The organism is Streptomyces sp. NPDC031100, from assembly GCF_055570785.1.
Genome location: NZ_JBVIGN010000010.1, coordinates 223,666 through 396,205 on the forward strand (window position 1 = coordinate 223,666; position 172,540 = coordinate 396,205).

Below are 172,540 nucleotides of genomic sequence, written 5' to 3' on the forward strand. Positions count from 1 at the left end.
GACACCAGCCGCTCGGCGTACCGGAAGACGGCCCGCCCGATCCCGAAGGCCCGCGTGGCCGTCACGGCCACCATCAGATAGAGCACCGGCGGCTGTTGCGAGGCCCGCGAGATGAGCCAGCCTGAGGTGGCCATCAGCCCGACGGCACTGCCGAGTGCGAGGGTCCCGAGCAGCAGCGCGAGCAGGAGCCTGCCGCGCCGGGGGCCGGCGAGTCCCCGGACCCGGGCAAGGGCACTCCCAGGACGTGCCGGGGGCTGTTCTGCCGGGCCACTTTCCAGCTGAGCGAGTGGGGTGGCGGGCGGGGGAAGGCGGAGCCCCCTGGGAGGCCCGGCGTCCGCCCGGTGCGCCATCGATTCCGCGCCCTCCAGCCGTACCACCCGATCGGCAACCTCCAGCAGCGCCGGCCGATGCACAACAAGCAGCACCGTGCGGCCCGCCGCAAGCCTCTGCACCGCAGCCACGACCTCGGCCTCCGTCGCCCCGTCCAGCGCGGCCGTCGGCTCGTCCAGCAGCAGCACGGGCCGGTCGGCGAGGAAGGCCCTGGCCAGCGCGAGCCGCTGCCGCTGGCCGGCGGACAGCCCGGCCCCGTCCTCGCCGAGCACCGCGTCGGCCCCTTCGGGCAGCGCGTCCACGAACTCCAGCGCGCCCGCGTCCCGCAGCGCCCGGCGCACGGCCGCGTCGTCCGCGTCGGGCCGTGCGAGCCGTACGTTCTCCGCGATGGTCCCGGCGTACAGGTGCGGCCGCTGCGGTACCCACGCGATCCGCGACCGCCACTCCTCCACGTCGACGTCCGCGAGATCGGTTCCTCCGACCCGCACCCGGCCCTCGGTGGGCCGTACGAACCCCAGCAGCACGTTCAGCAGCGTCGACTTGCCCGCGCCGCTCGGTCCGACGAGGGCCACGGTCTCGCCGGGCTCAACGGTGAAGGACGCGGCGGCCACGGCATCGGTCGAGCGCCCCGGGTAGCGGACCGTCACGCCCTCGAAGGCCAACGGGCCCTCGGGCACCGCCGCGGTCCCGGACGCCGGTACCGGCGTCTCCAGCACGGCGAAGATCTCCTCCGCCGCGGCGAGGCCCTCCGCCGCCGCGTGGTACTGCGCCCCCACCTGCCGCAGCGGCAGATACGCCTCGGGCGCCAGCACCAGGATCACCAGGCCGATGTACAGGTCCATGTCGCCGTGGACCAGGCGCATGCCGATGGTCACGGCGACCAGTGCGACCGACAGGGTGGCCAGCAATTCCAGGGCGAACGAGGAGAGGAACGCGATCCGCAGAGTCCGCAGGGTGGCCTGGCGGTACTCGCCGGTGATCCGGCGGATGGACTCGGCCTGCGCCTTGGCCCGGCCGAACACCTTCAGGGTGGGCAACCCGGCGACCACGTCCAGGAAGTGCCCGGACAGCCGGGACAGCAGCCGCCACTGACGGTCCATCCGGGACTGGGTGGCCCAGCCGATCAGCATCATGAAGAGAGGGATGAGCGGCAGGGTGCCGACGATGATCGCCGCCGACACCCAGTCCTCGGTGACGATCCGCGCCAGCACGGCCACCGGGACGACCACCGCGAGCCCCAACTGCGGGAGATAGCGCGAGAAGTAGTCGTCCAGGGCATCGACCCCCCGTGTGGCCAGGGTGACCAGCGAGCCGGTCCGCTGCCCGCTCAGCCATCCGGGGCCGAGCCGGGCTGCGCGCTCCAGCAGCCGCCCTCGCAGCTCCGACTTCACAGCCGCGCTCGCGCGGTGTGCCGCGAGTTCTGTGAGCCACGCGACGACCGATCGGCCCACGGCCACCGCGGCCAACAGCAGCAGAGGAGTGGACAGTTCAGCGACGGACCGCCCGTGCTGGAACGCTCCGACCACCACGTCGGCGACGAGCATCGCCTGGGCGATGACCAGCCCGGCGCCGACGGCCCCCAGACCGACAACCGCCACCAGGAAGATGCGGGTGGCGCGGGCATACCGGAGGAGACGCGGATCGATCGGTTTCACGTGAAACATGCCCTTCGGTCCAGAGGGTGTGTTTCACGTGAAACACACCCTCGGCGGACTCAGTGTGCGGCGGCAGCGTCAGGAGCGATGTGCTCCGTACCGATCCGCTTGCGGAACACCCAGTAGGTCCAGCCCTGGTACAGCAGGACGAGCGGCGTGGCGACGGCCGCCAACCACGTCATGATCTTCAGGGTGTAGGGGCTCGACGAGGCATTGGTGACCGTGAGGCTCCAGTCCGCGTTGAGCGTGGACGGCATGACGTTCGGGAAGAGCGACAGGAAGAGCATCGCCACGGACGCCACGATGGTCACGCCGGACAGCGCGAACGCCCATCCCTCGCGCCCCATCTGGTTGGCCACCAGAGCGGCCGCCAGAGCAGCGACCGCCACGATCAGGGCCACCAGGCTCTTGCCGTCCCCGCTGTGGGCCTGCGTCCACAGCAGGAATCCGAGCGCCAGGACGGCCGCGACAAGACCGACCCGCAGCGCCAGCTTCCGTGCCCGCAGTCGGATGTCCCCCACGGTCTTCAGCGCGGTGAACACCGCCCCGTGGAAGGTGAACAGGGTCAGCGTCACCAGGCCGCCGAGCATGGCGTACGGGTTGAGCAGGTCCCCGAGGGTGCCGACGTACTCGAAGTGCTGGTCGATCTTCACACCCCGCACGATGTTCCCGAAGGCCACGCCCCACAGGAACGCCGGGATCAGCGAGGTCCAGAAGATCGCATGCTCCCAGTTGCGCTGCCAGTTCTCCTCGGGCCGCTTCGCCCGGTACTCGAAGGCCACGCCCCGGACGATCAGGCAGACCAGGATGACCAGCAGCGGTAGATAGAATCCGGAGAAGAGGGTGGCGTACCACTCCGGGAAGGCGGCGAAGGTCGCACCGCCCGCGGTGAGCAGCCACACCTCGTTGCCGTCCCAGACGGGCCCGATGGTGTTGATCAGCACCCGGCGCTCGGGCCGGTTCCGGGCGAGCAGCTTGGTGAGGATGCCGACCCCGAAGTCGAAGCCCTCCAGGAAGAAGTAGCCGGTCCACAGGACGGCGATCAGGACGAACCAGACGTCGTGAAGTTCCATGACTGTTCCCTCCGGCCTAGTACGAGAAGGCCATCGGCTTGTCGGCGTCACGGGTGTCGCCGCCGATCTTCGTGGGCGGGTTGAGGTCGGCCTCGGTCAGCTCGGGCGGGCCGGCCTTGACGTACTTCACGAGCAGCTTGACCTCGACGACGGCGAGGATCGCGTACAGCGCGGTGAAGACGATCATCGAGGTGAGAATCTCGCCCTGGGAGACACCGGGGGAGACCGCGTCCCGGGTCTGCAGGACGCCGTAGACGACCCACGGCTGACGGCCCATCTCGGTGAAGATCCAGCCCCAGGAGTTGGCGATCAGCGGGAAGGCCAGGGTCCAGATCGCGATGCGCCAGTACCAGGTGGTCAGCTGCGGGCCGAGCGCCCTGTTCTTGAACAGGACCAGGTGCGGCACCTCGTCGTCGCCGACCCTCAGGTGCTGCGGCAGCATGAACTTCTTCCGGGTCAGCCACAGCCCCGCGAGACCGATGGCGAAGGAGGCCATGCCGAAGCCGATCATCCAGCGGAAGCCCCAGAAGGCGACGGGGATGTTGGGCCGGTAGTCGCCGGGCCCGAACTTCTGCTGCTCGGCCTTGTTCACGTCGTTGATGCCCGGGACGTACGAGGTGAAGTCGTCGTTGGCGAGGAACGACAGCAGGCCCGGGACCTCTATGGCCACGGTGTTGTGGCCCTTCTCCACGTCACCGTAGGCGAAGATCGAGAACGGCGCGGGCTTCTGGCCGTCCCACAGCGCCTCGGCGGCCGCCATCTTCATCGGCTGCTGCTTGAACATGACCTTGCCGAGCACGTCACCGCTGACCGCGGTCAGCAGGCCGGCGATGACCACGGTGATCAGACCGAGCCGCAGCGAGGTCTTCATCTCGCGGATGTGCTTCCTGCGCGACAGATGGAAGGCGGCGATGCCCACCATGAAGGCGCCGCCGGTCAGGAATGCCGCGGACAGGGTGTGGAAGGCCTGGCTGAGCGCGGTGTTCTGGGTCAGCACGGCCCAGAAGTCGGTCAGCTCGGCACGCCCCTTCACCTTGTCGATCTTGTAGCCGACGGGGTGCTGCATCCAGGAGTTGGCCGCCAGGATGAAGTACGCCGACAGGATCGTGCCGATCGAGACCATCCAGATGCAGGCCAGGTGGATCTTCTTGGGCAGCTTGTCCCAGCCGAAGATCCACAGGCCGATGAAGGTGGACTCGAAGAAGAACGCGATCAGGGCCTCGAAGGCGAGCGGGGCGCCGAAGATGTCACCGACGAAGCGCGAGTAGTCCGACCAGTTCATACCGAACTGGAACTCCTGCACGATGCCGGTGACCACGCCCATCGCGATGTTGATCAGGAAGAGCTTGCCCCAGAACTTCGTCGCGCGGAGGTACTTCTCCTTCTCCGTGCGCACCCAGGCCGTCTGGAGCCCTGCGGTGAGCGCGGCCAGGGAGATCGTCAGCGGGACGAACAGGAAGTGGTAGACGGTGGTGATGCCGAACTGCCAGCGCGCCAGTGTCTCCGGCGCCAAAGCCAAATCCACGTCGTCAGCTCCTTACTCCGCTGTGGTAGCGGGCAGCTTGCCCCTTTTGTCACGCACATCACGGGAGCAACCGGGCAAGCTTGTGAACGCGTTCACATTCACAAGCCATTATGACGCACTGATTTTCGGCGACCGAAGGGGGGTCCCCCCTTTGCCGTGACGTCAAGGCCTTGGCAGCGACTTCAACATCTTGTTGAATTGCGCGCCATGCAGATACGGATCTCGTGGCCTGCGGGCCATCTCACCGCGACCCTTGAGAACACACCGACCACACAGGCCCTCGGCAAGGAGCTGCCGCTCGTCTCCACCGCCCACACCTGGGGCGAGGAGGTCTATTTCGACACGGGTGTGTCCGTTTCACGTGAAACGGACGCCCGGCAGGTGGTCGAGCCGGGCACGGTGGCCTTCTGGACGGACGGCGACGCGCTCGCCCTCCCCTACGGCCCCACGCCGATCTCGCGAGGCGACGAGTGCCGCCTCGCGAGCCCGTGCAATGTGCTGGGACACGTGGACGGGGACGCCGCTGTCCTGGCGACCGTGCGAGACGGCGACCCCATACGCGTGGAACTGATCGACGAGTAGAGCTACTGCTCGACCGGAGCTACAGCTCCTTGCGGAACGCTTCCGCCACCTTCAGGAAGATGTCGTTCGCCTCGGTCTCCCCGACCGTCACCCGCACACCCTCGCCCGGGAACGGCCGGACCACCACACCGTGCTCCTCGCACGCCGCCGCGAACGCGACCGTGCGCTCCCCCAGCCGCAGCCACACGAAGTTGGCCTGGGCATCCGGCACCGTCCACCCCTGGGCGCGCAGCGCGTCGACCACGCGCGTGCGCTCGCACACCAGCGAGCCGACCCGGCCCAGCAGTTCGTCCTCGGCGCGCAGCGAGGCGATCGCCGCCTCCTGCGCGAGCTGGCTGACACCGAAGGGCACCGCCGTCTTGCGCAGCGCCGCCGCCACCGGCTCATGGCCGATCGCGAAACCGACACGCAGCCCGGCGAGGCCGTACGCCTTGGAGAACGTGCGCAGGACGCAGACGTTGGGGCGCTTCCGGTACAGCTCGACACCGTCGGGTACCTCGGGGTCGCGGATGAACTCGCGGTAGGCCTCGTCCAGCACCACCAGTACATCGCCGGGCACCCGGTCGAGGAACCGTTCCAGCTCGGCCCGTCGCACCACCGTGCCGGTCGGGTTGTTGGGGTTGCAGACGAAGATCAGACGGGTCCGGTCGGTGATCGCGTCCGCCATCGCGTCCAGGTCGTGCACATCGCCCGGCGTGAGCGGCACCTGCACCGACCGGGCACCGCTGATCTGCGTGATGATCGGGTACGCCTCGAAGGAGCGCCAGGCGTAGATCACCTCGTCGCCGGGGCCGCTGGTGGCCTGGATCAGCTGCTGGGCGACACCCACCGAGCCGGTGCCGGTGGCCAGGTGGGAGAGCGGGACACCGAAGCGATCCGACAGCTCGTTCATCAGCCCCGTACAGGCCATGTCCGGGTAGCGGTTGAAGTTGGAGGCGGCCGCGGTCAGGCTCTCCATCACGCCGGGCAGCGGCGGATACGGGTTCTCGTTGGAGGACAGCTTGTAGGCGACCGGCCCGCCGGCCGCGGCAGGCTTGCCCGGCTTGTAGGTGGGGATACTCTCCAGCTCGGCGCGCAGCTTGGGGCTCGTCTCGCTCACCGCAGTCCTCCTCGCGACCACCGGCGGACCGTCGACGCCGCCGGCTTCCAATACTGCTCACCTTATGAGGATTCGGCGCCCCTGCGAACAGCTTCGGGGCAGCAAGAGGCGGACCTCATTCACCCCACAGGCATCAGGGGCAACATCAGACGAAGGCGTACGTATCGGGGGGCGCGCCGTACATATATCTATGCGCCGGTGGCTCGCGCCGTAGCGCGCATCACCCGTGAAGGTGAGTTGAGACCTCTTCGAAACATCGGGCACTTGGCAGGCCCATGCGCGTCGACAAGACACGTCTTGCCATGGGAGCGCTCAACTGACTTGTTTTCTAAGGTAGTTGACCCGATATGACCATGCAGAAACGTGCCTGTCAACGCGTGCATATGCGTCCGCACTACCCCACCGCATGAGCCCTACTATCGGCTCGCCATGACAGCAGCAGGGAAGCACCAGGTGAGCCGCGCGGAAACCTCACGTCGAGGCAGTCGGCCGGGCCGGGCGGGCATCAGAGACGTGGCCGCCGCCGCCGGAGTCTCCATCACGACCGTGTCCGACGCCCTCAACGGCAAGGGCCGGCTCCCGGACGCCACCCGGCGCCATGTCCGCGAGGTCGCCGACCGGCTGGGGTACCGCCCCTCGGCCGCCGCCCGCACCCTCCGTACCGGCAAGTCGGGGCTGATCGGCCTGACCGTGACGACGTACGGGGATGAACCTTTCACCTTCACCGAGTTCGCGTACTTCGCCGAGATGGCACGGGCCGCCACCTCGGCCGCGCTCGCCCGTGGCTACGCCCTGGTCATCCTGCCCGCGACCTCCCGCCACGACGTGTGGTCCAACGTGGCCCTGGACGGAACCGTCGTCATCGACCCCTCCGACCAGGACCCGGTCGTCAGCGAACTCGTCCGGCAGGGCCTGCCGGTCGTCTCCGACGGCCGCCCCGCGGGCTCGCTCCCGGTCACCGCCTGGGTCGACAACGACCACGAAGCCGCCGTCCTCGGCATCCTCGACCACCTCGCCGACGCGGGCGCCCGCCGGATCGGCCTGCTCACCGGCACGACGACGGACACGTACACCCATCTGTCGACCACGGCCTACCTGCGCTGGTGCGAGCGCGTCGGCCAGGACCCCGTCTACGAGGCCTACCCGGCGCACGACCCCTGCGCGGGCGCCGTCGCCGCCGACCGACTGCTGGCCCGCCCCGACCGGCCCGACGCCGTCTACGGCCTGTTCGACCCCAACGGCACCGATCTGCTCGCCGCCGCCCGCCGCTACGGCCTGCGCGTCCCGGACGACCTGCTGCTGGTGTGCTGCAGCGAGTCCACGGTGTACGCCAACACCGAGCCGCCCATCACCACGCTCTCCCTGAAGCCGCGCCGGATCGGCACCGCGGTGGTCCAGCTCCTCATCGACGCCATCGAGGGCGTCGAGTCGGACCAGCCCGTCGAGCAGGTGATACCGACCGAGCTGATCGTGCGCACCTCGTCCCAGCGGCGTCCCCCGCGCACGACCGTCAGCCCGCCGCGGACCCCGGAAGGGGGATAGCGGAGGCGGAGCGCGGCGGGGCGCTCAGCGGTCGCGCGACGACCGCCCGCCGGGCAACGCCAGATCGCACGCCGCGAGGCGGTCCGACCGGGGCATACGGTTGGCCGCCCCGCCGGCCGCGTCACTGCGCAGAGCCCGGCGCGCCGCCCAAACGGGTCGGCCGACCTGCTGTCGTGGGGCCGACGCAGGAGGGACACCGGCCGAACCCCTGCCCAAACAGGGCGAAAAGCCGCGGTGAACTGGAGTCTTGTTCCGATTCACCACCCCTGGGTCATCACACGGCGCGACGCGCATTCCTATGATGGGCCCACGACACCGCGGGCCGCTGCGACCAGGCAGTCCGAAGCGGTGCAGCTGCGGCGCGATGGTGGAGGGGTCTGATGACTCAGGGGGCCGGTCAGGGACCCGAAGTGGAGCGGACGGCGACGTTGCGCGACTTCCGGGTACCCGCTTACGTCCACGAGACCGGTCCGTACGCCCACGCCCACTCCGGTGACACCCTCGCGCCCATGGACGAGGGCTACACGCCCACCCAGCGCGACCTGCCCGTCATCAACCGCGGCGACACCCTCCAGGTCCCCGTCGAGCCCGCCCCCGCCGCCTCCGCCCCACAGCCCTCGACCGGCCCCGGCCCGCTGTACGTCGTCGGCGACGTCCACGGATATCTGGACGAACTGGTCGCCGCCCTGCAGGAGAAGGGCCTGATCGACGCCTCGGGGCAGTGGTGCGCGGGCACCGCCCGGCTGTGGTTCCTCGGCGACTTCACCGACCGCGGCCCGGACGGCATCGGCGTCATCGACCTGGTGATGCGGCTGTCCGCCGAGGCGGCCGCGGCCGGCGGCTACTGCAAGGCCCTCATGGGCAACCACGAGCTGCTGCTGCTCGGCGCCAAGCGGTTCGCCGACACGCCCGTCAACTCCGGCGCAGGCACCGCCACCTTCCAGGCGGCCTGGCTGCTCAACGGCGGCCAGAAGACCGACATGGACCGCCTCCAGGACCACCACCTGCAGTGGATGGCCCGCCTCGACGCCGTCGAGGAGGTCGACGGGTATCTGCTCGTGCACTCCGACACCACCGCCTATCTCGACTACGGCGACTCGATCGAGGCCGTCAACGACACCGTCCGCGAGACGCTCACCCGCAACGACGCGGACGAGTGCTGGGACCTGTTCCGCAAGTTCACCAAGCGCTTCTCCTTCCGCGACGAGGGCGGCGCCGACGCCGTGCGCTCCCTGCTCGATACGTACGGCGGCACCCGTATCGTTCACGGCCACAGCCCCATTCCCTATCTGCTCGGCGAGGTCGGCTCCGAGGACGGCGAGGAGGGCGGCGGGCCCGTCGTCGAGGGACCGCACGTCTACGCCGAGGGACTCGCCATCGCCATGGACGGCGGCGTGACCATGGCCGGAAAACTGCTGGTCCAGCAACTTCCCCTGGACAACTGAGCGTTCAGGCAGCAGACGGACCCCTACCGTACGGGCGCCGGTCGCGCGCAATTTCCGGCAACCCCCTGTCACCGTGTGCCGTCACGGCTCTACCATCGGCTTATCCGTAGCAGGCTCCCCTCCGTTTCTGCCCGACGGCTCGCCGGCGTGCGAGCCCCAAGCCCTACGGAGCATCGGGGGATGCACATGAACAGCGTTCCGCAGCACCTGCTGAGCGAGGACCGCCAGGAATTCGAGCGGGTCCTCGATGAGGCGCTGCGCTCCGCACCACACCGACCGGAACTGGCCGCTGTCGGACAGCGGCTCAACCCCGAACAACTGCGCACCATGGCGCTCAACGCCTCCGCGCTCATCACAGCGGCCGCGGCGACCGAGTACCAGCACTACGTGAAGGTCCGCGAGGAACTGCGTCACCCGGCGCCGTCCACCCCCGCGTCCGCCGGCGATTCCGGTTCCGCCGAGCCGGGTACGGACGCGATGGGGCTCGCCACCACCCTCGGCGAAGCCGCCGAGACCACCGGAGCGGGCGCCGTCGCCGTGATCGCGGTACTGGCGCCCGTCCTCGCCGGGACCGCTGCGGCGATCTTCCTGCTCGTCGGCTACATCCTGAAGATGCTAGCCCCCGGCCAGGCCTTCGCCCAGACCATGCTCACCGCGGGATGGGTGTTCGGCGCCGTGGCCGCGGCCGCGATCCTCGTCGCCGCCATCGGGCTGCTGCTCACCGCCCTGCGCAACAGCGCCGCGGCGGAAGCCGGAACCCACGACGCGGCGAGGGCAGAGGTCGCCAGGGCCAGAGAGGCCTGGCGGGAGACTCTGTTGGAGCGCGGCATCCTGCCGTTCCTACGGGAAGCGCTCGCCCAGCCCGGCACGGCAGCCCTGCACCGCACGGCCCCGTCGGCCCCGACCGGCCGCATGCCGCGCCTCGGCTACGACCGGCCCGGCTTCAGCAGCCCCGACGACGGCTCCGCCTCCGGGCGTCCGAGCTTCACCAGCCCGGACTACACGAGCCCCGACTTCGGCGGCCCGGAACACCAGCCGGAATAGCCCGGCTTGCGCCCCCCGCCAGGGGCGCGGCCGGACACCCGGCCGCTCGCGCCCGCCCGTGACGCCCCTGACCCGAGCGGTCTTCGTACCGACCGGAACTGCGCCCAAGTCGCCCCGGTCATGGCGTCGGATCCGGCAGCCGGACCACCGCGATGCCTCCGGCCTGAGCGATCGCCAGGCGGGTCCCGTCGGGGTGCAGCGCCGCGACCGAGGTCGGCTCATGGGCGGCTCCCATGGACCCCTCCCGCCGCGACGCAACCACCGTGGGCCATTCCTCCATCACCGCACCGGTGGTTATGTCGATCAGCCGGGGACGCCCCTGCAGGGAGATGACCCGGCCACCTCCTGCGAGCAGCGTGCCGACCTCGAAATCCACGTCGTTCCGGTGCAGCCAGCGGCGCTCGGACAGGGACCAGACGCCGAGTTGCCGAGTGCCCAGGGCAGGCGCCTCCTCTTCGTCATCGAGGGTGTATTCACTGGTCGCGACCACCACGCGGTCGCTGTCGAGCCAGCACGCCGCGGCCACTTCGGCGTCGAGGCCCGGCTGCATCGACAGCACTCCGTCTCTGTCCAGAACGGCCGGGTCCGTCAGCGCCTGGTCCAGGTCGAAGACCTCGGCGATGCCGTACGGCTGCCACACCCAGCCGGCCACGAGCAGATGCCTGCCGTCGGGACTCACCGACAGCCGGGAGTGGAACACGTCCCGCTCTGCCCGTGCGCCCTCGGTGAGCCGCTTGCCCGACTCCACCTCCTCGACCTGGAGGACGTGATACTGATCCGGACAGTGGACCAGGATCTCGCGACCGTCCCGCAGGACGCCCAGTGTCACGGGGTAGTCGAAGGAATCGGCGTGATACGGGCTGCGTGTCAGCTCCCGGAGAGGGCGGGCCCCTTCCAGCAGCAGAGCTCTGGTTCCGCGCTCGGTGTAGACGACGGTGTAGCGGCCGGACGGGGAGACGACGCATCTGTCGAACCCGGGATCGTGGTCGATGGACGCCTCACGCTCCACACCGGCAGGGTCCCAGGCACGGCCGCCCAACGGATCGGCCAGACCGTCACCTTGCCAGACGAGCGACCGGACCGGAGACATCGTCTCCAGCACAACCACGGACTCCATGGCTATCCCCCCGTAACCACCGAACTCTGCCGGGGCTGCTTCCCGGACACTTCCGCCTCAGGAAGCAGCGCCCCTGCTGCGTCCTAGTCCGCCAACGGCAGGTACACCCGGTTACCCGCGGCCGCGAACTCCTTCGACTTCTGGGCCATGCCCTCCTCGATCTCCGTCTTGGTGCCGCCGTGTTCGCGGCGGATGTCCTGCGAGATCTTCATGCTGCAGAACTTCGGCCCGCACATGGAGCAGAAGTGGGCCGTCTTGGCCGGCTCGGCCGGGAGGGTCTCGTCGTGGAACTCCCGTGCCGTGTCCGGGTCCAGGGCGAGGTTGAACTGGTCCTCCCACCGGAACTCGAAGCGGGCGTCGGACAGCGCGTCGTCCCACTCCTGCGCACCGGGGTGCCCCTTGGCGAGGTCGGCTGCGTGGGCGGCGATCTTGTAGGTGATGACGCCGGTCTTGACGTCGTCACGGTTGGGCAGGCCCAAGTGCTCCTTGGGCGTGACGTAGCAGAGCATCGCCGTGCCCCACCAGGCGATCATCGCGGCACCGATGCCGGAGGTGATGTGGTCGTACGCCGGCGCGATGTCCGTCGTCAGCGGGCCGAGCGTATAGAACGGAGCTTCATGGCAGATCTCCTGCTGAAGGTCGATGTTCTCCTTGATCTTGTGCATCGGGACATGGCCCGGGCCCTCGATCATGGTCTGTACGTTGAAACGCTTGGCGATCCGGTTGAGTTCCCCGAGCGTGCGCAACTCCGCGAACTGCGCCTCGTCGTTGGCGTCCGCGATCGAGCCCGGCCGGAGGCCGTCGCCGAGCGAGTACGTGACGTCGTAGGCGGCGAGGATCTCGCAGAGTTCCTCGAAGTTCTCGTACAGGAACGACTCCTTGTGGTGCGCCAGGCACCACGCGGCCATGATCGAGCCGCCGCGCGAGACGATGCCGGTCTTGCGGTTGGCGGTGAGCGGCACGTACGGCAGGCGCACGCCCGCGTGGACGGTCATGTAGTCCACGCCCTGCTCGGCCTGCTCGATGACGGTGTCCTTGTAGATCTCCCAGGTCAGTTCCTCGGCCTTGCCGTCGACCTTCTCCAGCGCCTGGTAGAGCGGCACCGTGCCGATGGGGACGGGGGAGTTGCGCAGCACCCACTCGCGGGTGGTGTGGATGTTGCGGCCGGTGGAGAGATCCATGACCGTGTCCGCGCCCCAGCGGGTCGCCCAGGTCATCTTCTCGACCTCCTCCTCGATGGAGGAGGTGACCGCGGAGTTGCCGATGTTGGCGTTGACCTTCACCAGGAATCGCTTGCCGATGATCATCGGCTCGATCTCCGGGTGGTTGACGTTGGCCGGCAGCACCGCGCGGCCCGCCGCGATCTCCTCGCGGACCACCTCGGGAGAGACGTTCTCGCGGATGGCCACGTACTCCATCTCCGGGGTGATCTCGCCCCGGCGCGCGTAGGCGAGCTGCGTGACCGCCGTGCCGTCACGGCCCCGGCGCGGCTGACGCGGGCGCCCGGGGAAGACCGCGTCCAGGTTGCGCAGCCCGCCGCGCGGCGAGGTGTGCTTGATCCCGTCGTCCTCGGGGCGGACGGGACGGCCCGCGTACTCCTCGGTGTCGCCGCGGGCGATGATCCAGTTCTCCCGCAGCGGCGGCAGGCCCCTGCGGACGTCGGTGTCGACGAGTGGATCGGTGTACGGGCCCGATGTGTCGTACAGCGTGACCGACTGCCCGTTGGTGAGGTGCACCTGGCGGACCGGCACCCGCAGGTCGGGGCGGGTGCCCTCGACGTATGCCTTGTGCCAGCCGATGGACTTCCCGGCCTCCTGGGACTTCTCGTCCTGGACGGAGGCAGGCGTGCGTGCGTCCTTGTTGGTCATGAGACCTACTCCCTACGCCGGCATTACCCGGTAACAGGTTCGGCGGTCGACGCAGCGGTTTCCGTCTGTCGATGTTCCCCGTGAAACCACGTTCCACGTGAAACATCGCGAGTACGGAGGTCAGCGCCCTCTCAGCCCGGTGCTCCGAGCTCCCGCGTGTGCAAAGGTGCCTCCACGCTAGCGTCAATTCGGGCGCGGTGAACAGGGGGCCCCTGTCGTTCTTGCGATGATCGGGCGGTGACCACAATGGAGCAGTACCCGTACCCGCCGCCTGAGCCGCCGCGCGGAGGCGGCTCAGGACAGGGCGGCGGACACGGCGACGACGGCCACGGAACCGGTTACGGACCCGGTCATAACCCCCGCCGCGGCAGCGGTGGCGGCCACGACCACGGGCCGGTGCGCCCCGGTCAGGGAACCGGGCATGCTCAAGGACACGGGCACGCCCACGCCTCGGGCGGCGACGGCGGCAACGGGCACCCGCCCGGACCCGGTCCGGGCGGCGGCCATGGCCACTCGCACGGTCACAGCCACGGACCCGCCGCGCCCGTCTCGAAGCATCTGCGCAAGGTCATCGCGGCGATCCTGATCCCGTTCACGGCCGCGGTGGTGGTCGGTCTGGCGCTGCTCTGGCCCGGGGGAGCCCCGCCGCACGAGCGCACCGGTGTGGGCTTCGACCGCCAGACCCAGCAGGCTACGGTCACCAAGGTCGTCGAGGTCAGCTGCAAGTCGGTGAACGCCTCGGGGGACACCCCGACCGGCGACACCTCCACCGCCGAGGGCAACTCGGCGCAGCAGGAGGCGAAGGGCACCTGCAAGAAGGCGACGGTCCGGGTCGACACCGGCAAGGACCAGGGCCGTACGTTCACCGAAATCGTGCAGCCGGACCAGTCACGACAGTTGCACCAGGGCGAGAAGGTCGTGGTCGCCTACGAGCCCTCGGCGCCGAAGGAACTGCAGTACTCCGTCACCGATGTGAACCGGAAGTTCCCGATGACGCTGCTCGCGGGAATCTTCGCGCTCGCCGTCGTGGTGGTGGGCCGGCTGCGCGGTGTCATGGCGCTGATCGCGCTCGCGGTCAGCTTCCTGGTACTGACGCTGTTCATCCTGCCCGCGATCCTGCAGGGGTCGAATCCGCTGCTGGTCGCCGTCGTCGGGTCGAGCGCGATCATGCTCATCGCGCTCTACATGTGCCATGGGTTGTCGGCCCGTACGTCCGTCGCCGTGCTCGGCACGCTGGTCTCCCTGCTGCTGATCGGTGTCCTCGGCTCGGAGTTCATCGACTGGGCCGCGCTCACCGGCAACACGGACGACAACACCGGTCTCATCCACGGCCTGTATCCGTCGATCGACATGAGCGGTCTGCTGCTGGCCGGCGTCATCATCGGCTCGCTGGGCGTCCTGGACGATGTGACGGTGACACAGACATCGGCGGTCTGGGAGCTGCACGAGGCCAATCCGGCGATGGGCTGGCGCGGGCTGTACCGGGCGGGTATCCGGATCGGCCGCGACCACATCGCCTCCGTGGTCAACACCCTCGTGCTGGCCTACGCCGGTGCCGCGCTGCCGCTGCTGCTGCTGTTCTCGATTGCGCAGAGCAGCGTGGGCACGGTGGCCAACAGCGAGCTGGTGGCCGAGGAGATCGTGCGCACGCTGGTGGGCTCGATCGGCCTGGTCGCCTCGGTCCCGGTGACCACCGCCCTCGCCGCCCTGGTGGTGTCGGCCGACCGGCCGGCTCCGGAAACGGCGGCCCCTGTCGGGGCCCAGCCCGCTCCGGCGCGCGGCGGCAGGGGACGGCGCCGGAAGCGATGAGCGGGCCCGCCGGTCCGGAATCCTGCCGAAGAAGCGTTCCTGCACAGTCTCACGCGGCACGACGGAACGCCCGGCGTCCCTGGTGCCGTATCGCTTCAGCCGGCGCTCTGTTCCTCGGCCAGGATGCGGTCCAGGGCCTCGTCGAGGTGGGCGTCGAAGTCGGCCAGCGCGCTCTCCTGGCCGAGCGGCACGAGCCTGTCCGTGCGGTCGAGGAAGGCCACGAGCGGCGGCACCGAGGAGCGGAACAGGGCCTGGTCGCTGCCGACCTGAAGCCGGATCAGCACCTCGCCCAGCATGTCGGAGTCGGCGGGCGCGATGTGCACGTCCCCCTCCCCGCACGGCCGTCCGACCCCGTCGATGAGCAGCTCGCGGCCGAAGGCCCAGGTCACCGGGGCATCCCCGGGCAGATGGAAGGTCAGCCGCACGGCATAGGGATCGCAGGTCTCGTAGCGCAACTCCACCGGAATGCGGAAGGAGAGCTCCTCCGACACGAGAAAGCTCATCATGACTTCTGCCTCTACCGATTCGCGCATCGCCTACCCCGTCATATATGACATCGACTGGCCGGGATTGATCCCCTCGACCGTGGTCAAATCTTGCTGAACGTACACAGCAGATCACAAGGAGTGAGTTTTCAGATACTGATAGAGAGCGTCAACGAGCCCAGATGGCGCCCGATCTCGGCCTGCAGACGGTGCGCGGCGGGCAGCAGCCGGTCGGCCTGGTGGGCAGGGAGCGAGATGGCCATCGTGGCCGCCGTGGTACCGACCGTGATCGGAATCGCCGCGCAGACCGTGCCGAGCGCGTACTCCTGCCGCTCCACCACCGGCTCCATCCGCGGCATCCGGGCCAGCCGGCGCAGCAGGGCGTGGTTGTCCCGCACGGTGTACGGCGTGATGGGCTGCACCGGATAGCGGGACAGGTGGTCCCGGCGGGCGTCCTCGTCCAGCTGGGAGAGCAGGCACTGTCCGATCGCGTGCGCATGGCCCGTCTCGCGGAAGTCGGCCCACTCCTCGACCGCCGGGGCCTCCGGCGAGTCGGAGACGCACATGACCTCGATCTCGCCGTCCCGGTACATCGCGTAGTACAGCGGCACACCGATGGAATCGCGCCAGTGTGCGAGGGTGTCGGCCACCACGCTGCGACGTTTCTGCTGCGCTCCACTGCTGCTCAGCCGCTCGACCGCGTCGCCGAGGAAGAAGAGCCCTTTTTCGCGGCGCAAATAGCCCTCGTGCACGAGGGTTCGCAACAGGTGATAGGTCGTGGGCAGGGCGAGGCCGGTCTCGCGGGCGAGTTGCTTGGCGGGAGCGCCGTACGCGTGTGCCGCGACGGTTTCCAGCAGGCGCATCGCGCGCTGGACGGATCCGATGAGGGTCGCGGTGGGTGGCTGCCCCGGGGCGTCGTCGCAGTGTGATGGTCCGGAGCACGATGGTCCGGGGACGGGTGCCGTGTGTGGTTGTCCGGGGACGGCCACGGTGGGTGGCGGCTGCGCGGGGGGTGCGCAGGAGTGCGGCGGGGTGGGGGGTGCGTGGGGTTCCGGTGCGGTGTCTACCGTGGCCAAGGGTCACTCCCGAAGCGCGAGGTGGAGGCAACCCGTGCGGAGAGAACACGGGTGGGGGTGTACGCCGCCCGCGGGGCCGGGCCCCGCATGGGGTTCCGGACTCTAACCGCCTGCCACCGCATGCAGACGGTCTGCCGGGGAAACTTCCCTCCCCCGAGGGAACCGGTGCTTTTCGTTACCGCTCACCGGCTCCCCCGTGCGTCACCAGTCGCTGCGCGACGAGGAGTTCGACATGAACTTGCGCACGATGTAGATCAGTCCGCCGACCAGGGCGACGAAGATCAGCGCCTTGAAGAGCAGGCCGATCACGAAGCCGACCACGGTCGCTATCAGGCTGCCGAACACGACCAGGGCGATGACCGGCACCGCGACCCACTTCACCCACCACGGCAGCCCCGCGAAGATCTCTCGCATGCCCTCGTCCTTTGCGTTCCGGTGCGTTCACGGCGCACTGCGCGCTGCCGTGGACGCAGTCCTCGATGTCTGCCTTCGATGCTAGGGCCGCCAGGGGCGCCGCGGGGGCCTCGCATCCCTTGCTGTCCCCTGACCCGCCCCCTAGGGAACCCCGAGACCGGGATCAGGCCTCAGGCGGAGAGAAGACGACCAGAACCCGCAGATCCTCGGTGATGTGGTGGAACTTGTGGGCAACGCCGGCCGGTACGTACACCACGCTGCCCCGCGCCACCTGGGTGGTCTCCAGACCGACCGTGATCGAGGCACGACCGCTGACGACGAAGTACACCTCGTCCTGGTTGTGCGGCTTCTGCGGGTCGTGCTCGCCCGCGTTCAGGGCGTACAGGCCGACCGACATATTCCGCTCCCGCAGGAACTGCAGGTAGGCCCCCTCATTGGCGGCGCGCTCCGCCTCCAGTTCATCCAGCCGGAATGCCTTCATCGCCGTTGTTCGCCCTCGCCCCACTGCTCGCCGTCGATCTGGTCTGCCACGATCAGACACATGAAGAATTTCGTAGTCAAGACGATCGCCAACGCGGGCGCCCTGGCCGTCGCCGTGTGGCTGCTCGACAAGATCACCCTCACGGGTGACAACACGGCCAAGAAGGCCGGCACGCTGATCGTGGTCGCGCTGATCTTCGGCCTGGTGAACTTCCTGGTCAAGCCGGTCGTGAAGGTGCTCACCTTTCCGTTGTTCATTCTGACCCTCGGACTGATCACCCTGGTCGTCAACGCGCTGATGCTGCTGCTGACCTCCTGGGTGTGCGGAAAGCTCGACCTGAGCTTCCACGTGGAGGGATTCTGGACCGCCGTCCTCGGCGGCTTGATCATCTCCATCGTCTCGTGGGCGCTGCACCTCGTGCTGCCCGACGAGGACTGAGCCCCCATGACCTATCGCGTCTGTTTCGTCTGCACCGGCAACATCTGCCGCTCCCCGATGGCCGCATCCGTCTTCCGCGCACGCCTCGAGGAGGCCGGTCTCGAGGGCCTGGTGGAGGTCGACAGCGCCGGCACCGGCGGCTGGCACGAGGGGGATGCCGCCGACCCGCGCGCCGTCTCGGTCCTCGATGAACACGGCTACGGCACCGAGCACATCGCTCGCCAGTTCCAGCCCTCATGGTTCGCCCGCCTCGATCTGGTGATCGCCCTCGACAGCGGCCACCTCAAGGCCCTGCGCCGGCTCGCGCCCACCGAGGAGGACGCCCGGAAGGTGCGCCTGCTGCGTGCGTACGCCCGCCCGTCGCCCGACCACCACCCCTCAACGAATGCTTCGCACGCCCCTTCTGAATGGGCCGACGACGACCTCGACGTACCGGACCCGTACTACGGGGGACGGGACGGCTTCGAGGAGTGCCTTGCGATGGTGGAGGCGGCGAGCACCGGCCTGCTCGCCGCCGTGCGGGAACAACTGGAGGGACGGGCCGCATGAGCGACGCCGGCAAGGACGCGGATCACATCGGTGACGGCACGCGCGCGGTACGGGCCGGACTGCCCGAGCCCGTCAAGAACGAACCGACCCTGCCCGGGCCGGTGTTCGCCGCCCACTACCACCTGCCGGGCGAGGTGTCGGGTCCGTATGCCTACGGCCGTGACGACAACCCGACCTGGACCCTGTTGCAGCGCGCGATCGCCGAGCTGGAGGCGCCCGGGCAGGACGATGTCGAGACGCTGGTGTTCCCCTCCGGGATGGCGGCGATCTCCGCGGTGCTGTTCTCCCAGCTGCGCGCGGGCGACGCGGTCGTCCTGCCCTCCGACGGCTACCAGGTGCTGCCCCTGGTCCGCGCCCAGCTGGAGGCGTACGGCATCGAGGTGCGCACCGCGCCCACCGGCGGCGACGCCCAGCTGGAGGTCCTCGACGGCGCCCGGCTGCTGTGGATCGAGTCGCCGTCGAACCCGGGGCTCGACGTGTGCGACATCCGGCGGCTGGCGGAGGCGGCCCACGCGCGCGGTGCGCTGGTGGCCGTCGACAACACCCTCGCCACCCCGCTCGGGCAGCGCCCGCTGGAGCTGGGCGCCGACTTCTCCGTGGCCAGTGGCACCAAGCAGCTGACCGGGCACGGTGATGTCCTGCTGGGCTATGTCACCGGTCGTGATGCCGAGGCGATGGCCGCCGTGCGTCGCTGGCGCAAGATCGTCGGCGCGATCTCGGGGCCCATGGAGGCCTGGCTCGCGCACCGCTCCCTCGCCACGCTCCAGTTGCGCATCGACCGGCAGAACGCGACGGCCCTGGCGGTCGCCGAAGCCCTGCGGCAGCGGCCCGAGGTCTCGGGGCTGCGCTATCCGGGGCTGCCCGACGACCCGGCGCACAAGATCGCCTCGCAGCAGATGCGCCGCTACGGCTGTGTGGTCTCCTTCACGCTGCCCACGCGCGCGCGTGCCGAGCGATTCCTCCAGGCACTGCACCTGGTCGAGGATGCGACGAGCTTCGGCGGGGTGCGCTCCACGGCCGAACGCCGCGGCCGCTGGGGCGGAGACCCGGTCCCGGAGGGCTTCATCCGCATGTCCGTGGGCGCCGAGGATCCCGCAGACCTGGTGGCGGATGTGGTGCGGGCTCTGGACGAGTCGGCACAGTGACTGGTTCGAACGTTGCCCTCCCGCCCTGCCGGCGGTCCGAGCCTCCCCCCTCGTGGCTCGGACCGCCCCCGGTTCCGCGCGCGAAGAACCGCGCGAACAAGGCTAGTTGACTCTCTGTCAGTGTCCAATCACGGTAGCGACAGAGACCTATCGACTTATTTATAGTTGGTGCCTGCCGGGGGCCGGAGGAGGGCAGGGAAAGGGGAGGGCGTGCCATGGATCTGGCCTTGCTGCGCACCTTCGTCACCGTGCACCGGGCCGGTTCCTTCACCCGCGCCGCCGCCCTGCTGGGCCTCTCCCAGCCGGCCGTCACCTCCCAGATCCGCACTCTGGAGCGCCAGCTGGGCCGCCCCCTCTTCCTACGGCAGGCCCGCGGTGTGACGCCCACGACCATCGGCGACGAACTCGCCCACAAGGCCGCGCCGCATCTCGACGCCTTGGTCGAAATAGCCGAGACCGGCCTGGACGACGAGTCCTCGTTACGGACGCTGCATCTCGCCGGCCCGCCGGAGTTCACCGCCGAACGCGCGCTTCCCGCCCTGACGGAGCTGACCGGCGACGACGGCCAGGGCTTCGCGCTGCGCGCCTCGTTCGGCACCGCGGAGGAGACGCTCGAGGGGCTGGCCGCCGGACACCATGACCTGGCCATCAGCACCGCCAGGCCCCGCGGCGCCCTGCTGACCGCCACCCCGCTGTGCGACGAGGAGCACATGCTGGTCGCCGCCCCGCGCTGGGCCGAGCGGATCGGCCCCGGAGCGCTGCGCCGCAAAGGGGCACCCGCGCTGGAGAACCTGCCGGTCGTCGAGGTCCATGAGTCGCTGCCCTTCGTCTCGCGCTACTGGGCCTCCGTCTTCGACTCGCGCCCGGCGGCCTCGGGCACGGTCATCGTCCCTGATCTGCGCGCGGTGCTCGCCTGTGCGATCGCGGGCGCCGGACTGGCGGTGCTGCCCCGTTATCTGTGCGCCTCAGGTCTCGAGCGCGGCGAGATCGTCACACTGCACGACCCCGCGGTGCCGCCGCTGCGCACGTACTTCCTGGCAGTGCGTACGGGAACGCTCGCCATGCCGCACATCGCGCGGGCGCATGAGTGGCTCCAGCAGTCGGCCGCGAGCTGGTGCTGAGCCGTTCACTCCGGGCTTCACGCGGTGCGTTCGGGTAGTGGCGCTATGCGATGTTTCACGTGGAACCAGCCGGGCCACATTTCTCCCATGACCGTCCGACCCGTGGTCAAGCGCACCGCCCGTGCTGTTCTTCTGGACGGTGACGACCTGATCCTGATCAAGCGCACCAAGCCCGGGGTCGATCCCTACTGGGTCACGCCCGGTGGCGGGGTCGAACCCGCGGACCCGACCGTCGTCGACGCCCTGCACCGCGAGGTGTACGAGGAACTCGGCGCCAAGATCACCGACGTCGTGCCCTGCTTCGTGGACACCGTGGAGCACATCGGCGAGGACGGCGGCGCGACCGGCGTGAAGGTACAGCACTTCTTCGTCTGCCGGCTGGAGTCCATGGACCCCTCGCTGCGCCACGGCCCCGAAGTGGATGAGCCGGCGGGCGAGTACGAGATCGTCCGGGTCCCGTTCACCCGGGTCGGCATCGCCTCCGTCCACCTCGTGCCGCTGTCGCTGCGCCACTACCTGGACGGCAACATCGAGGGCGTCCGCGCCATGCACGCCCCCGACCTCGGATAGCGGAAGAGCCGGCCGCTCAGTTCCCTACGACGATCAGCTCCTCGACCGAGTCGTGCCGTATGCGATCCGAGGGGATGCCGATGTCCCGCAGGGCGTCGACCCCGTTGCGGATCATCCCTGGCGGACCCGAGAGGTAGGCGTCGAACTCGTTCCAGGGCCCGTACTCCCTTATGGCGTCGGGAAGCTGGAGATGGGCCTGCTGGTCGATGACGGCCCGGACGGAGAGCCACGGATGGCTCTGCTGGAGCCTGAGCATGGTGTCGATGTCGTACAGGTCGTGGCCGGTGCGGGCGCCGTAGAAGACCTCGACCGTACGGCGGCGGCCGTGCTCCGCGACATCCTCGACCAGGGCCTTGATGGGCGCTATGCCGGTGCCGCCGCCCAGGCAGAGCAGTCCGCTGTCGGCGGTGTGGTCGACGGTCATCGAGCCGGTCGGCGGACCCAGGCGTATGACGTCTCCGGGCCGGGCGCGGTGCACCAGCGCGTTGGAGACCCAGCCGGCCGGGACGGCCTTCACGTGAAACGTCAGCAGACCGTCCGAACGGGGCGCCGAGGCGAACGAGTAGTGCCGCCAGACCCGGGGCCACCAGGGCGTCTCCATGCTGGCGTACTGCCCAGCGAGGAAGGGATAGGGCTGGTCCGGGCGGACGGTGACGACCGCGACGTCGGAGGTCCTGAGGTCATGCGCGACGACCTCGGCGTGCCACCAGGCCGGGGCGCGTAGCTCGTCCGCCGCCGCGGCGTCGATCATCACCTGGGAGATCGTCGTGTAGGCCCGTACCCAGGCCGCCTCGATCTCCGGATTCCAGAGTGCGGCGGCGTACTTGCTCAACGCACCGATGAGGCATTCGCCCACGGCCGGGTAGTGCTCGGCGCGCGTGCCGTACTTCCGGTGTCCACGGCCCAGGTTCTGCAGATAGTCGACGAGGACGGGCTTGTTGTCGATGTGCTCGGCGGCGGTGAGGAGAGCCTTCAGCAGCCGGTCCCGCTGGGTGTCCATCGCGGGCGGGAACATCGGGCGCAGGTCGGGGTGGCGGACGAAGAGGAGCGCGTAGAAGTAGGAGGTGACCTTGTCGGCGATGGGAGCGATCTCGGCCATGGTGCGGCGGATGACGACCGCGTCCGGTGAGGCCTCCTCGGCGGGCGGGGCGGAGCGTTGAGCGGGTACACGCTCTGATTCGGTGGTCCCGGGGGCCACCGGGCGAGAAGGCTCGGGAGCCTCGGCCGGCCATGGGCGCGGAGCACCGGGCGGGACCGGCGCGGGAGGCCCGGTGGGTTGCGCTGCGGGAGCATCGGGGGCGGGGTGTGCGAGGGGAGTGTTCGACGAAGGAGGGGCGGCGGGAGCGCCCGGAGTGGGCCCCACAGCAGGGGCGTCGGCCACGGGGTGAGCGGCGGGTGCCTCCGGCGCGGGGTCGGCGGTGCCCTCCCAGTTCGGCCGACCCACCGGGCGTATCACCGCGGGCCTGCGCCCCTCAGGCGTCTCCTGATCACCGTCGGGCGGGGTCGAAGGCGTCTTCCGCGGCGTGAACCAGCCGCCGCCGCCCGTTATGCCGTTCTCCCCCGACGTGGTGGTCGGAGCGTCCATGGTGCCCTCGCCTCGAACATCTATCGGTCGGTCTGCACACCTCCTCCCTGGGAGGTGCCTGCTTTCCCCCGGCGGGCGGCCAGCCGTAGCACTATCTCCGCAGCATCCCATCCTGAGCGGATGCCGCGACCGTGTACGCGGAAACGCGGGTCTTCGATCTCTTCGTCCCGTTAGGCTGACTGCCCTGCTCTCGGCCCGCACGGGATGCGTGCACTCCATCCCGGACGTGAACCGGAGTCGACCCTACCGGCCGTCGCCATGGGCACAAGTCCCCCCTTGCATCCCCATGACATGAGCAACGGGCGAACCATGATCTCTTTCAACTACCGGACGCGTGTCACCAATTCATAGGCATCCCACAGATCCCGCCCGGTGTAGGAATAGGTGGCCAGTCCGGACAGGTGGCCGTCCGCATTGACCGCGACGGAAACCGGTACAGCAGCAAACAACTCCTTGTCCGACAGTGAATCGCCGTACGCGACACAGTCCGCCCGACTCACACCGAACTCCTGGCAGAGCCGGTCCGCGATGGTCACCTTCGCCGCGGCGCTGAGCACCCCGGCCGGGTCCACGGGCTCGGTGAACGGCACGGCGGGAAAGCGTGAACCACAGGCCGCGTGTGCACCCCAGCCGAGGAGACGTTCCACGAAGAAGGACGGTGAGAGCGACACCACCGCGCAGTAGTCGCCCACACCTCTGATCTCCGCCCATACCTCACGAATCCGGGCCAGCCAGGGAGCCGCTTCGAAGGCCGCGCTCACCTGCGCCTCAGTCAACTCGACCCAAAGGTCGTACACCCGGGTTGCATACTCCGGCGGGCCTATCCTCCCCTCCGTGAGCGCCCGGTCCAGCGCCACGGTCTCCGTCTCCCTGCCCAACTGGCGGGAGATCTCCAAAGGAGCGGTGGAGCCGTGCAGCAATGTGCCATCGAGGTCGAAGAGATGGAGTCTCGCCATGGCCCGAGGCTAATGACCCTCCCGATGTTTCACGTGAAACACCCCCACCTTTCCGGGACCTGTGCGATTGGCCACGGCATGGCCAAAAGCACCTGCGTCTGCCGCGAAACAGGTGGACGTCAGGGGTGCCGGTCGGACAGCCTGACCTGCGTGCCAACTCCTTCCCTCGCCGCACTGCCCATCCGTCGACTGACGCTCCGCGATCTCACCGCCTGCGCCGACTTGTCCGAGGATCGGGGGTGGCCACGCGAGGAACACAAGTGGGGCTTCCTCCTCACAGCCGGGAAGGGCTATGGCATCGACGACCCCGAGGGCGGGCTCGTCGCCGCGTGCGTCGTGACGGAGTACGGTTCCTGGGAACGGTCCGCCCTCGGCGCCATCGGCATGGTCCTGGTGGCCGAGCGTCACTCCCGCCAGGGTGTCGGACGCCGTCTGATGCAGCATGTCGTAGCCGCCATGGGCACCACACCGCTGACCCTGCACGCCACGCCCAACGGACGTCCCCTCTACGAAGAACTGGGCTTCAAGGTCACGGGCCGGGCGGAGATGCTGACGGGGTACTTCACCCCCGGCGGGCCGGAACTCGCGGTGTCAACGCGTGCTGCCACCGCGGAGGACCTGCCCTCGATCGTCCGTCTCGACGAGGAGGTGTTCGGCGCCGACCGCACTCCCCTCATCACGCGTCTGCCCGCCTTCGCCGACCAGCTGCGTGTGGCCGAGGAGGACGGCCGGATCATCGGCTACACAGCCGCATGGCCCAACATGGACACCCATGTCGTCGGCCCGCTGATCGCCCGGGACACCGAGACGGCCCAGGCCCTCATCACCTCGCTCGCGGCCCACACGGACCGCCCGCTGCGCACCGACATCGACGTGCGCCACGAGGAGCTGCTGGCCTGGGCCAAGGCGCGGGGGCTGGCGTCCGTGGCCTTCAACGCCGTCATGGCCTACGGCATCACGGATCTGCCGGGGGACTGGACGCGCCGTTTCGCGCCGCTGACGGTGGCCGCGGGCTGAGCAGTCGTACGGCACAACGCCGGCCCGCCGCTCAAGGGCGGTAGCCGGCGTTGTCACGTCTCTGGGGAGTGCGGTCAGACAAGCGCCTGAACGGCTGCCGAAGCGAAGCCGTGGTCCTGGTCCGGCGTACCGCCGCCGACGCCGACCGCACCGATCAGACGGCCGTCCCGGTGGACGGGGAGACCGCCCGCGATGAAGAGCAGGGGCCGGTCCAGGGCCGTGGGCAGCGTGTGGAAGAGGCCGCCGGGCTGGACGGTGTCGACGAGGTCGGCTGTGGCTGCGTTCAACTGGAGCGCGGTGTAAGCCTTACGGGTGCTGGTCTCGCCGGAGATCAGTACGGCCCGGTCGTCCCGGCGGAAGGCGAGCAGGTGGCCGCCGGCGTCCAGGACGGTGATGCTGACGGTGGCTCCGGCCTCCTCGGCCGTACGACGGGCCGTGGCGACGAGCAGTTCGGCGTCCTCGGTGGTGAGCGGGGCGACGGTGGTGGTGCTCATGGAGCGGTCTCCTTGGTGCAGTAGTGCGTGAGGTGGTGCCGCACGGGCCGGCGCGGAGTAGGTACCGGCGGCCCGGGCGGCGGTCGGGTAGGGGCGGGCTCAGTGGTGGACGGCGGTGCCCTGCGCGGCGGGCGTCCCGGAGACGATCACGGCGCTCCGTACGCTCTCGCGGCGCTCCAGGGCGCCCGAGAGGACGGCGAGGACCAGGGCGGCTGCGGCGAGGGCGGCGCCGACCCAGTTGGGGGCGGTGTAGCCGAAGCCGGCCGCGATCACCATGCCGCCGAGCCAGGCGGAGAGGGCGTTGCCCAGGTTGAAGGCGCCGATGTTCACGGCCGACGCGAGCGTCGGGGCGCCGTGGGCCTGGTCGAGGACGCGTTTCTGCAGCGGCGGGACGGTCGCGAAGCCGAGGGCGCCGATCAGGGTGATGGTCACGGCGGCCGCGATCTTGTGGTGCGCAGTGATCGTGAACAGTGCGAGGACGACGGCCAGCGCGCCCAGGGAGACGTACAACATCGGCATCAGCGCGCGGTCGGCGAACCTGCCACCGATGAGGTTGCCGCCGACCATACCGAGGCCGAAGAGGACCAGCAGCCAGGTGACCGACCCGTCGGCAAAGCCTGCGATGTGGGTCATCATGGGCGCGATGTAGGTGATGGCCGCGAAGACGCCGCCGAAGCCGAGCACGGTCATCGCCATGGCGAGCAGGACCTGGGCGTTCTTGAAGGCGGCCAGTTCATGGCGCAGGTGCACACCCTCCTGCCTGGGCATCTCGGGCACCAGCTTGGCGACGCCGGCCAGGCCGATGACGCCGAGGGCGGCGACGATGCCGAAGGTGACGCGCCAGCCGACGTGCTGCCCGATGAGCGTGCCAAGCGGGACGCCGACGACATTGGCGACGGTCAGGCCGGTGAACATCATCGCGATCGCGCCGGCCCTCTTGTCGGGAGCCACCAGCTCGGCCGCGACGACCGAGCCGATGCCGAAGAAGGCACCATGGGCGAGGGAGGCGATCACCCGGCCGATCAGCATGACGGCGAAGGCAGGGGCCACTGCGGAGAGCAGGTTTCCGACGATGAACAGGCCCATCAGCAGCATCAGCATCCGCTTGCGGGAGACCTTGGTGCCGAGCACGGTCATCAGCGGGGCGCCGATCACTACACCGAGGGCGTAGCCGCTCACGAGCAGGCCCGCCGTGGGGATGGAGACGCCGAAATCTCCCGCAACCTCGGGCAGCAGACCCATGATCACGAACTCGGTCGTTCCGATTCCGAAGGCCCCGATCGCGAGGGCCAGAAGCGCGAGAGGCATGGGGGGGTACACCTTCCCAGATGATTGCAGGAGCACTTTGCGTGCGTTCACAATAGTTGCATACGCGGGCTATATGCAAGCGCGGACTATTGCGATGGTGCTCTACTCTGGACCCAGCCGCTCCGGGACGGAGGAAAACGCCAATGACAGCGACGGACCCCGCGCTCACCGCCCTCGCCCAGGGCTGGTGCGCCCTCTCTCTGCTGCACGGGAGGATCGAGGCGCACATCGAGCGCGCTCTGCAGGCCCAGCACGACCTGAGCGTGCGCGAGTACTCCCTGCTCGACGTGCTCAGCCGACAGCACGACGGCGAGGGCGGCCATCTGCAGATGAAGCAGGTCGCCGATGCCGTCGTGCTCAGCCAGAGCGCCACCACGCGGCTGGTGACCCGCCTGGAGGACCGTGGCCTGCTGGAGCGCTATCTGTGCCCCACCGACCGTCGCGGCATCTACACCAACGTCACGGAAGCAGGTCTGCGGTTGCTGGAGGAGGCACGGCCCACCAATGACACCGCCCTGCGCGAGGCTCTGGACGAAGCGGCCAGGAACCCCGAGCTGGCACCGCTGGTGCGTGTCGTGGAGTCCCTGAACGTGCCCGCATAGGGTGCGGCCATGGGAGATCTCGACATACGCCGTGCGACCGCGGACGACCTGCCCGCGATCGTCGCCCTGCTCGCCGACGACCCGCTGGGCGCCCAGCGTGAGTCACTCGACGACCTGACGCCTTATCTGGCAGCACTGGAGCGGCTGAACGCGGACCCGAATCAGCACCTCGTCGTGGCCGTCCGCGAAGGCCGTGTCATCGGCACCCTCCAGCTGACCATCATCCCCGGACTCTCCCGCAAGGGGGCGACCCGCTCGATCATCGAGGCCGTCCGCATCCACGCCGACGAGCGCGGCAGCGGCCTGGGCACACAGTTCATCGAGTGGGCTGTCGAGGAATCCCGCCGCCAGGGCTGCCAGTTGGTGCAACTGACCTCCGACACCAGCCGCACCGATGCCCACCGCTTCTACGAGCGGCTCGGCTTCACCGCCTCGCACGTCGGTTTCAAGCTCCAGATCTGAAACGGCGAGGGGCGGGTGTTTCACGTGAAACACCCGCCCCCAGCTCATGAGTCGGCTAGTCCGCGATCCCTCGCCAGCCCTTGGGGTCCACCCCACCGGGAACCTCGGCCCCCTCTTCGTACGGTTGCCGCGTGAACACGAACGACCCGAGGTCCAGATGGTCCACGGACCCGTCCGGGCGGCGTACGGCCCGCAGCGGCTCTCCGGCGTAGTAACCCTCCAGGCCCGTCCATGTTCCGTCTCCGTTCGAACGGAAGCGGGCCCGGCGGCCGCCGCCGGTCAGCGGTCCCAGCGCGAGCAGCCCGTCCGCCGTGACCCGCAGGCCGAAGGCGTGCGTCCCCCAGTACCACTGCCCGGCCAACTCCAGGACCTCCCGGTCCACTTCACGCAGCGGACGCCACGGCTCCGGGATACGTGGTTCCGCCTCGGCGACGATACGGACGAGATCAGCACCCACCGCCCCTAGCAACGGGCCGCTGGTGCAGTTGGCCAGCACCACCGCCGCCACGTCGTCCTCCACACTGACAGTGAGGTTCGCGAGAAAGCCCGGAAGCGAGCCGGAGTGCCCGACGAGGAGCCTGCCGTCGCGCTGCTGGATCTGCAGGCCGAGGCCGTAGGTCGCCCCTTCCACGACGTCGGCGACCTCGGCAGGCGCCGCGGGCGCCCGCATCTCCCGCACCGACTCCGCACTCAGCACCCGGTCGTCTCCCCCGGCCAGGAAGGCTGCGAACCGCGCAAGATCCCCGGTGGTGGACCACAGCTGGCCGGCCGGGGCCATCCGGCCGAGATCCTCCAGCGGTTCGGGCAGCAGTGCATCGGCCCAGGGATGCACCGCCCATCCGCCCGCGTGCGGCGCCTGGGGCTGGGCGCTGGTGCGGTGGAGGCCGAGCGGCTCGAGCACCTCGCTGCGCAGCACCTCCTCCCAGGGGGCGCCCCGGAGTTCCTCCACCAGTGCGCCGAGCAGCGTGTAGCCGGGATTGGAGTAGTGGTGGCGGCGGCCCACGGGGTGCAGAAGGGGCTGCTCGCCGAGGACATCGCTCAGTTCGGGGCGCAGCGAGCCCGGGGTCCGCTCCCACCAGGGGGCGGGCGACTCGGCCGCCAACCCGGCCGTGTGGGCGAGCAGTTCGGCGATCGTCGCCTCGCCCGCGCCGGTGCCCGGCAGATGCTTCTCCAGCGGATCACCGAGATCGAGGAGGCCCTCGTCACGCAGCCGCAGCACCAGGACGGCGGTGAACGTCTTGGTGATCGACCCGATCCGGTACTGCACATTCTCGTCCGGTCCGTGTCCGTCCACGGAGGACCTCGCCCCGTGCCATACGGCCCGCCCGTCCCGCACAACCGCGGCGACCAGTGAGGGCGCCCGGCCTTCGGCCTGAGCGACAGCAATCCGGTGCAGCAACGCCCGCCGGGTTCCCGGGAGCAGTTCTTCCTGAGATGACATGGGCCCAGTCCATCCGCTGGGGCGCGATCCGTCGAGTGCAATTCCCCCGCAGCCGGATGTAGGGTCTCGCCGCGTCCGACATGTCGATCTTTTGCGACCTGGGCTTTCTTGGTTGTCTCACGGCCGTGTCACCATGATCAGTCTCAAGTCCGTGGCATTTCCTCGTCCGACACCGGGCAGGTGAGCGGTCGTCCAGCCCACCACCGCTGTCGGCCCATTCCAGGGCGCTCAGGGGCGCACGCGAATGACGGTCTTGCCCTTGCGCCGCTCGGTCGGGTTGAGCGCGGGGACGGCGTCGTCGAGGGTCGCGACGGTTCCGATGTGCGTGCGAAGGCGCCCGTCCCGCACCCGGTCGACGATCTCCACCAGCTGACTCGGAACGGACTCGACGACGAAGTCGACCGCCAAGCCGTCGACAGGGCGAGCCTCAACAGGCCCGACAACCGTCACCAGCGTCCCGCCAGGCCGGATGATTCTCGCCGAGCGCCTTTGGATGTCAGCGCCGATGACATCGAAGACCACGTCGACCCCGCCGATGTCGTCGAGATCCTCGGTGGCGAGGTCGAGGAACTCGTTCGCGCCGAAGTCGAGCGCCGCCTGGCGGTCCGCCGCCCGCCCGGTACCGATGACGTAGGCGCCGAACTCCCGGGCAAGCTGCGTAACCACAGACCCGACTGCGCCGGCGGCGCCGTGTGCGAGGACGCTCTGCCCCGCCTGAAGACGACCGTGCTGGAACAGACCTTGCCACGCGGTCAGGCCGGAGATCGGCAGGCTCGCACCCACCGTGAAGTCGACGTTCCCCGGCAGCGGCGCCAGGTTGCGTGCCTCCACGGCCGCGTACTCGGCCAGGGTTCCATCGCGGTGCCAGTCCGTGATCCCGAACACCCGCTGTCCCAGCGAGAGCCCCGTCGTGCCGTAGCCGAGGGAGGTGACCACTCCGGCGAACTCGTGGCCGATGATCGCCGGGGCTCGATCGCGACCGGCGCGATCGACCCACGTCGAGGGCCACTCCCACTCCGCGGGGACGAAGCCCGACGCATGGACTTCAACGACGACGTCGTTGATCGCCGGCGTCGGCTCAGGCCGCTCCGCGAGTGTGATCCCGGCTGCTTCCGCGCCCGGATCCGTCGCGACGATTGCCTTCACTGGTACCTCCGTATATCTCGTGCTCGCCGGCTCTGTGCGCCGCCCAAGCCATGGAGTGGTGCTGATTAGCCCACAGAGGAACGGCAACAAGATCCGTCACCACAGACGGATGGACCACTGAAACGCGTCGAGTCCAACCGGAGCTCGACGAGCACCACACACCCAGGGCAGCAACACCCACCCACGCGCTAGTCTCACGGCGATGTCGCATACGACATCGATACGACACGGCTCGTGCGATTACGACATCAGCCGTAAGACCCAACAGCAGGTTGATGTAGGTTCTCACTTTCGGTGTCATGCGCCGACGCTGTGACCTGGATGTTCGTCTCCAGTTTCACGACATGCCGGCCGGCGAGTCTCACAACGACGGCATAGGTGCCATCGATGTGCCATCGGAGATGAGATTGTGCCGCGCGAAATTTGAGACCCCGCAGTCGGACCGGGTCAGATCTGGGCCATGTCCACAAAGCGCGAGTAGTGGCCCTGGAAGGCGACGGTGATCGTCGCTGTCGGGCCGTTACGGTGCTTGCCCACGATGATGTCCGCCTCGCCCGCCCGCGGCGACTCCTTCTCGTAGGCGTCCTCGCGATGCAGCAGGATCACCATGTCGGCGTCCTGCTCGATGGAGCCGGACTCACGCAGGTCGGACACCATGGGTTTCTTGTCCGTGCGCTGCTCGGGACCACGGTTGAGCTGCGAGAGCGCGATCACCGGGACCTCCAGCTCCTTGGCCAGGAGCTTGAGGTTCCGGGACATGTCCGAGACCTCCTGCTGACGGCTCTCGGAGCGCTTGGAACCACCGGACTGCATCAGCTGCAGATAGTCGATGATCACGAGCTTGATGTCGTTGCGCTGCTTCAGCCGCCGGCACTTCGCGCGGATCTCCATCATCGACAGGTTCGGGGAGTCGTCGATGTAGAGCGGCGCGGAGGAGACCTCGGGCATCCGGCGCGCCAGGCGCGTCCAGTCCTCGTCCGTCATCGTGCCCGAGCGCATGTGGTGCAGGGCCACGCGCGCCTCGGCCGACAGCAGACGCATCGCGATTTCGTTGCGCCCCATTTCGAGGGAGAAGATGACGCTGGCCAGGTTGTGCTTGATCGATGCCGCGCGGGCGAAGTCCAGCGCGAGCGTGGACTTACCCATGGCGGGACGGGCCGCGATGACGATCATCTGACCCGGGTGCAGACCGTTGGTCAGCGAGTCGAGGTCGGTGAAGCCGGTGGGCACACCGGTCATCTCGCCGCTGCGCGAGCCGATCGCCTCGATCTCGTCGAGGGCGCCTTCCATGATGTCGCCGAGCGGGAGGTAGTCCTCGCTGGTGCGCTGCTCGGTGACCGCGTAGATCTCGGCCTGGGCGCGGTTGACGATCTCGTCGACGTCGTCCTCGGCCGCGTATCCCATCTGCGTGATACGGGTGCCGGCCTCGACCAGACGGCGCAGGACCGCGCGCTCGTGGACGATTTCCGCGTAGTACTCGGCGTTGGCCGCCGTCGGCACGGTCTGGACGAGGGTGTGCAGATACGACGCCCCGCCGACCTTGTTGATCTCGCCGCGCTTGGTGAGTTCCGCGGCGATGGTGATGGGGTCGGCCGGCTCACCCTTCGCGTAGACGTCGAGGATCGCCTGGTAGATCGTCTCGTGCGCGGGCTTGTAGAAGTCGTGGCCCTTGAGGATCTCGACGACGTCGGCGATGGCGTCCTTGGACAGCAGCATGCCGCCCAGGACGGACTGCTCGGCGTCCAGGTCCTGCGGCGGCACCCGTTCGAAGGAGGAGCCCCCGCCGTCCCAGCCACCGCTGTCTCTGCCCCGGTCGTGCTGTTCGTCACGACCCCGGCCGCCGTCGCTTCGGCGACGGGAGGCGGGCAGACGATCGCTGGGTCCGCTGTCGGCCCACGGATCGTCCAAGGGCTCGGAAATGCTCACCGAGCCACCTCCTCCCGTCCGCACGGCGGACCTCGCCGTGCCCTCTGTTGTACGGCACGACACTGACAAATGAGAGGCCCAACTCCGGTTCTGGCGCGTCGGTTTTGTGACGTTTCCCGGGCCGAGGGAAGGAGCAGGCGCCGGACAACGGTAGGCCTGTCGGCACCGTCAGCCAATCTGGTTATCCACAGGTCATGTGGACGACGGCCCCGATGCTGTGGAGAACCCACCGAAACCTGTGCACGACCCGGTGGACAGCCCTGTGAACAAGCCCTCGATCTCGCCGAGCGCACCGCTTTGACGTGCACCTTTACCGTCCACCGGCTGTGCAGAAGAAAAACTTCCCCAGTCGGGCCAAGATCGCCTCGAACGGTGCGCGCATGTGCACGGGTCGGGACAAGTGGTAAGGGACACAAGTCCTTTGCATCTCTTACCTGTGGACGATTAGATTAGTGCTCATGACACAGGCTCCAGCGCTCCCCCAGGCCACCCGACGCCGGCACGACCGAGAGATCATCGCGCTGGCCGTCCCGGCCTTCGGTGCGCTGGTCGCCGAGCCCCTGTTCGTCATGGTGGACAGCGCGATCGTCGGCCACCTCGGCACCGCCCAACTCGCCGGTCTGGGCGTGGCCTCGGCCCTCCTCATGACCGCCGTGAGCGTCTTCGTCTTCCTGGCCTACGCCACCACGGCCGCCGTGGCTCGCCGCGTCGGTGCCGGTGATCTCCGGGCGGCCATCCGCCAGGGCATGGACGGCATCTGGCTCGCGCTGCTGCTCGGTGTGGCGGTCATCGCCCTTGTCCTTCCTCTGGGTCGGAGCATCGTGGACGTCTTCGGCGCCTCCGCCACCGCGGCCCCCTACGCCACGACGTACCTGCGCATCTCCGCCGTCGGCATCCCTGCCATGCTGATCGTCCTCGCCGCCACCGGTGTGCTGCGTGGCCTCCACGACACCAAGACCCCGTTGTATGTCGCCGTCGGGGGCTTCATCGCCAACGCCGGACTCAACGCGGGACTCGTCTACGGAGCGGGACTCAGCATCGCAGGATCCGCTTGGGGCACCGTCATCGCACAGTGCGGCATGGCAGCGGTCTATCTGACCGTGGTCGTGCGTGGGGCCCGCCGGCACGGAGCCTCCCTGCGCCCGGACGCCGCCGGCATCCGGGCCTCGGCCCAGGCCGGAGTGCCCCTGCTGGTCCGCACGCTGTCCCTGCGGGCGATCCTCATGATCGCCACGGCCGTTGCCGCACGCCTCGGTGACGCCGACATCGCCGCCCACCAGATCATCCTGTCCCTGTGGAGCCTGCTGGCCTTCGCCCTCGACGCGATCGCGATCGCCGGGCAGGCCATCATCGGCCGCTACCTCGGCGCGAACGACGCCCAGGGCGCCCGCGAGGCCTGCCGCCGCATGGTCCGGTGGGGCATCACCACCGGTGTCGTACTCGGCGTACTCGTGGTGGCCGCGCGGCCGCTGTTCCTGCCGCTGTTCACCAGCGACTCCGTGGTCAAGGGAGCGGCATTGCCCGCGCTGCTGCTGGTTGCGCTCTCCCAGCCCGTCTGCGGGATCGTCTTCGTCCTGGACGGTGTCCTGATGGGCGCCGGCGATGGACCGTACCTCGCCTGGGCCATGGTGCTGACCTTGGCAGTGTTCGCCCCGGTGGGCCTACTCGTCCCCACGCTGGGCGGCGGCCTCACCGCACTCTGGGCGGCCATGACGCTCATGATGACGGTCAGGATGCTGACCCTCTGGCTGCGCGCCCGGTCGGGCCGCTGGATCGTGACGGGTGCGACGCGCTGACCGTTTCAGACGCACTGACCGTTTCACGTGAAACATGAGCGCGCTGTAGCCACCCACGGCATGGGAAAGGGGCCGCACCCCGTCAAGGATGCGGCCCCTTTCACCGGCTCAAGCGAGCACAGCGATCACGCGGCGATCAGGCCGCGACGACCTCGATGTTGACCTTGGCGGCAACCTCGGGGTGCAGACGCACGGACGTCTCGTGGGCGCCCAGGGTCTTGATCGGAGCGGACAGCTCGATGCGGCGCTTGTCGACCTCGGGGCCACCGGAAGCCTTGATCGCGGAAGCGATGTCGGCCGGGGTGACGGAACCGAAGAGTCGACCGGCGTCGCCGGAGCGGACGGCCAGGCGGACCTTGACACCTTCGAGCTGGGCCTTCACAGCGTTGGCCTGCTCGATGGTCTGGATCTCGTGGATCTTGCGGGCGCGGCGGATCTGCGCCACGTCCTGCTCGCCACCCTTGGTCCAGCGGATAGCGAACTTCCGCGGGATGAGGTAGTTGCGAGCGTAACCGTCCTTGACGTCGACGACGTCGCCGGCGGCACCGAGGCCGGAGACCTCGTGGGTGAGGATGATCTTCATGTGTCGGTCACCCTTCCCTTATCGCGCGGTGGACGTGTAGGGCAGCAGCGCCATCTCACGGCTGTTCTTGACGGCCGTGGCGACGTCACGCTGGTGCTGCGTGCAGTTGCCGGTCACGCGGCGGGCACGGATCTTGCCGCGGTCGGAAATGAACTTCCGCAGCATGTTCGTGTCCTTGTAGTCCACGTACGTGACCTTGTCCTTGCAGAAAGCGCAGACCTTCTTCTTCGGCTTGCGCACAGGCGGCTTCGCCATGGTGTTTCTCCTGTGTGATCAAGAAGTTTGGGTACGACCCGCCCTCGGTCCGAAGACCTAGAAGGGGGGCTCGTCCGAGTAGCCGCCACCGCCGCCGGAGCCGCCGCCCCAGCCGCCGCCACCCTGGTTGCCACCGGCGGGAGCGCCGGTCGCCCACGGGTCGTCGGCAGGAGCGCCGCCCTGCTGGCCGCCGCCGGAGCCGCCGCCCCAGCCGCCGCCCTGCTGGCCGCCACCGCCGCCATAACCGCCCTGGCCACCGCGAGCGCCACCGGCGGTCTTGGTGACCTTGGCCGTGGCGTTGCGCAGGCTGGCGCCGACTTCCTCGACGTCCAGCTCGTAGACCGTGCGCTTGACGCCCTCACGGTCCTCGTAGGACCGCTGCTTCAGCCGGCCCTGCACGATGACGCGCATGCCTCGCTGGAGCGACTCGGCGACGTTCTCCGCCGCCTGACGCCAGACCGAGCAGGTCAGGAAGAGGCTCTCGCCGTCCTTCCACTCGTTCGTCTGGCGGTCGAAGGTGCGGGGAGTGGACGCGACGCGGAACTTCGCGACCGCCGCACCGGACGGGGTGAAGCGCAGCTCGGGGTCATCGACAAGATTGCCGACGACCGTGATGACGGTCTCGCCTGCCATGGGGGAACCTCTCGGCGGGTTTGCTGCTGGCTGCTTGCTGCTACTCGAATTCCGAGATCAGCTGAGCGGGAGAGCTCAGTGGGTCTCGGGGCGGAGGACCTTGGTCCGGAGGACCGACTCGTTCAGGTTCATCTGGCGGTCGAGCTCCTTCACGACCGCAGGCTCGGCCTGCAGGTCGATGACCGAGTAGATGCCCTCGGGCTTCTTCTTGATCTCGTACGCGAGACGACGACGGCCCCAGGTGTCGACCTTCTCCACCTTGCCGTTGCCCTCACGGACGACGGAGAGGAAGTTCTCGATCAGGGGGGCGACAGCGCGCTCCTCCAGATCGGGGTCGAGGATGACCATCACCTCGTAGTGACGCATGTGGAACCCACCTCCTTTGGACTCAGCGGCCACGGTCGTTCCGTGGCAGGAGGGTTGTGATGCGTACGCAACGGTATCGGCCGCCACTGACAATCGGGGGTTCCCGCGGGATCCCCCGCAGTGGCCTGGGCAGAACCGGTGCAGACGTTACAGGCTACCCGCAACGCGCTTCCGGTTGAAATCCGGCGGCGGGGGCCCTTCAATCTGTACACATCGGGTGTGTATGGCGCTACAGTGCGCCGCGATCCGCAGGAGGTGCCTCATGACTCAGGCATTGCGACCCAACACCGCCGGATCCCTGTTCGCCACCGACGGAAAGATCCGTCCACTCCAGGACACCTTGATGGCGGTGACGCTGGTCCTGGGCCTGGTCTCCTTCATCACGTCCTTCTTCCACGGCCTGCACCTGCTCACGTCCTGGACCGGCCTGCTCGGCATCCTCATCGGCGCGTACGGACAGTGGATCTCGGAGACCACGCGTGAGCGGACCGGTCTGATCCTGGGTCTCGGTGCCTCCGGAGTCGGCTTCCTGATCGGCATGGCACACGGCGGGCTGTTCGGCGGGCTCATCGGCGGCTGATCCTCCCGACCGTCGGTCCGACGCCCTCCCGGACTCCGTAGAGACGCCCCGGTGGCCCCAAGCCGGGGCGAAGGTGTCGTACGCCCCAGTCGGGGCGCTCGCAAGGCGCAGTAGGCTTCGGCGCGAGAGCCGGAGCCCCTGTACCCATGGGGACACACCAGCCCGAGGAGCGCCCCGACATGAGCCTGACCCTGAGGACCATCAGCCGCGAGCAACATCTGGCCTATATCCAGAGCCTGCCGGCGGCTAGCCACATGCAGGTCCCGGCCTGGGCCGATGTGAAGGCAGAGTGGCGCTCGGAGAACCTCGGCTGGTTCGACGAGCGCACCGGCGAGATGGTCGGTGCGGGCCTGGTCCTCTACCGCCAGCTGCCCAAGATCAAGCGCTACCTCGCCTACCTCCCCGAAGGTCCGGTCATCAACTGGTTCGCGCCGAATCTGGACGACTGGATCCAGCCGATGCTGGCGCACCTCAAGCAGCAGGGTGCCTTCTCCGTGAAGATGGGCCCGCCGGTGATCATCCGCCGCTGGAACGCGGAGACCATCAAGAAGGGCATCCAGGACCAGGACGTCAAGCGCCTGCGCGACATGGAGGCCGACTTCATCGAGCCGCGCGCCTTCGAGGTGGCCGACAAGCTGCGCCGCATGGGCTGGCAGCAGGGCGAGGACGGCGGCGCCGGCTTCGGCGACGTACAGCCCCGCTATGTCTTCCAGGTGCCGCTGGCCAACCGCTCCCTGGAAGAGGTCCACAAGAACTTCAACCAGCTGTGGCGCCGCAACATCAAGAAGGCCGAGAAGGCCGGCGTCGAGGTCGTCCAGGGCGGCTACCAGGACCTGGCCGAGTGGCAGCGGCTGTACGAGATCACGGCCGTACGCGACCACTTCCGGCCCCGCCCGCTGTCGTACTTCCAGCGCATGTGGACGGCCCTCAACACCGAGGACCCCAACCGCATGCGGCTGTACTTCGCCCGCCACAACGGCGTGAACCTGTCCGCCGCGACCATGCTGATCGTCGGCGGCCACGTCTGGTACTCCTACGGCGCCTCCGACAACATCGGCCGTGAGGTCCGGCCCTCCAACGCGATGCAGTGGCGGATGCTGCGCGACGCCTACGCGCTCGGCGGCACCGTCTACGACCTGCGCGGGATCTCCGACTCGCTGGACGAAACGGATCACCTCTTCGGCCTGATCCAGTTCAAGGTCGGCACCGGTGGCCAGGCCGCCGAGTACCTGGGCGAGTGGGACTTCCCGCTGAACAAGCTGCTCCACAAGGCGCTCGACATCTACATGTCGCGCCGCTGAGCCCCGGGCATTTGATTCCATAGCCTTCGCAGCTCTCACACCTCTGACACACCGCAGCCCACGAGAAAGGTTCCGGGTCCGGCCATGGCGCTCACGCTCTACGTCGACACCGCGCGCTGGCGGGCGCACCACAAGCACGTGCACGAGCAGTTCCCGGGCCTCGTCCCGGTCTGCAAGGGCAACGGCTACGGCTTCGGGCACGACCGGCTGGCGGAGGAGGCCACGCGCCTGGGCGCGGACGTCCTCGCCGTCGGCACCACGTACGAGGCCGCGCGCATAAAGGACTTCTTCAGCGGTGACCTGCTGGTGCTGACGCCGTACCGGCGCGGTGAGGAACCCGTCCCGCTGCCGGACCGCGTGATCCGCTCGGTGTCGTCCATCGACGGTGTGTACGGCCTCGTGGGCGCCCGTGTCGTCATCGAGGTGATGTCCTCGATGAAGCGGCACGGCATCAGCGAGCAGGACCTGCCGCAGCTGCACGCCGCCATCGAGAACGTCCGGCTGGAGGGCTTCGCCATCCATCTGCCGCTGGACCGCACCGACGGCTCGGACGCCGTCGAGGAGGTCATCGGCTGGATGGACCGGCTGCGCGCGGCCCGGCTGCCGCTGCACACCATGTTCGTCAGCCACCTCAAGGCCGAGGAACTCGTCCGGCTCCAGCAGCAGTTCCCGCAGACCCGGTTCCGCGCCCGCATCGGCACCCGGCTGTGGCTGGGGGACCACGAGGCCACCGAGTACCGCGGCGCCGTCCTGGACGTCACACGTGTGGCGAAGGGCGACCGCTTCGGCTACCGGCAGCAGAAGGCGGCCTCGGACGGCTTCCTGGTGGTCGTGGCGGGCGGTACGTCGCACGGGGTGGGCCTGGAGGCCCCGAAGGCCCTGCACGGCGTCATGCCGCGCGCCAAGGGCGTCGCACGGGCCGGCCTCGCCACGGTCAACCGGAACCTTTCTCCGTTCGTCTGGGGCGGCAAGCAGCGCTGGTTCGCCGAGCCGCCGCACATGCAGGTGTCGATCCTGTTCGTCCCCTCCGACGCTCCCGAGCCGAAGGTCGGTGACGAGCTGGTGGCCCATCTGCGGCACACCACCACGCAGTTCGACCGGATCGTCGACCGCTAGGCCGGACCACCGAAGCGAAAGGGCCGTACACGAGGCGCTCGTGTACGGCCTTCTTCATGCCCGCCTTCATGCCCGCCGAAGGGCCACCGAGGGCCCACCCAGGCGGTGTTCGCTCAGAGCGAACGGTCCTCGCGAGGCGGTGGCATCGGCCTGCCCCAGTCGACCTGAGGCGCATCGAAGTGGGCGGCGTGCCGCGGGGGATGGGCCGCCGCGCCCAGGACGAAGACGTCCTCCGCGCCGTCGAGGACCCCGCCCGAGGGATCGTCGTCGCCGGAGCGGCGCACCACGTCCCGCTCGGGCATGAGGATGTCACGTACGACGACGGCGCACAGGTACAGGGTGCCCAGCAGGTGCACCGCGATCGCCCAGTGGTAGCCCTGCGTCGGCAGACCCTTGTGGGCATCCCCGCTGGTCGTGTAGGCGAGGTACATCCAGATGCCCAGGAAGTACGCCACCTCGCACGCCTGCCAGATCAGGAAGTCCCGCCACTTGGGCCGGGCGAGGACCGCCAGCGGCACCAGCCAGAGGACGTACTGCGGGGAGTAGACCTTGTTGGTGAGGATGAAGGCCGCCACCATCAGGAAGACGAGCTGGGCGAAGCGCGGCCGGCGCGGGGCGGTGAACGTCAGTGCCGCGATACCGAGGAAGCACAGCACCACCAGTCCGGTGGCGGTGGTGTTCACGAAGTCGGTGGTAGGTGGGTGGCTGGTGTTCTGGGCCCAGATCAGCCAGAAGGAGCCGAAGTCGACGCCCCGCTCCTGGCTGAACCTGTAGAACTTCGACCAGCCCTGGAAGGCGAAGATCATCACCGGCAGGTTCACGACGAGCCAGGCGACGACGGCTCCGGCCACAGCCTGGAAGAACTCCCGCCACTTGCCGGCCCGCCAGCACAGGACGAGCAGCGGGCCGAGCAGAAAGACCGGATAGAGCTTGGCGGCCGTGGCAAGCCCCAGGAGGACTCCGAAGGCGACGGCGCGGCCCCGTGACCACATCAGCATCGCGGCGGCCGTCAGGGCCACTGCGAGCAGGTCCCAGTTGATGGTGGCCGTGAGGGCGGCGGCAGGCGCCAGAGCGACCAGCAGGCCGTCCCAAGGGCGACGGTGGTGGGTGCGGGTCACACAGACCGCGATGACGGCCGCACAGACCATCAGCATCCCGGCGTTGGCGAACCAGTACCACTGCTCCTGGTGCTGGATGCTGCCGCTGCCGGGCGTGAGCCAGGCGGCCACCTCCATGAACACGCCGGTCAGCACCGGGTATTCGAGGTAGTCCATGTCACCCGGGAGCTTGTCGAAGTACGGCACCAGCCCGTCGGCGAAACCACGCCCCTGGTAGAGGTGAGGGATGTCCGAGTAGCAGGCGTGCGTGTACTGCGAGCTGGCGCCGAAGAACCAGCCGCTGTGGTAGCAGGGCGCCTTCTGGACGAGGCCGAGCGCGAACATGCCGATCGCGACGATCGTGATGACCCGCAGGGGTGTCCACCAGGACGTCCCGAGCAGGGCACGGCGCCCGATGGGGCCCCCGATCAGCTCACTTCCGGCCGCGGCGACCTCGTCCTCCCTGGTCGGCCGCACCGGTTCCGCACCGGCGGGTCGCACAGGCTCCGGCTCGTGCATGCTCGCGGGCGTCATCTCTGCACTGGGCATGGGCCACATCCTGCCGTACCTGGCTAGGAATACGCCGAGGGCCGCCGCACCTCGTGGGTGCGGCGGCCCTCGTTTCACGTGAAACACCCGTGGCGGACGATGTGGCCGCCAACCGGTCAGACTGCCTGGCTAGCCGTTCTGACCTGCGAAGATGCCTCCGTTTCCGTTACCTCTGCTGTTGCCGGTGCCGGTGGTGTCGGTGACTGTCGGCGTGGGAGTCGTGCCTCCGTCCGTGCCACCGTTCCCGTTCCCGCCGTTGCTGCCGTTGCAGTTGTTGCCCCAGCCGAACTGGCAGGAATCGCTCGGCGACGGAGACGGGGACGTGGCCGTGTCGCTCGGCGTCGGGCTCGGTGAGTCGCTGGGCGTCTCGCTCGGCGTGATGGTGGCCGACGGGGTCGGGGAAGGCGCCCCCGCCTCGTCCTGGATCTCGCCGATCTTCTCGGCCTCCGGGAAGCCGAGGTCGTTCTGGTTCTTCAGCGCGGCCTTCATGTACTCGGTCCACACCAGCGTCGGGATGTCACCACCGTGGATGGAGTCCTTGCCCGCCGTGCCGTTCATGGAGAGCAGCTCGTGGTCCTTGGGGTTCTCCCGGAACATCGCCACGGAGGTCGACAGCTGCTGGGTGTAGCCGACGAACCAGGCCGACTTGTTCTTGTCGGTGGTACCGGTCTTGCCCGCCGCCGTACGACCCAGGGCCTTGGCGTTCGTTCCCGTACCGTTCTGGATGACGTTCTCCAGGACGTCGGTGACGTTGTTGGCGATCTTCGCTTCCATGGCCTGCTTGACCTTGGGCTTGTGGAAGCCCTCCTGGTCCTCGCCGTCCTTCTTCACGGCCGTCACCGAGTACGGATCCACCTGCTTGCCGGACGCCGCGAAGGTCGCGTAGGCATCAGCCATGCGGATCGCGCTCGGAGTGGACGTACCGATGGCGAACGACGGGTTGAGGTCCTGGGACATGCTCTGGTCGAGGATGCCGGCCGATCGGGCCACGTCCCGGACCTTCGACATGCCGACATCGACGCCCAGCTGCACGAAGGGCGTGTTGATGGACTGCTCCATCGCCTTGCGCAGGGTGATGTAGCCCCACTTGTGAGGGCTCTCGTTGTTCTGGAAGAAGGTCGAGTTGTCCTTGTTGAGGTAGTACGACCCGTCCGGCCTCATGACCTTGAGATGGTCGTTGCCGTTGTACTTGCTCAGCGGCGAGACCGGCGTGCCGGGACGTTTGAACGTGCCGTACTCCATGGCCGCGGCCAGCACGAACGGCTTCCAGGTCGAACCGACGGGGACACCCGAGGTGTCGGCGTTGTTGGTGAAGTGGCCGTTCTCGTAGCCGTCACCGCCGTAGAGAGCGACGATCGCTCCGTCGTTCGGCTTCACGGACGCCGCGCCGAACTGGACGTACTTGTCCAGGCTGCGGTGCTTCGGGTCGAGGCGGTCCTTCTGGACCTTCTTCACGGCCGCGCTCAGCGCGTTGACCTTGTCCTTCTTGAAGGTCGTGTAGATCTGGTAGCCGCCCCTGTCGAAGTCCGCCTCCGTGATGTCGGAGTGGGCGAGGACGTACTTCTTGGCCGTGTCGACGAGGTAGCTGATCTGGCCGGTCATGCCCTTGGTCGCCTTGCGGCCCTGGGGCGTGGGGTACTTACTGAGGGCCGTCTTGTATTCGGCGTCGGAGAGGTGCTTGTCCTTGTGCATCTCGCCGAGGATCCAGGCCCAGCGCTCCTGCGAACGCCTGGTGTTGGCTGCCTGCGTCGCCGACTTGTCGAGGTCGGGGTTGCCCGCCGGGTCGTAGTACGTCGCGCCCTTCAACAGAGCCGCGAGGACGGCGCACTCGCTGGGTGTGAGCTTGACCGCGTCCTTGCCGTAGTAGGTCTGGGCGGCGGCCTGGATGCCATAGGCACCGCGGCCGTAGTACGAGGTGTTCAGATAGCCCTGGAGGATCTGCGGCTTCGAGAGCTTGGCACCCACCTTTATGGAGATGAACATCTCGCGGAACTTGCGGGTGACGGTCTGGTCCTGGCTGAGGTACGTGTTCTTGACGAACTGCTGGGTGATGGTCGAACCACCCTGCGTCTGACCGCCTCGCGCCATGTTGGCCAGGGCTCGGGCGATACCCATGGGGTCGACACCCGAGTCCTGGTAGAAGCTCTTGTTCTCCGCCGAGATCACGGCCCACTGCATGGCCTCGGGGATCTTGTCGATGGTGACGTTCTGACGGTTCACGCCGGTGCCCGTTGCCACCATCTGAGTCTTGTCGGCCCAGTAGTAGACGTTGTTCTGCGACTGTGCGGCGATGTTCTCGCTGGGGATCTGCACCATCGCGAACCCGATACCCACGGCGGCGACCAGGCAGCCGACGAAGCCGATGAACAGTCCCGAGACAAGCTTCCAGGACGGCACCCAGCGCTGCCAGCCGTACTTGCCCGCCCGGGGGTAGTCGATGAACCGCTTCTTGCCGGGTGCTGTCGCCGCGCGGCCTCTGCCGCGCCCAGGGCCGGTCCCGCCGGGACCGCCGCGCCGGCCGCCCGGACCTGCGTTGTCGGCGGCGCGGCGTCGGCCGCCGGCTCTCTGCGCCGCCCGGCGGGCCTCGGCACGGCCGCCGTAGGGACGCTCTTCACCTCCCGAGCCGTACGAGTCCGACCCATGGGAACTGGAACCATAGGAGTCGGCAGAAGACCCGGTGGCGCCTCGCGGTGCCGCACGGCGGCCGGAGGACGAGCCGGACTGGCCGCGTCGGGCCGCGGCACGTCCGCCTCCCTGCGGCTGCGGCGGTTTGCGACGGTGCTCGCTCATCGAACGATTACTCCTCGGGCAGGCGCACCCGTGCGCGCCTGGAAACGGCGGCTGGTTTCCGGTCCCCCCGAAGTACGGATGTGGTCGGTTCCGCATTCACCCGTACTGCACCGGGGACGAGGACGCCCCCCGGCGTCACGTGGTTCCCGGTGGTGTGCATGCCGCACAGACTACGCACCGCCAAAACCCTCCGAGGCCCGAAGTTCACCCCAAAACAGGCAACTCGCCTCCTACGAATCGGTGATGTGATCCCGTTCACCGTCTTCCCTCTTGTCGCATACGGAAGGCCGTTCTATCGTCGTGATGTATCGAGTCGATACATCAGCGCGAGATAAGACGTGGCGGACCGAGAGGAGGCGCTCATGAGCCGGCGTTCCGGCATCCTCGAGTTCGCCGTACTCGGGCTGCTGCGCGAGTCCCCGATGCACGGCTATGAGCTGCGCAAACGACTCAACACGTCGCTGGGTGTGTTCCGGGCGTTCAGCTACGGGACCCTGTACCCCTGTCTCAAGACGCTGGTCGCCAACGGCTGGTTGATCGAGGAACCGGGCAGCAGCACCCATGAGGACGCCCTCGCCGCTCCCCTCGCCGGACGCCGCGCGAAGATCGTGTACCGGTTGACGGCAGAAGGTAAGGAGCACTTCGAGGAGCTTCTTTCACAGACCGGTCCCGACGCGTACGAGGACGAGCACTTCGCCGCACGGTTCGCCTTCTTCGGGCAGACCTCGCGCGATGTGCGCATGCGCGTGCTGGAGGGCCGGCGCAGCCGCCTGGAGGAGCGCCTTGAGAAGATGCGCGCTTCTCTGGCGCGCACCCGGGAGCGCCTCGACGACTACACGCTTGAGCTCCAGCGCCACGGGATGGAGTCCGTGGAGCGCGAAGTGCGCTGGCTGAACGAGCTCATCGAGAGCGAGCGGGCCGGGCGGGACCTGAAGGGTTCCGTATCCGGGGGGTCCGCTCAGCAGGACACCACACATGGATCGACGGGCGGCCTGCCCCGGCCCGGGAAGACCTCCCGGCCGGATACGCCCGACGACACCGCCACGTGAGTCCCACTCAGGGCCTCACTCGTACACACAGGGAGCAACCGGAATGGGTTCGGTTCGCGTAGCCATCGTCGGCGTGGGCAACTGCGCCGCGTCGCTGGTGCAGGGAGTCGAGTACTACAAGGACGCCGACCCGGCGTCGAAGGTCCCCGGCCTGATGCACGTGCAGTTCGGCGACTACCACGTCGGTGACGTCGAGTTCGTCGCTGCCTTCGACGTCGACGCCAAGAAGGTCGGCCTCGACCTCGCGGACGCGATCGGCGCCTCCGAGAACAACACCATCAAGATCGCGGACGTTCCGACCACCGGCGTCACGGTCCAGCGCGGCCACACCCTCGACGGCCTCGGCAAGTACTACCGCCTCACCATCGAGGAGTCCGCCGAGGAGCCGGTCGACGTCGTCCAGGTCCTCAAGGACAAGCAGGTCGACGTGCTCGTCTGCTACCTGCCCGTCGGCTCCGAGGACGCGGCGAAGTTCTACGCCCAGTGCGCCATCGACGCCAAGGTCGCCTTCGTCAACGCCCTCCCGGTCTTCATCGCCGGCACCAAGGAGTGGGCGGACAAGTTCACCGAGGCGGGCGTCCCGATCGTCGGTGACGACATCAAGTCCCAGGTCGGCGCCACCATCACGCACCGCGTCATGGCGAAGCTGTTCGAGGACCGTGGCGTGCGCCTGGAGCGCACGATGCAGCTGAACGTCGGCGGCAACATGGACTTCAAGAACATGCTCGAGCGTGACCGCCTCGAGTCCAAGAAGATCTCCAAGACGCAGGCCGTCACCTCCCAGATCCCCGACCGGGACCTCGGTGACAAGAACGTCCACATCGGCCCGTCCGACTACGTCGCCTGGCTGGACGACCGCAAGTGGGCGTACGTCCGCCTCGAGGGCCGCGCCTTCGGCGACGTCCCGCTGAACCTGGAGTACAAGCTCGAGGTCTGGGACTCCCCGAACTCCGCCGGCATCATCATCGACGCCCTGCGCGCCGCGAAGATCGCCAAGGACCGCGGCATCGGCGGCCCGATCCTGTCGGCGTCCTCGTACTTCATGAAGTCCCCGCCGGTCCAGTACTTCGACGACGAGGCCCGCGAGAACGTCGAGAAGTTCATCCGCGGCGAGGTCGAGCGCTGAGTCCGTCGCTCGTCTGAGAACGCTCCTGCCAGGGCTGTGAGGGTCCCCGGGTTTCCACACCCGGGGACCCTCTCGCATGTGTGAGGCTGTGCCCTATGCCCGTCGTTCGCGACCTGCGCGTCCTGCTCCGCTTCCGGAACTTCCGGCGCCTGCTCGCCGTACGCCTGCTCTCCCAGGGCGCCGACGGTGTCTATCAGGTCGCACTTGCCGCGTACGTCGTCTTCTCCCCGGAGAAACAGGCCTCGGCCACGGCCATCGCCTCGGCGATGGCGGTCCTGCTGCTGCCCTACTCACTGGTCGGCCCTTTCGCCGGCGTCCTGCTGGACCGGTGGCGGCGCCGACAGGTTTTCGTCTACGGCAACCTGCTGCGCGCGCTGCTGGCGGCGGCCACCGCCGTGCTGATGGTCAGCCATGTGCCGGACTGGCTGTTCTATGTCTCCGCGCTGTGCGTCACGGCCGTCAACCGCTTCGTCCTCGCCGGCCTGTCCGCCTCTTTGCCGCGCGTGGTCGACGCCGAGCGCCTGGTGATCGCCAACTCGCTGTCCCCGACGGCCGGCACGCTCGCAGCGACTGCCGGCGGCAGCCTCGCCTTCGTCGTACGCCTCGTGGCATCGGGCTCCGATGCCGCAGTGGTCCTGCTCGGCGCCTTCCTCTATCTGTGCGCCGCTCTGACCTCGCTGACCATGCCTCCTGCGCTCCTCGGCCCCGACCGGACGCTTGCCCGCCCCTATCTGGGGACCGCACTCGCCGAGACGGCACGCGATCTCCTTGCCGCCGTCCGGCATCTGGTCGAGCCCCGGCGCCGGGAAGCGGCCTGGGCGCTCGTCGCGATGACGCTGATGCGCTTCTGTTACGGCGCGCTCCTCGTTCTGCTGCTCATGCTGTGCCGGTACGCCCTCTCCTCGACCCCCGACGAAGGGCTCCGCCTGCTCGGGCTCGCGCTGGCGGTGTCCGGCGCGGGCTTCTTCGCGGCCGCCGTGGTGACACCGGGGGCAGCGGGGCGCCTCGGACCCGGTCGCTGGATCGTGGTCTGCTCCGGCGCGGCCGCGGTTCTGGAACCCGCACTCGGCCTGCCGTTCGCCACCGGCCCGCTGCTCGTCGCGACCTTCATCCTGGGTCTGATCACCCAGGGTGCCAAGATCTCCACGGACACGATCGTCCAGTCGTCGGTCGAGGACGGCTTCCGCGGCCGGATCTTCTCCGTGTACGACGTCCTCTTCAACGTCGCTTTCGTGGGTGCTGCCGGAGTGGCCTCCGTGATGCTGCCACCGGACGGCCGGTCAGTGGTCCTGGTCGTGTTCGTTGCCCTGATCTATGCCGGGGTCGCTGCGGCGATGGCTCGGTTCGGACAACACCGGGACAGCAACGGGGGCGATGTTTCACGTGAAACATCGCCCCCTCGATAAGACCCCGGGTCATGTTTCACGTGAAACACAACCTCGCCGACGGCCTCAGCCCTGCTCGGCCCACCACTCCTTGAGAGCCGCCACCGCAGCGTCGTGCTCCATCGGGCCGTTCTCCAGGCGCAGCTCCAGCATGTGCTTGTACGCCTTGCCCACGACGGGGCCGGGACCGACGCCCAGGATCTCCATGATCTGGTTGCCGTCGAGGTCCGGACGGATCGCGTCCAGCTCCTCCTGCTCCTGGAGCTGGGCGATGCGCTCCTCCAGGCCGTCGTAGGCCCGCGACAGCGCGGCCGCCTTCCGCTTGTTCCGCGTGGTGCAGTCGGAGCGGGTCAGCTTGTGCAGGCGGTCCAGGAGCGGACCCCCGTCACGGACGTAGCGGCGTACCGCGGAGTCCGTCCACTCGCCTGTGCCGTAGCCGTGGAAGCGCAGGTGGAGTTCGACCAGACGTGAGACGTCCTTCACCAGATCGTTCGAGTACTTCAGGGCGGTCATGCGCTTCTTGGTCATCTTCGCGCCGACCACCTCGTGGTGATGGAACGAGACCCGGCCGTCCGACTCGAAGCGGCGCGTGCGCGGCTTGCCGATGTCGTGCAGCAGCGCCGCCAGACGCAGCGTGAGGTCGGGACCGTCCTCCTCCAGCGCGATCGCCTGCTCCAGCACGATCAGCGTGTGCTCGTACACGTCCTTGTGCCGATGGTGCTCGTCACTCTCCAGACGCAGGGCCGGCAGCTCGGGCAGGACGTGGTCGGCAAGGCCGGTGTCGACGAGCAGGGCCAGGCCCTTGCGCGGGCAGGCGGAGAGGATCAGCTTGTTCAGCTCGTCCCGGACCCGCTCGGCGGAGACGATCTCGATCCGCCCGGCCATGTCCGTCATCGCGGTGACGACCTCGGGGGCGACCTCGAAGTCCAGCTGGGCGGCGAACCGGGCGGCCCGCATCATCCGCAGCGGATCGTCCGAGAACGACTCCTCAGGCGTGCCGGGGGTGCGCAGCACCTGGGACGCGAGGTCGTCGAGACCCCCGTGCGGGTCGATGAACTCCTTCTCCGGCAGCGCCACGGCCATCGCGTTGACCGTGAAGTCTCGGCGGACCAGGTCCTCCTCGATGGAGTCGCCGTACGACACCTCGGGCTTGCGCGAGGTGCGGTCGTACGCCTCCGACCGGTAGGTGGTGATCTCGATCTGAAAGCGCCAATCCGTGTCTCCGACACGGGCGTCCTTCTGCGCGCCGACGGTGCCGAAGGCGATCCCGACCTCCCAGACGGCGTCCGCCCACGGCCGCACGATCTTCAGTACGTCCTCGGGGCGCGCGTCCGTGGTGAAGTCCAGGTCGTTCCCGAGCCGGCCGAGCAGCGCGTCGCGGACCGAGCCTCCCACGAGGGCGAGCGAGAAGCCGGCCTCCTGGAAACGGCGGGCGAGGTCGTCGGCGACGGGGGCCACCCGTAGCAGCTCGCTCACAGCGCGTTGCTGCGCCTGGCTCAGGGCAGAGGGATTGTCATCGTGGGAGTTCGGCACAACAGAAGAGGGTACGTGGCCCCGGCGCCCCCGGGCGCCCCGATTAGACGGCAGGGACTCCTCCCGGCATACGTGCACAAGGGCTGCGGTTACGGCGTACCTCTGCTCTCCCCTCGATACTGGATATAGGGGACGTGGCGCCGCTCTCCCCCGATCTTGTGGAGCGGACCGCGGCACTTCCCCTCAGCGCGCCTCGTTACCATGCGTGGACGCACATTCCGACGACCACTGACGACGACGAGGGACGGACGAGCGCGTGGCCGAGGCGGCTCACTTCCAGGGGACCAGTGCCTCACCTGCCCGCCGCTGGATGCGGCGCACCGGAGCACTGCTCGCCGGGGCGCCCCTGCTGGCGGGACTCCTCCAGCTGCACGCCGCGGGGCCGGCCCAGGCCGCCTCCTCGGACAGCGTCTCGGTCTCCTTGGACACGCTCAGCCCGAGCGCCCCCACGGACGGGGACACGCTGACCGTGTCGGGCACGGTGACCAACAACGGCAAGCAGGCCGTCACCGGCGCCCACGTGGGCCTGCGGGTGGGTCCCCTGCTGAACACGCGCTCGGCGATCGACGGCATCTCCCGGCACTCCGACGACATCCCGAGCGGCACCGGCAGCGAGGTCGGCGGAAAGTACGAGCAGAAGTTCTCGAAGCTCGCTCCGGGCGTCGCCGAGCACTTCAGCATCTCGGTCCCGGTGGACAAGCTGGACCTCGGCGAGGACGGTGTCTACGAGTTCGGGGTCTCCCTCTCCGGCCAGACCTCCGCACAGCCCTATGAGCAGATGCTCGGCATCCAGCGGACGTTCCTGCCGTGGCAGCCCTCCGAGGCCGACACGAAGACGAAGACGACGTTCCTGTGGCCGCTGATCTCCTCGGTCCACATGACGGCCAGGACGGGCGCAGGCGAGCTGCAGACGCCGGTCTTCCTCAACGACGACCTGGCCAAGGAGATCGCCCCGGGCGGTCGGCTGGACCAGATGCTGGAGCTGGGCAAGGACCTGGACGTCACCTGGGTGATCGACCCGGACCTGCTGGCGTCGGTGGACGCGATGGCAGGCAACTACCGGATCCAGGGCGACGGCGCCACCACCACGGCCGGCACCCACCAGGCGGTCGCCAAGCAGTGGCTGGCCAACCTGCAGAAGGCCGTGGTGGGCAAGGAGGTCGTCGCGCTGCCCTTCGCCGACCCGGACCTCGCCTCCCTCGCGCACAACGGCACCCGCGTCACCGGCTCCCTCAGCCACCTCAAGGACGCCACCGACGTCGCCGGCACCACCGTGAAGACCGTGCTCCACGTCACGCCGACCACCGACTTCGCCTGGCCCGTGGAAGGCGCCGTCGACCCGTCGATCATGAAGGTCGCCACGTCCGCCGGTGCCGACCGCGTGATCGCCCGCAGCGACAGCCTCCAGGAGACCGCCGGGCTGACCTACACCCCCTCGGCCGCCCGCCCGGTCGGCGGAGGTACGACCGCGGTGGTGGCCGACGCACGGCTGTCCACGGCCTTCGAGGGCGATCTGACCAAGGCGGATTCGGCGACGCTCTCGGTGCAGGAGTTCCTGGCCCAGAGCCTGGAAGTGAACGCGCAGACGGACGAGCAGCGCAGCATCGTCGTCGCCCCGCAGCGGATGCCGTCGGCGAGCCAGGCGCAGGCGATGGCGGCGGCGGTGCAGGCGCTCCAGGGCGGGAACTGGTCCCAGTCGCAGAACCTCACCGCGGCGGCCAAGGCCAAGCCCGACGCGAGCGCCACCACGCGCATCCCCTCCACGTCCGTCTACCCCTCCTCGCTGCGCAAGCAGGAACCGCCGAGGACGGCCTTCGAGCAGATCGCGCGCACGCAGGACAAGCTCGACAACTTCAAGGTGATCCTCAGCGACCAGTCCCGCGTGGTCACCCCGTTCGGGCGGGCCATAAACCGTGAGATGTCCACCTCGTGGCGAGGCCGCAGCACGGAGGCGGACAGCTTCCGGGGCGATGTGGAGAACTGGCTCGACGACCTCGCCGAACAGGTCAAGCTGATCGACAAGTCCGAGACCAAGCTCTCCGGACGCAGCGCCACCATCCCGGTGACCGTCCAGAACAACCTCGTCCAGCCCGTGAGCCACCTGGTCCTGCGGCTCACCTCGACGCAGCCGACCCGGCTGAAGATCGGCGGCCAGGCCTACTACGAGCAGCCCGTCGACGTCTCCGGCGGCCACAGCCAGTCCGTGAAGTTCACCACCTCGGCCAACGCCAACGGCCGGGTCACGGTCATCGCCCAGATGTACACCGAGGACGGCCAGGAGTACGGCGACCCGGTCAGCTTCGATGTGAAGGTCACCGAGGTCACGCCCACCGTCATGCTGGTCATCGGCGGCGGTGTGCTCCTCCTGGTCCTCGCCGGCTTCCGGATGTACACCCAGCGCAAGCGCGCGGCCGCCCGTCAGGCCGACGACAACGGCCCCGACGGTGCGGGGGAGGACCCCGACGACGAACCGGGGAACCCCGGCGCCCCCGGCGATCGTCTCCCGGAGGAGTCGGACGCCCGTTCGGGGGCAGACGACCGGGAGCAGCCGAGTGACCCTGCGCCGGACACCGCACCGGAAAGCGCCGACCCGTCCGGGACGGGTGAGAGAGTGGACCGTTGAGCGATGTCGTGGCCGGTGTGGCCCGGGACGATGAGGTGGGGTAACCATGAACGCGCCGTACGACGGTGACCGCGGCCAGGGCGCCGCCGGCTCGGGCTACCCCGAGCCGCCGCCCGAGCCCGGCCAGGTGCCCCCGCAGCCCCCAGCGGACATGTACCTCCAGGACGCCTACGACCAGGACCCCTACCGGGCGCAGGACCTCGCCGCCCAGGACCCGGTCGCCGAGGCGCTCTACGACCGTGCCGCGCACCCGCCGCCGCCCCCGGGCTCGTACGAGCCGCAGCAGCCGCTGTACGCCACGCCGGCCCAGTCGCCCTACGCCCCGGACCCGCGCGTGTGGGCCCAGACCCCGGCGCCGGAGCCGGAGAGCGCGAGCCCCTACCTGCCGTACGGCGACAACCCCCGCACGACCCAGTTCGTGGGCGTCGACGACCTGGTCACGCACTCCGGCGAGGAGTACCACGAGCCGGACGCCTTCGCTCACCTCTTCCGGGACCAGCAGCAGGGCGCCGGCCCCGCGCCGATGGACCCGCCGGTCCCCGGCCCGGCTGCCGCGCAGGGCGCCGGGCAGGGCCCTTCGGCTCCCTACCCGGGGCCGCCGCACGCCCAGAGCCCGCAGTACGCGAACCAGCACGTCGAGCCCCCCTACCAGTCCGGTCCCCCTGCCGCCGGAAACCCGGTCCAGCCGCCCGTGCCGGCACCGGCCGCGGCGCCCGAGCCCGCCGGTCCGGCTCAGGCCTCCGCTCCGGCCGCTCCGGCCGCTCCCGCCGCGAAGAAGGGCGGACGCGCGTCCGGGCTGCTGAAGTCCAGCGCCGTCATGGCGGCGGGCACGATGGTCTCCCGGCTCACCGGATTCATCCGCTCCGCGCTGATCGCCGCCGCGCTGGGTCTCGGCTTCCTCGCCGACTCGTTCCAGGTGGCGTACCAGCTGCCGACGATGATCTACATCCTCACCGTCGGCGGCGGCCTCAACTCCGTCTTCGTGCCCCAGCTGGTGCGCTCCATGAAGGAGGACGAGGACGGCGGCGAGGCCTTCGCCAACCGGCTGCTGACCCTCGTGATGGTGGCCCTGGCCGCACTGACCGGTCTCGCGATGTTCGCGGCGCCACTCCTGGTCCGGATGCTGTCGAACCCGATCGCGACCAACCCGGCGGCCAACGACGTGGCGGTCACCTTCACCCGCTACTTCCTGCCCTCGATCTTCTTCATGGGCATCCACGTGGTGATGGGCCAGATCCTCAACGCGCGCGGCAAGTTCGGCGCGATGATGTGGACCCCGGTCCTGAACAACATCGTCATCATCGTGACGCTCGGCATGTTCATCTGGGTCTACGGCACCGCCGCGAACTCCCACATGACCGTCACCAGCATCCCGCCGGAGGGCCAGCGGCTGCTCGGCGTCGGTGTGCTGCTCGGTCTGGTCGTGCAGGCCCTCGCCATGATCCCGTACCTGCGCGAGACCGGCTTCCGGATCAGACTGCGCTTCGACTGGAAGGGCCACGGCCTGGGCAAGGCCGCGATGCTCGCCAAGTGGACGGTTCTGTTCGTCCTCGCCAACCAGGCCGGCGCGATGATCGTGACCCAGCTGTCCACCGCGGCCGGCAAGGACTCCGGCATCGCGGGCACCGGCTTCGCCGCCTACGCCAATGCGCAGCTGATCTGGGGGCTGCCGCAGGCCATCATCACGGTGTCCCTGATGGCCGCACTGCTGCCGCGCATCTCCCGCTCGGCCGCCGAGGGTGACGGCGGCGCCGTCCGCGACGACATCTCCCAGGGCCTGCGGACGACCGCGGTCGCCATCGTCCCCATCTCCTTCGGCTTCGTCGCCCTCGGCATCCCGATGTGCACGCTGATCTTCGGCTCCGCGTCCACCAACGCGGCCGTCAACACCGGTTACATGCTGATGGCCTTCGGCCTCGGCCTGATCCCGTACTCCGTGCAGTACGTCGTCCTGCGGGCCTTCTACGCCTACGAGGACACCCGCACGCCCTTCTACAACACCGTGATCGTGGCGGCGGTCAACGCGGGCGCCTCCGTGCTCTGCTACTTCGCACTGCCGTCCCGCTGGGCGGTGGCGGGCATGGCGGCCGTGTACGGCCTCGCCTACGCGATCGGTGTGGGCGTCGCCTGGCAGCGGCTGCGCAAGCGGCTCGGCGGCGACCTGGACGGCAGCCGGGTGCTGCGCACCTATGCGCGGCTCGGCATCGCCTCGGTGCCGGCGGCCCTGCTCAGCGGCGCGGCCTGTTACGGCGTCGGGCACACCCTCGGACAGGGCGTCGTCGGCTCCCTCGCCGCGCTGCTCGTCGGCAGCGCCGTGCTGCTCGGTGTCTTCTTCGTGGCGGCTCGCCGGATGCGGATCGAGGAACTGAACTCTCTCGTGGGAATGGTGCGCGGGCGACTGGGTCGCTGAGGCGGGGGTAGGCGCACAACCTTCGTCCGCTGCTGTGTGTCGTGCATAGCGGCAGACTGTGGGCACAATTGGATTCGGCGTCGGACAGCGTGCAACGGATGGGGAGGCAGGGACGACGGTGGCGGAACGGAGCACGGCTGCCGTCGACGTGGCAGACAACAGCGGCGAACAGCCGCTGACCGCCAAGGCGGACCAGTCCACGGCCGACGGGGTGGCCCAGAACCCGGAGCTGGACACGGACAGCGACCAGGCACAGGGGAGCGGTGGAGCGGAGGGTCCCGCGCAGAAGACCTCGCCTCCAGAACTGCACAGCGGTCACAAGCTCGCCAGACGCTACCGTCTCGAGGAGTGCGTCACCCGTCTGGACGGATTCAGCAGTTGGCGTGCGGTCGACGAGAAGCTCCGCCGTGCCGTCGGCGTCCACATCCTCCCCGCGGACCATGCGCGGGCCCGGTCCGTGCTGGCCGCAGCCCGTTCCTCCGCACTGCTCGGCGACCCACGTTTCGTTCAGGTCCTCGACGCCGTCGAGGAGAACGACCTCGTCTATGTCGTGCACGAGTGGCTGCCCGACGCCACCGAGCTGACCACGCTGCTGACGGCCGGCCCGCTGGAGCCGCACGACGCCTACCAGATGGTCAGTCAGATCGCCTCGGCCATGGCCGCAGCCCACCGCGAGGGCCTCGCCCATCTGCGGCTGAACCCGAACGCCGTCCTGCGCACCTCCACCGGTCAGTGGCGCATCCGCGGCCTCGCCGTGAACGCGGCGCTGCGTGGCATCAGCTCCGAAACGCCGCAGCGCACCGACACCGAGTCGATCGGCGCCCTGCTGTACGCCGCGCTGACCCAGCGCTGGCCGTACGAGAACGACGCCTACGGCCTGTCCGGGCTGCCCAAGGCCATCGGCCTCATCGCACCGGACCAGGTGCGTGCCGGTGTCCACCGCGGCCTCTCCGAACTCGCCATGCGGGCCCTCGCCAACGACGGTGCCACCGCCTCGCGTCACGAGGCTCCGTGCACCACGCCGGAGGAACTGGTCAAGGCGATCGGCGAGATGCCCCGCATCCGCCCGCCGGAGCCGGCGTTCACTGCCCCGCCGGAATACCAGCGCACGACGTACCAGCAGGGCACGTACGGCCGCCCCGCACCGCGCCCCGGTGCCACGCAGCCGATCGCGACCCCGCCGCCCCCGCTGCAGAGCCGCACCGGCAAGGCCCTGAAGTGGGCGGTCTCAGCGCTCCTCATCGCCGCGCTGGGCCTGGGCAGCTGGCAGCTGGCGGACGCGCTGATGGACCAGGTCGACAAGTCCAACGACAACAACACGCAGACGCAGGACGGCGGCGACAAGAGCGGCCAGAGGCCGAAGCAGGCGCCGATAGCGATCCAGAACGCTCAGGAGTTCGTCGCCAAGGGAGACGCCCAGCACCCCAACGACGTCGACAAGACCTACGACCACAACACGTCCACGTTCTGGCGGACCAAGTCCTTCAACGAAGGCCCCCCGATCGCACCGCTCAAGCCCGGTGTCGGCATCGTCTACGACCTCGGCTCGGTGAAGAAGCTCGGCGCCGCCACCATCGGGCTTCGCTACGCCGGTGATCACACGACGGTCGAGCTTTACACGGCCGACTCCCTGACGCCTGGGTCGCTGGACTCGATGACGAAGGTCGGCTATGTCACGACCACCGGTACCACCGCTACGGTGAAGCTCACCAAGTCCGTGAAGACGCAGTACGTCCTCGTGTGGCTGACGGCCGTGCCGAAGTCGGGATACGACGCCGAGACGTACTCTGACGCCGGCTACAAGCAGGCCATCAGCGAAGTCCAGTTCACGGGCTGACGTCTCACCCGACCCGGAGGGGGCAGATGGCAGAGGGCAGCGCCGGATACGACGGAGTGAGCGACCAGGATCTGCTCGCCCGCCATGTGGATGGCGACCCCGAGGCCTTCGGTGAGATCGTGCGGCGGCATCGGGATCGGCTCTGGGCGGTGGCGCTGCGGACGCTGGGGGACCGGGAGGAAGCCGCTGACGCCGTCCAGGATGCGCTGGTGTCCGCCTACCGGGCCGCGCACACCTTCCGAGGGCAGTCGGCCGTCACGACCTGGCTGCATCGCATCACCGTGAACGCCTGCCTGGACCGGGCCCGCAAGGCAGCCTCCAGGAAGACCGCTCCGGTTGACGACACCGAGCGGCTGGAGCAGCTGCTGGAGCCACACGAGTCGGCCTCCGCTCCTGCTGAGCGGAACGATGTGCACCGTCAGCTCCTTGAGGCGCTCGGCACGCTTCCGTATGAGCAGCGTGCGGCTCTGGTCCTCGTGGACATGCAGGGTTACCCCGTGGCCGAGGCCGCCCGGATCCTCGATGTGCCCACAGGGACGGTGAAGAGCCGGTGCGCGCGGGGCAGAGCCAGACTTCTGCCCCTGCTGACACATCTGGGGCCCGGAAGCGCGGATGACCACCCTGCGGATGACCAAAAAGAACCCGGGCCGGGACGGAACCGGGTGCACGGGACATCCGTCCCACCTGCGACGGGGCCTCATGACCGAGGTTCCGGAGGTACAGGGCCGAGCGATCCAGCCGTAGCGAAGGGCGGAGGTGGGCGAGCGTGACTTCCTCGACAGACACGACCGGGCACCCGGACGTCGCCGAGATCTCCGACCTCACCGAAGGCCTCCTCCCGCCGGGCCGAAGCACGGACGTACGACGCCATCTGGAGGACTGCGAGCTGTGCGCGGACGTCCATGCCTCGCTGGAGGAGATCCGAGGGCTGCTGGGCGCCGTGCCGGGTCCGCCGCGCATGCCGGCGGACGTTGTGGGCCGGATCGACGCGGCCCTCGCCGCCGAGGCCCTGCTGGCTTCCACCGCACCTGAAGCCCTGGACGCACCCGTCCTGGTGTCCGGGTTCGAGGAGCCGGACACCGTAGAGACCCATGCTCGTGTTTCACGTGAAACATCGATCCCGGCGGACCGCCCCGCCGGGCGCCCGAGCGCGTCGTCGGGACCGGGACGGAAGGGGCGCGAGCGCGGACGGCGCCGCAGGACCGTCGTCCTGGGTGCGGTTCTGACTGCCGCTGTCCTGGGGGCCGGCACTCTCGTTCTGCAGTCGCTCGGCAGTGGTGGCTCCCCGACAGTGACTCACCCCCCGCTGTCGGCGTCCGCCAGCGCGTTCTCCGGCCAGAGTGTGGAGAGCCAGGTGAAGGATCTGCTCGCCACGAAGAAGGGCACTCAGCCGGGCTCCGACAGTCAGCGGCCACGCTCGGGCGTCGGGTCCGAGCCGAACAGCCCCGCGTCGACCCAGAGCGCGAACACCCTCATCCAGAACGAGCCCTCGGTTCCCGACTGTGTCCGGCAGGCGATCAGCCACGGCGACGATGTCCTCGGCGCCAAGGTCGGCACCTACGACGGTAAGAGTGCCTATCTCGTCGTGCTGCCCGACGCCGACGACAGCACTCGGGTCACTGTCTATGTCGTGGACGCGGCCTGCGCCTCTCAGCAGTCCGCCTCTGCCGGCAAGGTTCTCCTCAAGGAATCCCTGGCTCGACCTCGCCCCTGAGTCCCCGGACGAACTCGTCTCCGTCTGTGCGGTCAACGTCTACCGCGTGCGATCCCCGTGTGCCCGGACACACCGGGAATGCGGGCCCCTTAGGATCCGTTGGGTGGGGTGAGAGCTCCGAAAGGGGCTCCACCGGTCGACTGACGCAGACCAGAGACGAGGAATCAAGCCGTGAGCGACGTTCGTAACGTGATCATCATCGGCTCCGGGCCCGCCGGCTACACGGCGGCGCTCTACACCGCGCGCGCGTCGCTGAAGCCCCTGGTGTTCGAGGGTGCCGTCACTGCTGGTGGCGCGCTGATGAACACCACTGACGTGGAGAACTTCCCGGGCTTCCGCGAAGGCATCATGGGCCCCGAGCTCATGGACAACATGCGGGCGCAGGCCGAGCGCTTCGGCGCCGAGCTGATCCCGGACGACATCGTCTCCGTCGATCTGGCCGGTGAGATCAAGACCGTCACCGACACCGCGGGCACGGTCCACCGCGCGAAGGCCGTCATCGTCGCCACCGGCTCCCAGCACCGCAAGCTGGGCCTGCCGAACGAGGACGCCCTGTCCGGTCGCGGTGTCTCGTGGTGCGCCACCTGTGACGGGTTCTTCTTCAAGGACCAGGACATCGCCGTGATCGGCGGTGGTGACACCGCGATGGAGGAGGCTACCTTCCTCTCGCGGTTCGCCAAGTCCGTGACGGTCGTCCACCGCCGTGACACCCTGCGTGCCTCCAAGGCGATGCAGGAGCGCGCCTTCAGCGACCCGAAGATCAAGTTCGTCTGGGACAGCGAGGTCGCCGAGGTCCAGGGTGACCAGAAGCTGTCCGGTCTGAAGCTGCGCAACGTCAAGACCGGCGAGCTGTCGGACCTGCCCGTGACGGGTCTGTTCATCGCGATCGGCCACGACCCGCGGACCGAGCTGTTCAAGGGCCAGCTCGACCTGGACGAGGAGGGCTACCTGAAGGTCGCCGCACCCTCCACCCGCACCAACCTCACCGGTGTCTTCGCCGCCGGTGACGTGGTCGACCACACCTACCGCCAGGCGATCACCGCCGCCGGTACCGGCTGCTCCGCCGCCCTCGACGCCGAGCGCTTCCTCGCCGCCCTCGCGGACGAGGCCAAGGCCGAAGCCACCGCCGTCTGACCTTCCCCTTCCTCCGCCCCGCCGTACGATCAAGTTAAGGAGCCCTCCGTGGCCGGCACCCTGAAGAAAGTGACCGACGACTCCTTCGAGCAGGACGTCCTCAAGAGCGACAAGCCCGTCCTGGTGGACTTCTGGGCCGAGTGGTGCGGTCCCTGCCGCCAGATCGCTCCGTCCCTCGAGGCCATTGCCGCCGAGCACGGCGACAAGATCGAGATCGTCAAGCTCAACATCGACGAGAACCCGGGCACGGCCGCCAAGTACGGCGTCATGTCCATCCCGACCCTCAACGTCTACCAGGGCGGCGAGGTCGTCAAGACGATCGTCGGTGCGAAGCCGAAGGCGGCGCTGGTGCGCGACCTCGACGAGTTCATCGCCGAGTGACGTTTCACGTGAAACACGAATGGGCCAACCCGACCGGGTTGGCCCATTCGCTTTAGAGCGGTCGAAGCGCCGGTTCCTTCTGCACGGCTCCCAGCAGCCGGTCCAGGGCATGCTCCACGTCTTCCTTCCAGGAGAGCGTCGAGCGCAGCTCCAGGCGCAGACGGGGATGCTTGGGATGCTGCCGGACCGTCTTGAAGCCCACGGCCAGGAGATGATCGGCGGGCAGCAGACAGGCGGGTTCCTTCCAGCGGGCGTCACCGAACGCCTCGATCGCTTTGAAGCCACGGCGCAGCAGGTCCTTGGCGACTGTCTGGACCATCACCCGGCCCAGTCCCTGCCCTTGGTAGCCAGGCAGGATGAACGCCGTCATGAGCTGGACGGCATCCGGCGAGAGCGGGCTCGTGGGGAACGCCGAGGAGCGCGGGACGTAGGCCGGCGGCGCGTAGAGGACAAAGCCCACGGGGACGTCGTCGACGTAGACCACGCGGCCGCACGATCCCCAGTCAAGGAGGACGGCGGAGATCCAGGACTCCTTTTCCAGCGCGGAGGTGCCCGCCGTTACCGCGGCTTCCCCGCTGACAGGGTCCAGCTCCCAGAAGACACACGAGCGACAGCGCTGGGGAAGGTCCTGAACGTTGTCCAACGTGAGCGGTACGAGCCGACGCCCCATGAAGGCTGTTCCTCGCTTCCTTCGCCCGCTGCGTCGCGAGCGGCTGTCAGAGCACTCCGTTCCCTGAGCAGGCTGCCGACGAATCCGCCGACGGCCCCCAGCCCCAGGCCCGCGCTCACCAGTCCGGTGCGGCTCATCGATCGCATGGCCCCTGTCTCCCCACTCAGAGATCTGCCAGGTGGATGCGCCATACCCCATTCGCATCGTATCCACGATGGGATCCACTCGATAGCGGCTCAAAGCAAAGAGCGGACAAGCAAAGAGCGGACCGTCTTCCGGTACACACCGGACACGATCCGCTCCCCTCACCATCCAGCGGGGCCGCCGGAGGATCAGTCGTCCTGCTCCTCGGAGTCGCTGTCGTGGAGACCGTTCTGCAGCACCGGTCCCTCGCCCGGGGCGAGGGAGCTGAGGATCCGCTCAAGGTCCTCCATGGAGGCGAACTCGACGGTGATCTTGCCCTTCTTCTGACCGAGGTCGACCTTCACCCGGGTCTCGAAGCGGTCCGACAGCCGGGAGGCCAGCTCGCTCAGCGCCGGGGAGACCCGGGCACCGGCCCGCGGCCCCTTGGCGCGCTGGGGCGCCTGGGGCCGCGATCCCATCAGGGTCACGATCTCCTCGACGGCTCGCACCGAGAGTCCCTCGGCCACGATGCGATGAGCCAGCCGGTCCTGCTCCTCCGAGTCCTCCACGGACAGCAGGGCACGGGCGTGCCCGGCGGAGAGAACCCCGGCGGCAACCCTGCGCTGCACCGCCGGCGACAGCTTCAGCAGCCGCAGGGTGTTGGAGACCTGCGGACGGGAGCGTCCGATGCGGTCCGCCAGCTGGTCGTGCGTGCAGTTGAAGTCCTTCAGCAGCTGGTCGTAGGCAGCTGCCTCTTCCAGCGGGTTCAGCTGAGCCCGGTGGAGGTTCTCCAGCAGGGCGTCGAGGAGGAGCTTCTCGTCGTCGGTGGCCCGGACGATCGCCGGGATGGCCTCGAGACCCGCCTCTCGGCAGGCCCGCCAGCGCCGCTCACCCATGATCAGCTCGTAGCGGGCGGGACCCAGCTGTCGTACGACGACGGGCTGGAGGAGACCGACCTCTTGGATGGAGGTGACCAGTTCCTGGAGCGCGTCCTCGTCGAAGACCTCTCGCGGCTGGCGCGGGTTCGGCGTGATGGCGTCGAGAGGGATCTCCGCGAAGTGGGCGCCCACCGGGGCGGCAGGCACCTCCGCGACAGGGCTCACCGAGAGCTCATCGGTCTCCTGGGAAGCAGGCGGCAGCGTGGCCACCTTGGCCGCGGCCACCCCGCGGTCGGTCGTCAGCACCGGGACCGCTACCGGGGACGTGGACGCTCCGCCCCCCATCGCGGCCGGAGCCGGGCTCTTCTCGGTCGGGGCAGCAGGGATCAGCGCGCCGAGTCCACGGCCCAGCCCCCTCCGTCGCTCGCTCACTGGATCCCCTCCACCATGCTCGGGTCGTTCTGGGCGCCGATGTGGGCCTGGCTGTCGTCGTAGCTGATGCCGATGCCCTTCAGCGCGATTTCTCGGGCCGCCTCAAGATAGGAGAGGGCACCGCTCGATCCTGGATCGTAAGTCAGCACCGTCTGCCCGTAGCTCGGCGCTTCGGAGATACGGACCGAGCGGGGGATGCTCGTCCGCAGCACCTCGTCACCGAAGTGGGTGCGCACCTCTTCCGCGACCTGCGAGGCGAGTCGCGTCCGGCCGTCGTACATGGTGAGCAGGATGGTCGACACATGCAGGTCGGGGTTGAGGTGGCCCCGCACCAGGTCGACATTGCGCAGCAGCTGGCCCAGGCCCTCCAGCGCGTAGTACTCGCACTGGATGGGGATGAGGACTTCCTGGCCCGCGACGAGCGCGTTGACCGTCAGCAGTCCCAGCGACGGCGGGCAGTCGATGAGAATGTAGTCCAACGGCTGCTCGTACGCCTGGATCGCGCGCTGGAGCCGGCTCTCCCGGGCCACCAGAGACACCAACTCGATCTCCGCACCGGCGAGATCGATGGTGGCGGGGGCGCAGAAGAGGCCTTCGACATCCGGGACGGGCTGGACGACCTCGGCGAGCGGTTTGCTCTCCACCAACACGTCATAGATGGAAGGAACTTCGGCGTGATGGTCGATCCCCAGTGCCGTGGAGGCATTGCCCTGCGGGTCGAGGTCAATCACCAGGACACGGCCGCCGTGCAGAGCCAGCGAAGCAGCAAGATTGACGGTCGTCGTCGTCTTGCCCACGCCGCCCTTCTGGTTGGCGACCACGATGACTCGGGTCTGCTCCGGGCGTGGCAGACCTTCGCCGGCGCGGCCCAGAGCCTCCACTGCCAGTTGGGCAGCACGACCGATGGGAGTGTCGTCCATCGGGGACGGTGTTTCACGTGAAACATCCGCCCCCATTGACTCGGTACGGGGACCGGGGACCGGATCGGTCATCGGTCCCGCGATGTTGGCGTCGGACCGCAAGGATTCACTCTCCTCGACTTCAGGCTCGCAATGAACAGAGCCTCCCATGTCTTCGGGGTCGTGAACCAGTGAGGCCTGGTGTTCTGTGGAGAAATCCACCTCTGTGGACAACTCCGGCGCCTCTGCGAGTGAACCGAGAGGCTTTCGGTCGCGCGGTTCGGCCGCAGCGCGGCCGCGACTGATGATGCCGTGCAGCAGTGAGCGACGTTTCACGTGAAACACGATGCACAGCGACGGCGACCGAATCTTCGCGACACTCCGTCTCGCGTAGGTTTGGCAGCTTGTGTGGAGTACGTCTCGTCGTCAGGACGGATCAGAGACGTTCATCACACATCTCAACGACGCCGCCGGGCCCGCCCCGCACGGGCCGCTTTTGCCCGCTTGGCCGCGAAGCGCACACCGCCCGGGCTCTCTCCCACCTCGACGCGCACGACCGTGGAGGGGGGATCCACCACGCCCTCGCCCACATGCAGGATGGACGTCGACACCGCGCCGAGCTTGGCGAGCGCGGTGGCCGCCGCCTTCAGCTCCTCCTCGGCGGTGTCCCCCTTGAGCGCGAGCATCTCGCCGTAGGGGCGCAGCAGCGGAATGCCCCAGGTGGCCAGGCGGTCCAGCGGAGCCACGGCACGCGCGGTCACCACATGGACCGGCGGCAGCTTGCCCATGACCTCCTCGGCCCGGCCGCGCACCACGGTGACGTGGTCCAGGCCCAGCAGCTCGACGACCTCGGTGAGGAAGTTCGTGCGCCGCAGCAAGGGCTCCAGCAGGGTGATGTTCAGGTCCTCCCGGACCAGGGCCAGCGGAATGCCCGGCAGGCCGGCGCCCGAGCCCACGTCGCACACCGTCACCCCCTCCGGGACCGCCTCGGAGAGGACCGCGCAGTTCAGCAGGTGCCGCTCCCATAGACGCGGCACCTCACGCGGGCCGATCAGGCCACGCTGCACGCCCGCCTCGGCGAGCAGCTCCGCATAGCGGACCGCATCGGCGAAGCGATCACCAAACACTTCCCGCGCCTGTTCGGGCGCGGGGGGAAGCTCCGCTGCCTCCGTCACGGGGACCGTCCTTCCGTACAGCGCCGGGGCTTCGCGCACCGGCCACCAGAACTACCAGGCTGACAAAGTTCGGCCCCGTCTGCGGGCAGACGGGGCCGGTGAAACGTGAGGGGTCCGATCAGGCGGGAAGCACGACGACGAACCGCTGCGGCTCCTCGCCCTCGGACTCACTGCGCAGTCCGGCGGCCTTGACCGCGTCGTGCACGACCTTGCGCTCGAAGGGGGTCATGGGCTTGAGCTTCACGGGCTCGCCGGTGTTCTTGACCTCGGCGGCGGCCTTGGCGCCCAGCTCGGACAGCTCGGTGCGCTTCTTGGACCGGTAGCCCGCGATGTCCAGCATCAGCCGACTGCGGTCGCCGGTCTCCCGGTGCACGGCCAGACGTGTCAGCTCCTGAAGTGCCTCCAGCACCTCGCCGTCCCGGCCGACCAGCTTCTGCAGGTCCCGGCTGCCGGTGTCGCTGATGATCGACACGGAGGCCCGGTCGGCCTCGACGTCCATGTCGATGTCGCCGTCGAGGTCGGCGATGTCGAGCAGACCCTCCAGGTAGTCCGCCGCGATCTCACCCTCCTGCTCCAGGCGGGTGAGGGTGTCTGCACCCTCGGCAGCGGCGGAGGTGGTGCCTTCCGTCACGGGATGGGCTCCTTCTTACTTCTTGGACGGGGACTTGGGCCGCTGCGGGCCACCCTTGCGCTGGCCGGACTGGGCCTTGCTGCGGGTGCCGGAGCCGGGCTTCTGGGGCTGCTTGGCGGCGGCAGGCCTGTCGTCCTGCGGCTCGTCCGACTTCTCCAGGGAGGTGGTCGACGTGGCGTCGCCCGCCTGCTTGGGCCCGGACTGGCGCTGGGCCTTGGTCTGACGCTTGGGCTGCTGACGCCGCGCGGCGGTGGCGGTGGCGGTGGTCGTACCGTCCTCGGTCTGCGCCACGGCCTGGGCCTCGCTCTTCACCACGGTGCCGTCGGCCTGGGCCGCGAGGCCCGCCTTGTTCAGTCCGTTGATGAACTTGCGCTCGAACTCGTTGCGGTCACGGCCCTTGGCGACGATCGCCTTGACGATGGTCTTCTCGCTCCGGCGACGGATCTTGCCGTGGTGCGTGACGTGCTTGGTGAGGCGCTCCAGGTAGGCGGCCTGAGCCTTGGAACCCGGGGTCGGGTTGTTGTGGATGACGTACATCTGCTGGCCCATGGTCCACACGTTGGTGGTCAGCCAGTAGACGAGGACACCGACCGGGAAGTTGATACCGAAGACGGCGAACATGACGGGGAAGACGTACATCAGCATCTTCTGCTGCTGCATGAACGGCGTCTTCACCGTGGTGTCGACGTTCTTCGTCATCAGCTGGCGCTGCGTATAGAACTGCGACGCCGACATCAGGACGATCATGACGGCGGTGACGACCCGCACGTCGGTGACCGTGGCACCCAGGGCGTGGACGGTGGCGGAGCCGTCCTTGAACTTCGCCGCGAGCGGCGCCCCGAAGATGTGCGCCTTACGGGCGCTGGCCAGCAGCGAGTCGTTGATGACGCCGATGGTCTTGCCCGACGCGATGCCGTTGAGCACGTGGTACAGGGCGAAGAAGAACGGGGACTGCGCCAAGATGGGAAGGCACGAGGAGAGCGGGTTGGTGCCCGACTCCTTGTACAGCTTCATCATCTCTTCGGACTGACGCTGCTTGTCGTTCTTGTAGCGCTCCTGGATCTTCTTCATCTCGGGCTGGAGCGTCTGCATGGCCCGGGTCGCCTTGATCTGCTTCACGAAGAGCGGGATCAGGCAGATACGGATCAGGATCACGAGGGACACGATCGACAGGCCCCAGGCCCACCCGGTGTCGGGGCCGAAGATGGCGCCGTACACCGTATGGAACTGGACGATGACCCAGGAGACAGGTGTCGTGATGAAGCTGAAGAGGCTGGCAATCGTGTCCACTAATCATGCTCCTTGGGCATGGGACGAGGTCTCTGCGGCCGGGCTCGGGGGAAGCTCGGAACGAGGCTTCTCCCCGGTGGCCGGTTCGGCGGCGTAGGTCCCGCCCTTGCGTGCGCGCCAAGCGTTGCGCAGCATTTCGTGCCACCGCGGGCGCTTGCGCGGCGGAACATGGTCCACACCGCCGAGCGACCACGGATTGCACCGGAGGATGCGCCAGGCGGTCAGAGCCGTTCCCTTGATCGCACCGTGCCGGTCGATGGCCGTGTAGCCGTAGTGGGAGCACGACGGGTAGTACTTGCACACCGGCCCCAGCAATGGACTGATCGTCCACTGGTACAGCTTGATCAGAGCCAGCAGCGGGTACTTCATCGCGCGCCCCCTCCCAGCAGCCGCTCCAGGGCGGCATCCAGGTCTCGGGCCAGCTGTGCGTGGTCTGCGTCGCCCGCTCCGGGCAGCGCTCGTACGACTACCAGGCTACCGGGGGGAAACAGGGCGACTCGCTCACGCATCAGGTGGCGCAGTCTGCGCTTCACTGTGTTGCGCACGACCGCTCCACCCACGGCCTTGCTCACGACGAAACCCGCACGCGTCGGGGGAGCGCTCTCCCCTGGCGCGTGCGGGTCCGTGGCACCGCTACGAAGGTGGACGACGAGAGTCGGGCGGCCTGCCCGACGACCCCGTCGTACCGCGGTCGCGAAGTCCTCGCGCCGCCTCAGCCGATGCTCGGTAGGCAGCACGACGTCATGACCTGATCGGGATCAGGCGGACAGGCTGGCGCGACCCTTGGCACGACGGTTCGCGAGAATCGCGCGGCCGGCACGGGTGCGCATCCGCAGGCGGAAGCCGTGGGTCTTCGCGCGACGACGGTTGTTCGGCTGGAAGGTGCGCTTGCTCACTCGGGGGCTCCAGAAAGAATCGGTAGTTGGCGGGGTGCCGTCCTGGCTGTCACCGTGCGCCCACGAGTAGCTCGCGTCACGCCCGAGTGCACCGCTTCCCGATCACCTGAAGTGACCTGTGCCCATCGGAGGCAGGCGGCAGCAGCCATCGACAACTCGACCTGGTTACGGTACGCGCGGCTACGCCATCCGGTCAAACCAGGGGTCACCGGGAGACACTATCCACAGGCTGGGGACAACAACTTGAACCGTACCCGCCGGGCTGACTACCGTGGCTGGACTCCGATTCGTTCCCTTATCCCCTCCCGAGCGGGATTGCCCCCGCCGACCCATCCCGGATTCCATCCCGACCCGTCCCACAACCACACGTTCGTGGGACCTGTGAGAGAGCGTGCCCTGTGGCTGACGTACCTGCCGATCTTGCCGCAGTGTGGCCACGAGTACTCGAACAGCTCCTGGGCGAGGGCCGCGGACAGGGTGTCGAGGTGAAGGACGAGCACTGGATCCGGCGCTGCCAGCCCCTCGCGCTGGTCGCGGACACCGCTCTGCTCGCCGTACCGAACGAATTCGCGAAAGGCGTACTGGAGGGCCGTCTCGCGCCGATCGTCAGCGAGACCCTGAGCCGCGAGTGCGGCCGCCCCATCCGCATCGCGATCACCGTGGACGACTCCGCGGGCGAGCCGTCGGCCCCGCAGGCCCCCGCCTCCCCGCCGCAGCCTCGCTACGAGGAGCCGGAGCTGCCCTCCGCGCCGTACGAGGGCTACGGCCGGCATCGTGGCGCCGACCAGCTCCCGGGCGGCGAGCCCGCAGCCCGCGGGGACCAGCCGCCGACCTCCCGGGCAGACCAGCTCCCCACCGCCCGCCCCGCGTATCCCTCCGAGTACCAGCGGCCCGAGCCCGGCGCCTGGCCGCGGCCCGGACAGGACGAGTACAGCTGGCAACAGCCGCGCCTCGGCTTCCCCGAGCGCGACCCGTACGCCTCGCCGTCGCAGGACGGCTACGGCTCCTCGGGGCAGGACACCTACCGCCCGCCGTCCCAGGACTACCGCTCGCAGGGCATGGAGCGCCCGTCGTACGACCAGAAGCGCGGCGAGTACGACGCCCCGCGCGCGGACTACGACCGCTCCGACTACGACCGGCCGGAGCGTTCCGACTACGACCGCCCGGATTACGACGCTCCGCGCGCCGAGTACGACCAGCGCGACCCCGTCCGCCGTGAGCTGTCCGAGCAGCCGCCCGGCGCCGGCCCGGTGCACCGCGGCGGCCCCGCCCGCCCGGACCTGCCCTCGCCCGGCGGGAGCGGCGGGCCCGGTCCGATGGGTGCCAAGCCCGCGCCGGCGAGCGGTCACGGTGAGCCGACCGCGCGGCTGAACCCGAAGTACCTCTTCGACACGTTCGTCATCGGCGCCTCCAACCGGTTCGCGCACGCGGCCGCGGTGGCTGTCGCCGAGGCGCCGGCGAAGGCGTACAACCCCCTGTTCATCTACGGGGAGTCGGGGCTCGGCAAGACGCACCTGCTGCACGCGATCGGGCACTACGCGCGAAGCCTCTACCCGGGCACGCGCGTGCGGTACGTCAGCTCGGAGGAGTTCACCAACGAGTTCATCAACTCCATCCGCGACGGCAAGGGCGACAGCTTCCGCAAGCGGTACCGCGAGATGGACATCCTTCTTGTGGACGACATCCAGTTCCTCGCGGACAAGGAGTCGACGCAGGAGGAGTTCTTCCACACCTTCAACACGCTCCACAACGCCAACAAGCAGATCGTGCTCTCCAGCGACCGGCCGCCCAAGCAGCTGGTCACGCTGGAGGACCGGCTGCGGAACCGTTTCGAGTGGGGTCTGATCACCGACGTCCAGCCGCCCGAGCTGGAGACGCGCATCGCGATCCTGCGCAAGAAGGCGGTGCAGGAGCAGCTCAACGCCCCGCCGGAGGTACTGGAGTTCATCGCCTCCCGTATCTCGCGGAACATCCGTGAGCTGGAGGGCGCGCTGATCCGGGTGACGGCGTTCGCCTCGCTCAACCGGCAGCCGGTGGACCTGGGCCTGACCGAGATCGTCCTGAAGGACCTGATCCCCGGCGGCGAGGACGCGGCGCCGGAGATCACGGCGAGCGCGATCATGGCCGAGACCGCCCAGTACTTCGGGCTGACGGTGGAGGACCTGTGCGGCACCTCGCGCGGCCGCGCGCTGGTCACGGCCCGCCAGATCGCCATGTACCTGTGCCGGGAGCTGACCGACCTGTCGCTGCCCAAGATCGGCGCGCAGTTCGGCAACCGCGACCACACCACCGTCATGCACGCCGACCGCAAGATCCGCGCGCTGATGGCCGAGCGGCGCTCGATCTACAACCAGGTGACCGAGCTGACGAACCGCATCAAGAACGGCTGACAGCGGCCGCTGGACGGCACTGAGGGCGCCCCTGGGAGATCCCAGGGGCGCCTTTTTCGCGTCCCTGACGGCCGCCGGCAGCCTTCATCGCGACCTGGAGACGGCCCGTCGCCGCCCCTCCCCGGTCACCCGGTGTTCGATTAAGTGCCTGGTTACGGCCACTCTCCACAGATTCGATGACTTTCTTCCGTCCACATCCTGGGGACTGCGGAGTTGTCCCGAACTGCATCCACAGGGAGCCTGGGGAAGCGGCGTCCGCCCAGCTCAGCTGCCTGTGGAATCGTGGACGAACGATCTCCACAGACTGTGGACAAAGCGGAGATCCACAGGCTGTGCACGAAGTTGTCCACGGGCAGCCCACAGGCTGGGGCCGGTTGTCCCCAGCGATCGGCGGCTTCTCCACATGGCTGTCCACTGTTCGGCAACGCGACGCACCTCCTCACCGTGTCGAGTGAAAGGCGTCACACGAAGCTGCCGGGTTGGGGTGTGGGAAACGTGGGTAAACCTGGGGACGCAGCTGGGGAGAACTGCCCTCGAGCTGTGGGCGGTGTGTGCAGAACTTTCCGTTCTCCACAGAGACCCCTGGTTGTCCACCGCCTCCACCCACAGGGCCAGTGGACAAAATTCCCGCTCTGAGCTGGGCAAACGTGGTTATCCACGGTATCCACAGGCCCTACTACTACTCCCGACTAGAGAGAGCTGGGAATCCGTTTCGAAGCGGGACCTGTGCACAACTCGCTCTCTCGAGCCCGGCCGCCCCTCGGAGCGACTTGACCCCGACAGGCACCTACTGTCAGTGCGGTGCGTCAGACTGGTCCCCGGTGTCCTTCCCTTCGCAGTGGGCGGTGACACCGAGTCGGAGGACTCAGAAGCAACAGCAGGAGGCGGCTTACGGTGAAGATCCGGGTGGAACGCGACGTACTCGCGGAGGCAGTGGCGTGGGCTGCACGCAGCCTCCCGGCCCGTCCGCCGGCGCCTGTCCTCGCCGGCCTCCTGCTGAAGGCCGAGGACGGCCAGCTGAGCCTGTCGAGCTTCGACTACGAGGTCTCCGCGAAGGTGAGCGTCGAGGCCGAGGTCGATGAGGAGGGCACGGTCCTCGTCTCCGGCCGCCTGCTCGCCGACATCTCCCGCGCTCTCCCCAACCGCCCGGTGGAGATTTCCACAGACGGTGTACGGGCGACCGTGGTCTGCGGCTCCTCGCGATTCACCCTCCACACCCTGCCTGTGGAGGAGTACCCGTCGCTGCCGCAGATGCCGAACGCCACGGGCACCGTCCCCGGCGAGGTCTTCGCGGCCGCCGTGTCCCAGGTGGCCATCGCCGCCGGCCGCGACGACACGCTGCCCGTCCTCACCGGTGTGCGCATCGAGATCGAGGGCGACACGGTCACCCTCGCCTCCACCGACCGCTACCGGTTCGCGGTCCGCGAGTTCCTGTGGAAGCCGGAGAACCCGGACGCCTCCGCGGTCGCCCTGGTCCCGGCGAAGACGCTGCTGGACACCGCCAAGTCGCTCGGCGCGGGTGACAGCGTCACGCTGGCGCTGTCCGGTTCGGGCGCGGGCGAGGGCCTGATCGGTTTCGAGGGCGCGGGCCGGCGTACGACCACGCGGCTGCTCGAGGGCGACCTGCCGAAGTACCGCACGCTGTTCCCGACCGAGTTCAACTCCGTGGCCGTGATCGAGACCGCCCCCTTCGTGGAGGCCGTCAAGCGTGTGGCCCTGGTCGCGGAGCGGAACACCCCGGTGCGGCTCAGCTTCGAGCAGGGCGTGCTGATCCTGGAGGCCGGCTCCAGTGACGATGCACAGGCTGTGGAAAGGGTTGACGCCCAGCTGGAGGGCGACGACATCTCGATCGCCTTCAACCCGACGTTCCTGCTGGACGGTCTGAGCGCGATCGACTCTCCGGTGGCTCAGCTGTCGTTCACGACGTCCACGAAGCCGGCGCTGCTCAGCGGGAAGCCGGCGGTGGATGCGGAGGCGGACGAGGCGTACAAGTACCTGATCATGCCGGTGCGGCTGAGCGGCTGAGCGGCCGTCGGTCATCCACAGGGCGGTGGAGAAACGCACCGGCCTGTGGAAGGAACCGCAGGTGAGGGGCTACGCATGAGCGCGTATGCCCACAGCTGTGCATGAGGGGCCGCGGCTAGGCTCGGACCGGGTACGCAGGTGCCCCTCATGCCACACAGCAACCTAAGGAACCAACTGATGGAGCTCGGTCTCGTCGGCCTCGGCAAGATGGGCGGCAACATGCGCGAGCGGATCCGCCGCGCGGGCCACACCGTCATCGGATACGACCGCAACGCGGACCTCGCGGACGTCCACAGCCTGGAAGAGCTTGTGGGCAAGCTCAACGGCCCGCGCGTGGTCTGGGTCATGGTCCCGGCCGGCGAGCCCACCCAGACGACGATCGACCAGCTGGCCGAGCTGCTGGAGCCCGGTGACGTGGTCGTGGACGGCGGCAACTCCCGCTGGACGGACGACGAGAAGCACGCCGAGGAGCTGGCCGCCAAGGGCATAGGCTTCGTCGACTGCGGTGTCTCGGGCGGCGTCTGGGGCCTGGAGAACGGGTACGCGCTGATGTACGGCGGCGACGCCGAGAACGTCGCCAAGGTGCAGCCGATCTTCGACGCGCTGAAGCCGGAGGGCGACTTCGGCTCGGTGCACGCCGGCAGGGTCGGCGCGGGCCACTTCGCGAAGATGGTCCACAACGGCATCGAGTACGCGATGATGCAGGCCTACGCCGAGGGCTGGGAGCTGCTGGAGAAGGTCGACTCCGTGGAGAACGTCCGCGAGGTCTTCCGCTCCTGGCAGGAGGGCACGGTCATCCGTTCCTGGCTGCTCGACCTCGCGGTGAACGCGCTGGACGAGGACGAGCACCTCGACGAGCTGCGCGGTTATGCACAGGACTCCGGTGAGGGACGCTGGACTGTGGAAGCCGCCATCGACAACGCGGTGCCGCTTCCCGCGATCACCGCGTCGCTGTTCGCGCGGTTCGCCTCCCGCCAGGAGGACTCGCCGCAGATGAAGATGATCGCCGCGCTGCGCAACCAGTTCGGCGGCCACGCCGTAGAGAAGAAGTAATCCACGGATCCACGGATCCACCGGGTCGCCTCGCGATCCACAGCCCATCAGCACTCTGGGGAAGGCCGGCGAAACGACCATGCACGTCACGCATCTTTCGCTGGCCGACTTCCGCTCGTACGCCCGGGTCGAGGTCCCGCTCGACCCGGGCGTCACCGCCTTCGTCGGCCCCAACGGGCAGGGCAAGACGAATCTGGTCGAGGCGGTCGGCTATCTGGCCACCCTCGGCAGCCACCGCGTCGCCTCCGACGCCCCCCTGGTCCGCATGGGCGCCGACCGGGCCGTCATCCGGGCGCAGGTCAGGCAGGGCGAACGGCAGCAGCTGGTCGAGCTGGAGCTCAACCCCGGCAAGGCCAACCGCGCCCGCATCAACAGATCCTCGCAGGCCAGGCCGAGGGACATCCTCGGCATCGTACGGACCGTGCTGTTCGCGCCCGAGGATCTTGCGCTGGTCAAGGGCGATCCCGGTGAGCGGCGCCGGTTCCTGGACGAGCTGATCACCGCGCGCTCCCCGCGCATGGCGGGTGTGCGCTCCGACTACGAGCGGGTGCTCAAGCAGCGCAACACGCTCCTCAAGACGGCCGCGCTGGCCCGCAGGCACGGCGGCCGGTCCATGGACCTGTCCACCCTCGACGTGTGGGACCAGCACCTCGCGCGCGCGGGCGCCGAGCTGCTCGCCCAGCGCCTGGACCTGATCGCGGCGCTGCAGCCGCTGGCCGACAAGGCCTACGAGCAGCTGGCCCCGGGCGGCGGTCCGATCACGCTGGAGTACAAGCCGTCCGCGCCGGGTGAGGCGCACACGCGCGAGGATCTCTACGCCCAGCTGATGGCGGCCCTGACGGAGGCGCGCAAGCAGGAGATCGAGCGGGGCGTGACCCTCGTAGGCCCTCATCGGGACGATGTGATTCTCAAACTCGGTCAGCTGCCCGCCAAGGGCTACGCCTCCCACGGCGAGTCCTGGTCCTACGCCCTCGCCCTGCGCCTGGCCTCGTACGACCTGCTGCGCGCGGAGGGCAACGAGCCGGTGCTGGTCCTGGACGACGTGTTCGCCGAGCTGGACGCCCGCCGCCGGGAGCGGCTGGCCGAGCTGGTCGCGCCCGGCGAGCAGGTGCTGGTCACCGCCGCTGTGGACGACGACGTACCGGACGTGCTGACCGGCGCGCGCTATGCGGTGGCCGACGGGACGGTGGAGCGCGTATGAGCACCGACGAACCCACCCCCAGGAAGCCGCAGAACGCACAGAACCCGCAGGGCCCGGAGAAGTCTCCGGAGCCCTCCGGTGTCGACCTCGCGCGCGTGGCGTTGCGCGCCGCGAAGGAGCAGGCACGCGCGCGCGGGGACGCGGCACGGCAGAAGAAGCAGGCCCGGCGGGGCGGCGGCCTGCGCTCCGGCGCGCGTGCCGACGGCCGCGACCCGATGGCGCTCGGTTCCGCGATCAACCGGCTGATCAACGAGCGCGGCTGGGAGACCCCGGCCGCGGTGGGCGGCGTCATGGGCCGCTGGCCGCAGATCGTCGGCGAGGACCTGGCCAAGCACTGCGTGCCGCAGCGCTACGACGAGGACGAGCGGGTGCTGTCCGTGCAGTGCGACTCGACGGCGTGGGCGACCCAGCTGCGGCTGCTGGCCCCGACGCTGGTGGCGCGGCTCAACGAGGACCTCGGTCATGGCACGGTCCGGCTGATCAAGGTCAACGGCCCCGGTGGCCCGGCCCGGCGCTACGGCCCGCTGCGCGCTCCGGGGAGCGCAGGTCCCGGCGACACCTACGGGTGACGTACCTCACGTCCTGGGGGTGATACGGCGTGCCGTCGTACCCCCGTGTCCCGGTGTCGATCACCAGCTGACCCCCCAGTAGCCAAGGGTTGACGGCCCGAAGCGCTGAGTGGCGCTGTGAGCCGCTTGGAGCCCCCTTCCGTATATCGGGACCCGGCCGAGACCGGTTGAGGGCGGCACATGGGGACTCAGGTACCGGCAAACCCCCATGACTGTCGGCGCTACCGGTAGACTGGAGCCCAATCCCGCCCCAATCGTGGGGACCGTCCGGGAAAAGCTGAGCAACGCTGATCAAGGCTTACCAACGCAACATGCCGCAGCCGCTCCGGCAACCCGCCGACGAGCCCGGCTCGTGCTGTGCCAGAAAGGGCGCTTCGTGGCCGATTCCGGCAACCCCAACGAGAACATCCCGTCCACCGACGCCGGCGTGAGCGGCGAGGCCGCGGCCTCCGCTTCCTACGACGCCAGCGCCATCACCGTGCTCGAAGGGCTGGACGCGGTCCGCAAGCGGCCCGGCATGTACATCGGCTCCACCGGTGAGCGCGGTCTGCACCACCTGGTGTACGAGGTCGTCGACAACTCGGTCGACGAGGCGCTGGCCGGCTACGCGGACACCATCGACGTGACGATCCTCGCCGACGGCGGCGTGCGCGTCGTCGACAACGGCCGAGGCATCCCGGTGGGCATCGTGCCCTCCGAGGGCAAGCCGGCCGTCGAGGTCGTGCTGACCGTGCTGCACGCGGGCGGCAAGTTCGGCGGCGGCGGCTACGCCGTCTCCGGCGGTCTGCACGGTGTGGGTGTGTCCGTCGTGAACGCGCTGTCCACGAAGGTCGCCGTCGAGATCAGGACCGACGGCCACCGCTGGACGCAGGACTACAAGCTCGGCGTCCCGACGGCCCCGCTCGACCAGCACGAGGCGACGGACGAGACCGGTACCTCGGTCACCTTCTGGGCCGACCCGGACATCTTCGAGACGACCGAGTACTCCTTCGAGACGCTGTCGCGGCGCTTCCAGGAGATGGCGTTCCTCAACAAGGGTTTGACGATCAAACTCACCGACGAGCGCGAGTCGGCGAAGGCCACCGCCGGGGCGGACGAGGCGGGTGCGGACGAGAAGGACGAGGTCAAGACCGTCACGTACCACTACGAGGGCGGCATCGTCGACTTCGTGAAGTACCTCAACTCCCGCAAGGGAGACGCGGTGCACGCCACCGTCATCGACCTGGAGGCCGAGGACAAGGACAAGAGCCTGTCCCTCGAGGTCGCGATGCAGTGGAACAGCGGCTACAGCGAGGGTGTGTACTCGTTCGCCAACATCATCCACACCCATGAGGGCGGTACGCACGAGGAGGGCTTCCGCGCGGCCCTCACGAGCCTGATCAACAAGTACGCGCGCGACAAGAAGCTGCTGCGCGAGAAGGACGACAACCTCACCGGTGACGACATCCGTGAGGGTCTGACCGCGATCATCTCGGTCAAGCTGAGCGAGCCGCAGTTCGAGGGCCAGACGAAGACCAAGCTGGGCAACACGGAGGCCAAGACCTTCGTGCAGAAGGCGGTCTACGAGCACCTGAACGACTGGCTGGACCGCAACCCGGTCGAGGCCGCGGACATCGTCCGCAAGGGCATCCAGGCGGCCACCGCGCGCGTGGCGGCCCGCAAGGCCCGCGACCTCACCCGCCGCAAGGGCCTGCTGGAGACGGCGTCCCTGCCCGGCAAGCTGTCGGACTGCCAGTCCAACGACCCCATCAAGTGCGAGATCTTCATCGTCGAGGGTGACTCCGCCGGCGGCTCGGCCAAGTCCGGCCGCAACCCGCAGTACCAGGCGATCCTCCCGATCCGCGGCAAGATCCTCAACGTGGAGAAGGCCCGGATCGACAAGATCCTGCAGAACCAGGAGATCCAGGCGCTGATCTCCGCGTTCGGCACGGGTGTGCACGAGGACTTCGACATCGAGAAGCTCCGCTATCACAAGATCATCTTGATGGCGGACGCCGACGTCGACGGCCAGCACATCAACACCCTGCTGCTGACCTTCCTGTTCCGCTTCATGCGGCCGCTGGTCGAGGCCGGGCACGTGTTCCTCTCCCGCCCCCCGCTCTACAAGATCAAGTGGGGCCGGGACGAGGTCGAGTACGCGTACTCCGACCGCGAGCGCGACGCGCTGCTGGAGATGGGCCGTCAGCGCGGCAAGCGCGTCAAGGAGGACTCGATCCAGCGCTTCAAGGGCCTCGGCGAGATGAACGCCGAGGAGCTGCGCGTGACGACCATGGACCAGGAGCACCGTGTCCTCGGCCAGGTCACCCTGGACGACGCCGCCCAGGCCGACGACCTGTTCTCGGTCCTGATGGGCGAGGACGTCGAGGCCCGCCGCCAGTTCATCCAGCGAAACGCCAAGGACGTCCGCTTCCTCGACATCTGAGTCGGTCTCAGCTGACCGCACAGGGAAGGATCTTCACCAGCAATGGCCGACGAGAACACTCCGCAGACTCCTGAGACCGAAGGCGGCGAGACCGTCCTGCGCGTCGAGCCCGTCGGGCTCGAGACGGAGATGCAGCGCTCGTACCTGGACTACGCGATGTCCGTCATCGTGTCCCGTGCGCTGCCCGACGTCCGGGACGGCCTCAAGCCCGTCCACCGCCGCGTGCTGTACGCGATGTACGACGGCGGCTACCGCCCCGAGCGCGGCTTCTACAAGTGCGCCCGTGTCGTCGGCGACGTCATGGGCAACTACCACCCGCACGGCGACTCCTCGATCTACGACGCGCTGGTGCGCCTCGCCCAGCCGTGGTCGATGCGGATGCCGCTGGTGGACTCCAACGGCAACTTCGGCTCTCCGGGCAACGACCCGGCGGCGGCCATGCGCTACACCGAGTGCAAGATGGCGCCGCTGTCGATGGAGATGGTCCGCGACATCGACGAGGAGACCGTCGACTTCACGGACAACTACGACGGCCGCTCCCAGGAGCCGACCGTCCTGCCCTCCCGTTTCCCGAACCTGCTGATCAACGGCTCGGCCGGTATCGCGGTCGGCATGGCGACCAACATCCCGCCGCACAACCTGCGCGAGGTCGCGGCCGGCGCCCAGTGGTACCTGGAGAACCCGGAGGCCTCGCACGAGGAGCTCCTGGACGCCCTGATCGAGCGCATCAAGGGCCCGGACTTCCCGACCGGCGCCCTGGTGGTGGGCCGCAAGGGCATCGAGGAGGCCTACCGCACCGGCCGCGGCTCCATCACGATGCGCGCGGTGGTCGAGGTCGAGGAGATCCAGAACCGCCAGTGCCTGGTGGTCACCGAGCTGCCGTACCAGGTGAACCCGGACAACCTGGCGCAGAAGATCGCCGACCTGGTGAAGGACGGCAAGATCGGCGGCATCGCGGACGTCCGCGACGAGACGTCGTCCCGTACGGGTCAGCGCCTGGTGATCGTCCTCAAGCGGGACGCGGTCGCCAAGGTCGTCCTGAACAACCTGTACAAGCACACCGACCTGCAGACGAACTTCGGCGCCAACATGCTGGCGCTGGTCGACGGCGTGCCGCGCACCCTCTCCCTGGACGCGTTCATCCGCCACTGGGTGACGCACCAGATCGAGGTCATCGTCCGCCGTACGCGCTTCCGCCTGCGCAAGGCGGAGGAGCGCGCGCACATCCTCCGGGGTCTCCTCAAGGCCCTGGACGCGATCGACGAGGTCATCGCACTGATCCGGCGCAGTGACACCGTCGAGATCGCGCGCAGCGGCCTGATGGACCTCCTGGAGATCGACGAGATCCAGGCCAACGCGATCCTCGAGATGCAGCTGCGGCGCCTGGCGGCCCTGGAGCGGCAGAAGATCGTCCAGGAGCACGACGAACTCCAGGCGAAGATCACCGAGTACAACGCGATCCTCGCCTCCCCGGTCCGCCAGCGCGGGATCGTCAGCGAGGAGCTGGCCGCGATCGTCGAGAAGTACGGCGACGACCGCGCGACCAAGCTGATCCCGTACGAGGGCGACATGTCCATCGAGGACCTGATCGCCGAGGAGGACATCGTCGTCACCGTCACGCGCGGCGGCTACGTCAAGCGGACGAAGACGGACGACTACCGGGCGCAGAAGCGCGGCGGCAAGGGCGTGCGTGGTACGAAGCTGAAGGAAGACGACATCGTCGACCACTTCTTCGTCTCCACCACGCACCACTGGCTGCTGTTCTTCACCAACAAGGGCCGGGTGTACCGGGCGAAGGCGTACGAGCTTCCGGACGCCGGCCGGGACGCGCGCGGGCAGCACGTGGCGAACCTGCTCGCCTTCCAGCCGGACGAGGCGATCGCCGAGATCCTCGCGATCCGCGACTACGAGGCGGCGCCGTACCTGGTCCTGGCCACGAAGGCCGGTCTGGTCAAGAAGACGCCTCTGAAGGATTACGATTCGCCCCGTTCCGGCGGTGTGATCGCGATCAACCTGCGCGAGCGCGAGGACGGCTCGGACGACGAGCTGATCGGCGCCGAGCTGGTCTCGGCCGATGACGATCTGCTTCTGATCAGCAAGAAGGCCCAGTCGATCAGGTTCACCGCTTCGGACGACACCCTGCGCCCGATGGGCCGAGCCACCTCCGGCGTCAAGGGGATGAGCTTCCGCGAGAGCGACGAGCTCCTCTCGATGAATGTTGTTCGACCCGGTACGTTCGTGTTCACTGCGACGGACGGCGGGTACGCGAAGCGGACCGCTGTCGACGAGTACCGCGTCCAGGGTCGCGGCGGCCTCGGCATCAAGGCCGCCAAGATCGTGGAGGACCGCGGTTCTCTCGTCGGCGCGCTGATTGTCGAGGAGAACGACGAGATCCTCGCGATCACGCTCGGCGGCGGTGTGATTCGTACGCGAGTCAACGAGGTCAGGGAGACGGGCCGTGACACCATGGGCGTCCAACTGATCAACCTGGGCAAGCGCGATGCCGTGGTCGGTATCGCACGCAACGCCGAGGCGGGACGCGAGGCGGAGGAAGTCGACGGCGACGTGGCCGTGGACGAGACCGCCGAGGGTGCCGCGACCACCGGCACGGACGAGGGTGAGGCGCCCTCGGCCGAGTAGCACGAGGAGTGAGTCATCGTGAGCGGAGCCACGGGCGCCGGATCGGCCGGTACCTCTACGGGTACGGGAGCGGACGGCGGCGGCCGTGGCTCCGCCGCGCATGCGGCGGACCCGCACACGACCCAGCTGCGCAAGATCGAGGCGGGCCCGGCCGCCTCGCCTTCGCCCGACACGCATGGATCCCAGGGGGGAACTGTGACGGACACCCGAGGCCCGCAGACCCAGCAGGGCCCGGCCGAGGGGCAGCCGGCGTCCCCGCTGCCCGGCGAGCGGCGCTCCGAACAGCCCGCCGGGCCCTACCACCCGCCGCAGGCCTATCCGGCGCAGCCCCCGACCGGCGCCGTACGCCGGCCGCGCACGGGCGCGAAGACCGCCCCGCGCACCCGCAAGGCCCGGCTGCGCGTCGCCAAGGCCGATCCGTGGTCGGTCATGAAGGTCAGCTTCCTGCTCTCCATCGCGCTCGGCATCTGCACGATCGTCGCCTCGGCGGTGCTGTGGATGGTCATGGACGCGATGGGCGTGTTCTCGACGGTCGGCGGCACGATCTCGGAGGCGACCGGCTCCAACGAGGCGAACGGCTTCGACCTCCAGGCCTTCCTCTCGCTCCCGCACGTGCTGATGTTCACGACGATCATCGCGGTGATCGACGTCGTCCTCGCGACGGCGCTGGCCACCCTCGGCGCGTTCATCTACAACCTCTCCGCGGGCTTCGTCGGCGGCGTCGAGCTGACGCTGGCGGAGGACGAGTGACCCCACCTGCCGGGCTCTCCTGACAGTCCCCCGACAACCGATTTTGGGACTGCCCCCCTCGTGCGCTAATCTTCAGGAGTCAGCGCGCGGGACACACACCGCAGAGCGCGGCGGGGCTATAGCTCAGTTGGTTAGAGCGCATCCCTGATAAGGATGAGGCCACAGGTTCAAATCCTGTTAGCCCCACAGTATGAAGACCCCCAGTCCGGATGGATCGGGGGTCTTCGGCATGGGGGGACCGTCACCGTCGGCGCGGGCTCGGCCTCGGCGGCGGACGGGGACTACACCTTCAAGTACTTCGACTACGGTGGCGGCTCGTTCGGTGTCGCGGCCTACCACGACGGCAGCTATGCCGGCCTGGCCCAATGGCAGGCCGACCCCTTCGGCGACGACCCGGGTGACGCCGTGCGGGCGATCGACAGCCTCGCGGACGGCTGGGGGGGCGGAGGCCATCATCCAGAACCCCGACCGCGTCGCGACGACGCGAGGGCACGAGGCCCGGTACACCAGCCCCTGGAAGACCGGCGACCTGAAGGAAGGCACGCCGATCAAGATGCGGCTGTGCATGGTCAAGGGGCTCAATGCGACCTGCTCGCCCTACTACTCCGGCCACGCGTAGGCAGGCTGGGCTCCTCCGGCCCCAAGCGGGGCCGGGGGATTCCGCTTCACGGCACGAAAAAAGGCCCGACCGCTGGCGACGGGGGATGCACCAGCGATCGGGCTATGGCCAAGGGTAACAAGGTTGTGGGGTCTAGGGGAGGCAACAGCCCTGTTCGTTTGGGGAGTTGGCTGATCTTGTTCGGTCAGTCGGCGCACGGGGGGTCGTAGGAGAGGCGGGGGAGGTACTCGTGCCACTTCTGCGGGGTCAGGACGCCCGTGGTCACCGCGCAGATGTGCCGGATGGCCTCGTCCGCGTCGAGGCGCCACAGGCGGACCGTGTCGGAGCCGCTGGACACCCCGAGGACGTGGCTGTTGGGGCTGAAGGACAGGAAGTTGCCCGTCTTGGCGTAGGGGCTCATCGACTGGCCGATGGGCGTGGCCGAGGACGGGTCGGTGACGTTCCACAGGCGGACCGTGTTGTCGTTGCCGCCGCTCGCCAGAGTATGGCCGGATTCGGTGAACGTCAGCGACGTGACCGCCTCGGTGTGGCCGGTGAGCGGGGAGCCCAGCGGGTGCGCCGTGCCGGGGTCGGTGACGTCCCAGAGCCGTACGGTGTCGTCGTCGCTGCCGCTGGCCAGGGTGTGGCCGTCGGGGCTGTAGGCGAGGGCGTTGACGGGGCCGGAGTGCTCGGTGAGGGGATGGCCGATCCCGGTGACGTGGCGGGGGTCGGTCACGTTCCACAGCCGGATGGTGAGGTCCGCGCTGCCGCTGGCGAGCGTGTGCCCGTCCCGGCTGAAGGCGAGCGCGTTGACGTAGCCCCGGTGGCCGGTGAGCGGCTTGCCGAGCGGGACGGCACGGGAGGGATCGCTGACGTTCCACAGCTGGATGGTGCGGTCGTCGTAGGCGGTGGCCAGGATGCGGCCGTCGGGGCTGTAGGCCATGGAGCCGGGGCCCGAGAAGCGGGTGTGCAGGGTGAGGTGCGGCCTGGCCAGGACCGGGCGGGCCGGGTCGGTGACGTTCCACAGGTACAGCTCCCGGTACCTGGTCCGTACGGCGAGGGTGCGGCCGTCGGGGGAGAACACCATCGTGCGCTGGTTGCCGTCCGCGGGCATGAAGGGTGCGCTCAGGGACACGGGCCGGCCGGGCGCCGCCACGTTCCACAGCCGGATCCTGCCGTCGCGCGCGGCCGTGGCGAGCACCTTCCCGTCGGGGCGGAAGGCCCCGTTGCGGCCGATCATGTCCTGCGTCGGTACCGACCACAGGCGGACCTTGCTGTCCCCGCTGCCGGTGGCGAGGGTGCGGCCGTCGGGGCTGAACCCCAGGGCGTACATCTCGCCGCTGCCGCCCACGAGCGGCTCGCCGACCTGCGAGGCGGAGGCCGGATCGCCGACGTTCCACAAACTCGCCGTGCTGTCCGCGCTGGCCGCGGCGAGCCGGGCGCCGTCGGGGCTGAAGGCCACGGACCAGATGGGGCCGGTGTGCCCGGTGAGCGGGGAGCCGATCGGGGCCGCGTGCGCGGGGTCGGACACCTTCCACAGCCGGATGGTGTCGTCGGCGCTGCCGCTGGCGAGCGTGCGCCCGTCGGGGCTGAAGGCCACCGAGTGCACGATGTCCGTGTGGCCGGTCAGCACCGTGGGCAGGGGCTTCGGGTGCCGCGGATCGGCCGTGTTCCACAGCCGGACGGTGGCGTCGTCGCCGCCCGCCGCGAGCGTGTGCCCGTCGGGGCTGAACACCACACAGCGCACCGCCGCCGTGTGGCCGGTGAGCGGTGAGCCGAGCGGTGCCGCGTGCGAGGCGTCGGCGACGTTCCACAGGCGCACCGTGCGGTCCTCGCTCGCGGAGGCCAGCGTGCGGCCGTCCGGGCTGAAGGCGACCAGGTAGATCGTGCCCTTGTGGCCGGTCAGCGGCTTGCCGAGCGGGGACGGGTGGGCGGGGTCGGTCACGTCCCACAGCCGGATCGTGCCGTCGTCGCCGGCGCTGGCCAGGGTGTGCCCGTCCGGGCTGAAGACCGCGCTGCTCACCCAGCTCGTGTGGCCGGTCAGGGGCTTGCCGAGCGGCTTGGGGTGGGCCCGGTCGGCCACGTTCCACAGGCGGACGGTCCGGTCGTAGCTGGCCGTGGCCAGGGTCTTGCCGTCGGGGCTGAAGGAGGTGAGGTAGACGGCGCCGGTGTGGCCGAGCAGCGGGGTGGCCAGCGGCGCGTTCACGATCGAGATCAGCCGGCTGTACGTCCCCTCGTCGTCGGGCCGCAGATGGTGGGCCACCAGGTCGAGCTGGGCGGCCAGCGAGGGATCCGTGTGCTGGACGCGGTCGGCCTCGGCGAGCACCTGCTCGAACACGGCGTCGTCCCGCTGCTGCCACGCGACCACCGCCGAACCGGCGGCGAGCACGGCGAGCACGACGAGCGCGGCCACGGCACCGCGGCTGATCAGGACCGTACGCTTGCGCAGCCGCACCGAGGCGGCCAGGAACTGCACCGCGCTGCGGGTCAGATAGGTGTCCCCGGCGGACTTCGCCCAGCTGCGGGCCTGCTCCAGACGGGAGCCGCGGTACAGCAGCGAGCTGTCCCGGTTCGAGGCCTCCCAGGCGTGGCCGTCCTCCTCCAGCCGCTGGCGCAGCAGATGGTCGCCCCGGTCCTCGTCGATCCAGTGGCGCAGCCGCGGCCAGGCGTGGAGCAGCGCCTCATGGGTGATCTCCACGGTCTCCGCGTCCAGCGTCACCAGCCGGGCGCGCACCAGCGCCTCCAGCGACTCCTCCGTCTTGCCGGGGTCCGCCGACTCCTGCGCCAGCTGGCGTCGCGTCCCGCGCCGGCGGGTGGCCTGGGTGTCCTCGCCCAGCCGGACGAGCCGCAGCAGGAGCAGCCGGGCGGCCGACCGGGCGGCTGGGTCGAGGCTGGACCAGGCGCGCTCGGCGGTCGCCGCGACCGCGCCCTGGATGCCGCCGGCCGCGCGGTAGCCGGCCAGGGTCAGCCGCCCCGACTTGCGGCGCTGCCAGGTGGCGAGCAGGGCGTGGGAGAGGAGCGGGAGCACTCCGGAGTCGTGCGCGCCGCGCGGGCCGTCGGCGCTCACCTCCCGCACGATCAGCTCGGCCAGGCCCGGTTCGAGCTCCAGCCCCACGGCCTTGGCGGGGCCGGTCACGGCCTCGCGCAGCTCGGCGGTGGTCAGCGGTCCCAGCACCATGTGCCGGTGCTGGAGCGCGTCGGCCAGCTCCGGGTAGACCAGGCACTGCTCGTAGAAGTCGGCGCGGATGCCGAGGACCACGAGGACGGGGCCGGACGAGGCCGCGGACGAGGTGCAGGCCGCGTGCAGGAACTGGAGGAAGGTACGGCGGTCGGCCTCGTCGGAGCAGAGCGTGAACGTCTCTTCGAACTGGTCGACGATGATGACCGCGCGAGGAGGGGAGTCACGGACCCGCACGCCGGCCGGGGGCGCGTCCGGCGACGGACCCGAGGAGGCGTCGGAGGACCTTTCCCCGTGTGCCCACGCCGTGACCGCCTCCCGTACCGCGTCGGCGAAATGCGGCGCATCGGAGCCGGGCGCGGCCGGGTTCACGGCCGCCTCCTCCTCGGCCGCGCGGGCCCGGGCGGCGAGGGCGGCGAGTTCCGGCATGCGGCGGGTCAGCTCGCCGAGCGGATCGGCCCCCGGCACGAGCTGGAGCACCGTGCTCGGCCCGTCGCCGCCGTCCCCGAGGGCGCCGCCCTGCAGCGCGGGCACCAGACCGGCGTTCAGCAGGGACGACTTTCCGGCGCCCGAGGCGCCGACGAGCATGATCAGCCCGCCCGTCTTCTCGGCCGCGCGCAGCTGGGTCACGAGCGCCTCGGTGCTCCGCTCGCGGCCGAAGAACCACCGGGCGTCCTCCTGGCGGTAGGGGGCCAGGCCCCGGTAGGGGCACACGCCGCCGGCGACGGGCGGGTCCTGGGCGGGCGGCCGCCGGTCCTCCTCGGCCGACGCGGCGGGGCGGTCGCCGGCCGGGTCGGCCAGCGCGTACTCCCACAGCCGCTGCCACTGGGCGAGGTCGTACAGGCCGGCGGAGACCGGAACGGGCCGTGCGCGCCGCGCCTCCGGGATCAGGATCTGCAGGACGGCGGCGAGGGCGGCGAAGTGGGCCGGTACGTTCTTGGCCCGCCGCCAGTCGCTGATGCGCTGGGCGGACACCCGCACGGGCCGCCCGCGCTCGTCCACCCGCTGGAGCCGTACGACCGCTTCGGACACGCTCTTGAGGGGAGGGTTGCCCGCCTCCTTGTACAGCAGAGCGAGCCGTTCGGCGAAGGCTGTGCGTGCCCCTGAGTCGGAACCCAAGGCCCCACCCCTTACTCCCCCCGTATCTGGACGTCCGGACCGGAAAACTCACCCTATACGGCTGACCTGCGAAAAAGCCCTGGACCCGATGCCGGAACCTCCTCGCCGGGCACGCCACATGGCAGGATCGCGACGCGGTAGCCGGCTCATCACACACCGTCCGGACAGGCCAGCGGCTCAGCGCTCCACGACACGGCCCAAGGCGCCGCACGTTCTCGGTCAAACTTTCCGCCACCTCCATACGCGCCCGTACGCCGACACGGCACGGGTCGACGCCACCCGCTCCGTCCGGCACCGGTCCCCACGAGGGGAGGGACCGGTGCCGGACGGGCCGGTGACGATCGGATGCAAGGGCTCTAGGCGATCCACCCCGCCGCGTCGGCGGCGGCGACCGCGCGCCGTTCGGCCTCCTCGGCCGTGGCGTTCAGCGCCGCGTCCCGGCCCGGCTCCCTTCCGCCCGCCGCGGCTGCCGCGGCCTGGGAGGCGGCCAGCGCGGCGCGCAGGGCCGAGGCGGAGACGGCGCCGGTGTCCTGTGCCGCGGCCACCTGGGCCGCAAGCGCGGCCGCCGCTGCCGCGTTCCGGGCGCAGCGGGCGTCCGCCGCGGGATCCGGCGCGCTCGCGGCCAGGGCCTCGAGCGACCCGGCCGACAGCCGCAGTGCGCCCGCGGCCCTGCCTACGGGGCTCGTCGGCACGGGCTGGGCGGCGTCCTCGGTGATGCCGGCGTGCCGGCAGGTGGCGGCGGCGCGGTCGTACGCGCTGCGCGCGCGGTCGGCATGCATCCTTCTGAGAGCCGCCGCCGACACCGTCGTACCTGCCGCTGCCTCTTCGCGTCCGCTCATCTTCGGTCTCCCTCCGCCGGGACGGCACCGCATGCGCTGCCCGCCGCGGGTCCGGTGGTGTCCGCGGCCGGGCGCGGGCAGGGTGCCACGCCGGCCGCGAAGAGACCAGAAGCGCGCGGGAACCCGGTCGTACGGGCTGCAGGACGGGCCCTGGAAACCTGACGGACCGTCAGCTAAGGTCGGCGCGCCGGCTGTTCCCGAAGGGGTGAGTGCCATGGTGAAGCGTCCCGATTGTCCGCAACCTCCCGGTAGCCCGCGCTGGGTGGCGATGTTCTACCAGCCGTCCCGGGCCGCTTGGCGGGTGGGCGCGGAGTCCCCCGACCGAACTCCCGTGCTGTACGCCGTGGGAGACATGGCCCAGACGGTACGCGCGCGCGGGGACGACGTGACGGTCGCGCTGTGGGGCCCGCAGGACGGTGCCTGGCACCGGTTCGACACCCCGGCCGCCGCCACCCCGTCCGCGCCCGCGCCCGAAGCGTCCCCGCAGCGCTCCGGGGAACCGGTCAAGCTCGCCGAGCGCATGGCGGACCGCCGGCACCAGGTGCTCATGGCCGGCCTGAGCAAGGCGGGCCTGTACGACCTCTCCCCCGAGGACGCGGAGGCGGTGCGGGCAATGGTCGACCGGCTCGACGAACCCACGGTCCGCCGCCTCGCCCACTGGCTCTCCGCCGCAGGCCGGCCGTAGCGCGGCTGGTAAGCACCGGTTCGCCGTGCGGTCCACCGGGCAGTGACGTCCTGAGGTCAACCAAGGCTGGAGGGACGTATGAAGGTCTCCGTCGACCGCAGCGTGTGCTACGGCTCCGCCGAGTGCGCGCACCGGGCCCCGTCCGTGTTCGCGTTCGAGGACGGGTACGGCGTGGTCCGGCCCGGCCGGGAAGCGGCCGGGGACGATCCACAGGTGCGGGAAGCGGCCGAGAAGTGCCCCTCGCAGGCCGTCGTGATCAGCGAGTGACGTAAGGGGCGTCCCCGGCGGGGTAGGTCCACCCGAAGTCCGCCAGTGCTCGTGCCCTGGCCTCCACCACGGCCATGCGCGCCGCTCGCTCGGCCGGATCGATGTGCGCGGCCTGTCCGGTCGCCTGCCCCTCCCACTTGCGGTACAGGAGCCCCACCTCCGCGGAGAACCAGCCGCGGCTGACCGCGTTCAGCGCCAGCAGCAGGCCCGTGTCCTCGGAGGCCGGCAGGGCCATCCAGCCGCCCAGGGCCGTGAGCAGGTCCCGGCGGACGCAGAGCGTCGCCGGATGGACCGGGGCCCGGAACCCGTTCGCCGTCCAGAAGCCGAGGACGGCCCCGCGCTCGATCGGGCCGTCGTCCGGGTCGCCGGGGAAGCCGGCCGTGGAGCCGTCGGGCAGCAGATCCAGGACCCGGGAGGTCGTCCAGCCGATCGTGGGGTCCGCCTCCAGCACCGCCAGGTCGCGGGCGAGCGTGCCGGGCGGGAGCTGGTCGTCGGCGTCCAGGACCTTCACGTACGCCCCGTCGGCGTGGGCCAGCGCGATCGTGCGGGCGATGCCGGGCCCGCCGGAGCGGCCCTGACGGAAGCTCACCCGCTCGTCGTCCGGGACGTACGGGCGGACCTCGTCGGTGCTGCCGTCCTCCTGGATCACCCAGTCCCACTCCCAGCCGTCCGGAAGTCCCTGCTCGCGCAGGGACTTGTAGGCCTCGGGCAGGAAGCGGGCGGAGGGGGCGTGGACAGCGGTGACTACGGTGATGCGCCGGGGCACGGCGGCATTCACCACCTTTCCAGGGGAGTGGTGAAGAGCAGTTCCGTACGGTCGCCGGGCAGCACGACGTCGGAGACCTCCACGACCCGGCCGCGGGTGTCGTACGACGTCTTGCGGACCAGGATCACCGCCGTCCCGGCCGGCAGCTGAAGCTCCCGGGTCTCCTGCGGGGTCGGCAGACGCGCGGTGCAGCGTTCCTCGACGCGGTCGATCTCGATGCCCACGGTGGAGAGCTGGTGGTGGGTGCCGCCGGGCCAGGGCTCCCTGGACACGTCCAGGAGGCCGGGGCCGGCCGCCGCGAGGGCGTGCGGGAGGTAGGAGGTGACGAGGCTGAAGGGGGCCGTCTCCGCCGCGTACCGCGTCCGGTAGCTGCGTTCGAGGAGCGCCGTTCCCTCCCGTACGCCGAAGGCCTCGGCCAGCTCACCGGGCGCCTCGATCGTGCGGTAGTGCGCGGAGAAGACGAGCTCGTCCGGCAGCAGGCCGGTGTCGCGTTCCGTCACGCCGGTCGCGGCCCGGACCGCCGAGGGCTGCCGGGCGCGGTCCTTCTCCCACTGGTGCCGGCCGCTGTCGCGCACCACCCGGGCGCGCGGACGCCGTACGCACGTGTCGCGCCCGTGCTGCCTGCCGTCCGCGATCTCCTCGTAGGCCCTGGGCACCCGTCCAGGCTACGACTCCCGAAGGGGACCTGACGACTCGGTGGCCGAGCGCCCGGCCCCTGAACAGCGCAAGACCCCCGGCCGGGCCCGGCCGGGGGTCTGATTCCGTTCGACTGAGGGGTACGCAAGTCGCCGTCTGCCGAAACGTCTGCGTCCTAGGTGCTGACCAGGGTCAGCATTCGAGAGGTGGCGCGAGGTCGTTCGCCGTGTCCGTCCCGGCTTCCGTTCTCTCGGTGACGGAGCTGTGCCGGCAGCTGGGGGACTTTCCGTGGGCCTCGGCCCTGATGCGCTGCTTCATCGTGGGGGGCAGCAATCTGCCATGGGACCAGGCCCAGTGGCTCATCGCCGGGATCGTCGGCACCGTCTGCTCTTCGGTGGTGCCTCGCGGGCTCTCCGCCTGGGGAGCGGCCGTCGCAGTGGTGGCGGTGACGAGTCCGAGCGCCGTGCACAGCGCGAGGAAGACGGTGACGATGGCGGTCCACAGCTTCATGACCTTGTTCTCGGTCATGGCCCCTCACTTTCGGGTCGGGCGATTTGCGTACTTTGTTCATGATGTGTATGGGGGTCGAGAAGTGGTGGACCGACGCCCGCGGCGCGTCGATGTTCCGATGAACACCACCCGGATGGGCGCAAGCGGGTCGGAAAACCCTCAAAACCAGGTGAGGGTGAGCGAAGAGGGAGCAAAGTAACCGTGCGTGGGGGTGTGATCACCCTCCGATCGCAACGGTGCCGACCTGGTCTATTGCGCTCCCGGGGGCGGGAGTTGGGGCTCGACGCAGGTCACCGATCGATATCGGTCGGTGTGTATAGTCGGGCGCCAGAGGTCCCCTACGTCAAGGAAAGACGAGGTCGCGCGGTGAAGAAGCTGCTCCTGGTCGCACTGGCCGCCATCGGCGGTCTCCTCGTGTACCGCCAGATCCAGGCGGATCGCGCCGAGCAGGACCTGTGGACGGAGGCCACTGACTCCGTGCCCACGGGTTCGTGAGTACCGATCCAGAATCTGATCAGACCCCGGCCGCCTGCGCGGTCGGGGTTTTGTGTTGTCCGGGGTCCCGTTCGGGTGTGCGGCGAGGCCTCGTGTTGCCCGTCCCCGACGGGTGGTGTACGCGTCTCCCCTCGGTGCCGGGCGGATGACTCCGGGCGTTTCGGACGGCCGTACGGATTCCCCGGATGGCGCAGGGACCCTCGGGGCAGGATGGGCCACGGCCGGATGCGCGGGTGCGGAGCGACTGGGGGTGGCAGGTGCGCGGGCGAGGGCGTACGACGTGGTGGCGCCGGGGCGGCCGGCCGGCGGGTGCCGGAGTCCGGGCCACGATCGTGACCGCCGTGCTGTGCACCGTGGCCGCCCTGCCGGGCGGGATCGCGGCCGGCGCCGAGCAGGGGACGTACGGATTCGCGCCGGGCGCCCAGGAGGTCACCGGTGCGGCGGGCACCACGGACGCCCCGCGGCTGGAGCCCGGCCGGACCTACCGCAGCTCCCTCCCCGGGAAGGGCAAGCTCTCCTACCGCCTCGACCTCCCCGCGACGACCACGACGTACATCCCCGTCACCGCCGTACCCCCCGCCGACGCCACCGTCTCCTCCACCGACGGCATCAGCGTCTCGGTCCAGGACGCGAGCGGCAGCTCCTGCTCCTACGCCGCCGCACGCATCGGCGCCGCCCTCAGCCCCCGTCCGGTCACGGCCCTGGGACGGCGCGAAACCGGGCGGACCGTGTGCCAGGGGGCGGGGACGTACTACGTCCAGGTGGAACGCCTCGACTCCGGTACGGCGGAGTCGGCACAGCGCTGGGACCTGGAGATCAAGCCCGTCACGGAACCGCGCCTGGCCGAGGCCGGACCCACCACCGCGCCCCAGACCTGGGACTCCGCCTCCCCCGAGCCCCTCGCCGGCGCCCCACGTGACCGGCCCGGCGGCGCCGGCTTCGCCCAGGCCGGTCCGCTGGGCCAAGGGGTCTGGCGCACCGCCGCCGCACCCGGCCAGACCCTCTTCTACAAGGTCCCGCTCGACTGGGGCCGTCGGCTGCACGCCGTCGCCGAACTGGGCAGCTCCCCGAACGGCCACGGCTTTGTCGGGGGCGCCGTGAACCTCTCGCTCTACAACCCGGTCCGCGGATACGTCGACGACGTCTCCCTCGGGTACACCGGCACCCAGAAGTCCGCCGCCCTCGACCCGCTGCCGCCCGTGGAGTACCGCAACCGGTACGCCGTCCCCACCGCGCAGAACGCGATGCGCTTCGCCGGGAACTACTACCTGGTCGTGCACCTCAGCAAGCAGATGGCCGACTCGTTCGGGCAGGGGCCCTTCGGGGTCACGCTGCGGGTACGGGTCGACGGGCAGGCGCACGGCGGGCCCGGGTACGCCGGGCGGCCCGAACCGGACGACGTCTTCACGGTCACCGCGCAGGACCGGGCGGCGGCGATCACCGGGAGCACCGGGGGCGGCGGTGCCGCCGGGATGAAGGTGCTCGCGGTGGGCGGGATCGGTGCGGGGACCGCGCTGCTGGTGGTGCTGGGCGTGTGGACGGTCGCGGCCCGGCGGGCCCGGACGTAGGCGGGCGCGGGTCGGACGCGGCTCATGTGTCGCTCTGCTCCGTGGCTCAGACGCGGGTCATGTGTCGCTCTGCTCCGTGGCTCAGACGCGGGTCAGCGCCCAGAAGCCCACGGCGTAGCAGGCCAGTGCCAGGAGCAGGACCGGGATCGCCACCTTTGCCGGTGGGCCCGGGCGGCGGGGCGCGCGGCGGGCCCGGCGGCCGTGTGCGCGGGCTGGCTCCCTCGGCCGCGGGGGAGCCGGAACCTGCGGGTCCTGGGCGGTGTACGCAGCGGTGGAGGCATCGATGCGCGGCTGCGCTTCCGGTACCGGGGGCGGAGGAGCTGGTGGGACGGGGTACGCGCTGCGCTGTTCCGGTTGCGGCCGCTGAGGGCTCGGGGTCGGCTGCGGGGGCGGGAGGTGGAAGCTTCCGGTGTCCGACATCGAGGGAAGCGCGGAGTGCTGCGGCCCGCTGCCGGTCAAGCGGGGGTCGAGAGCCGGCCTCGCGCCGCTCCCTGTGCTGTCGGGGTCGGTGTCGGTGTCGGTGGCCGACTGTGTTTCCCGTACCCGTATCCCGGAGGCCCGCTGGAGCGGGCCGTCGGGGCCGAACCCGGGTGGCAGCGGCCCGAGTTGGTCGAAGATCTCGATCAGCTCGTCGTCGGGGCCGGGCTCCGGCAGGAGTTCCGCGGCGGAGGCGAGCGCCTTGCGGGCCCCCGTGGCGGTGCGGAACCGGGCCGCCGGGTCGGGCTGGAGCAGGGTGGCGACGACCTGCCAGAGCGGCTCGGGGACGCCCTTGGGCGGTCCGGGCGTCCCGTGCTCCATGAAGTACTGCACGAGCGCCTTGGCGTCGGGCTTGGCACCCTCGAGCAGATACAGGGCGACCAGGCCCACGGCGAACAGGTCGGCGGGGTAGTCCGGTTCGGCGCCCAGCAGCTGTTCGGGCGCCAGATAACCGGGCGTGCCCACCACGAGGTTGGTCTCCGTCAGACGGGGCTCGCCGAACCGCATGGCGATGCCGAAGTCGGACAGCCTGAGGCGCGGCCGGCCGGTGCCGGTGGCCTCGAGCAGCACGTTCGCGGGCTTGATGTCGCGGTGGACGACACCTTCCGCGTGCACCGCGGCGAGACCCGACAGGAGCTGGTCGAGGAGGGTGCACACGAACGCGGGCGGCAGCGGGCCGTAGTCGCCGACGAGGTGGACCAGCGAACCGCCCCCGACCAGGTCCATGGTGAACAGGACCTTGTCGTCGTCGGCGGCCCAGCTGGCCGGGGCGAGGACATGGGGGTGGTCGATGCGCAGGGCCTGTTCCCGTACGAAGCGCAGCAGCGAGTGGGCGTCGCGCTGCTGGAGCACCTTGGCCGCCACATAGCGTCGCCGCCGGTGGTCCCAGGCACGCCAGACGGCACCCACGCCGCCACGTCCGATCGGGTCGGCCAGCTCGTACCGGCCGGCGAAGACCTCACCCATGACAGTCCGCCGCTCCTCCCCCCTAGCCCCTCGTCTCCCCCGCCGGCGGGTCGCCCCCGTGCCCTGCGCACCTTCCCCGGGCCCGGCCCCGGACCCCCTCCGGGAACCGGGCCCCAGGGGTCAGTTCTGGTGCGCCTGGTAGTGCGCGACGGCGTCGGAGGTGCGGCCGGCGCCGTAGACCCGGAGGAACTCTGCCAGTTCGGGGTGGCTCGGGGCGAGGGAGTCGGCGGCATCGATGATGTCGCCGGCGGCCGCCACCGAGCGCAGCAGCGACTGGATCTCGCGCACCACGCGCTTGACCGTCGGCGCTCCCGAACTGTTCGTCGTCTGCGTGGTGTTGCTGAGCACGGATCCCCCCTGGGACTTCTTGATCTCGTCCATGCGGTCGGTCGCCTCGGCCGCGCTGACGCTGCCGTCCGCGACCTGGGCCGCCAGGTCCTGCAGCAGCTGCACACGCTGGACCACGGCGGGATTGCCGATCTTGGCGCGCTGCCCGCTCATCAGCTGCGACAGCATCGGAGCCGACAGGCCCAGCACCGCCGCGAGCCGGGCCTGGTTGAGCCCGAGATCGTCGATGAGCTTACGGAAGAGCGCCCCCAACGGCTCTCCGTACCAGTTCCGCTGAAGCTCCCGCGCTCTCGCGGTGGCTTCCTGCTGTGCGGCGTCCATTGCGTCTCCCCATCGCTTCCCCAAATAACCGCGGTTCGCTGTAGCGAACCACGTCGAGCATCTTACGGAGAGTGGTCATCCGCGGGGACCCCCAATCTTTTTGCGGGATCGGGGGGGTGACCCGGTACTCTGGTCTGCGGCGCCCGCCGGAACGCGAGATCTCCGGCCGACGCTTCCCTTCCCGGGGCCTTAGCTCAGTTGGTAGAGCGCCGTCTTTGCATGGCGGATGTCAGGGGTTCGACTCCCCTAGGCTCCACCCGTGAAATGCCCTCTGACCTGCGGAAACGCAGTTTCGGAGGGCATTTTTTGTGCCCATCGGTAGGCACAACGGTGCCCGCTGGAGGTGGGGGGAGGTCTTGAATCCCAAGGGGAAAGGGGTGTCGGAGGGGACTTCGGCGAACAGCCTGCTTGCGTGTAGACGTGGCCGTATACTTGCTTCATGTCCGATGCCATGATCCGAGTGCCATCCGAGGTGCGAGACCGTCTCGCGGTCATCGCGGAGTCCCGGGGTACATCGATCCGCTCGCTGGTGCAGGAGTTCGCGGAGACGACGCTCACGGATGAGGAACGGCGTGAGCGTGCGGAGCGGACACGCGCCTACCTGGCGGAGCATTTCGGTGTCGAGGTGAGTGACGAGGAGAGCGCGGCGATGGGCCGCAAGCTGCGCGATGCCTTCGGGGGGCAGCAGGGCGCCACCGCGTGATCCAGCACCACCTCGTCCTGGACGCACCCACGCTGCTTGCCTTGCCGGGGAACCGGCAGGTGTCCGCGCTGGTCCACCGGGCCCACTTCGAGCCGGAGACCCGGCTGTGGGCTCCGGTGCTGTCGATTCTCGAAGCGGACGCGGAGCAGCTGGGGATCGCTGAGCACATCGGTCAGCTCGACGTCATCCACACGGTCGACCTCGACTATCCGGCCATGCTCACCGTCGCGCAACTGCGCCGTGACGGTGTCCCGTCCGGGATCGCTGCTGCCGTCCATGCCGTGCGGCATCTTCCCGAGTGGGGTGCAGACGCGCTGGTCGCCACGGTGGCGCCGAAGGCGTACGAGGGGCGGGGTGTGCCCTTCCTCGACCTCAACCGCTGAGTCGGCGGCGGTGCCTTCGAAGCCGTACCTGATGATTCCGACGATGCCCGGTGGCCGGGAACTCCCGTGCCGCCGGGCATCGTCGTGCCGTGTGTGCCGTGCAAGCCGCCGCGCCAGGCAACCGTCCCCTTCGGGGAGTCGCCGCGCGTGGGACCCGTGTGTCAGGGAGACCGCGGGTTGAGGCGGCTCCGTGTGTCAGCAGGCCCGCGCCCAGAGAAGCCGCCGTCTCGGAAGGCCCGTGGGTCAGGAAACTCGTGTCTCCTGGCGCCCCCGTCTCACGAAGCCCGTGCCGAGCGTGCCGCGCGGGTCACCTCCGGTAGCGGGTCCGCGCGGCGGGCCAAGTCCAGCAGAGCGCGTAGGGACTGTTCCGCCGGGCCCAGGCGGGGGCGCCACTGGGCCACGATGCTGACCGGGCGGATCCGCTCGGCCAGCCGCAGCTCGACCAGTTCGCCCTCCTCCAGCTCCCGCGTGACCGCCAGTTCGGGCAGCAGTGAGACCCCGTGCCCGTGTCCCGTCAGCCGCAGCAGCGCGGACAGCGACCCCTGGATCATGGCCAGTTGGGCCCCCTCCAGCAGATCCCGCCCGAAGCGGTCCATCAGCATCTCCGAGGTGCAGCCCGGCTCGGCCACCAGGAAGTCGTACGCCAGCATCTGCTCGGGCGTCACCAGTTCCTGCCGCGCCAGTGGATGGCTCGGCGCGGCCACCAGGACCGTCCGGTCGTGCCCGACGACCGCGTGCGGCCCGAGCGCCCGCACTCCGTTGTCGTACTGGAAGACAAGGTCCAACTCACCTGCCCCGAAGGACCGTTCGAGCGTGCTCCGGTTGGCCACCGTGAGCTCGACGTCCGCTCCAGCGCCCGCTTCGGTGTCCGCCCCGCCCGCGCCGTGCTCCAGCGCCGCCAGCACATCGGGCATCCACACATGCGCCAGCGACTCCTGCGCCCCGATCCTGAGCCGGGGCCGGTCGCCGCGCGCGGCTCGCCGCATCCGCTCCTCCAGCTCCAACGCCTCGCGCGCGTGCGGCAGCAGCCGCTCCCCGGCCTCCGTCAGCACCGCGCCCGCACTGGAGCGCACCAGGACGGCCACGCCGAGATCCGCCTCCAGCCGTTTCAACTGGGCGCTCACACTGGACTGTGCGTATCCCAGCGCCTGCGCGGCGGCGGAGATCCCACCCTGGTCGGCGACGGCGACGAGGGCACGCAGATAGCGAGAATCCACCTGACCAGCATAACCACCCATCGGACTTTCCGATGGCCTCATCGGACTTACGGCGTCGCAGCCCCTCTTGCCGCTGGGCCACGCTGCCCGCATGACCACTGCTGACAGCCTCTCCCCTGCCACCGGCACGGCCGCTCCCCCCACCCCGGCCCGTTCCCGTCTCACCTTCGCGGGCATCGCGGCCGGAAACCTGCTCGTCCTGCTCGACACCTCGATCCTCAACGTCGCGGTCCCCGACGTCCAGAAGTCCCTCCACCCGGCCGCCGCGGCGCTGCCCTGGGCCGTCGACGCGTACACCGTCGTCTTCGCGGGACTGCTGCTCGCCGGCGGTGTGATCGCCGACCGCTGGGGCGCCCGGCGCGTGTACGCCTCCGCGCTCGGCCTGTTCGCCGTGCTCTCCGCGGTCTGCGCCGCCGCCCCCAACGTCGGCGCGCTGATCGGCGGTCGGGTGCTGCTCGGCGCCGCGGGCGCGGGCCTGGTCCCGGCCTCGCTGGCGCTGCTCATCCACCTCAACCCCGATCCCGCCCGCCGCACCCGGGCCATCGGCGCCTGGACGGCGCTCAGCGGCCTCGGCGCCGCGGCCGGGCCCGTGCTCGGCGGTGTCCTGGTCGAACTGGGCGGCTGGCGGCTGGTGTTCCTGGTGAACCCGCCCATCGCGCTCGCCGCTTTGCTGATCGCGCGCCGTCTGCCGGTTCCTCCGGTACGGGCCACCCGGGCCCTGGACCGCCCGGGACTGCTGCTGTCCACGCTGGGCCTCGGCCTGCTCACCTTCGGCCTGGTCGAGTCCGGCATCGAGGGCCGGGGCTCCCTGCGCGCCGTGGTCCCGATCGTGGCCGCGCTGCTGGCCTTCGCCGTCCTGGCGTTCGTGGAGCGGCGCGTGGCCTCCCCGGTCCTGCCGCCCGCGCTGCTTGCCCTGCCGAAGGTCCGGGCAGCCATGGTCGCGGCCGCGGTGTCGTGCTTCGCCTACTTCGGCGGTATGTACATGTTCGCCGTGTGGATGCAGCACACGTACTCGCTGACCCCGTTCAAGGCGGGCCTTGCCTGCTTTCCCATCGCCTTCCCGGTCTGCGTGATGCCCTTCTTCACCGGCCGCCTGGTGGCCGGTTACGGCCCCCGCCCGATCCTGCTGGCAGGCATGTCCGCCTCCGTCGTCTCCGGCATCCTGCTGGCCTTCTGCGCCGGCAGCCACCCGCCGCTCGCGCTGCTCATCGCCGCCGAGCTGACGCTCGCCGCGACCGGCACGCTCTCCATCCCGGGCGCCGCCGCCGCGATGGCCGTCTCGGCACCGCCGGAGTACGCCGCCACCAGCCAGGGCGCCCTCAACGGCATCCGCCAGGCGGGCTCGGCGCTCGGCGTCGCGGTCCTCGGCACGCTGGGCGCGCTGACGACGTCCGGGTACGTCCTCATCGGTATCGGCCTGCTGGCGGTGCTGCTGGTGGCACGGGCGACGCGGGCCGACGGCTGATGGTTGGCCCGGTCGGCGAGCTGATGCCGGCCATGAGCGCGACACGCATCGGGGGATGAGGGCTGAGGGGTGCGTGAGCGGGCCGACCGGACGCTCGCACAGTGGGCGCATCGAGTCGCGGCAGCCGGATCGAGCGGGATCGAGCGGGATCGAGCGGGACCGAGCGGGATTGGAACGGGTGGGAAAGTCCGAATGCGGTCGACGTCGGTGCGTTCGGCCGGGGGCAGGGGTGCGCCCACGCTGCGCCGGGCCGCGTCGGCCGCGCCGAGCAGCAGGGCCGTGCAGCCGGCGGCGGGCTCCGTGCCGTGCAGGGCTGCCGCGTCGGCCAGCCCCCACAGGGACAGCGCGAGGGCGCGTGGTTCGCCGAGGGCGCGGACCACCTCCAGGCCGCGCAGGTGGTGGGCCGCGGCTCGGTCGGCGTCGCCCCGCAGTTCGGCGACGAAGCCGCGCTCGGCCGGCAGCAGGTGGTCGCCCGCCGGCGAGGACACGTCGGCGTAGCCCCGACGTGCGTCGATGCGCGTACCCCGGGGCCCTCCACGCGTCACACCGCATCGGTGAACAACAGGGGCGTACCGTCCGGGAGTTCGCTCGCCGCGGTCGTCACCTCGTAAGGGTCGTAGTACTCGTGAACTCGGTCGCCGAGGGTGTGTTCCTAGTGGTTGCCCTCTACGCCCTGTGCGTCGCCGTCTCCATGATCTCTTCCCGCTTCGTCGAGACCCCGGTCAACCGCTTCATGAAGCCCGCGATCGCCGCGTACGCCAAGCGGTGACGTCATCCTCCGTCCAGGCGCAGCGCGGTGCGGAAGGCCAGGTCGGTGAGGGCGGTGGGGGCGAGGTGCTTCAGTGTGGCCAGTGCCGCCTCGGCGCCGACGCGGTAGCGGCGACGCGGGGTCCGTGCGGCGAGGGCGCGGCGTACCGTGCGGGCGACGATCTCCGGACCGGGGGGTGACGACCGGGCGATCAGCCGGCGGGTGGCTGCGTAGGCGTGGGAGTACCGCGAGTCGGCCGGAAGCCCTGCCAGTCCCTTGGTGAGCATGGGCGTGTCGATGAGGCCGGGCTCGATCAGACAGGTGTGGACGCCCGTGCCGGCGATCTCCATGCGCAGGCTGTCGGTCAGGGCCTCCAGCGCGTGCTTGCTCGCGCAGTACCAGCCGTTGACCGGGACGGAGACCAGACCTCCGAGTGAACTCATCTGGACGATCCGCCCCGAGCCCCGGCGCCGCATGCCCGGCAGGACCAGGCGGGTCATCCGGGCCGCGCCCAGGAGGTTGACCTCCAGGACGGCCCGGGCGTCCGCCTCGGGCACGTCCTCGAAGGCACCGGCCGGTGCGATACCGGCGTTGTTGACCAGGGCCCAGGGGCCGCCGCCGGTCAGGTCGTCGATCTCGGCGACCGCGTCCCGGCAGGAGCGCGGGTCCGTCACGTCGAGGAGGACGGTGCGCAGGGTCCGGCCGTGTTCGGCCGCGGCGGAGCGGAGTTTCCCGGCCTTGCCCGAGGTGCGGGCGGTGGCGATGACATGGAAGCCGTGGGCGGCCAGGTCCAGGGCGGTGGCCCTGCCGATGCCGCTGGTGGCCCCGGTGACGACGACGGACTTCAAGACGGCGGACTTCGTCCTGTGCCGTGTGCGTGAGGACATGCCGGGCCACCTCTCAGGCTCTTGATCACCCTCTGTGTCACTATGTCGCATGCCGTAGTTGATGCCCGTTCGAGACACGTCTGCGTATTTCATTGGTAGTTGTCGATCGAGTGGATCAACACACGTTTGTCAGCTCTGTGTTGACGCGCTGCACCTCCCGCGCCCCGGACGCCCGCCCGGCACTCACCCCAGAGAGAGATTTTTCGTGACCCCACCACGCCTGCTCCGCAGTGTCGTAGCAACCCTCCTGGCGCTGACGGCCGCCCTCTCCACGGGATCCGCCCAGGCAACCGCCGCGAGCGCGCCGCCCACGTTCCCGAGCGGCCGTACGGCCACCTCGCCCGACCACCCGGTCACGGCCGGCGGCCACCAGCCCGGCGACGCCCTGCTCGGCGGCGGCGCCGGGACGGTGCGGTTCCTGCGGTGAGCCGTACCGCCCCGTACGCGACGATCAGCCAGGTCGCCGTACACGTGCCCGCCGGCCGGCAGACCGGCGGCGAGATCGAGGACGAGGTCCGCGCCCGCAACCCCGGCATCCGTCTGCTGCCCGGACTGCTGCGGCAGATGTACGGCTTCGAGGAGCGCCGCGTCGCCCCCGCCGGAACCTGGCCGTCCGACCTGGCGGCGGCCGCCGCCAGGCAGGCCCTGGACCGGGCCGGGCTCGCCCCCGACGCCGTCGACCTGCTTCTCTTCGCATCCGCCAGCGAAGACTGGGAGGAACCCGCCACCGCGCACGTCGTCGCCCACAAACTCGGCGTGACGGCACCGGTCTTCGACGTGCAGAACGCCTGCAACGGACTCCTCAACGCCCTGGAGACCGCCGACGCGTTCATCCGGAGCGGGCGCTACGAGCGTGTCCTGGTCGTCGCGGGGGAGCGCAGCAGCATCCTCTCCCACCAGCGGGTCCGCGACCGGGGCGAACTCGCCCTGTTCCTGCCCGCCTTGACCCTCGGTGACCTCGGCGCCGCCGTCCTCGTCGAGGCGAGCCACCGGCCCGGCATCCTCGCCGCGCGCTTCCGCGCCAACTCGGCGGGCTGGCCGGCCGCGACCGTCGCGAACCCCTACAACGGGCCGGGCCAGGCCGTCCGCTTCGACTCCCAGGCCCTGGCGGCCTGTTTCCCCGGCCTGGAGACCACCGCGTTCGACACCCTCCGCGAGGCCGGCCACAAGACCGGCGACCTGGACCTCGTCTGCGTGCACCAGGCCTCGACGGGCTTCACCCGCACCATCCTCGACACCCTCGGCGTGCCCGAGCACAAGGCCGTGTCCGTCTTCCCCCGCTACGGCAACGTCGCCACCGCCGGCCTGCCCCTGCAACTCGTGGAGGCCGAGCGGCAGGGCCGCCTGCGTCGGGGCGACCTGGTGGCGCTCTTCGGGCTCGCCAGCGGAGCCTCCGCGGGCGCGGTCCTCATGGAGTGGCAGGGCACCGCAGGGCCGTCGTCATCCGAGACCGGAAGGAACACCGCACCGTGACCACCGCCACCTCCGACGTGATCCGTTCCGTCCTGACCAGAACCTTCCTGGTGCCGCAGGACGAGATCCGCCCCGAGGCGACCCTGGAGCAACTGGAGCTGGACTCCCTCGCCCTGGCCGAGTTCGCGCTCATCCTGCAGGAGCGGCTGGGCGTGGAGATCGACAGCGAGCACGCCACCCGCTCCACCACGCTCGGGCAGATCACCGAGCACCTCGACGCCCTGCGCGCCGGGACCGTGGCGGCCTCGTGAATCCCGCGATCGCAGTCACCGGACTCGGACTGATCACGCCGGGCGGTGACGGAACCGAGGCCACCTGGGACGCGGTGTGCGCGGGGCGCGGCACGGCCGCGGCCGATCCCGCGCTCGCGGGACTGCCCGTGGACTTCTCCTGCCGGGCGCCGGCCGGCGAAGAAGCGCTGAACCGGCGCATCGGGCGCACGTCCTGGCGGATGGGCCGGTTCGCGAAACTCGCCGTCCTCGCCGCGCGGGAGGCGGTGCGCGACGCCGGTCTCGATCCGGCCGGCTGGGACGGCGCCCGGGTCGCCACGGTCCTCGGCTGCGGGATGGGCGGCACGGAGAAGTGGGAGGAGCAGTTCCAGCGCCTCGAACAGCGCGGGCCGGACCGGACCTCCCCGCTCGCCGTCCCCATGATCATCCCGAACCTGGGAGCGGGCGAGGTCTCTATCGACCTGGACGCCCGGGGCATGAGCCTCGCCCCGGCCACCGCCTGCGCCTCCGGCGCCACCGCGATCGCCCTGGCCCGCGACCTGCTGGCGGCGGACCGGTGCGACGTGGCCGTGGCCGGAGGCGTGGAAGCCGCCGTCAGCCGTCTGACCGCCACCGGTTTCTGGCGCATGGGCGCCCTGTCCGAACGCACGGGCGCCCCCGACGCAGCCTCCCGCCCCTTCGCCGCCGACCGTGACGGGTTCGTGCTGGCCGAGGGCGCCGGGGTCCTGGTCCTGGAACGGCCCGCGGACGCGGCCGCGCGCGGTGTCCGCCCCCGCGCCCTGCTCGCCGGTTGCGGCAGCACCTCCGACGCCCACCACCCGACGGCACCGCCCGAGGGGGCGCACGGCGCGGCGGCCGCCCTGCGCGCCGCCCTCGACGAGGCGGGCCTCGCCCCGTACGACGTCGACCACGTCAACGCGCACGGCACCTCCACGCCGCTCAACGACGCCACCGAGGCCGCCCTGATCGCCCGTGTCCTGCCGCACCGCCCGAGCGTCACGGCACCCAAGGGGGTGCTCGGCCACACCCTCGGTGCCGCCGGTGCCATCGAGGCCGCGCTCACGGTCCTGACCCTCCAGCACCGCCGCGTCCCGCCGATCGCGAACCTTGAGGCTCCCGCCCCCGAGTTCGACCTCGACTGCGTCACCAAGCAGCCGCGCGACCAGGACGTCCGCACCGCCGTCAGCCACTCCTTCGGCTTCGGCGGCCACAACGTCGTACTCGCGCTGGTACGTGCGTGATCCCGGCCCCGGCCGGCCCGGGCCATGCCCCCTTTCTTTTCCTTTTCTTTGTGGTGGGTCTCGTGTTCGCTTCGGCGGGGTCGGCGGTGGCCGGTGGCTTCGCTTCGGCGGGGTCGGGGCGGGCCGTGATGGGCTGAGCGTTGGATGGCGGCCGTGGGTTCGGCAGGCTCGGCGTCGGCGGCCGGCCTGCGGCAGTGACGGGGTCAGCGTTGGCTGGCGGGTTTCGCTTCGGCGGGCTGGGCGGTGGCTGGTGGCCGCGCCTTCGGCGGGCTCGGCGGCTGACATGCGGCCGTGATGGGTTGAGCATTGGCCGGCGGCCACGGGTTCGGCAGCCTCAGCGGCTGGCCGCGGTCGTGACGGGCTCGGCGTTGGCCCACGGCCGCGCCTTCGGCGGGCTCGGCGTCGGCTCATGGTCGTGGCGTGGGCATGCTCAGCGGCCAATCCGCGGCCGCGAGGGGCTCGGCGTCGGCTCGTGGTCGTGGGGTTGGCGGGCTCGGCGTCGGCCGGCGGCCGTGATGGGCTGAGCGTCGGCCGGCATTCCGGCGGGTTCAGCGCCGGCTCGCGGCCGTGGTCGCCTCCCCGAGCAGGGCCGTCCCCGCCTCGGTGGCCCGCACCCCCGTACTGCTGCGCACCAGCAGCTTCACCCCGAGCTGCCGCTCAAGACCGCTGATCGTCTGCGACAGCGCCGGCTGGCTCACCTGCAGACGGCGCCGACAGCCCGCCCTCCTCGGCCACCGCCACGAACGCCCGCAGCTCCCTCGACTCCATGTCCCCATACACGCCGAACGAGCCGTGGGGGGGGGGGGGGGGGAAGCCCCCCCCCCCCCCCCCCCCCCCCCCCCCCCCCGCCCCGCCCCCCCCCCCCCCCCCCCCCCCCCCCCCACGTCCACGTGCTCGGCGCAGGAGAGCGCCGACTCCAGCATCCGCCGGGCGTGGCCCGACTCGTCGCCCGCCACGAGCACCGCGGCGAGGACGTCCACCAGGTCGGAGGGGTCCGTCGCCTCGAATGCGTCGGCCGGGACGCCGAGGCGTTCCGCGAGGATGGCGACGGCGCGCTCCGTGGGGGGGCGTGCGCCCGATTCGAGGCGCGACAGGTAGGCGGAGGACATGCCGGGGCCGGTGAGGTCCGACTGGGTCTTTCCGCGCTGCTGCCGGAGTTGCTTCAGTCGGCGGCCGAATGAGGGCTGCGTCAGCATGTTTCGTCCCCAGGCTCGTGTCCGTGTTCCCCCCTCCCTGACCGGCAATGTTGTCAATCAGGTACTTGATATGTCAAACAGTGAGTGAATTCGCGGTGGGCGAGTGCTCTCACGGCCATTCGATGGACGCCTGCTGCGCCGTGTTCCGCGTGGGTTCCCCGCCCTGGGCGACGACGGTCGCGGAGGTGCCCAGGGCGAGTACGGCGAGGGCGGCCAGAAGTATGCGGCTGATGCGTTTCATGGGGTTTCTCTTTCTCTTCGCCGCCTTGGGCCAGGGTCGGGCCGGGCGGCGGCGACGATCGGTCCGGGCGGTGGCCCGAAGTGCCTGACCGGGGGTTACACCCTGAAGGTAGCGAGTTGCCTCGGGTTAGGCAAGAGATTGACAATGTTAGGCAAGTGATCTTACGTTCTCGCCATCAGTACGGTTCCGCCGATCACTTTTCGGTCGAGTGCGGACGTACGTCGCACCCTTCTCGGAAGCGGGGGATCTGAGCATGCCGAACAGCGCTGCCAACCATTCGACCGAAGCGACTCTGGTGAGCGCCTTCCTGGCGACCGTCGAGCGCCATCCGGAACGCGTCGCAGTCAAGTGCGGTACGGACAGGCTGACTTACGAGGAACTCGGCGCCGCGTCGACCGCCCTCGCGGCACGGATCCAGGCGCGGACCGACCAGCCCGCCCGGCCGCTCGCGATCCTCCTGGAGCGCTCCTGCGACATGGTGGTGGCCGCCCTCGCAGTCCTGAAGACCGGTTCGTCCTACGTGCCGCTCGACCCGGGAGCCCCGGCGGCCCGCCTGGCCACGATCCTGGAGGACGCGGCGCCCGCGCTCGTCCTCACCACCGCCCGGCTGGCCTCCGCGCTCCCTGCCGGGCAGGACGTCCTCGTCCTCGACGGCCCCCCGCAGGAGACGGCGGCCGCGCCCCTGCGGCCCGTGACGATCACCCCGGACACCCGGGCGTACATCATCTTCACCTCGGGAACCACCGGCCGCCCCAAGGGTGTCGAGGTGACCCACGGCAACGTCGTGCGGCTGTTCACCGAGACCGAGTCGCTCTTCGGCTTCGGGCCCGACGACGTCTGGTCGATGTTCCACTCCTTCGCCTTCGACTTCTCCGTCTGGGAGATCTGGGGCGCCGTCCTGTACGGCGGCACCGTCGTGATCGTCCCCGGGGACATCGCCAAGGACCCCGCTCGCTTCCGCGCCCTGCTGCGCGACGAGCGGGTCACGATGCTCAGCCAGACCCCCACCGCCTTCGGCCAGCTGATCGCCGAGGAGCGCGGCCATGAGGACCGGCTGTCCGTGCGCTCCGTGGTCTTCGGCGGCGAGGCCCTCAGGTTCTCCGACCTCGCTCCCTGGATCGACAAGTACGGCGACGCCACGCCCGAGCTCGTCAACATGTACGGCATCACCGAGATCACCGTGCACGCCACCCACCGCCGCGTGAAGGCCGCCGACCTGGAGCAGGACCGCAGCCTCATCGGCCGCCCGCTGCCGGACCTCGGCATCGAGCTCCTGAACGAGGACCTCACCCCCGTCGCCGACGGGGAGACCGGCGAGATCGTCGTCACCGGCCCCGGCGTCGCCCTCGGCTACCTCGGCCGGCCCGACCTGACCGCCGAGCGGTTCGTCACCCTCACCGGCGCGGACAGCTCGCCGCTGCGCGGCTACCGCTCCGGCGACCTCGCCCGCCGGCTGCCCGACGGCGACCTCGAGTACCGGGGCCGCCGCGACACCCAGGTCAAGATCCGCGGCTTCCGCATCGAGCTCGGCGACATCGAGACCGCGCTGGCCGCCCACCCGGACGTGCGCCAGGCGGCCGTCGCCGTCAAGGAGTTCGACGGGGAGCGCGAGCTCGCCGGATACGTCGTGCTCGCCGAGGGCGCCGCCCTGGACGTGGCACGGCTGCGCGGCCACCTGCTCGCGCTGCTGCCCTCGTACATGGTGCCCGTCGCCTTCCAGGCGATGAACGAGTTCCCGATGACGGTCAACGGCAAGCTGGACCGCGACAAGCTGCCCACACCGGCCGCCACGGCCGCCGACACCGCCACGGGCGCGGGGGCGGCGTCCGCCCGCTCGCTGCGCGAGGAACTGCTGTGCGAGCTGTTCGCGCAGGTCCTCGGCCGCACCTCGGTCACCCCCGACGACGACTTCTTCGCCCTCGGCGGCCACTCCCTCATGGCGATCCGCCTCGTCAACCGCATCCGTGCCGTCTTGGGCCTGGAGGTCGCCGTCAAGGACCTCTTCGACGCCCGCACCCCGGGCGCGCTCGCGGCACGGGCGCACGCCGGGCGCACCCGCCCGGCCGTGCGGGTGCGCACCCACGAGGGCGACGCCCCGCTCTCGTACGCCCAGCAGCGGCTCTGGTTCCTCCAGCAGGTCCACGAGGGCACGGCCGCGTACCACATCCCGCACGCCCTGCACCTCACCGGCACCATCGACGTCGCCGCGCTGGAGGCGGCCCTGCGCGACGTAGTCGCCCGCCACGAGGTGCTGCGCACCGTCTATCCGCAGCGGGACGGCGTCGCCCACCAGCGCGTTCTCGCCGCCGCCGACGCGCGGCCGGAGCTGAAGGTCGTCGAGAGCACGCCCGAGCTGGTCGACGAGCAGGTGACGGCCGCCGCCCGCGCCCCCTTCGACCTGACCCGCGACCTGCCGCTGCGCGCCCAGCTGCTGCGCACCGGCGACGAGCAGTGGGTCCTGCTCCTCGTCCTGCACCACATCGCGGGCGACGGCTGGTCGCTCGAACCCCTCATCCGTGACCTGGCTCAGGCCTACACCGCGCGCCTGGACGGGGCGGCCCCCGACTGGGAGCCCCTTCCGGTCCAGTACGCCGACTACACCGCCTGGCAGCACGACCTGCTCGCGGGCGAGGACGACCCGGACAGCCTCGTCTCGCGCCAGCTGGACTTCTGGACGAAGACGCTCGCGGAGCTGCCCGACGAGCTCGACCTGCCCACCGACCGGCCCCGCCCCACCGGCGGCGACTTCGCCGGCGACATGGTCGTCGGCGACCTCGACCAGGAGCTGCACACCGCGGTGGCGGCCCTGGCCCGGACCACCGGCACCACCGTCAACATGGTGCTCCAGGCCGCCGTCGCCGCCCTGCTCACCCGGCTCGGCGCGGGCACCGACATCCCGCTCGGCAACGCCGTGGCCGGCCGTACCGACGACGCGCTGACCCCGCTCGTGGGCTTCTTCGTCAACAGCCTGGTCCTGCGCGCCGACACCTCCGGCGACCCCAGCTTCGTCGAGCTCCTCGGGCGCCTGCGCGCCGTGAACCTGTCCGCGTTCGACCACGAGGACCTGCCGTTCGAGCGGCTCGTGGAGGCGCTCAACCCGGTACGCTCGGCCGCCCGCCACCCGCTCTTCCAGGTGATGGTGGCCGCTCAGAACAGCATGCCGGACGACTTCGGCCTGCCCGGCGTCACCGGCACCGCCTTTCCCGTCCTCAGCGGCACCGCCAAGTTCGACCTGTCCTTCAAGTTCGAGGAGCGGCGCGGCGCCGACGGCGAGGCCCTCGGCATCCGGTCCGCCCTGGAGTACAGCACCGCGCTGTTCGACCGCGACACCGTCGAGTCGATCGCTGGCCGTCTCGCCCGGCTGTTGCGCGCCGTCGCCACCGCCCCCGCCACCCGGCTCAGCCAGGTCGAGCTGCTGACCGAGGCGGAGCGGGCGTCACTGGTGCGCTGGAACGACACCTCGACGCGGCCCGCCACCACCGAGCTGACCGCCGAACTGATCGAACGCCAGGTCGACGCGACGCCGGACGCCGTCGCCCTCACCCAGTCCGGCACCACCTGGACCTACCGCGCACTCGACGAGCGCGCCAACCAGTACGCCCACCGGCTGCGCGCCCTCGGCGTCGCCCCGGACAGCCGTGTCGCGCTGTGCCTGCGGCGCGGCCCCGAAGCCGTCGCGGCGATCCTCGGCGTGTGGAAGGCCGGCGGCGCCTACGTCCCCCTGGACGCCGAACACCCGGCGGAGCGGCGCGCGTTCATGCTGGCCGACTGCGGCGCCACCGTCCTGCTCACCGAGGCCGACCTCGGCGACGACCTGCCCCTGCCCGAGCGGGTACGGCTGCTGCGGGCCGACCGCGACGAGGAACTGGCCGCCGCCCCCCCTCCACCGCCCCGCCCCCGTCGCGGGCGCCGGCGACCTGGCGTACATCATCTACACCTCGGGCTCCACCGGCCGGCCCAAGAGCGTCCTGATCGAGCACCGCGGTGTCGCCACCCGCCTCACCGACGTGATCGAGCACTTCCGGCTGACCCCCGCCGACACGAGCCTGCAGATCACCGCGCTGGGCTTCGACCCCTCCGTACGCGAGCTGTTCGCGCCGCTCGCCGTCGGTGCCACGGTGGCGCTGCTGCCCGCCGACAGCGCCCGTGACCCGCGCGTCGTCGTCGACGAACTGCGCGCCGTCCGGCCCACGGTGATCCTGTTCATCGTCCCGTCCCTGCTCGAAGCCGTGCTCTCGTACGACATCCAGCCCGCCGACGTCGCCGCGCTGCGCCTGGTCGGCACCGGCGGCGAGGCGCTGCGCGCCCCGGAGGCGGGCACGCTCCTGAACGAGTGGGGCTGCGAGGTCGTCAACCAGTACGGCCCCACCGAGAACACCATGATGTCGTGCGTCCACCCGGTCGCCGCGGCGGACCTCGACGGGCGCATCCCCGTCGGTGGCCCGCTCTCCCACACCCGCGTCCACGTCCTCGACGCGCACCTGAACCCGGTGCCCGTCGGCGTCGTCGGCGAGGTGTACCTGGCCGGCATCGGTGTCGGCCGCGGCTACCTGGGCCGCGCGGGGCTGACCGCCGCCCGCTTCGTCGCCAACCCCTTCGGCGTCCCCGGCGAGCGCATGTACCGCAGCGGCGACCTCGCCCGCCGGTGCAAGGACGGCACGCTGGACTTCGTCAGCCGCGTCGACGGACAGGTCAAGCTGCGCGGCTTCCGCATCGAGCTCGGCGAGATCGAGGAGGTGCTGACCGAGCACCCGGCCGTCGCCCGCGCCGCGGTCGTCGTGCGCGAGGACCAGCCGGGCGACCGGCGCCTGGCCGCCTACGTCGTACCTGTCGAAGGCGCCGAGGCGCCGACGCCGGACGAGCTGCGCGGCCAGGTCGCCGGCCGGCTGCCCGACTACATGGTCCCGGCCGCCTACGTCCTGCTCGACGCGCTGCCGCTGCGTGGTAACGGCAAGCTCAACCGCGACCTGCTACCGCGCCCCGAGGTCGGCGCCACCACCTCCGGCCGCGCCCCGCGCAGCCCGCGCGAAGAGGTCATGTGCCAGCTGTTCGCCGAGGTCCTCGGCCTGCCGCACGTCAGCATCGATGACGACTTCTTCCAGCTAGGCGGGCACTCGCTGCTGGCCGCCCGGCTCATCGCCCGGGTCCGCACCGCCCTCGGGCTCGAACTGTCGATGGTCTCCTTCTTCGAGGCGCCCACCGTCGCCGGCCTCGCCGAGCGGGCCGGCGTCGACAACGGCGCCGCCGCCCTGGAGACGGTCCTGCCGCTGCGCACCGGCGGCGACCTGAAGCCGCTGTTCTGCATTCACCCCGGCGGCGGCCTCGCCTGGAGCTACTCCAGCTTCCTCAAGTACGTACCGGAGAACATGCCCGTCTACGGCATCCAGGCCCGCGGCCTGCTACGCCCCGACGACATGCCCGCGACGGTACGGGAGATGGCGACCGCGTACGTCCAGGAGATCCGGCGCATCCAGCCCCAGGGGCCCTACCACTTCCTGGGCTGGTCCTTCGGCGGCGTCGTCGCCTTCGAGATGGCCACCCAGCTGCAGGCCGAGGGCGACGAGACGGCGCTGCTCACGATGCTCGACTGCTACCCGGGCGTGCCCGACCACTACCGCGTCAACGAGCAGAACATGGTCGCCGCCCTCCTCGACCCCGAGCGGCCCGGCGTGGTGCCGCAGGCCGGCTCCAAGGAGATCACCGACGTCCTTGAGGTGCTCAAGCAGGACACCGGCGCGCTGGCGAGCCTCACCGAGGACCAGCTCGTCGCGCTGCTGACGGCGATGTCCCACAACCGCCACATCGTCAAGGACCACGAGCCGGAGAAGTTCCTCGGGGACGTGCTCTTCTTCCTGGCCACCGAGGGCCGTAACGACGGCGCGCCGATGCCCGACGTCTGGGAGCAGTACGTCACCGGCCGGGTCACCTGGCACTCCGTCAAGACCACCCACACCGCCATGAACCAGCCGGAGTCGCTGGCCCAGATGGGGCCGGTTCTCGCCGAGGCGCTGGCCGAGATCACCGCTGCCCAGCGCAGCCCGAAGCAGGGGAATGACCGATGACCAATCCGTTCGACGACGAGACCGGCCGCTTCCAGGTGATCGTCAACGCCCGGGGACAGCACTCGCTGTGGCCCGAGTTCGCCGACGTGCCGGCCGGCTGGTCGGTGGTCCTTCCGACCGACAGCCGTGAGGCGTGCCTCGCCTACGTGGAGGCGAACTGGACCGACCTGCGTCCCGCCCCCCTCGAGGAAGGCGCATCGGTATGACCAGCGACTTCGCGGTCCTGAAGGACCGCTCCGTGCTCGCGCTGTTCGCCGCCAGGTCCACCTCCCTGCTCGGCAACGCGATCGCCCCGATCGCGCTCGCGTTCACCGTGCTGCACCTGCCCGGCGGTTCCCCGACGATGCTCGGCGTCGTCCTGGCCGCGCGGCTGCTCAGCCAGGTCACGTTCGTCCTGCTGGGCGGGGCGATCGCCGACCGGCTTCCGAAACTGCGCGTCATGGTCGGCGCCGACCTGGCCGCGGGCCTCACCCAGGGGCTCGCCGCCGCCCTGGTCATCACCGGGCACGCCACTCCGTGGATGCTGGCCGGATTCGCGGCCCTGGCCGGAGCGGCCACCGCGCTCTTCGAGCCCGCCTCGCGGTCCGCGATGCCGCTGCTCGTCTCGGGCGACGACCTGCAGTCCGCCAACTCCCTGCTCAAGCTGTCGATGCGGGGCGGCGGCATCCTCGGCGCGGCCCTGGGCGGTGTGCTGGTCTCCACCGTCGGGGCCGGGAACACCATGCTCGTGCCCGCCGCGACCTTCACGCTCTCCGCGCTGCTGCTGCTCGGCGTCAAGGTCGCCCACCAGCCGCCGCCGTCCGACGCGCCCACGCTGATCCGGCAGATCCGCGAAGGCTGGCAGGAGTTCACGGCCAAGCAGTGGGTGTGGGTGATGGTCTCTCAGCTCGCCTACGTCAACGTCCTGCTCGCTGGCAGCTTCTACGTCCTGGGGCCGGTCATGGCCGACCAGTCCCTGGGCGGGGCCGGCGCCTGGAGCGTGGTGCTCATCGCGCAGGCCCTCGGCTTCATCGTGGGCAGCGTGGTGGCCATCAAGTTCCGCCCGCGCCGCCCGGTGCGCGCGGCCGCCCTCCTCACCATGGGCTTCCCGCTGTCGGTGCTGCTCATGGCCGCCGAGGCACCGCTCGCCGCGATCGCCGTCGCCACCTTCCTGGCCGGCATCGTCATCGACGTCTACGAGGTCCTGCTCGACACGTCGCTGCAGAAGAACGTGCCGCCGCACGCCCTGTCGCGCGTCATGTCCTACGAGTCCCTGGGCTCCTTCGCCCTGGTTCCGCTGGGCATGGCGGGCGCCGGGCCCGTGGCCGACGCCGTGGGCGTGCAGGCCGCGCTGTACGGAGCCGCCGCGCTGATCATGCTGGCGGGACCGGCAGTCCTGCTGCTGCGCTCGGTGCGCACCGTGACCGACGTACCCGAATCCGAGGCCGGGCACGAGTCCGGGGCCGAGGCCGCAGAGAAGAGCAAGGCATGACCGCATCCGCCCACGCCGCCACGACCGCCCCCGCGAAGTTCCCGCGCTCCCTGCTGCGCAAGCCGTCGGACGACGCGGCCGCCCGCGTCTTCTGCTTCCCGTACTCCGGGGTCGGCGCCTCGATGTTCAACCAGTGGCCGCGTATGATCGGGGACGTCGAGATCTGCCCCGTGCAGCTGCCGGCCCGCGAGAACCGCTTCCGCGAGGCCCACTACGGCACCTACCAGGACCTCGCGAAGAACCTCGCCGACGAGATGCTGCCCTACCTCGACCGGCCCGCCGTATTCTTCGGGCACTGCGCGGGCTCCCTGCCCGCCTTCGAGACGGCTCTGCGCCTCGCGGAGCTGGGCGGACCGGTACCGCGCGAGGTCGTCGTCTCCGCGCAGGTCGCCCCGCAGGACTGCCCCAAGGACCGGTTCTTGGACATGACCGACGAGGCGCTCGGCACCGAGCTGTCGGAACTCGTCGTCGCCCGCGGCGGGGAGGCCCACCCGATGCTGATCGAACTGACCCTGCACGTGCTGCACCAGGACCTCGACGCCAACCGGGTCTACCACCGGCCGGAGCCGGTCCGGCTGCCCTCCGCCGTCACCGCCCTCACCTGGAGCGAGGACCCGGAGATCGAGCCCGCCGAGCTGACCGGCTGGCAGGAGTGGTCCGAGCAGGTCACCTTCACCGAACTGCCCGGTGCCCACTATGCGTTCCTGAACGCCCCGGCCGAACTGACCCGGCTGCTGCACGCGCTGGCCCTGCCCGGCGCCCCGCTGCCCGCCGTGGCCGTCTCCTCGCCCGCCGAAGGACACCACTGATGACCGACACCATCGACTCCCTGTTCGCGCGCCTCGCGGCCGAACACCCGCACCGCACCGCGGTCACCGGCGACGACGCGACGCTGACGTACGCCGAACTCGATGCACGCGCGAACCGGCTGGCCCACCGCCTGCGCGCCGAGGGCGTACGCCCCGGCGACGTCGTCGCCCTCGCCGCCGGCCGCGGCGCCGCGACCGCCGTCCAGCTGCTCGCCGTCCTCAAGGCGGGCGCGGCCTACCTCGGCCTCGACCGCCGCCAGCCGGCCGCGCGCCGCGACCTGATCCTGCGCGACGCCGCGGTCCGCGTGGTGCTCGCCGACAAGGGCGCCGCCGACGAGCTCGGGGACGCGTACACCGTGATCGTCCCCCAAGACGAGCCGTCGGTCGAGACCGAGACCGAGAGCGAGACCGCCCCGCCGGCGCCCGTCGCCTGCGGTGACCGCGTCGCCTACGTCGCCTACACCTCTGGCTCCACCGGCACCCCGAAGGGGGTGTGCGTCCCGCACCGCGCCGTGCTGCGCCTGGTGCACGGCGCGGACTTCCTGACCGCCACGCCCGACGACGTGTTCCTGCACTTCGCGCCGCTCGCCTTCGACGCCTCCACGCTGGAGATCTGGGGCGCCCTGCTGAAGGGCGCCCGCCTCGCCGTCGCGCCCGACGGCGACCTCTCCCTGGAAGGGCTGCTCTCCTACGTACGGGAGGAGCGGGTCAGCGTCATGTGGCTGACCGCCGGCCTATTCCACCAAGCCGTGGACCTCGGGCTGCGCGACCTGCCCACGCTGCGCCATCTGCTGGCCGGCGGCGACACCCTCTCGGCCGCGCACGTCGACCAGGCGCTCGCCGCGCTACCGCACACCGTCGTCGCCAACGGCTACGGGCCCACCGAGAACACCACGTTCACCACCGTGCACGCCATGACCGAGCCGACCGGAGCGACGGCCGTCCCCGTCGGTCGGCCCATCTCCGGCACCGGCGTCCTGCTCCTCGACGAGCGGCTGCACCCGGTCGCCGACGGCGAGACCGGCGAGATCTACGCGACCGGCACCGGCCTGGCCCACGGCTACCTCGGCAACCCGGGCCTGACCGCCGCCCGCTTCGTCGCCGCCCCCACCGGCGTTCCCGGCGAGCGCATGTACCGCACCGGCGACCTGGCGCGCCGCACCGCCGACGGCACCCTGGAGTTCCTCGGCCGCGCCGACGGCCAGGTCAAGGTACGCGGCTTCCGCATCGAGACCGGCGAGGTCGTGGCCGCGCTGACCGCCCTGCCCGCGGTCGCCCGCGCCGAGGTCGTCGCCCCTCGCGACGGCTCCGGCACCCGCCGGCTGATCGCCTACGTCGTCCCCGCCGACGCCGCGGCCCGGCCCTCCGCGCTCGAGATGCGCACCCGGCTCACCGAGACCCTGCCCTCGTACGCCGTCCCCTCCCTGGTGCGCGTCGTCGACGACCTCCCGCTCACCCCGAACGGCAAGGTCGACCGCACCACGCTGGAACAGCGCTCCGTCCAGGAGCGCCCCGAGGTCAACGCCTCCTACCGCGCACCCGGAAGCGTCCTGGAGCACGCCGTCACCGGCATGTGGTGCGACCACCTGGGCCTGGAGGGCATCGGCGCCGACGACGACTTCTTCGAACTCGGCGGGCACTCGCTGCTCGCGGTGGCGCTCATCGCCGAACTGCACCGCGAGTTCGGCGTGGAGATCTCCCCGATCTCCTTCTACCTCGACCCGACCCCGGCCGGACTGGCCCGGTCCCTGACGCAGGCGGGAGTGACCAGGTGAAGCTGACCGACGTCACGGCCGCCGACCGGGCCGCGATCGACCTGTCCCGCGTCGACCTGTTCGACGCGGCCTACCACGCCGACGGCGACCCGCACGCCGCCTGGGCCGTCATGCGCGAGCAGGCCCCGCTGCACCGCAGCGAACTGCCCGACGGACGCGCCTTCTTCAACGTCACCCGCTACCACGACGCCTGCCGGGTCCTGGGTAACCACCGCGAGTTCACCTCCGAGCGCGGCAGCCTCCTCAGCCAGCTCGGACACGACGACGCCGCCTCCGGCCAGATGCTCGTCGCCACCGACCCGCCCCGCCACAGCGAACTGCGCCGCCCCCTGAACAAGATGTTCACCGGCCGCGGCCTGGCCCGCAGCGAGGACCGCATCCGGGCCGCCGTGCGCTCCCTGGTCGCCGGCGCCCTCGACGGGCCCGTCTGGGACCTGGCCCAGCAGGCCACCATGCTGCCGATGGCGATCGCCGGGGCCCTGATGGACCTGCCCGAGCCGGACTGGAAGGACCTGGTCCAGTGGACGGGCATGGCCGCCGCCCCGCAGGACCCGGTGTTCACCATCCGCAACCCGCACGCCACCCTCGCCATCGCCCACCACCAGCTCTTCGAGTACTTCGCCACGCAGTACGAGGCCCGCAAGGGCACCGACGGCGACGACGCGTTCCGGCTGCTGATGACCATGCGGGACGGCAAACTGACCCGCGAGGAGGTGGTCGTCAACTGCTACAGCCTGCTCCTGGGCGCCAACGCGACCACCCCGCACACCGTGGCCGGCACCGTCCTCGCGCTGATGGAGCGCCCTGACCAGCTCCGCGCCGTGCGCGAGAACCCCGAGCTGATCCCCTCCCTCGTCGAGGAGGGGCTGCGCTGGACCTCCCCGGCCAGCAGCTTCCTGCGCTACGCCGTGGACGACGTGGAGATCGCCGGGGGAGTCGTGCCCCGAGGCGAGGCCGTCGCCGTGTGGGTCGGCTCCGCCAACCGCGACGCCGACATCTTCCCGGAGCCGTACCGCTTCGACGTCCGCCGCTCCGACAACCGCCACATCGCCTTCGGCTACGGCGCCCACTACTGCCTCGGGGCGACCGTGGCACGCCTGACCCTGCGCCTGTTCTTCGAGGAAGTCCTCGACCGGTTCGAGGAGTTCGCTCCGGCCGGCGAACCGCAGCACCTTGTGTCCAACTTCGTCGCGGGCTTCACCAGCCTTCCGGTCCGCGCCATACCGCGCCGCGTCGAGGCGGTGGCGGGCCGATGAACGAGAGGAACCCCCACACCATGGACCAGTCCGCGACGGACCTGACCGCCGTACTGACCGGCATCGTCGGCGAGCAGCTCGGTGGCCAGGAGGTCGGTCCCGACGACGACTTCTACGCCCTGGGCGGCGACTCGCTGATCGCCCTGCGCGTCGTCTCGGCCGTGCAGGAGCGGGGCATTGCGATGACCCTCAAGGACCTTCTCTTCCACCCGACTGTCCACGAGCTGGCCGACCACCTGGCGACGCAGGCCCCCGCCCCCGCCGCCGCGCCGACACCGGCCGCGGAGCGGGGCGCGCTCCTCGACCCCAGCGACCGGATCCTCGTACCGAACGGCGTCGCGGCGGCCCTGCCCGCCTCCGCCCTCCAGGTCGGCATCATCTACCTGTGCGAGACCAGCGGTGACCCGGAGCTCTACCACTCCATCATCGGCTGGGAGACCGTCGCCGCCTTCGACGCGCAGCTGTTCCGCGAGGCCCTGGCCGAACTGTGCGACCGCCACGCCGCGCTGCGTACCTCCTTCGACCTCGGCACGTACTCCGAGTCGGTGCAGCTGCAGTGGGAGAAGGTCGAGACCCCGCTGACCGTCGAGCGGATCGGCGACGACAACCCGGCCAAGGGCCACGACAGCATCCGCGACTGGAGCCGCGAGGGCCTGAGCCTGCCCATCGACTGGAGCCGGGCGCCCCTGTTCCGCTGCCACGTCGTGGCCCAGCCCGACTCCTTCCAGGTCGCGATCGCCAGCCACCACGCGATCGTCGACGGCTGGAGCTACGGCCGGCTCATCGTCGACCTGCTGGAGCTGTACGCCGCCAAGCTGCGCGGCGAGAACGCCGAACTGCCGCAGCCGCCTGCCACCGGCGAGCACGACTTCATCGTCGCCGAGCGCGAGCTGCTCGCGTCCGGCGAGGCCGCCGACTTCTGGCACGGGCAGGCCGGCAGCGAGCCGCTGCTGTTCTCCCGCGGGCAGTTCCACGGCGCGGCCAACGCGGTCGCCGCCGTCGAGTTCACCGTCCCCGGAGCGGTACTCGACGGACTGCGCGCCACCGCCCGAGACGCCGGCGTCTCGCTTAAGTCGCTGGCGCTCGCCGCCCACGCGCGCGCCCTGTCCGCCTGGATCGGCCGCGACGACGTGGTGACCGGCGTCGTCGTCAACACCCGCCCGGAGCGGCCGGGCGCCGATCTGATGGTCGGCCTCTACCTCAACACGGTGCCGCTGCGGCTGACGGACCTCGGCGCGCCCCTGCCCGAGCTGGCCCGCAGGGCCCACGAGTCGGAGCGCGACGGAGCGCCCTACCGTGCCTTCCCGCTCGCGCAGATCGAGAGCCGCCTGGGCCGGCCGCCCTTCGACGTGACCTTCAACTTCATGAACTTCCACGTCTACGAGGACCTGGACGGCACCCAGGGCCTGCGGACCCGCGACTGGTGGGTGAAGGGCAAGCCGAGCTTCCCCTTCCGTGTCGACTTCGAGGTCGACGGCGCCGAGGCAGGCAGCCGCGTCTCGGTCGCCTACGACCCCGCCCTGCTCGACGAGGCCCGCGTACGCGAGTACGCCCGCCACTTCGAGGCCGCCCTCACGACTGCCGGAGGCACTGCATGAGTGAGCGGCGCCGCACCCTGGCGGTGCTCTACGACGACGGCGCGGCCTCCGCGGGCGAGATCGGGGTCGGCCTGGCCGACCTCGGGGACATCGTGTTCCTGCTCCCGCCCACCAGCCACGCCGAACGGCTGCGGCCCGTCCTGGAGAACTTCGGCACCGTGGTGCCGCTCACCGGCACCACCCAGGGCGACATCGCACTGGCGCGGGACCTGGCGCCGGACGCGGTAGTGACCTACAGCGAGCGCATGGTCCGCAGGACGGCGGAGCTCGCCGAGGCGCTGGGCCTGCCGTCCCACACCCCGGAGGTGGCCGCGACGGTCACCGACAAGATCCGCCAGCGCCAGGTGATGCGCGACGCCGGCGTCGACAAGGTCCGCTCCCACCCGCTGAGTTCCCCCGACGAGTGGCCGCGGGTGTACGACGCCGTGGGCCTGCCCGCCATCGTCAAGCCGGTGCGCGGCGGCGGCAGTCGCGACACCTACGCCGTCACGACCGCCGCCGAGATGGAGGAGCTGCTGCCGCGGCTGTTCCCCGAGGGCACGGAGGCCGCGTACACGGTCGAGGAGCTCCTGGAGGGCGTGCCGAGCGCGCCGTACGGCGACTACGTGTCCGTGGAGAGCGTCTGTACGCCGCAGGGCGTCCGGCACTTGGCGGTGACCGGCAAGTTCCCGCTGCTCAAGCCGTTTCGGGAACTGGGCAGCTACTGGCCCTCGCACCTGCCGGCCGACGTCCTGGAAGAGGTCACCGACCTCACCACCCGCGCCCTGGACGCCCTGGGAGTGCGCTACGGCATCACCCACACCGAGCTGAAGCTCACGGCCGACGGCCCGCGCGTCATCGAGGTCAACGGCCGGCTCTCGGGCCATCTCAACCTGATGAGCCGCCGAGTCTGCGGCGTCGACATGGTGCGCCTGGGCGGCCTCCTCGCCCTCGGGGACACCTCGCAGATCCCGGAGTTCGACTACGGCGGCCGCGTCCACTTCCTGTTCAACACCATGGCCCCGGTGGAGCCGTGCCGGCTGGAGGCGATCCACGGGGCCACGGATGTGCGCCAGGTGGAGGGCATCGAGGGCATCCGCCCCTACGTCCGCCCGGGCACCGACCTGGCAGGCGGGGTGATGACCACGCCGCTGGACGTCATCTGGGGCTCCTGCGCCGATCACACGGCGATGCTCGAGGCCCTGGAGGAGGCGCTGCCGAAGCTGACGTACGTCTTCACCCGTCCCGACGGCACCGTGCGCGAGGCGACCGCCGCGGCGCTCACCGACGTGAGCGAGGCCGGCGCATGACGGCGGCGGTGGGCCCCAGGACCTGGCTGCGCAGGTTCCACACCACGCCCGACCCGGCGACCCGCCCGGTCCAACTGGTGTGCCTGCCGCACGCGGGCGGCGCGGCGGGCTACTTCGTCCCGCTCTCCGCGGAACTGTGCGAGGTGGCCGACGTGCTGGCCGTCCAGTACCCTGGCCGCCAGGACCGCTGGCACGAACCCGCCGTCGACGACCTCCACGAGCTGGCCCGGCAGGTTGTCGCCGCGCTCGAACCGGCCCTGGACGACCGCCCGGTGGTGCTGTTCGGACACAGCATGGGTGCGCTGGTGGCGTACGAAGCGGCCCGCCTCCTGAACCCCGCGCGGCTGTACGTGTCCGGATGCCCCGCCCCCTCACGCGGAGTCGATAGCGAGCAGGAGATCACCGACGACCAGGGCATCATCGACGACCTGCGCGCGCTCGACGGAACGGACGCTGAACTGCTCTCCGACCCGGCGCTCCTGGAGCTGATCCTGCCCGCGCTGCGGGCGGACTACCGGGCCGTACGCACCTACAGTTGGCGGACGGGCCCCGAACCGTCCTGTCCGCTGACGGTGCTCACAGGCGACCGTGACCCCCGCACCCCGGCGGACGCGGTCCTGGAATGGAAGCAGCACGGCACGAAGGACATCCGCTTCCACGCCTATGAGGGCGGCCACTTCTACCTCACCGAGCACACCCGGCAGGTGGCGGAACTGATCGCCGCCGACCTCGCCTGAACCCCGAGATGCGATCGGCGAGACACCCCTAGCTTGACTCTGTCGGGGAGTGTCTGGCTGTCGACGGTGTGGGAAACGATCTTTGCCGGCTTGGGAAGCGATCTTCGTAAGCCTCTGGAGGGCCTGGTCAGGCATACTCGTGAACACCCCCACACCGCCCGAGCATCGCAGCGTGGGCGTGGCGCTGGAAGTAGACAGCGGTGCCCAGGAGCCGGTCGACCTCCTTCGCGGTGTTCTCGCGTGCCTTCTCGGGGCTGACGAGCGAGGTCGTCGGGTCGTAGGGCTGCACCCGGATCTTCAGCGCAGCCAGGCTGCGCGCGAGGTCATCGGCGATGCTGAGCAGCCCCACCAGATTCACGTCGCCGCGCTGGCGAGGCGGGGGCAGTTCGTCGGGGTAGCTCTCCAGCGGTTCCAGCGGTTCGTGCAGGTCGGTCAAGGTTCCTCCCGTGCCAGGTGCCAACCTCCCGATTCTCGATCCGGCTCGCCGGGGCTCGCGGGGGAAGTCCCAGATCGGCCATGCCCTGGCCGGTTGCCATCCCCTCACCGGTCGCGGCCCACTCCCCTGCCCTGGTCGGGCCGGTTCGTGTGGTGCTGCTGCTGGTCGGCTGGCTTGACCACGTCGGCCGACTGCTCGGGCTTCGGCCGGTCCTCGATGGCGCGGCGGCGGGCGTTGGCCGCTCGGTTGAAGGCGGCGAGCCGTTCCAGGTTCTCCGGTGTGCGCAACCACGTAGCCGGGTCGGTCGTACGGCCCTCCAGGTACTCCTCGGGCATCGCGGCCTGTTGATGGGCCTGGACCGCGGCGGCCCGCTGCGCCGGGGTGAGCGCGGCGTCCCGGTCCGGGTGGTCGACAGCGTGCGGCGCATCTGACGCCTGATCGTGGTGGTGGTCTTCCGCGTGCGCGGCGGTCGCGGTCGCGGCCGGGGCGTCGTCCCGTGCGGCGGCAGGCGCGGGGCGGGTGGCCCGGATCGCGTTCTGCACGGCGAGGCTGGCGACCCGGGCCCGCTCGTAGCGGCTCGACTCCCGCGGCGGCTTGCCGTCTGCCGCGGCGATCCACCAGGGATCGGGCTCGGTGAAGTCGGCGGTGTAGAAGATCTGGTCGGCGGCCGGGGTCCGGCGGCCGGGCTGGGGAGCGGTGGACTGGCGGGAGTGGTCGGACAGGGCGCGGTTGGCGATGTAGTCGTCCAGGCCGCGCGTGAACTCTTGGCCGCGCAGGGTCTCCAGCAGGTACCGGCGGGCTTCGGCCAGGACGTGGCGGCGGGCGAATTTGCCGCGCACGGTGGAGACGACCGCGGCAACGTCGACGGCGGCAAGTACGGCATCGACGTGCGGGTCCACCCGGGCCCGGATCGCCGCCCCCGCCGCGCGGCAGCGCTGAAGTAGCCCGTCGATCACCTGCTTGCCGAACTTCAGCAGCGCGGACGCCCGCCACCATGCGAGCAGCTGCTTCAACGGGCGCGGGTTCTTCTTCTCGGGACGGGTGTCCTGCGCCGCCCACCACCCGAGGCCGTGGCCGGCCTGCTCGCCGGGCAGCCGCCCGTGCTTCTGCGCGTACTTGTAGGTGAGGCCCTCCAGGACGTCCTCGATCCGCTGGCGGCGAGTGGAGGACCAGTCGATGAGCTCGGAGTCGACACCGGCTTTATGTGATCTGTCCAGCTGTCCGGGGCGTGTCTGTCTCTTCCGGGTTCAGTGCTGAGTGGGCAGGACGCTCACGTTCTCGGTCCTGTCGTGTAGCCGTCCGCGCAGAGCGGTGTTCTCGGCTTCGAGCTCGGCGTTCCTCAAGGCGAGCACCTGGATCTGGTTCGCGTAGGCGGCGCCGGTGGACCGAAGATCACGGACGTCGGCCGCGTGGTCCTGACGTAGCTTGCGCTCCACCTTCCTGAGCCGGGTGATCTCGGAGCGGAGCTCTTCGACCTCGGGTCGGCGGATGTCGGGGGCGGCAAGGATGTCCTTGATGACCGGCGCGACGGGAGAGCGGTAGTAGGAGGCGCGTGACACGCCCGCTTCGCCGCAGATGTTGACGACAGTCAGTGACCCGTCGGTGGCCTCGCTCAAGCCGTGCATGAGGCGTTCGAAGGCCTGCATGAGCGCCTGGTCGTTGGGGGTCAGATCAGGGTGATCAGCGGTCAGCCGCTCGAATGCCTGCCGGACGCGAAGTGCGGTGGTGTCGCTCATGTGTGCTGCGGTTCCTGGGCCGTGTCGGTGATCTCGGTGATGAGGTCATCCAACTGCTGGCTGTACTCGTTCAAAGCGATGAGCTGGAGGGGCGGAAGTTGCTCGCGGCCGGCTTCCTTCGCGGACAGGGCCTGGTCGCGGGCCAGGGTGAGCCGGGGCAGGTGGACCGACGACCGGCGGGAGTTCGGGCAGCTCAAGCACATGTTGTGCAGGGGCAGAGGGCGAACGAGAGACTGAGCGCGCTTGCTGCAGACGGCGGTGGGCGCCTGGTAGAAGCAGTCGTTGAGGACGCCGGGGTGCACCGTCTTGACGAGGTGGCGCATCGTGCGCAGGCGGGAGGGGCTGGCGACGACGCCGGGGAGGTCGCCCAGCTCGCGGCGGATCCGGTCGAACTTGGCGTGGACGTGCTTGGCGGCCCCGCCGGTGGCGCCGTTGCCGTCGTTCCAGTCCCGGTAGAGGTCCTCGACGTAGTCGAGTTTGGCGACGGCTTCCTCAGCGGCGACTTCGGCGGCGAACCCGGAGGCCGAGGCGCACGGGCCGAGGCAGTCCAGGTCAATCCGGCCGAGCCGAACGGTTTCCCACCCCAGTACCACCACCAGCGAATCTGGGTGGCGGTCGTCAATCCGCTGTCCTGACAGCAGAAACGCCGCGGTTTGCGCCACGGCGTCAGAGCGGCGGACATCGCCTGGCCAAGACCGCTCTTGCGGACCGTCTCCACGAGCAGGACCGAACCGGCGTGGGAGACGACCTGAGGGCCGTCGGCCCGGACCCGTACACGCGGGTAGGACCCGATAGGCTGCTTCACCTGGAAAGTGCCTCCGGCTTCAGCGGGAACAAGGACCTCGACAATCCTCATTCTCGCTGGTCAGAGGCACTTTCTGCTTTCCTGATCACCTGCCGGACAGCCCGCTTCATGAAAGCGCGAGGCTAGGCGGACACTCCCGCCTCACCAACCCATCTCCCGCCCGCCGATGCCTCGCCACCCCCATACGCGGCGCCACCTACTGGAACGGCCCCTGACCCGGACCACGACCTCAAGCAGCCGCGATCCGCTGCGGCGGCCAGCCATCCAGGGCCTGAGAGATCGGGGCATGTGACATGGACGATGACTACGGGTCCGTGGTCGCCTCCTACATGCGGGACCACGAACTGGCACACCTCTGCGCAGGACGCCGTGCCCGGCGACGACACCGCCAGCTGACGCCCGGCTGTGGACGCCTCTCGCTGCGCGCGGGCCACCCGCCGCTATTCAACCGATTGGTTGACAAGCCGAAGCGTCGGCCGTAACGTATTTAACCAATCGGTTGAATATGAGAGGTGAGAGGTGGCTGACGACCGGCTGTCCCAGGTGTTCTCCGCCCTGGCCGACCCGACCCGGCGCGACATCGTGGCCCGGCTCGCCGCCGGGGACGCCACGGTCAACGAACTGGCCGAGCCGTACGACGTCACGGTGCAGGCGGTGTCCAAGCACATCAGAGTCCTGGAAGACGCCGGTCTGGTCAGCCGCAGCAGGGAGGCCCAGCGGCGGCCCTGCCACCTGGAGGCAGAGGTCTTCGACCTGATGACGAAGTGGATCGAACGTTACCGACGGGAGGCGGAGGACCGTTTCCGCCGCCTCGATGCCCTCCTTGAACGGATGGACGAGCAGCCGGCGACGAGCACCCCGATGGAGGAAGCGGCATCATGAGCAACACCGGCACGCAGCACCGCAATGAGACGCAGATCGTGGCCGACCCGGCTCTGCCCACCATCGTGATCACCCGGGAGTTCGACGCTCCCCCGGAGCGAGTGTTCCGCGCGTACACCGATCCTGACCTGGTCCTCCAGTGGCTCGGCCCGCGTCGGCTCACGATGCTGATCGACCAGTACGACGCGCGCAGCGGTGGGTCGTACCGCTATGTGCATCGCGACAACGCCGGGGCCGAGTACGGCTTCCACGGTGTGTTCCACGAGGTGCGCCCTCACGAGCGCATCGTGCAGACCTTCACGTACGAGGGCTTCCCCGACAGCGTCAGCCTGGAGACCGCCGTGTTCGAGGACGTGGGTGGTCGCACCCGGGTGACCACCAAGTCGCTCATGGACTCCATCGAAGCCCGCGACTCGATGATCAAGAGCGGCATGGAACACGGCGTCCGCGAGGGCTACGAGCGGCTTGACGAACTGCTCGGCGACCGGCAGAGCGGAAACAACGACCGACACACCAAGACGGAGGCCTGAGGTCATGGCGAGAGCAGCAGCCGACGAGCACCGCATCGTCGCGCGCGTCTTCACCGACCGCGTACGCGGCACGGATCCAGAGGCATGGGACAACCCGGCGCCGTGCGAGGGGTGGGTCGCCCGCGACGTGGTCCGTCACCTCGTCGAGTGGTTCCCCGCCTTCCTGAAGGCGGGCGCCGGAGTCGAACTGCCCAAGGGGCCGTCGGCGGACGAAGACCCAGTGGTCGCCTGGGCGGTGCACAGCAACGGGGTGCAGGCCCTCCTCGACGATCCGGCCACCGCACACAAGCTGCTGTCGAACCCGCACATCGGACAGGTCCCACTGGACCAGGCGGTCGACCGGTTCTACACCGCCGATGTCTTCATGCACACCTGGGACCTGGCACGGGCCACCGGCCAGGACGAACACCTCGATCCCGCCAAGTGCACCCAGTTGCTCGAGGGGATGCTGCCGCTCGACGACGTGCTCCGTGCGAGCGGGCAGTACGGCCCACGGGTCGAGGTGCCGGAGAGCGCCAACGTCCAGACTCGCTTTCTCGCCTTCATCGGCCGCAAGCCCTGACGAGCCGGAAGGCACCGTCGGCGGGGCCAGCGCCGGAGCCCGGTGCGGGTACGCTCGCTCGGCGTCGTCGCTGTGTTCCGCCGCCTCCGTCGTGCAGCCGAGGCGGCGGAGCAGGTCGACGCGGACGGAGTGGAGGACGTGCTAGCCGTCCAGGTCCAGGGCCTCGACCTTAACCGCGGCCGACTCCCCGGGGCCCGTGGTGTCTTGTAGAGCGTCGGAGTGCCGAAGGTCATCCTTCGTCGGTCAGGGCCTTCGAGAAGTCCTCTTCGGAGCCCAGCGAGCGGAGCAGAGGACCGAGGAGCCGGCGGGCCACCGTACCCGGCGCGTCACGCAGTTCGGCCAGGGTAGCGCCGGTGGTCTCCTCGTAGGCGTCGTCGCTGTACCTGTGGTTGCTGGCGAAGACTGACGGTCCGGTGTACCTGCGGCGGCCGCGGAGCCGGGTGGCGCCGACCCCCACCGCCCAGTTCCCGTGGTAGCCCACGTCTTCGGAGACCATGCGGATCAGCTCCAGCATGTGCCGGGTGAGGATGACGGCGGCCGCGTCGAAGAGGACCTGCTCCGCGTCGTCTTCCGGCGCATGCCGGTCGGAGAGGCCGTCGGAGAGGCGGGTCATGAACAGACGTAGCCCACCGTCCTCGAAGTGCTGAACCTCGATCACGTGTTCATCGCCCCAGCGGCCCTCTGGGGCGTACGTCCGGGCGGATGTGAGACTTGACGAACTGCACCGCCACGCCCCTGGCGCGCCGATGCCCTTGGTGGGCGTCACTGAGATCGGGGCTGAAGCTCTGATCCGAGAGGGCGGTCCGCAGTTCCTGATTCTCCTGGACACGGTTGATCAGCGTGTGCAGTCGGAGGTTCCACTCGTGGGCGCCGGTGATGGGCAGGCACATGTCGCGTCGTCCGGCTGCGGGCCGAACTGCCGGAGCTGCGGCAGCTCGCCGGGCGGGCGGGGAAGTTCGGGCCGCTGTGGGAGCTTGCTGAGGGCCTGGACGCGCTGCCGCGCGGCTACGCCATGCACCCCTGCGGGGTGATCATCTCCAATGCGGCGCTGCTGGACCGGCTGCCGGTGCAGCCGACCCCGGCCGGCTACCCGATGGTGCAGGCCGACAAGGAGGACGTCGAGGACCTCGGCCTGCTCAAGCTGGATGTGCTCGGCGTACGCATGCAGTCCGCGATGGCCCACGCGGTCGCCGAGATCCGCCGCACCACCGGACGCCAGCTCGACCTCGACAACCCCGACCACGTCGACCTCAACGACCAGCTCGCCTTCGAGCTCATCCAGGCCTCCGACACCGTCGGCCTCTTCCAGCTCGATTCTGTGTCAACTCCAGCTGTGTTGCATTCCTTACTTCACCGGCTTCCAGGTCCCGCACCCTTGCGTGGTGAACTGACCGTCGGTAGGTGCGATCGTCACCGTGATCGTCTGCGCGGACGTTGCAAACTGGTTGTCGATGGTGCCCTCGTCCTTCTTTCCCAATAGCAGTCCGAGACGTGCGATAGGTGCCCGGCGCATCTCCCCGACGTCCTCCAACAGATCCTCCTATTTCGGGTGTGCCACCACGAGGTGGCCCAGCAATGGCCCCGACTGACACGCCCCCGCAGCTCATGACCGAGCATCGCTCGAATCACCAGTGCCGCCTCCGCTCGCCGCGCGCCGTTGCCTTCTACCGCCGGCAGGGCTGGACCCAGGCCACGCACCCCTCTCCTGAGGGCAGGGGCATCGTCGTCTTCCTCGGCCCCTGTCATCCCGCCCGCACCCTGGCCGCGCTCCCCCTCTGGGCGCGCGCAGGGCTTCACCCCTCCCGCCGACTGTCACGCCAACCCAGTCGTCCAACTCGCCCGCGCGACCGCCAAGACGCTGAAGCGCAGGCCCAACTTCGCCACACAGGGACGAGGCCGCGGCCATTGATCGAAAAGTTCAACTGTGCGGCCTGCTGGGCGCCACCGCAGGCAACCCGTCGACCGTTGCCGCGAGCAGAGGCAGGAGCTGGGCGAGTTTTCCTTGGTCACCGATGGCGTCGAGAAGCCGGGTTTGGTCGGAGTGGACGCGGTGGGCGGCACGCTGGTGGAGGATGCGGCCGCGGGCGGTGAGGTGCAGCAGGACGCGGCGGCGGTCGTCGGGGTCGGGCCGACGGTAGACCAGGTTGCCGGCGACCATGCGGTCGACGAGCTTGGTCAGAGTGGGCGCCGGCATGAGGGCGTGGTCGGCGATTTCGGACATCGGGTGGCCCTGCCCGTCGGCAACGGCCGACAGGACGCGCCACTCCTCCACCGAGGAGCCCTCCTCGGCCAGCACCGCGGCCAAGCGCCGGCCGAGGCGTCGCTCGGCGTGACTGAGGAGGTGGGCAAGGTCCGGGGAGGAGGGTTCGGAGGGCATTGCCGGTGTCCTTCCGATAGGTCTAGTGTTCGGGCACATTACGAGCCTCCGCGAGGGTGCCGGGGCCCGGACCGGGATCCGCGCGCCCAGTGCCCTCACGGAGGTGGTCTGTGCATCCGGTACCGTCCAGAGGGAACGGCGATTCGAGCACGACGCTGGTCGTGGCCCTGGTCGTGCCGCTGCAGGGCCCCGCGGGGGTCTTCGGCCCGTCGTGCGAGCTGGCCGCACAACTGGCCGCGGAGGAACTGAACGCCGTGGGCGGCGTGCTGGACCGGGAGGTCCGCCTGGTCACGGTGGACGGCGGGGCATCGCCGGAGCGGGTGGCGGCCGAGGTCGAGGCCCTGGTGTCGCTGCGCGCCGTCGACGGGGTGGTGGGCTGGCACACCTCGGCCGTGCGCCAGGCGCTGCTGCCGCGGATCGCGGGCCGCGTTCCATACGTCTACACAGCCCAGTACGAGGGCGGCGAGCGCACACCCGGGGTCTTCCTGACGGGCGAGACCGATGCCGCGCAACTGCTGCCGGCGATGCGGCTGCTGGCCGAGGCAACCGGCGCGCGACGCTGGTGCACGGTGGGCAACGACTATGTGTGGCCGCGCGTGACCGCCCGCGCCGCACGGCGATACGTCCGGGCGTGCGGCGGTCTGGTGCGCGACGAGGTCTTCGTGCCGCTGGGGACGCATGAGTTCGGGCCGGTGCTGCGCCGGATCGAGCGGTGCGAGGCGGACGCGGTGCTGATGCTGCTGGTCGGCGACGACGCGGCACGCTTCAACCGGGCGTTCGCCGCGTACGGCCTTCACCAGCGGTGTCTTCGGCTGAGCACCCATATGGACGAGAACATCCTGCTGGCCACCGGTGCCGAGGCCACCGACGGGCTGTGGGCGACGGCCGGTTTCTTCGAGACGCTCGCGACCGCCGAGAGCCTGGACTTCAGCGCCCGTTACGCGGCGCGGTTCGGTGTGGATGCCCCTGTCGTGGGCAGTCTGGGCGAGTCGTGTTTCGAAGGGGTGCGCCTGCTGGCGGCGTTGGCCGAGCGGGCGCGGTCGCTGGACGTGCCGGCGATGTGCACGGTGGGCGAAACGGTCTCCTACGAGGGACCGCGCGGCGCACTGCGGCTGCGCGGCAACCATCTCACCCAACGGCTGTACCTGGCACGGGCGGATGCCTTCGACTTCCACATCGTCACCCAACTCTGACCCCGCTCCCTGCCGTTGACATTACCCTGCCACAGAAATACTTTCTACGGGAAGTATCTGGCGGAGGCGAGGCATCCGTATTCAATGGGGCCCTTCGCTCGCCGCAGTCGCCCATGGACGGGCACCCCGGCCCACGCGGTTTCGCTCCTGTTGGCGTGCTATCTACGCGCATCGAATAAAGGCCCGTTAAAGACCTTTCCCTTAAAGGAAGCGAAACGTTCAAGAAACAGTGCGGCGTGACTCTTCCGTGCAATCACCCGGGGTCGCCCGGGTCGTCCCCAGTGCTGGGAAGAGGGAATGTCGTGACGGAGATCGTCGACAAGGAAGCACCGCCGGCGAGTACGGGCGGACGGACGTACAACAACTGGGCGCAGAACGACACGTTGGAGGACTACTCCCTGCGCTACGCGCCGAAGTCCTTCCGCCGCTGGACCCCCTACGTGGTGGCTACCACGGCACTCGGTGGCATCGCCTACCTCGCCGACTTCGCCATCGGCGGCTCGATCGCCATCTCCAACGGCTTCTCCTCCGCGATGGTCGCGATCCTCGCCGCCGCGGTCGTCATCTTCCTGACCGGCATCCCGATCTCGTACTACTCGGCGAAGTACTCCATCGACATGGACCTGCTGACCCGGGGCGCCGGCTTCGGCTACCTCGGATCCACGCTCACCTCGGTCATCTACGCCAGCTTCACCTTCATCTTCTTCGCCCTCGAAGGCTCGATCATGGCCCAGGCCCTGGAGCTGGGGCTGCACATCCCGCTCGCCGTCGGCTATCTGATCTGCTCGCTGATCATCCTGCCGCTGGTCATCTACGGCATGACGGCGTTGTCGAAGATGCAGGTGTGGACGCAGCCGGTGTGGCTGGTGCTGATGGTCGCGCCGTTCGTGTCCATCGCCATCCAGGAGCCGGACGAGTTCTCGCAGTTCACGCACTTCGCCGGCAACTCCCCCACCGGCTCGAGCATCAGCATGCTCGGCGTCGGCGCGGGCGCGGGCGTGGCCCTGTCGCTGATCGCGCAGATCGGCGAGCAGGTCGACTACCTGCGCTTCATGCCCGACAAGACGCCCGAGAACAGCAGGAAGTGGTGGGGGGCCGTCCTCTCCGCCGGCCCGGGCTGGGTGGTGCTCGGCGCGGCCAAGCAGATCGGCGGGGCCTTCCTCGCCTTCTACATCGCCGGCAGCGTGGGCCTGTCCAAGGCCAACGAGCCCATCCAGCAGTACGTCCACGGTTTCAAGACCTTCGCTGCACCCGTCGCCCTGGGCCTTGCCACGTTCTTCGTGATCCTGTCCCAGATAAAGATCAACTCGACGAACGCGTACTCCGGTTCGCTGTCCTGGTCGAACTTCTTCTCCCGCCTCACCCACCGCCACCCCGGCCGGGTCGTCTACATCTTCCTCAACGTCGGCATCGCGCTGGCCCTGATGGAGGGCGGCGTCTTCGGCTTCCTCAACACCGTCCTCGGCTTCTACTCCAACGTCGCCATCGCCTGGATCGGCGCGGTCGTCGCCGACCTCGTCATCAACAAACCGCTGAAGCTCAGTCCCTCGTACATCGAGTTCAAGCGCGCGCACCTGTACAACTTCAACCCGGTCGGCTTCGGATCGATGCTCATCGCCTCGGCCGTCTCCATCGCGGCCTACTTCGAGGCGTTCGGAGACTACGGCAAGGCATACTCCCCCTTCATCGCCCTGTTCCTCGCGATGGTCCTCTCACCGCTGTTCGCGGTGCTCACGAAGGGCAAGTACTACATCGCCCGCGTCGACGACCTGGAGGAGCCGCTGCTCGGGGCGGACGGCCTGCCCTCCGCGGCCATGCTGACCTGCACCGTGTGCACGACCGACTTCGAGCGGCCGGACGTGGCGAACTGCCCCTTCCACGCCGGGGCGATCTGCTCACTGTGCTGCAGCCTGGAGAAGGACTGCCACGACTCCTGCAAGAGCGGCTCCGGCACGGGACCGGTCGCCCTCGCCATGCCCACCGTGCGGTCCGTGGACTGACCAGCATCACCTTCCCGTGTCCCGTTTGGCTCCGGCTCGCGTTATTCGACGTGGGCCGGAGCCGACGTCGTCAGTCGGTCAGGTCTGCTTTAGCGTCGCGGGCGTACGGTGCTTCGAACGGGCATGCGTCGGTCAGCCCTTTGGCTGGTGCTGGACAGGTAGGACACGAACGGCACCGTCGCTCCCGGCGGACTGCCGCAGCTGCTGGTTCTCGGCCTCCAGGACCTGCAAGACCCGCACGAGTTGCTGGAAGTCTGTACGCAGTTGGTTGTGCTCGGCGCGCAGGCGGGTGAGCTTGTGCTGCAGTTCGTCGTTCTTCCGCTTGAGGTCGTCGACGACCTTCGGGCGTGGCCGAGACCGGCCGCCTCACAGCCAGCCAGCCCTACACCGGCCTGCAGGACCTGTGGCAGCGCGCCCGCCCCTCGCTCCCGCTCGCCCAGCGCCTGCTCCAGATCGGCGCCCTGGACGCTTTCGCCGCCGGCCAGACCCGCCGCGATCTGCTGCTGCAGGCCGAAGAGCTGCACCGGCACTCCCGCAACCGGGCCGCCGCCGACGGGCAACTCCCCCTCAGCGGCGAGCTGGTGACCGCCGAACCGAGCGGCCTGCCCGAGATGACCAGTCGCGACAAGCTCAGCGCTGAAATCGACAGCCTCTCCATCGACGTCACCCACCACCTCATGGAGCACCACCACCGTCTGCTGCGGGAGCTCGGCGCCACCGACGCCGCCCACCTGCGCGGCATGATCCCCGGCCAGGAGGTGCTCCGGGGTCCGGGTCTCCACCCAGACCCCGCCGATCCCCTCCGGCAAGCGGGTCATCTTCTGCACGCTGGAGGACGGCTCCGGCCTGGTCGACATCGCCTTCTTCGAAGACAGCCACGAGGCCTGCGCCCACACCGTGTTCCACTCAGGGCTCCTCCTGGTGCGCGGCACCGTCGAGGCCCGCGGCCCGCGCCGCACCGTCGTCGGCGAAATGGCATGGGATCTCGAAGAAATCGCCGCCGCCCGCCGCGACCACGGCCCCCAAGCCGCACTCGACCTCCTCGACCGCACCACCCCGGCCCCGACCCCGGCACAGCCCGCCGCCCCGGCCCGCACCCTCACCGACGGCACCGCCGGCGCCCGCCTCCACCCCTACGCGGACCTCCAGCCCGCCGGCAGCCGGTCGGCAGACCTTCGCCGACTCGGCCACCGCAGTCAGGGAAGCGCGGGGTGATCACCGTGAGCGAAGGGCGTCACATCCTCCACATCCGGTTCGCCCTTGCGCCCGAGCACGACCCGGATCTCCTTCAGCAACTGCGCCGTCTCCTGGAGGACTTCACGCCGCGCGTGCAGATGCTGGAGCCGGACAGTGCCGTTGCGGACCTCACCGGCGCGCTCCGGTTCTGGCAGCGGGACGCCCGGGGCATCACCGAACTCATCCAGCTGCGGGCCCTGGCGTACTACGGGCTGCGCAGCGCGGCCGCGGCCGCACCCACCGGCCGCTCGCCGCCATGGCCGCCGCCCTCACCCCCTTCAGTCAGCGCACCGTCATCGAGAACGCGCCCGCGGCGATCGACGCATTCCTGCGGCCACGCCCGGTCCGCGAGCTGCCCGGCATCGGCGCCCGGGCCACCGCCACACTCGCCGCATACGGCCTGCACACCATCGGCGCCGTCGCCGATGTCCCCCAGCTCACCCTGCAGCGCCTGCTCGGCGCCCGCGCCGGCCGCGCCCTCCACGAACACGCCCACAGCCGCGACACCCAGGCCGTCGACCCCAACCCGGCACCGGCGAGCATCAGCGCCGACCACCGCTTCCCACGTGACGAACTCGATCCCACCGAGCACCGGCGCGCCCTGCTCGCCCTCGCCGACGACCTCGGCGCCCGCCTACGCACCAGCGACCGGATCGCCCAGGGGCTGACCTGCACCATCCGCTACGCCGACACCAGCGCCACCCGACGCAGCCGCACCCTGCCCGAGGCGACCCAGCACACCGTCCTCCTGGCGCACGCCGCGTACGCGGCGTACGAATCCCTCGGACTACAACGCGCTCGAGTGCGCGGCATCGCGCTGCGCGGCCGACGCCCTGCAGCCCGCCGACCGCGCCACCCGGCAGCTCACCCTCGACTCCGTCGACGACAAGCCGCTCGCCATCGAAGCCGTCGCCGACCGCGACCGCGCCCGCTTCGGGCACGGCGTGCTGTACCCGGCATCCCTCACCATCGCAGCACGAACACCAACTGCCGAAGCCCACAACCACGGCGCCGCCTACAGCCAGCGTCAGACAGGAGGGGACCAATGACCTAACGTCAGCTGGTGGACCTGATGGCGGCGCTGCAGGAGTCCGTGAGCATGGCCCGAGCCGCGCGCGGCGAGAGGGACGTCCACGAACTGCCCGGCACGTCCGCGACGAAGGCCCGGCCCGGAAAGACGGGAAGAAGGCGCCCGCAGAAAGGGCTTCTTCCAGGAAGCCTCAGCTTGTATGGGCAGGCCGGCTAGCACCAAGGACGTGAAGTCTGCGGCTGGGCCTCGTTGTCAAAGGCCTGCGGGCGCGAGGATTTCGATGCCTGTGGGGCTCCCCCTGGACAACCCCGCCGGACCCATAACTTCACGGCCTTGGGTCTAGCCCGCAGAAAAGGGCCGTCAGCGGTCGGCCCACCGCGCGGCCAGCTCCGTCCGGTTCGCGTACCCGAGCTTGCCCAGGATGCTGCGCACATGGCTCTCCACCGTCCGCTCGGAGATCACCAGATCACAGGCGATCTGCCGGTTCGTACACGCCCGCGCCACGAACGCGGCGATCTCCCGCTCGCGCGGCGTCAGCGGGTCACCGTCCGCCCGCGGCGCCGCGACTTCCCCGACCAGCCGCGCCGCGGCGGCGGATACCCCGGGCTGGCCCAGCTCACCGGCGATCGCCAGCGCCTCCCCGGCCAGCCCGGCCGCCTCGCCCAGACCACCCCGCTCCCGCACCACACCGGCCAGGTCCAGACACGTCAGCGCCACATACGGCCGCGCACCCAGCGCCCGGTTGCGCACCAGCGCCTCGCGCAGCAGCTCCTCGGCCTCCACCGCACGCCCCGCCACCCGCGCGAGCCGGCCCAGATCACGGCTCGGGTTCCCCGAGAAGTACGCCGTCGGCGTGCCGAGCGCCCCTGGATACGGCCGGAACACCGCCAGCTGCTCGTACGCGAGCCCTGCGGCCTCCCCATCCCCGAACGCCTCGATCAACTCGACCAGATGCAGCAGCACCGCCGGCCATGACGCCGTCGTCATCGGCACCGGCACCTGCGCCCGCAGCCGCTCGTACAACCCCCGCGCCTCGTCCAGCCGCCCCATCAGGAACAGCTGCCGCGCCCGCACCGACAGCACCAGCGGAGTCTTCGGCGCCCGCTCCAGGTCCCGCCCCATCCGCTCCGGCAGCTCCGCCGCGTCCCCCCGCACCAGCGCCAGGTGCTGGCGCAGCACATGGCCCATCCCGATCGCCGTGTGGTCCCCGCCGGCCCGCGCCACCTCCGTGGCCTCCTCGTTGCAGGCCCGCGCGGCCTCGAACCGCCCCTCCTGCAGCGCCCGCGCCGCACCTACCCGCAGCAGGTGCCAGCGCGCCAACGGCAGCCCGCAGCGCTCCACGATCGCCTCGATGCCATGGACCGCGTCGTCCACGACCTCCACCCGCCCCAGCAGATAACCGGCCTGCACCCGCCACACCTCCGCCAGCACCCCGGCCAGCGGATCGCCCAGCCGCTCGGCCCGCACCACGGACAGCTCGCCCAGCCGCAGCCGCTCGGCGCTGTCGTCCGGATGCACCAGCAGCGTCTCCAGCGCCCGGGCCGCCTCCAGCCCGGCCCGCGGATCACCGCAGGCCTCGGCCAGCTCGTGGGCGGCCCGGGCATGCTCCGCCGCCGCTTCGAACCGGCCCAGATCCGCCGAGGCCGTGGCGTGCTGCGCGAGCAGCCGCGCCCGCACCCCGTCCGCCAGCCCCGGGGCCGCCAACGCCGCCCCGCACAGCCGGACGATCGCCTGCGAGGCGTGCGGAAAACTCACCCCCTGCATCACCAGCGCCGCCTCGGCCAGCACCTCCCCCCGCCCGCTCGCCTGCGCCACCGCGGCCGCCTCCGTACAGTGCCGCAGACTCGCGTCGTAGCGTCCCGACAGGTGCTCGGCCCGGGCCAGCTCGATCAGCACGTCGGCCCGCTCCGCATCGGCCGGTTCAAGCACGGCCACCGCCTCGGCCAGATACCGGGCCGCGTCGGCGTACGCGTACCGCTGCCGGGCCTGCTCCGCGGCGACCCGCGACCAGCGCGCCGCCGCGGCCCGGTGACCGGGCTCCGCGCCCGACCGCCGCCAGTGCGCCGCGATCCGGGCCGCCTGCGCCCGGTCCCCCGCCCGCTCCAGCGCCCGCGCGGCCGCCCCGTGCAGCCCCCGGGCGGCGGCCGGCGAGATCCGGCCGAGCACCTCGTCCCGTACGAGATCGTGCGCGAACCGGTACGAGCGCCCGGCGCCACCGGTCCGTACGGCCGTCAGCACCCCCGAGTGCCAGGCCGCCGCCAGCGCCCGCGCGACCAGGGCCTCGTCCGACTCAGGCAGAACCGCGGCGAGCTGCGCGGCGTCCAGCTGCTCGCCGAGCACCGCGGCCGCCCCTACGACCTCCCGCTGCCCGTCGGTCAGCCCGGCCAGCAGCCCGCTCACGACGGTCCCGATGTCACCCGCGTGCGCCCGCAGCGCCGCGACCAGCAACGGCAGCCCGCCCGTACGCCGGTACGACTCCGCCGCGTCCGGCTCCCCGACGTAACTGGCGACCTCCGCCAGCGTGAACGGCGCCAGCTGCAGCGTGCCTGCCCCGTACCGGCCCAGCTCCGCCAGCGCGCCCGCGGTCTCCTCCGGCACCGGCTCCCGTACCGTGCCGAGCACGAACAGCCTGCACTCGGCCACCTCACCGGTCACCTGCCGCAGCAGATCCAGGCTCGCGGCATCCGCCCAGTGCAGGTCCTCCAGCAGCACCACCAGCCCGCCGCCGGCGGAGACGGCCAACGCCTCGCTCATCGCAGCCAGTTCGAGGAACCGGGCCGCGGTCGCCGCCGCCGGCTCCAGAGCACTCCACCGCCCATCGGACCGCGCAGCCACCCCCGGGGTGACACCGGCCCGGCGCAGCGCCCGCTGCCACGGCCACAGCGGCGGAGCCGCCCCGTCCCTGGGGCAGTGGCCCCGTACGACGGCCAGGCCCGCCGGATCCGCGTGGCGGCGCAGCGCCTCGGCCGCCAGCGTGCTCTTGCCGATGCCCGCCGGTCCCGCCAGTAACACCACCGATCCCGCGCCGCGCGCCGCGGCGGCCATCCGTTCCCCCAGGACCGCGAGCTCGGCCCCCCGCCCGACGAAGTCGCTTCCCACCCCGGCAGTATCCCGGTTCCGAGAGCCCGCGGAGGGTGCGTACCGGATCTCAGTGGCAGTACTGATGTGCCGCACGACCTGCCCGGGCCACCCTTGCGGCATCGCGTCCACGACACGGTCGCGTCCACCACACACCGGAAGGTGACTTCTCATGAGCGCTGCTGTCCGACGAACCGCCTACGGCCTGGGTGCGGCCGCCTCTGTCCTGCTCGCCGCCACCGTCCTCAGCCCCAGCGCCGCCGATGCCGCGGCCACCAGCTCCATCACGTCCACCGTCAAGTCGAAGTACTTCACCGGCGGGTACACCACGATCACCTGCCCGTCCGGCTACGTGGCCACCGGCGGCGGCGTCGGGGCCGACAGCACCCGGATGTACGTCGTCCTCACCGAGCCGACGCGCAACTCCGCTGGCCGGCCGAACGGGTGGAAGGGCTGGCTGCAGAGGACGGACGGCGGCTACGGCAGCGGCACCATCTACGTCGTCTGCACCCGCTGACACCCGGCCGGGCGAGGGCAGGGCGGGCGGCACCACGACACGGGGCGCGGTGCCGCCCGCCACTCCCGCACCCTGCTTCAGGCGGCTTGACACGCTCGCCCCACACCTAACTACACGGCATTGCGGCTAGCACCTGCCGAAGCCGGGGCACGTCGACGTTCCCGCGGTTCAACGCGTCGTACACGGCGCCGTGCCCGCGCCGGTGCTCGGCCACCAGCGTCAGGTCCACCGGCGCCGTTACCCGCCCGTCCGCACGCAGCAACGCGTCCACCAGCTCGAACAGCTCGTCCCCGCGCGCGGTCAGGCAGTCGAAAAGGTCGTCCCGGAGGCGTGATGTTTCCGCAATCGCATCCCACGGGACATGCCGTTCCCCATACTCATGGCTACGGCCTTCGGCTGATCAAGTACCTCTGTGACGGAGCACATGATCAGACGAAGGCCGCGTTCGCGTCAGCTGAACCGCAGAGCGATGCGTAAGTTCGAAGCCCCTTTCGAGCGAGCTGCCACCGCTGCCCTCACGCAGAGGCAGCCAGCTGCCTACTCGTCCTCAGTGAAATGCCGGATGACGGTGTCCGGGCCCGGCGACATGAGGGTTTCGTGCCCGTCTTCAAAGCGCACTCGGTAGGGAGGCGTGCCTTCCGGCCCCAGCACTTCGATGACCTCGGCCGACCGATCGTGCTGGCCCACGGTCCTGCCGTGGACAAGGAGCCTGTCGCCTACGCTGGCCTGCATCCCATCACCTCTCTCCAGACGTCGTGAGCTTGACTCATACCCCGCAGGCTGTCCTCACCAGCGCAAGCACCCGGATGTTCCGGCCTATTGGTGAACCGCGACGGCGGACTGGACCCCCACGCGTTCAGAAACAAGAGGTTAAAGAACAAGCTCCCGCCTCGTTCACCTTCCTCTTGCCCGCCATCAGGCTCGCCCTCCCGTCGTCCGCGTCCGGCCAGCGGCCGGGCGCCGGCCCCCGGCCGTGGAGGGATCCGGCCCCCCGGACCCGATGATCTCCCCCACCACTGACAACCAACTCGGGTCATAGGGAAGAGAAGAGGGTTGTGACGATCCGGCGCGGGCCCTAAAACCGTGGTGACAAGGGGAAATGCGCGGTGCGCGGGTGCCGGGCACGGAAGTGGCTTCGGCAGTGGGGACGCAAGCGCCGGCGGTGGGAGCTCACCGGGGCTTGCCCACCGCTGCGCGCAGGCCGCGGACGGCGCGGGCCGGGCGGTGGTGTCGCGGCGGTGGGCGGGGCTCCATCGTGCCGGGCGGGCGTGGCGGGAAGGGGTGGCGGGGGTCGGTGCGGGCGCAGGTGTGGGCACTGGGTCCTCGTTCCTCCCGGCTGGGGCCGGGATGGGGTGGCTGTTCGTCCGTCCCGTGCGCACCTGACGCGTGCGGGACGGACGGCCAGCCTGCGGGGTCACCCCTTGCCCGCGATCTACTCATCCCGGCTCGCGGTGTCCGTTTTGGCCCTCGACCACCCCTTGACCGGACGGTTGGTCCGTGGCCGATGCCACACCGCCCAGCGCCGGTTCAGCGGGCGGGCCAGGTGCTGGACGGCGACGGCACCCGGTGCGCACCGGTGCGATGAGTCGTGCAGGATGCAGCGCGCTCCCCACTGGGTGGTGCGCATCGGATGTCGTTCACCCTGTGGTCGGTGCGCATCGAGGTGCGGTGGCCGGCTATCACGGGCGCGCTCCCGGTGCGGGCCCGGTGCCGGGCTGCTGGCGCTGCTGCTCGTGCTCCTGGCGATGCGGGTCGGCTGGGCCGCTGGCGGCCGGGGGCTCCTGGTCCTCGATGGCGCGGCGGCGTGCCTCGGCCTCACGGGTGAAGGCGGCGAGCCGGTCCAGGTTCTCCGGCGTGTGCATCCACGTCGCCGGGTCGGTCGTACGGCCCTCCAGGTACTCCTCGGGCATCGCGCCCTGCTGATGGACGTGGACGGCGCCGGACCGCTGCGCCGGGGTGAGCACGGCGTCCCGGCCCGGGTGGTCGACGGCGTGCGGCGTGGCCGCCGCCTGGTCGTGGTTGTGGTCGTCGGCGCGCGCGGTGGCTGACACGGTCGCGGCCGGGGCGTCGTCCCGCGCGGCGGCGGGCGTAGTGCGGGCGGCGCGGATCGCGTTCTGCAGGGCGAGGCTGGCGACCCGGGCCCGCTCGTACCGGGTCGATGCCCGCGGCGGCTTGCCGTCGGTGCCGGCGATCCACCAGCGGTCGGGCCAGGTGAAGTCGGCGGTGTAGCTGAGCTGGTCCGCCGCTGGGGTGCGGCGCCCTTCCTGAGGCACGGTGAGCTGGCGGGAGTGGCGGGACGGGGCCCCGTCGGCGATGTCGTCGTCCAGGCCGGTGCTCGACGCCTTCGACGAACCCCTCGCCGTCCGCGCCCGTCGGACTCCCCCACCAGGCCCCGGTGCGCCGCCTGCTCAAACGGCCCTTCATCCGCGAGGACGCCTTCGCGCTGTGGCCCTTCCACCTCCACGGCCTCATCCGCTCCACCATCCGCAGCGTCGACGACCAGACCGATGACCACTGGACAGCGGGCGACTGGAAGCAGGCCGCCCAGCGCGCGTTCACCGCGCTCGGCGAGCAGTGGAGTGCCGGCTCTCTGCCCGACCGCGCCCTGCTCGTCGGCTGTCTGCGCCAGGGCCTGCGCCTCTCCAGAGACCACAGCCTCGACCTGGACTGGCTCACCGAGGCCGCCTGGTCCCACACCGCCGACTTCGTCTGCTCCGCCTCGGCCAGGACCTCGTGCAGCGGGGCGGGGTAGGCGTGGAACTCGTCGGAGTCGGCGAGCAGATGCCAGCCCGTCCCGGCGCGCTCGCGCAGGGCGTCCCGCAGCTGGGGGTTGGTGTGCTCGTGCCACGGCCCGCAGCTCACCGCGGCCGGGACGATCCCGAGCTCGCGGCAGGCGGCCTGCACTTGGTGGCGCCGCTCCGGCTCGACGTGCTCGGGGAAGTGGAAGGCCAGGTGGAACCGCTCGATACCCACGGCCTGGTAGTGGTGCACCCAGGCTGTCAGCAGGGCGGGCTCGACGGGGCCGACGACGGCGATCAGCGGGGGCAGGGCGGGCACGGTTGCGGCTCCTTCAGCTCGGTGAGGAAGGCGGTCTGCTCGGCGGCCGTCGGCACGTCCAGTGCGGCGACCGTGGTCGCGGCGGGCCTGGGCAGCGGGGACCAGGCCAGGTCACTCAGGAGGTCGGCCAGGGCGGCGCCGTCGCCCGGCGGGAAGAGGCGGACCCAGTCCTGCCCAGCAAGGGCCTTGGTCAGGTGCGGGTCGTGGTCGGAGACGATCAGCGGGACACCCATCCGGGCGGCGTCGATGACCAGCCCGGATTCCTTGCCCAACCACCCGGGCAGACGTGCTGGACAGCCACCTCGAGGCGGTGTTCACGAAGGAGAGGGCCGACGGCCGCTTCCCCGACCCGTCCAAGCATCAGCTGTGGGAATCCATGACCCGCGACTTCCTCAACCTGCGCACCTACAGCCACAAGGACCTGAACCACTGGATGGAGAAGCAGACCCACCTGGCAGTGGGCCTGACCATGATGGCCGCCGCCGAACTCGGCGTCGAGGCCACGCCGCTCGAGGGATTCGACCCCACCAGCGTCGACAATGCATTCAAGATCCGCGAGACCGGACACAGCACAACGCTGCTGCTGACCCTCGGCTACCCCGCCCCCGACAAGCAGTACACCAGCCCGATCTCACGATTCGACGCCGACCAGCTGTTCACCTACGCCTGAACACCACTCGGAAACCAAAACCCACAACACATACGAGGAAGTGGAAATCTCCATGAGAGCCATTGTGGTAACCGACCAGGCCGCGGGAACGGCCGGGATGACGCTGACGGAGCGGCCTGAGCCGGCCGCAGCGATCAACGACGTCATCGTTCAGATTCATGCATCGGGCTTCGTCCCGACTGAGATGGAGTGGCCATCGACCTGGACCGATCGCGCCGGCCGTGACAAGACACCGTCGGTCCCCGGCCACGAGCTGGCCGGAGTGGTCACCGCCCTCGGCTACGGCACGACGGGGCTGTCGGTCGGGCAGCGGGTGTTCGGCCTCGCCGACTGGCACCGCGACGGCACTCTGGCGGAGTACGTGGCGATCGAAGCACGTAACCTCGCACCGCTGCCCGGCGACGTCGACTTCACGGTAGGCGCGTCCCTGCCCATCTCAGGTCTGACCGCGTGGCAGGGGCTGTTCCAGCACGGCCGCCTTCAGGCCGGCCAGACCGTCCTCGCCCATGGCGCGGCCGGGGCAGTCGGGACGATGGTGACCCAGCTCGCACGTGAGGCCGGCGCTTACGTCATCGGCACCGGACGCGCCTCCGACCGTGCGAAGGCACTTGATTTCGGCGCGCATGAGTTCGTCGACCTCGAGAGGGACGCGCTGAAAGACGTGGGCGGCGTCGATCTGGTCTTCGATGTCATCGGTGGCGACGTTCAGAAGCGGTCCGCCGCCCTGATCAGGGCCGGAGGAACGCTGGTGTCCATCGTCGGCCCGGTCGAGGCCCGGCCCGCTGACGGACTGGCGGTGGACTTCGTTGTCGAGGCCGACCGTGCCGAACTGGGTGAGATCGTGCAGCGGGTGCGGGACGGACGGCTACGGACAAACATCGGTGACATCGCGAGCCTCGACGATGCCGTCGATGCCTTCAACCCGACCACGCGACGCAGCGGGAAGACAGTCATCCGCGTACGCCCGTAGGGAGTGACAGCCACAGCCCGGCCGACGGGGTCGAACAGCGGGTCACGCGGCTCGTCGAGGCAAGCACCGTCGGGTCTGCTGTACGAACGGGTGCACTCACTCGCCGGAACCGAGGCTGCGGTGGCCGAGGCGGCGCAGGTCGGCTCAACGCCGCGCCTTGCGCCCCTTCACCGGAGGTCGCGAGGCGCGAGGATGCAGGTTCGCCGTCGCGTCAGCGAGGCGAGCCAGGTCCGCGAGGTCGCCAGTCCGATTCCCCCGACGGTGTCGTCAGCGTCCTCCGACCGTGACGACACGGTCTTGTGGGAGGTTCAAAGATGGTTTCTCAGGCATCGGCGTTCAACGCGAACGAGGCACAGTCCCGGTCGCCCCCTGGACATCAAGGAATCCGAGACCCGGCAGCCCTGTTGCCCCCTCCCCTGGTCTTGGTGGTGAGTGGCGGGTGGGTGGTGGGGTGCGGTGCGGGCGAGGTCGGGTACCTGGTGACGCTCCCGGGCCGCGAGCCCCCTCTCCCGGCCGTGCGGCCCCGGCCGAGAGGCCTGGGCCGCTGGCGGTGCGGCCTGCGGCAGGTGTCCGGCCCGGGGGCGGTTCTGGCGGGTTCAGGAGGTGGGGGCGACGAGCATGTGCTCGGTTCCGAGGTGGTTGGTGCCGGTGTCGGTGTACATGGTGGTTTCGCCGTCGGACCAGCGGATGAGGAGGTCGTCGGTGCGGTTGTTGCCGGTGTAGTCGCCGGTGGTCATGGCCGCGTCGTGGGTCCAGGTCTTGTTGGGGTTCAGGATGCGCTGCTCGGTGCCGAGGCCCGATGTGGTGGTGCCGACGTAGTTGTCGAGTTCGCCGTCGGTCCAGCGGACCATGAGGTCCCACTTCTGGTTGCCGGAGAACTCACCGGCGGTCAGGAGTGTGGCGTCCTTCCATGTGTCGTTCTTCGGCTTCAGTTGGTGTTCCTGGCCGAAGGTGCCGGCGCTGACGTTGGTGTAGAGGGTCAGCTCGCCGTCGATCCAGCGGACGACCAGGTCGGTGGCGTACTGGGAGGCGGCGAAGCGGCCGGCGGCGATCTGAGTGGCGTTCTTCCAGAGGTCGTTGGGTTTGATCATCTGGGTGCCGGCCCAGTTCAGTCCCTTGGTGCCGACGTCGCCGTACAGTGTCACCTCTCCGTCGGACCAGCGGACCAGCAGGTCGAACCGGTTGGACCCGGTGAAGTCACCTGCGGTGATGGTCCTGGCGTTCGTCCAGGTGTCGTTCTTGGGCAACAGTTGCCGTTCGGGGGCGTAGCCGCCGTGTCCGGTGCCGGGGTAGAGGGTGACCTCGCCGTCGGTCCAGACCACGATCATGTCGCTGTGGCCGGTCTGGCGGAAGTCACCCGAGGCCAGCAGCTTGGCGTGCTGCCAGGTGGAGGCCGAGCCGGGCAGCCAGGGGTCCCCGGACGGCGGGTACGGCGGTTTCTGGTCATCCACGATCCGGTGGGCGCCGGCGTCGGCGAACAGGTCCTGGGCGTCCTTGCCAGCTGTTCCTCTCGTAGCGCGGGTCTATGTAGAGCTGGGACACCGGGAACACGCCGTCCGGCTGCTCGGCGGCGGGCTTGCCGATGCGGTATCGCGGCACGAAGATGCGGTGGGTGGCTGACTTCAGGCCTAGGCCACAGTGTCCGGCGGTCAGGACGATGTCCTTGGCGGCCGTGTGCACGACGCTGCCCGTGCAGTACGTCTTCTTGCCGCCGAGCTGCCGGCCGTCGTAGAAGAACGTGCCGATCATCGGGTGGCCGAGGAAGTGCTCGGGGGTGGGGGTGCCCGACGGCGGCGGCCGGTGCGTGACGGCGCTTCCTGCGGCGATGCCGTGCTTCGAGGCGGCCGGAGCGGGGTCCGGCGGGGCATCGACCGGGACCGCGTTGGCCATGCGCTCCGCCGTCCAGTACTTCTCCTCCTCGCTCAGACTCGGTCCGTCCGAGGGGGAGGGGAACGTGGTCGGCTCGGCAGACCGCGAGGGGGATGGCTCTGCGGGCTGCGTCGAGGGGGCCGAGGGGGTGGCGGAGTCGGTCGGGTCGACGGCCCCCGCGTCCGTCGACGGCGCCGATGCCGATGCCGATGCCGATGCCGAGGGCAGTGTCGGCGGGACCTGACGTCCGGTGCCGGGAGTCTCCGGTGATGCGGAGGCTGTCGGTGGGGTGGAGAGCGCTGGTGACGGATCGCCCGTGGCGGCCGATGTTGTCCCGGCTCCGAGAACGCCTACGCCCAGTCCCAGCACAAGGGCTGGAATCCATCTGTGTCTGGAACGCAAGAAGATGCCTTTCCGTCTTGGAGAGGGCCGAACAGCGAGCGGGCCCTGAACTGACCAGAATCCGCACATATGTTCAATCAAGTGGCGATAGTGTACTACTGAGTAACAACTGGCATGTCGTCAAATAAGAGGACAGGGTGTAGCGATGGACCGACTCCGCAAGACCGCGTGGGCGGCACTCCCCCTCCTGCTCCCCTTCCTGGCAGCCGAGCCAGCCTCGGCCGCGCCGCCCGGACCCTCGCTCCCGTTCGGAAGTGTCCGCTCGGTGCATCCCGGCGACACACTGACGGTCAACACCGCGGCCAGCGATGTCACTTACCTCGCAACCATCAACTCCCCCGCGTTCGTTGCGGCAGGGAAGCTGCGCATGATGCATCCGGTGCTGACCACCACCGTCACCATCGCCTGCGACGCCCGGCCTGGCACCTACCCGGTGACGCAGCGCGGCGCCGGAGACGTGGGCCCGGACGAGCATCCGTTCCGATGGGCACGGGTGCGCGTGGAACCCGCCGACGAGGCGGCACGCCGCGCCTGCCGGAACAAGGTCAGGAAACTGCCTCCGCCCAGGCTGGAGGAACGCTGGGCTCCGGACAGAACGTGGCCCCAGTCGGAATGGGACGTGCGAACCTTCCGGGCCGGCAGCCGCATCACGATCACGGACAACGACGACGAGGGAGCGGACGGAGATATCACCCTCACCTCCCGCGCCTTCACCGACCGCCCCGTCCTGCGCGGCGCCAAAGCCGTCCTGACCGCCACCACCACCCTGACCTGCGACTCCGCACCCGGCATCTACGTCGTCTACCGGCACGACGTCGACCAGACCGGCGCCGACAAACCCTGGGCCCGACTGCGCATCGCCCCCGCCGCCCCCGGAAAGAAGTGCCTGGCACAGCACTCAACCGGGTCGTCCCGCACTGCCACGCTGGCCTGGGCCGCCGTCGGCGTACTCCTCACCGCCGCAGCCGGCACCGCACTCCTTCGGCGGGCCCGCTCCCGCCGCACGACCTCCGCCTGAGCACGCATCACCACTCGTCGCCCAGCCTGAAGCAGCCGCGCCGACGCGGGCGTAGAACTGGGGCCGCGGCGAGGCGGCGGCTCTCGCCCGGGAAGGCGTGGACGCCTCGGTGTCGCCTGACGGTTTCTTCGCCTTCGCCCGCGCCCGCCTTGTGACCACGTCCGACTATCCGGCGGCGGCACGGGACTACGCGCTGCTGCGCACCTTGTATCACTCGGCGCCTCGGGTGAGTGAGGCCGTTCGCCTCGACAGGTGCGATGTCCATCCCGACCTCGGCCCCTCAAGCAAGCTCCACGTGCAGTTCGGCAAGGCGGCCCATGCATCGGGCCCGCGCCCGAAGTGGGCGCCTATGCTCGACGGACTGGACCCGCAGCGGCGGCGGTGTGCCGTCGTCATCCTCTGGGCGTGGGGATGCACGTGCGAGGGCGTTGATGCTCCTATTGCTGGTCAAGCAGTTTGGAGCCAGTTGCGGTAGGCGTGGGCGAGGTCGTCGAGTCGGCGGGTTCCGCGTTCGATGTCGGAGATTCTGGTCGGCCAGACGCCGAGGTGTCGTGCGGCGGCGGTGAGGGTGGTGTTCTTGGACAGCCGCAGGGGACGCAGGTCGGCGATGACGGGAACGTTGACCGTGGTGGTCAGACATCCCTACCTTCTTTCATGGGTCGCCCCGGGCCAGTCGTAGCGTTCTGGAACCCAGGAGCGCTGGGTGTGGCTTTCAGGCATCTGCCGACCGTGTGGCTTCGCCCGATTGGCCGCCCGGCGCTCCGCGACGACTCGGCCGCTGATGGAGAATTGCGATCGCATCGCTGCGTAGGGATGAGCCGGCGAGGTCGTCTGTGGGAACACATCGGACGAGCCGTTGGGAGGCGGCGGTGCAACAAGCGTGGGCCGGGGTGGACATCGGCAAGGGCCACCACCATGTGGTCGTGATCGACCAGGAGGGACAGCGCCTGCTGTCCCGGCGCGTGGCCAACGACGAGAGCGAACTGCTGGCCGTGATGGTCCAGGTGCTCGACCTCGCTGATGAAGTGACCTGGGTCGTGGACATCAGCACCGGAGGAGCCGTGCTCCTGCCGGCCCTGCTGCTGACGCACGGGCAACGCGTGCTCTACATCTCCAGCACCATGGTCAACCGGGCCGCCGGCGGCTACCGGGGCGAAGGCAAGACCGACGCCCGGGACGCAGCGGAGTTCATTGCCTGCACCGGAGGGGACATGGACGCCTTCGGCAGCACGGGACGGCTTGCCGGAGTCGCCGGTCTCGCGCCGGTCCCACGGGACTCAGGCCGGATCAGCGGAAACATGCGCCGACCACATCGCTACCACCGCCGGCTCCTGCGCGTCTTCTACCTCTCGGCCCAGATCGCCGCGCGCTTCTGCCCTACGTCGAAGACGTTCTACGCCCGCAAGAGAAACGAGGGCAAGAGTCACAAGCAGGCGATCCTCGCACTCGCTCGCCGTCGGCTCGACGTCCTATGGGCTCTCATCCGGGATCAACGGCACTGGACCCCCGAGCCGCCCCAGCCGGGTTGACAAGGACGATTGGGAATCAGTCACATGATAGCGGCCGGTGTCCCTTCGCAGCGAAGGCCGAGCATTCTCACCAAAGGTTGGGCGGAGAGGCTTCTTCTCACGAAGGTTGAGAGCGTGCCATCGCGGCCTGCGCCGCGGGCCGGTAGCCTGCTCGCTGACCTGCGAGCGCCTGCAGGGGGCCGGAGACTATCGGAACCGGTTCTGGCGGTAGGGCTCAGCGCTCTCTGGAGGGGTCGGTGCAGCCCGCGCACGGCGCCGGAATCCCGCACCGGCCGGTCAACGCCCGCACTAAGAGGCCGCGCAGATAGGCGCGGTGGTGGGCCTCGACAGCAAAGCAGGCACAGGTCTTGATGATTATGGAGTTGCGACGCTCTGTGAATGATCACCAGGAGACCCGTGCCTGTGCTGCCGTCGTGGCTGTAGGCACCCTCGTTCCAGTGGAGTCCAGGCTGTCAGGCTTGCCCATCGCTTGAGGCGCATCCCGGACAAGTCATCGTGAGGTGCGATGCGCAAGTTCGGAGTCGAATACCGCAATTCCTGCCCGATGTCGGGCAGAAATGTGGACGCCCCGTGGCTCCCGACCTAGGGTGATGGCTCATGATCACCCCAGACGCAATGGGCGCTTTCGCCCTTATGGTGGGACTTCTCACGCTTACTCCCGGGCTGGATACCGCCCTCATCCTGCGCACCGCGGCGCTCGGGCACCGACGTCGCGCCTGGGGTGTGGTCCTCGGCATCCAGAGCGGCACGCTGGTCTGGGGCGTGCTCACCTCGCTCGGTGTGACTGCACTGCTGACCGCGTCTCACCTCGCCTACGAGGCTCTTCGCTGGGCCGGCGCCGCATACCTGGTGTGGATGGGCGGCAGACTGCTGTGGGCCACCCGGCACCACTCATCGAGCCAGAGCCCGCCGACATCGGGGGCCCGGGCCGAGGGCAGGACCAGGACAGGCGCCGACGACACCCTGCTCGCCGGCTGGCGGCAAGGGTTCGTGACCAATCTCCTCAACCCGAAGATGGGCGCCTTCTATGTGGCGGTGCTCCCGCAGTTCATTCCCGCCGGCGCCTCGCACCTCGCTTCAGGCGTGCTCCTGGCTGGTGTGCACATCCTCCTGGCTCTCACCTGGGCCTGCGCGCTGATCGTCTTCGCGCACGTGCTCCGAGACCGCTTGCAACGGCCCTCGGCTCGCCGCTCCCTGGACCGCATCACCGGCTCGGTCATCGCCGCCTTCGGCATCCGGCTCGCACTCGGACAGTAAGCCACCGGTCGACGCAACCGCAGGCGATCCGACAGCCACCGAACGGGCACCTGCGCCACCTGAAGCGAAAGGGCATCTGCATGGGCTCGCTCCTCACCAGCGCCGAGGCGGTGGTCTTCGACTGCGATGGCCTGTTGGTCAACACCGAAGCATGCTGGGCCGTTGCGGAAACGGCCATCTTCGCCGCGCACGGCCATCCCTTCGGCCCCGAACAGAAAACCCTGGTCATCGGCCGCACCGTGGAGGACGCTGGAGAGGCCATGGCCGAATACCTCGGACGCCAGGACGCTGGCGCCGAACTCGCCGCCGAACTCCTCGAAAGGGTCCGCGAGGAGCTTTCCCGGGGCGCCGCAGCCCTCCCCGGGGCAGCGGAACTGGTGCGCGGCTGCCGGGCAGCCGTACCCATCGCCGTAGCCAGCAATAGCCCCCGGGAACTGCTGGACGCGGCACTGTGGTCGGCCGGCCTCGCCGACTACTTCACCCACACGTTCGCCGACGACGAAGTGTGCTCCCCCCCCCCAAGCCTGCACCAGAGCTCTACCTCACGGCATGCGAGACACTCGGTGTGCCCCCGAAGCGTTCCGTCGTGTTCGAGGACTCGGCCACGGGCATTGCCTCGGCGCGTGCTGCCGGACTCTACGTCGCGGTCGTACCGTCCCTTTCAGGGGCCGACCTCGACCACGACTGGCTGGGCGCCAGCCTGATCGTCGGCCTCGTCCTCGACCAGATCGCCGTGGACGGCGCCATCACCAAGGCCCCCGGCGGCGGTGAAGCGGCCGGACGCTCACCGGTCGACTGGGGCAAGCAGGGCGTGAAGCGTTCAGGCATGACCGACGGCTACGGCATCCCCATCGGCCGTGTGCTGGCCAGCGCCAACTGCCACTCGCCGCTCCTGGCTCCAACACCGGATCTGTTGCCCGAACTTGGACCACTGCCCGACGAGATCACCGTGCACCTCGACGCCGGCTACGACGCGGCCAAGTCACGCGCCCTGCTCGGCGAGCGGGGGCTGCACGGCCGGATCGCCCACAAGGGGACCAACGCACCAGTCCAGGCAACCCAGCGGTGGCACGTCGAGCGCACTCATGCCTGGCAGAACGCCTTCCACCGGCTCGCACGCTGCTACGAACGGCGGATCAGCGTCATCGAAGTCTCCTTCGTCCTGACCGACACGATCATCACCGTCCGCAGTCTCATCCGCCGTGCCTGGACCACTCACCGATGGGATACACGCCCCCGCCGCCGACCATGACCGACCACTTATCTGCGCGACCTCTAAGATGCGCGGATGAGCGAACTGGCGCCAGCCGGACGGCGCACTCTGTACCAGCGTGGGTCCCTGCGCAGCGCGCTGCTGGACACCTCCGTGCTGGCCACGGACATCATCGCGGCCACCCGGCGGCCGGCCCCGTCGTCGTTCGTCGCCGGGGCGCGGGCCGGAACGGTGCGGTGCCTGATGCCGGTCCACGCGTGGGAGGAGGTGCCCCGGGTACTGGCCGACCGGCACCGCGAGAGCGGCCGGTTCGACCTGGGACGGGCACTGGCGCTGTGGCCGTCCCGGTACGCGCCCGTCCTGTACGTCGTGGACACCGCCGGCCTGCCGATGACCCCGCAGGCTGAGGTTCTCGCCGGGCGGGACGCCTCTGATGTGCCGATGCTGCTGCTGGCCGGGGTGATCGCCCCGGTGGTTACCATCGGGACCGACGCGGACCTGGTCGACAGCGGGCTCGCGGTGAGCGACTGGATCGCCCTGTGCGCGGCCCTGGGGGACGTGGGGGTGGCGGAAGGCCGGATGGCCGACCTGGAGCGGCAGGCGAGTGTCTTGGCGAACCTGACCCGGCCACCTGGTTAGAGCGGCGGTGGAGCAGTTCAGCGAACCGAAGCGGTTGACGGCCGCGGCGGTGCTGGGACGGCGGCCGGGGCACTGTACTGGCGGCAGCGGAAGCGCCCGCGAGTCCCCTCACAGCGGCAGCCGGTGCTGCCCGTGGTGCTGGAGCACGTCTCGACGCGGATGGCCGCACTCACCGAGCGGCGCACCCGCGGTGAAGACCGGTGGCGGCAGGCGGAGCTGGGGACGCCTGGGGACACGCTGCTGCACCGGGTCGCCCGGACACTGGTCAGGTCCCGGGAGCCCCTGACCCGCACGGCGATCGTGGAGCGCCTGAGCAAGGCCGTCCCCGGTGCCGGGCACACCGGGCGGATGGCCGCCGTCCTGGATGTGCTGGCCGCCCACGCGATGTTCGTGGACGCCAAGGGTCGGGGGCACTGGCAGGTCGGCCGCCTCGACGGCCGGTAACGGGAGAGGGCTGAGCCTTACCGCTGAAACCGGTTCGTTGCGATAATTCCCGGACCCCCTGCCCCTCACCTGCACCGTGTCGTTACTCAACCTTCGATGAGAATCGCTCAACTTTCGATGCGACAGGTCAGCCGGTGCCGTGGGTGCCGTTCACGGCCACCTTCACAGAATCGAACAATGACCGAGTTTCCGCCGGACCCACCACGCCTCCGCGCGATTCTGGGCCACCTCGAGCACCGGCTCGCCGACCACGCGGCCGTCGGGACCTACCGACGACTCCAGCGCATCGCCGTCCAGCAGACGCTCGCCGCGGCCGAGCAGCAGACGCGCGGCAGGCGCCAGCTCCCCCATCCCAGTAGCCGGCGCTCGAGGGACCCGCACAGCAGGCAGACGGATACAAGGTGGAGCAGGAGCTCCGCGAGGGCCATCAGCTCGGGGCCGCCATCCACCTCGCCGACACGCCGCCCTTCCGCGCCTGCGAGTACTGCCGACCCGAAACCAAGCCGGGGATCCTGGACTAGGCACTGCGCAACCCCATGCCCTATCCTGTCCCGCTGCGGCTGCAGACTCAGACAGAGCTGTCCAGGCGCTGGAGGCGGCCGACTCTGCATGCCGGGGCTTCACCCGAAGCGGACACCGACGCCAGGACGGCTTCCCTGTGGACAGATTCCGCGTGTCTGGGCGGGCGGGTACGCCTTTGCTGGGTGAAGCTGAAGGCGTGAGCATCAGTAGCGAGCGCCCCGTAAGTGCTGAGCAGATCTACGCAGCGCTGGCCGCTCTTGCGGCTGAGCCGGCTGCAGATCCGGACAAGCAACCCGCGGGACCACAGGAGGAAGACCGCCTGCGCCTGCTGGGCAGTCTGCTGGCGAAAACGGAGCTCGAGATCACCGCCGCAACCCGTCTGACCGACGAGGAGGAGGAGATCGAGGACGTCCTTGAGACATTGCTCGGCTGGGGAGAACAGCTAGGAGCGGAGCCCGGCCTCGCGGTCAACGTCCTGACCAACAGGCTGCAGCGCACCGCACTGCAGGTCTCCGAACCCGAAGCAGAAGAACTGCCACCCGGCCGGGAGGCCGCCTTCGCCGCCGTCATGACAGCGGTGTACGCACTCAGCGCCCAACTGCACGCCGAGCGCGGCGACGCGGACGGAACCCGACACGCTCTGAGCGGGGCGGAAGAAGCCCTCATCGATATCCTGCAAGGCATGCATGACCTGCGCGTCGCCATCGGCGACGCGCCCGGACAGGAAGACGAAGCCGATGGGCAGGAGGACGAAGCCGATGACTGACCCGCTCGGCACCTGACCCGCAAGAGCCTCTCACGACGGGAGCCAGCACGGCGCCGAGATAACTGCGAGCGAAGCGCCCAAGCGTGCGGTCGGGTCCGAGAGTATGGCCCTCGTCCGGGCGAAGAAGGCACAGGAAGGGCAGTCGGGCGCAGCAGAGCTGGCGCAGACGCTCGCGACGTCGGCGATGCTCGCGCTGGCGCTGATCGTCTCCGATCGTGTGCTGGCTGTTGTTTTCTGCATGTACACGCTCAGGTTGCACGCCCCTGCACGCGATCTCCGAGGCGCTGGCGCCCCCCGTGTGGGGGATGTGCTCCGGGCTTGAGCGACGAGACGCTGCCTGCGCGTCCGCGGGTGCGGCGGCCGCCGGCGGAGGTAGATCTGGCGGTCGGCGGCTCGCTCGAACGGGCCATGCCAGGCGGCCGACGGCAGGAGCGTGTGTCGGCTGGCTCCGGCGCCCCGTGTCGACGGCCCGCACCGCGTGGACGGGGCCGCCGGTCGCGGTGTGACCGGGTGCCTCCTGGTACAGAAGGAGGGTCCTCATATGGCAAGAATCGGTCGCCTCGTGGTCTGCGCCGTCGCGTTCTCGTCGCTTGTCCTCGCGACCGCCGACGTTGGGCACGCGGGTACGGCGGCCGGCCATCGCATCGGCCTCGCCCCGGCGCCGAAGACCATGGAGAACGATGCGCTCACCTTCAGTGCGGGGACGTGGGTGGATCTGCAGCGTGTGACGGGGGCGGACCCTGGCGTCGACGTGGACACGCGGGGCAATGGCCGCGTCTTCGTCGATTTCCCCTGGGGAAGGATCATGACGCCCACGCTCCCCAACATCGTGGCACGCTCGCTCGACCGCGGTGACACCTTCCGGACCCTGTTCGACGAGAGTTGTCCGACCAGCAACTCACAGCCGCACTGCGGCGATCCGGGCTTCGGCAACAGCGCGCTTGCGCTCTCCCCTGGCAATGACAATGTCTACCTGTCCGGAATCGTGCCCGGATTCGGCTCCCTGACGGCGTCCGCGTCCTCCGACGCCGGCGACACCTGGCCAAACTTCAACCCGGTGACGTCGCCGGGCGGCGCGGATCGGCCCTGGTTGCTCGCCCCGGGCGGCCAGAGGGCGTACCTCGAGTGGGCCAACCTGGCGCTGGCGAACCTGGGGCAGCCGAGCACGCAGTACGCGACCACGCAGGACGGCGGGGCCTCGTGGAACGTCGATCCGATTCCCAAGTACGCCGCGGGCGGTGCGACACGATTGGTGATGGACCGGTCCGCCCAGAGCCCTGCGCACGGTGCCATCTATCAAGTCTTCGACGAAGTAGGCCAGCTGGGGAACCCGACTCCGACGGTCGGCATCGCCGTTTCCACGGATGCCACCAAGACCTTCCGGACCCACGACGTCGGGGGCGACCTGGCGTGCGGCGGCTGCCAGGGGAGGCCGTACCACGGATTCTCTCTGCCGTGGGTGACCACCGATACCGGCGGAAATCTCTATGCCGTCTGGGGGACGGACAGCGGTTCCGACGCCGTCATGAGTACGTCGAACATCTCCGACCCGGCCAATGATCCGACGAAAGGCGGCAACCCCGGCAGCAGGTGGAGTACGCCCGTCCGCGTGTCGACGGGGGCCGCGGAAACCGCTGTCGTCAGCAACGTCGTGGCCGGCTCGCCGGGCAACGTCGCCATCGTCTATTACGGGACCAACGGCTCCGGGATCCCCGACACTCAGCCGGCCGACGTCGCGTGGCACGCGTTCGTCGCGCACTCCGCCAACGCCCTCAGCTCAAGCCCGGACTTCACCCAATCGGTCATCGACCATCGCGTGGTTCACACGGGCCCGTTCTGCACCGATGGATCGGGGGCACTCTGTTCGGGCGGCCATGACCGCGGCCTGCGCAACTGGATGAGGGTGGGCATGGATCCCGACGGCCGTCTGTACACCGCGTACAGCGATGACAACAACGACGGCAACCGGACCGGGATCCGCTTCGCGAAACAGCTCACCGGTCCGAGTCTGGTGGCCGGGAACCCCCCGTTCAGCGACCCGGTGCCGTCGAGCCCGATGGCCGATCCCTCCGGCGACGCCACGTGGCCCAATCGCATCGCGGGCGGCACCAACCTGCCCGGGGCCGACCTCACCGGCGTCGCATTGGACAGGACCGGTGCGAACATCCGTTTCACGCTGTCGGTCGGCGATGCGACGCGATTCGAAGAGGCGGTCAACGCGGTCCCCTCGGTCGGCCGACTGCTCTTCATCGTACGGTTCGAAACGGCGGGCCAAGACTATTTCGCGGCGTACGAATACTCGAAAGGCGGAGCAACCCGCGCCTATAGCGGACGCATCAAAGCCGGCGACGGCGTCGAGGGCGGAAACTTCCCGAACGCGATTGCTTTTGTCCGCCACGATCAGGCCGATGACGCAACGGCGACGGTCAGAGGTAACACCATCACGATCACGCAGCAGCTATCGGCCCTCGACAACCCCCGAAACCTCCTCAGCGTCGTCGGGGCGGCCCTGATCGGCCCGTCCGAGCCAACCGAGAACCGGTCCAAATTGCTGAACCCCATTGACGCGACACGGGCCTTCGATCACAAGCTGTGATCACCGCTGAGGACGTACGGCGCATGCCGCCCCAGAGGCACCGATCACCCGCTCAAGATCGCGCTCTATCCCTTTCGATCGTATCTCTCAACCTCCGCACCTCGCCGCCGCTGACATCTGACCAGACGCCAGACACGGAACCGCCTCCGACGTCAACTCCCGAAGGACTTTCGGTGCCGACCACTTAGGGTCCTGCTCTGCGAGGAAGGCGTGGCCTTCCACCGCATAAAGACCTGGAACAGCGACGAGAAGGCCGCCACCTGCGCCGGGCCGCCGCCTTCATCGCCGCATCGGGTATCGACCGCATCGAACGGGTCCTGACCGACAACGCCTGGCCCTACCGCAAGAGCTTCGCCTGGCGCCAGGCACTTGCCGACCTCGGCGCGGTCGGCAAGCTCACCCGCGCCTACCGGCCACAGACCAACGGCAAGGTCGAACGCTTCAACCGCACCCTGCTCGACGAATGGGCCTACCAGCGGCCCTACACCAGCAACACCGAACGGACGAAAGCCCTGGCAGACTTCCTCCACACCTACAACCACCACCGCTGCCACACCGCACTCGGCGGCCAGCCACCCATCACCCGCGTGAACAACCCTGCGGGTCAATACACCTAGGGCTCAGCGCAAGGGTCACAGACTCAACGGCGCGCCCACCAGGCCTGTGATGTCTGTCAGGATGGCGTCGGGATCGGTGTGAAGAGCGCGGGCGCGTTCCACGTAGCTGATGTTTTGGGCGTGGGCAGTAGTCGGCGTGACGGCCGTCAATAGGCCGACAGCTACACCCGTCGCCATCGTTCGCAGCACCTTGATCATGCTCTTCTCTCCGATCTCAGGTTCAACCTGGATCAAGGTTCGATGCCGGCCAATCGCGGGGCGAACCACGCGGGCTGAATGGCTGACGGCCGCTCGGTGTAGCACGAGGCCCCGCTGCTGAGAAGCCGACGGGGCCAAGCGGAACCGTCTCCGGAGACGTCACCCTGATGCGTCCCCGGCGCCTGCGGGAGGGGCATACATCATCAGCCGTGAATGAATGAACTAACCATGGCACAATCCGCGATACAAACAGAGCCTCAAAGGGGGTTTGAGCGGATGCTCGGTGCTCCATCCGCTTGTCAAGGATTCGAGTTCCGACTGCGACAAAAGGGGGTGGCGGACCGGCCTCCCCCTCCCGCCCCGAAAGGCGGGAGGGGTTGCGCCAATCGCCGTGAGTGAATGAACTGTCCGATGGGTCCGTCGGCAGGCAGCGCGTCCGCCTTGATCCGGAAGTAGCTCTCACCGGAGATCACGTGGACATTGCCGCTGTCTGGGTCCGGCATCACGTCATCTACTTTCATTTCTGTCTTGCCAGCGAGCTTCTGAGCCAGTTCATCCAGGGCGGGGTGCTGAGGAACTCGCGGTCATGGTCAGCGGGATCGTCCCAGAAGAAGAACTGGGCTGACTCTGCTGTCTCACCTGCCAGCGGTCCGCAGGCGGTGCGTACACCATGAGTCTGTCCGGGTGGCAGAACGTGTGCGGGTTCGTGAGATCGATGACGATGAAGGCCGGAGGTCGCTGCAAAGCCCGGCACCGGGATCGGTGTTCCGGGCCCCGCCCCCTTGTCGATCTCGCGGGTCAGCCTTCGGAGGGACGCGGGGCGCGCAGGTGCGCCCGTTGCTTCAGCTCCTCCTCGTCGACCAGCGTGAGCATGGGCTGACCCGGCGCGCACAGCATCGTCACCACGAACCTGGTCGGTGCGTCCGACAGGGCGTTGCCGTCCTGGTAGTGGATCACGTCACCGCCTGGCTCCCAGAACGTCCCACCGGCCTCGACCACACGCTCCGGCTCACCCTCGAGCTCGAACCGGAGCGCGCCCTCCATCACGTAGCCGAACGACGGGCCCGAGTGGCGATGCGGAGGGAGCCCGGGGTGACCGGGAGGCCACTCGACGAGAATGGTCATTCCCGAACCGCCTTCGGGAAAGAAGGGCGGAGTGACTTCCTGCAGCAACTTGACTTCGGACGGCAAGGAGACCTCGTGGGCGGTCCCGTGCTCTGGGTTCTTCTTTGCCATGTACCCACCTCCGTAAGCCCCCCGGAATGGACGATCTTGCGTTGACCACCGCATTCCGGACCGGTGTACCGACCCCCGCGTTCGGCGGTGACCAAGTTCGCCGGTTCCCGGCTAACACAACTCGCTTCGCAATGAGGACAAGCCACAGCCCGTATCCGTGACAGGCCGTGTTCCTTCTACCTCGCCCAAACGGTCTCAAGACCACCCTGCCTCCCGTCGGCGGCCACCACAATCCGGGGCGTGGTGGACGCCGTCGCCTCTGAGACGGCAGTCCCGAAGGATCTTCCAGGTCTTCCTGCGGGCGAAGACGTGCTCGACGCGGGCGCGGACCTTGCGGTGAGAGGCGTTGTGTTCCTCCTTCCAGGCGGGTAGTTCGCTCTGGCCTTTCTCTCGGCGGTGTGGGATGACCAGGCCGGTGCCGCGGTAGCCGCGGTCCGCGATGACGGTGGTCGTACCGACGGCGGCTTTCGCCCCGGACAGCTCCCATGCCTTGCAGTCGTTGCGGTTGCCGGGCACCGGCTTGCCGACGGTGACGACCAGGCGGGTGTCGGCGTCGATGACGACGTGGTGGTTGGTGGAGTACCGGTGGTTTTTCGACCGCTCGGCGACGGTGTGATCGCGAGTGGGCACCAGGGTGCCGTCCACGATCAGCACGGTGTCCTTGCGGAACCGCTTGCGCTGCTGGAGCGAGAGCGAGGGCCCAAGGTGGTCGACGATGCGATCGGCAGCCGACTTCGACACCCCGAACAGCGGTGCCAGCTGCCGTAGCGTGAGGTTAGTGCGCCAGTACGCGGCGACCAGCAGGATTCGGTTTCTCCAGCGGCAGGCTCCACGGCCGGCCCTTGCGAACGGGGTCTGCGCCCTCGCGTCGTAACTCCGTGACCAGCTTGACGAACTGTCGCGGGCTCAGTCCGCTGAACGGGGCTATCCAGGACGGCTCCGACGCCGTGATCACACCAGCCGCAGCGAGATCATCTCAACTGCCGGCCAATCGCGGTGACCGGTGAGCCAGGAGTGCGGGCCGAGGAAACGGCTTTGCGCCCCGTGTGATCGGCGTGGAAGCTGGCTCGCCGGAGGTACTGAAGATGACCAACATTGTGTTGAAGCTGTCAGCCCGTGACTTGGTGCATGCGGATCTGGCATCGTGCGGGTGGGCAGGGTCTGACCACCACCTGGCTGGTGTCGCCAAGCAGTTGGAACGTGCACGCATCGGTGAGGTCGACTACCTTGCGGTCTGCCCCGCAACCAACATCCCTGTGGCGAAGGGTGGCGTCGACTACCAGGTCAAGGACGGTGTCGGCACTTTGTGGCAGCTGGCAGTCCACCCCGCATTGCAGTCGTGCGGGATCGGCACGTTCCTTGTCGAAGCCGCAGAACTGCGAATCAGGAGCCGCGGTCTGCGGCAGGCCGAGCTGGCGGTGGAGGAACACAACCCCCGGGCACGGGCACTATACGAACGACTGGGATATGTCGAGTACGACCGCCAGCCGGACTCGTGGGACGAGCAAGCCCCTGATGGATCGTTGCGCCGCTACGAAACTATCTGCACGTTGATGCGGAAGGAACTCGCGTAGGCTCAGTCACCTTCACGGGATCTGCCGGCGAACGCGTCGTCGCAGGTCATGTAGTCATCGGTTCCGGGTGCGTCCTCCAAAGCCGTGGGCCACAGCGAAGGCTCCGTCCGGATCGACGGCATGGAACGATGACCACCATGTCAGGTCAGGTCTGGGTTTCACTCATATCGCTGGGCGGCGTTGTCCTCGGCGGCATGCTGTCCTACCTCGTTCAGTACAGGACTCAACTGTCAGCGGAACGCGGTGAACAGCAACGGCAGCAGAACGCCCTGTCGGAGGCTCGGCGCGCGGAACGGCTGGCGCTACTGGAGCGGTTCGTGGAGGTGGGGGCCGAGGCCGAACGCTCCGCGTTCAGCCGGCCTTCCGAGTTCGACGACACCCACCCCTGGTACCTCAAGACTCAGGATGTCATGAACAGGCTGTGGATCGCCGAGCGACTCATCCGCATCCAGTTCCCTCTGCCCGTGCATGACGCGGCACGTGCGTACTTCCTCGACCTCAACCGAACGGTATGGGAAGGCTTGCCCGACGGTGAGAGCGTACGGGACTACCTGGAGGAGAACCGGCTGGCGTTCCTCGACACGGCCCGAGCGGTCATGGGGTAGCCCGCCGGTCCCGAAGATCCTTTACGGGACAGCCCCTAGCCTCAGGCGGACCTACGCTCCTGGCCGTCAAAGCCGGCGACCAGCGTCGGCACCTGGACCTGCGGGGGACCGGCCGCAGGACATACGCGGGACGGCCCCGAAGTGAAGCGGCGGGCGATGCCCGGAGGATCAGGCCACGTTCGCGAGCTTCTGGCGCACGACGATCGCGTTGAGCCGGACCGCGAACGGTGCGGTGTCGGTGAGGCCCAGGGTCCCCACACAGGTCTTGCCGAAGCCGACGGTGACGTCGGTGCAGAAGGCAAGGGCGTACAGGTACGCGCCGGCTTCTTCGTCCTGGAGGGCGAAGAACAAGTCGCGGTAGTAGCTTGTGTGGTCCGGACTCTCCTCGTAGTAGGCCAGTCCCGGTTCGCCCTCCTGCGCCGCGAGACCGGTGAAGGCATCCACGAGATCGCGCTCGATGGTGTCCCAGAACGACGCCTGAGCCGCCTCGGGCGGGAGCGCCTGGCGGACCGCCTCCTTGAGGGAGAGCACCATCACCAGGATCGGCGCCTCCTCCTGGAGCCCCCAACCCCGGACCATCTTGACGATGTCGCTGTCGGGAAGCCTTGCGGCGGCATCGCGTATGTGACCGAAGTCGTAGTTGACGGTGGCGGGCGCGATCGCCTCCTGGAAGGCGCGGCCCAGGGCCTCCGCCTGGGCACGGTGAGCCTCTCCCACCTCGGTGACTGTCCTGAAACAGGCTGCCAACTCTGACTCCTTAAACATTTTGTTGCACTGGTGAGGCGTCAGTATGCCGTAGCGGTGCGCCACAGCAACCCGCGGGGCGCCGGTGCGGCAGGCGCCACGCGTGACAGCGCCGGGAACAGCAATTCCTCCAGCCGGAGCGCGACCTCTTGCACGGCTCCGAACTCTGGCCACAGTCCCGGGGGCCGCTCCAACCGTCGGCCACCACTCAGCGCTGCGGACCACAGAAGTTGAGCCAGAACCCGAGTTACCGCAGCAGGTGGCCAGCGGAAGGGGGAGATCCCAAGATCACTCCCTGTTGGATGTTCGTGAGAACGGACATCGGTACAGCCGCTCGGCTTGTCGGCAGGTTCGGGGATCCACCACTATCGATGCTCGGTCGGCCACCCGATGGGCTGGAAGAGAGAGTGTCAGTTTCGTTGTGTAAGCCCTGGTGCCGACGCTGTTGATTGATGCCCAACTGCGGCGCCAGACCGCGATCAGTGCCGGGTAAGCCGCGTTCGAACAGTGCAACGCGCTACGGAGAGCGCGCGGTTGACCGTGCGCTGGGTCGGTGACAGCTCACCGCTGGGCGGGCATCTGACGGGCGTGGTCACCCACGGTCCGCCGCCCAGGTAGGTGCGGTCCGCGACGACCGGGATGCTCTGGCGTTCGCAGATCCGAAGGATGCGACGGGTGCGGGCCGCGGTCAGGTCGTACGCCCGGGCGGGCAGCGTGGGCGAGATCCACAGCAGCCGCCCGGCCGGGTCGGTCACACCTGCACATTCACCCCGTGCCTGCGGTGCTTGTGGGAGTAGTCGGCCCGGCTGTCGCCGACCCGGTCGCATTCCGCGAGTGTGCCATCCAGCAGGACGTAGTCCCGGGGGGCTTCGCGCAGCGCACGTAGCAGCCCAGGCGCGCGATCGGCGAGCAGGGCGATGACCGCTGCTACATAGGCGTGGGCGGTGCCGAAGCCGCTGGCGAGCTGCGCGAAGGTATCGTGCCGGCGCAGGTACACCAGGCCGACCAGGGCACGTCGGTGCAGCGGGAGCTTGCAGCGACGGTCACCCTCGCGGGTGACGATGAGCATGGTGACCCACTCGACCAGAGCGTGGGGCAGATCGAGTGCGGCAGGAGCCGCGGCGCCGACAGGCGCGGCCGCTGGCCGAGCACTACGGCGACTTGGTCCGCGTCGCCCTGATGGAAGCCAAGGCCGGCGGGCCTGCGCTCCGTCCAGCTCATGTCCGCCACCCGCCTGACCCGCTCGCAGGTCGGCCGCCGGATCAGGCACGTCCGCGACGCCGGCGCCGGTGAGAACCCGACCCCGATCACCTGGACCCGCGGGGACGGCTACATGTTCTCCGACGGCCTGCCGACTGATCGAGTACGACAAGCGCCAGTTCCGGCAGATCCTCGGCCGGCCAGCCGGGTGATCACTGGCACGCTCGACCCGCACCTGGCCCGCTACCCCGACGGCGAAAGGCCCCAGCTCGCCACCGCCCAGCTCACCGGCGTCCGTGCCACCCGCGCCCAGCCCTCCACATGTTCCCCAGTCACCCCCTCTGCCGAGCCGTCATGCCGGCTGCTGCCGCTCCCCGTCGTCGCCGCTGCCTCTCCGACACATCCGTTGCCGAGTGAGCCCTGGCTGCCGGTCCCAGCCTGTCAGACCAAGACCGGCCGGCACCCCGAGGGGTGGCCGCGGCGGGAGATCGTCGACAGCAGCCGCCACATCGTCGACAACGGCGCGAAGTGGAGGGCTCTGCCTGCCGATCTTCCCTGGGAGACGGTGTACGGGTCCTTCCGGAGGTGGAACCGGGCCGGGGTGGCCATAGCCCACCTGGCGGGTGCAACTGTGCCGATCACCGGTCGACGCGGTTTCCGATGGTTCGATCGTGCCAGGAGGCGTATGACATGACTGCAGAGCGACAGCAGGACACCCGCTCCCGACTCACCGCGTCCCGGCGCCGTGTGCTGGCCGCGGCGGCCCTTGTGCCCGTAGCCACCGGTGTGCCGGCGCGGGCGCGCGCCCTGTCCGCGGGACCGGAGGACCGCGTCCTGGTCGATCCGGTGATGACCAAGCTGACGGACTGGGCGGACGTGGGTGAGACTCTGGGCCGACCCGGTGACATGAGGCGATTCATGTACCACACGGGCTTGCCGCGCCGAGACCTCAGGGTCTTCTCCCGCGGCATTCTGATCAACCCCGCGCTCGCCCTGGGCACGCACGTGTCCTTCGTCCGGTACGCCGACCACAGCACGCTCATGATGGGCGATGCCGTGGTCACCGAGCGCGAACTGCAACACTTCAGTGACGTCCTGCAGAAGCACGGGATCATGCAGACTGCCATCCACAAGCACCTGCTCGCCCACGAGCCGGATGTCTGGTGGGTTCATCTGCACGCCCACGGTCACGATCCGGTCGCCGTCGCTCGCGGTCTGCGCGCCGCATTCGACTGCACCGGTACTCCACCCGCCGAACGTGCCACCCCTTCGCCGCCCGTCGACCTGGACACCACCGCCATCGACGCCGCAATGGGCGTCAAGGGCGCCGCTGACGGCGAGATCTACAGGTGCACCTATGTCCGCCGCGAGACCGTCGCCGACGGCCCTATGGCCCTGCCTCCGGGACTGGGATCCACCACCTCCGTCAGCTTCCAGCCGCTCGGCGGCGGCAGGGCCGCCCTCAGCGGCGACCTGGTCATGATCGCCAACGAGGTCCAGCCCGTCCTCGCGGCCCTGCGACGCGGTGGGGTCGAACTCGTCGAGGTGCACCACCACAACCTCGCCGACGAACCACGCCTGTTCTTCGTCCACTACTGGGCCGTCGGCGATGCCGTCAGGCTGGCCAAGGCCGTTCGCCTGGCCGTGGACACCACCAACGTCGTACCCGTGCCTGGTGGAGCCGGCTGATGACCGCGGGGCGCCAGCCCGAGACCTTGACCGACGGCTTGCACGAAATGCTCCGTGAGAGCCTCAGCCGGTGACGGTGGCCCGCACAGCGGCCGGCCCAGACTGTGCCCTCCGGCCGCTCGCCCTGCACGCCCTGTCCGTCCGCCTGACGCAGCTTCAGCGCCGCAGCATGCACACTCGCCCCCGGTCCGCCTCCAGCGATATGCAGCCCGCACCCCGGTAGCGAGCGTCGCACCGCCCGCAATGGCCGGCCCGTGACGCCCTCCGTCCCGCGCCGCAACCAAACGTGGCTGAAAATGTGTCTCTCAACGCGGCCGAGGTGCTCGGAGCGCGTGGGATTCCGGCGGTGCGGCGGGGCTGGGGGACGGAATGAGCGCATGGGCGGTGCCCGGGTACACCGAGTCGTTGGAGCTCGGGTCGGGGGCGAGCGGGCGGGTCGTACTGGCCGTGCACGAGGAGACCGGCGTTGCGGTCGCGGTGAAGTATCTCAGCGAGTCACTGCGCACCCGGCCGGGCTTCGTGTACGAGTTCAGGGCCGAGGCGCGACTGCTCGGCGGGCTGGAGAGTCCGTACGTCGCCGAGTTGTACGAGTACGTCGAGAGCCCGGACGGCGCCGCCATCGTGATGGAGCTGGTGGACGGAGCCGCGTTGCGGACCCTGCTGTCCAGGGAGGGCCCCCTGGATCCCGAGTCCGCGCTCGTGGTCCTCAAGGGATCACTGCTCGGCCTCGCCGACGCGCACCGCGTCGGTGTCGTCCACCGCGACTACAAACCGGAGAACGTCCTGGTCGTGAGGGACGGCTCGTCCAGGCTCGTCGACTTCGGCATCGCGGTGGACAGCGGTACCAGCGTCGGCATCGCGGGAACTCCCTCGTACATGGCCCCGGAACAGTGGACCGGCGCGCCGGCGTCTCCCGCCGCCGACGTGTACGCGGCCACGGCCACGTTCTTCGAGTGCCTGACGGGCCACAAGCCGTACGCGGGTGACAACCTCGCCGAACTCGCGCTGCGGCATGTCGATGCGCCCATCCCCGTCGACGAGGTGCCCGAGGCGGTGCGGGATCTGGTACGGCGTGGTCTGGCCAAGGCTCCGGAGGAACGGCCCGCCCACGCCGAGGCGTTCGTCGGGGAACTTGAGGCGGCCGCCGGCGCCGCCTACGGCCCCGACTGGGAGGAACGTGGCCGCGGTCGGCTCGCCGCGCTGGTGGCGCTGCTGCCGCTGTTGCTGCCCTCGGCGCGCAGCGCCCCGCACACCACCACGGACACCGCGTGCACGGTCCTGGGCCGGGAGCCGGGCCGCGGCCGGGCTCGGTCATGGCTCCCCGGCCGGCCGGGGATGCTGGTGTCCGCTGCGGCCGTGCTTCTGGGCATCCTGTCCGCCTACGGAGCCCAGGCCATCCAGGGAGCGGCCCCACAGCAGACGGCACAGGCCCTGGCCACCACCAGCGCCCGGCCCGGCATGACGCCGCAGGGACCCACCTCGCCGGCCTCGTCGGCTCACCCGTCGCCGTCCCCGGCGCCCAGCCTTTCCGCCAGCCTGTCGCCCCCTGCCCCGACGATCGGGGGGACGCCCGGCACCGGCGAGCCCTCGGCGTCCGTCACCACGCCGTCGGGGGAGACGGCCTCCGGCGCCTCCGGTGGGGCGACCACGGATCCGACGCCCACCAACGCTTCCCCGACCGCGCCGTCCGCTCCCGCCGTCAAGGACGTCGCGGTGTCGGCCTTCCGGCAGACGGGTCCGTCCACCGCCACGGCAACCATCGGCATCACCACGGACGGCACCGGGCCGATCTCCATCACCGTCTCCTGGTTCACGGGCGATGTCGCGGGGGTGCTCGGTGCGCCGGACGGTGCGCCCCAGACCTTCGAGCGCAGCGGCGCCACCCAGTACACCCTCAGCGTCGATCACGCCTTCCAGGGCAAGGGCTGCTACTGGGCGGTCCAGGCCACGACGACCCCGGCCGCCGCAGACGGCGGCGCCTCGCAGCAGCTTCTGACCAGGCAGTGTGATCTTCGATGACCGCTCACGACGACCGCATTCCCGCGGCTGCCGAGGATGGCGAGCCCACCCGTGTGGCAGGTCCCGACGAGGAACCCACTCGCGTGCTCGGCTCCGGCGACGAACATGCCCCGACCGTTCGCCTCGCCGCGACCGGGGAACGTCCTCCGATCGGTGAACCCGGTTCCGACGACGCCGAGTACAGCGCCACCGTACTGGCCAGCCACTGGATCCTCAGGCCCGAGCCCGACACTGAGCCCGAGGACGCAGACCTCGTGGAGCCGCCCGGCCCGGCCGGCGTGCCTTTCCCGTCGGTCCGGCCGGATCGTGTCGACGGCACGGTGCTGCGTTTCGGCCCGGGAGTCACGGCCGCTGTCGCTCACCGCACCCATCGGACGCTGCCCACCGTGTCACCATCCCCCGCGCCGCCGCGCCGGCGCCTGCGCAGACACGCCCTGCCCGCGCTGGTGCTGATCTGCGTCATCGCCTTCCTCGCCTGGCAGCACCTCGGGCCGGCCGTCCAGATACGCACCGTGGCAGTCACCGCCAGGCCGGCGGCCGTCGGGTGCGACGGCACCGCCGACGTCGTCGGTTTCGTCACCACGAACGGCCGACCGGGCACGCTCTCCTACCGCTGGAACCGAAGCGACGGCACCACCTCGGCCGTGCTGCGGGAAACGGTGGTCCGAGGCCAGCGGCAGGCACGGTTGCACCTGTTGTGGACTTTCCAGGGCACGGGTCACTACAGGGCACGAGCGGATCTGCGCATCCTCTCCCCCACCTATCGGACGGTTGCCGCCTACCTCGCCTACGACTGCCCCTGAGCGGCCACGGGTGAGGACGCTGTTGCGGCGGGCCTGGCCGGCTCACCAGGCCATCTCGTCCATCAGCGCGGTCATGTCCGGCTCCCGGGCGCGGCCGAGGCTCTGTTCGGCCCAGATCACCTTTCCGTCGGCCGCATAGCGTGTCCCCCACCGGTCCGCGTACTGGGAGACCAGGAAGAGGCCGCGGCCTCCTTCTTCGGTGGTGGCCGCGCGCCGCAGCCGGGGTGAGGTGTTGCTGTGGTCCGACACCTCGCAGACCAGGGTCCGGCCGAGCAGGATCCTGACGCCCACGGGTGGAGCGCCGTAGCGGATGGCATTGGTGAGGAGTTCGCTGAGGATGAGTTCGGTGGCGAAAGCCGATTCCTCCAGTCCCCATTCCTCCAGTCGGCGGCTGACGTCCTTGCGTACCCCGGAGACGGCCATCGCATCGAACGGCACCTGCCAGGTCGCGACCTTGGACGGGTCGAGGACCCGGGTCCGGGCGACCAGCAGCGCCACGTCGTCGCTGGGATGCTCGGGCAGCATGGTCTCCACCAGCCTGCGGCAGGTCTCCTCCGGCGTCCGGCCCGCCTCGGCGATGGTCGAACGCATCAGCTCCAGGCCCTCGTCGATGTCCCGTCCGCGGTCCCCGATCAGCCCGTTCGTGAACAGGATGAGCCTGCTGCCCTCCGGCAGGTCCAGTTCACCGGCTTCGAAGGGCTGCCCGCCCACCCCGAGGGGCGGCGACAGGGGAAGGTCGGGGAAGGTCACCCGGCCGCCGGGATCCACCACGGCCGGTGCGACGTGGCCGGCGCGCGAGACGGTGCAGTGGCCGCCCACCGGGTCGTAAATGGCGTAGAGGCAGGTGGCACCGGTCAGGGGTGCACGGTCGTCGTCGGTGTTCGGCGTGTACGTGTCCAGTCGGGTCACCATCTCGTCGAGGCGACCGAGCAGTTCGTCCGGGGCAAGGTCCAGTGCGGAGAAGTTCAGCACGGCGGTCCGCAGCCGTCCCATGGCCACCGCGGCGTGCAACCCGTGTCCCACGATGTCGCCGACGACCAGGGCTACCCGGAAGCCGGGGAGGGGGATCACGTCGAACCAGTCGCCGCCGACGCCGGACTGCGCAGGCAGATAGCGGGAGGCGATCTCCAGTACGTCCTGGTCGGGCAGGGCCAGGGGCAGCAGACTGCGCTGCAGTGTCTCGACCATGGCGTGCTCGCGGGAGTACCGGCGTGCGTTGTCGATCGCGACAGCCGTCCGGGCGACCAGTTCCTCGGCCACGGCGACGTCCTCCTCCTCGTACGGCGCGGAGCCGGCGCCGCGCCAGAAGTTGGCCATGCCAAGGACGACTCCCCGGGCCCGCACAGGCACTGAGATCATCGAATGGATGCCGTAGCCCAGTACCTGCTGGGCTCCCTGCGGGTCCTGGGCCCGCCAGTCCTCGGCGGCGTGCAGATCCGGGATCAGGACGGCCTTGCCGCGCCGCAATGCCGCCACCATCGGTGTGTCGGCCATGACGAAATGGATCAGGTCTCCCACCGGCTGCAACGGATGCCCGGCCTGTCCGCCCAGTGCCGTGCGTCGCATCCGGTCGACGGCACCCGTGGGCTCCTCGCCCCGCAGTACCGAGTCGAGGATCTCCACGGTGACGAAGTCCGCCAGGCGCGGGACGGCCACCTCGGCGAGTTCTTCGGCGGTGCGCCGCACGTCGAGCGTGGTGCCGATCCGCATGCCGGCCTCGTACAGGAACGACAGCCGGCTCCGCGCCACCTCGGCCTGGCCGGACAGGGCCGTCAGCTCCGTGGTGTCACGGAGGGTGGCGACCAGGCCCTGCCCGCCGCCGTGGGGTGCGGTGGGCCGGAGGTTCACCGCCAGCAGCCGGTCCCCGGCCTCGACCACCTCGTCGGACACGGCTTCACCCGACTCCAGCAATCGCGTCAGCCTGGGCCCCAGCCCCAGTTCCGTCACCTTCCGCCGTTCGGCGTCCTCGGTCAGGCCGAGCAGGCGGCGTGCCTCGTCGTTGGAGAGCAGCAGCTGCCCGTCGCCGCCGACGATCAGGACTCCTTCGCGCACCGCGTGCAGCACGGCGTCGTGGTGCTCGTACATCCGGGTCATCTCGGCCGGGCCGAGACCCCGGGTCTGCCGTAGCAGCCGCCGGCTGACCAGAGCCGTGCCGCCGGTCGCGAGCGCGAGTGCCGCCGCCGCCGAACCGAGCAGCAACGGCACCTGGCGGTTCAGCATGTGGCCGAGCGTTGCGTACTGGACCCCGGCGCCGACCACGCCGACCACGCGTCTGCTCGCATCGAACACGGGGACGATCGCGCGCACGGCGTCGGTCGGCCGGCCGTGGTAGACCTCGGTGAACGTCTCCCCGGCGGCGGCCCGGCCGACGCCTTCCGCCTTCGTACCGATCAGGGTGGGATCGGTGTCGGCGAGCCGGACCCCCTGTTTGTTCAGGACGGTCATGAAGTCGACGCCGGATCCTTGCCTCGCCTGCTCCGCCGCCGCCTTCAGCCGGGGGCCCGGATCCGGTGACCGTAGCGCCAGTGCCGTGCCGGGGGCGTGCGCGAATCCCTCCGCCGCGGCCAGTGAGCGGTTCGTGGCGTCGCGCTGCGCGTCGTACTGGCTCTGCACCACCAGGGACGTGGCCGCCGCCGCGACCACGAGCAGCATGATGAGGGCCTGCAGGAGAAAGACCTGCGCGGCGAGCGTGCGGACGCTCAGGGACCGCAGGAGGCCGCGTCTCTGTGATGGCCGGGGTCCTGGACGAGGGGACGGATCGGATGACCGCCGGTTGCTCGGCGGCGACGCCGCTCTCGCCCATGACCAGCGGGAACGTCCCCTCATATCCCCTTTCTAGCATTGTGTCTCGCTGCTCGGCGACCGGTGGGTGACCTACTGCCCGGTCTCCGGCAGGCCGGCGAGCATCGTCCGATCGCGTCTTGGACGCACGGGGATCGCCCGTCGGCTACGCCTTGTGCTCCTGCTCCGGGGCGGTCCGGCAGCGTACGGCGAGGGCCGCGATGTCGTCATTGAGTCGTCCGCCGCTGTAGTGGAGCAGGTCGCGGTGCAGCCGGTCCAGCAGCTCACGGGGCGGCATCGGGCCGAGCTGCCGCATCCAGTCCGGCAGCGGGAAGAACGTGCCGTCGTGGTCGCGGGTCTCCGTTACGCCGTCGGTGTAGAGCAGCATCTGGTCACCCTCGCCGAAGGCTACGGTGTCGACGGCGTAGCGGTCTCCGAGGAGCGTCGCGAGGTTGAGGGGCGGCGACGGCGTGGTGCACTCGAGGACGTGGATCTCCCCGCTCCGCACCAGCAGGGGCGGGGGGTGCCCGCAGTTGAGGATCCTGACCTGCCCACCGCCGTACGGAATCTCCGCGATGAGTGCGGTGGCAAAGTTCTCGGGTTGATCCGGGGAGGGGGTCGCGAAGCTGTGGCGGGAGATGCTGGTGTCCAGGCGACGGATGATGCTCCGCAGGTCGGGCTGGTCGTACGCGTTCTCCCGGAAGCAGTTGATCACCGCAGAGGCGGCCCCCACCGCCGGGAGTCCCTTGCCGCGTACGTCTCCGATGAGCAGGCGGACGCCGTACGGCGTGTCGGCCGCCTCGTAGAAGTCGCCTCCGATGCGGGCCTGCTCCTGAGCCGCCAGATACAGCGACTCGATCTCGACGTTCTGGATACGGCGCGGTAGTGGGCGGAGCAGCACCTTCTGGGCTGCGTCGGCGACGAGCCGGACCTGGATGAGCATCTCCTCGCGCTGGAGTCGGAGATGGCTGGCATAGGCGGCCGCCAGAGTGACCGCGACGATGGCAGCAGCCGTGTACGACGTCCCCAGGTCGGTGTAGAAGAAGCTGAGCGTGATCATCACCAGCAGGCAGAGCGCCCCCAGCAGGATCGTCGGGAGGACGGGCCACATCGCGGCCGCGAGGGCCGGCGCCGCGGGCAGGAGGCGGCTGAAGGCGAACTCTCTGGGGGTGGCGAATGCCAGGCTGGCGATGAGGAAGGTGACGATCAACGGTGACAGCAGGACGGCTTCCCGTGGGCCACCGTACGGAGCGCGGCGGCGACGAAACCAGCCTGACCTGATCACAAGCCGTATCTTATCGGGATCAAAGGGAAGTCGTGCCGTGAAGGAGTGGGCGCTCACGCGCGGTGATCAGCCGCTGCAGGCTCACGGACGTCACAGGCGGCGGATGACTGACAGGACCACGGCAACGCTCGACGTGGTGGCGCATGTCATGACGCCGGCCTCGAAGCGGGCCATTCGGGTGGTGCCGGACTCGCGCCCCCGCCGGCCACGCGCGGGGCGCGGCCGGCCGTGCGGGCGCTGGCGCCTCAGGCCGGGGGCAGGGTCCACCTCTGCGCCGCTGTCCCGTTGCAGGTGTAGATCTGCAGGCGTGTGCCTTCCGAGGTGGACGAGTTGGGGTCGTCCAGGCACAGACCGGAGTTGGTGTTCGTCAGGGAGCCGTTGGATCCGATCGTCCACTTCTGGGCGCCGGTGCCGTTGCAGGTGTAGAGCTGGACGAGGGTGCCGTTGGTCGTTCCGCTGTTGGTCGCGTCGAGGCATTTGCCGAGGGTCCGCAGAGTGCCGTCGGCCGCGACGGTCCAGTCCTGGGCGTAGGTGCCGTTGCAGGTCCACAGACGGATCGCGGTGTGGTCGGCGGTGCCGGAGTTGGCGTCGTCGATGCACTGCGTGGCGGTCACGCCCGACGTGACGGGACCCACGCGGGGCTTCGTCGGTGCCGCCGTGTCGCCGGGGTAGGAGGGAGGGGCGGCCGACGCGGCCGTCGCCCAGGTGCTGGGGCTCGTGCCGAGCGTGTAGGTGAGGGTGCCACCGGAGGTGAGGGCGCTCGGGGGCGCGTAGGCGTTGTTCCACGCGGAATCGTTGAACGTGGCGGACTGGACGTAGGGCGCGTTGTCGGCGGCGCCGTTCCCGTTGATGGTCAGGGTCCTGCCGGACGGCAGAGTGATCACGGCCTGGGAGAACAGGGGTGAGCCGAGGGCGAGGTCGGACGTACCCGGAGTCATGGGGTACATGCCGAGCGCGGACCACACGTACCAGGCGCTCATCGCGCCGAGGTCGTCGTTGCCGTCCGCGAGGCCGGCCGGGGTGTTCGACCAGATCTGGTCCTGGATCGAGCGCACGGTCCCCTGTGTCTTGTAGGGCTCTGCGATGTAGTCGTACTCCCAGGGCAGCTCGATGCTCGGCTCGTTGCCGACCCAGGCGTAGCCGTTGGCGCCGGTGTAACTGCGCAGCACGGTGTCGAGGTAGTCGCCCATCACCTCGTTGCCGCCCTTGGCGGTGGCGAGTCCGGCCACGTCGAAGGGCACCATGCCCGTGTAGATCCACGAGTCCGCCTCGACCATGTCCGTGCCGCTGGTGGGGTCGAAGCCGCCGGTCCAGGAGCCGCTGGCGTTGCGGGGCTGGACGAAACCGGAGGCCGGGTTCAGCGTGTTGCGCCAGTCCTGCGCGCGATGGGCGTACGTCTGCCGGCTCCGGGTGTCGCCGAGGGCTCCGGCGAAGGCGGAGAGGGCGAAGTCGGCGGTGTCGTACTCCAGCGTCGTGGCCACCGGGCCGTAGAAGTTGCAGCAGCCATAGCTGCCGTCGTGGGGTTCGTAGCCCGGGTTGTCCAGGTAGTTCAGGCCCGGACGGTCGTTGTTCGCGGTGCTCGCCTGTTTCAGCAGGCCGGCCAGTGCTGTGGAGGTGTCGAAGTTGCGGGCGCCGAAGGCGTAGTAGTCGGCGATGATCGCTGCCGCAGGGTCACCGACCATGACGTAGGACTCGCCGTTGTTCTCGGACCACTTGGGGAAGAGCCCGGTCTGGACGTAGTCGTCGGTCATCGACTGGGCGGTGTCGGAGGCGACCTGAGGGCTCACCAGGGCCTCGAGCTGGGCCTGGGAGCGGTAGATGTCCCAGCCGGAGTAGTTGGCGTAGGCGGCGCTGTGGCCCGCGTCCACCGTGTGTGTCCTGCCGTCGAAGCCGTAGTACTGGCCGTTCGTGTCGCTGATGACGTTCGGATGGAGCAGCGAGTGGTACAGCGCTGTGTAGAAGATCTTCTGCTGGTCCGCCGTGCCGCCGGCGATCCGCACCTTGCCGAGCGCGCTGTCCCAGGCGGAATGGGCGGAGCTGCGGACGGAGTCGAAGTTCCACCCGCTGTTCTCGGCAGTACGGTTGGCGGCCGCGCCTGCGACGGAGACGTAGGAGATGCCGACCTTGGCCTGGACGACCGGGTTCGTGGTGGTGTCGAAGGTGACGTGCGCGTTCGAGGCGGCGGCGCCCGCAGCCGTGCCCGGGCCGTGCGGCGCCGTGGCGGCGGACGGCTTCGGCATCGAGCCGTGCAGGCGCGGCTTGTTCGGCTTGTCCGGGGCGTTCTTGTCCGCCCGGCCGGTGGAGGGCTCGGGCGTCTGCGTCGTGGGCGTGAGGGTACTGCCGCTGGAGGTGAAGGGCCGGTCGAAGACCATGTCGAAGTAGACGGTGTAGGTGTTCCCCGCGCCGCAGAATCTCCCGCTCGTGACCTGGCCGCTGACCTCGGTGCCGGAGACGACGTTGAACTGCGTCGAGGTACCTCCGTTCTGACTGCCGGTCAGTTTGAAGAGCAGGTTGGCCTGGGTGGTCCCGGGAAAGGTGAAGCGTGCCATGCCGGTGCGGGTGGTGGTGGTGAGTTCTGTGGTCACCTTGTTGTCGAGGGCTACCTTGTAGGAGCCGGCAGCGGCGGACTCGTCGGCGTGCGAGAAGGACTCCGTCGCCGTGTTGATGACGGCGCCGACCGTGGGCAGTACGGGTATGTCACCCGCGGCTCCGCAGCCCGGTCCCGCGATGTGGGTCAGGCTGAATCCCGTGATCGAGGAGTCCTTGTACTCGTACCCGCCACCAGGTGGCCGCGACGAGGTGTCGGGACTCCACTGCACCATTCCGAAGGGCACGTCCGCACCGGGGAAGTCGTTGGCGTCGTTGGACGTGCCGATGAAGGGGTTGACCAGATCCGCCGGTGCCGACACGAGTTCCGCAGCTCTCACGGGCGCGGCCCAGGTGACGGGTGCGGGTAATGCGTACGCGCCCAGGAGGGCGGCGGCGCCGGCGGCGGCGCTCAGGGCCTTGTGGATCCGGGGGCGGCGGGACGGTCGTCTGCGCTTGCCGAGCCGGCGGTCGTCGGCCGGAGTCGAGAACATCGCGATCTGCCTCCTGAGAGATGCATCGGGTTGCACACCGGGCCGCGCGGAAGGACGTGAGGATGGAGTGGTGACAACGTTGTCCAGCGCGATCGCAACGTAGCGACTGGGCGTGCTCACGTCAATACGGTGGTATGGGCCGGCATCTTCCAGAGGCGGAAATCTGACGCATTGTCATTGCTGCGGCATCAGGCGGCAGTTGGGGGCGCTGTCGTGCCCCCAACTGCGGGAGGACCTTGTCAGGAGGCGGGCCGGGCGCAGGTGGCGCCCATGGCCGGCAGGCGTCCGCTCGCGAGGTAGGCGTTGACCGTGGCATCCACGCAGGAGCTGCCGAAGACGCCGTAGACCGCGTGCTGATCGGCCCCACGCAGGGTCACCAGGCGGGAGCTGGGCCACATGTGACGTACCGATGCAGCACTGCGGTGGGTGGTGCGCGGGTCGCCGGTGGAGTTGACGAGGAGGGCCGGCAGGTCGTTTCGGATCCTGGTCGGACGCTCGCGCGGCGGGTCCCAGAAGGCGCACGGGCCGATGTCGTTCGCCACGGGGCTGAACAGCCTGTCCCGGGTCCCGGCGCGGCGCAGGTCGCGCCAGTAGGTCTCGGGGTCGCGCGGTGCGGGCACGTCGCCGCACAGGATCGATGTCTGAGCACTGCCGTAGGCGGAGTCGGACCCGGTCAGCAGGAAGTCCAGGGAGCCGGCCAGCCACGGCGACGGTGTCACCGTCCGGCCGGCGGCGGCACGCCGCAGGTCCCGTACGGCCTGGGCCAGCTCCCCGTACGCGGTGGGGTTGTCCTGCGAGAGACCGTTGAAGACGACGACGGGCAGCGCGTGCTCGTCCACCCGGTGGTTCCCGAGCCGCAGGGGCCTGGGGGTGGCGGCTGCCTGGACCTCGTTCACTGCGGCCAGTACGGCGCCGCGCGTGCGGCCCAGGCCGTATTCCGCATCGCGCGCGGCGGCCCAGCGGGCCCAGTCACGCAGGGCGTGCCGGTTGGCGTCCTCGGTGCCGCGCAGCAGCCGCGGACCGTAACGGCCGGGGTCCACCACGCCGTCGAGGACGACCCGGTCGGTGCGGCCGGGGAACATCGTGGCGTACACCTCGCCCAGATAACTGCCGTACGAGTAACCGAGGTAGGAGATTCGGCGCTCGCCGAGGGCGGCGCGGATCACGTCCATGTCGCGCGCGGTGTTCCGGGTGCTGGAGTACGGCAGCAGGTCGCCCGCGTGGGTGCGGCAGCGGTGGGCGAGGCCGGCGGCGAGGTCCACCATGCGGTCGAACGCCGCGCGGCCGGTGCCGGCCCCGCGGAACATGGTGCCGGTCGGCCAGTGGCAGTCCAGCGTCGTACTCCGGCCGACGAACCGGGGATCCACGCCCACCACGTCGTACCGTGCGCCGACCTCCTTCATCGCCTTGCGCACCCAGGGTGGGTCGCCGATCGTCTGCCCGCCGGGGCCGCCGCTGTTGAGGAGCAGCGCGCCGATGCGGTGGGCGGTGTCGGTGCCTCGGATCCGGGAGATCGCGACGGTGATCGTACGGCCGTCGGGCCGCGCGTAGTCCAGCGGGACGGTGACGTCGGCACATTGCGCACCGGCCTGTTCGAGTTCCTTGCCCGTGGCGTCGTCGGGACCCAGCACGCAGCTCTTCCAGGCGAGCCGCTGGTGGTCGTAGCGGCCCAAGGGGTCGGTGGCGGCGGGGCCCGCAGCGCTCGCGCCTGGGGCGGCGCCCAGGGTCAGCACAGCCGTCAGACACAGGGCGGCGGCTCTGGCGATCCGGGACGTCGGCCTGGCCACGCGGCCGGTGCGCGGGCGGTCTGCGCCGCCGGGAAGGATGAAGCCGGTCATTCGGGTGTCCCTTCGGAAGGCCTGCCCTCGCAGAGGGCCTTGTCGACGACGTCGAGGAAGTCCAGTTCGGCCTGGAGGGTGCCGGGGATCTCGTTCAGCGCTACGGCGACGCTCCTGCCCAGGGGGCCGACGGCGACCAGTGCCCGGTGGCCGCCGGGCACGGTCCCGGCGTGGCCCCACCAGTCACCGCCGCAGGTGAGGGGTGAGGAGATCAGGCCGAGCCCGTAGCGGGCGCCCGGCCAGAGCCGGTCGGGGTCGGCTGCCACCGTCCGCTGCATCTCGGTGCGTTGGGCCGCGGGCAGCAGGCGGCCGCCGAACAGCGCGGCGGCGAACCGGGTCAGGTCGGACGGTGTCGACACCAGGGCGCCGCCGGCGCCGCCGAAGGTCATGTTCCAGGCGGTGCCGTCCGCACGACGGCCGTCGTCCGCGGTGAAGTAGCTGCGGGAGTGCGGTCCTGCGATCCGGGTGTCGTCGCCGGGCCAGTACGTGTCGTGCAGCCCGAGCGGCGCGATGATGCGGCGGGTGACCTCGGTCTCGAGCGTGTGGCCGGTGACCTGGCGGACGATCAGCCCGGCGACGAGGTAGTTGGTGGTCGCGTAGTGCCAGGCGTTCTGCGGTTGCGGCATCCGCAGGGCGCGGCCGATCAGAGCGCGTGGCTCGAAATGGCGGTACCGCAGCCGTTCGGGATGGTCCCATTCGGGTGCGTCGATGTAGTCGGGCAGACCGCTGGTGTGCTGCAGCACCTGTCGTACGGTGATCCGGTGGCCGTCGTACCCGTTTCCACGGATCAGGCCGGGCAGGTAGCGCTCGACCGGCGCGTCGAGCGACAGTCGCCGCTCGGCTGCGAGTTGGAGGACCACGGTCGCGGTGAACGTCTTGGTGACGCTGCCGACGCGAAGCCGGTCGGTGGTGTTCATGGGACGGCCGGTGCGCCGATCGGCGAGGCCGTCCGTCACGGTCCAGCGGGCGCATCGTGCGTCCGTCGTGCCGCCGTCGACCAGGACCGCGGCACCCGCGATCCGGTCCTGGTCGACCAGTCGGTGCACCGACCGCCTCAACTCGTCGTGGGTGCCGCAAGGGCGGGGCGAGGCCCGATGTGGCTGGGCGGCCACCGGTGGGGCGGCGGCCAGCACGACGACCGCGGCCAGGGCCGCCAAGCCAGTGTTTCTGCGGAGTGCGGAACGCGATAAGCGGGCTGCGGAACGCAACAAGGAGAGCGCCATACGGCGTCACGCTAGGCGCCGTTCGCGCATCGAACACTCCGGCTGGCGGCCGGTTCCGTGGTGGGGCTGGCACCAGCGGAGAACGGGAGCACACCCCCTTGCCACCTGTGTGTCCCACCGATGACGCCCGGGACAGCGAGCGAGGGCGCAGGCTTCCGCAAGGGAGAATGCCCGCAACGTGAGGAGCAGGGATGGCAACAGGACACGAGCACGGACCCGTCGCCGCAGCGCCGGACGAGCCGGCTGGCGCACTGGTGACACGGCGCGTCCCGCACTCGCCCCGGGCCGCCGTGCTGTTCCTGCACGGCGGCAAGGAGGACAGCCGGGCACGGTCGCGGCCATGGCAGCCGGCGGCCCTGAGGATGAGGCCCTTCGTCCGGGCCGTCGCCGAAGCGACATCCGACGACGGCATCGTCCTGGCGGAGGTCCGCTACCGGGTCCAGGGATGGAACGGCCTCGACGCCGATCCCGTGCGGGACACCCAGCGGGCGCTGGCGGAGCTCGGCCGGCGCTTCGGGCGCATCCCCACCGTCCTGGTCGGCCACTCGATGGGTGGTCGGGCGGCCCTGCGCGCCGCGGCCGCACCCGAGGTCCGTGCCGTGCTGGCACTGGCGCCCTGGTGCCCCGACGGCGAGCCGGTGGCCCATCTGCGGGGCAAGGACGTCGTCGTCCTGCACGGAGACCGCGACCGGATCACCGACCCCGACGCATCGGTGGCCTTCGTGAACCGGGCCCGCGCGGAGGGCGCGCGAGCGGACACCGTTCTCATGGCGGGCGGCGACCACGCCATGCTGCGCCACAGCGGCATCTGGCACCGCACCGCGAGCTCGACCGTGGTCGCCCTTCTGGCACCGCGGCCGGACGTACGCTCGGACGTACGTCCTTGACCACCCTGACTGCCGTATCGAGCGGGCGGAGTGCCCAAGGCACCCGAGGCGAGGAGCCACGGAACAACTCTGACATTCCTGGCAGTCCGGGCAGTCAGCCGTACCTGCCGATATTCGTTTCGTGCCGTGTGCGAAGCGCCCTACTGTGGCGCGGTGACGACTCAGATGATCATTCTCAACGGTGGTTCCAGCTCGGGGAAGTCCGGGATCGTCCGGTGCCTGCAGGCCGTACTGCCGGATCCGTGGCTGGCGTTCGGGTGCGACTCGTTCGTCGACGCCCTGCCCGCGAAGATGCAGGGGGCGAACGGGGGCATCGAGTTCGCCGCGGACGGCGCAGTGAGCGTCGGGACGGACTTCCGGGCACTTGAGGCGGCCTGGACTGAGGGCATCGTGACGATGGCCCGCGCAGGTGCCCGGATCATCATCGACGACGTCTTCCTCGGCGGAGCGGCATCCCAGGAGCGGTGGCACAAGGCTTTGGGTGGACTGCCGGTGCTGTGGGTCGGCGTCAGGTGTGAGAGTGCGGTTGCCGCGGGCCGTGAGGTGGCACGCGGAGATCGCGTCCGTGGCATGGCCGCGTTGCAGGCGGAGGCGGTTCACGAGGGGGTGTTCTACGACCTGGAGGTGGACACGACCCGTACCGAGTCCCTGGAGTGTGCGCGGACCATCGCCGCCCAGGTCGGCTGATCGCCGGACCCGGTTCCCTGCGCCCGACCGGGACCGGGCGACAGGCATCAGACAGGGCCGCGCGGCCATCAGAGTGGTCTCCGGCCGTGTCGGGCGGCCGACGCGAGCATGGTTGGCCATGCTGGGCCGGGAACGGCACCTTCCCGGCGAACAAGGAGCACGTCATGCCGAGGGACTCTGTCGGACGATTCCTGGAGGCTCTGGACCCCGAGCACCGGGAGGCGGTCGGAGCCAAACCCCGCGAGGAGCAGGAACGTCTCGCGGCGGCCTGGGAACGGGAACTGGAATCGGACGACGAGCTCGACACCCTCGACGAGTTGTCCCCGCCCGCGGCAGAGGCGGAGGCCGCCCGCCGGGTCATGGAACGCGGTACCGATTAGGGCCTGTCTGGTGTTGTGATCTCCGTTGTAGGGTCTTGCTGCTGATGTCGTAATCTCACGGTCCGTGTCGTACCGATGTCGTATACGACATCACCGTGAGACTAACAACGGCTAACACAATGAGATGGGCCGGTCCTGGCTGCCGTGTCCAGCACTGGAGTTGAGCGTTTCGTCCAGTGTGGGGACGTCACCGTGGATC

149 protein-coding genes, 2 tRNA genes and 16 pseudogenes (1 of these 167 cut by a window edge) are annotated in these 172,540 nt (G+C 70.0%); 96 read left to right on the plus strand and 71 right to left on the minus strand.

Annotated features, from left to right (window positions below; translation table 11 throughout):
- The 3 genes in view from cydD to ACZ5DS_RS27570 are tightly spaced (at most 59 nt apart) and all read right to left on the minus strand, a layout consistent with a single transcriptional unit that may run on beyond the window.
- Positions 1–1,985: the 5' portion of a thiol reductant ABC exporter subunit CydD gene (gene cydD, locus ACZ5DS_RS27560; RefSeq protein ID WP_468243447.1), read on the minus strand. Its footprint begins 1,522 nt before the window's first position; the window shows 1,985 of its 3,507 coding nt (coding positions 1–1,985); its start codon is at positions 1,983–1,985; its stop codon lies beyond the left edge, outside the window.
- Between the two features lie 59 nt (positions 1,986–2,044).
- Positions 2,045–3,058 (minus strand): cytochrome d ubiquinol oxidase subunit II, encoded by a 1,014-nt coding sequence (cydB, locus tag ACZ5DS_RS27565; RefSeq protein ID WP_468243449.1) that lies wholly within the window; start codon positions 3,056–3,058, stop codon positions 2,045–2,047.
- Positions 3,059–3,074: 16 nt separating this feature from the next.
- On the minus strand, positions 3,075–4,583 hold the full coding sequence (locus ACZ5DS_RS27570; protein WP_468243451.1) for a cytochrome ubiquinol oxidase subunit I: 1,509 nt from the start codon (positions 4,581–4,583) through the stop codon (positions 3,075–3,077).
- Positions 4,584–4,790: 207 nt separating this feature from the next.
- Between ACZ5DS_RS27570 and ACZ5DS_RS27575 the strand changes: the two genes are divergently transcribed.
- Positions 4,791–5,165: a cyclophilin-like fold protein gene (locus ACZ5DS_RS27575; protein ID WP_468243453.1), complete on the plus strand. Its 375-nt coding sequence runs from the start codon at positions 4,791–4,793 to the stop codon at positions 5,163–5,165.
- 19 nt (positions 5,166–5,184) lie between these two features.
- Here ACZ5DS_RS27575 and hisC read toward each other — a convergent pair whose 3' ends face one another.
- A complete protein-coding gene (hisC, locus tag ACZ5DS_RS27580; protein WP_468243455.1) occupies positions 5,185–6,264 on the minus strand; it encodes a histidinol-phosphate transaminase in 1,080 nt (359 codons plus the stop codon).
- 429 nt (positions 6,265–6,693) lie between these two features.
- Here hisC and ACZ5DS_RS27585 point away from each other — a divergent pair, with 429 nt between their 5' ends.
- The 3 genes from ACZ5DS_RS27585 (at position 6,694) to ACZ5DS_RS27595 (ending at position 10,295) form a co-directional block, all read left to right on the plus strand.
- Entirely contained in the window at positions 6,694–7,806 is a 1,113-nt protein-coding gene (locus ACZ5DS_RS27585) for a LacI family DNA-binding transcriptional regulator (protein ID WP_468243457.1), read from the plus strand.
- Positions 7,807–8,186: 380 nt separating this feature from the next.
- Entirely contained in the window at positions 8,187–9,251 is a 1,065-nt protein-coding gene (locus tag ACZ5DS_RS27590; protein ID WP_468243459.1) for a metallophosphoesterase, read from the plus strand.
- A 180-nt stretch (positions 9,252–9,431) separates the two neighbouring features.
- A complete protein-coding gene (locus ACZ5DS_RS27595) occupies positions 9,432–10,295 on the plus strand; it encodes a hypothetical protein (RefSeq protein WP_468243461.1) in 864 nt (287 codons plus the stop codon).
- A gap of 118 nt (positions 10,296–10,413) precedes the next feature.
- Here the strand turns inward: ACZ5DS_RS27595 and ACZ5DS_RS27600 are convergent, their stop codons facing one another.
- Together ACZ5DS_RS27600 and thiC are read right to left on the minus strand one after the other, a co-directional pair.
- Complete coding sequence (locus tag ACZ5DS_RS27600) at positions 10,414–11,412, minus strand: WD40 repeat domain-containing protein (RefSeq protein WP_468243464.1); 999 nt, start codon at positions 11,410–11,412, stop codon at positions 10,414–10,416.
- Positions 11,413–11,495: 83 nt separating this feature from the next.
- On the minus strand, positions 11,496–13,280 hold the full coding sequence (gene thiC, locus ACZ5DS_RS27605) for a phosphomethylpyrimidine synthase ThiC (protein WP_468243466.1): 1,785 nt from the start codon (positions 13,278–13,280) through the stop codon (positions 11,496–11,498).
- 237 nt (positions 13,281–13,517) lie between these two features.
- Here thiC and ACZ5DS_RS27610 point away from each other — a divergent pair, with 237 nt between their 5' ends.
- On the plus strand, positions 13,518–15,089 hold the full coding sequence (locus tag ACZ5DS_RS27610; RefSeq protein WP_468243468.1) for a YibE/F family protein: 1,572 nt from the start codon (positions 13,518–13,520) through the stop codon (positions 15,087–15,089).
- Between the two features lie 95 nt (positions 15,090–15,184).
- Here the strand turns inward: ACZ5DS_RS27610 and ACZ5DS_RS27615 are convergent, their stop codons facing one another.
- The 4 genes from ACZ5DS_RS27615 to ACZ5DS_RS27630 form a co-directional block, all read right to left on the minus strand.
- Positions 15,185–15,622, minus strand: a complete 438-nt coding sequence (locus ACZ5DS_RS27615) for an SsgA family sporulation/cell division regulator (RefSeq protein WP_468243471.1) — start codon at positions 15,620–15,622, stop codon at positions 15,185–15,187.
- 101 nt (positions 15,623–15,723) lie between these two features.
- Positions 15,724–16,458 (minus strand): IclR family transcriptional regulator, encoded by a 735-nt coding sequence (locus ACZ5DS_RS27620; RefSeq protein WP_468243805.1) that lies wholly within the window; start codon positions 16,456–16,458, stop codon positions 15,724–15,726.
- 393 nt (positions 16,459–16,851) lie between these two features.
- Positions 16,852–17,064: a DUF5326 family protein gene (locus ACZ5DS_RS27625; protein WP_468243473.1), complete on the minus strand. Its 213-nt coding sequence runs from the start codon at positions 17,062–17,064 to the stop codon at positions 16,852–16,854.
- A 163-nt stretch (positions 17,065–17,227) separates the two neighbouring features.
- The gene (locus ACZ5DS_RS27630) at positions 17,228–17,545 is read right to left on the minus strand and encodes a cupin domain-containing protein (protein WP_468243475.1); all 318 of its coding nucleotides are present in this window, start codon (positions 17,543–17,545) and stop codon (positions 17,228–17,230) included.
- Positions 17,546–17,605: 60 nt separating this feature from the next.
- Between ACZ5DS_RS27630 and ACZ5DS_RS27635 the strand changes: the two genes are divergently transcribed.
- The 5 genes from ACZ5DS_RS27635 to ACZ5DS_RS27655 all read left to right on the plus strand — a co-directional run bounded on the left by ACZ5DS_RS27635 (position 17,606) and on the right by ACZ5DS_RS27655 (position 21,368).
- Complete coding sequence (locus tag ACZ5DS_RS27635) at positions 17,606–17,983, plus strand: phage holin family protein (protein WP_468243478.1); 378 nt, start codon at positions 17,606–17,608, stop codon at positions 17,981–17,983.
- 6 nt (positions 17,984–17,989) lie between these two features.
- The gene (locus ACZ5DS_RS27640) at positions 17,990–18,532 is read left to right on the plus strand and encodes a low molecular weight protein-tyrosine-phosphatase (RefSeq protein WP_468243480.1); all 543 of its coding nucleotides are present in this window, start codon (positions 17,990–17,992) and stop codon (positions 18,530–18,532) included.
- Positions 18,529–19,677, plus strand: a complete 1,149-nt coding sequence (locus ACZ5DS_RS27645; RefSeq protein ID WP_468243482.1) for a cystathionine gamma-lyase — start codon at positions 18,529–18,531, stop codon at positions 19,675–19,677. The genes ACZ5DS_RS27640 and ACZ5DS_RS27645 overlap by 4 nt, the downstream gene beginning before the upstream one ends.
- Before the next feature lie 215 nt (positions 19,678–19,892).
- Entirely contained in the window at positions 19,893–20,798 is a 906-nt protein-coding gene (locus ACZ5DS_RS27650; RefSeq protein ID WP_468243484.1) for a LysR family transcriptional regulator, read from the plus strand.
- 87 nt (positions 20,799–20,885) lie between these two features.
- Positions 20,886–21,368: an NUDIX domain-containing protein gene (locus tag ACZ5DS_RS27655; protein WP_468243486.1), complete on the plus strand. Its 483-nt coding sequence runs from the start codon at positions 20,886–20,888 to the stop codon at positions 21,366–21,368.
- Between the two features lie 16 nt (positions 21,369–21,384).
- Here ACZ5DS_RS27655 and ACZ5DS_RS27660 read toward each other — a convergent pair whose 3' ends face one another.
- Positions 21,385–22,953 (minus strand): globin domain-containing protein, encoded by a 1,569-nt coding sequence (locus ACZ5DS_RS27660; protein WP_468243488.1) that lies wholly within the window; start codon positions 22,951–22,953, stop codon positions 21,385–21,387.
- A 323-nt stretch (positions 22,954–23,276) separates the two neighbouring features.
- A complete protein-coding gene (locus ACZ5DS_RS27665) occupies positions 23,277–23,909 on the minus strand; it encodes an HAD family hydrolase (protein WP_468243491.1) in 633 nt (210 codons plus the stop codon).
- A 150-nt stretch (positions 23,910–24,059) separates the two neighbouring features.
- Between ACZ5DS_RS27665 and ACZ5DS_RS27670 the strand changes: the two genes are divergently transcribed.
- Positions 24,060–24,926 (plus strand): GNAT family N-acetyltransferase, encoded by an 867-nt coding sequence (locus ACZ5DS_RS27670; protein WP_468243493.1) that lies wholly within the window; start codon positions 24,060–24,062, stop codon positions 24,924–24,926.
- 74 nt (positions 24,927–25,000) lie between these two features.
- On the opposite strand, the gene ACZ5DS_RS27675 is transcribed toward ACZ5DS_RS27670, so the two are convergent.
- Together ACZ5DS_RS27675 and ACZ5DS_RS27680 are read right to left on the minus strand one after the other, a co-directional pair.
- Positions 25,001–25,420, minus strand: a complete 420-nt coding sequence (locus tag ACZ5DS_RS27675; RefSeq protein WP_468243495.1) for a GlcG/HbpS family heme-binding protein — start codon at positions 25,418–25,420, stop codon at positions 25,001–25,003.
- Between the two features lie 99 nt (positions 25,421–25,519).
- On the minus strand, positions 25,520–26,728 hold the full coding sequence (locus ACZ5DS_RS27680; RefSeq protein ID WP_468243497.1) for an MFS transporter: 1,209 nt from the start codon (positions 26,726–26,728) through the stop codon (positions 25,520–25,522).
- Positions 26,729–26,871: 143 nt separating this feature from the next.
- On the opposite strand from ACZ5DS_RS27680, the gene ACZ5DS_RS27685 reads away from it, so the two are divergent.
- Positions 26,872–27,330: a MarR family winged helix-turn-helix transcriptional regulator gene (locus tag ACZ5DS_RS27685; RefSeq protein WP_468243499.1), complete on the plus strand. Its 459-nt coding sequence runs from the start codon at positions 26,872–26,874 to the stop codon at positions 27,328–27,330.
- A 9-nt stretch (positions 27,331–27,339) separates the two neighbouring features.
- Positions 27,340–27,792 (plus strand): GNAT family N-acetyltransferase, encoded by a 453-nt coding sequence (locus ACZ5DS_RS27690; protein WP_468243501.1) that lies wholly within the window; start codon positions 27,340–27,342, stop codon positions 27,790–27,792.
- Between the two features lie 55 nt (positions 27,793–27,847).
- On the opposite strand, the gene ACZ5DS_RS27695 is transcribed toward ACZ5DS_RS27690, so the two are convergent.
- The 3 genes from ACZ5DS_RS27695 to dnaB all read right to left on the minus strand — a co-directional run bounded on the left by ACZ5DS_RS27695 (position 27,848) and on the right by dnaB (position 32,305).
- A complete protein-coding gene (locus ACZ5DS_RS27695) occupies positions 27,848–29,233 on the minus strand; it encodes a serine hydrolase domain-containing protein (RefSeq protein WP_468243504.1) in 1,386 nt (461 codons plus the stop codon).
- A gap of 228 nt (positions 29,234–29,461) precedes the next feature.
- Entirely contained in the window at positions 29,462–30,379 is a 918-nt protein-coding gene (locus ACZ5DS_RS27700; RefSeq protein ID WP_468243506.1) for an NADP-dependent oxidoreductase, read from the minus strand.
- A 447-nt stretch (positions 30,380–30,826) separates the two neighbouring features.
- Entirely contained in the window at positions 30,827–32,305 is a 1,479-nt protein-coding gene (dnaB, locus tag ACZ5DS_RS27705; protein ID WP_468243508.1) for a replicative DNA helicase, read from the minus strand.
- A 458-nt stretch (positions 32,306–32,763) separates the two neighbouring features.
- Between dnaB and ACZ5DS_RS27710 the strand changes: the two genes are divergently transcribed.
- Complete coding sequence (locus ACZ5DS_RS27710) at positions 32,764–34,101, plus strand: MATE family efflux transporter (protein WP_468243511.1); 1,338 nt, start codon at positions 32,764–32,766, stop codon at positions 34,099–34,101.
- 136 nt (positions 34,102–34,237) lie between these two features.
- Here the strand turns inward: ACZ5DS_RS27710 and rplI are convergent, their stop codons facing one another.
- From rplI to rpsF, 4 genes are all read right to left on the minus strand, one after another.
- Positions 34,238–34,684 (minus strand): 50S ribosomal protein L9, encoded by a 447-nt coding sequence (rplI, locus tag ACZ5DS_RS27715; protein WP_392073901.1) that lies wholly within the window; start codon positions 34,682–34,684, stop codon positions 34,238–34,240.
- 18 nt (positions 34,685–34,702) lie between these two features.
- Entirely contained in the window at positions 34,703–34,939 is a 237-nt protein-coding gene (gene rpsR / locus ACZ5DS_RS27720; protein ID WP_003949403.1) for a 30S ribosomal protein S18, read from the minus strand.
- 57 nt (positions 34,940–34,996) lie between these two features.
- Positions 34,997–35,572 carry a single-stranded DNA-binding protein gene (locus tag ACZ5DS_RS27725; protein ID WP_468243513.1) on the minus strand — a complete coding sequence of 192 codons (576 nt, stop codon included), beginning with the start codon at positions 35,570–35,572 and terminating at the stop codon, positions 34,997–34,999.
- Between the two features lie 75 nt (positions 35,573–35,647).
- Positions 35,648–35,938, minus strand: coding sequence for a 30S ribosomal protein S6 (gene rpsF / locus ACZ5DS_RS27730; RefSeq protein WP_003956532.1), 291 nt, complete (start codon positions 35,936–35,938; stop codon positions 35,648–35,650).
- Between the two features lie 262 nt (positions 35,939–36,200).
- Here rpsF and ACZ5DS_RS27735 point away from each other — a divergent pair, with 262 nt between their 5' ends.
- The 3 genes from ACZ5DS_RS27735 (at position 36,201) to ACZ5DS_RS27745 (ending at position 38,935) form a co-directional block, all read left to right on the plus strand.
- Positions 36,201–36,518, plus strand: coding sequence for a hypothetical protein (locus ACZ5DS_RS27735; RefSeq protein ID WP_468243517.1), 318 nt, complete (start codon positions 36,201–36,203; stop codon positions 36,516–36,518).
- 179 nt (positions 36,519–36,697) lie between these two features.
- Positions 36,698–37,819: a peptidoglycan bridge formation glycyltransferase FemX gene (gene femX, locus ACZ5DS_RS27740; RefSeq protein ID WP_116149792.1), complete on the plus strand. Its 1,122-nt coding sequence runs from the start codon at positions 36,698–36,700 to the stop codon at positions 37,817–37,819.
- 84 nt (positions 37,820–37,903) lie between these two features.
- The gene (locus ACZ5DS_RS27745; RefSeq protein ID WP_468243519.1) at positions 37,904–38,935 is read left to right on the plus strand and encodes an alanine racemase; all 1,032 of its coding nucleotides are present in this window, start codon (positions 37,904–37,906) and stop codon (positions 38,933–38,935) included.
- A gap of 113 nt (positions 38,936–39,048) precedes the next feature.
- Here ACZ5DS_RS27745 and ACZ5DS_RS27750 read toward each other — a convergent pair whose 3' ends face one another.
- Together ACZ5DS_RS27750 and ACZ5DS_RS27755 are read right to left on the minus strand one after the other, a co-directional pair.
- On the minus strand, positions 39,049–40,581 hold the full coding sequence (locus tag ACZ5DS_RS27750) for a glycosyltransferase family 87 protein (protein WP_468243521.1): 1,533 nt from the start codon (positions 40,579–40,581) through the stop codon (positions 39,049–39,051).
- Between the two features lie 129 nt (positions 40,582–40,710).
- On the minus strand, positions 40,711–43,371 hold the full coding sequence (locus ACZ5DS_RS27755; protein WP_468243523.1) for a transglycosylase domain-containing protein: 2,661 nt from the start codon (positions 43,369–43,371) through the stop codon (positions 40,711–40,713).
- 362 nt (positions 43,372–43,733) lie between these two features.
- On the opposite strand from ACZ5DS_RS27755, the gene ACZ5DS_RS27760 reads away from it, so the two are divergent.
- From ACZ5DS_RS27760 to ACZ5DS_RS27770, 3 genes are all read left to right on the plus strand, one after another.
- On the plus strand, positions 43,734–44,420 hold the full coding sequence (locus tag ACZ5DS_RS27760) for a PadR family transcriptional regulator (RefSeq protein ID WP_468243525.1): 687 nt from the start codon (positions 43,734–43,736) through the stop codon (positions 44,418–44,420).
- Positions 44,421–44,463: 43 nt separating this feature from the next.
- Positions 44,464–45,546: an inositol-3-phosphate synthase gene (locus tag ACZ5DS_RS27765; RefSeq protein ID WP_468243527.1), complete on the plus strand. Its 1,083-nt coding sequence runs from the start codon at positions 44,464–44,466 to the stop codon at positions 45,544–45,546.
- Between the two features lie 95 nt (positions 45,547–45,641).
- A complete protein-coding gene (locus ACZ5DS_RS27770) occupies positions 45,642–46,952 on the plus strand; it encodes an MFS transporter (RefSeq protein ID WP_468243529.1) in 1,311 nt (436 codons plus the stop codon).
- A gap of 45 nt (positions 46,953–46,997) precedes the next feature.
- On the opposite strand, the gene ACZ5DS_RS27775 is transcribed toward ACZ5DS_RS27770, so the two are convergent.
- Complete coding sequence (locus ACZ5DS_RS27775) at positions 46,998–48,464, minus strand: CCA tRNA nucleotidyltransferase (RefSeq protein ID WP_468243531.1); 1,467 nt, start codon at positions 48,462–48,464, stop codon at positions 46,998–47,000.
- Between the two features lie 256 nt (positions 48,465–48,720).
- Here ACZ5DS_RS27775 and ACZ5DS_RS27780 point away from each other — a divergent pair, with 256 nt between their 5' ends.
- From ACZ5DS_RS27780 to trxA, 7 genes are all read left to right on the plus strand, one after another.
- On the plus strand, positions 48,721–51,087 hold the full coding sequence (locus tag ACZ5DS_RS27780) for a DUF6049 family protein (protein ID WP_468243533.1): 2,367 nt from the start codon (positions 48,721–48,723) through the stop codon (positions 51,085–51,087).
- Between the two features lie 46 nt (positions 51,088–51,133).
- Positions 51,134–53,497, plus strand: a complete 2,364-nt coding sequence (gene murJ / locus ACZ5DS_RS27785) for a murein biosynthesis integral membrane protein MurJ (protein ID WP_468243535.1) — start codon at positions 51,134–51,136, stop codon at positions 53,495–53,497.
- Positions 53,498–53,615: 118 nt separating this feature from the next.
- Complete coding sequence (locus tag ACZ5DS_RS27790; protein WP_468243537.1) at positions 53,616–55,334, plus strand: protein kinase family protein; 1,719 nt, start codon at positions 53,616–53,618, stop codon at positions 55,332–55,334.
- 26 nt (positions 55,335–55,360) lie between these two features.
- Positions 55,361–56,104, plus strand: a complete 744-nt coding sequence (gene sigM / locus ACZ5DS_RS27795; protein WP_468243539.1) for an RNA polymerase sigma factor SigM — start codon at positions 55,361–55,363, stop codon at positions 56,102–56,104.
- Positions 56,101–57,048, plus strand: a complete 948-nt coding sequence (locus ACZ5DS_RS27800) for an anti-sigma factor (RefSeq protein WP_468243542.1) — start codon at positions 56,101–56,103, stop codon at positions 57,046–57,048. The genes sigM and ACZ5DS_RS27800 overlap by 4 nt, the downstream gene beginning before the upstream one ends.
- A 171-nt stretch (positions 57,049–57,219) precedes the next feature.
- The gene (gene trxB / locus ACZ5DS_RS27805) at positions 57,220–58,182 is read left to right on the plus strand and encodes a thioredoxin-disulfide reductase (RefSeq protein WP_468243544.1); all 963 of its coding nucleotides are present in this window, start codon (positions 57,220–57,222) and stop codon (positions 58,180–58,182) included.
- Positions 58,183–58,230: 48 nt separating this feature from the next.
- Positions 58,231–58,563 carry a thioredoxin gene (gene trxA / locus ACZ5DS_RS27810; protein WP_468243547.1) on the plus strand — a complete coding sequence of 111 codons (333 nt, stop codon included), beginning with the start codon at positions 58,231–58,233 and terminating at the stop codon, positions 58,561–58,563.
- Positions 58,564–58,615: 52 nt separating this feature from the next.
- On the opposite strand, the gene ACZ5DS_RS27815 is transcribed toward trxA, so the two are convergent.
- The 9 genes from ACZ5DS_RS27815 to rpmH form a co-directional block, all read right to left on the minus strand.
- Positions 58,616–59,233, minus strand: a complete 618-nt coding sequence (locus tag ACZ5DS_RS27815; RefSeq protein ID WP_468243549.1) for a GNAT family N-acetyltransferase — start codon at positions 59,231–59,233, stop codon at positions 58,616–58,618.
- A gap of 332 nt (positions 59,234–59,565) precedes the next feature.
- Positions 59,566–60,666, minus strand: coding sequence for a ParB/RepB/Spo0J family partition protein (locus ACZ5DS_RS27820; RefSeq protein WP_468243551.1), 1,101 nt, complete (start codon positions 60,664–60,666; stop codon positions 59,566–59,568).
- Positions 60,663–61,736, minus strand: coding sequence for a ParA family protein (locus ACZ5DS_RS27825; RefSeq protein ID WP_468243807.1), 1,074 nt, complete (start codon positions 61,734–61,736; stop codon positions 60,663–60,665). The genes ACZ5DS_RS27820 and ACZ5DS_RS27825 overlap by 4 nt, the downstream gene beginning before the upstream one ends.
- Before the next feature lie 287 nt (positions 61,737–62,023).
- Complete coding sequence (gene rsmG, locus ACZ5DS_RS27830) at positions 62,024–62,740, minus strand: 16S rRNA (guanine(527)-N(7))-methyltransferase RsmG (RefSeq protein ID WP_468243554.1); 717 nt, start codon at positions 62,738–62,740, stop codon at positions 62,024–62,026.
- Between the two features lie 118 nt (positions 62,741–62,858).
- Entirely contained in the window at positions 62,859–63,371 is a 513-nt protein-coding gene (locus ACZ5DS_RS27835; protein ID WP_468243556.1) for a Jag family protein, read from the minus strand.
- Between the two features lie 15 nt (positions 63,372–63,386).
- Positions 63,387–64,661: a membrane protein insertase YidC gene (gene yidC / locus ACZ5DS_RS27840; RefSeq protein WP_468243558.1), complete on the minus strand. Its 1,275-nt coding sequence runs from the start codon at positions 64,659–64,661 to the stop codon at positions 63,387–63,389.
- A 3-nt stretch (positions 64,662–64,664) separates the two neighbouring features.
- Positions 64,665–65,030, minus strand: coding sequence for a membrane protein insertion efficiency factor YidD (gene yidD / locus ACZ5DS_RS27845; protein WP_468243560.1), 366 nt, complete (start codon positions 65,028–65,030; stop codon positions 64,665–64,667).
- Positions 65,027–65,398 (minus strand): ribonuclease P protein component, encoded by a 372-nt coding sequence (rnpA, locus tag ACZ5DS_RS27850; RefSeq protein ID WP_468243562.1) that lies wholly within the window; start codon positions 65,396–65,398, stop codon positions 65,027–65,029. Before rnpA ends, yidD begins: the two co-directional genes overlap by 4 nt.
- Positions 65,399–65,419: 21 nt before the next feature.
- Positions 65,420–65,557 carry a 50S ribosomal protein L34 gene (gene rpmH / locus ACZ5DS_RS27855; RefSeq protein ID WP_015659252.1) on the minus strand — a complete coding sequence of 46 codons (138 nt, stop codon included), beginning with the start codon at positions 65,555–65,557 and terminating at the stop codon, positions 65,420–65,422.
- 398 nt (positions 65,558–65,955) lie between these two features.
- Here rpmH and dnaA point away from each other — a divergent pair, with 398 nt between their 5' ends.
- The 10 genes from dnaA to ACZ5DS_RS27905 all read left to right on the plus strand — a co-directional run bounded on the left by dnaA (position 65,956) and on the right by ACZ5DS_RS27905 (position 79,226).
- The gene (gene dnaA, locus ACZ5DS_RS27860) at positions 65,956–67,947 is read left to right on the plus strand and encodes a chromosomal replication initiator protein DnaA (RefSeq protein WP_468243565.1); all 1,992 of its coding nucleotides are present in this window, start codon (positions 65,956–65,958) and stop codon (positions 67,945–67,947) included.
- An 894-nt stretch (positions 67,948–68,841) separates the two neighbouring features.
- Positions 68,842–69,972: a DNA polymerase III subunit beta gene (gene dnaN / locus ACZ5DS_RS27865; RefSeq protein ID WP_468243567.1), complete on the plus strand. Its 1,131-nt coding sequence runs from the start codon at positions 68,842–68,844 to the stop codon at positions 69,970–69,972.
- Between the two features lie 177 nt (positions 69,973–70,149).
- The gene (gene gnd, locus ACZ5DS_RS27870) at positions 70,150–71,025 is read left to right on the plus strand and encodes a phosphogluconate dehydrogenase (NAD(+)-dependent, decarboxylating) (protein WP_468243569.1); all 876 of its coding nucleotides are present in this window, start codon (positions 70,150–70,152) and stop codon (positions 71,023–71,025) included.
- A 79-nt stretch (positions 71,026–71,104) separates the two neighbouring features.
- The gene (recF, locus tag ACZ5DS_RS27875; protein ID WP_468243571.1) at positions 71,105–72,226 is read left to right on the plus strand and encodes a DNA replication/repair protein RecF; all 1,122 of its coding nucleotides are present in this window, start codon (positions 71,105–71,107) and stop codon (positions 72,224–72,226) included.
- A complete protein-coding gene (locus ACZ5DS_RS27880; RefSeq protein ID WP_468243574.1) occupies positions 72,223–72,795 on the plus strand; it encodes a DciA family protein in 573 nt (190 codons plus the stop codon). Before recF ends, ACZ5DS_RS27880 begins: the two co-directional genes overlap by 4 nt.
- A gap of 352 nt (positions 72,796–73,147) precedes the next feature.
- Positions 73,148–75,217: a DNA topoisomerase (ATP-hydrolyzing) subunit B gene (gene gyrB, locus ACZ5DS_RS27885; protein WP_468243576.1), complete on the plus strand. Its 2,070-nt coding sequence runs from the start codon at positions 73,148–73,150 to the stop codon at positions 75,215–75,217.
- A gap of 42 nt (positions 75,218–75,259) precedes the next feature.
- Complete coding sequence (gene gyrA / locus ACZ5DS_RS27890; RefSeq protein WP_468243579.1) at positions 75,260–77,857, plus strand: DNA gyrase subunit A; 2,598 nt, start codon at positions 75,260–75,262, stop codon at positions 77,855–77,857.
- An 18-nt stretch (positions 77,858–77,875) separates the two neighbouring features.
- Entirely contained in the window at positions 77,876–78,607 is a 732-nt protein-coding gene (locus ACZ5DS_RS27895; protein ID WP_468243581.1) for a DUF3566 domain-containing protein, read from the plus strand.
- A gap of 112 nt (positions 78,608–78,719) precedes the next feature.
- Positions 78,720–78,793, plus strand: a tRNA-Ile gene (locus tag ACZ5DS_RS27900).
- Between the two features lie 163 nt (positions 78,794–78,956).
- Positions 78,957–79,226 (plus strand): hypothetical protein, encoded by a 270-nt coding sequence (locus tag ACZ5DS_RS27905; RefSeq protein WP_468243583.1) that lies wholly within the window; start codon positions 78,957–78,959, stop codon positions 79,224–79,226.
- A 184-nt stretch (positions 79,227–79,410) separates the two neighbouring features.
- On the opposite strand, the gene ACZ5DS_RS27910 is transcribed toward ACZ5DS_RS27905, so the two are convergent.
- The gene (locus ACZ5DS_RS27910; protein ID WP_468243587.1) at positions 79,411–83,502 is read right to left on the minus strand and encodes an nSTAND1 domain-containing NTPase; all 4,092 of its coding nucleotides are present in this window, start codon (positions 83,500–83,502) and stop codon (positions 79,411–79,413) included.
- Positions 83,503–83,858: 356 nt separating this feature from the next.
- Positions 83,859–84,341, minus strand: coding sequence for a hypothetical protein (locus ACZ5DS_RS27915; protein ID WP_468243590.1), 483 nt, complete (start codon positions 84,339–84,341; stop codon positions 83,859–83,861).
- A gap of 268 nt (positions 84,342–84,609) precedes the next feature.
- On the opposite strand from ACZ5DS_RS27915, the gene ACZ5DS_RS27920 reads away from it, so the two are divergent.
- Together ACZ5DS_RS27920 and ACZ5DS_RS27925 are read left to right on the plus strand one after the other, a co-directional pair.
- Positions 84,610–85,026: a hypothetical protein gene (locus ACZ5DS_RS27920; RefSeq protein ID WP_468243808.1), complete on the plus strand. Its 417-nt coding sequence runs from the start codon at positions 84,610–84,612 to the stop codon at positions 85,024–85,026.
- Between the two features lie 78 nt (positions 85,027–85,104).
- Positions 85,105–85,293: a ferredoxin gene (locus tag ACZ5DS_RS27925; RefSeq protein WP_468243592.1), complete on the plus strand. Its 189-nt coding sequence runs from the start codon at positions 85,105–85,107 to the stop codon at positions 85,291–85,293.
- Here the strand turns inward: ACZ5DS_RS27925 and ACZ5DS_RS27930 are convergent.
- The 3 genes from ACZ5DS_RS27930 to ACZ5DS_RS27940 form a co-directional block, all read right to left on the minus strand.
- Positions 85,283–86,071, minus strand: coding sequence for a glycosyltransferase family 2 protein (locus tag ACZ5DS_RS27930; protein WP_468243809.1), 789 nt, complete (start codon positions 86,069–86,071; stop codon positions 85,283–85,285). The genes ACZ5DS_RS27925 and ACZ5DS_RS27930 overlap by 11 nt on opposite strands.
- A complete protein-coding gene (locus ACZ5DS_RS27935) occupies positions 86,068–86,715 on the minus strand; it encodes a GntR family transcriptional regulator (protein WP_468243595.1) in 648 nt (215 codons plus the stop codon). The genes ACZ5DS_RS27930 and ACZ5DS_RS27935 overlap by 4 nt, the downstream gene beginning before the upstream one ends.
- 172 nt (positions 86,716–86,887) lie before the next feature.
- Positions 86,888–87,223 (minus strand): DUF6344 domain-containing protein, encoded by a 336-nt coding sequence (locus tag ACZ5DS_RS27940; protein ID WP_468243597.1) that lies wholly within the window; start codon positions 87,221–87,223, stop codon positions 86,888–86,890.
- Between the two features lie 348 nt (positions 87,224–87,571).
- On the opposite strand from ACZ5DS_RS27940, the gene ACZ5DS_RS27945 reads away from it, so the two are divergent.
- Positions 87,572–87,700 (plus strand): DLW-39 family protein, encoded by a 129-nt coding sequence (locus ACZ5DS_RS27945; protein WP_003999697.1) that lies wholly within the window; start codon positions 87,572–87,574, stop codon positions 87,698–87,700.
- 332 nt (positions 87,701–88,032) lie between these two features.
- Complete coding sequence (locus ACZ5DS_RS27950) at positions 88,033–89,268, plus strand: hypothetical protein (RefSeq protein WP_468243599.1); 1,236 nt, start codon at positions 88,033–88,035, stop codon at positions 89,266–89,268.
- 81 nt (positions 89,269–89,349) lie between these two features.
- Here ACZ5DS_RS27950 and ACZ5DS_RS27955 read toward each other — a convergent pair whose 3' ends face one another.
- Complete coding sequence (locus ACZ5DS_RS27955; RefSeq protein ID WP_468243602.1) at positions 89,350–90,711, minus strand: serine/threonine-protein kinase; 1,362 nt, start codon at positions 90,709–90,711, stop codon at positions 89,350–89,352.
- 120 nt (positions 90,712–90,831) lie between these two features.
- A complete protein-coding gene (locus ACZ5DS_RS27960) occupies positions 90,832–91,380 on the minus strand; it encodes a helix-turn-helix domain-containing protein (protein WP_468243605.1) in 549 nt (182 codons plus the stop codon).
- A gap of 183 nt (positions 91,381–91,563) precedes the next feature.
- Between ACZ5DS_RS27960 and ACZ5DS_RS27965 the strand changes: the two genes are divergently transcribed.
- The 3 genes from ACZ5DS_RS27965 (at position 91,564) to ACZ5DS_RS27975 (ending at position 92,466) form a co-directional block, all read left to right on the plus strand.
- Positions 91,564–91,636 (plus strand) — tRNA-Ala (locus ACZ5DS_RS27965).
- Between the two features lie 183 nt (positions 91,637–91,819).
- Positions 91,820–92,083: a hypothetical protein gene (locus tag ACZ5DS_RS27970; protein ID WP_468243607.1), complete on the plus strand. Its 264-nt coding sequence runs from the start codon at positions 91,820–91,822 to the stop codon at positions 92,081–92,083.
- Positions 92,080–92,466 (plus strand): PIN domain-containing protein, encoded by a 387-nt coding sequence (locus tag ACZ5DS_RS27975; protein WP_468243609.1) that lies wholly within the window; start codon positions 92,080–92,082, stop codon positions 92,464–92,466. The genes ACZ5DS_RS27970 and ACZ5DS_RS27975 overlap by 4 nt, the downstream gene beginning before the upstream one ends.
- A 275-nt stretch (positions 92,467–92,741) precedes the next feature.
- On the opposite strand, the gene ACZ5DS_RS27980 is transcribed toward ACZ5DS_RS27975, so the two are convergent.
- On the minus strand, positions 92,742–93,683 hold the full coding sequence (locus tag ACZ5DS_RS27980; RefSeq protein ID WP_468243612.1) for a LysR family transcriptional regulator: 942 nt from the start codon (positions 93,681–93,683) through the stop codon (positions 92,742–92,744).
- A 91-nt stretch (positions 93,684–93,774) separates the two neighbouring features.
- Here ACZ5DS_RS27980 and ACZ5DS_RS27985 point away from each other — a divergent pair, with 91 nt between their 5' ends.
- From ACZ5DS_RS27985 to ACZ5DS_RS27995, 3 genes are all read left to right on the plus strand, one after another.
- Positions 93,775–95,148: an MFS transporter gene (locus ACZ5DS_RS27985; protein WP_468243614.1), complete on the plus strand. Its 1,374-nt coding sequence runs from the start codon at positions 93,775–93,777 to the stop codon at positions 95,146–95,148.
- A gap of 305 nt (positions 95,149–95,453) precedes the next feature.
- Positions 95,454–95,759 (plus strand): hypothetical protein, encoded by a 306-nt coding sequence (locus ACZ5DS_RS27990; RefSeq protein ID WP_468243617.1) that lies wholly within the window; start codon positions 95,454–95,456, stop codon positions 95,757–95,759.
- A 14-nt stretch (positions 95,760–95,773) separates the two neighbouring features.
- Complete coding sequence (locus ACZ5DS_RS27995) at positions 95,774–95,917, plus strand: hypothetical protein (protein WP_468243620.1); 144 nt, start codon at positions 95,774–95,776, stop codon at positions 95,915–95,917.
- Positions 95,918–95,919: 2 nt separating this feature from the next.
- Here the strand turns inward: ACZ5DS_RS27995 and ACZ5DS_RS28000 are convergent, their stop codons facing one another.
- Entirely contained in the window at positions 95,920–96,783 is an 864-nt protein-coding gene (locus ACZ5DS_RS28000) for an SDR family oxidoreductase (protein ID WP_468243622.1), read from the minus strand.
- Positions 96,784–96,988: 205 nt separating this feature from the next.
- On the opposite strand from ACZ5DS_RS28000, the gene ACZ5DS_RS28005 reads away from it, so the two are divergent.
- Genes ACZ5DS_RS28005 through ACZ5DS_RS28020 form a run of 4 tightly spaced genes read left to right on the plus strand, consistent with a single transcriptional unit; the run spans position 96,989 to position 99,727 of the window.
- The gene (locus ACZ5DS_RS28005) at positions 96,989–97,210 is read left to right on the plus strand and encodes a hypothetical protein (RefSeq protein ID WP_468243624.1); all 222 of its coding nucleotides are present in this window, start codon (positions 96,989–96,991) and stop codon (positions 97,208–97,210) included.
- Positions 97,207–98,256 carry a 3-oxoacyl-ACP synthase III family protein gene (locus ACZ5DS_RS28010; protein ID WP_468243626.1) on the plus strand — a complete coding sequence of 350 codons (1,050 nt, stop codon included), beginning with the start codon at positions 97,207–97,209 and terminating at the stop codon, positions 98,254–98,256. The genes ACZ5DS_RS28005 and ACZ5DS_RS28010 overlap by 4 nt, the downstream gene beginning before the upstream one ends.
- A complete protein-coding gene (locus ACZ5DS_RS28015) occupies positions 98,253–98,507 on the plus strand; it encodes an acyl carrier protein (RefSeq protein WP_468243629.1) in 255 nt (84 codons plus the stop codon). Before ACZ5DS_RS28010 ends, ACZ5DS_RS28015 begins: the two co-directional genes overlap by 4 nt.
- Entirely contained in the window at positions 98,504–99,727 is a 1,224-nt protein-coding gene (locus ACZ5DS_RS28020) for a beta-ketoacyl-[acyl-carrier-protein] synthase family protein (protein WP_468243631.1), read from the plus strand. The genes ACZ5DS_RS28015 and ACZ5DS_RS28020 overlap by 4 nt, the downstream gene beginning before the upstream one ends.
- 548 nt (positions 99,728–100,275) lie before the next feature.
- On the opposite strand, the gene ACZ5DS_RS28025 is transcribed toward ACZ5DS_RS28020, so the two are convergent.
- The 3 genes and pseudogenes from ACZ5DS_RS28025 to ACZ5DS_RS28035 all read right to left on the minus strand — a co-directional run bounded on the left by ACZ5DS_RS28025 (position 100,276) and on the right by ACZ5DS_RS28035 (position 101,164).
- Entirely contained in the window at positions 100,276–100,425 is a 150-nt protein-coding gene (locus ACZ5DS_RS28025) for a LysR family transcriptional regulator (protein WP_468243810.1), read from the minus strand.
- 369 nt (positions 100,426–100,794) lie between these two features.
- Positions 100,795–100,923, minus strand: a pseudogene (locus tag ACZ5DS_RS28030) (helix-turn-helix domain-containing protein); the annotation flags it as partial.
- Between the two features lie 109 nt (positions 100,924–101,032).
- Positions 101,033–101,164 (minus strand): hypothetical protein, encoded by a 132-nt coding sequence (locus ACZ5DS_RS28035; protein ID WP_468243634.1) that lies wholly within the window; start codon positions 101,162–101,164, stop codon positions 101,033–101,035.
- A gap of 253 nt (positions 101,165–101,417) precedes the next feature.
- Between ACZ5DS_RS28035 and ACZ5DS_RS28040 the strand changes: the two are divergent.
- From ACZ5DS_RS28040 to ACZ5DS_RS28085, 10 genes and pseudogenes are all read left to right on the plus strand, one after another.
- Positions 101,418–104,972, plus strand: a pseudogene (locus ACZ5DS_RS28040) (amino acid adenylation domain-containing protein); the annotation flags it as partial.
- Positions 104,973–105,093: 121 nt separating this feature from the next.
- Positions 105,094–107,226 carry an AMP-binding protein gene (locus tag ACZ5DS_RS28045; RefSeq protein WP_468243812.1) on the plus strand — a complete coding sequence of 711 codons (2,133 nt, stop codon included), beginning with the start codon at positions 105,094–105,096 and terminating at the stop codon, positions 107,224–107,226.
- The gene (locus ACZ5DS_RS28050; RefSeq protein WP_468243636.1) at positions 107,223–107,432 is read left to right on the plus strand and encodes an MbtH family protein; all 210 of its coding nucleotides are present in this window, start codon (positions 107,223–107,225) and stop codon (positions 107,430–107,432) included. The genes ACZ5DS_RS28045 and ACZ5DS_RS28050 overlap by 4 nt, the downstream gene beginning before the upstream one ends.
- Positions 107,429–108,697, plus strand: a complete 1,269-nt coding sequence (locus ACZ5DS_RS28055) for an MFS transporter (RefSeq protein WP_468243639.1) — start codon at positions 107,429–107,431, stop codon at positions 108,695–108,697. The genes ACZ5DS_RS28050 and ACZ5DS_RS28055 overlap by 4 nt, the downstream gene beginning before the upstream one ends.
- A complete protein-coding gene (locus tag ACZ5DS_RS28060) occupies positions 108,694–109,506 on the plus strand; it encodes a thioesterase II family protein (RefSeq protein WP_468243641.1) in 813 nt (270 codons plus the stop codon). Before ACZ5DS_RS28055 ends, ACZ5DS_RS28060 begins: the two co-directional genes overlap by 4 nt.
- On the plus strand, positions 109,506–111,281 hold the full coding sequence (locus ACZ5DS_RS28065) for an amino acid adenylation domain-containing protein (protein ID WP_468243644.1): 1,776 nt from the start codon (positions 109,506–109,508) through the stop codon (positions 111,279–111,281). The genes ACZ5DS_RS28060 and ACZ5DS_RS28065 overlap by 1 nt, the downstream gene beginning before the upstream one ends.
- Positions 111,278–112,537 carry a cytochrome P450 gene (locus ACZ5DS_RS28070; protein WP_468243646.1) on the plus strand — a complete coding sequence of 420 codons (1,260 nt, stop codon included), beginning with the start codon at positions 111,278–111,280 and terminating at the stop codon, positions 112,535–112,537. Before ACZ5DS_RS28065 ends, ACZ5DS_RS28070 begins: the two co-directional genes overlap by 4 nt.
- Entirely contained in the window at positions 112,534–114,135 is a 1,602-nt protein-coding gene (locus ACZ5DS_RS28075) for a condensation domain-containing protein (RefSeq protein WP_468243649.1), read from the plus strand. The genes ACZ5DS_RS28070 and ACZ5DS_RS28075 overlap by 4 nt, the downstream gene beginning before the upstream one ends.
- Complete coding sequence (locus ACZ5DS_RS28080; RefSeq protein WP_468243651.1) at positions 114,132–115,424, plus strand: ATP-grasp domain-containing protein; 1,293 nt, start codon at positions 114,132–114,134, stop codon at positions 115,422–115,424. Before ACZ5DS_RS28075 ends, ACZ5DS_RS28080 begins: the two co-directional genes overlap by 4 nt.
- On the plus strand, positions 115,421–116,161 hold the full coding sequence (locus tag ACZ5DS_RS28085; protein WP_468243654.1) for a thioesterase II family protein: 741 nt from the start codon (positions 115,421–115,423) through the stop codon (positions 116,159–116,161). Before ACZ5DS_RS28080 ends, ACZ5DS_RS28085 begins: the two co-directional genes overlap by 4 nt.
- 127 nt (positions 116,162–116,288) lie before the next feature.
- On the opposite strand, the gene ACZ5DS_RS28090 is transcribed toward ACZ5DS_RS28085, so the two are convergent.
- From ACZ5DS_RS28090 to ACZ5DS_RS28115, 6 genes and pseudogenes are all read right to left on the minus strand, one after another.
- Entirely contained in the window at positions 116,289–116,597 is a 309-nt protein-coding gene (locus ACZ5DS_RS28090) for a hypothetical protein (RefSeq protein ID WP_468243656.1), read from the minus strand.
- A gap of 104 nt (positions 116,598–116,701) precedes the next feature.
- Entirely contained in the window at positions 116,702–117,610 is a 909-nt protein-coding gene (locus ACZ5DS_RS28095) for a hypothetical protein (RefSeq protein WP_468243659.1), read from the minus strand.
- A gap of 24 nt (positions 117,611–117,634) precedes the next feature.
- Positions 117,635–117,814: pseudogene (locus ACZ5DS_RS28100) on the minus strand (MobF family relaxase); the annotation flags it as partial.
- A gap of 30 nt (positions 117,815–117,844) precedes the next feature.
- Positions 117,845–118,333: a hypothetical protein gene (locus ACZ5DS_RS28105; RefSeq protein ID WP_468243661.1), complete on the minus strand. Its 489-nt coding sequence runs from the start codon at positions 118,331–118,333 to the stop codon at positions 117,845–117,847.
- Complete coding sequence (locus ACZ5DS_RS28110; protein ID WP_468243819.1) at positions 118,330–118,929, minus strand: hypothetical protein; 600 nt, start codon at positions 118,927–118,929, stop codon at positions 118,330–118,332. The genes ACZ5DS_RS28105 and ACZ5DS_RS28110 overlap by 4 nt, the downstream gene beginning before the upstream one ends.
- A gap of 50 nt (positions 118,930–118,979) precedes the next feature.
- A pseudogene (locus ACZ5DS_RS28115) lies at positions 118,980–119,138 on the minus strand (transposase); the annotation flags it as partial.
- 519 nt (positions 119,139–119,657) lie between these two features.
- Between ACZ5DS_RS28115 and ACZ5DS_RS28120 the strand changes: the two are divergent.
- Genes ACZ5DS_RS28120 through ACZ5DS_RS28130 form a run of 3 tightly spaced genes read left to right on the plus strand, consistent with a single transcriptional unit; the run spans position 119,658 to position 121,112 of the window.
- Positions 119,658–120,020 (plus strand): ArsR/SmtB family transcription factor, encoded by a 363-nt coding sequence (locus ACZ5DS_RS28120; RefSeq protein WP_468243664.1) that lies wholly within the window; start codon positions 119,658–119,660, stop codon positions 120,018–120,020.
- The gene (locus tag ACZ5DS_RS28125; protein WP_468243666.1) at positions 120,017–120,550 is read left to right on the plus strand and encodes an SRPBCC family protein; all 534 of its coding nucleotides are present in this window, start codon (positions 120,017–120,019) and stop codon (positions 120,548–120,550) included. Before ACZ5DS_RS28120 ends, ACZ5DS_RS28125 begins: the two co-directional genes overlap by 4 nt.
- 4 nt (positions 120,551–120,554) lie before the next feature.
- On the plus strand, positions 120,555–121,112 hold the full coding sequence (locus tag ACZ5DS_RS28130) for a TIGR03086 family metal-binding protein (RefSeq protein WP_468243669.1): 558 nt from the start codon (positions 120,555–120,557) through the stop codon (positions 121,110–121,112).
- Positions 121,113–121,341: 229 nt separating this feature from the next.
- Here the strand turns inward: ACZ5DS_RS28130 and ACZ5DS_RS28135 are convergent, their stop codons facing one another.
- Positions 121,342–121,770, minus strand: coding sequence for a hypothetical protein (locus ACZ5DS_RS28135; protein WP_468243672.1), 429 nt, complete (start codon positions 121,768–121,770; stop codon positions 121,342–121,344).
- Between the two features lie 252 nt (positions 121,771–122,022).
- Here ACZ5DS_RS28135 and ACZ5DS_RS28140 point away from each other — a divergent pair.
- Positions 122,023–122,475 (plus strand): annotated as a pseudogene (locus ACZ5DS_RS28140) (DNA polymerase III subunit alpha); the annotation flags it as partial.
- Between the two features lie 275 nt (positions 122,476–122,750).
- Positions 122,751–122,888 (plus strand): annotated as a pseudogene (locus ACZ5DS_RS28145) (GNAT family N-acetyltransferase); the annotation flags it as partial.
- A gap of 142 nt (positions 122,889–123,030) precedes the next feature.
- Here ACZ5DS_RS28145 and ACZ5DS_RS28150 read toward each other — a convergent pair.
- Positions 123,031–123,489, minus strand: coding sequence for a MarR family winged helix-turn-helix transcriptional regulator (locus ACZ5DS_RS28150; protein ID WP_468243675.1), 459 nt, complete (start codon positions 123,487–123,489; stop codon positions 123,031–123,033).
- 110 nt (positions 123,490–123,599) lie between these two features.
- Between ACZ5DS_RS28150 and ACZ5DS_RS28155 the strand changes: the two genes are divergently transcribed.
- From ACZ5DS_RS28155 to ACZ5DS_RS28170, 4 genes and pseudogenes are all read left to right on the plus strand, one after another.
- The gene (locus ACZ5DS_RS28155) at positions 123,600–124,682 is read left to right on the plus strand and encodes a substrate-binding domain-containing protein (RefSeq protein WP_468243678.1); all 1,083 of its coding nucleotides are present in this window, start codon (positions 123,600–123,602) and stop codon (positions 124,680–124,682) included.
- Between the two features lie 302 nt (positions 124,683–124,984).
- Positions 124,985–126,682: a purine-cytosine permease family protein gene (locus tag ACZ5DS_RS28160; RefSeq protein ID WP_468243681.1), complete on the plus strand. Its 1,698-nt coding sequence runs from the start codon at positions 124,985–124,987 to the stop codon at positions 126,680–126,682.
- A 353-nt stretch (positions 126,683–127,035) separates the two neighbouring features.
- Positions 127,036–127,897 (plus strand): annotated as a pseudogene (locus ACZ5DS_RS28165) (DNA polymerase III subunit alpha); the annotation flags it as partial.
- Positions 127,898–128,174: 277 nt separating this feature from the next.
- The gene (locus tag ACZ5DS_RS28170) at positions 128,175–128,972 is read left to right on the plus strand and encodes a DNA polymerase Y family protein (protein ID WP_468243684.1); all 798 of its coding nucleotides are present in this window, start codon (positions 128,175–128,177) and stop codon (positions 128,970–128,972) included.
- Between the two features lie 336 nt (positions 128,973–129,308).
- Here ACZ5DS_RS28170 and ACZ5DS_RS28175 read toward each other — a convergent pair whose 3' ends face one another.
- A complete protein-coding gene (locus ACZ5DS_RS28175; protein ID WP_468243687.1) occupies positions 129,309–132,047 on the minus strand; it encodes a helix-turn-helix transcriptional regulator in 2,739 nt (912 codons plus the stop codon).
- Positions 132,048–132,198: 151 nt separating this feature from the next.
- On the opposite strand from ACZ5DS_RS28175, the gene ACZ5DS_RS28180 reads away from it, so the two are divergent.
- The gene (locus ACZ5DS_RS28180) at positions 132,199–132,543 is read left to right on the plus strand and encodes a hypothetical protein (protein ID WP_468243689.1); all 345 of its coding nucleotides are present in this window, start codon (positions 132,199–132,201) and stop codon (positions 132,541–132,543) included.
- Between the two features lie 115 nt (positions 132,544–132,658).
- On the opposite strand, the pseudogene ACZ5DS_RS28185 reads toward ACZ5DS_RS28180, so the two are convergent.
- The 3 genes and pseudogenes from ACZ5DS_RS28185 to ACZ5DS_RS28195 form a co-directional block, all read right to left on the minus strand.
- A pseudogene (locus tag ACZ5DS_RS28185) lies at positions 132,659–132,889 on the minus strand (transposase); the annotation flags it as partial.
- Positions 132,890–133,080: 191 nt separating this feature from the next.
- Positions 133,081–133,275 carry a DUF1918 domain-containing protein gene (locus tag ACZ5DS_RS28190; RefSeq protein WP_468243692.1) on the minus strand — a complete coding sequence of 65 codons (195 nt, stop codon included), beginning with the start codon at positions 133,273–133,275 and terminating at the stop codon, positions 133,081–133,083.
- Positions 133,276–134,222: 947 nt separating this feature from the next.
- On the minus strand, positions 134,223–134,816 hold the full coding sequence (locus ACZ5DS_RS28195) for a hypothetical protein (protein ID WP_468243694.1): 594 nt from the start codon (positions 134,814–134,816) through the stop codon (positions 134,223–134,225).
- A 122-nt stretch (positions 134,817–134,938) separates the two neighbouring features.
- Between ACZ5DS_RS28195 and ACZ5DS_RS28200 the strand changes: the two genes are divergently transcribed.
- Positions 134,939–135,295 (plus strand): hypothetical protein, encoded by a 357-nt coding sequence (locus ACZ5DS_RS28200; protein ID WP_468243697.1) that lies wholly within the window; start codon positions 134,939–134,941, stop codon positions 135,293–135,295.
- A 283-nt stretch (positions 135,296–135,578) separates the two neighbouring features.
- Here the strand turns inward: ACZ5DS_RS28200 and ACZ5DS_RS28205 are convergent, their stop codons facing one another.
- Positions 135,579–135,872 carry a hypothetical protein gene (locus tag ACZ5DS_RS28205; protein WP_468243700.1) on the minus strand — a complete coding sequence of 98 codons (294 nt, stop codon included), beginning with the start codon at positions 135,870–135,872 and terminating at the stop codon, positions 135,579–135,581.
- 14 nt (positions 135,873–135,886) lie between these two features.
- Here ACZ5DS_RS28205 and ACZ5DS_RS28210 point away from each other — a divergent pair, with 14 nt between their 5' ends.
- Positions 135,887–136,270, plus strand: a complete 384-nt coding sequence (locus ACZ5DS_RS28210) for a nitroreductase family protein (protein WP_468243702.1) — start codon at positions 135,887–135,889, stop codon at positions 136,268–136,270.
- Between the two features lie 52 nt (positions 136,271–136,322).
- Positions 136,323–137,240, plus strand: a complete 918-nt coding sequence (locus ACZ5DS_RS28215; protein ID WP_468243705.1) for an NADP-dependent oxidoreductase — start codon at positions 136,323–136,325, stop codon at positions 137,238–137,240.
- A gap of 596 nt (positions 137,241–137,836) precedes the next feature.
- Here the strand turns inward: ACZ5DS_RS28215 and ACZ5DS_RS28220 are convergent.
- Both ACZ5DS_RS28220 and ACZ5DS_RS28225 read right to left on the minus strand, forming a co-directional pair.
- A complete protein-coding gene (locus tag ACZ5DS_RS28220; protein ID WP_468243707.1) occupies positions 137,837–138,691 on the minus strand; it encodes a hypothetical protein in 855 nt (284 codons plus the stop codon).
- On the minus strand, positions 138,684–139,130 hold the full coding sequence (locus tag ACZ5DS_RS28225) for a trypsin-like serine protease (RefSeq protein WP_468243710.1): 447 nt from the start codon (positions 139,128–139,130) through the stop codon (positions 138,684–138,686). Before ACZ5DS_RS28225 ends, ACZ5DS_RS28220 begins: the two co-directional genes overlap by 8 nt.
- On the opposite strand from ACZ5DS_RS28225, the gene ACZ5DS_RS28230 reads away from it, so the two are divergent.
- The 10 genes and pseudogenes from ACZ5DS_RS28230 (at position 139,129) to ACZ5DS_RS28275 (ending at position 145,611) form a co-directional block, all read left to right on the plus strand.
- Positions 139,129–139,353, plus strand: coding sequence for a hypothetical protein (locus tag ACZ5DS_RS28230; protein ID WP_468243712.1), 225 nt, complete (start codon positions 139,129–139,131; stop codon positions 139,351–139,353). The two genes, ACZ5DS_RS28225 and ACZ5DS_RS28230, sit on opposite strands and share 2 nt — an antisense overlap.
- Before the next feature lie 303 nt (positions 139,354–139,656).
- A complete protein-coding gene (locus ACZ5DS_RS28235) occupies positions 139,657–140,529 on the plus strand; it encodes a hypothetical protein (protein WP_468243714.1) in 873 nt (290 codons plus the stop codon).
- Positions 140,530–141,419: 890 nt separating this feature from the next.
- Positions 141,420–141,701: pseudogene (locus ACZ5DS_RS28240) on the plus strand (IS110 family transposase); the annotation flags it as partial.
- 9 nt (positions 141,702–141,710) lie between these two features.
- Positions 141,711–142,058, plus strand: a pseudogene (locus tag ACZ5DS_RS28245) (transposase); the annotation flags it as partial.
- Positions 142,059–142,655: 597 nt separating this feature from the next.
- Complete coding sequence (locus ACZ5DS_RS28250) at positions 142,656–143,315, plus strand: LysE family translocator (protein ID WP_468243717.1); 660 nt, start codon at positions 142,656–142,658, stop codon at positions 143,313–143,315.
- A gap of 80 nt (positions 143,316–143,395) precedes the next feature.
- A pseudogene (locus ACZ5DS_RS28255) lies at positions 143,396–143,767 on the plus strand (HAD family hydrolase); the annotation flags it as partial.
- Positions 143,768–143,820: 53 nt separating this feature from the next.
- Positions 143,821–143,907: pseudogene (locus ACZ5DS_RS28260) on the plus strand (hypothetical protein); the annotation flags it as partial.
- A 108-nt stretch (positions 143,908–144,015) separates the two neighbouring features.
- Positions 144,016–144,567, plus strand: a pseudogene (locus ACZ5DS_RS28265) (transposase); the annotation flags it as partial.
- Between the two features lie 36 nt (positions 144,568–144,603).
- Complete coding sequence (locus ACZ5DS_RS28270) at positions 144,604–145,167, plus strand: PIN domain-containing protein (protein WP_468243719.1); 564 nt, start codon at positions 144,604–144,606, stop codon at positions 145,165–145,167.
- 123 nt (positions 145,168–145,290) lie between these two features.
- Entirely contained in the window at positions 145,291–145,611 is a 321-nt protein-coding gene (locus ACZ5DS_RS28275; protein WP_468243722.1) for a hypothetical protein, read from the plus strand.
- 162 nt (positions 145,612–145,773) lie between these two features.
- On the opposite strand, the gene ACZ5DS_RS28280 is transcribed toward ACZ5DS_RS28275, so the two are convergent.
- Positions 145,774–145,962, minus strand: a complete 189-nt coding sequence (locus ACZ5DS_RS28280; protein ID WP_468243724.1) for a hypothetical protein — start codon at positions 145,960–145,962, stop codon at positions 145,774–145,776.
- Between the two features lie 367 nt (positions 145,963–146,329).
- Between ACZ5DS_RS28280 and ACZ5DS_RS28285 the strand changes: the two genes are divergently transcribed.
- The 3 genes and pseudogenes from ACZ5DS_RS28285 to ACZ5DS_RS28295 form a co-directional block, all read left to right on the plus strand.
- The gene (locus ACZ5DS_RS28285; RefSeq protein ID WP_468243726.1) at positions 146,330–146,899 is read left to right on the plus strand and encodes a hypothetical protein; all 570 of its coding nucleotides are present in this window, start codon (positions 146,330–146,332) and stop codon (positions 146,897–146,899) included.
- Between the two features lie 541 nt (positions 146,900–147,440).
- Positions 147,441–149,495 carry a hypothetical protein gene (locus ACZ5DS_RS28290; RefSeq protein ID WP_468243729.1) on the plus strand — a complete coding sequence of 685 codons (2,055 nt, stop codon included), beginning with the start codon at positions 147,441–147,443 and terminating at the stop codon, positions 149,493–149,495.
- Between the two features lie 266 nt (positions 149,496–149,761).
- A pseudogene (locus tag ACZ5DS_RS28295) lies at positions 149,762–150,112 on the plus strand (integrase core domain-containing protein); the annotation flags it as partial.
- A 15-nt stretch (positions 150,113–150,127) separates the two neighbouring features.
- Here ACZ5DS_RS28295 and ACZ5DS_RS28300 read toward each other — a convergent pair.
- The 3 genes and pseudogenes from ACZ5DS_RS28300 to ACZ5DS_RS28310 form a co-directional block, all read right to left on the minus strand.
- Complete coding sequence (locus ACZ5DS_RS28300; protein ID WP_468243731.1) at positions 150,128–150,310, minus strand: hypothetical protein; 183 nt, start codon at positions 150,308–150,310, stop codon at positions 150,128–150,130.
- Between the two features lie 798 nt (positions 150,311–151,108).
- A complete protein-coding gene (locus ACZ5DS_RS28305; protein WP_468243734.1) occupies positions 151,109–151,546 on the minus strand; it encodes a cupin domain-containing protein in 438 nt (145 codons plus the stop codon).
- A 195-nt stretch (positions 151,547–151,741) separates the two neighbouring features.
- Positions 151,742–152,501: pseudogene (locus tag ACZ5DS_RS28310) on the minus strand (transposase).
- A gap of 130 nt (positions 152,502–152,631) precedes the next feature.
- On the opposite strand from ACZ5DS_RS28310, the gene ACZ5DS_RS28315 reads away from it, so the two are divergent.
- Together ACZ5DS_RS28315 and ACZ5DS_RS28320 are read left to right on the plus strand one after the other, a co-directional pair.
- Positions 152,632–153,120, plus strand: a complete 489-nt coding sequence (locus tag ACZ5DS_RS28315) for a GNAT family N-acetyltransferase (RefSeq protein ID WP_468243737.1) — start codon at positions 152,632–152,634, stop codon at positions 153,118–153,120.
- Positions 153,121–153,248: 128 nt separating this feature from the next.
- Entirely contained in the window at positions 153,249–153,725 is a 477-nt protein-coding gene (locus tag ACZ5DS_RS28320; RefSeq protein ID WP_468243740.1) for a hypothetical protein, read from the plus strand.
- 168 nt (positions 153,726–153,893) lie between these two features.
- Here ACZ5DS_RS28320 and ACZ5DS_RS28325 read toward each other — a convergent pair whose 3' ends face one another.
- The gene (locus tag ACZ5DS_RS28325; protein ID WP_468243743.1) at positions 153,894–154,490 is read right to left on the minus strand and encodes a Type-2Aa cytolytic delta-endotoxin; all 597 of its coding nucleotides are present in this window, start codon (positions 154,488–154,490) and stop codon (positions 153,894–153,896) included.
- Between the two features lie 464 nt (positions 154,491–154,954).
- A pseudogene (locus tag ACZ5DS_RS28330) lies at positions 154,955–155,538 on the minus strand (transposase); the annotation flags it as partial.
- A gap of 264 nt (positions 155,539–155,802) precedes the next feature.
- Here ACZ5DS_RS28330 and ACZ5DS_RS28335 point away from each other — a divergent pair.
- The 4 genes from ACZ5DS_RS28335 to ACZ5DS_RS28350 all read left to right on the plus strand — a co-directional run bounded on the left by ACZ5DS_RS28335 (position 155,803) and on the right by ACZ5DS_RS28350 (position 160,180).
- Positions 155,803–156,363 (plus strand): transposase, encoded by a 561-nt coding sequence (locus tag ACZ5DS_RS28335; protein WP_468243814.1) that lies wholly within the window; start codon positions 155,803–155,805, stop codon positions 156,361–156,363.
- Positions 156,360–157,358 carry a DUF1259 domain-containing protein gene (locus ACZ5DS_RS28340; RefSeq protein ID WP_468243746.1) on the plus strand — a complete coding sequence of 333 codons (999 nt, stop codon included), beginning with the start codon at positions 156,360–156,362 and terminating at the stop codon, positions 157,356–157,358. Before ACZ5DS_RS28335 ends, ACZ5DS_RS28340 begins: the two co-directional genes overlap by 4 nt.
- 369 nt (positions 157,359–157,727) lie before the next feature.
- Positions 157,728–159,377 (plus strand): serine/threonine-protein kinase, encoded by a 1,650-nt coding sequence (locus tag ACZ5DS_RS28345; protein ID WP_468243749.1) that lies wholly within the window; start codon positions 157,728–157,730, stop codon positions 159,375–159,377.
- Positions 159,374–160,180, plus strand: coding sequence for a hypothetical protein (locus ACZ5DS_RS28350; protein ID WP_468243752.1), 807 nt, complete (start codon positions 159,374–159,376; stop codon positions 160,178–160,180). The genes ACZ5DS_RS28345 and ACZ5DS_RS28350 overlap by 4 nt, the downstream gene beginning before the upstream one ends.
- A 42-nt stretch (positions 160,181–160,222) precedes the next feature.
- Here the strand turns inward: ACZ5DS_RS28350 and ACZ5DS_RS28355 are convergent, their stop codons facing one another.
- From ACZ5DS_RS28355 to ACZ5DS_RS28375, 5 genes are all read right to left on the minus strand, one after another.
- Positions 160,223–162,832: a SpoIIE family protein phosphatase gene (locus tag ACZ5DS_RS28355; protein ID WP_468243755.1), complete on the minus strand. Its 2,610-nt coding sequence runs from the start codon at positions 162,830–162,832 to the stop codon at positions 160,223–160,225.
- A gap of 295 nt (positions 162,833–163,127) precedes the next feature.
- A complete protein-coding gene (locus ACZ5DS_RS28360; protein ID WP_468243758.1) occupies positions 163,128–164,171 on the minus strand; it encodes a PP2C family protein-serine/threonine phosphatase in 1,044 nt (347 codons plus the stop codon).
- Positions 164,172–164,491: 320 nt separating this feature from the next.
- Entirely contained in the window at positions 164,492–167,326 is a 2,835-nt protein-coding gene (locus ACZ5DS_RS28365; protein ID WP_468243760.1) for a lectin, read from the minus strand.
- 239 nt (positions 167,327–167,565) lie between these two features.
- Positions 167,566–169,164 (minus strand): alpha/beta fold hydrolase, encoded by a 1,599-nt coding sequence (locus ACZ5DS_RS28370; RefSeq protein WP_468243763.1) that lies wholly within the window; start codon positions 169,162–169,164, stop codon positions 167,566–167,568.
- Positions 169,161–170,387 (minus strand): serine hydrolase domain-containing protein, encoded by a 1,227-nt coding sequence (locus ACZ5DS_RS28375; RefSeq protein ID WP_468243766.1) that lies wholly within the window; start codon positions 170,385–170,387, stop codon positions 169,161–169,163. The genes ACZ5DS_RS28370 and ACZ5DS_RS28375 overlap by 4 nt, the downstream gene beginning before the upstream one ends.
- A gap of 191 nt (positions 170,388–170,578) precedes the next feature.
- Between ACZ5DS_RS28375 and ACZ5DS_RS28380 the strand changes: the two genes are divergently transcribed.
- The 3 genes from ACZ5DS_RS28380 (at position 170,579) to ACZ5DS_RS28390 (ending at position 172,341) form a co-directional block, all read left to right on the plus strand.
- The gene (locus ACZ5DS_RS28380; RefSeq protein WP_468243769.1) at positions 170,579–171,274 is read left to right on the plus strand and encodes an alpha/beta hydrolase; all 696 of its coding nucleotides are present in this window, start codon (positions 170,579–170,581) and stop codon (positions 171,272–171,274) included.
- A gap of 165 nt (positions 171,275–171,439) precedes the next feature.
- Positions 171,440–171,961, plus strand: a complete 522-nt coding sequence (gene cpt, locus ACZ5DS_RS28385) for a chloramphenicol phosphotransferase CPT (protein WP_468243817.1) — start codon at positions 171,440–171,442, stop codon at positions 171,959–171,961.
- A 164-nt stretch (positions 171,962–172,125) separates the two neighbouring features.
- Positions 172,126–172,341 carry a hypothetical protein gene (locus tag ACZ5DS_RS28390; RefSeq protein ID WP_468243772.1) on the plus strand — a complete coding sequence of 72 codons (216 nt, stop codon included), beginning with the start codon at positions 172,126–172,128 and terminating at the stop codon, positions 172,339–172,341.
- Positions 172,342–172,540: the final 199 nt, after the last annotated feature.

Excerpts from the sequence above, each read along its gene's own strand:
- cydB (WP_468243449.1), bottom strand. The coding sequence starts at position 3,058 with ATGGAACTTCACGACGTCTGGTTCGTCCTGATCGCCGTCCTGTGGACC.
- ACZ5DS_RS27575 (WP_468243453.1), top strand. The coding sequence starts at position 4,791 with ATGCAGATACGGATCTCGTGGCCTGCGGGCCATCTCACCGCGACCCTT.
- ACZ5DS_RS27585 (WP_468243457.1), top strand. The coding sequence starts at position 6,694 with ATGACAGCAGCAGGGAAGCACCAGGTGAGCCGCGCGGAAACCTCACGT.
- ACZ5DS_RS27590 (WP_468243459.1), top strand. The coding sequence starts at position 8,187 with ATGACTCAGGGGGCCGGTCAGGGACCCGAAGTGGAGCGGACGGCGACG.
- ACZ5DS_RS27595 (WP_468243461.1), top strand. The coding sequence starts at position 9,432 with ATGCACATGAACAGCGTTCCGCAGCACCTGCTGAGCGAGGACCGCCAG.
- ACZ5DS_RS27600 (WP_468243464.1), bottom strand. The coding sequence starts at position 11,412 with ATGGAGTCCGTGGTTGTGCTGGAGACGATGTCTCCGGTCCGGTCGCTC.
- thiC (WP_468243466.1), bottom strand. The coding sequence starts at position 13,280 with ATGACCAACAAGGACGCACGCACGCCTGCCTCCGTCCAGGACGAGAAG.
- ACZ5DS_RS27615 (WP_468243471.1), bottom strand. The coding sequence starts at position 15,622 with ATGCGCGAATCGGTAGAGGCAGAAGTCATGATGAGCTTTCTCGTGTCG.
- ACZ5DS_RS27625 (WP_468243473.1), bottom strand. The coding sequence starts at position 17,064 with ATGCGAGAGATCTTCGCGGGGCTGCCGTGGTGGGTGAAGTGGGTCGCG.
- ACZ5DS_RS27630 (WP_468243475.1), bottom strand. The coding sequence starts at position 17,545 with ATGAAGGCATTCCGGCTGGATGAACTGGAGGCGGAGCGCGCCGCCAAT.
- ACZ5DS_RS27635 (WP_468243478.1), top strand. The coding sequence starts at position 17,606 with ATGAAGAATTTCGTAGTCAAGACGATCGCCAACGCGGGCGCCCTGGCC.
- ACZ5DS_RS27640 (WP_468243480.1), top strand. The coding sequence starts at position 17,990 with ATGACCTATCGCGTCTGTTTCGTCTGCACCGGCAACATCTGCCGCTCC.
- ACZ5DS_RS27645 (WP_468243482.1), top strand. The coding sequence starts at position 18,529 with ATGAGCGACGCCGGCAAGGACGCGGATCACATCGGTGACGGCACGCGC.
- ACZ5DS_RS27650 (WP_468243484.1), top strand. The coding sequence starts at position 19,893 with ATGGATCTGGCCTTGCTGCGCACCTTCGTCACCGTGCACCGGGCCGGT.
- ACZ5DS_RS27655 (WP_468243486.1), top strand. The coding sequence starts at position 20,886 with ATGACCGTCCGACCCGTGGTCAAGCGCACCGCCCGTGCTGTTCTTCTG.
- ACZ5DS_RS27660 (WP_468243488.1), bottom strand. The coding sequence starts at position 22,953 with ATGGACGCTCCGACCACCACGTCGGGGGAGAACGGCATAACGGGCGGC.
- ACZ5DS_RS27665 (WP_468243491.1), bottom strand. The coding sequence starts at position 23,909 with ATGGCGAGACTCCATCTCTTCGACCTCGATGGCACATTGCTGCACGGC.
- ACZ5DS_RS27675 (WP_468243495.1), bottom strand. The coding sequence starts at position 25,420 with ATGAGCACCACCACCGTCGCCCCGCTCACCACCGAGGACGCCGAACTG.
- ACZ5DS_RS27680 (WP_468243497.1), bottom strand. The coding sequence starts at position 26,728 with ATGCCTCTCGCGCTTCTGGCCCTCGCGATCGGGGCCTTCGGAATCGGA.
- ACZ5DS_RS27685 (WP_468243499.1), top strand. The coding sequence starts at position 26,872 with ATGACAGCGACGGACCCCGCGCTCACCGCCCTCGCCCAGGGCTGGTGC.
- ACZ5DS_RS27690 (WP_468243501.1), top strand. The coding sequence starts at position 27,340 with ATGGGAGATCTCGACATACGCCGTGCGACCGCGGACGACCTGCCCGCG.
- ACZ5DS_RS27695 (WP_468243504.1), bottom strand. The coding sequence starts at position 29,233 with ATGTCATCTCAGGAAGAACTGCTCCCGGGAACCCGGCGGGCGTTGCTG.
- ACZ5DS_RS27710 (WP_468243511.1), top strand. The coding sequence starts at position 32,764 with ATGACACAGGCTCCAGCGCTCCCCCAGGCCACCCGACGCCGGCACGAC.
- rplI (WP_392073901.1), bottom strand. The coding sequence starts at position 34,684 with ATGAAGATCATCCTCACCCACGAGGTCTCCGGCCTCGGTGCCGCCGGC.
- rpsR (WP_003949403.1), bottom strand. The coding sequence starts at position 34,939 with ATGGCGAAGCCGCCTGTGCGCAAGCCGAAGAAGAAGGTCTGCGCTTTC.
- ACZ5DS_RS27725 (WP_468243513.1), bottom strand. The coding sequence starts at position 35,572 with ATGGCAGGCGAGACCGTCATCACGGTCGTCGGCAATCTTGTCGATGAC.
- rpsF (WP_003956532.1), bottom strand. The coding sequence starts at position 35,938 with ATGCGTCACTACGAGGTGATGGTCATCCTCGACCCCGATCTGGAGGAG.
- ACZ5DS_RS27735 (WP_468243517.1), top strand. The coding sequence starts at position 36,201 with ATGACTCAGGCATTGCGACCCAACACCGCCGGATCCCTGTTCGCCACC.
- femX (WP_116149792.1), top strand. The coding sequence starts at position 36,698 with ATGAGCCTGACCCTGAGGACCATCAGCCGCGAGCAACATCTGGCCTAT.
- ACZ5DS_RS27745 (WP_468243519.1), top strand. The coding sequence starts at position 37,904 with ATGGCGCTCACGCTCTACGTCGACACCGCGCGCTGGCGGGCGCACCAC.
- ACZ5DS_RS27750 (WP_468243521.1), bottom strand. The coding sequence starts at position 40,581 with ATGCCCAGTGCAGAGATGACGCCCGCGAGCATGCACGAGCCGGAGCCT.
- ACZ5DS_RS27755 (WP_468243523.1), bottom strand. The coding sequence starts at position 43,371 with ATGAGCGAGCACCGTCGCAAACCGCCGCAGCCGCAGGGAGGCGGACGT.
- ACZ5DS_RS27760 (WP_468243525.1), top strand. The coding sequence starts at position 43,734 with ATGAGCCGGCGTTCCGGCATCCTCGAGTTCGCCGTACTCGGGCTGCTG.
- ACZ5DS_RS27765 (WP_468243527.1), top strand. The coding sequence starts at position 44,464 with ATGGGTTCGGTTCGCGTAGCCATCGTCGGCGTGGGCAACTGCGCCGCG.
- ACZ5DS_RS27770 (WP_468243529.1), top strand. The coding sequence starts at position 45,642 with ATGCCCGTCGTTCGCGACCTGCGCGTCCTGCTCCGCTTCCGGAACTTC.
- murJ (WP_468243535.1), top strand. The coding sequence starts at position 51,134 with ATGAACGCGCCGTACGACGGTGACCGCGGCCAGGGCGCCGCCGGCTCG.
- sigM (WP_468243539.1), top strand. The coding sequence starts at position 55,361 with ATGGCAGAGGGCAGCGCCGGATACGACGGAGTGAGCGACCAGGATCTG.
- ACZ5DS_RS27815 (WP_468243549.1), bottom strand. The coding sequence starts at position 59,233 with ATGGGGCGTCGGCTCGTACCGCTCACGTTGGACAACGTTCAGGACCTT.
- ACZ5DS_RS27825 (WP_468243807.1), bottom strand. The coding sequence starts at position 61,736 with ATGGGAGGCTCTGTTCATTGCGAGCCTGAAGTCGAGGAGAGTGAATCC.
- yidD (WP_468243560.1), bottom strand. The coding sequence starts at position 65,030 with ATGAAGTACCCGCTGCTGGCTCTGATCAAGCTGTACCAGTGGACGATC.
- gnd (WP_468243569.1), top strand. The coding sequence starts at position 70,150 with ATGGAGCTCGGTCTCGTCGGCCTCGGCAAGATGGGCGGCAACATGCGC.
- recF (WP_468243571.1), top strand. The coding sequence starts at position 71,105 with ATGCACGTCACGCATCTTTCGCTGGCCGACTTCCGCTCGTACGCCCGG.
- ACZ5DS_RS27880 (WP_468243574.1), top strand. The coding sequence starts at position 72,223 with ATGAGCACCGACGAACCCACCCCCAGGAAGCCGCAGAACGCACAGAAC.
- gyrA (WP_468243579.1), top strand. The coding sequence starts at position 75,260 with ATGGCCGACGAGAACACTCCGCAGACTCCTGAGACCGAAGGCGGCGAG.
- ACZ5DS_RS27905 (WP_468243583.1), top strand. The coding sequence starts at position 78,957 with ATGCCGGCCTGGCCCAATGGCAGGCCGACCCCTTCGGCGACGACCCGG.
- ACZ5DS_RS27915 (WP_468243590.1), bottom strand. The coding sequence starts at position 84,341 with ATGAGCGGACGCGAAGAGGCAGCGGCAGGTACGACGGTGTCGGCGGCG.
- ACZ5DS_RS27920 (WP_468243808.1), top strand. The coding sequence starts at position 84,610 with ATGTTCTACCAGCCGTCCCGGGCCGCTTGGCGGGTGGGCGCGGAGTCC.
- ACZ5DS_RS27925 (WP_468243592.1), top strand. The coding sequence starts at position 85,105 with ATGAAGGTCTCCGTCGACCGCAGCGTGTGCTACGGCTCCGCCGAGTGC.
- ACZ5DS_RS27940 (WP_468243597.1), bottom strand. The coding sequence starts at position 87,223 with ATGACCGAGAACAAGGTCATGAAGCTGTGGACCGCCATCGTCACCGTC.
- ACZ5DS_RS27955 (WP_468243602.1), bottom strand. The coding sequence starts at position 90,711 with ATGGGTGAGGTCTTCGCCGGCCGGTACGAGCTGGCCGACCCGATCGGA.
- ACZ5DS_RS27960 (WP_468243605.1), bottom strand. The coding sequence starts at position 91,380 with ATGGACGCCGCACAGCAGGAAGCCACCGCGAGAGCGCGGGAGCTTCAG.
- ACZ5DS_RS27970 (WP_468243607.1), top strand. The coding sequence starts at position 91,820 with ATGTCCGATGCCATGATCCGAGTGCCATCCGAGGTGCGAGACCGTCTC.
- ACZ5DS_RS27985 (WP_468243614.1), top strand. The coding sequence starts at position 93,775 with ATGACCACTGCTGACAGCCTCTCCCCTGCCACCGGCACGGCCGCTCCC.
- ACZ5DS_RS28000 (WP_468243622.1), bottom strand. The coding sequence starts at position 96,783 with ATGTCCTCACGCACACGGCACAGGACGAAGTCCGCCGTCTTGAAGTCC.
- ACZ5DS_RS28035 (WP_468243634.1), bottom strand. The coding sequence starts at position 101,164 with ATGAAACGCATCAGCCGCATACTTCTGGCCGCCCTCGCCGTACTCGCC.
- ACZ5DS_RS28050 (WP_468243636.1), top strand. The coding sequence starts at position 107,223 with ATGACCAATCCGTTCGACGACGAGACCGGCCGCTTCCAGGTGATCGTC.
- ACZ5DS_RS28055 (WP_468243639.1), top strand. The coding sequence starts at position 107,429 with ATGACCAGCGACTTCGCGGTCCTGAAGGACCGCTCCGTGCTCGCGCTG.
- ACZ5DS_RS28060 (WP_468243641.1), top strand. The coding sequence starts at position 108,694 with ATGACCGCATCCGCCCACGCCGCCACGACCGCCCCCGCGAAGTTCCCG.
- ACZ5DS_RS28065 (WP_468243644.1), top strand. The coding sequence starts at position 109,506 with ATGACCGACACCATCGACTCCCTGTTCGCGCGCCTCGCGGCCGAACAC.
- ACZ5DS_RS28075 (WP_468243649.1), top strand. The coding sequence starts at position 112,534 with ATGAACGAGAGGAACCCCCACACCATGGACCAGTCCGCGACGGACCTG.
- ACZ5DS_RS28080 (WP_468243651.1), top strand. The coding sequence starts at position 114,132 with ATGAGTGAGCGGCGCCGCACCCTGGCGGTGCTCTACGACGACGGCGCG.
- ACZ5DS_RS28085 (WP_468243654.1), top strand. The coding sequence starts at position 115,421 with ATGACGGCGGCGGTGGGCCCCAGGACCTGGCTGCGCAGGTTCCACACC.
- ACZ5DS_RS28105 (WP_468243661.1), bottom strand. The coding sequence starts at position 118,333 with ATGAGCGACACCACCGCACTTCGCGTCCGGCAGGCATTCGAGCGGCTG.
- ACZ5DS_RS28125 (WP_468243666.1), top strand. The coding sequence starts at position 120,017 with ATGAGCAACACCGGCACGCAGCACCGCAATGAGACGCAGATCGTGGCC.
- ACZ5DS_RS28130 (WP_468243669.1), top strand. The coding sequence starts at position 120,555 with ATGGCGAGAGCAGCAGCCGACGAGCACCGCATCGTCGCGCGCGTCTTC.
- ACZ5DS_RS28150 (WP_468243675.1), bottom strand. The coding sequence starts at position 123,489 with ATGCCCTCCGAACCCTCCTCCCCGGACCTTGCCCACCTCCTCAGTCAC.
- ACZ5DS_RS28170 (WP_468243684.1), top strand. The coding sequence starts at position 128,175 with ATGGCCGCCGCCCTCACCCCCTTCAGTCAGCGCACCGTCATCGAGAAC.
- ACZ5DS_RS28180 (WP_468243689.1), top strand. The coding sequence starts at position 132,199 with ATGAGCGCTGCTGTCCGACGAACCGCCTACGGCCTGGGTGCGGCCGCC.
- ACZ5DS_RS28190 (WP_468243692.1), bottom strand. The coding sequence starts at position 133,275 with ATGCAGGCCAGCGTAGGCGACAGGCTCCTTGTCCACGGCAGGACCGTG.
- ACZ5DS_RS28215 (WP_468243705.1), top strand. The coding sequence starts at position 136,323 with ATGAGAGCCATTGTGGTAACCGACCAGGCCGCGGGAACGGCCGGGATG.
- ACZ5DS_RS28230 (WP_468243712.1), top strand. The coding sequence starts at position 139,129 with ATGCGCTCCGCCGTCCAGTACTTCTCCTCCTCGCTCAGACTCGGTCCG.
- ACZ5DS_RS28225 (WP_468243710.1), bottom strand. The coding sequence starts at position 139,130 with ATGGCCAACGCGGTCCCGGTCGATGCCCCGCCGGACCCCGCTCCGGCC.
- ACZ5DS_RS28235 (WP_468243714.1), top strand. The coding sequence starts at position 139,657 with ATGGACCGACTCCGCAAGACCGCGTGGGCGGCACTCCCCCTCCTGCTC.
- ACZ5DS_RS28250 (WP_468243717.1), top strand. The coding sequence starts at position 142,656 with ATGATCACCCCAGACGCAATGGGCGCTTTCGCCCTTATGGTGGGACTT.
- ACZ5DS_RS28270 (WP_468243719.1), top strand. The coding sequence starts at position 144,604 with ATGAGCGAACTGGCGCCAGCCGGACGGCGCACTCTGTACCAGCGTGGG.
- ACZ5DS_RS28280 (WP_468243724.1), bottom strand. The coding sequence starts at position 145,962 with ATGGGGGAGCTGGCGCCTGCCGCGCGTCTGCTGCTCGGCCGCGGCGAG.
- ACZ5DS_RS28290 (WP_468243729.1), top strand. The coding sequence starts at position 147,441 with ATGGCAAGAATCGGTCGCCTCGTGGTCTGCGCCGTCGCGTTCTCGTCG.
- ACZ5DS_RS28300 (WP_468243731.1), bottom strand. The coding sequence starts at position 150,310 with ATGATCAAGGTGCTGCGAACGATGGCGACGGGTGTAGCTGTCGGCCTA.
- ACZ5DS_RS28305 (WP_468243734.1), bottom strand. The coding sequence starts at position 151,546 with ATGGCAAAGAAGAACCCAGAGCACGGGACCGCCCACGAGGTCTCCTTG.
- ACZ5DS_RS28315 (WP_468243737.1), top strand. The coding sequence starts at position 152,632 with ATGACCAACATTGTGTTGAAGCTGTCAGCCCGTGACTTGGTGCATGCG.
- ACZ5DS_RS28320 (WP_468243740.1), top strand. The coding sequence starts at position 153,249 with ATGACCACCATGTCAGGTCAGGTCTGGGTTTCACTCATATCGCTGGGC.
- ACZ5DS_RS28325 (WP_468243743.1), bottom strand. The coding sequence starts at position 154,490 with ATGTTTAAGGAGTCAGAGTTGGCAGCCTGTTTCAGGACAGTCACCGAG.
- ACZ5DS_RS28335 (WP_468243814.1), top strand. The coding sequence starts at position 155,803 with ATGTTCTCCGACGGCCTGCCGACTGATCGAGTACGACAAGCGCCAGTT.
- ACZ5DS_RS28340 (WP_468243746.1), top strand. The coding sequence starts at position 156,360 with ATGACTGCAGAGCGACAGCAGGACACCCGCTCCCGACTCACCGCGTCC.
- ACZ5DS_RS28345 (WP_468243749.1), top strand. The coding sequence starts at position 157,728 with ATGAGCGCATGGGCGGTGCCCGGGTACACCGAGTCGTTGGAGCTCGGG.
- ACZ5DS_RS28350 (WP_468243752.1), top strand. The coding sequence starts at position 159,374 with ATGACCGCTCACGACGACCGCATTCCCGCGGCTGCCGAGGATGGCGAG.
- ACZ5DS_RS28355 (WP_468243755.1), bottom strand. The coding sequence starts at position 162,832 with ATGCTGCTCGTGGTCGCGGCGGCGGCCACGTCCCTGGTGGTGCAGAGC.
- ACZ5DS_RS28365 (WP_468243760.1), bottom strand. The coding sequence starts at position 167,326 with ATGTTCTCGACTCCGGCCGACGACCGCCGGCTCGGCAAGCGCAGACGA.
- ACZ5DS_RS28370 (WP_468243763.1), bottom strand. The coding sequence starts at position 169,164 with ATGACCGGCTTCATCCTTCCCGGCGGCGCAGACCGCCCGCGCACCGGC.
- ACZ5DS_RS28375 (WP_468243766.1), bottom strand. The coding sequence starts at position 170,387 with ATGGCGCTCTCCTTGTTGCGTTCCGCAGCCCGCTTATCGCGTTCCGCA.
- ACZ5DS_RS28380 (WP_468243769.1), top strand. The coding sequence starts at position 170,579 with ATGGCAACAGGACACGAGCACGGACCCGTCGCCGCAGCGCCGGACGAG.
- cpt (WP_468243817.1), top strand. The coding sequence starts at position 171,440 with ATGATCATTCTCAACGGTGGTTCCAGCTCGGGGAAGTCCGGGATCGTC.
- ACZ5DS_RS28390 (WP_468243772.1), top strand. The coding sequence starts at position 172,126 with ATGCCGAGGGACTCTGTCGGACGATTCCTGGAGGCTCTGGACCCCGAG.